This is a genomic window from Roseburia hominis A2-183, assembly GCF_000225345.1.
In the GTDB taxonomy this organism is placed as follows: Bacteria; Bacillota; Clostridia; order Lachnospirales; family Lachnospiraceae; genus Roseburia; species Roseburia hominis.
The window spans coordinates 3,385,601-3,592,125 of sequence record NC_015977.1; the positions used below are offsets into that span (position 1 = coordinate 3,385,601).

At 44.5% G+C, this 206,525-nt stretch carries 199 protein-coding genes, 3 tRNA genes, 5 pseudogenes and 1 riboswitch (1 of these 208 cut by a window edge); of the genes and pseudogenes, 22 read left to right on the forward strand and 185 right to left on the reverse strand.

Annotation, left to right across the window (positions count from 1 at the left end; translation table 11 throughout):
• The 4 genes from RHOM_RS15430 to RHOM_RS15445 all read right to left on the reverse strand — a co-directional run.
• A protein-coding gene (locus RHOM_RS15430; protein WP_014081205.1) for a hydratase crosses the window boundary here: on the reverse strand, positions 1-1,615 show its 5' portion. The gene continues 689 nt to the left of window position 1, outside the view; only the first 1,615 of its 2,304 coding nucleotides appear in the window; the start codon lies at positions 1,613-1,615; the stop codon falls past the left edge of the window.
• Between the two features lie 80 nt (positions 1,616-1,695).
• Positions 1,696-2,355, reverse strand: coding sequence for an HAD family hydrolase (locus RHOM_RS15435; RefSeq protein WP_014081206.1), 660 nt, complete (start codon positions 2,353-2,355; stop codon positions 1,696-1,698).
• A 1-nt stretch (position 2,356) separates the two neighbouring features.
• Entirely contained in the window at positions 2,357-4,381 is a 2,025-nt protein-coding gene (locus RHOM_RS15440) for a sensor histidine kinase (RefSeq protein WP_014081207.1), read from the reverse strand.
• Between the two features lie 12 nt (positions 4,382-4,393).
• Positions 4,394-5,086, reverse strand: coding sequence for a response regulator transcription factor (locus tag RHOM_RS15445; protein ID WP_014081208.1), 693 nt, complete (start codon positions 5,084-5,086; stop codon positions 4,394-4,396).
• Between the two features lie 227 nt (positions 5,087-5,313).
• Here RHOM_RS15445 and RHOM_RS15450 point away from each other — a divergent pair, with 227 nt between their 5' ends.
• Together RHOM_RS15450 and RHOM_RS15455 are read left to right on the forward strand one after the other, a co-directional pair.
• Entirely contained in the window at positions 5,314-6,366 is a 1,053-nt protein-coding gene (locus RHOM_RS15450; RefSeq protein ID WP_044025101.1) for an LCP family protein, read from the forward strand.
• Between the two features lie 213 nt (positions 6,367-6,579).
• Positions 6,580-6,894, forward strand: coding sequence for a helix-turn-helix transcriptional regulator (locus RHOM_RS15455; RefSeq protein ID WP_014081210.1), 315 nt, complete (start codon positions 6,580-6,582; stop codon positions 6,892-6,894).
• Here the strand turns inward: RHOM_RS15455 and RHOM_RS15460 are convergent.
• The gene (locus tag RHOM_RS15460) at positions 6,881-7,351 is read right to left on the reverse strand and encodes a hypothetical protein (RefSeq protein WP_014081211.1); all 471 of its coding nucleotides are present in this window, start codon (positions 7,349-7,351) and stop codon (positions 6,881-6,883) included. The two genes, RHOM_RS15455 and RHOM_RS15460, sit on opposite strands and share 14 nt — an antisense overlap.
• A 92-nt stretch (positions 7,352-7,443) precedes the next feature.
• Positions 7,444-8,847: an MATE family efflux transporter gene (locus tag RHOM_RS15465; protein ID WP_242823144.1), complete on the reverse strand. Its 1,404-nt coding sequence runs from the start codon at positions 8,845-8,847 to the stop codon at positions 7,444-7,446.
• Between the two features lie 194 nt (positions 8,848-9,041).
• Here RHOM_RS15465 and RHOM_RS15470 point away from each other — a divergent pair, with 194 nt between their 5' ends.
• On the forward strand, positions 9,042-9,878 hold the full coding sequence (locus RHOM_RS15470; RefSeq protein ID WP_014081213.1) for a helix-turn-helix transcriptional regulator: 837 nt from the start codon (positions 9,042-9,044) through the stop codon (positions 9,876-9,878).
• Between the two features lie 53 nt (positions 9,879-9,931).
• Here RHOM_RS15470 and RHOM_RS15475 read toward each other — a convergent pair whose 3' ends face one another.
• From RHOM_RS15475 to RHOM_RS15630, 32 genes are all read right to left on the reverse strand, one after another.
• The gene (locus tag RHOM_RS15475) at positions 9,932-10,705 is read right to left on the reverse strand and encodes a hypothetical protein (RefSeq protein WP_014081214.1); all 774 of its coding nucleotides are present in this window, start codon (positions 10,703-10,705) and stop codon (positions 9,932-9,934) included.
• 16 nt (positions 10,706-10,721) lie between these two features.
• Positions 10,722-12,704, reverse strand: coding sequence for a bifunctional metallophosphatase/5'-nucleotidase (locus tag RHOM_RS15480; RefSeq protein WP_014081215.1), 1,983 nt, complete (start codon positions 12,702-12,704; stop codon positions 10,722-10,724).
• A 276-nt stretch (positions 12,705-12,980) separates the two neighbouring features.
• Positions 12,981-13,880 carry an RpnC/YadD family protein gene (locus RHOM_RS15485; RefSeq protein ID WP_014081216.1) on the reverse strand — a complete coding sequence of 300 codons (900 nt, stop codon included), beginning with the start codon at positions 13,878-13,880 and terminating at the stop codon, positions 12,981-12,983.
• Positions 13,881-14,751: 871 nt separating this feature from the next.
• Positions 14,752-16,239 carry a bifunctional metallophosphatase/5'-nucleotidase gene (locus RHOM_RS15490; RefSeq protein ID WP_014081217.1) on the reverse strand — a complete coding sequence of 496 codons (1,488 nt, stop codon included), beginning with the start codon at positions 16,237-16,239 and terminating at the stop codon, positions 14,752-14,754.
• 23 nt (positions 16,240-16,262) lie between these two features.
• A complete protein-coding gene (phnE, locus tag RHOM_RS15495) occupies positions 16,263-17,072 on the reverse strand; it encodes a phosphonate ABC transporter, permease protein PhnE (protein ID WP_014081218.1) in 810 nt (269 codons plus the stop codon).
• A gap of 16 nt (positions 17,073-17,088) precedes the next feature.
• Positions 17,089-17,910: a phosphonate ABC transporter, permease protein PhnE gene (phnE, locus tag RHOM_RS15500; protein ID WP_014081219.1), complete on the reverse strand. Its 822-nt coding sequence runs from the start codon at positions 17,908-17,910 to the stop codon at positions 17,089-17,091.
• Complete coding sequence (gene phnC, locus RHOM_RS15505; RefSeq protein WP_014081220.1) at positions 17,910-18,671, reverse strand: phosphonate ABC transporter ATP-binding protein; 762 nt, start codon at positions 18,669-18,671, stop codon at positions 17,910-17,912. The genes phnE (RHOM_RS15500) and phnC overlap by 1 nt, the downstream gene beginning before the upstream one ends.
• A 105-nt stretch (positions 18,672-18,776) precedes the next feature.
• Positions 18,777-19,889 (reverse strand): phosphate/phosphite/phosphonate ABC transporter substrate-binding protein, encoded by a 1,113-nt coding sequence (locus tag RHOM_RS15510; protein WP_014081221.1) that lies wholly within the window; start codon positions 19,887-19,889, stop codon positions 18,777-18,779.
• 37 nt (positions 19,890-19,926) lie between these two features.
• On the reverse strand, positions 19,927-20,901 hold the full coding sequence (locus RHOM_RS15515; protein ID WP_014081222.1) for a LacI family DNA-binding transcriptional regulator: 975 nt from the start codon (positions 20,899-20,901) through the stop codon (positions 19,927-19,929).
• 185 nt (positions 20,902-21,086) lie between these two features.
• Positions 21,087-22,256: an alanine racemase gene (alr, locus tag RHOM_RS15520; protein ID WP_014081223.1), complete on the reverse strand. Its 1,170-nt coding sequence runs from the start codon at positions 22,254-22,256 to the stop codon at positions 21,087-21,089.
• Positions 22,257-22,891: 635 nt separating this feature from the next.
• Positions 22,892-23,461 (reverse strand): hypothetical protein, encoded by a 570-nt coding sequence (locus tag RHOM_RS15525; protein ID WP_143761755.1) that lies wholly within the window; start codon positions 23,459-23,461, stop codon positions 22,892-22,894.
• A 127-nt stretch (positions 23,462-23,588) separates the two neighbouring features.
• Positions 23,589-24,809 (reverse strand): amidohydrolase, encoded by a 1,221-nt coding sequence (locus tag RHOM_RS15530; protein ID WP_014081225.1) that lies wholly within the window; start codon positions 24,807-24,809, stop codon positions 23,589-23,591.
• Between the two features lie 108 nt (positions 24,810-24,917).
• Positions 24,918-25,631 (reverse strand): helix-turn-helix domain-containing protein, encoded by a 714-nt coding sequence (locus RHOM_RS15535; RefSeq protein ID WP_014081226.1) that lies wholly within the window; start codon positions 25,629-25,631, stop codon positions 24,918-24,920.
• 178 nt (positions 25,632-25,809) lie between these two features.
• Complete coding sequence (locus tag RHOM_RS15540; protein ID WP_014081227.1) at positions 25,810-27,720, reverse strand: PTS fructose transporter subunit IIABC; 1,911 nt, start codon at positions 27,718-27,720, stop codon at positions 25,810-25,812.
• Between the two features lie 76 nt (positions 27,721-27,796).
• Positions 27,797-28,711: a 1-phosphofructokinase gene (pfkB, locus tag RHOM_RS15545; RefSeq protein WP_014081228.1), complete on the reverse strand. Its 915-nt coding sequence runs from the start codon at positions 28,709-28,711 to the stop codon at positions 27,797-27,799.
• Between the two features lie 16 nt (positions 28,712-28,727).
• A complete protein-coding gene (locus RHOM_RS15550) occupies positions 28,728-29,474 on the reverse strand; it encodes a DeoR/GlpR family DNA-binding transcription regulator (RefSeq protein WP_014081229.1) in 747 nt (248 codons plus the stop codon).
• A gap of 199 nt (positions 29,475-29,673) precedes the next feature.
• On the reverse strand, positions 29,674-30,282 hold the full coding sequence (locus RHOM_RS15555) for a histidine phosphatase family protein (RefSeq protein WP_014081230.1): 609 nt from the start codon (positions 30,280-30,282) through the stop codon (positions 29,674-29,676).
• Between the two features lie 133 nt (positions 30,283-30,415).
• Positions 30,416-30,826, reverse strand: a complete 411-nt coding sequence (gene atpC, locus RHOM_RS15560; protein WP_014081231.1) for an ATP synthase F1 subunit epsilon — start codon at positions 30,824-30,826, stop codon at positions 30,416-30,418.
• An 18-nt stretch (positions 30,827-30,844) separates the two neighbouring features.
• Positions 30,845-32,260, reverse strand: a complete 1,416-nt coding sequence (atpD, locus tag RHOM_RS15565; protein ID WP_014081232.1) for a F0F1 ATP synthase subunit beta — start codon at positions 32,258-32,260, stop codon at positions 30,845-30,847.
• Positions 32,261-32,361: 101 nt separating this feature from the next.
• Positions 32,362-33,225 (reverse strand): ATP synthase F1 subunit gamma, encoded by an 864-nt coding sequence (gene atpG / locus RHOM_RS15570; protein ID WP_014081233.1) that lies wholly within the window; start codon positions 33,223-33,225, stop codon positions 32,362-32,364.
• A 25-nt stretch (positions 33,226-33,250) separates the two neighbouring features.
• Positions 33,251-34,759, reverse strand: coding sequence for a F0F1 ATP synthase subunit alpha (gene atpA / locus RHOM_RS15575; protein WP_014081234.1), 1,509 nt, complete (start codon positions 34,757-34,759; stop codon positions 33,251-33,253).
• Positions 34,756-35,322 carry an ATP synthase F1 subunit delta gene (gene atpH / locus RHOM_RS15580; protein ID WP_014081235.1) on the reverse strand — a complete coding sequence of 189 codons (567 nt, stop codon included), beginning with the start codon at positions 35,320-35,322 and terminating at the stop codon, positions 34,756-34,758. Before atpH ends, atpA begins: the two co-directional genes overlap by 4 nt.
• The gene (atpF, locus tag RHOM_RS15585) at positions 35,310-35,825 is read right to left on the reverse strand and encodes a F0F1 ATP synthase subunit B (RefSeq protein WP_044025102.1); all 516 of its coding nucleotides are present in this window, start codon (positions 35,823-35,825) and stop codon (positions 35,310-35,312) included. The genes atpH and atpF overlap by 13 nt, the downstream gene beginning before the upstream one ends.
• A 52-nt stretch (positions 35,826-35,877) precedes the next feature.
• Entirely contained in the window at positions 35,878-36,132 is a 255-nt protein-coding gene (gene atpE, locus RHOM_RS15590; RefSeq protein WP_014081237.1) for an ATP synthase F0 subunit C, read from the reverse strand.
• Positions 36,133-36,171: 39 nt separating this feature from the next.
• Positions 36,172-36,891, reverse strand: a complete 720-nt coding sequence (atpB, locus tag RHOM_RS15595; protein WP_044024716.1) for a F0F1 ATP synthase subunit A — start codon at positions 36,889-36,891, stop codon at positions 36,172-36,174.
• Positions 36,892-36,921: 30 nt separating this feature from the next.
• A complete protein-coding gene (locus RHOM_RS15600) occupies positions 36,922-37,356 on the reverse strand; it encodes a hypothetical protein (RefSeq protein WP_014081239.1) in 435 nt (144 codons plus the stop codon).
• Positions 37,337-37,588 (reverse strand): AtpZ/AtpI family protein, encoded by a 252-nt coding sequence (locus RHOM_RS15605; protein WP_014081240.1) that lies wholly within the window; start codon positions 37,586-37,588, stop codon positions 37,337-37,339. The genes RHOM_RS15600 and RHOM_RS15605 overlap by 20 nt, the downstream gene beginning before the upstream one ends.
• 314 nt (positions 37,589-37,902) lie before the next feature.
• Positions 37,903-38,358, reverse strand: a complete 456-nt coding sequence (gene tnpA, locus RHOM_RS15610) for an IS200/IS605 family transposase (RefSeq protein ID WP_014079995.1) — start codon at positions 38,356-38,358, stop codon at positions 37,903-37,905.
• 219 nt (positions 38,359-38,577) lie between these two features.
• Positions 38,578-39,063: a deoxycytidylate deaminase gene (locus tag RHOM_RS15615; RefSeq protein ID WP_014081241.1), complete on the reverse strand. Its 486-nt coding sequence runs from the start codon at positions 39,061-39,063 to the stop codon at positions 38,578-38,580.
• Positions 39,064-39,105: 42 nt separating this feature from the next.
• Complete coding sequence (gene upp, locus RHOM_RS15620) at positions 39,106-39,735, reverse strand: uracil phosphoribosyltransferase (RefSeq protein ID WP_014081242.1); 630 nt, start codon at positions 39,733-39,735, stop codon at positions 39,106-39,108.
• A gap of 29 nt (positions 39,736-39,764) precedes the next feature.
• On the reverse strand, positions 39,765-40,181 hold the full coding sequence (locus RHOM_RS15625) for an arsenate reductase/protein-tyrosine-phosphatase family protein (protein WP_014081243.1): 417 nt from the start codon (positions 40,179-40,181) through the stop codon (positions 39,765-39,767).
• A gap of 85 nt (positions 40,182-40,266) precedes the next feature.
• The gene (locus RHOM_RS15630) at positions 40,267-41,319 is read right to left on the reverse strand and encodes an L-threonylcarbamoyladenylate synthase (protein ID WP_014081244.1); all 1,053 of its coding nucleotides are present in this window, start codon (positions 41,317-41,319) and stop codon (positions 40,267-40,269) included.
• A gap of 252 nt (positions 41,320-41,571) precedes the next feature.
• On the opposite strand from RHOM_RS15630, the gene RHOM_RS15635 reads away from it, so the two are divergent.
• Together RHOM_RS15635 and RHOM_RS17185 are read left to right on the forward strand one after the other, a co-directional pair.
• Entirely contained in the window at positions 41,572-42,609 is a 1,038-nt protein-coding gene (locus RHOM_RS15635; RefSeq protein WP_014081245.1) for an aldose epimerase family protein, read from the forward strand.
• Between the two features lie 161 nt (positions 42,610-42,770).
• Positions 42,771-42,941, forward strand: coding sequence for a DUF362 domain-containing protein (locus tag RHOM_RS17185; RefSeq protein ID WP_014081246.1), 171 nt, complete (start codon positions 42,771-42,773; stop codon positions 42,939-42,941).
• Positions 42,942-42,965: 24 nt separating this feature from the next.
• Here the strand turns inward: RHOM_RS17185 and RHOM_RS15640 are convergent, their stop codons facing one another.
• The 12 genes and pseudogenes from RHOM_RS15640 to RHOM_RS15690 form a co-directional block, all read right to left on the reverse strand.
• Positions 42,966-43,676, reverse strand: coding sequence for a MerR family transcriptional regulator (locus tag RHOM_RS15640; protein ID WP_014081247.1), 711 nt, complete (start codon positions 43,674-43,676; stop codon positions 42,966-42,968).
• Between the two features lie 119 nt (positions 43,677-43,795).
• Positions 43,796-44,029: pseudogene (locus RHOM_RS15645) on the reverse strand (flavodoxin); the annotation flags it as partial.
• A gap of 177 nt (positions 44,030-44,206) precedes the next feature.
• Positions 44,207-45,787, reverse strand: coding sequence for a recombinase family protein (locus RHOM_RS15650; RefSeq protein WP_007889532.1), 1,581 nt, complete (start codon positions 45,785-45,787; stop codon positions 44,207-44,209).
• On the reverse strand, positions 45,787-47,430 hold the full coding sequence (locus RHOM_RS15655; protein WP_007889530.1) for a recombinase family protein: 1,644 nt from the start codon (positions 47,428-47,430) through the stop codon (positions 45,787-45,789). Before RHOM_RS15655 ends, RHOM_RS15650 begins: the two co-directional genes overlap by 1 nt.
• Complete coding sequence (locus RHOM_RS15660) at positions 47,431-49,092, reverse strand: recombinase family protein (protein WP_007889527.1); 1,662 nt, start codon at positions 49,090-49,092, stop codon at positions 47,431-47,433.
• Between the two features lie 159 nt (positions 49,093-49,251).
• On the reverse strand, positions 49,252-49,500 hold the full coding sequence (locus tag RHOM_RS15665) for a DUF6870 family protein (protein WP_005602804.1): 249 nt from the start codon (positions 49,498-49,500) through the stop codon (positions 49,252-49,254).
• 77 nt (positions 49,501-49,577) lie between these two features.
• Positions 49,578-49,964 carry a type II toxin-antitoxin system PemK/MazF family toxin gene (locus RHOM_RS15670; RefSeq protein ID WP_005602806.1) on the reverse strand — a complete coding sequence of 129 codons (387 nt, stop codon included), beginning with the start codon at positions 49,962-49,964 and terminating at the stop codon, positions 49,578-49,580.
• Positions 49,957-50,124, reverse strand: a complete 168-nt coding sequence (locus RHOM_RS17770; protein WP_005602807.1) for a hypothetical protein — start codon at positions 50,122-50,124, stop codon at positions 49,957-49,959. Before RHOM_RS17770 ends, RHOM_RS15670 begins: the two co-directional genes overlap by 8 nt.
• A complete protein-coding gene (locus RHOM_RS15675) occupies positions 50,114-50,434 on the reverse strand; it encodes a hypothetical protein (protein WP_007889524.1) in 321 nt (106 codons plus the stop codon). The genes RHOM_RS17770 and RHOM_RS15675 overlap by 11 nt, the downstream gene beginning before the upstream one ends.
• Before the next feature lie 8 nt (positions 50,435-50,442).
• Entirely contained in the window at positions 50,443-50,865 is a 423-nt protein-coding gene (locus RHOM_RS15680) for a hypothetical protein (RefSeq protein ID WP_014081249.1), read from the reverse strand.
• 652 nt (positions 50,866-51,517) lie between these two features.
• Entirely contained in the window at positions 51,518-51,841 is a 324-nt protein-coding gene (locus RHOM_RS15685; RefSeq protein WP_007889517.1) for a helix-turn-helix domain-containing protein, read from the reverse strand.
• Between the two features lie 192 nt (positions 51,842-52,033).
• Positions 52,034-52,246, reverse strand: coding sequence for a helix-turn-helix domain-containing protein (locus RHOM_RS15690; protein ID WP_014081251.1), 213 nt, complete (start codon positions 52,244-52,246; stop codon positions 52,034-52,036).
• A 248-nt stretch (positions 52,247-52,494) separates the two neighbouring features.
• On the opposite strand from RHOM_RS15690, the gene RHOM_RS15695 reads away from it, so the two are divergent.
• Positions 52,495-52,728 (forward strand): hypothetical protein, encoded by a 234-nt coding sequence (locus tag RHOM_RS15695; RefSeq protein ID WP_007882340.1) that lies wholly within the window; start codon positions 52,495-52,497, stop codon positions 52,726-52,728.
• Between the two features lie 24 nt (positions 52,729-52,752).
• Here the strand turns inward: RHOM_RS15695 and RHOM_RS15700 are convergent, their stop codons facing one another.
• The 20 genes and pseudogenes from RHOM_RS15700 to RHOM_RS15785 all read right to left on the reverse strand — a co-directional run bounded on the left by RHOM_RS15700 (position 52,753) and on the right by RHOM_RS15785 (position 73,412).
• Entirely contained in the window at positions 52,753-53,097 is a 345-nt protein-coding gene (locus RHOM_RS15700; protein WP_007882339.1) for a helix-turn-helix domain-containing protein, read from the reverse strand.
• Positions 53,098-53,229: 132 nt separating this feature from the next.
• Complete coding sequence (locus RHOM_RS18065) at positions 53,230-53,832, reverse strand: ATP-binding cassette domain-containing protein (RefSeq protein ID WP_242823145.1); 603 nt, start codon at positions 53,830-53,832, stop codon at positions 53,230-53,232.
• Positions 53,826-54,926, reverse strand: a complete 1,101-nt coding sequence (locus RHOM_RS18070) for an ABC transporter transmembrane domain-containing protein (RefSeq protein WP_227970598.1) — start codon at positions 54,924-54,926, stop codon at positions 53,826-53,828. Before RHOM_RS18070 ends, RHOM_RS18065 begins: the two co-directional genes overlap by 7 nt.
• Complete coding sequence (locus RHOM_RS15710; protein ID WP_007882335.1) at positions 54,916-55,971, reverse strand: S8/S53 family peptidase; 1,056 nt, start codon at positions 55,969-55,971, stop codon at positions 54,916-54,918. The genes RHOM_RS18070 and RHOM_RS15710 overlap by 11 nt, the downstream gene beginning before the upstream one ends.
• A gap of 205 nt (positions 55,972-56,176) precedes the next feature.
• Positions 56,177-56,560 (reverse strand): S8 family serine peptidase, encoded by a 384-nt coding sequence (locus RHOM_RS15715; RefSeq protein ID WP_014081252.1) that lies wholly within the window; start codon positions 56,558-56,560, stop codon positions 56,177-56,179.
• A 363-nt stretch (positions 56,561-56,923) separates the two neighbouring features.
• The gene (locus RHOM_RS15720) at positions 56,924-58,144 is read right to left on the reverse strand and encodes a radical SAM/SPASM domain-containing protein (RefSeq protein ID WP_014081253.1); all 1,221 of its coding nucleotides are present in this window, start codon (positions 58,142-58,144) and stop codon (positions 56,924-56,926) included.
• A gap of 22 nt (positions 58,145-58,166) precedes the next feature.
• Positions 58,167-59,048, reverse strand: coding sequence for a S8 family serine peptidase (locus tag RHOM_RS15725; RefSeq protein WP_014081254.1), 882 nt, complete (start codon positions 59,046-59,048; stop codon positions 58,167-58,169).
• Between the two features lie 176 nt (positions 59,049-59,224).
• The gene (locus RHOM_RS17630) at positions 59,225-59,362 is read right to left on the reverse strand and encodes a hypothetical protein (RefSeq protein WP_014081255.1); all 138 of its coding nucleotides are present in this window, start codon (positions 59,360-59,362) and stop codon (positions 59,225-59,227) included.
• Positions 59,363-59,403: 41 nt separating this feature from the next.
• A complete protein-coding gene (locus RHOM_RS15730; RefSeq protein WP_014081256.1) occupies positions 59,404-60,597 on the reverse strand; it encodes a radical SAM protein in 1,194 nt (397 codons plus the stop codon).
• Positions 60,594-61,604: a radical SAM/SPASM domain-containing protein gene (locus tag RHOM_RS15735; RefSeq protein ID WP_014081257.1), complete on the reverse strand. Its 1,011-nt coding sequence runs from the start codon at positions 61,602-61,604 to the stop codon at positions 60,594-60,596. The genes RHOM_RS15730 and RHOM_RS15735 overlap by 4 nt, the downstream gene beginning before the upstream one ends.
• Positions 61,601-63,265 (reverse strand): ABC transporter ATP-binding protein, encoded by a 1,665-nt coding sequence (locus tag RHOM_RS15740; RefSeq protein ID WP_014081258.1) that lies wholly within the window; start codon positions 63,263-63,265, stop codon positions 61,601-61,603. Before RHOM_RS15740 ends, RHOM_RS15735 begins: the two co-directional genes overlap by 4 nt.
• Before the next feature lie 251 nt (positions 63,266-63,516).
• A complete protein-coding gene (locus RHOM_RS15745) occupies positions 63,517-66,018 on the reverse strand; it encodes an ABC transporter permease (RefSeq protein WP_014081259.1) in 2,502 nt (833 codons plus the stop codon).
• Positions 66,015-66,680 (reverse strand): ABC transporter ATP-binding protein, encoded by a 666-nt coding sequence (locus RHOM_RS15750; protein WP_014081260.1) that lies wholly within the window; start codon positions 66,678-66,680, stop codon positions 66,015-66,017. Before RHOM_RS15750 ends, RHOM_RS15745 begins: the two co-directional genes overlap by 4 nt.
• A gap of 155 nt (positions 66,681-66,835) precedes the next feature.
• Positions 66,836-67,699: pseudogene (tnpC, locus tag RHOM_RS15755) on the reverse strand (IS66 family transposase); the annotation flags it as partial.
• A gap of 965 nt (positions 67,700-68,664) precedes the next feature.
• Positions 68,665-69,438, reverse strand: a complete 774-nt coding sequence (locus RHOM_RS15760) for a hypothetical protein (protein WP_014081262.1) — start codon at positions 69,436-69,438, stop codon at positions 68,665-68,667.
• A 52-nt stretch (positions 69,439-69,490) separates the two neighbouring features.
• Positions 69,491-70,030 carry a hypothetical protein gene (locus RHOM_RS15765; RefSeq protein ID WP_014081263.1) on the reverse strand — a complete coding sequence of 180 codons (540 nt, stop codon included), beginning with the start codon at positions 70,028-70,030 and terminating at the stop codon, positions 69,491-69,493.
• A 157-nt stretch (positions 70,031-70,187) separates the two neighbouring features.
• Positions 70,188-70,733 (reverse strand): hypothetical protein, encoded by a 546-nt coding sequence (locus tag RHOM_RS15770; RefSeq protein WP_014081264.1) that lies wholly within the window; start codon positions 70,731-70,733, stop codon positions 70,188-70,190.
• Positions 70,734-70,790: 57 nt separating this feature from the next.
• Positions 70,791-71,285: a hypothetical protein gene (locus tag RHOM_RS15775; protein WP_014081265.1), complete on the reverse strand. Its 495-nt coding sequence runs from the start codon at positions 71,283-71,285 to the stop codon at positions 70,791-70,793.
• Between the two features lie 47 nt (positions 71,286-71,332).
• Entirely contained in the window at positions 71,333-72,274 is a 942-nt protein-coding gene (locus RHOM_RS15780; protein ID WP_242823147.1) for a hypothetical protein, read from the reverse strand.
• Positions 72,275-72,395: 121 nt separating this feature from the next.
• On the reverse strand, positions 72,396-73,412 hold the full coding sequence (locus tag RHOM_RS15785) for a hypothetical protein (RefSeq protein ID WP_118143242.1): 1,017 nt from the start codon (positions 73,410-73,412) through the stop codon (positions 72,396-72,398).
• A gap of 191 nt (positions 73,413-73,603) precedes the next feature.
• Here RHOM_RS15785 and tnpA (RHOM_RS15790) point away from each other — a divergent pair, with 191 nt between their 5' ends.
• From tnpA (RHOM_RS15790) to tnpC (RHOM_RS15800), 3 genes are all read left to right on the forward strand, one after another.
• Positions 73,604-73,990, forward strand: a complete 387-nt coding sequence (tnpA, locus tag RHOM_RS15790) for an IS66 family insertion sequence element accessory protein TnpA (RefSeq protein ID WP_007888257.1) — start codon at positions 73,604-73,606, stop codon at positions 73,988-73,990.
• A complete protein-coding gene (tnpB, locus tag RHOM_RS15795) occupies positions 73,987-74,340 on the forward strand; it encodes an IS66 family insertion sequence element accessory protein TnpB (RefSeq protein ID WP_007888256.1) in 354 nt (117 codons plus the stop codon). The genes tnpA (RHOM_RS15790) and tnpB overlap by 4 nt, the downstream gene beginning before the upstream one ends.
• A gap of 287 nt (positions 74,341-74,627) precedes the next feature.
• Positions 74,628-76,322, forward strand: coding sequence for an IS66 family transposase (gene tnpC / locus RHOM_RS15800; RefSeq protein WP_014078582.1), 1,695 nt, complete (start codon positions 74,628-74,630; stop codon positions 76,320-76,322).
• Positions 76,323-76,883: 561 nt separating this feature from the next.
• Here the strand turns inward: tnpC (RHOM_RS15800) and RHOM_RS15805 are convergent.
• The 20 genes from RHOM_RS15805 to RHOM_RS15890 form a co-directional block, all read right to left on the reverse strand.
• Positions 76,884-77,462, reverse strand: coding sequence for an accessory gene regulator ArgB-like protein (locus RHOM_RS15805; protein WP_007887183.1), 579 nt, complete (start codon positions 77,460-77,462; stop codon positions 76,884-76,886).
• 9 nt (positions 77,463-77,471) lie between these two features.
• Positions 77,472-77,618: a cyclic lactone autoinducer peptide gene (locus RHOM_RS15810; RefSeq protein WP_006859576.1), complete on the reverse strand. Its 147-nt coding sequence runs from the start codon at positions 77,616-77,618 to the stop codon at positions 77,472-77,474.
• Between the two features lie 425 nt (positions 77,619-78,043).
• Positions 78,044-79,102 carry a hypothetical protein gene (locus tag RHOM_RS15815; protein ID WP_007887187.1) on the reverse strand — a complete coding sequence of 353 codons (1,059 nt, stop codon included), beginning with the start codon at positions 79,100-79,102 and terminating at the stop codon, positions 78,044-78,046.
• A 161-nt stretch (positions 79,103-79,263) separates the two neighbouring features.
• Positions 79,264-81,165, reverse strand: coding sequence for an AAA family ATPase (locus tag RHOM_RS15820; RefSeq protein WP_007887189.1), 1,902 nt, complete (start codon positions 81,163-81,165; stop codon positions 79,264-79,266).
• 16 nt (positions 81,166-81,181) lie between these two features.
• Positions 81,182-82,696, reverse strand: a complete 1,515-nt coding sequence (mobQ, locus tag RHOM_RS15825) for a MobQ family relaxase (RefSeq protein ID WP_044024718.1) — start codon at positions 82,694-82,696, stop codon at positions 81,182-81,184.
• A gap of 233 nt (positions 82,697-82,929) precedes the next feature.
• Positions 82,930-83,223, reverse strand: coding sequence for a DUF3847 domain-containing protein (locus RHOM_RS15830; protein ID WP_008982219.1), 294 nt, complete (start codon positions 83,221-83,223; stop codon positions 82,930-82,932).
• A gap of 152 nt (positions 83,224-83,375) precedes the next feature.
• Positions 83,376-84,224 carry a hypothetical protein gene (locus RHOM_RS15835; RefSeq protein ID WP_007887193.1) on the reverse strand — a complete coding sequence of 283 codons (849 nt, stop codon included), beginning with the start codon at positions 84,222-84,224 and terminating at the stop codon, positions 83,376-83,378.
• Entirely contained in the window at positions 84,221-84,781 is a 561-nt protein-coding gene (locus RHOM_RS15840; protein ID WP_005922902.1) for an RNA polymerase sigma factor, read from the reverse strand. The genes RHOM_RS15835 and RHOM_RS15840 overlap by 4 nt, the downstream gene beginning before the upstream one ends.
• A gap of 84 nt (positions 84,782-84,865) precedes the next feature.
• Positions 84,866-85,180, reverse strand: coding sequence for a hypothetical protein (locus tag RHOM_RS15845; protein ID WP_007887200.1), 315 nt, complete (start codon positions 85,178-85,180; stop codon positions 84,866-84,868).
• A gap of 87 nt (positions 85,181-85,267) precedes the next feature.
• On the reverse strand, positions 85,268-85,504 hold the full coding sequence (locus tag RHOM_RS15850) for a transposon-encoded TnpW family protein (RefSeq protein ID WP_007887201.1): 237 nt from the start codon (positions 85,502-85,504) through the stop codon (positions 85,268-85,270).
• A 79-nt stretch (positions 85,505-85,583) separates the two neighbouring features.
• Positions 85,584-87,431 (reverse strand): recombinase family protein, encoded by a 1,848-nt coding sequence (locus RHOM_RS15855; protein ID WP_014081270.1) that lies wholly within the window; start codon positions 87,429-87,431, stop codon positions 85,584-85,586.
• Positions 87,432-87,681: 250 nt separating this feature from the next.
• The gene (locus RHOM_RS17515; RefSeq protein ID WP_044927809.1) at positions 87,682-88,149 is read right to left on the reverse strand and encodes a hypothetical protein; all 468 of its coding nucleotides are present in this window, start codon (positions 88,147-88,149) and stop codon (positions 87,682-87,684) included.
• A 48-nt stretch (positions 88,150-88,197) separates the two neighbouring features.
• Positions 88,198-88,854, reverse strand: coding sequence for a DUF3879 family protein (locus RHOM_RS15860; RefSeq protein WP_014081271.1), 657 nt, complete (start codon positions 88,852-88,854; stop codon positions 88,198-88,200).
• Positions 88,855-89,010: 156 nt separating this feature from the next.
• Positions 89,011-90,303: an ATP-binding protein gene (locus tag RHOM_RS15865; protein WP_014081272.1), complete on the reverse strand. Its 1,293-nt coding sequence runs from the start codon at positions 90,301-90,303 to the stop codon at positions 89,011-89,013.
• Positions 90,304-90,311: 8 nt separating this feature from the next.
• Positions 90,312-91,046 (reverse strand): LytR/AlgR family response regulator transcription factor, encoded by a 735-nt coding sequence (locus RHOM_RS15870; RefSeq protein ID WP_014081273.1) that lies wholly within the window; start codon positions 91,044-91,046, stop codon positions 90,312-90,314.
• A gap of 374 nt (positions 91,047-91,420) precedes the next feature.
• Positions 91,421-92,005 carry an accessory gene regulator B family protein gene (locus RHOM_RS15875; protein WP_014081274.1) on the reverse strand — a complete coding sequence of 195 codons (585 nt, stop codon included), beginning with the start codon at positions 92,003-92,005 and terminating at the stop codon, positions 91,421-91,423.
• Positions 92,006-92,019: 14 nt separating this feature from the next.
• The gene (locus tag RHOM_RS17200) at positions 92,020-92,184 is read right to left on the reverse strand and encodes a cyclic lactone autoinducer peptide (RefSeq protein ID WP_006859755.1); all 165 of its coding nucleotides are present in this window, start codon (positions 92,182-92,184) and stop codon (positions 92,020-92,022) included.
• A 103-nt stretch (positions 92,185-92,287) separates the two neighbouring features.
• Positions 92,288-93,523, reverse strand: a complete 1,236-nt coding sequence (locus RHOM_RS15880) for a sensor histidine kinase (protein ID WP_242823148.1) — start codon at positions 93,521-93,523, stop codon at positions 92,288-92,290.
• Positions 93,524-93,576: 53 nt separating this feature from the next.
• Positions 93,577-94,284: a LytR/AlgR family response regulator transcription factor gene (locus RHOM_RS15885; RefSeq protein ID WP_009860887.1), complete on the reverse strand. Its 708-nt coding sequence runs from the start codon at positions 94,282-94,284 to the stop codon at positions 93,577-93,579.
• A gap of 44 nt (positions 94,285-94,328) precedes the next feature.
• Positions 94,329-94,661, reverse strand: coding sequence for a helix-turn-helix domain-containing protein (locus RHOM_RS15890; RefSeq protein WP_014081275.1), 333 nt, complete (start codon positions 94,659-94,661; stop codon positions 94,329-94,331).
• Between the two features lie 742 nt (positions 94,662-95,403).
• Between RHOM_RS15890 and RHOM_RS15900 the strand changes: the two genes are divergently transcribed.
• Together RHOM_RS15900 and RHOM_RS15905 are read left to right on the forward strand one after the other, a co-directional pair.
• Entirely contained in the window at positions 95,404-95,997 is a 594-nt protein-coding gene (locus RHOM_RS15900) for a hypothetical protein (protein WP_009860890.1), read from the forward strand.
• 172 nt (positions 95,998-96,169) lie between these two features.
• Complete coding sequence (locus RHOM_RS15905; protein ID WP_014081277.1) at positions 96,170-96,982, forward strand: DUF3658 domain-containing protein; 813 nt, start codon at positions 96,170-96,172, stop codon at positions 96,980-96,982.
• A 53-nt stretch (positions 96,983-97,035) separates the two neighbouring features.
• Here RHOM_RS15905 and RHOM_RS17210 read toward each other — a convergent pair.
• From RHOM_RS17210 to RHOM_RS15980, 16 genes and pseudogenes are all read right to left on the reverse strand, one after another.
• Positions 97,036-97,200, reverse strand: a pseudogene (locus tag RHOM_RS17210) (plasmid mobilization protein); the annotation flags it as partial.
• A 45-nt stretch (positions 97,201-97,245) separates the two neighbouring features.
• Positions 97,246-98,349: a C39 family peptidase gene (locus RHOM_RS15910; protein WP_014081278.1), complete on the reverse strand. Its 1,104-nt coding sequence runs from the start codon at positions 98,347-98,349 to the stop codon at positions 97,246-97,248.
• A gap of 459 nt (positions 98,350-98,808) precedes the next feature.
• Positions 98,809-99,603, reverse strand: a complete 795-nt coding sequence (locus RHOM_RS15915) for a hypothetical protein (protein ID WP_009860895.1) — start codon at positions 99,601-99,603, stop codon at positions 98,809-98,811.
• A gap of 422 nt (positions 99,604-100,025) precedes the next feature.
• Positions 100,026-100,178, reverse strand: coding sequence for a hypothetical protein (locus RHOM_RS18075; RefSeq protein WP_009860896.1), 153 nt, complete (start codon positions 100,176-100,178; stop codon positions 100,026-100,028).
• A gap of 29 nt (positions 100,179-100,207) precedes the next feature.
• Positions 100,208-101,779, reverse strand: a pseudogene (locus tag RHOM_RS15925) (methyl-accepting chemotaxis protein).
• Positions 101,780-102,227: 448 nt separating this feature from the next.
• Positions 102,228-103,124 carry a DUF6674 family protein gene (locus RHOM_RS15935; protein ID WP_009860900.1) on the reverse strand — a complete coding sequence of 299 codons (897 nt, stop codon included), beginning with the start codon at positions 103,122-103,124 and terminating at the stop codon, positions 102,228-102,230.
• Positions 103,125-103,175: 51 nt separating this feature from the next.
• Entirely contained in the window at positions 103,176-103,859 is a 684-nt protein-coding gene (locus RHOM_RS15940; protein WP_009860901.1) for a SpoVG family protein, read from the reverse strand.
• Between the two features lie 3 nt (positions 103,860-103,862).
• Complete coding sequence (locus tag RHOM_RS15945) at positions 103,863-104,261, reverse strand: hypothetical protein (protein WP_009860902.1); 399 nt, start codon at positions 104,259-104,261, stop codon at positions 103,863-103,865.
• Between the two features lie 11 nt (positions 104,262-104,272).
• Positions 104,273-104,614: a hypothetical protein gene (locus RHOM_RS15950; protein ID WP_006859551.1), complete on the reverse strand. Its 342-nt coding sequence runs from the start codon at positions 104,612-104,614 to the stop codon at positions 104,273-104,275.
• 12 nt (positions 104,615-104,626) lie between these two features.
• Positions 104,627-110,773 (reverse strand): helicase-related protein, encoded by a 6,147-nt coding sequence (locus RHOM_RS15955; protein ID WP_334290591.1) that lies wholly within the window; start codon positions 110,771-110,773, stop codon positions 104,627-104,629.
• Between the two features lie 155 nt (positions 110,774-110,928).
• A complete protein-coding gene (locus tag RHOM_RS18080; protein WP_014081282.1) occupies positions 110,929-111,288 on the reverse strand; it encodes a TnpV protein in 360 nt (119 codons plus the stop codon).
• A 798-nt stretch (positions 111,289-112,086) separates the two neighbouring features.
• Positions 112,087-112,455 carry a hypothetical protein gene (locus RHOM_RS15960; RefSeq protein ID WP_009860904.1) on the reverse strand — a complete coding sequence of 123 codons (369 nt, stop codon included), beginning with the start codon at positions 112,453-112,455 and terminating at the stop codon, positions 112,087-112,089.
• Positions 112,452-112,670, reverse strand: coding sequence for a DpnD/PcfM family protein (locus tag RHOM_RS15965; protein WP_005602909.1), 219 nt, complete (start codon positions 112,668-112,670; stop codon positions 112,452-112,454). Before RHOM_RS15965 ends, RHOM_RS15960 begins: the two co-directional genes overlap by 4 nt.
• A 29-nt stretch (positions 112,671-112,699) precedes the next feature.
• Complete coding sequence (locus RHOM_RS15970) at positions 112,700-113,590, reverse strand: hypothetical protein (RefSeq protein ID WP_005602910.1); 891 nt, start codon at positions 113,588-113,590, stop codon at positions 112,700-112,702.
• A gap of 47 nt (positions 113,591-113,637) precedes the next feature.
• The gene (locus tag RHOM_RS15975) at positions 113,638-115,545 is read right to left on the reverse strand and encodes a C40 family peptidase (protein ID WP_044025108.1); all 1,908 of its coding nucleotides are present in this window, start codon (positions 115,543-115,545) and stop codon (positions 113,638-113,640) included.
• Between the two features lie 115 nt (positions 115,546-115,660).
• Positions 115,661-118,039 carry a VirB4-like conjugal transfer ATPase, CD1110 family gene (locus RHOM_RS15980; RefSeq protein WP_014081284.1) on the reverse strand — a complete coding sequence of 793 codons (2,379 nt, stop codon included), beginning with the start codon at positions 118,037-118,039 and terminating at the stop codon, positions 115,661-115,663.
• Positions 118,040-118,224: 185 nt separating this feature from the next.
• Here RHOM_RS15980 and RHOM_RS15985 point away from each other — a divergent pair, with 185 nt between their 5' ends.
• Together RHOM_RS15985 and RHOM_RS15990 are read left to right on the forward strand one after the other, a co-directional pair.
• Positions 118,225-118,488 carry a type II toxin-antitoxin system prevent-host-death family antitoxin gene (locus RHOM_RS15985; protein WP_014081285.1) on the forward strand — a complete coding sequence of 88 codons (264 nt, stop codon included), beginning with the start codon at positions 118,225-118,227 and terminating at the stop codon, positions 118,486-118,488.
• Entirely contained in the window at positions 118,485-118,817 is a 333-nt protein-coding gene (locus tag RHOM_RS15990) for a type II toxin-antitoxin system RelE/ParE family toxin (RefSeq protein WP_009860908.1), read from the forward strand. The genes RHOM_RS15985 and RHOM_RS15990 overlap by 4 nt, the downstream gene beginning before the upstream one ends.
• Before the next feature lie 27 nt (positions 118,818-118,844).
• Here the strand turns inward: RHOM_RS15990 and RHOM_RS15995 are convergent, their stop codons facing one another.
• From RHOM_RS15995 to RHOM_RS16170, 37 genes are all read right to left on the reverse strand, one after another.
• Positions 118,845-119,357, reverse strand: coding sequence for a PrgI family protein (locus RHOM_RS15995; RefSeq protein ID WP_005602918.1), 513 nt, complete (start codon positions 119,355-119,357; stop codon positions 118,845-118,847).
• Between the two features lie 13 nt (positions 119,358-119,370).
• Positions 119,371-119,781, reverse strand: coding sequence for a DUF4313 domain-containing protein (locus RHOM_RS16000; RefSeq protein WP_005602919.1), 411 nt, complete (start codon positions 119,779-119,781; stop codon positions 119,371-119,373).
• Between the two features lie 12 nt (positions 119,782-119,793).
• The gene (locus tag RHOM_RS16005) at positions 119,794-120,636 is read right to left on the reverse strand and encodes a hypothetical protein (protein ID WP_005602921.1); all 843 of its coding nucleotides are present in this window, start codon (positions 120,634-120,636) and stop codon (positions 119,794-119,796) included.
• A 54-nt stretch (positions 120,637-120,690) separates the two neighbouring features.
• Positions 120,691-121,068 (reverse strand): hypothetical protein, encoded by a 378-nt coding sequence (locus RHOM_RS16010; protein WP_009860910.1) that lies wholly within the window; start codon positions 121,066-121,068, stop codon positions 120,691-120,693.
• Positions 121,069-121,308: 240 nt separating this feature from the next.
• A complete protein-coding gene (locus RHOM_RS16015; protein WP_008116407.1) occupies positions 121,309-121,830 on the reverse strand; it encodes a hypothetical protein in 522 nt (173 codons plus the stop codon).
• 90 nt (positions 121,831-121,920) lie between these two features.
• A complete protein-coding gene (locus tag RHOM_RS16020; RefSeq protein ID WP_009860911.1) occupies positions 121,921-124,098 on the reverse strand; it encodes a VirD4-like conjugal transfer protein, CD1115 family in 2,178 nt (725 codons plus the stop codon).
• Between the two features lie 6 nt (positions 124,099-124,104).
• Positions 124,105-125,223 (reverse strand): PcfB family protein, encoded by a 1,119-nt coding sequence (locus RHOM_RS16025; protein WP_005603509.1) that lies wholly within the window; start codon positions 125,221-125,223, stop codon positions 124,105-124,107.
• Positions 125,223-125,627, reverse strand: a complete 405-nt coding sequence (locus tag RHOM_RS16030; protein ID WP_005603511.1) for a hypothetical protein — start codon at positions 125,625-125,627, stop codon at positions 125,223-125,225. The genes RHOM_RS16025 and RHOM_RS16030 overlap by 1 nt, the downstream gene beginning before the upstream one ends.
• Before the next feature lie 9 nt (positions 125,628-125,636).
• Positions 125,637-126,830, reverse strand: coding sequence for a hypothetical protein (locus tag RHOM_RS16035; RefSeq protein ID WP_005603513.1), 1,194 nt, complete (start codon positions 126,828-126,830; stop codon positions 125,637-125,639).
• A gap of 30 nt (positions 126,831-126,860) precedes the next feature.
• The gene (locus tag RHOM_RS16040) at positions 126,861-128,285 is read right to left on the reverse strand and encodes a relaxase/mobilization nuclease domain-containing protein (protein ID WP_005603515.1); all 1,425 of its coding nucleotides are present in this window, start codon (positions 128,283-128,285) and stop codon (positions 126,861-126,863) included.
• Positions 128,286-128,295: 10 nt separating this feature from the next.
• Positions 128,296-128,628 (reverse strand): plasmid mobilization protein, encoded by a 333-nt coding sequence (locus RHOM_RS16045; protein ID WP_005603517.1) that lies wholly within the window; start codon positions 128,626-128,628, stop codon positions 128,296-128,298.
• Between the two features lie 4 nt (positions 128,629-128,632).
• The gene (locus RHOM_RS16050; RefSeq protein ID WP_005603519.1) at positions 128,633-129,163 is read right to left on the reverse strand and encodes a multidrug transporter; all 531 of its coding nucleotides are present in this window, start codon (positions 129,161-129,163) and stop codon (positions 128,633-128,635) included.
• A gap of 370 nt (positions 129,164-129,533) precedes the next feature.
• On the reverse strand, positions 129,534-130,517 hold the full coding sequence (locus RHOM_RS16055; protein ID WP_005603523.1) for a DUF3991 and TOPRIM domain-containing protein: 984 nt from the start codon (positions 130,515-130,517) through the stop codon (positions 129,534-129,536).
• 4 nt (positions 130,518-130,521) lie between these two features.
• The gene (locus RHOM_RS16060) at positions 130,522-131,061 is read right to left on the reverse strand and encodes a JAB domain-containing protein (protein ID WP_005603525.1); all 540 of its coding nucleotides are present in this window, start codon (positions 131,059-131,061) and stop codon (positions 130,522-130,524) included.
• Entirely contained in the window at positions 131,033-131,161 is a 129-nt protein-coding gene (locus RHOM_RS18145) for a hypothetical protein (RefSeq protein ID WP_005603527.1), read from the reverse strand. The genes RHOM_RS16060 and RHOM_RS18145 overlap by 29 nt, the downstream gene beginning before the upstream one ends.
• Before the next feature lie 9 nt (positions 131,162-131,170).
• Positions 131,171-132,169 (reverse strand): DUF5688 family protein, encoded by a 999-nt coding sequence (locus RHOM_RS16065; RefSeq protein ID WP_009860914.1) that lies wholly within the window; start codon positions 132,167-132,169, stop codon positions 131,171-131,173.
• A 247-nt stretch (positions 132,170-132,416) separates the two neighbouring features.
• Entirely contained in the window at positions 132,417-132,590 is a 174-nt protein-coding gene (locus RHOM_RS16070) for a hypothetical protein (protein WP_014081287.1), read from the reverse strand.
• A 5-nt stretch (positions 132,591-132,595) separates the two neighbouring features.
• Entirely contained in the window at positions 132,596-133,036 is a 441-nt protein-coding gene (locus RHOM_RS16075) for a hypothetical protein (protein ID WP_005603533.1), read from the reverse strand.
• An 11-nt stretch (positions 133,037-133,047) separates the two neighbouring features.
• A complete protein-coding gene (locus RHOM_RS16080) occupies positions 133,048-133,968 on the reverse strand; it encodes a ParM/StbA family protein (protein WP_014081288.1) in 921 nt (306 codons plus the stop codon).
• Between the two features lie 509 nt (positions 133,969-134,477).
• Complete coding sequence (locus RHOM_RS16085; protein WP_330364829.1) at positions 134,478-134,735, reverse strand: flavodoxin; 258 nt, start codon at positions 134,733-134,735, stop codon at positions 134,478-134,480.
• Between the two features lie 56 nt (positions 134,736-134,791).
• The gene (locus RHOM_RS16090) at positions 134,792-135,964 is read right to left on the reverse strand and encodes an iron-containing alcohol dehydrogenase (protein WP_014081290.1); all 1,173 of its coding nucleotides are present in this window, start codon (positions 135,962-135,964) and stop codon (positions 134,792-134,794) included.
• On the reverse strand, positions 135,910-136,347 hold the full coding sequence (locus RHOM_RS16095) for a MerR family transcriptional regulator (protein WP_014081291.1): 438 nt from the start codon (positions 136,345-136,347) through the stop codon (positions 135,910-135,912). The genes RHOM_RS16090 and RHOM_RS16095 overlap by 55 nt, the downstream gene beginning before the upstream one ends.
• 110 nt (positions 136,348-136,457) lie before the next feature.
• A complete protein-coding gene (locus tag RHOM_RS16100; protein ID WP_014081292.1) occupies positions 136,458-139,670 on the reverse strand; it encodes a 3'-5' exonuclease in 3,213 nt (1,070 codons plus the stop codon).
• Between the two features lie 120 nt (positions 139,671-139,790).
• Positions 139,791-142,136: a cation-translocating P-type ATPase gene (locus tag RHOM_RS16105; protein WP_014081293.1), complete on the reverse strand. Its 2,346-nt coding sequence runs from the start codon at positions 142,134-142,136 to the stop codon at positions 139,791-139,793.
• 757 nt (positions 142,137-142,893) lie between these two features.
• On the reverse strand, positions 142,894-144,228 hold the full coding sequence (gene dnaB, locus RHOM_RS16110) for a replicative DNA helicase (RefSeq protein ID WP_014081294.1): 1,335 nt from the start codon (positions 144,226-144,228) through the stop codon (positions 142,894-142,896).
• Between the two features lie 15 nt (positions 144,229-144,243).
• A complete protein-coding gene (gene rplI / locus RHOM_RS16115) occupies positions 144,244-144,690 on the reverse strand; it encodes a 50S ribosomal protein L9 (protein ID WP_044025110.1) in 447 nt (148 codons plus the stop codon).
• 55 nt (positions 144,691-144,745) lie between these two features.
• On the reverse strand, positions 144,746-146,803 hold the full coding sequence (locus RHOM_RS16120) for a DHH family phosphoesterase (protein WP_014081296.1): 2,058 nt from the start codon (positions 146,801-146,803) through the stop codon (positions 144,746-144,748).
• A 160-nt stretch (positions 146,804-146,963) separates the two neighbouring features.
• A complete protein-coding gene (locus tag RHOM_RS16125) occupies positions 146,964-147,695 on the reverse strand; it encodes a hypothetical protein (RefSeq protein ID WP_143761759.1) in 732 nt (243 codons plus the stop codon).
• A 199-nt stretch (positions 147,696-147,894) separates the two neighbouring features.
• Entirely contained in the window at positions 147,895-148,158 is a 264-nt protein-coding gene (gene rpsR, locus RHOM_RS16130; protein ID WP_014081298.1) for a 30S ribosomal protein S18, read from the reverse strand.
• Between the two features lie 28 nt (positions 148,159-148,186).
• Positions 148,187-148,633, reverse strand: a complete 447-nt coding sequence (locus tag RHOM_RS16135; protein ID WP_014081299.1) for a single-stranded DNA-binding protein — start codon at positions 148,631-148,633, stop codon at positions 148,187-148,189.
• A gap of 50 nt (positions 148,634-148,683) precedes the next feature.
• The gene (rpsF, locus tag RHOM_RS16140; protein ID WP_014081300.1) at positions 148,684-148,974 is read right to left on the reverse strand and encodes a 30S ribosomal protein S6; all 291 of its coding nucleotides are present in this window, start codon (positions 148,972-148,974) and stop codon (positions 148,684-148,686) included.
• Positions 148,975-149,120: 146 nt separating this feature from the next.
• Complete coding sequence (locus tag RHOM_RS16145) at positions 149,121-149,321, reverse strand: DUF951 domain-containing protein (protein ID WP_014081301.1); 201 nt, start codon at positions 149,319-149,321, stop codon at positions 149,121-149,123.
• 87 nt (positions 149,322-149,408) lie between these two features.
• A complete protein-coding gene (locus tag RHOM_RS16150; RefSeq protein WP_014081302.1) occupies positions 149,409-150,134 on the reverse strand; it encodes an NAD-dependent protein deacylase in 726 nt (241 codons plus the stop codon).
• A 184-nt stretch (positions 150,135-150,318) separates the two neighbouring features.
• A tRNA-Met gene (locus tag RHOM_RS16155) sits at positions 150,319-150,392 on the reverse strand.
• 237 nt (positions 150,393-150,629) lie between these two features.
• Positions 150,630-151,154: a spore maturation protein gene (locus RHOM_RS16160; protein ID WP_014081303.1), complete on the reverse strand. Its 525-nt coding sequence runs from the start codon at positions 151,152-151,154 to the stop codon at positions 150,630-150,632.
• Positions 151,155-151,214: 60 nt separating this feature from the next.
• A complete protein-coding gene (locus RHOM_RS16165) occupies positions 151,215-152,909 on the reverse strand; it encodes a two-component system response regulator (protein WP_014081304.1) in 1,695 nt (564 codons plus the stop codon).
• A gap of 69 nt (positions 152,910-152,978) precedes the next feature.
• Positions 152,979-153,584: a nucleoside recognition protein gene (locus RHOM_RS16170; protein ID WP_014081305.1), complete on the reverse strand. Its 606-nt coding sequence runs from the start codon at positions 153,582-153,584 to the stop codon at positions 152,979-152,981.
• A gap of 279 nt (positions 153,585-153,863) precedes the next feature.
• On the opposite strand from RHOM_RS16170, the gene RHOM_RS16175 reads away from it, so the two are divergent.
• Positions 153,864-155,552, forward strand: coding sequence for a DUF885 domain-containing protein (locus RHOM_RS16175; protein WP_014081307.1), 1,689 nt, complete (start codon positions 153,864-153,866; stop codon positions 155,550-155,552).
• Between the two features lie 159 nt (positions 155,553-155,711).
• Here the strand turns inward: RHOM_RS16175 and rsmI are convergent, their stop codons facing one another.
• The 8 genes from rsmI to RHOM_RS16215 form a co-directional block, all read right to left on the reverse strand.
• Entirely contained in the window at positions 155,712-156,551 is an 840-nt protein-coding gene (gene rsmI / locus RHOM_RS16180) for a 16S rRNA (cytidine(1402)-2'-O)-methyltransferase (RefSeq protein ID WP_044025111.1), read from the reverse strand.
• A 66-nt stretch (positions 156,552-156,617) separates the two neighbouring features.
• Positions 156,618-157,397 (reverse strand): prolipoprotein diacylglyceryl transferase, encoded by a 780-nt coding sequence (locus tag RHOM_RS16185; protein WP_014081309.1) that lies wholly within the window; start codon positions 157,395-157,397, stop codon positions 156,618-156,620.
• A gap of 65 nt (positions 157,398-157,462) precedes the next feature.
• Positions 157,463-158,206, reverse strand: coding sequence for a tRNA1(Val) (adenine(37)-N6)-methyltransferase (locus RHOM_RS16190; protein WP_014081310.1), 744 nt, complete (start codon positions 158,204-158,206; stop codon positions 157,463-157,465).
• Positions 158,193-159,104, reverse strand: coding sequence for a PSP1 domain-containing protein (locus RHOM_RS16195; protein ID WP_014081311.1), 912 nt, complete (start codon positions 159,102-159,104; stop codon positions 158,193-158,195). The genes RHOM_RS16190 and RHOM_RS16195 overlap by 14 nt, the downstream gene beginning before the upstream one ends.
• Before the next feature lie 4 nt (positions 159,105-159,108).
• Entirely contained in the window at positions 159,109-160,131 is a 1,023-nt protein-coding gene (locus tag RHOM_RS16200; protein WP_014081312.1) for a DNA polymerase III subunit, read from the reverse strand.
• Between the two features lie 18 nt (positions 160,132-160,149).
• Positions 160,150-160,590 carry a YaaR family protein gene (locus tag RHOM_RS16205; RefSeq protein ID WP_014081313.1) on the reverse strand — a complete coding sequence of 147 codons (441 nt, stop codon included), beginning with the start codon at positions 160,588-160,590 and terminating at the stop codon, positions 160,150-160,152.
• A gap of 25 nt (positions 160,591-160,615) precedes the next feature.
• Positions 160,616-161,206, reverse strand: coding sequence for a nucleoside/nucleotide kinase family protein (locus RHOM_RS16210; RefSeq protein WP_014081314.1), 591 nt, complete (start codon positions 161,204-161,206; stop codon positions 160,616-160,618).
• A gap of 29 nt (positions 161,207-161,235) precedes the next feature.
• Positions 161,236-162,690 carry an aminotransferase class I/II-fold pyridoxal phosphate-dependent enzyme gene (locus RHOM_RS16215; protein WP_242823150.1) on the reverse strand — a complete coding sequence of 485 codons (1,455 nt, stop codon included), beginning with the start codon at positions 162,688-162,690 and terminating at the stop codon, positions 161,236-161,238.
• A gap of 155 nt (positions 162,691-162,845) precedes the next feature.
• On the opposite strand from RHOM_RS16215, the gene mobA reads away from it, so the two are divergent.
• Positions 162,846-163,451: a molybdenum cofactor guanylyltransferase gene (mobA, locus tag RHOM_RS16220; RefSeq protein WP_044025112.1), complete on the forward strand. Its 606-nt coding sequence runs from the start codon at positions 162,846-162,848 to the stop codon at positions 163,449-163,451.
• Here the strand turns inward: mobA and RHOM_RS16225 are convergent, their stop codons facing one another.
• A complete protein-coding gene (locus RHOM_RS16225; RefSeq protein ID WP_014081317.1) occupies positions 163,452-164,363 on the reverse strand; it encodes a hypothetical protein in 912 nt (303 codons plus the stop codon). It lies immediately after the preceding gene.
• Positions 164,364-164,993 carry a type IV toxin-antitoxin system AbiEi family antitoxin domain-containing protein gene (locus tag RHOM_RS16230; RefSeq protein WP_014081318.1) on the reverse strand — a complete coding sequence of 210 codons (630 nt, stop codon included), beginning with the start codon at positions 164,991-164,993 and terminating at the stop codon, positions 164,364-164,366.
• 244 nt (positions 164,994-165,237) lie between these two features.
• Here RHOM_RS16230 and RHOM_RS16235 point away from each other — a divergent pair, with 244 nt between their 5' ends.
• A complete protein-coding gene (locus RHOM_RS16235) occupies positions 165,238-165,750 on the forward strand; it encodes a hypothetical protein (protein WP_014081319.1) in 513 nt (170 codons plus the stop codon).
• Between the two features lie 82 nt (positions 165,751-165,832).
• Here the strand turns inward: RHOM_RS16235 and RHOM_RS16240 are convergent, their stop codons facing one another.
• Complete coding sequence (locus tag RHOM_RS16240; protein ID WP_014081320.1) at positions 165,833-167,227, reverse strand: D-alanyl-D-alanine carboxypeptidase family protein; 1,395 nt, start codon at positions 167,225-167,227, stop codon at positions 165,833-165,835.
• A 220-nt stretch (positions 167,228-167,447) separates the two neighbouring features.
• On the opposite strand from RHOM_RS16240, the gene trmB reads away from it, so the two are divergent.
• Entirely contained in the window at positions 167,448-168,086 is a 639-nt protein-coding gene (gene trmB / locus RHOM_RS16245) for a tRNA (guanosine(46)-N7)-methyltransferase TrmB (RefSeq protein WP_014081321.1), read from the forward strand.
• A 64-nt stretch (positions 168,087-168,150) separates the two neighbouring features.
• Here trmB and RHOM_RS16650 read toward each other — a convergent pair whose 3' ends face one another.
• Both RHOM_RS16650 and RHOM_RS16255 read right to left on the reverse strand, forming a co-directional pair.
• Positions 168,151-169,887, reverse strand: coding sequence for a methyl-accepting chemotaxis protein (locus RHOM_RS16650; protein WP_014081322.1), 1,737 nt, complete (start codon positions 169,885-169,887; stop codon positions 168,151-168,153).
• A 163-nt stretch (positions 169,888-170,050) separates the two neighbouring features.
• Positions 170,051-170,123: transfer RNA gene (locus RHOM_RS16255), tRNA-Lys, on the reverse strand.
• 153 nt (positions 170,124-170,276) lie between these two features.
• On the opposite strand from RHOM_RS16255, the gene pepT reads away from it, so the two are divergent.
• Positions 170,277-171,518: a peptidase T gene (gene pepT, locus RHOM_RS16260; protein WP_014081323.1), complete on the forward strand. Its 1,242-nt coding sequence runs from the start codon at positions 170,277-170,279 to the stop codon at positions 171,516-171,518.
• Between the two features lie 187 nt (positions 171,519-171,705).
• Here pepT and RHOM_RS16655 read toward each other — a convergent pair whose 3' ends face one another.
• Positions 171,706-173,379 (reverse strand): calcium-binding protein, encoded by a 1,674-nt coding sequence (locus tag RHOM_RS16655; protein WP_014081324.1) that lies wholly within the window; start codon positions 173,377-173,379, stop codon positions 171,706-171,708.
• A 182-nt stretch (positions 173,380-173,561) separates the two neighbouring features.
• Between RHOM_RS16655 and RHOM_RS16270 the strand changes: the two genes are divergently transcribed.
• Positions 173,562-174,911, forward strand: coding sequence for an MATE family efflux transporter (locus RHOM_RS16270; RefSeq protein ID WP_014081325.1), 1,350 nt, complete (start codon positions 173,562-173,564; stop codon positions 174,909-174,911).
• On the opposite strand, the gene RHOM_RS16660 is transcribed toward RHOM_RS16270, so the two are convergent.
• Entirely contained in the window at positions 174,826-175,806 is a 981-nt protein-coding gene (locus RHOM_RS16660) for a helix-turn-helix transcriptional regulator (protein ID WP_143761761.1), read from the reverse strand. The genes RHOM_RS16270 and RHOM_RS16660 overlap by 86 nt on opposite strands.
• A gap of 184 nt (positions 175,807-175,990) precedes the next feature.
• Between RHOM_RS16660 and RHOM_RS16280 the strand changes: the two genes are divergently transcribed.
• Positions 175,991-178,408, forward strand: coding sequence for a glycoside hydrolase family 3 protein (locus RHOM_RS16280; RefSeq protein WP_014081327.1), 2,418 nt, complete (start codon positions 175,991-175,993; stop codon positions 178,406-178,408).
• Between the two features lie 182 nt (positions 178,409-178,590).
• Here RHOM_RS16280 and RHOM_RS16285 read toward each other — a convergent pair whose 3' ends face one another.
• The 4 genes from RHOM_RS16285 to RHOM_RS16300 all read right to left on the reverse strand — a co-directional run bounded on the left by RHOM_RS16285 (position 178,591) and on the right by RHOM_RS16300 (position 184,991).
• On the reverse strand, positions 178,591-179,967 hold the full coding sequence (locus RHOM_RS16285; protein WP_014081328.1) for an MATE family efflux transporter: 1,377 nt from the start codon (positions 179,965-179,967) through the stop codon (positions 178,591-178,593).
• A 113-nt stretch (positions 179,968-180,080) separates the two neighbouring features.
• On the reverse strand, positions 180,081-181,682 hold the full coding sequence (locus tag RHOM_RS16290; protein ID WP_014081329.1) for a GGDEF domain-containing protein: 1,602 nt from the start codon (positions 181,680-181,682) through the stop codon (positions 180,081-180,083).
• A gap of 234 nt (positions 181,683-181,916) precedes the next feature.
• Positions 181,917-183,113: an ATP-binding protein gene (locus RHOM_RS16295; RefSeq protein WP_014081330.1), complete on the reverse strand. Its 1,197-nt coding sequence runs from the start codon at positions 183,111-183,113 to the stop codon at positions 181,917-181,919.
• Positions 183,114-183,929: 816 nt separating this feature from the next.
• A complete protein-coding gene (locus RHOM_RS16300) occupies positions 183,930-184,991 on the reverse strand; it encodes a Fic family protein (protein WP_014081333.1) in 1,062 nt (353 codons plus the stop codon).
• Between the two features lie 420 nt (positions 184,992-185,411).
• Here RHOM_RS16300 and RHOM_RS18350 point away from each other — a divergent pair.
• Positions 185,412-185,594, forward strand: a pseudogene (locus tag RHOM_RS18350) (hypothetical protein); the annotation flags it as partial.
• 117 nt (positions 185,595-185,711) lie between these two features.
• Here RHOM_RS18350 and RHOM_RS16310 read toward each other — a convergent pair.
• From RHOM_RS16310 to RHOM_RS16365, 14 genes are all read right to left on the reverse strand, one after another.
• Complete coding sequence (locus tag RHOM_RS16310) at positions 185,712-186,362, reverse strand: HAD family hydrolase (protein ID WP_044024721.1); 651 nt, start codon at positions 186,360-186,362, stop codon at positions 185,712-185,714.
• Between the two features lie 15 nt (positions 186,363-186,377).
• Positions 186,378-186,851: a 6,7-dimethyl-8-ribityllumazine synthase gene (ribH, locus tag RHOM_RS16315; protein ID WP_004844980.1), complete on the reverse strand. Its 474-nt coding sequence runs from the start codon at positions 186,849-186,851 to the stop codon at positions 186,378-186,380.
• A gap of 29 nt (positions 186,852-186,880) precedes the next feature.
• The gene (locus RHOM_RS16320; protein WP_014081336.1) at positions 186,881-188,098 is read right to left on the reverse strand and encodes a bifunctional 3,4-dihydroxy-2-butanone-4-phosphate synthase/GTP cyclohydrolase II; all 1,218 of its coding nucleotides are present in this window, start codon (positions 188,096-188,098) and stop codon (positions 186,881-186,883) included.
• Between the two features lie 18 nt (positions 188,099-188,116).
• The gene (gene ribE, locus RHOM_RS16325; protein ID WP_014081337.1) at positions 188,117-188,770 is read right to left on the reverse strand and encodes a riboflavin synthase; all 654 of its coding nucleotides are present in this window, start codon (positions 188,768-188,770) and stop codon (positions 188,117-188,119) included.
• Complete coding sequence (gene ribD / locus RHOM_RS16330; protein ID WP_014081338.1) at positions 188,752-189,879, reverse strand: bifunctional diaminohydroxyphosphoribosylaminopyrimidine deaminase/5-amino-6-(5-phosphoribosylamino)uracil reductase RibD; 1,128 nt, start codon at positions 189,877-189,879, stop codon at positions 188,752-188,754. Before ribD ends, ribE begins: the two co-directional genes overlap by 19 nt.
• A 276-nt stretch (positions 189,880-190,155) precedes the next feature.
• A riboswitch (FMN riboswitch) is annotated at positions 190,156-190,270 on the reverse strand.
• Between the two features lie 55 nt (positions 190,271-190,325).
• Positions 190,326-190,469 (reverse strand): hypothetical protein, encoded by a 144-nt coding sequence (locus tag RHOM_RS17640; protein ID WP_014081339.1) that lies wholly within the window; start codon positions 190,467-190,469, stop codon positions 190,326-190,328.
• 321 nt (positions 190,470-190,790) lie between these two features.
• Positions 190,791-190,862, reverse strand: a tRNA-Arg gene (locus RHOM_RS17520).
• A 292-nt stretch (positions 190,863-191,154) separates the two neighbouring features.
• Positions 191,155-192,033 carry a DUF3881 family protein gene (locus RHOM_RS16335; protein ID WP_014081340.1) on the reverse strand — a complete coding sequence of 293 codons (879 nt, stop codon included), beginning with the start codon at positions 192,031-192,033 and terminating at the stop codon, positions 191,155-191,157.
• 25 nt (positions 192,034-192,058) lie between these two features.
• Positions 192,059-193,096: an HD-GYP domain-containing protein gene (locus RHOM_RS16340; protein ID WP_014081341.1), complete on the reverse strand. Its 1,038-nt coding sequence runs from the start codon at positions 193,094-193,096 to the stop codon at positions 192,059-192,061.
• A 9-nt stretch (positions 193,097-193,105) separates the two neighbouring features.
• Positions 193,106-193,612: a DUF4446 family protein gene (locus RHOM_RS16345; protein ID WP_014081342.1), complete on the reverse strand. Its 507-nt coding sequence runs from the start codon at positions 193,610-193,612 to the stop codon at positions 193,106-193,108.
• A gap of 52 nt (positions 193,613-193,664) precedes the next feature.
• The gene (locus tag RHOM_RS16350) at positions 193,665-194,582 is read right to left on the reverse strand and encodes a ParB/RepB/Spo0J family partition protein (RefSeq protein ID WP_014081343.1); all 918 of its coding nucleotides are present in this window, start codon (positions 194,580-194,582) and stop codon (positions 193,665-193,667) included.
• A gap of 11 nt (positions 194,583-194,593) precedes the next feature.
• Positions 194,594-195,352, reverse strand: coding sequence for a ParA family protein (locus RHOM_RS16355; RefSeq protein ID WP_014081344.1), 759 nt, complete (start codon positions 195,350-195,352; stop codon positions 194,594-194,596).
• Between the two features lie 434 nt (positions 195,353-195,786).
• Entirely contained in the window at positions 195,787-196,431 is a 645-nt protein-coding gene (locus RHOM_RS16360) for a response regulator (protein WP_014081345.1), read from the reverse strand.
• A complete protein-coding gene (locus tag RHOM_RS16365; RefSeq protein WP_014081346.1) occupies positions 196,432-197,454 on the reverse strand; it encodes a sensor histidine kinase in 1,023 nt (340 codons plus the stop codon). It abuts the gene before it with no gap.
• A gap of 178 nt (positions 197,455-197,632) precedes the next feature.
• On the opposite strand from RHOM_RS16365, the gene RHOM_RS16370 reads away from it, so the two are divergent.
• Positions 197,633-198,601 carry an alpha/beta fold hydrolase gene (locus RHOM_RS16370; RefSeq protein WP_143761763.1) on the forward strand — a complete coding sequence of 323 codons (969 nt, stop codon included), beginning with the start codon at positions 197,633-197,635 and terminating at the stop codon, positions 198,599-198,601.
• A gap of 96 nt (positions 198,602-198,697) precedes the next feature.
• Here the strand turns inward: RHOM_RS16370 and rsmG are convergent, their stop codons facing one another.
• From rsmG to rpmH, 9 genes are all read right to left on the reverse strand, one after another.
• Entirely contained in the window at positions 198,698-199,432 is a 735-nt protein-coding gene (rsmG, locus tag RHOM_RS16375; protein WP_014081348.1) for a 16S rRNA (guanine(527)-N(7))-methyltransferase RsmG, read from the reverse strand.
• 102 nt (positions 199,433-199,534) lie between these two features.
• On the reverse strand, positions 199,535-201,448 hold the full coding sequence (gene mnmG, locus RHOM_RS16380) for a tRNA uridine-5-carboxymethylaminomethyl(34) synthesis enzyme MnmG (protein ID WP_014081349.1): 1,914 nt from the start codon (positions 201,446-201,448) through the stop codon (positions 199,535-199,537).
• Positions 201,438-201,728, reverse strand: a complete 291-nt coding sequence (locus tag RHOM_RS16385; RefSeq protein ID WP_014081350.1) for a Dabb family protein — start codon at positions 201,726-201,728, stop codon at positions 201,438-201,440. Before RHOM_RS16385 ends, mnmG begins: the two co-directional genes overlap by 11 nt.
• 76 nt (positions 201,729-201,804) lie before the next feature.
• A complete protein-coding gene (gene mnmE / locus RHOM_RS16390; RefSeq protein WP_014081351.1) occupies positions 201,805-203,184 on the reverse strand; it encodes a tRNA uridine-5-carboxymethylaminomethyl(34) synthesis GTPase MnmE in 1,380 nt (459 codons plus the stop codon).
• A gap of 54 nt (positions 203,185-203,238) precedes the next feature.
• Positions 203,239-203,862, reverse strand: coding sequence for an RNA-binding cell elongation regulator Jag/EloR (jag, locus tag RHOM_RS16395; protein WP_044025117.1), 624 nt, complete (start codon positions 203,860-203,862; stop codon positions 203,239-203,241).
• 41 nt (positions 203,863-203,903) lie between these two features.
• Positions 203,904-205,205, reverse strand: coding sequence for a YidC/Oxa1 family membrane protein insertase (locus tag RHOM_RS16400; RefSeq protein ID WP_014081353.1), 1,302 nt, complete (start codon positions 205,203-205,205; stop codon positions 203,904-203,906).
• Between the two features lie 23 nt (positions 205,206-205,228).
• Positions 205,229-205,438 carry a membrane protein insertion efficiency factor YidD gene (gene yidD, locus RHOM_RS17240; RefSeq protein ID WP_081468024.1) on the reverse strand — a complete coding sequence of 70 codons (210 nt, stop codon included), beginning with the start codon at positions 205,436-205,438 and terminating at the stop codon, positions 205,229-205,231.
• Complete coding sequence (gene rnpA / locus RHOM_RS16405; RefSeq protein ID WP_014081355.1) at positions 205,435-205,794, reverse strand: ribonuclease P protein component; 360 nt, start codon at positions 205,792-205,794, stop codon at positions 205,435-205,437. Before rnpA ends, yidD begins: the two co-directional genes overlap by 4 nt.
• Positions 205,795-205,841: 47 nt before the next feature.
• On the reverse strand, positions 205,842-205,976 hold the full coding sequence (gene rpmH, locus RHOM_RS17245; protein WP_007888604.1) for a 50S ribosomal protein L34: 135 nt from the start codon (positions 205,974-205,976) through the stop codon (positions 205,842-205,844).
• Between the last annotated feature and the right edge of the window lie 549 nt (positions 205,977-206,525).

The window sequence follows — 206,525 nt, forward strand, 5'->3', positions numbered from 1 at the left end:
TCATCGCCGGCCAGTCCTTGATGTTCGGTCCGAACTGGATCTCCACGGACGGATCTGCCACGCCCTTGCTGTCGAAGACACGGTTTGCATAGATCGCACTGTCAAAATGATACTTCGGCTTGGAAAAATCTACATCCACGTCCGTAGCTGCCGTCAAATATCCCTTGTTTGCCGCCGTCGCAGCGATGGAACGCGCGTCCATAAGCGCCACGGAAGCAACCTGTCCCTTCTGCACCTTGGAACCCTCGCGGTTCGGGAAGTTTCTCGTGGAGTGGCGGATGGAAAATGCATTGTTCGCCGGCGTGTCTCCTGCGCCAAAGCACGGTCCGCAGAATGCCGTCTTCACAATCGCACCCGTCTCCATCAACGTGGCAACGGCTCCATTTTTCACCAGTTCCATATAAATCGGCGTACTTGCCGGATAAACGCTGAGCGTAAACTCATCCGGTCCGATCGACGCACCCTTTAAGATGTCCGCCGCATCACAGATATTCTCAAAACCGCCGCCCGCGCAGCCTGCGATAATACCCTGATCCACATACAGTCTGCCGTTTCTGACCTTGCTCTTTAAGTCGAGCTTGACCGCACCGTCAAAGCTTACCTCTGCCCGCTTCTCGCAGTCATCCAGAATATCCATCAGGTTTGCGTTCAGCTCCTCGATCGTGTAGGTGTTGCTCGGGTGGAACGGCATCGCAATCATCGGTTTGATCTCATCCAGATTGATTTCGATCATTCCGTCATAGTAAGCGACTGCTGCCGGATTCAGTTCCTTGTAATCTCCTGCTCTGCCGTGAATCTCATAGAACTCCTTCACCGCATCGTCCGTTCTCCAGATAGAGGAAAGGCAGGTCGTCTCGGTTGTCATGACGTCCACACCGATACGATAGTCCACACTCATGTTGGAAACACCCGGTCCGACGAACTCCATGACCTTATTTTTCACATAACCGCGGTCAAATACTTCGCCGATGATCGCCAGTGCAATATCCTGCGGTCCGACGCCCTTGCGCGGTGTACCCGTCAGATAAACGCCGACTACGCCCGGCATATCAATATCGTATGTCTTGGAGAGAAGCTGCTTTACCAGCTCCGGACCGCCCTCGCCGACTGCCATGGTACCGAGCGCTCCGTATCTCGTGTGGGAATCCGATCCGAGGATCATCTTGCCGCCTGCCGCCAGCATCTCTCTGGCAAACTGGTGAATGACTGCCTGATGAGGCGGCACATAGATTCCGCCATAGCGCTTTGCACAGGTCAGCCCAAACATGTGGTCATCCTCGTTGATGGTGCCGCCCACTGCGCAGAGACTGTTGTGGCAGTTCGTCAGTACATACGGAATCGGGAACTTCTCCAGTCCCGATGCACGTGCTGTCTGTATGATTCCTACGAACGTAATGTCGTGGGAAGTCAGCTTATCAAACTTGACCTGCAGCTTGTCCATATTGCCGGATACATTGTGATCCTTTAAAATGCCGTATGCGATCGTTCCCTGCGCCGCCTCGGCTTTTGCCACCTCTCTGCCCGTCCTGCTCTTTATTGCGGCAGCTGCCTGCGCGTCATCCGCAACCAGTTCCGTTCCGTTTACCAGATATACTCCGCTGTCATATAACTTCATGATTTCCTCCTTGCCCTTATCATAGCCTTTCAAAAATTATATCGGTCTTGCAGGTAAAAATCAAGCACTTTCGCGCTTTATCATGACAAATCGCCGTCTTCAAACATCAGTATGATATCAAAGAGTGTACCCGCTTTTGCCGCGATGCGTTTTGCCGTGTCCGCATCCGGTTCCGCCAGATCCGGCACCATGACCGTCCGGATTCCCGCATCCGTTGCGGAGCGCACGCCGTTGGGGGAATCTTCGACCGCAATACAGTCCGCAGGCGCTTCCCCGATCTGCTCACAGGCATAGAGATAAATATCCGGCTTGGGCTTGCCGTTCTCCACCATCGTTGCGCACACTATACGGTCAAACTTGTCGTAGATGCCGATTCTGGTGAGATAATCCTTTGTGCGCGCCGGATCTGTGGCAGTTGCCACCGCCGTCTTAATCCGATGCGCCCGCAGATAGTCCAGAAGTTCATCCACACCCGGCTTTTTATCGATCCCGTTCGCCGCGATGTGCGCCTTCATCAGTTCCTTGCGCCGCTCGCGGATCGTCCAGTACGGGAAATCCGCTCCAAACCGCTCCTGCAGAAACGGCGCCGCATACTTTGCCGCGAGACTCCGGATCGCAAGACCATCCTCCACCGTCATATCATACCCCGCCTCCGCTGCCGCCTGGCGCCAGTATTTGTTCAGCCATTTTTCCGTGTCAATGAGTACCCCGTCCATATCAAAGATCACTGCTTTTACCATATCACTGCCCCCTTTCTTCCTGTCCCTCCACATAGAGCGGAAGAGCGATGGTCGCCTTAAACAGGTCTCCATCCACAGAAATATCAAACATTCCTCCCATAAGAAGCGTGAGATTCTTCGCGATGGAAAGTCCCAGACCGCTTCCCTCCGTCGTTCTGGAGGAATCCCCCCGGATAAACCGTTCCGTCAGATCTTCCACTTCGCTGTTCTCTCTTGCCAGTGACCGCGCCGAAACATTCTTAATAGAAAAGACGGCACGTTCTTCGTCCGCCTGCACTTCCACATAGACACGCGTCTTTTGAAGTGCATACTTGGCGACATTATTATAGAGATTCTCGATCACGCGGTAGAGGTGCCGTCCGTCTGACCAGATGTAGACCGCCTGGCGCGGAAGCTTTGTCACTATCGTAAGTTCTTTGTCCTCGAACTTTTCATTGAATTCGCCGCCAGTCTGGCACACCAGTTCCACAATGTCGATCTTGTGCATCTCAAGCTTCACATTCCCGGAACTGACCTTGGATGCCTCCACCAGATCTTCTGTGAGCTGCTTTAAGCGCTGGGACTTTTCGTCCAGGATCTTCACGTAGTTTTTCACGCGCTCGTTGTCCACATCCTCGCGCTGTATAAGGTTGACATAATTGATAATCGATGTCAGCGGTGTCTTGATGTCATGGGAGACGTTGGTAATCAGATCCGCTTTCATGCGCTCGTTTTTCGTGCTGTCGTCCACGGCATGCAACAGTCCGGCGCCGATATTGTTGATCGTCTCCGCCAGCTTCCGGTCCTCACCGTGAAGTTCTTCAACGTCAATCTTGGCAGAGAGATCACCGTCCGCAATCTCCTCAACTCCCTGCAGGATCTGATAGTGCTCCACCGCTTTCCGGAGCAGAATGTATGCCTCCATGGCGCTGAATAAGAGCAGGGCAATGAGTGCCGGCACATTTCTGTAGTAAAACGCTCCCGCCGCCAGGAAAAAGCAGACGATCATATGAATCGCAAAGATCATCAAAATCTTAACTGTGACAGACCTTTCCCGGAACGTCTTCTCAATCCCGCGTCCAAGCCAGCACACAAGGCTGTTCTCCCACATCACTTCCGCTTTCAGGCGACGCACCATACTCAGATAGAAGATAAGAAACAGCGTATCAATGAGAAAACTGATGGTCCCTGATGCGACAAGGAGACCTGCAACCTCCCATTCCCGGCTGCTTGCTCTCGCAAGCAGCATAACCAGCTCCGCCGATAAAAACACAAAGCCAGCAATCATAAGTTCGGTCTTGATGCGGTCAATGGAGCTTAAGGCGATGCCTTCCTCCCCCTCCTTGTGTCCCGCTGCCAGTGTCAGGTACACAAGCGTCAGAATCCAGCCCAGCAGACTGATAATTGCCCCTGCAATGCTCACTTTGATCCACGGATGAAGCCTTTCATATTCTATCTTGGCATCCCGCAGATCATCCCCTGCCGAAAGCTGTGTGTCCACGCCGATGACAAGCACCACGTCTTCCAGGGGCCAGTAGATCTGATTGCCGTTATTGCTGAAAAAATAATTCTCCAGTCCCCGGATATCCGTGCCAAATTCCTTGTCTTCCATATCGTAAAGCAGATAATCTCCCATGGTCTTTGCCTCCATGAGAACCGTCTGCGTATCGAACTGCTGCCCCTCTCTGGTATCTGGCTGATTAGTATACCACACGCCATTGATCTTATACCAGTAGCAGAAATTTGTACTCTCCTGCTTAAATTCATTGGTATACTGCAGATAGCGTTTCTCATCCTCCGCTGTCCGAAGCGCGCCTTTCTGTGTTAGGAGCAGATAATCGTTCAGATCATTGCACTTCTGCTCCATGCATTTCAGATAATACCCGGAACTAAGGAAATCATCGGTTCCAATATCGGTAAGCTCCAGAATATTCTTGCTGACAAGCGATGCCAGAAGGAACACGGACACTGTAAGAACGATTGTAAAAAAGGAATGAAGGAGCACTCCCGTTATTTTCATTCCGTAACTGTAGGATCTTTTCTCCATAAAGACGCTCCTCTAGTTCTTGTCAATCTTATAGCCCACGCCCCAGACTACCTTGAGGTAGCGCGGCTCTTTCGGGTTGATCTCGATCTTCTCGCGGATATGGCGGATATGAACCGCCACCGTATTGTCCGCACCGATCGCATCCTCGTTCCAGATGCTCTCATAGATCTGGTTGATAGAAAATACCTTCCCCTGATTCTTCACAAGGAGAAGCAGAATGTTGTATTCAATCGGCGTCAGCTTAACCGTCTCCCCGTCCACCGTGACCTCTTTTAAATCATCGTTGATCGACAGACCGCCGACGGTATATACGGACGCGTCGTTCTCTGCCGCATTGCCAAGCTGCGTATAACGGCGAAGCTGCGACTTTACACGTGCCACCAGTTCCAGAGGATTGAACGGCTTTTCCACATAATCGTCCGCGCCGATATTAAGTCCTAAAATCTTGTCCGCATCTTCCGTTTTCGCAGATAGAATAATGATCGGGATACTGCTCTCCTCCCGGATCTTTAACGTTGCCCGGATGCCGTCCAGCCGCGGCATCATGACGTCGATGATCAGAAGATGGACTTCTTTTTCTTTTAAGATCTCAAGCGCTTCCTCTCCATCGTACGCCTTTAATACCTGATAGCCTTCCTGCTGTAAGTATATGTCGATCGCTTCCACGATCTCTTTGTCATCATCACATACCAGAATTGTCTGCATTCTCTTCTCTCCATTCTAACGTGGCAGATATCGCACTGCATATCAGCCTTTCTATTGCCTGTTTTCTTCATTTTAACAGACACGCGCAAATTGTTATAGAGGAGATTTCTTAATTATTTTTAAAAATCTGCGCGCAAAATTAAGAGAATCTTTATTGCGGGCGGCATATTCCCGCTTTAAGATAAGCAGGTAACCCAACCATGCTTTTATTCTGGAGGATCTTTGATATGAAAAAGAAAAAAACGAAGAAACGCCGCAGAGTCATTTTGCTGATTGCAGAAATTATTCTGATTCTTCTGCTGACTCTTTTGTTGTTTGCAGTTGTAAAACTTTCAAAAATACAGAAAACAAAGCTTGACATGGATCAAGTCGCCATCAATGAAGATCTGTCCTCCGAAACAATGGATGCCATGTCAGACTATCGCACAGTTGCTCTCTTCGGTCTGGACAACCGTACAAACAATTCCCTGTCCAAAGGGCGGAGCGATGTCATTATGCTCGCCAATATCAACAACAAAACGCACGAGGTCCAACTGGTCTCCATCTACCGGGATACCTATCTGGACACCGGCAGCGGAGTCTTTGAAAAATGCAACGCCGCCTACGCAAAAGGAGGACCCGAGCAGGCGCTCTCAATGCTCAATACCAATCTCGATCTTGCAATCACAGATTATGTGACGGTGGATTTCAGTGCAATTGTCGAATGTGTGGATCTGCTGGGCGGCGTGGAAATGACGATCACCGATGACGAAGCCAGCCTGATGCTCGGCTATATTCAGGAATTAAACCGCCTTACCGGAAATACCGCTTCCTGCCCGTCTTCCGGCGGAACTTACACCTTAAACGGCGTGCAGGCAACGGCATTTGCACGAATCCGTTACGGCGGCGGTGATGATTACAAGCGCACGGAACGTCAGCGTGCGGTACTTTCAGCTATGATTGCCAAAGCACAAAAATCCGATCTGAAGACGCTCAACGCACTAATCAACACTCTCTTCAGCGATATTCAGACCAGCTTCTCCAATGCGGATCTGCTTGCACTCGCCACCAATATTTTTAATTACAAGCTCAGCGAGACCAACGGGTTCCCATATGAAAAAACCGCCCACCGCTATAACAAAGTGGGAGATGTCGTGATTCCCTGCGACCTATCGTCCAATGTCACGGCACTTCATCAGTTCCTCTATACAGATATGGCTTACACGCCTTCCGATACAGTGAAAAACAACAGTGAAATGATCACCAGCAAAACCGGTTACCGCGAGGGCGACGGCTTCTGATCCCGCTTCAAATGGGCTTTCTGCCATATCAGTGACAACTGCGCCTTTAATGATAAAAATACACCTGCTATGATATTCTTTATCTTCAGCGGGTGTATTTTTTCATGTCCTGCATATTCTAAGTAGTATCGTTTTCAACTTACAGTTGATCTCTTCATAACCGCAAGTATGGGAAACATGCACTAGACTAAGCAGGAAAGCGAGGCGTTGATTATGGACAAGAATATGGCAGACCGTTTAATTGAATTACGTGAAAAGAATCATCTGTCCCAGAGTGCAGTCGCAAATCGTCTCGGTGTAACGCCTGCCTTAATCAGCGCTTATGAGAAAACGGAGCGTAACCCCAGTCTGGAGCGCCTGATCGCACTGGCTGATATCTATCACACATCCACGGACTATATTCTCGGACGAACCACGACCGATTCCTACGCTACGATCATCGAGGTAAAAGACCTCACCGATGCGCAGATCCGTATTCTGCGTGAACTTGTCGAAGTCATGAAGCACACGGACGCTACCCGGTCGTAGTGTCACTCTTTCTTTTGTCTCTTTTGTCTGTCCCTCCTCTTCTCCTGTGTCTTTTATTCTTATCCCTTTTATCTGTGTGATCTGTATTCTGTTCCCTCTTCATCTGGTCTTTTTCACTTAGTTCCCGCGCCATCTGCAAAAGAACCTCTGTGCGGTCACCGAGCCGGGCATACGCCTGATCCTCCCGGATTCTTCGGATTGCAAAATGCCTCTTGGAAAAGATGACGATCATGTCAATGATCAGATAAGACAGCGCAATATTGGGCGTAATCCCTGTAAAATAGTAAAATAAGATGCAAAAAATTGCCGGTCCGATCAATACCAGCGAATACAGGTTGTTGCGCTGTATGTTCGTCATAAGATAAAACCAGCTCTCTTCGGGATCCGCATCCACCCAGTGTGCGCGTTCGTATGCAAATCTTTCCCGCCTTTTCAGAATTCTATCTTTAATACTCATGTCCTGTCCTTTATTCTATCGAATTGATACTGTTTTAGACATTTTAACATAGAGTTGAAATATTTGCAATCTATAGGTGTAGTTTTTATTTCTTAATTTTTCCGTTCTCCGCCAAAATACCGCACATCGTATGTGTTACAGATTCTGCGTATCTCGATGACGCCCACCACCGCTGCAAGCACGCCGCTCGCCACATTGCTCACCGCCATGACAATGCCGGCGCTGACGTTTCCGAGATCCGTGAACTGCTGCAACGCCCAAAGTACCGGCACTCGGAACAGAAAGACACGGCAGAAGTTCATGACCAGCGTCACACGCGTCTTTCCAAATCCATAGAGCAGCGCCATTACCGCCGCGTTGACGCCGAGCGGGATTGCTCCGACCGCCTCAAACCGGTAAATCTGTTTGATCATCTCGGCAAACTCTGCATTGTCCCCGGCAAAGAGACCTGCCAGCTGGTTTAAGCATAACAGCGACGCCGTCATGATGACCAGTCCGATGAGCATGTCAATGTAAAGCACCCAGCGGAACGCCAAAAGCGCGCGCTTCGGTCTGCCAGCCCCCAGATTCTGACTGATAATGGAGGAGCCTCCCTCCTGAAATCCGTTCTGCGGGTTTGTCGTGATTCCGCCGATATTGTTGGAGATTCCAAGCGCTCCCACCGTCCAGGAACCGTAGACGGTACTCATCGAATTGACAATCACCTTTCCAACCGCAAACGCAATCCGCTCCACGATGACCGGAAACGACAGCGTGAGCATCGGGCAGATGACCTCCTTTTTTATGGAGATGGCACGCAATGAGAAGCCAAACGCATTTCCCTTCTGGTTCATATTGATGCACGCAGCGAGAAGAAGAAAGCTCTGTGAGATGATCGTCGCACAGGAGATCATATTGATGCCTCCGTCCAGCCCGTAGACAAACCATGCCGTCAGCCCCAGTTTCACTACGATGACCGCCGTATTGAGAATCAGAATCCGTTTGGAATTTCCTCTGGCACGCTCAATGGCGATGTAGACGTTATTGAAAAACGTGATGACCATTCCGAACAACTCCAGCCTGAAATACGTGCTCCCGTCCGCAATAAATTCTTCCGGTGTATTCATCAGGCGCAGGAACTCCGGCGTGAACGGCACCAGGACAAGCAGTATTGCGATACCGAGCGCCCCGCACATGGCAAACATTGTGCTGACACGCTTTTTTACCAGCATGAAATCGCCGGCCCCATATGCCTGGCTCACCTTGATGCTGGCGCCCACCGCAAGCCCGGTTCCCACCGCCGAGATCATCATGTTGATCTGGGACAAATACGCGACCGCGGACACCGCGGATGCGCCGATATGTGACGCCATCATGGTATCGAGTATCTTAAAAAGCTGGTTCAGGCTCTCATAGAGCGCCAGTGGAAATCCCACATACAATACCACCCGCCACATGGGTCCGTTCAGGGAAAACTCGCGAAATTGTTCGTCCTTTTTTGAAAGATCTGCCTGCATGTTCTTCTCCATTCTTTTTGTATCTGCGTTTCTTTACTTTTCTGTTCTCCCATGGTATAACAAAAATATATTTATTTATACGAATTTTTTCCGTTATTTTGCTTTATACTACTGATTTTTTGTCATTGCAGGCAAAAATCCAGAATCACCATTCCGCAGAAACCTTCACGGAACCAGGAACAGGAGTTATACCCATGAACGATTTCGCTTCCTCCAGCTGTCACGACCGCATTGCCGATTTTAAAATTACGCAGGTACAGCGCGATTCGCATTTTGATATGGGAGAATCCCATTATCACCCGTACTACGAATTTTATTACCTGCTGTCCGGTCAGTGCCGCTGTTTTATCAGCCACAGCATTTACCGGCTCTTTCCAGGGGATCTGATTATGATTCCTCCCTCTGTGCTGCACCGCGTTCTCTATGAAACCAAGCGTCCTGCCGAGCGCATCAACATCTTTTTTTCGGAAGATTACTTACACCGGGTGTCTGCCGCCAGCGGCCCGGATCTTTGCGTCGGGCTTTTTTCCCGCAGCAGACTCACCATTCCGTCTTCCAGCCGTCCGCAGTTAGAACGCCTGATGACGCGCCTGCGCCTTGAATCCGAAAGCAGCGATCCTTATGCACCGCTCATGACCAAAAGTCTTTTTTCAGAGCTTCTGGTTGAGATCGCGCGCTGCCAGGATGTCCACCAGACTCCGCAATTTCTGGACGAGACCAGCACCGCCATCCAGGAAAGCGCGCGCTACATCTACGAACATTACGAGGAACCGGTCTCACTGGCAGCCGCCGCGGCGGTCGCACATATGAATCCCACTTATTTTTCCAAAAAATTCCGGGAGACAACCGGATTCGGATTTAAGGAATACTTAACGCACATCCGCCTTCAGAACGCCGCGCACCTTCTGTGCACGACGGACACTTCGATCACTGAAATTGCCTGGATCTGCGGTTTTTCTGACGGCAATTATTTCGGGGATGCGTTCCGGAAGCACTATGGCATGTCGCCGCGCGCCTACCGGTTAGAGTAAAAAAAGAGAGCGGATCTTCCACCAATTGGATATCCACTCTCTCTTCAATTCTATTACTTCGACCGCTTGCCAAAGAAAGAATGGCGCTCCGGTTTCTTCTCCTCTTTGCCGCCGTCAGCGTCTTCTTTCCATTTGAAGTATTCCGCATCGAGATTTACTTTTATCTCCGCCCCGGTCTCACCGGTGTTCTTCTCCGGCTCTTCCTCCGGTTCCTCTGTCTCTAACGGAATTCCATTCTTCTCAAAATACTCTTCGTTTATCTTGATCTCCGGCTTTACGGATGCATAGACGGAAGTCGCCTCTTCTTTCTCCTGCCCGCGCTTCGCGCGTTCCTTTGCAATCTCCTTGTTGCGCTGCTCGATCAGATTCATGTATTTGTTCGTATCCCTTAAATCCTCAAGGTGGCTCTTTAACTCCGACTGATCCCTGCGCACATTTGACTTTTCCTGCGCGAGCGCATCATTCATCTTATCGCAGATCTCCCGGACAGAGTCCATCGCATCCTGCATAATATCCTGTACGCGGCGAAGTGCCTCATCCGTATACATGACCGATCCGGCATACACATCCTCCGCCATGCGGTTCGCATCCTCGACAATACCGTCCGTTTTCCTGCGGAACTGCCGTTCTGCTGCATCGCGGCTCTGCTGGGTAAGCTCATGTTCCTCCATGAGTTCGTAGATGCAGACATTCAGACGCTGCAGGAGATTTAACGCCTTCTTTTTGTCTATGATAACCCGGTTTGTCGCTTTATCATACATCTCGCTGTTGGCATACATGATATGCATTTCCCGCAACACCTGCTCTGTCTTATCCTGCGCACTCATAATGGTCTCCTGTATTTCAATTATCTTTTATGTATTGTATCCGCGCTTTCCGTCTCCGTATGCGTTTTATCAATTTTACCACTAACACAATCAGTAATACAACCAGAATTATCACAATCAGAATCACGGCGACAATCATAGCCGCATATTTATTCGGGCTCTTTACAAGATCGCCGAGCGAGCGGCTCTCATCCACCACCTTGCGGTCGTGCATCTGGCTGTAGTAAGACGGCACATTGGCAATACCGTCGCCGTCCGTATCCTCAAAGGACTGCATATATCTGGCAATCGAATCCCACGCTTTTAACTCGCGGTTCCCCTCCATCACGATGACGTCCTCAAAATCCTCGATCGGCGTTCCGTCCGCATACTTTGGCACAAGCGACAACAGTCCGTGCGACATATCCGTCACCGCGCTTAACATCTGTCCGCTGTAGAGATCTGCCACAACGCGGTACAGCTTATCGTCCTCAAGCCCCACGCGGCTTCCGTTCTCATCGGTCAGATAAATATCCGTCACCCTGTTTAAAATCATGCGGTTCGGATTGTATGTAAAATGAAGTCCGCTCATATAAAGTCTGGCTGTCGTCATGTAATCGGAGACGGACGCGTCAATCTCCGCGGCTGTGCGAAGTTCCTTCCCTGTCAGATAGACACTGATCAGCGGGTATCCCGGCACGCCGTCCGGACCGATGCCAAGGGAAAAAGAATTAAACACCTGCTCCACCGTAATGTCCCCGGCCGTGTAGGTATCGCGCACCGTACCGCTCGGAACCACGGCAACATCCACCGGCACACCGTCAAAATCATCGGAGTTCTCCACGGCATACACATAGGCGTCCGACATCAAATCTCCCAGATTGTGTTCCGTGTGCTCATACTCAAGATCATGCAACGTGGAAAACTGCACATTATTGGTTGCAAGCACCTCATCCTTGGTGTACCCGAAATCTGCAAGATAACCAGTATCCACCGCTTCCATGAAGCCATCAATCTTCTCCTGGGTCGCTCCGTCTGCAGTGATGGTCGAAAGAATCGGAACCAGTTTATAATCCGCTATCTCCCATCTGCCATCGCTCTTCTGGGTCATGGAAAGTTCTCCGATCTTCTTGCCGTACTCTCCCGTGGATACAATATACGTGTCGCCGTGCACGATCGGCTCCGCGAGCTCTGTGTGGGTATGACCGCTGATAATCAGGTCAAGATCCGGCACACTCCTGGCAAGAATCTCATCCTCGGATTTGCTCTCATCCTCCCACGTACCGCTGTGTGATACGCAGACGATCATGTCCACATCCTCATTTGCCTTGATCTCTGCCACCGTCTCCTTGACTGCTTCCACCGGATCGCGGAATAACAGTTCACAGGTCGGCGCGCAGGCAAGTGCGTCCACACCGAACACACCTGTCACAGCAACATTGACATCTCCCTTTTGCAGCACGACATAATCCTTCACGCCGTACTCCTCAAATCCGCTTAAAATCTGCTGCTGTCCGTCGTTTAACCCCGCAGCCTCCATCGCATCCCAGTCTACATTACACACCACAAGCTCCGGCAGTGCGTCGCCGCTTTCGGCTGCACTCTTCAGCATCTGTGCCAGTCCGCTGGAACGGTAATCAAACTCATGGTTACCAAACGTCGTCACTTCACAGCCGATTGCGCCCAGCATCCGAAGCTCTGCCGCCTCATCCTCATAGACGGTCTGCACCAGCGTACCCATGGAAAAATCACCGCCATCGACAACGAGCGTGTCCGGATTCTCCGCTTTCTGCTCATCAATCACTGTCTTGATCCTTGCAAATCCGCCCACCTCTGTGGATTCTCCGTCAATCACCGTGGAAAAACTGTTCAGATGGGAGTGGGTGTCGTGCGTGAACACCACATCCAGTGTCTTCCCGGCCGCCTCCGCAGCCGCAGTTATCTGTGCGCCGCCGGCAAACAGCGGCACGGTCAGAACTGCCGCAAGCAGCCCCGCCAGAATTCTTCTTTTGTTTTTCATGCAAAAACCCTCCTTAATTGTGAAATATACTCCCCATTTATACTCATCGGGCCCCTTAGATCCCGATCAGCTCTTAAGATAGGTTTATTCTACCACGAAATGAGGTCTGACGCAATGTAACGCGGTAACGCAAAAAGAAGCCCGGCATGCTGTGATGTGTCTGTCAGCATGCCGGGCTCAGATGTCTGTAGCGGTCTGTCTCCGTCCGTCTATACAGCATCATACCTGTGTACTTGTGCACCTATCTGTCAGCACCCTGTCTCTGGCAGCCTCGGACTAAGAGATCTTCTTGCCGGAGTACCTTGCAAAATACTCCTGTGCCGTCTGGCAGGATATGTTCAGCCTCTCCTGCAGCCGCTCAAGAATCTCCTTCTTCGATACGCCGTAGGCACATCCGGTCTCCACAATCCCCTGTGCCAGACCCCGGTTCAGACCTTCCTGCTCCCCCGCTTCGTACTCCGCTTTGCGAAGCTTCTTCTCTTCATATTCCTTATCGTATTCCAGAATACTCACCATTTCCACCTCCGCACGATTCTTCCGAAGGAAATCCGCTAAGATCCCTTCCGCAATACACTCCTTAATCGCCCGCCGCACCGCCTCTTCCAGCTTCATAGAAGCGGTGTACCCGCGGACTCTTGCCACATACTGTGCATATTCCTTCAGCATCCTGCACTGCTCCATAAGCTCTGCATTATGTCCGGCATTGATGTTAAGCACCCTAACCTTCAATTCCAGATTCGGCTCTCCCTCAAAGTGTTCATATGCCTGTGACAGTCGAAGCTCCGTGCGCTCCTCCATGTCCTCCGCGCCATTGTAAAACACGATAAACACGGGAGCAGGAATCTTCAGCAATGCGGACGAATACAGCGACTTGTCACTCACATACTTCTGATATTCCAAAGAAATATAGAACAGATCCCGCAGTGGCATGTTCGGGTTCTTCGTCGACTGATGCTCGTACAGAGAGATGTGCAGATCCAGTAAAAATGCCAGATCGTTCTTCATCCCCATGTAGACTGCATTGTCCAACGTGACAATCTCAAGCTCCTTGGCATCCTCATATGACCTTCCGGTCACGGCATTGTAAAGCGACAGCAGATTCTTCTCGTCTGAAAAGAGCATGCGGAATACCGTATCCTTGTACTCCCGCCTCGCCTTCGGCCTCTTCTCTTCCATATGCAGTTCCCCCTTTTTGCAGGAACCGCCACCCCAGCGTCCCTGCTTTTCTCGTTCGTTGATTGGATAAAAAGCATAGACCTCTGAAATGTGATAAGAAAATAGACGGTGCGAACACCCTGAACTCGTAAGAAATATGCTTTTGTTGAACATATTTTAACACAGAATGCGGTTATTCTACAAGAGTCTTTTTATTAAAAACGATTAAAGGATGGAACTGCCGCAATGAGCATATCGTGCTTTGGAGTGATAAGTAATATTATTAGAAGACCAGAGAACAAAAAAGTTCCAGAATAAACAGACGGCGGCAAATTCTTTGAAGCAAAATTCGAGTATTTCTTCCATGCCGTGGCTGGCATCCCATTCCGTGTCTTGGCCACGTTTGGACACTCACGGAGTGTGTCCGACAAGCCGCAGACAATGAGCGGACTTTCTGGTGTCCCTAATGGCATCTCTTCACAGACAATATAAAACCGCGCGAACCGAACTCGCCGGCATCTGCTATTGAAAATAGGGCAGATGCCGACTCAGACAGCGGCTTCGCGCGGTTATGTTTTGTTCAGAGGTGCCATAAGGGACACACACAAAAGTCCTAAAATTGTCTGCTGGCTTGCGGACACAGTCCGTAGAGTGTTTCAAACTTGGAAAGACACGGATCATCACGGATGCCGGCTGCGGCATGGTTAGAAATACCGGATTTTGCGGTCAGAATTTGCCGCCGCATGTTTATCTGGAACTTTTAAGTATCTATTTCTCATAGTATTACTTATCACCCAAAAGAGGGCTATGCTTATTGCAACAATTCCATCCTTTTCGACACTTTCGGCACTTGTGTTCAATTTATCTTTTTATTTTTGTGCAATACCTACAATTACACTTCCACATAAGGATTCTCTTTGAAATATTCCAGAATGAGTTCCACCATCTCCGTATTGATTTCACGGACAAGTTCACATTCCGTATATACTTCATATCCGCCCGCTCCGCTGTAACGGTAATTGTTAAGGCACAGCGTAAAAGAATCTGTCTCCGTTACCGTCTTTCCCTGGTAAGTCAGATTTTTAATCCTGTTTCCGACCGGTGCAGCCGGGTCAATCTCATATGCTGCCCCCATATAGTAGTCATAGTTATAGTGCTCCACCTTCGGCACAAGGAAGCTTTCCGCAACCTGCACCGTTCCATCCGTGGCGACGGCAAAATACTCCGCGCTCCGCTCCATCACCTGCTTTAACTGTTTTCCACTGATCCTGCATACGATGAGCGTATTCGGATACGGATAGGTTGCTATAATGTCGCGGACACTCACCTCGCTGCGAAATCCGGCGATCTCATTGGCAAGACCGACCGCTGACAGCTGTGCGCCGGAAAAATGTAACTGTATCCGGTTTAAAAAATCGGCAATCGGCGAACCGTGCAGCGCCATTTCCGCTTTTTCTCCGGGAAGAAGCGCCCGGCTTAAATGCCCGATCGGCTGATCCAGCCAGCTCTGTACCCGCTCTTCCTCTGCGGCATACTTTTCGCATAATGCACCGACAGCATTTGCTCCGTCGGCGACACGCTTCTCGGAGCGGACAACAAGTCCGTCTTTTGTCCGCTCCGCTTCCAGATAGTGATACTCTTTGGCATTCTCAAGCGGCTGTACCACATAAGTTCCGTGCACATACTGCCCGTCGACGGACATATGCTGGTGCCCGGTCAGCAGAATGTCAAAATCCAGTTCCTTACAGATGCGGTATCCGACATTCTCCGTCGTCTTCTGCAGGCGCTCTCCGGTCTTTAAATCACACTCAAATCCGCCGTGGTAGATGCAAAGCGTAATGTCCACCTCTTTTTTCAGATGCAAAAGCGCCTCTTTTGCCGCCTCAAATGGGTCTGTAATGCAAATTCCCGCGAGATTTTCCTTCCGCTCCCACACATTCACATAGTCTGTCACAATACCGACAATCCCGACCCGGAGTCCGTTTCCAAGCGTGTGGATCACATACGGATGGCATGCTCTTCCCGCCTCATCTACAACATTCTGGCAGACACACGCGCCGTGATGAGCCTCTATGTAAGCGTTCTGATAGTCCATCCCATAATTAAAATCATGGTTGCCGAGCGTATAATAATCGTAGCCGCAGTCGTTCATGATATCCACAATGGCCTGCGGCGATCCTGACTTCTGCCTGCAATAGTAGGCAAAGGCGGAGCCCTGCAATATATCTCCGCCATCAATTACCAGTGTATTCTCATCTTTTTTGAAATCCCGGGCAAACGAGAACAGCCCCAGATCTTTTCGTTTCAAATCCCCGTAAGTCGTTGGGTAAAAATACCCGTGAACATCCGAGGTAAAATATATCTTTAACGTTTGTTCCATCTTATCCCTCAGTCGTATTATAGTTATCCCCGCGTCAGCTTCACACGGATCTTTGTGGAGATTACTTCCACAATCAGAATCAGCACGATCAGTCCTGCAAGGATTGCACCCACCTGATTCCATTTGTACGCGCTCATTGCAAAAATAAGCGGCGCACCAATACCGCCGGCACCTACCAGACCAAGCACAGTCGCATCACGAAGATTCATGTCAAAACGATAGATTAACGTTGACATAAAGTCCGGGAATAACTGTGACAGAATGCCATAACGGATCTTCTGGAACATCGTGCATCCCGCTGCATCAAGCGATTCCAGTATCTTGGTGTCAAGGTCTTCGATACTCTCAATAAACATCTTGCTGATCATACCGATCGAGCACAGGGACATCGTCAGAAGTCCCGCAAATGGTCCCGGTCCCGTCACACGGATGAACATCAGTCCATATACAAATGCCGGTATTGTGCGGATCGCCATAATAAACACACGGAAAATCAGTGCAATCGGCTTCGGAACAAGGTTGGCTGCAGCCAGAAAAGACAGCGGGATCGAGAGCACTGCTCCCACAATCGTACCCAGAAATGCGATACACATTGTCTCCAACAGCAGATACGCCACGCCGGAGGTTGTAAAATTAAATAAGAGCGCTGTGTCCGGATGAAAAATGCCGCTGATAATCTTTCCCGCTACCGTAAGCCCATCGCCGCCTGTTGTTCCGCTTTGCACCGTGGACATCGACCATGCCAGAAGTGCTGCAACGATGAGTGCCACAAGAATCTTCGCATACCACGTCTTCGGCTTCTGCTCATACATTTTATCTATTTCTTTTTTCATTCTGCCTTGTCCCCTCCTAGGTAAGCTTCTTACGAATATAATGGCTGAGTGCCTCGATCACGAGCACCGTTCCGAATAATACCACGAGGATCATGCCCACGCTGTCGTACTCTCTCCAACCGATCTTCTCGTTTAAGATCAGACCGAGTCCTCCGGCACCTACATATCCCAGGATTGCCGCATAGCGGACATTTCCCTCAAAACAGAACAGGCAGACGGAAAGATATGCCGGAAGCACCTGCGGCTGGATCGCTGCCAGAAATGCCTGTGCCCTGCCAGCTCCCATCGCTTCCATCGCTTCGTAAGCTCCCATGTCAACCGTCTCAATCAGCTCGTAAAGCTGCTTGCCGACATAAGCAAATGTAAAGACGGCAATTGCCACAGTTCCTGCCATTGTTCCAAGTCCCCAGATATAAGTCGCAATCAGTGCTGCCACCAGGGTCGGAATCGTACGCACGATACTTAAGAAGATACGCACCACGCCCAGAACGACCTTATTTTTGACCAGATTGCTGGATGCCAGGATGGCAAATGGAATTGCCAGAACCCCACCGATGAAGGAGCCGAGCAGCGACATCTTGATCGTATCTAAAAGCGGTCCCCAGATACTGCTTAAATATCCCGTCTTTGGCGGAAACATCTGTCCTAATATGACAAAAAACTGATTTCCGCGTGTGAGAATCGTATTGAGCGAAAAACCGGTAATCCGGACGGAAATGACGGTCGCAATCAGAAGCAGAAGAAGTACAAGCGGTGTGCGCGTGCGTTTTTCCTCCACTACTTTTCCGTCGGATAACACCAGTTTCTTCGGCTTGAAAATTTTATCATATATTCCCATCAGGCTTCCTCCACCTCATCCGGTATCTTTCCGGCATAGATCATGTTTAACACATCCTCTGTCACATCCGCGGAAGGTCCGTCATAGACGATCTTTCCGGCGCGGATACCGATGATCCGGTCCGCATAGGCAAGCGCCAGTTCTACGTGGTGGATATTGATCAAAATGGTAATGTTCATTTCCTGATTGATCTTCTTAAAATCGCTCATTACCTGCTTTGCTGTTACCGGATCGAGCGCCGCTACCGGCTCATCCGCGAGGATGATTTTCGGATTCTGTGCAAGTGTGCGGGCGAGCGCCACGCGCTGCTGCTGTCCGCCTGAAAGCTGGTCCGCACGGATATATGCCTTATCTAAAATGCCCACTTTGTCGAGTGCCTCCAAAGCGTTCAACTTGTCTTCTTTTTTAAATATACCGAGTAATACACGCCAGAACGGCATCTCAGGCACTTTTGCCATCAATACGTTGCGGATGACCGTGGTGCGTGTCACAAGATTAAAGGATTGAAAAATCATTCCGATATTGCGGCGGAATTTCCGCAGTTGTTTTCCTTTGAGGTTCTTAACCTCCTGTCCGTCCACTGTAAGCGTACCGGAAGTAATGTCATGCATACGGTTGATCGTGCGAAGCAGTGTCGATTTTCCTGCTCCCGAAAGACCGATGATTCCCACAAACTCGCCCTGCTCAATCGTAAGATTGACATCGTCGAGTCCAACCACGCCGTTGGGATATACCTTGGATACGTTTGAAAACTCTATCATAAATGCTCCTTCCACATTGCCTTAAAAAATGTGCAGCACAGCGGAGTGATGTCTCTTTCCAAGATCACTCCGCTGACACTGCACCCTTTGTCTGCCCGTTTCTGATTAGTTGGCTGCGTTCAGTTCCTGAATCAGCTTCTGTGCTTCTCTTTCCTTATCATAGTCAGAAGACTGTGCCGGCTCATATCCGTTGTGGCTGTAGATTGCGATAACCGCCTTGCCCTCTTCGGTATTGCCGATGTTGATCAGTGCTGTCTGAATGGCTGTCTTTAAGTTCTCATCCATGTACGGAGAGGTCTTGCTCACACAGACGGTATCGTTGTAGATCGGATCTGTCACACCGATGACGTTCGTCTCCTCCCAGATGGAAGCAGAGCGTCCATACTCGCTGGTCCAGTTTTCCTCGTAGTCACGTCTTGCGTCTGCGTAGGTTACCAATACATCTACCTGTCCGGATGCAAGTCTTGCGAATGCACTTGCATAGGAATCAGACTGTACTGCATTGGAAAGATCTGTGATGCCCTTGCCGTAACGATCCTGCATCCATAATGCCGGGTAAATGTAGCCTGCCGGTGAAGAAGAAGACATCACGCTCCAGTTTGCGCTATCCAGATCATCCCAGGTAAGCTCCTCTCCGGAATTTACCTTGTCTGCAAGCTCCTGTCCTTTCTCAGAAGGACCTGCGATGAACAGAGCACGGTAAGATACTGCCTGCTTGTCAGATGCCTCTGTCGGCTGTCCGTCATTCCAGTCCGCCGGATTGTCGGAGTCCTTGTTCAGACCATCTCTGGTTGCGGTCAGGATCACATCACATCCGTCATCATAGAGCACGTAAGTACCGCCCGGAATAAATCCAACATCCGCTGTTCCGGCGGAAAGTGCCTCGCCTACTGCCTCGTATGTCGTACCTACGGAAATGTTTACACTGTCTACATCATAGCCCAGTCCCGCAAGCTCGTTCTTTAACAGATCACTCAACGGCTCTGTTGCAGTTACGATCTCTTCCGGATCTCTGGACGGTACAAAATATACGTTTAACGCATCCAGATGCACATTCTCAGCGGAAGCTGTCTGGCTCTCCGTAGTAGCAGCTGCTGTCTCGCCTGCTGCTGCACCTGCATTGCTGTTATCTGTTGTCTCTTCTGTGTTACTTCCACAGCCTGCAAATGTACCCATGCACATTGCTGCTGCCAGTAAAGTAGCTGTCAATCTCTTCATAATTGCAAATTTCTCCTCTCTGCAGTGAAACAATTATTCATGCACTGTCGCCCAGTTCCAATTTTGTCGGCAGGTAAACCTTCATACTGTCCACGCGCTTGTCGATGATTCGTTCCAGCAAAAGCTTGATTGCTGTTGACCATACAATATCCGGCAGCATCCGAAGACTGGTATATGTCGGATATTTCGTCTGCAGCGTCTCAATATCACGGTAAATGACAACCGCAACATCCTTCGGAATCCGGTATTTTAATTCTTTTACCGCTTCCAGGGCGCCTTCTGCCACCTCATCATTTCCAAGCACCAGAACTTCCGGTACATCATCTGTCTCCAGAAGTTCTCTGGTCAGACGGTAGCCGCTCTCTCTGCTGATTTCACCCACACAGAAATAGTGCTCCTTATAGCACCCTCTCTGCGCAAGGATCTCCGTCAGTCCCATTAAGCGGTGGGTACCGATCCGTACACCATCCTTCTCATAGATACCGCCGATATAACCGATACTCCGGTATTCCTTGACATCCAGAAGATAGTGTACCATATCCTTTAAGCCCTGCTCATAGTCCATGATAATCTGGTCAAACTCATAATCTTTCTGATCCGAATTGACAAACAGGATCGCATCACTCTGTTTTCGCAGAAAATTTATCTCTTCCTCCGAAAAAGATCCAAATGCGAGAATCCCGTCGACATCTGCATCTTCCCTGCAGGTGATCCGCAAAAAGCTGACGTCCACCTTCTGCGGCATCGTCGCTGCGATATGGTCCAGCGATGCCAGTCGTATGTCGTGCCTGTCCCCTCTTACCAGATGCCAGTCTGCCACACCGATCGTAACATGGGTCTTATTCTGCGCATGACGCATCTTAGGCGGAATATAGTTTAATTCGTGGGCAATCTTTAAAATCTGGCTCCTGACTTCTGCTGTGACGTTCAATGTCTCATCCTGATTCAGTACCCTCGATACAGTCGCCGGTGATACCTTTGCTAACTCTGCAATTTCTTTGATTGTTGCCATATAATCACGCCTTTCTTCTGCATTATATTTCACGTTTTTTTTAATTTCAATAGCGTTAGTAAACTTTTACTAAATTTTTACTAGATTTTACATAACCTATACATAAGGCTTATAAATCGGCATCTTTTCGCTTATAAAAAAACCGGAAATGCCATTTTCTGACATCTCCGGTCCGTCCGCCTCCTCTATCCTCTTAACAGAAGTTCCTTTTCCACAACTTTGCCATTTCTGATATAGATACGCGGCACACGTTTGCTCACCGCGCAGGTAAGCTCGTAAGGAATCGTCCCGGCAAGTGCCGCAAGATCATTGATGGAGTTCTGTTTTCCGAACACCTCGACCTCGCTTCCAACATCCACACCCATTTTTCCTGTCAGATCGATCATACACATGTCCATGCAGATCTTCCCGCGCTGCGGAGCCGGTCCCTCTTTTGTCATCAGCGCGCAGCGGTTGGAAAGACAGCGGAAAAAGCCATCGGCATAGCCGTAGGGAACCACGCCGATCCGCGTGGTATGCTCTGTCTTAAAAATGCCGCCGTAGCTGATCGCCGTCCCTGCCGGATAGATCTTGATGGTGCTGACCGTCGTCTTTAATGTCATGACCGGCAAAAGCCCCAGCTCGTCCGCAAACTCCCCGTAGCCGTACAGAAGCAGTCCCGGGCGCACCATATCAAGAAAGGTCTCCGGATATCTTGCAACCGCGCCGGTGTTCGCGCAGTGACGGAGCGCGAACTTTCTTCCCAGGCGCTTTTCGACTTCCTCAATCACGCGCATAAACAGGTCGAACTGATGCTCCGTGTATTTTTTGCAGTCCTCGCCAGGCTCGTCCGATACCGCGAAATGCGTAAAGATACCCTCCGCATCCAGTCCTGGCAGCGAGCAGCCGTGACAGATTCCCGCCACGCCCGTCTCAAAATGATCTCCGTCGCACAGATATCCCAGACGCGACATTCCGGTATCCACCTTGATGTGGATCTTTAAGATGCCGCCGCACTTGACCGCCTCTTCGCTGTACTCAAGCGCTTTCGCCTCACAGCTGACCGCCTGTGTAATGTGATATTTGATCAGTCTTGATACCTGCTCCTTCGGTGTGTGTCCGAGAATTAAAATCGGCATCGTAACGTCATTTAAACGCAACTCGACCGCCTCATCAATACTGCTGACCGCCAGATAATCCGCACCAAGCTCCTGCAGCAGATGCGATACCTGTACAGAACCGTGTCCGTAGGCATCCGCCTTCACAACCCCCAGAAACTTTACATCTGCACCGATTCTCTCTCTTAATTTATGATAATTGTGTGCCAGGGCATCCAGATCAATCTCCGCCCAGGTACGTCTCAATGTCGACTCCATGCCGCACTGCCTCCCGCTTCATTTCTTCTATATTTATACGAATACTATAATCCACGCGCCACATTTATGCAAACAAAAAGTTCCCTTCCATGCTTTGCCTTGATAAGTAATATTATAAGAAACACACTTGGGGATTTCATGTGGAAATACAGATGGAATATTCGGTTCAAAAAATATGGCATTTCTAACCAACCGAATGGTTGCATCTTCGATGATCCGTGTCTTTCCAAGTTTGGAGCACTCCACGGGTCATGTCCGCACTCCGGAAGACAATTTGTAGGACTTTTGTGTGTGTCCCTTATGGCACCTCTGAACAAAACATAACCGCGCGAAGCCGCTATCTGAGTCGGCATCTGCCCTATTTTCAATAGCAGATGCCGGCGAGTTCGGTTCGCGCGGTTTTATATTGTCTGTGAAGAGGTGCCATTAGGGACACCAGAAAGTCCGCCCATTGTCTCCGGTGTGTCGGACATGCACCCGTCGGATTGTCCAAACGTGGAAAAGACACGGAATCTGATGCAACCATTCGATCGGAAGAAATGCTCACATTTTTCTCCAACGAATATTCCATCTGCATTTCCATCTGAAATCCACACGGTGTGTTTCTTATAATATTACTTATCCCCAAAAGAGATCTATGCTTCCTCCACTTCAAAGTAGCTGCTCCAGTTCGCGGACAACTTCTCATGCAGGGTGCTTACCACAGAATCCAGATCTTCAATGGTTGGCAAGCCCATATTTGCCGCTCCTTCGTTCATTGCGGTGGCAAGTAATGCAAGATTATCCTCGTCACCCAGATCCTCCAGCGATAATCCCAATTCATCCAGCTTCATCAGGATGCTGTCCGGATTTGCGCGGAATGTCTCTGACAACTCCTCAAGCAATGCCTCTGTTCCTGTCGCTGCGGTTCCCTGCGTCTCTGTCGTTCCCGTGACCTGTGTGCTCTCCGTCGTCTCGTCTGTCTCCTCCGTCTCCTGCGGCGGCATCGGCGGCATTGGCGGGCGTTCTCCGCTCATCATCCCCTGTGCATTGTAAGTGCTGCTCGGCATCGGAATGTCCATGTCCATCTGGCTGATGCCCGGCACATAACTGTCCGTAGCGCTGTTCTCTTCCTTCTGCTGTGCGGCCTGGCTCTCCTGCATCTTCTGCTTCCACTCTTCCAGTGCTTCCAGATATGCCTCGTAACTTGAACTCTCGACCTTCATAACCAATTCCTTTCTGAGGTGGTTCCTTCCCGAAATTGTGCCATCCTTTGCATTTTCCTCAAAATAGCTATCGGTTCTGCCGCAGAAAAAATAACAGACTTCACATAACATTCAGATAACCGTCACATTACTCCCCGGACTGATAGACAATCTCTCCGTTTATGATGGTATATAATATCCGCGCGTCAACCGAAAACGGGGTGCCTTTTAGCAAAACAAAATCTGCATCCTTCCCTTCTTCAATGCTTCCGACACGATCTTCGGCGCCGATATGCCTTGCCGCCTGAATGGTAATTGCCCGCAGCGCATCAAACTCACGCATGCCGTTGTAGATTGCCCGCCCTGCGCAGAGCGGCAGATAGCGCTCCTCGATGACCGGCGAATCGGTGATGATCGACACCTCGCAGCCGGCATCCGCCAGAATTGCAGGCGTCTCAAATCCCTTGTTCTTCAACTCGTACTTCGTCGCATGACCGAAGGACGGACCGACCGCCACCGGAAAATGCTCCGCACCCAATTCCTTTGCGATCAGCGCGCCGTCCGTCACGTGATCGAGCCTTAACCCCAGATGGAACTCCTTTGCAATGCGGATTGCCGTGCAGATATCGTCCGCCCGGTGTGCATGCGCTTTCAGCGGTATCTCCCCGCGGATGACCGGCAGCATTGCTTCCAGTTTTGCATCGTAGGCTGGCATTTTGCTGATGTCCACCTGCCCCTCCCCGCTGCCGCGGTTGATCTCATTCCAGCTTGTCTCACAGCCTGCCTCCCGCAGCTTTTTATCGTAGATGATCGTCTTCTGCAGCACTTCCCGCAGTTTTGCCGCCACAGACATGCGCGAATAGACGCCTTTTTCCTTATAACAGTTCTTCGGATTCTCTCCGAATGCAATTTTCATGGCTGATTTTTCCCGGACAATCATGTCGTCCACGCGGTTTCCATACGTTTTGATGATGCAGAAGGTTCCTCCGATCACATTGGAGCTTCCCGGTCCTGTCGACACGCAGGTAACGCCTCCCTCCCTTGCCATGCGGAAAGTCTCATCCTGCGGGTTGATCGCATCTATCGCCGAGAGCTGCGGTGTCATCGGATCGCCAAGCTCATTGAAGTCCTGCCCCGCAAAACCGACCGCATAACCGTCGAGCCCCAGATGGCAGTGTGCATCCACAAACCCGGGATAGACATCGATCCCCATCGCATCAATGACAGCCGCTTCATTGATGACTTTGCCCTCCAGCACAGGCGCAATCTTTTTTATTTTTCCGTCCTCAATCAAAATATCCGCCACAAATGCCTCCTCGTCGACGGCATTATGGATCGTTCCCTGTTTTAACAATAAATACTGACTCATCGCAATCCTCCTGTGTTATTCTTTCCCTGCTCTGTCCTTAATTTTTTCTTGCATTTTATAGTTATCCTGTTATAATACAACTAAGAAATGAGTTTTTCGACCGTACAGCTATTGCTCAAGCGGCTCGCTCGTTTCTTTTTTTATTCTCAGAATATCGTATAAATACATTTTTCCATCTTCATCATGGCGTATTAAAATCCTTGCGCCAAAGATATTATATCTGCACAAATTTCCCTCATCGTTGTATACAGGTATTGCAAAACGTGTATCATAACGATACCATCCATATTTTGCATCTGCCACATGTTTTTCCTCGTAATTAGGCGCAAATGTTTTACCGGCGGCAATTTTTATCATTGGTTCTACAATCTGAGATGCATTTGCATGCCGATTTGCACCTTTTAGGCTTTTCGTATCTTTGGAATGCGTATATTCATCCGGAAAATCTTTCCCGATATAAATCTCATCGGATGTTTCTAAAATCTGCACGCAGCTTCCAACATATTCCTTTAAACACTGTTCCACTGTATTCCAGTCAATATTCCTTCTGCTTTTAAATCGTAAATCATTGATAATGACAACTTTATTTCCTTCCGCATCTTCCACAATGTCATAGTGATTTCTTATCTCATTCCTCGCATTGTCTGTATCTATACTTCTCGTATAGTATGCCAGCATCCTTGGAATATATTCTGGCGGGATCCTTCTACCTGTCTCCCACTCCTCCATCGTCCTGAGCGGAATACCAAATTTTTGACAAAACTCTTTTCTGTTTAACCCTGTCCGGCTGCGTATTTCTTTTACTGTCTCACTTGTTTCCATACCAGCATCCCCTTCTGCCAAGTCCTCATTGCGTGGTTTTCTTTTAATTTAGCACAACCGCTCTTTCCTGTCTATATTTATATATACAAAAACCACCGGGGCGGCACGCTATTGCATGCCGCCCCGGGGATTTTTGTATATGGGTATATCATCAAATAATATTAAGAAGAAACCTTATTTATGCCACGTTCTTCTTCAGAACGCCTAACAGTACCGCAGATACCACAGATCCGATCGCCAGTGCCACCAGATACATGAATGGATTACCGACGGTCGGGAATACGAAGATTCCGCCGTGCGGTGCCATCAGAGTACAGTTAAATGCCATGGAAAGTGCTCCTGCGACTGCCGATCCTACCACACAGGATGGAAGTACATGTAACGGGTCAGAAGCTGCAAACGGGATAGCACCCTCTGTGATAAAGGAAAGTCCCATTATAAAGTTTGTCGGTCCTGCCTTTCTCTCCTCTGCGGTGAACTTGTTCTTGAATACTAATGTTGCAATAGCGATTGCGATTGGCGGAACCATACCGCCGACCATAACTGCTGCCATGATGTTATAGTTTCCGGCTGCGATGGATGCTGTACCGAATACATAAGCTGCCTTGTTGACTGGACCGCCCATATCCACAGACATCATACCGCCGAGCAGTGCACCCAGCAGAATTGCACTTGCGCCGTTTAATCCATTGAGTCCGTTGTTGATCAGAGTGTTTAATGCTCCGATTGGCGGCTCAACCACGTAAGTCATAATCACACCTGTAATAAAAATACCAAGCACCGGATAGATCAGCATCGGCTTCATGCCTTCCAGGCTTTCCGGCATCTTTGAGCAGATCTTCTTGAGCAGAAGCACTACATAGCCTGCCAGGAAACCGGCTACCAGAGCTCCGAGGAAACCGGAAGTTCCGTTTGCCGCGATCGCTCCGCCGACAAAACCAACAGCAAGACCAGGTCGGTCTGCAATACTCATTGCGATAAACCCGGCAAGAATCGGAAGCATAAATCCGAATGCCGCGCCACCTATTGACTTAAACATTGCTGCCACTGGTGTAATCGTACCGAAGTTACTTCTCTGATCCATCGGAAGAGAATTCAGATCTACGGAAAATCCATCGATCAGGAATGCCAGTGCGATCAGGATACCACCGCCGACAACGAATGGGAGCATATGGGATACACCGTTCATCAGATGCTTATAAATCTGATGTCCGACGCTGTCCTTCTCATTATCGTTTCTATTTGCCGCTTCTTTATTGGATGCGTGGTATGTAGCCGCATCTCCATTGATTGCTCTCTTAATCAGTTCCTCAGCCTTGCTGATACCGTCTGCAACCTTGCACTCAATGACAGGTTTGCCATCAAAACGCTCCATCGGAACCTGTGTATCGGCAGCCACGATAATGCAATCCGCCTCGGCAATCTCCGCTCTGGTCAGCACATTCTTGGCGCCGCCGGAACCTCTGGTCTCAACCTTGATGCGGTATCCTAACTCTGCTGCTTTCTTCTCAAGGCTCTCTGCTGCCATATACGTATGCGCGATACCGGTCGGGCATCCTGTTACTGCAAGGATCAGCCTGCCGCCCTTTGTCTCTGTCTTTGCCGGTGCCTCTTTGGCTTCTTCCACATCCTTTGCACTCTCAGCCACATCAATGACATGTAAAAACTCTTCCACGCTCTTTGCATTCCGAAGATCATTTGTGAACTTCTCATCCATCAGCAGTACAGAAAGTTTGCTTAATACGTCCAGATGCACATTGTCTTTGGTGTTCGGCGCAGCGATCAAAAAGATCAGGTCTGCCTTCTCACCGTCCAGCGACTGGAAATCCACACCGCCTGCAACACGCATTGCCGCAAGTCCCGGTGCCTTTACAACATCTGATTTGCAGTGAGGAATCGCAATCCCTTCACCAATACCGGTTGTGCCCTCTTCCTCTCTTGCGTATACCCCTTTTCGATAAGTCTCGACGTCGCCAATCTTACCACTTCTCGCCATCAGATCCACTGCGTGATCGAGGGCTTCTTTTTTGCTTGCAGCTTTTGCATTCAGGTCAATGCTCTCTACTGCTAACAATTCCCTGATTCTCATGATTCTTCCTCCTCCATAATGTTAAATGGTTTCTATTTAATCTGCGCACATTTTATAATTCTCATTTGCCGCAAAATTAAAACAAGTTTTGGTTCTTCTCCAGCAGATCAAGTACCTCTGCCTTTGTTGCAAGCTCTTCAGAAAAAGCGGATGCACTTCCTGTACATACCCCCATCTGAAATGCCTTGTCATAGGTTCCATGCTCCAAATATCCTGCAAGAAAGCCTGCCACCATGGAATCGCCGGCTCCGACAGAATTGATCAGCTTTCCCTCCGGTGCCTCTGCCTGATACACCGATCCGTCCTCGGCAACAAGTACCGCTCCGTCTCCTGCCATCGAAATAAGCACGTTTCTGGCCCCCCTCTCCTGCAGTTTCTTCGCGTAAGTCACAACATCCTCTTTCTCGCAGATCTCCACGCCAAAAATCTCTCCCAGTTCGTGATTGTTCGGTTTAATTAAAAACGGGTGGAACGGAAGTACATTTACCAGAAGATCTCTCGTGGCATCCACCACAATTTTTAAATTCCTGCCCTGCAGATGCTTCATGATATCCATGTACATCGTCTGCGGCATCACATCCGGAATACTTCCCGCCATGACAAGTATGTCGCCATCCTTCAGTGCATCCAGCTTTTCATATAATTTATCAATATCAGAAGCAGCGATCGCCGGCCCCTGTCCGTTAATCTCGCTCTCCTGCTCTGACCGGAGCTTGACATTGATCCGCGTCATTCCCTTATCTACCGGGATAAATTCAGCATGAATTCCCTTATCAGCCACCAGCCGCTTCAGCTCCATGCCGGTAAATCCCGCATAAAAGCCAAGTGCTGTATTCTCAAAGCCAAGGTTCTTCAACACCATGGATACGTTGATTCCTTTTCCACCGGGGAAAATAATCTCTTCCGTGGTGCGGTTAACCACCCCGCAGGTAAACTTCGGAACAGTCACAATGTAATCTAAAGATGGATTAAATGTTAACGTATAAATCATTACCCAAGATCTCCTCTCACTCGACTTTAATGATATTGGAACAATCCTTGTATATTTCCTGTTTTAACTCTGTCGTAATCACAGTCGCTTTCTCAAACGGTGCGAACGTCACGCTCGATATCTGGGAAAACTTGCTCTCATCCGCCAGAATGTAACAGTCTCTGCAATTCTCCATGGATTTCCGTTTTACCATCGCCTCTTTTAACTCCGGTGTGGAAAATCCCCTCTGCAGGCTGACACCATTGGCTCCCCAGAAGCCTTTCGTAAAATTGTATTTATCCAGTGTAAAAACGGCTTCCTCACCGACGATAGCCTCTGTCACCGCCTTGAACTCACCGCCCAGGATATAGACCTTGCATCCATGCTCCGCCAGCTTTTTCGCATGGCCGATGGCGTTCGTCACAAACACCGCCTGACGGTTTGCAATGTAATCAATCATCCGTTCCGTTGTCGTACCTGCATCGATATAAACAAAATCTTCGGCAGTAATCAGTCCCGCCGCATAGCGTGCGATCTTATCCTTTGCCTCCCGGTTCTGCTCCTTGCGGTGAACCACTTCATCATCGATGGTACTGTAGACCGTATTCTTTAAAATCGCTCCGCCGTGTACCTTGACAAGCTGGCCGTTTGCATCCAGCGTATTCAGGTCTCTTCGCACAGTGGATTCAGAAGCGTCAAGTTCCGTCATCAGCTGCTGAACCGTCACACTCCCCATACGTTCCAGTATGGACAAAATCTTTGCAAATCTTTCCTCTGTCAGCATAATTTATTCTCCGTTTTCCGTCATATTCGTTCAAAATCGTTCATCTCTATAGTTGCATTATATTTCCGTTTCCAGTCACAGTCAATCATTTTCCGTCAAAATCGTTCACAAAAATCGTCATCGAAATTTGTATAAAACACACAAATAAAAAGAAGGCTGACTTCTTCACGAAATCATCCTTCCTCACAAAATTAGTATCTCATATTGCTCTCTCATAGCGGCGGATCGCCTCCCGGATCTCCTCCTCCGTCACCCGCACAAGTTCCGTGTTGCGCGTCCGGTATTCGCGCATCACATCAAACGGACGGTTCGCCAGATAACACCGCAGCGCCATCAGCACCGCACTGTGCGTCACGACAAGCACGTCGTCCTTCTCGTGCGCCAGAGTCTGTTCCAGCGCAGCCAGCGTACGCCGCAACACCTCGTTATAGCACTCTCCTCCCGGCGTATGGCAGAACCTCCTGTGGGTATCCCAGATGTGATGCCGCTCTGCTTCCGTCTCCCTTATCTCATCCCAGTTCCTGCCTTCCCAGTCTCCCAGATCCATCTCTCGCAGATCCCAGAGCCGGATGCAGTCGATGCCCAGCGCCTCCGCGGAAAAACGGGCTGTCTCTGCCGCCCGAAGCTGCGGCGACGTGTAGACTCTGTCCAGATGAAGCTCCCCGTTTCGCTGCTTCTCTAAGAGTGTCTCTGCGAGCCGCTTCGCCTGCTGTATTCCCTTCTCATCCAGCGGAATGTCCGTCGTTCCCTGTATCTTCTTTTTTACATTCCATTCCGTCTCGCCATGGCGTGTAAAGTAAAAATTCATATGCCTCTCCATTCATGGTGCCTGCATGGTTTTTACCGTTTCCACCCTAAGTATATACCAGGACCGATATCTTTTCCAAGAGCAAATACACACAAAAAACGGAAAGTCCGGTTTCCCTGACTTTCCGTTTTTATTATCTGGCAATATCGATACGCACCAGCGCCTTGCGCAGCGCAAACTCGGCACGCTTGACATCAATCGCCTCTGTCCGATTGGCAAGACGCTCCTCAGCGCGTGCTTTTGCCGCCTCCGCTCTCGCCTTGTCGATCTCGTTCGGCCACTCAGCAATCTCTGCAAGAAGTGTTACCTTTTCCGGCAGGATCTCTGCAAACCCGGAATGAACCGCAGCAATGATATCCTCCTCGCCCTGCTTGTGGATCGTTACAACCCCCGGCGCAAGAACCGTTGTGAGAGGAATATGCCGCGCATACACTCCAAGCTCTCCGGCAGCCGTATTAAATTCGATCATCGTCGCCGTTCCCGTGAAAAAGACACGATCCGGCGTAATGATCTCCACGTCAAATACTTTGTTCTCGTCTGCCATAGCTTATCCTCATTTCCGCTACTGTGCGTTGTTATACTTTTCGCGCACTTCATCAATGGTTCCTGCATTTAAGAAGTAACTCTCCGGAATGTCATCATGCTTTCCTTCCAGAATCTCCTTGAATCCGCGAACCGTCTCCGTGATCGGAACGTATTTTCCTTCCAGACCGGTGAACTGTGTTGCAACAGAGAACGGCTGGGATAAAAATCTCTGAATCTTTCTGGCACGGTTTACGACAAGCTTATCGTCCTCAGACAACTCATCCATACCCAAGATTGCGATAATGTCCTGCAATTCCTTGTACTTCTGTAAAATCTCCTGCACACCGCGCGCCACCTCAAAATGCTCCTGACCCACGATACGCGGATCCAGAATACGCGACGTAGATCCAAGCGGATCCACTGCAGGGTAAATACCAAGCTCTACGATCGAACGATCCAGAACCGTCGTTGCATCCAGATGTGCGAATGTCGTCGCCGGTGCCGGATCCGTAAGATCATCCGCCGGTACATAGACTGCCTGTACGGATGTGATGGAACCGTTCTTCGTGGATGTAATACGCTCCTGGAGCGCACCCATCTCCGTCTGTAACGTCGGCTGATAGCCAACGGCAGAAGGCATACGTCCTAAGAGTGCGGACACCTCGGAACCTGCCTGTGTAAAACGGAAAATGTTGTCGATGAAAAGGAGGACATCCTTTCCACCTTTGTCACGGAAATACTCTGCCATGGTAAGTCCCGTAAGCGCCACCCGCATACGCGCTCCCGGCGGCTCGTTCATCTGTCCGAACACCATGGTCGTCTTATCGATAACGCCGGATTCCTTCATCTCGTAGTAGAGATCGTTACCCTCACGGGTACGCTCACCTACACCGGTGAATACGGAATATCCGCCATGCTCTGTCGCTATGTTGTGGATCAGCTCCTGGATCAATACCGTCTTGCCTACTCCTGCACCGCCGAAAAGTCCGATCTTACCACCCTTCTGATACGGGCAGAGAAGATCTACGACCTTGATACCGGTCTCAAGCATTTCCTGCGACGTTGCCTGATCCTCGAATGCCGGTGCCGGTCTGTGGATCGGCCAGTGCTCGACATCCTTCGGCGCGTCGATCTCATCGATCGGATTACCCAGAACGTTGAACATGCGTCCGAGCGTATTCTCTCCGACCGGCACGCTGATCGGTCCGCCCGTGGCGATTGCCTCCATACCGCGCACAAGTCCGTCCGTCGGTCCCATGGCGATACATCTGACCGTATCATCACCCAGATGCTGGGAAGCCTCAACGACAAGCTCACCACCGTTCTTTAACGGAACGCGGATTGCATCGTTGATCTCCGGCAGCGCGCCTTCCGGAAACTTGATATCCAGAACGGCACCAATAATCTGGGTAATCTTACCCGGGCAATCCTGACTGCCTCTATTATTTGCCATCGCTATTTCTCCTTGTCTGTTATTTTCTATCACCAAATCCTGCTATGCAGCTTCGCGCTTCCACCGCCATCCGGCGCCGGAACTTTTTGCACTGCTGCCTCCTAGGATATCGCAGAAGCTCCCGCAATAATCTCCGTGAGTTCCTGCGTAATAGAGCCCTGACGTGCTCTATTGAATTTGAGTGTCAGATCACTGATCATATCTTCCGCATTGCTGGTCGCAGAATCCATCGCCTGCATTCTGGCTCCGTTCTCACTCGCAACCGCCTCCACCAGCGCCCCGTAAAACAGGCTGGTGACATACTTCGGAATGATCATATCCAGCGCTTCTTCCTCGTTCGGCTCGTAATTCATGAGCACCTTCTCATCCGCCGCTCCCCGCATCTCGTCCTCGTCGAACTCCACCGGAAGAAGCTTGATGAGCTTCGGCTCATGGCTCACCGTATTCTTAAAATGCGTATACGCAAGATAGATCTCTCCGATCTCTCCGTCCGTATAGGCTTTTAAAATCTGTTTACAGAGCTCCGCCGCATCCTCATAGGACGGGGACTCCATAATCGAAGATCCATCTGCTGCAATCTCATAGCCCTTTCGCTCCAGAGCTTCTCTTCCCTTATTACCGATGGCGTAGACTTTCGCATTCTCTGTCGTGATGTCCTCGCTTCCGGTCACCAGCTTTACAATGTTGGAGTTGTAACCTCCGGCAAGTCCACGGTTGGAAGTAATGACCACAACCGCTTTTTTGTCACTCTCACCCTTCTTGAGATACGGGTGATTGATCGTGCCGGACTTCGCCAGCATGGAAGTCACTGTCCGGTACATATACTGGAAATACGGGTTCGTCTGCTCTGCACGGTTCTTGGCTTTCTGCAGCTTCACGGTAGACACCAGCTTCATGGCTTTTGTGATCTGCTGTGTACTCTGTATACTGCTCTTACGTCTCTTTATGTCTCTCATCGAGGCCATAATACGCACACCGCCTTTCTGCCGTCTACTTTGTGAACTCTGCCTTGCACTCTGTGATTGCCTTTATGAGCTTCGCTTCTGTCTCTTCGCTGATTACCTTCTCAGTGCGGATTGCTTCCGGAACCTCCGGATATTTCGTATCCACATACTCGAACAGTGCCTTCTCAAACGGAAGGATGTCCGCAACCGGAATATCCATCAGATATTTGTTGGTTGCCGCGTAGATAATCATAACCTGCTTCTCAACCGGCATCGGCTGATACTGCGGCTGCTTTAAGATCTCCTTGATGCGCTCGCCCTGCGTCAGCTTCTCCGTCGTATCCGCATCCAGCTCGGAACCGAACTGTGCGAAAGCTGCAAGCTCTCTGTACTGTGCCAGCTCGGTACGGATCGGCGCCGCGATCTTCTTCATTGCCTTGATCTGCGCAGAACCGCCTACTCGTGAAACGGAAAGACCTGCGTTGATAGCCGGCCGGAAACCTGCGTTAAACATCTCTGTCTCAAGATAGATCTGACCGTCCGTGATGGAGATCACGTTGGTCGGGATATAGGCAGATACATCGCCCGCCTGCGTCTCGATAATCGGAAGCGCGGTCAGGGAACCGCCGCCCAGCTTATCGGAAAGTCTTGCTGCACGCTCAAGAAGTCTTGAGTGTAAGTAGAAGACATCTCCCGGATATGCCTCACGTCCTGGTGGTCTCTTGAGGAGCAAGGAGAGTGTACGGTATGCCGCTGCGTGCTTACTTAAATCATCGTACACAACGAGAACATCCTGTCCGTTCTCCATCCATTCCTCACCGATCGCACATCCGGCGTACGGTGCAATATACTGTAACGGTGCAAGCTCACTCGCCGTCGATGCAACGATGGTCGTGTAAGACATAGCGCCGAATTCTTCGAGGGTCTTAACGATCGATGCAACTGTTGATGCCTTCTGTCCAATGGCAACATAGATACACTTTACGTTCTGTCCCTTCTGATTGATGATGGTATCGAGCGCGATTGCTGTCTTTCCGGTCTGACGGTCTCCGATGATCAGCTCTCGCTGTCCTCTTCCGATCGGAACCATGGAATCGATTGCCTTGATACCGGTCTGTAACGGTGTGTCTACGGATTTTCTGGAGATAACTCCCGATGCCACACGTTCGATCTGACGATATTTCGATGTCTGAATCGGTCCTTTGCCGTCAATCGGCTGTCCCAATGCATTTACGACACGGCCTAACATGGCATCGCCAACCGGGACCTCAACCACACGCCCCGTTGTCTTTACCGTATCTCCCTCGTTGATGTTCTTCTGGGAACCGAGAAGTACGGCACCCACATTGTCCTCCTCGAGGTTCAATACCATTCCGTATACTTCGCCCGGGAACTCCAAAAGTTCTCCCTGCATTGCATTGTCAAGACCGTGAATACGTGCGATTCCATCAGCCACCTGAATTACGGTGCCAACGTCAGCTACTTCCAACTGCGCTGCATACCGTTTGATCTGTTCTTTGATGACGGAACTTATTTCTTCTGGTTTTAAATTCATGGAGCGCATTCACCTGCTTTCAACTGTATTTTGGATAATTCGCGCGTCAGATCGTACAACTTTGTCCTGACCGTTGAGTCAACGACACGATCGCCAATGCGAATCATCATTCCGCCTATGATCGCGGAATCCACTTCATAATGCATTTCAAATGTTACATACTTTGTGGTCTCTAATAAGCGTTTCACCACTGCTGCCTTCTGCGCATCCGATAATTCCATTGCAGTCGTCACATATGCAGTCCCGATACTCTTATATTCTTTGACCTGATCATCAAAATACGCCAAAACCTTCCCGATCTGTGCAAAATGATCCTTTTCCACAATCATGCGCAAAAGTCCCACCAGTTCTGCACACACCTCGTCGGTAAAAATCGATTCGATGATCTTTACTTTTTCTTCTTTTACGATCTTCGGGTGACGCATCAGCGCGAAAAGCTCCGGATTTTCCTCCAGCGCGGTCTGCATGGCTCTGGTCTGCTCCCAGATCTCATCCAGCCTGCCGCTCTCCACTGCGACCTCGAACAGTGCATCACCGTATACCTTTGATACTAGCTTTGCCATGTCGAATCACCCATTTCCTTTAATGTCTCTTCCACAAGCGCATCCTGTACCGACGCATCGATATTTGCCGCAACCACTTTTGCAGCCATCATGGATGCAACCGTGATCATCTCCTGTTTGACATCATCCATCGCACGCTTCTTGGAAAGCTCTGCTTCCTCGTTCGCTCTCTGGATAATGCGGGCAGCCTCTTCCTTCGCTTCGGACTCGATACGCGCTGCATTCTTCTGCGCCTTCTGTCTGGCCTCACTTAAAATCTGTTCAGCTTCTTTGTCGATGTTCTTCAATCTGGCTTCATAATCCGCCTTCAACGCCGCTGCGTCTTTTTTGTCATTCGCGGCATCCGACAACTCTCCGGCAATCTTTTCCCGTCTGTCGGCAAGCATCTTTCTGACAGGATTAAACAGCAGCTTCGACATCATCATGAACAGGAAAAATACCGCAATCGCCATGAGCACGACATCGTGGAGCAGCTGGAAATCCAGATTAAAGAGTCTGGTCATCTCTTCCAAGGTCCGGCCTCCTTTCCGTTATATTCGTTCTCTCCGTCTCTTCCTATACCAACGGTTTTACGAAAAGCAGGAGCATTGCGATCAAAAGACCATAGAGACCTGTCGTCTCTGCAACCGCCTGGCCAAGTAACATGGTAGACATGATGTCACCCTTTGCACCCGGGTTTCTTCCTACTGCTGCAGCTGCATGTCCTGCTGCGATACCCTGTCCAATACCAGGTCCGATACCGGCGATAACCGCCAGACCTGCACCGATTGCTGAGCATGCTAAAATTAAATCTTCTCCTGTGATATTCATACTGATACCCTCCTAAAATAATCTTTTTGGTTTCGACGTCTATTCCGTCTCATAGTTCTGACTGATGTAAGTCATCGTCAACATACAGAATACGTATGTCTGAATTGCTCCCGAGAACAAATCAAAGTATACATGAAGCGCCGCCGGCCAGATAATCGCTATCTTGCCAAGCAGTCCGTATACAAGCGCCATCATGACCGTTCCTGACAGTACGTTCGCAAACATACGTAAGGAAAGAGAGATCGGTACTGCGATCTCGCTGATCAGGTTGATTGGGAACCAGATCGGCAGCCACGGCGGCAGTGGAGAACACATATCTTTCCAGATCTGCTTAGGCGGCAGATTCTTGAACTGCGTGATATGGATGAGAGCAAATGTGATGAGACCTAACGCCAGCGTTGTGCCGTAGTCGGCAGTCGGCGGTCTCAACCCGAACAAACCGGAAATATTGCTCATAAGTATAAACACAAAAATCGTGCTGATGTAGTTCACGAATTTCGGCGCCGCAACTTTTCCCATTGTTCCATATACCATCGCATCCAGTTTCTCTACCATGATCTCCAGAACATTTTGAAAGCCCTCCGGAATTTCCTTTGCATGTTTCATCGTCCGATTTGCCGCGATCGCCAGCCCCAACATCAGCAGCAGCACAATCAGGATGCAGACATGCGATGTTGTAATCCAGACCGTATGACCAAAGATCTCATAGGAAAAAATCCCATGTATCATGAAGTCAATATTATCGGCACCAGAAGACATCAAAATTGCGTTATTCACAATTTCACCTCCTTATAGAGCTTCATTTTCTCTGCTGTCCGAAGGCACATCACCTCTTCCTCCAAGCTTTGAAATGAATCTATGTGCAAGGGGCTGCAGATACGCTGATATCTTCAATCCCAAAACACCAATAAATGCTGCCGGCAGACTGCCAAGCTCCCACTTCATCATCACGAAAAACACAATGACGACCACCAGATACCTGGTAATGGACCGGGCGATAATCTTCGACCGGGCTTTCGCCTCCCCGTAGATCTCAACCGCATCCCGCAGAACCACCGCCATATTGACCGCCATCCCGCAGGCAAGGGCAATGCCTATGGCAAGTCCGGTAGTAAATCGCAGCTTGTCCGGCACGAACCAGATTCCCGCCAGAAAAACCGCCGCCCCATATACAATAATTCCCAGAACAAGACCGGGCAATGCATCATTTAGTCTTCTCAACATGATCCCGCTTCCCCTCATCTCCCTGTCCGTAGATCTTCTTAGCCATCTTAAATATATTATTAAATCCGGCAAGTGCGCCCATGATAAACAACGGCACTGTTATGATGGGCATTCCGTATTTTTTCCCCAGCCACGCACCGAGCAGCGTGCACATCACGATCGGCACGATCATGTTCAGTCCAAACTGCAGAATCAGTGTCAAAGACTGGAAAACCTTTCGCTGATTTTTCATATAAATCCTCACCGTACCGCAGTCTCTGCTGCAACCATTGCCTATTATTTTTCCCATAACAAATTCTTTTATAAGTATAAAAGATTTGTAAAGAAAAATCAACCGACGCAAAGAAACTGTTTTAAAAATAAATGGATATTCTGGAATTTACTGACAGTCGCCGCCACCCTTAAAAAGGGTGGCTCGGGACGCTGGGTGTAACCCCTTGGTACCCGACAGCGTCTCAAGGCGCCCTAGACTTTCTCTTCGTTCAAGTCACTATTGCACTTGACGCGTTGCTTATGCCCATGAATGGGCGTTTGTACTACTTCGACTTAACCCTTAAAAGGGTCTTCGTACTCCTTCACACTTAATTTATCTTGCATAATATCGTACTTTTCTTGATCTTGAATATACTTTTTTATTGTCGTTTCATTTAATCCTACGGTGCTGACATAATATCCCTCTGACCAGAAATGTCTGTTTCCAAATTTATATTTGAGATTTGCATGTCTGTCAAAAATCATAAGCGCTGACTTTCCCTTTAAATATCCCATAAAACTCGACACGCTCATCTTTGGCGGAATACTTACTAGCATATGAATATGGTCAGGCATGAGATGCCCTTCAATAATCTCCACGCCCTTATATGCACATAACTGTTTCAGAATATCACGTATATCCTCTTTTAATTGATTATAAATAATTTTTCGTCTATACTTAGGAGTAAATACAATATGGTATTTACACATCCATTTTGTATGGGCGAGATCATTAGACTTATTCGCCATAAAACACCTTTCCTTTCTTGCAATAGTGACTGAACAACTCTATTGTAACGGAAAGGTGTTTTTCTGTATAACGATTTGACTCCACCCGCATAGCAGGTGGGTTTTTGCTTCATGCGTACTTCGTTTCTCTGTTGAGAAACTCGTAAACACGCATTCAGCAGGCTAAAGCCTAATGACAAAAAGGAGCCGCCATCTCTGGCGGCTCCAAAAGTCCTTTTTCTACAGCTGAATCGTGACGGTTCTGCCGGTATGTTCGTATTTCTGTATATCCACCCCTGCGGCAGAGAGCATCTTCCGCGACGCGATGGTTGACGGCGTCCCGTTATACTTGTCGCTGTCGTAAACCAGCCGCTTGATGCCTGCCTGGATGATTGCCTTGGCACATTCGTTGCACGGAAACAGCGTGACATACATGGTCGCGCCCTCAAGGCTTCCCCCGCGGTAATTTAAAATCGCATTCAGTTCGCTGTGCGTCGTATAGAAATACTTGTTCTCAAGCGGTTCGCCCTCGCGCGCCCACGGGAAGTCGTCATCCGAACAGCCCGTCGGAAAGCCATTGTATCCCATGGAAAGAATCTTGTGCTCCTCACTGACAATGCAGGCTCCCACCTGTGTATTCGGATCTTTGGAGCGCATCCCCGACAAGGTCGCAACGCCCATAAAGTATTCATCCCAGCTGATATAATCTGTACGTTTTCCGCTCATGTTCCTATCACTCCCACCTGCGTCCGCCGCATCAAACAGATTCTATTTCGTGCCGAAAATACGATCTCCCGCATCTCCGAGTCCCGGTACAATGTAGCCGTGCTCGTTCAGATGATCGTCGAGCGCGCCGATGTAGATATCCACATCCGGATGTGCCTCCTGCATCTTTTTCACACCTTCCGGTGCTGCGATAATGCACATCAGGCGGATATTTTTTACGCCTTTATCCTTTAACATCTGAATCGCCGCAACCGAAGATCCTCCTGTCGCAAGCATCGGGTCTACCACAAACACCTCTCTGTTTGCGCAGTCTGCCGGAAGCTTGCAGTAATATTCTACCGGCTCTAATGTCTCAGGATCACGGTATAATCCAATATGTCCGACCTTGGCTGCCGGAATCATGTTGAGCATACCGTCCACCATGCCGAGTCCGGCGCGTAAGATCGGGACAACGGCAAGCTTTTTGCCCTTTAATTCTTTGACCGTGGTCTTGCAGATCGGCGTGTTAATCTCCACATCTGTAAGCTTTAAGTCTCTGGTTGCCTCGTAGCACATCAGCATTGCAATCTCGCTGACCAGTGTACGGAAATCCTTAGAACCGGTCTCCTCCCTGCGGATAATTCCAATCTTGTGCTGAATCAGCGGGTGATCCATAACTACTACTTTTGACATTTTTTGTACCTTCCCTTCTTACACAGAGCCTAGTCTGTGCCGTTATCTTCACTTTCATTCAATAGGTTCACAAGCTTTAAGATCGTCTTGCGCATCGTCTCATAGCAGAGTCCGTACGCCTGAAGCGTCCCCCCGTAGGGATCGATGATCTCAAGTTCGTCTCCTACCAGTTCCGTAAGAACATAGACATTCTCCGGATCGGCGTGCCCGTACTTTTCCAGAATCTTCTCTCTCTGGCTGTGTTCCATGACTAAAACGAGCGCATCCTCCGAAAAATCCTCCTCCGTCAACTGGGTGGACATGAATCCATCCATATTGATACCATTGCTTATCATAACAGTTTCCGCCTTCTGATTCAATGGTTCCGGAAATAAAACCACCAGTCCCCTGGCAAGTATTTCCACCGGATGTTTTAAATTGCATTCCTGCAGAATTCCTGCAGCCATAGGTGCTCTGCAGGTGCCGCTTTCTGCAACAAATATGATTCGATTATATTGTCTCATAGAAATGTCTGCCCTCTCCCTGATGTAGCTATACCGGAATCACCTGATGCCCCGCCGCCTTCAGCAGACGGTTCATAATTGCCTGACCGATGCGCGGTGTGGCAAAACTCTCCGAGTAGATCGCATCCACATTCCAGTCGTCGAACTCGCGCAGGATCTTATACAGGTGTCTGGCAATGGCATCCTCATCTTCCCTGGCGCCGATGCTGACAACGTGATCCGCCTCGTAGCGTAAAAACGTCTCATCCGTAGCGATCACTCCGACTTTCTGTCCGAGCTGCTGCTTTTCTCTGACCAGCTCATTGATTCTGGCAACGACCTTGTCCGTCTCGCCCTCCACCAGCACAAGATCCGCCTTGGGCGCATAATGCTTGTACTTCATGCCGGGCGCTTTCGGCTTTCTGGTGGAATCCGACGCAATAATTCCCGGATCCATGCAGACTTTCTCGCCGAGAACCTCCTGCAGCATCTCCTGTGTGATATATCCCGGGCGCAGGATCATCGGCGTCGACTCGCTCAGATCAACGATCGTCGACTCGATCCCGATGCCGACCGGCCCTCCGTCCAGAATCATCGGTATTCTGCCGTCCATATCAAGCGCCACGTGGGACGCCTCGGTAGGGCTCGGCTTGCCGGATGTGTTAGCGCTTGGCGCTGCAATCAGGCATCCGCTCCCCTCGATCAGCCGGAGCGCTACCGGATGCTTCGGCATACGGATTGCCACGGTATCCATCCCGCCCGTGGTCTCATAAGGGACTCTGTCATTTTTCCATACGATCATGGTAAGCGGTCCCGGCCAGAACGCGTCCGCAAGCTTCTTCGCCTGCGGCGGTACCTCCCTCGCGATCGATACCAGATCTTCAAACTTTGAAATATGTACAATCAGCGGATTATCCGAAGGTCTTCCCTTCGCCGCATAAATCTTTTTCGATGCCTCCGGGTGCAGCGCATCCGCCCCCAGTCCGTATACCGTCTCCGTCGGAAATGCCACCAGCTCTCCCGCGCGGATCAGATCACACGCCTCTTTCATGGCTGCATCGTCTATATTCGCAGAATCTATCTTAACAACCTTTGTCTGCATATTATTCGCCTCTCAACTGTTGTGCCTTTGCGGCCGTCATATGCACTGTCTCCTGACCTGCTTTACAGTGCGTGCATGACCGCTTCGCTTTCGTGAACATTATTGCATAATTTCACGATTTAGGCAAGTTTGACATTTCGCCCGCTATGGGCATTCTTCCGAAAATAGGGCAATTCACTTGCCATGTTTTTGCAAATGTGGCATAATTATCTGCGTTAGGTTTGTCCTGATATAAATGGAAAGGAGTTTCCTATGAAGATTACAAAGTCAGATTTTGGCACATTAAACACAGGAGAAAATATTTATATATACCATATGGAGAACGCAAACGGCGCTTATGTGGAAGTCATCAATTTCGGCTGCCGTCTCGTAAAGATCGTGGTTCCGGACCGCGACGGAAAAATGACGGACGTCTGCCTCGGTTTCGATTCCATGGAAGATTACGCGCGCGACAACGCCAGCCTCGGCGCAGTTGTCGGCCGTGTTGCCAATCGTATCAAGGACGGTCATTTCTGTCTGGATGGCAAGGAATACCAGCTTGCCATCAACAACGGCTCCAACCATCTGCACGGCGGACTGATCGGCTACGCTTCCAAGCCCTGGGACGCAAAGATCAAGGATGACAAACTCATTTTAACCATGAATTCCTACGACGGCGAGGAAGGTTATCCGGGCAATCTCACACTTTCCGTAACCTACGGCTGGTCGGAGGACAATGAGCTGTCCCTTCTCTACGAAGCTTCCACGGATGCGGATACGCTGTTAAACGTTACCAGCCACGGCTATTTCAATCTGAACGGTGAAGGCTCCAGTGAGGTTTTATCCCACGAGCTTTTCATTGACGCCGATCAGATCACAGAGCTCGATGACTCACAGGCACCGACCGGCAGATTCCTTCCGGTAGAGGGAACGCCGTTTGATTTCCGCTCCATGCACACCATCGGAAAACTGATGGATTCCGACTACGAGCAGTATCACAAGTTCGGCACCTACGATCACAATTTCGTCATCAATGGCACCGGATTCCGTGAGGCAGCGGTTCTCCAGTCAAAGGAGAGCGGTATCCGCATGACATGCTTTACCGATCAGCCGGGTATGCAGCTGTATGTGGCAAACCAGCCGATCGAGGTCACCGGCAAGAACGGTACGCAATATGCCTGCCATACGAGCGTGTGTCTCGAGACACAGCATTTTCCGGACGCGATCAACCATGACAATTTCCCGAGCATCGTGCTGACACCGGATGAGCCGTTCCGTTCCAAGACACTGTATCATTTTTCAACATTCTAGCAGAAGCTCCAGCATGGAATATATTTCGTAACAGCATTATGTGCTAATTTAAGTACACGGCTTTTTTGACTTGAAAGCCGTGTATTTTTGTATTAGAATGTCTTAAAGGTTATCTATAAGGGTAGCCGGGTTTTGATTACAAATTAAGGAGGGAATTTAAAATGGCATACGTTATTTCTGATTCTTGTGTAAGCTGTGGAACATGCGAGCCGGAATGTCCAGTAGGAGCTATTTCTCAGGGAGACAGCCAGTTCGTAATCGATGCAGGTTCCTGCGTTAGCTGCGGAACATGTGCAGGAGTTTGTCCTACAGGAGCTATCAGCGAGGGTTAATCTTTCGTACATAGCAAAAAGCCGTCACGCTTGTGACGGCTTTTTCTTTTTCCAGAGTTTCTTTTCTTTCTGTTCGTCCTTTTTGCGGATATTTCCACGGATCGCAGCATCCAGCCTGCGGAAGCGGTCCTCCTCTGCCTCTTCCCGCTCCCGCATGAGGTAATTCATCTCCTTGATCACCTGTTTTCCTACCTCCTCGCTGATGCTTTGCCCCAGTTCTTCATTGTTGGCGGCAAGCGCTTTTCCCACTATCTCGGTCATCAGTTCTGTGAACTGTGCCATCTTATCCGTATTGTTTAGAATACTCTGCGGGCTCTCGGCGGTCGTTTTTACCGGAAGCTGCTGGGGTGCAGCGGACTGCACCGGCTGCACGGATTGCTGCACCGGCTGTACCACTGCTGCCGGCTGTGCCGCGACCGGTTGTACCGGCTGCGGGATTGCAGCGGCCGCTCCCGCAGAAAGCGGTGCCTGTCCCACGGGAATCGGTGCTTCTGCCGTCAGCCCCTCGATCGGTCCGTTATGTACAATCATGCGTATCGCCTTCAACTGATAGCCCTGTTCCTTTAGTTCCTTGATTCTCTGAAATTCCGCAATGTTTTCCTTCGTATAATACCGGTGTCCCATCTCATTGCGCGGAATATTCAGTTCCAGTTCATCTTCCCAGTAACGTAACACATGTGATTCGACGTGGACGATATTTGCCGCATCGGAAATCATATAACGTACCTTTTCCATACACCCTCCTATATTGTAATTCCTTAACTTATATTATAGGTGTATCGATTCTTCCGTACAACAAAAACCGCTCGTCTTATTGCGACACAAATCGCCGGTCTTTCTTATTTTTCACAGAACTAGGCGAGTGTTCTGACCCACGCCTCCATCTGCGCTCTGTCATATCCGTTCAACATCTTACCGCTCTTCCAGTTCACGCTGTCCGGGCAGAGTGCATGCAGCACTGCTTCTGTTTTTCCCATACCGCTTCCGCCAGATGTTGCAAACGGGATCACCGTCTTTCCGGAAAAATCATAGCTCTCCAGGAACGTGTTGATGATCGTCGGCGCAACGTACCACCAGATCGGGAATCCTGCATCTGTCAAGACTGGGACAAAAAAAATTTTATTTTTTTCTGTACATATTCTATCAAACCCTTACTGATTTTTAAAGTACAGAATAGTTTATTACTATTAACCTTTTCGTTATTACCCATAGAAGAAGCCAGCAGCTTTTTCACTACTGGCTTTCTATATTACTCATTTTGTTTACTACACTGCATTTCGGATAAAGTTCTCACCCTTAAACACAACTTCTATATCTTTGTCGTTGTAAATGAGCACCTTATCAATTATGTTTGAAAGTACATCTCCGTCATACTGCTCCAGCATACTATACTGGGTTAGCTGTTCTATCTTCTCCTCTGCGTCAGGCTCCTGATTTGCAACTTTCTCCTGCAAATCTGATATCTGATTCTCCAGATCAGCTAACAGCTCTTGGTTTGTTTTTCTTAACTGCACATATTCTTCTTTTGTGTACTTTCCCTCTCTGTATGACTGATAACAAGAAACTGTGCTGTTTGATATTCTGTCATACTCCGCTTTAAGCTCACTAATCAAATACTCATCGCTTGTCACCTTCCTTTTATCCTTTGATGCCTTTTTAAGTTCTTCTTCCTGTATAAGTGTTCTACAGATTTCCTTTGTGATTTCCAGCACCTTGTCCTGTGCTTCTGACTTCAGCATAAAAATCTGCTGACATTCGCCAGTCCTTACCATCCTGCGTTTTGGACAGAGGAGCTTCGGTGTACATACTGCACTGGAATTCATCAGCTTTCTCCCACAATAGGGGCAGATAAAAAGATTTTTCTTACGTTTCTTTGTACTCTTTTCAATCCCTCTGGCTTCAACCCGTAGCATTTTATTGACTTCATCAAACATTTCATCGCTTACTATTCTTGGTATTGCACCTTCTACAACAGACCAGTCCTCTTTATTTCGTTTGCGAACCTTCTTATTATCTCCAAAACCAACAGTTTCACATTTATTCTGGATCATTATTCCTTTGTACTGCTCATTCTGGACAATCGCTATAACTTCTGAATTATCCCACATATAATCCCCTTTATTATGAACCGGAACATAATTGATTCCATTCTTCCACTGGTTTTGAACTCTTGTCGGGATTTTTCTCTCATTTAATATGCGGGCAACCTCACTTGCATTATATCCTGCAATGATCAGTGAAAATATCTCCACAACAACCTTTGCAGCTTCTTCATCTATTATCAGCTTATGCTTATCGTCTGGATCTTTCTTGTATCCATAGCAGACAAATGATGCCGTGTATTCGCCGCTCAGATTTCTTGTCCTTCTGGCACTCTTTACCTTTCTTGATAAATCCATACTGTAAAGCTGGTAAATCAGATTCTTATAAGCTACATCCATTCCTCCGGTAACACCAAAGTTTCTGTCACTGTCATAATTATCGTTGACAGAAATAAACCTCATTCCCATTGCAGGGAATACAAACTCCAGATAGTTGCCTACTTCAAGGTAATCCCTTCCAAATCGTGAAAAGTCTTTTACTATGATACATTCAAATCTTCCAAGCTCTGCGTCCTGTATGAGCCTTTGGAATTCTGCCCTGTTATTGAACATTGTTCCCGAATATCCGTCATCAAAGTATTCCAGTACCTCAAAACCTGCAAATTCCTCTGTTTTCTTGATATACGCATACAAGAGTTTTCTCTGTCCTGTAATACTGTTACTTTCGTCTTTTGTTCCTTCTTTTACCTCCTCATCCGCATCCGAGAGACGGATATAAAAGGCTAATTTTCTTTTCTCAGCCATTATCCTGCCTCTCTTTCCATATTCAGTTCTGCGAATTTTTTCAGTTCATCTTCATAGTTCAAAACGATCTCAAGATTCTTGTTTTCGTATATGCGTACCTGTGCAACAAACAAATCGACCATTTCCTGCGTCAACTTGCGTTTTCCTTTAAAACGGAGCATTTCAGCTTTTAACTGGGCAACGGTCTTTTCAGCACTTTCATACTGACTTGCCGCCTGCCTGTATTCATCAGCCTGTATCTTCAATTTCTCAATACGCTGTGAATACTCCCTGTTCAGTTGCAGATATTCCTTTTCATCAAGCAAATCTTCCGTGTAATCAGCATACAGACCGCTCTTTAATTCCATAAGTCTGTCCATTTCCTTGACACACTTATTCACAGCTTCCGTATATACCTGTTCCTGTCTGATTACACTGCTGTCATTGTGATGTTCCTTTAATATTTTTTCCCTGTCAATAAAGACCTGTATCTGCTCCTTTATAACAGCAAGCACCGCTGCATATATATCGTCTACCTTTACAGGCAGGCAGTTGCAACTGTCCTTTCCATATCTTTTTCTATGCGTACACATATAAACCTTTCCATATTTCTCAGGGTGGATATGGATACTGCTTCCACAACAGCCGCAGGTGATTTTGCCTTTCAGCATATTCACGGTCTGCTTTTTTGCTGGCTTTATTACCTTTCTTTTGTTCTTCTGCACCGCATAGAACTGTTCCTTTGTGATAAGTGCAATATGATGATTTTCAAAAACATACCACTCATCTTTATTGGTAGTATGCCTCTTTTCGTGTCTGTACAAGCATACCCTGTCTTTACCTGTCACATATCTTCCAATATAGACTTCATTCTTTAAAATCTGTGACAATGTATCAACAGTCCACTTAACTCCACGCAGCTTTTCAAGTTTCTCTATATTATGCCTTACTTTGTACTGGGCAGGTGTAAGGATATGCTTCGCATTCAGTTCTGCCGCTATCACAGAATGCAGTGTACCTTTTTCTGCCTCATTAAAAATCCACCTTACAACATCTGCGGCTTCCTTATCCTCAACCATTACCCTGACTTTGTTTTCATCAAGAACCACCTTATACCCATAAGTCACTCTGCCAACTGGAATACCTTTTTCCATCGCTTCCTGCTTACTGGAAGATATTTTCTTTGAAATATCCTTAGCATACAGATCATTGGCTATATTCGTGACCGCAACCATAAGGTCTGCGTCTTTCTTTGAGGAATCATAATTATCCGTAATCGCTACAAAGCGGATATTCATCATCGGGAATACACGCTCTACCAGATTGCCCGTTTCAATGTAATCTCTACCCAAGCGGGACAAATCCTTTACGACAATGCAGTTGATCCTTCCTGCCCTCATATCTGACATCATACGCTCAAATTCCGGTCTGTCGAATGTTGTACCGGAAATTTCATCATCCATATAGATGTCATGGATTTCCATATCCATCTGCTGATCCACAAAGTTCTTAATGAGATTTCTCTGATTGATCAGGGTTTTTCTGTCTCTCGTTTCATCTTTTTCCGCAGACAATCTCACATATATGGCAGTTTTATACACTTTGGATAATACATTCAGTGTATCCGGTGATTGTTTCGGCTGTGTTCTTGACTTCCTTGCCATTTAGACCACCAGCCTTTCCGTATCCTGCTGTTTTTCCAGCTCCCCGGCTCTTGCAACGATTTTCCTGTATTCATCGTCACAATCCAGTACGATTTCTATATCACCGCCCTCATATACCTTTACGGACTGTATAAGGCTCACTACCACATTACGGGTAAGAGAAGGCATTGTTTTCCATTTCCTGTGTTCTTCCAGCCACTCGGTATCTCTTTCAATTCCGGCAGCAATGTTTTCTGCTTCTTTCTGTAACCTGTCGATTGCCTTTTCCGCTTCAGACCTTTTTACTTCAAAGCTCTCCTTGATAATCGCAAAGTCTGATTTATCAACGATTCCATCTTTGTAGTCCTCATAAAGTGAAACAAGCATCTGATTATATTTGGTTATCTCTTTCTCTTTTGCACTGATCCTCTCTTTTGTCTTTTTCTGGTCTATTCTGAAATTGGCATTGTTGCCAGCTTCCTTTATCACTTCATCAGCGTCCAGAAGTGTTGCTGTCATTTCCCTCAAGGTATCAAATACACGGCTTTCCAAGTCTGCCTCTTTTATCCTGTGGGAGCTGCACTTCTTATTCTTCTTGTTATTGGAACACATATAGTAAACATACTTTTTCCCATTTACCGTAGACACCTTTCGTGTCATAAGTGCTCCACAATCGGCACATACTGCTATTCCGGATAAAAGATAGATAGAGTCTTTCCCCGGTGCCATTCTCATATCCACTGACAACAGACGCTGTACAATCTGGAATGTTCTTAAAGATACCAGTGCCTCGTGATTGTTGTGGCATACTGCCCATTTCTCCTGTGGCTTTAATATCCTTGTTTTAACCTTATGGTTAGGTGTTGTGATTTTGCCCTGTACAAGCGTTCCTGTATAAATAATATTCGTTGCAATACGCCTTACAGCAACAGGAGTCCACAACAGCTCGTCTTTCTTCTGAAATGCTGTCTTATAATTCTCTCCCTTGCTGAGCTTATATGCCATAGGTGAGAGAATACCAAGAGCATTCAGCTTGTCACTTATGGCATCAAGGCTCATTCCGTTCTTTATCCAGTGGAAAATATCCTGAACCACCGGACCAGCATATTCGTCAGGAACAATCACATTATGGTCAATCTCAGATTTCTTGTAGCCATAGACACAGTAATTTCCTACAAATTCTCCGTTCTGTCTCTTTGTTTCAAGGTGGCTTCGGATTTTTATGGAAATATCCCTGCAATAAGCGTCATTGATAAGATTCTTAAACGGAATGATTATCTCGTTTCCCTGTGCCTGTGTATCTGCACTGTCATAGGCATCATTGATCGCTATAAATCGTATCCCCATTGCAGGAAACATCCGCTCAATGTATCTCCCTGCGTCGATATACTCTCTTGCAAACCTCGAAAGATCTTTTACAACGATACAGTCTATAATACCGTCTTTCACATCCTGCATCATAAGTTTAAATGCCGGACGGTCAAAAGTTGCCCCTGAATAGCCGTCATCCTCACGGATTGATACTATTTCAATATCTTCTTTGTCTTTTAAATAATTAAGTATCAGGGATTTCTGATTTGAGATACTGTTACTTTCAGCTTTTCTCACATCATCAAGATCGCCATCTTCCTTAGATAATCTAACATAGATGGCTGCTCTGTAAATTCTTTTAGAATTGTTCATGTCCACCACTCCTTCGATTTTCTAAGTTAGAAGTCCCAAATCAAGAGGAATGGAAACATAAATATGAAATTGATACCCTTTCGGGTTAGATGTCCTTATTTGTCTGTAATGATATCACAAATCCATCTGAATTTCCACCCCTAATTTTGGCTGACTGCTCTATACATTGGCAAGCATAGCAATATAATTGTCTTTCAGGCTTTCCCCGTTATCAGAAAATGAAATCTTAATTTTGCTCTTTCCTGATCTGCGGAAATACGGATTACCTGTCTTTGCAATCATTCCCGCAACCTTCTTTTCCACAGGCATTCCGTCAGCGTACTTTATGCTGTTTACTTCCACCAATGTATCAATATCCACATCTTCTAATCTCTGTGCCGATATTTTGTCCAACTGTTCAACTGTCATCCTATCCCTCCAATCAAATTAAGCCACCAGATATGCTGACGGCTATGTAACACCGGAGCTTTCGCCCCGGCTGGAATTTATGCGATTGGATTATTATGTTTTGTACTCATACCCAACTGGATCTGCATACCTTTTGTTATCTGTCTTAACTGGTTTTTGCTTACTTTCCCGATTTTTTCTATCAGGTCCGTATCTTTCACATCACATAACTGCTCACACTGAGCGATACTGTTCGTTCTTAATCCAACAGCCTTAAACGAACTGATAAAAATATGTGTTGGCAGATATGTCTTTTTATGAATCTTACTTGTAAGCGGTACTGCATGGAATACCGTGCTATGTCTGTTTGCACTGTCATTGCTCACAATCACTACTGGTCTGATACCGTGCAGCTTGTGGTCATTCTCATCTTCCGGTACTCCAAAATCAACCATCCAGATATCGCCCCGTCTTATTTCACTCATAATATTCACTTCCTTGTCTGTCAACTGGTATTTCCTGCCCACGGATATATTCGACAGCTTCCTGTTCCGTAGGGCAGGCAACAACTCTGTCTCCTTTCCCATCAAACACCACGGTTTCTGATGAAAATGTCACTATGCTTAATTCCTTTTTATCCGGCATTATCCTCCTCAAACGAGATGAGAGCAGGTTCATAGCCCCTGCTCTCGTCATTAATACTGATACCGTGCTCCGCTGCAAGCTCCATAATACCCTTTACCACATCTTTGTCCGATGAAATATCATAGATACTGCTTACCAGAATACTGATAATGGAATCTCTTTCGATATAAAATTTAAGTCTTTCCACAGACTTCGTATCTTTAAAGATTGTTTCTACAATCTCAAAATCCGCTTTCTTAGCATATGCTTCTATCCTGTCTGCGGCTCTGTCGGCATTCCTGCCTACACAGATAACACAACACTTACTCATAAAACCTCCTATCTGTTGGCTCTGAGACGTCTGAAAAATACTGCCATAAAATCAGCAAGTGAAACAATGCCGTTATCTTCCTTTTGCCCTGCCTGCTCCATCTTCTGATAATATCCAGCCATATCATCGTTTGCTGTCTCAACCGTAATGCCATGCTCTCCAAGCATAATGATGTTATCCATAATTGTTTCTTCACAATCGCCCACCATATCACTCATAAAAGTAACAACCACATCAACATCTTCTACTTCTGCCATACCGACAAAGGCAAACTTCATAGGAAATGTCATTCCCTCCGGTCTTGCGTTCTCTGAAATAACTGCAACCACCTCATATCCATTCACAGCGCAATACTCCTCAAGAACCTGCATTACCATCTGATCCGCTGCCTCATTTCCTGTTGCTCCAAAATATATAACTGCTTTATTCATTTTAAAATCTCCATTCCTGTTTTTATTTTGATTTGATATCCTGTGCACACTTTATCTCCTCACATAAACTGACCTGCCAATGCTCTCTGCACTTATAAGCCCCGTTGTTGTCTGCTGGTTACTGCAAATCAGTTTGTGTGGGAAGATAAAATACTATCTTCCCGGTTTCTCAACCTTCCCCGTATCGGGTAACATATCCTTTGCCAGCCACAAACACTTCGTAGTTTCCTGCCCATCTGGACTTACGAAAGTAGCCACTCTCTGAAAATGCATTTCGCTGAAATTCAGGTGCACTTATTATCTCATTACCTCCGGCTGCTAACCCGGTAGGCACAACCCTCTGCTCTTATCCTTAAAGGCTCCTGCTGTTACGTTTCTCATAATCGGCTACAGCTCTGAGGATAGTCATCGCACGAAATGGGATTCTGCCACCCTGTCATAGACAAGGCGATATAAGCTCGTGGAATATGCGTGTCCTATTCTGTTTTCAATATTCAACGGTTCTTTTCTCAGAACCTGAACAGAGTATAACTGACACCACGCATCTTCTACAGTAACCGACACTCTTTTGAACTAAGAGTAACACTCCCACCTGTTCCAAATCCTTATAAAAAAAGCCGGACTGCATCATCAAAAATGCAATCCGACTTTTTTATTCTGTCAGAAGTTTCATATTGTCAACGGCATTTAATACCATATTCCGGATAAACTGTACTTCCTTCTCCTTCAGACCAACCAGCAGATCATCGACTTCTACCTTTCTTTCACACCCACACACAAGATAATCCAACGTTATATGAAACAATTCAGCAATACTAATCAGCGTATCTATTTTTGCTCCATTTACACCAGCTTCAATTTTCCGCAGAGCGTCCACTGACAATCCAATCTGCTCGGCAAGCTGCTGTCTTGTCATTCTTCTTGCCGCACGCAACTCTTTTATTCTTTCTCCACTATTAACAATATCGTAGTACACCTTCCACTCTTTTCCGGCACCTTATATATTTGCTTAAGCTATATTTATTGTACCGTAAGCGAATCTTTTGTAAGAGTGACTAAACCAGCTATTTCAGGTGGAATATTGTACACCTTAATACCAAGAATATAAATATTTGCGGATTAAAAAAGAGATATTTCCAAACTCTCATTACATTTTGGAAATATCTCTTTACTTAATATCCTCATCCGGCACAAACTCCATGATGTCCTCTATCTTACAATCAAGTATGGAACATAATCTGTTAAGGATTACCGTTTTTACGACCATATTCTTTCGCAATCGCTGTAACTGTGCTTTATCTATTCCATAATCTTTAATTAGTGCATACTGGCTAATATTTTTCTTCTTGAGTGTGATCCATAACCTGTCATATACTATCATTACAAAGACCTCCTCCTTGTATTCTACGCAAGAGTGTCCTATAATGATATGGTGCGTGTATGCACCGTACTGTATGTATATGATAGAATAGAAAATAGCCATAAGCTGCATAGAAAACAGCTCTCAAGGTTATTATGTAATATAGAACGGATTATCTGTTTTACTTTTATGGTATTCAACCGGGACAATTCAAGCACCTGACAATTTGCCCGTAGATACCCTTCTCAGAAAGGATTCACAACAACACTATGAATGATAAAAGCACATACTCTGTTGATAAATATTTAGAAATCATTGCCGAAAAAGAAGGAATCACAAAAGAAGAAGTCCAACAGGAAATTGGGCGGGCAGTTTCCATTGCTTTAAAAAGCCCTGATCCACAAATGCAACGCTTCTGGACAGACTTTCCATGTGAAAATGATACTCCCACCATTGAAGAAATCATATACCATCTCGCTGAAAAATTTGCAAAAGAGTCATAGACAAAGGACAGGATAACTACCCGTCTATTCACTCAGATAATCTTCCTGTCCTCTTAATATTTGTTCAATCATATGTAATGCAAATTCTATTTCTCTTTCGTCGCACCGATTCATCATAAATGCAAAACGCTCAATGTGCTTCTTAGGGTGCTGCTGGCTCATCAGAACCATAGGCGATGACTCCAATGCATGAACAATATTCAAATATGTATCAAGACTCATTGCCCTTCTGCCATTTTCAACACTTTTGATAGTATCCAATGATACATCCGCCCGTTCTGCAAGCTCTGCCTGCGTAATTCCAAGCCTTCTTCGTTCTTTTCTGATATTCTCTGCAATAATTTTGTATATGTGCTCTCGTTTCCCCATAGCCCCATCATCCTTTCTGACTTATCGCATTATATCAGAAATTATTATGGTGTCTGGCAATCTGTAACCATTTGCCATTTTCGTGTAATACTTTGCAGATTTTACTATCTCCTGTCAATTCATGGCAATGTATTATTCAATATTTTTAAATTCCAGATTATCTTTTGACAAATCATCATAGACTCCACTTCCAACAACAGCACCATCTTTCAGCATGATAATCTGATCTGCTTCTTTTAATATCTCCTGTTTGTGGGTAATGATTATGACCGTCTTTTCTTTCAGTTTCGTATGGAGCAGTCCGTTAATCTGATGTTCAGAATACACATCTGTATTAGATGTGGCTTCATCAAATATAATAACCGGACTGTTATGCACCAATGCCCTTGCCAGTGCAATTTTCTGTTTCTGTCCTCCGGAAAGCATTGCCCCATTCTGTCCTACCACATAATCCAATGACACCTCAGAAATAAAATCAGCAAGTCCACTATCTTTACAGGCTTCCATAATTGTCTTATCATCTATATTTTTATACATACAGATATTATCCCTGATAGATGAATTGAACAGATAGATCTCCTGGCTTACTACAGATACCATATTTCTGTATTCTCTCAAAACAAACTCCGAAATATCTATACCATTTAATGTTATTTTTCCGCCTGTAGGTTGGTATAATTGCAGCAACAGACTTATCAGTGTACTTTTTCCCGAACCATTCCGACCAATCAGCACCGTTTTACTTCCCTTTGGAAAAGCAATATTAATATCGGACAGTACCGCTTTATCCTTTTCATATGAAAAAGAAAGATTCTGTAATTCCAGATCACCGAAGAAGGCTCGGTCATGCCCTCCTCATTTTCCTTTTCTTCTTCAAGTGCCATAAACTCATAATACCGCTTTGTTGAAGGAATAATTCCTGACAAAAGATACCCGATATTGAGTATTGCTGAAATAGGTCCTGTCACATACGCACTATATGTAATAAACGCAAACACACTGCCTACTGAAAGCTGCATATCAAAAACAAGATTTGCGCCAATAATATATATCAAGCTGGTCAGCAGATGTACGATAATGTTATCCGTTATGCCGTTCCACTGGGCAAGCATATTCATCTTTTTCTGTTTATTGATTACAGAAAGCTGTCTGTCAGCAAATTCGGCTCTCTTATTTTCCTGTATTCCAAAAAGCTTTACTTCCCTTACACCGCCAACAGTATCTCCAAACCATCCGGCATATTTTTCGCTTTCTGTAATAAACTCGTCCATGATTCTTTTTCGCTTCTTTGCAAAATGTTTCATAATAACCGCTTTTACCGGAATAAAAAGAAGTACCATGAGTGTCATTCTGTAATCTAAGATAAAAAGTCCGATAATTCCACCTACCATACTGAATGCCTGAGTGACAACAAAAAACACACCCTCATCTGCAACAGAAGTCATATTTCCTATATCTATATTTATGTTATTTAGGATTTCCGCATAATTTTTACTGCTGAAATAGTTTGCTTTTATCCTCATCAGACGTTGAAATGACTGTTCCGATAAAGAATATTGTATATTCGCAGATATATCTACCCGCTTCTTTTCTTTTATAATATCAATAACTGCTATCATCATATAGATAAGCAGTGAACCTATTACCTGTTTTATAAGCAGTTCTTTATCTCCGCCTATGAAACCATAATCCATAATCCCCCTGCTTAGTAACGGGATACACATATTCAATCCTGTTGAAATGAGCAGACATGCAATAATCAGAGCAATTATTTTTCTATACCCCTTTAACATTCCCAGCAGTTTCTTTACTGCTTCTTTATTCCCCATCTTCATCCTCCGTCAGGATTGTAAGCAGACAATCATATACTTCCTTTATCTGCTGCTCTCCGAGGGTTCCAAAACACATCTGCGCCTTTTTTATTTTGTCGCAATAAATTTGTATTCCTGTCTGCTTCTTCCCATTTTCTATTCTTACAAATATATCGGCTTCCACACCGATACTTTCTTTTTCCTGTATTCCACAAATAATCAAATCAGACTGGTTGTAATAAGTCTGCCAATACAGGAAATCACCAATCTTATTACTTATATTTTCATCAACAGCAAAAGGGATATATTCTAAATCATACAATACGCTCTCCTGTTCAGTGGAAATAGCATATGCATTATAGCCCTCCGCTTCAAAACTCTTTCTTAATTCCGTAAGCCACCATATCTGATCCTGTTCTTTACCACTTTTTAAAAGTATGACAGGTATATTAATATTCTCCTTCTTTATCCTTGAACATAAGATCTGTTCTTTTCTGTTTCTTCTGCTCCAGAAAAAGCACTGTGTATCCGGCTGCTCTGCTATTTCATTGCCAAGATACACAATGTGCTTCTCCCTGTATTCATTAAACTCATTTTTATCATACAAAATTACAGTGTCTGCTTCTTCCTTTGCAGCTACCTCAAAATAAACCTCTTCCTTACTCTTTAATACCTTTCCGGCAATCCATCCTTTTTCTATCCAATCCGGAATATATTGTACACATTTTCCCCTGAATTTCTGGTATAAATGCTTCTTAATCTGCCATACATTATTGATCCATGACTGTTCCATCATTAACCTTCCAGCCATTGCTGTTACATAAGGTGCCGCATAGCTGTTACTTTTCTGAAGCGTTATATCGTTTCCTCCAAACCAGATTTTGTGTTCCGATGGAGCTGCAAAATCCACACCTTTATCCCGCAAACCTTCCGCATCAATGTTAAATGTATCTTTTGCTTTTACTCCGATAACATTTGAAAAGGATGCCGGAAAAGCCGTATACCCACTATTAGCAGTTGCCGCAATTATGATAAGTCCCTTATTGGCATATTGATTTACCAACTGCCGAATTATTCCTTTGTCCTTAAAATGTGTTGAATATTCTTGTGCGATGAAATCGCACTTCCGGAAATTTGGAAATCAGAGTTCCGGTACTCGGAAATCGCCTATTTTGTGCTTGATGACTTATCCATTTCTGTTGGGATATTTGTCAAGACCTTGCCGCATCTGCGGTGCGTAGCAGTCTTTACAAATGTCTCAGCAGAAATTATGATTCGGTATGCACAAAAGCGGATCTAAAAAGTGATTTCCATATCACCGGACGGCTGATGTAAAACCATCTGGAATATTCATGTGTAGTTCCAAAACTCAGATTGACAAGTCTTATATTGTTCATCAGACACCAGTCAAACGCTGATTTCAGATCATCCACATTTCCTTTTCCTGTATTATCAAGCAGTTTATAACTGTATAATTCTGCGTCGGCACAATTAAGCCCTATGATCATGGCACAATTTGTCCCATGCAGAAACAAATCCTCCTCATCACTGATATTTCCTTTGTTCTGCTGAATTATATCGGGTAATCCACATGATGCAAGCAATTTTTCGTCTACACCATTATCTAATACTGCAATCTTTAATTTATTCATCCACCGCATTTACTCTGCTACCACAAATGTGGTAGTTATTAGACTTCGTTGCTTTATGCCAACTTATCTCTCGTAGCCTAGCCTTGTATGCGGTTTCTGTCCGTCGGACCAGAGATTTGCCAACGACTTCCTTCAGATTTTACCTCACGGTGAACACCCTTGCTGTTCAGCTATACATTTCCCACTACCTGGGCATATTCGGGACCTTTCACCCATTAGAGCGCGCCCATGGCGCGCATACATAAAAAATAGCCTTTCTGCAAAGGCTATTTCTAACGTAATTCTTTAATACTATTTAAGATTTTTATCATTGCATTCTTTTCCTTGCCTGACAGCTGCTAAACTTAGTACTCACAATATATTTCAAATCCCCCATACATGTTTTTCCAAGAGATTTTTATATTGCTCACACCGTTTTTCTTTCAACTGATTATTATTGTAAATATTTGTGTTTACTGCATGACACATAGAAGAACAAAAATATCTAACATCGCATTCATTACATGGTGTAACCGTATCTACAACACAAATCGTATTAATTCGTTTAACATCATGAAAAATTATATCCAGTTCATCAATATCTCCCAAAATAACATTTGACTCTTCCATAGCTGAACACAAAGTCACTTTACCACTTGCATTAATAGAAAGTATTTGACTTCCAGCATTACACATGGCTAACATGTTAATTCTCTTAGATATATTATCTTCTTTTCCTTTTTCGTTATCATTAATTAAGTCATCATAAAACTTTAAAGCTCTTCCCTTTACAGAGAGTGTTCTTAGAATAGGCTTTACTTCAAATTTATTACAAAGTTCTTTGAAGTCAGTTACATGATTTTTATTATTACTTGTTAGAACCATAGAAAGTGAAATGTTATCAATTTTATTATTTTTTAGCAAAATTATAGTCTCAATAACTTTATCAAACACCCCTTGTCCTCGTATGAAATCTACGCTATTCTTGTCATATCCATCTAAACTAATACTAATTTCATCCACACATGACTTTAATATACTAATATGTTCAGGATAAATTAAAGTAGCATTTGAAATAATATCAATACGCCCCATAAAATTCTTTCTTGCATATTCTAAATATTTTGAAATATTAGACAAACAAAAAATTTCACCACCACTTAATGTTACTGAGGATATATTATTTTCTGCGGCCCAATGTATGATTCTATGAAACATCTCTTGTGGCATTGAAGATTTATCTTGCTCACCATACTCGCCAGAACAATGCTTACATCTCAAATTACATTTTGTAGTTAATTCAATGTCTAATCGTTCTATAGTTTTCTTGTTTTCACTCCAGTCTTTACGTTTTATCACTTTTATTTTTGCTAAAGCCTTAATAATCTCAATATAATATTGCTTCCGTGCATTATCCGTATTCCGCATTAACAGCTCAAAACCATTTTCTAGTCCTATGTATGTTTTTATTTTTTCAAAGTCTTTAGTTAGAATTTTTATCCATAAACCACACTCTCTCACATTACCAATAACTATTTCATTATAGTGATTTAAAATTCTTGTATTATCCGAAAAGCATATATTATCCAGTTTAATTTCGTTCATATTTACACCTTTCATTGTATTATTAGTGAAGTATAGATCCTATTTTGTTAACAAAATTTTCTAAATAAGCTAAATCTGGCATCCAAAAGGAATCATAAATATATGATTGTTGAGTTTTTTCTTCAATTATCCTAACAAGTGCTGTTATATTCCGTGGAGTAGCCTGGGCGATTTTAAATGCTTTATTTTCATCATATAAATTCCAAATAGAAATTTCTTCCTCAATACTTTTCATTAATTTAGCATTAATTATTGATTGTCTCTGAATTTTTTTATTACTATTAAATATAAAACTTTGCTGCATTAAACATTTTTTTAAATTTTGTATACTTACATGATTCTGCAATAATTCATATATTTTTTTTATAATAAATGGAGTCAAAAAACTATTTGCTCCACTTAAAACATAAGACGATCCCAACCATGGTATAATTCTTGGAGAATTATTAATATAAATAACATTGTTACTGGTAACAAGATTATTTTGTTTACCTTGGACACTAATTATTCTATTATTACAAGAAAGATAATTTATTTTTCCATTATTTGATTCTGATGTAACTATTATTATTCCTTGAGACAGACATTTATCTAAAAGAATTTCTAACTCCGAATCTTTAATAAATGCTTCAATTCCTAAACTTAAATTAATAATATTAACGTCACTGTTTAACGCTTCAAGTAGTGCCACTTTTAAAGACGACAGCTTCCCTTTTCCAGTTCTATCCAATATTTTTATACTATACAATTCCAAACCAGAACTAATTGAATCAATTAATTTTATAATACATGTACCATGACCGTTTTCATCTTTGTTAGTTTCATCTGTGAAATTTATATTAGTAATTTTATTCTGTAATGGTTGACTAAAATCAAACCCACTATCTAACACAGCAATTTTCATTGAAGTTATTTACACCTACTCACTAATTAAAAAGAATGCCCTAAAAGTCTCTCGCACCACATACTACAACCCCAAAATACACCTTATCAAATGTTCTAGGGCTTGTATAATATTGGTTTTACAAAGACTTCTAGGGCACCCATTTCTTACTCATTTACATGTTTACCTGATACTTTCTACCACAGTGGCCAAGTATTATCAGTTTCTTTCCAGCCACAATCTTTTGATGCCGTTTTCTCAAAATACTGTTCGCAATCATCGTCACATCCATAACCTTTGATTTCAACTTCAAGTTCTTTTTCTTTGTTTCCCATGATAACTCCTCCCTTCTTTAAAATTTTATTTGTAAATTAAATTACAAATCATTATCAGTGTGCCACACAATTTTTTCCAATTTATTCTTTTTAATATGACACCTCTCAACACGTTTTTTATTGTTTGAGTATATCACATTATTTCTTGAAATACAAGTATCCGCACAAAAATACCGTACATTACAATTTTGACATGGAGCGATTTTGTCAACTATAGGTTTTGCAAACAAACCGTCTATATGTATCTTGTGTTCCGAAACTATAAAACTTCCAATTCCTAATTCTTCCTCTCTTAATGCAGCACATGAAAACACTATTCCATAAGTATTAATAAAAATAGAACGATATTGATGGTTACATAAACATTTAAATGTAAGTCCTTTTTCAGTCAGATTATGCATAATACGCAATTCCATAGGATCCTCCGCAAAATTTTCTTCTGCCCGTCCTTTTATATTAAGCTGTCTAATAACCGGCTTAATATGTAATCGTTCAGATAACTCTTTGAACTTTATTATTTCAGAATTATCATCGCCAACACTTACACATGATAAAGTAATTCTTTCATACCCACACATCTTCAGTTTATTAATTAATGCAATAACTTTATTATATACACCCTTTCCCCGTATCATGCTCACACTGTTTTCATCATATCCATCTAAACTAATATGTAAAGCATGAATATACCTCATTATAAGCTCGATGTACTCATCAGTTACCAAAGTTCCGTTTGTAATTATTTCTAATGACCCAGTAAAATTCTGCTTAATCACTTTACATACATCGACTATATCTTTCCGGCAAAATGGCTCACCGCCTGTTAATAATATTCTTTTCACTTTATTGTCTTCCGACCATTTTGAAATAGCTTTTATCATATCAATTGGCATTTCTCTATATTTTTTCCCACCAAAGGAATACGAGCAATGTTTACATGCCAAATTACACTGAGTTGTTATCTCAATGGTTATATCCGAAGGATATAATTGTAACTCATCCTTTTCTGCATTATCAATGCAAATACCTACTTCCCGAAATGCATTTATATATTTTTTTTCTTTTTCAGATAGTAAAGATATATTATTTTGAGACTTTTGCACCAAATCTTTATAAAGAGAATGCGACATTTTGATCCATCTTCCATCAAAAGCAATATTGCCAACAATACATTCATTACCATTTATTAATACTCTCGTATACTTCGAAAAAAATATACTATTGATATTTTTCATAACTTTTCCTCATTTATTCGATACAATATCTTTCTATATCCACAAAAGAAAGAATTAGTTTTATTCAAGTACCCTGTCATTTTATAATTTCCATATAAACAGCTAGCACTTTTGCAACATTTAAAATATCTGCATCCAACACAATCTTCCCTATTCAAAGACGTTCCATCTGTATATCGCGGTTCAATTTCTGAAACGTTTTCTATATTTCCTAAAAGAAATTGTTTATCATCCATAACATATGTACAAGGATAAACATTCCCCCCCAAATCAATACTAAACATGCTATAACCTCCCGCGCAGCCCCGTCTACCGATAAACAATTCATCATCATCTAGGTTTATATATGCATTCTTTCTTATATTTCTTATCTTATCTATTTCTCTTAATTGTCCTTCGAGAATCTCCAATGACTTGTCACTCCATTCAGAATCGAAATAATCTGGTACAACTTTCAACACTGTAAAGCCACGATTTATCAAATATTCACAACTACTACTAAGTTTTGAAACAGTTTTTGAATTATAGGTCACTCTCGCAGACAATTTTAAACTTGCATCAAACAATCGCGGAATGAGATCATCGACATCGCGCCACGCTGATGATCGGTTTTTATATCGTCTATTTATGCTATATATCTCTTCATCACCGTCTATACTTAATGCACATTCCACATTATTTTTTTTTAACCAAATAAGCATATCATCCGTCATTAATGTTCCATTAGTTGTTATAGAATAAAAAGGAGTGATTTTGTCATCAATTTTTTCATTTGCAATCTCAACAAATTTTTTAATAAAAGGAAACTTAATTAAGGGTTCTCCACCAAAAAATTTAATGAATATTTTTTTAGAGGCGGTCTTATAACACATTGTATTAATAAACTCTATTGTTTTTTCGATATAATCAATTTCGCAAACACCAGTATCCTCTCTTATAAGTCCTTCTTCATAGCAATAACTACAGGCCATATTACATGTCTTAGTTACCCAAATACTTAATTTCATACTGTCATCTTACCCCCTTCATGCAATTCCAATTTTATTATCCGATTACAAATTTTTAAAATTTGTGGTTTATGAGTTATAATAATTACAGTTTTTTCTTTAAAATGATTTTTAATAAACTCTATCATCTTCTCTTCACTATTAGAATCCAAGGCAGCAGTCGGCTCGTCTAGAACACAAATCGGCTTATTATCCAAATAAAGCTTATAAAGAGCTAATTTTTGAGCCTCCCCTCCTGATATATTTAAATTATTTTCTTTTACTTCAAAATTACCTTTTAATATACTGTTTCCTGATTCGTAAAAGTTCATTTCTTCCAAAAATTTTTTCATTTTATTTAATTCTTTTTCACTCTTTAGAATATTATTAAACTCTTCAGCCAGCAAATAGCTATTTTGAGTCATAACGCCTATTTGCGTCTGCAAATATTCCATATCAAATGTGTTAATATCAATTCCATCAATCTCAATTTTGCCACGTTCGACAGTACACAATTTAGTCAGCAATCTGACTAATGTAGTTTTTCCGCTTCCATTGTTCCCTACAATACCAATGATTTCTCCTCTATTAAACGTTTCGGTAAATCCTTTCAATATAAATCTTTCATTGTTATAACCAAACCATACATTATCAAAAGAAATATTTCCCATAAGCTCGCTGCTGTGTTTATAATCTCCCTTGATTATATTTTTTTCATTAAACATTACATTATAAATGTTATCTAATAAAGGAAAGAAATTTTTTATTTTAACAAACATATTTCCTATTGATACTATAGGACTATATAATCTTTGCACATAAATAGTCATACTAAACAACAAACCAACAGAAATCAAATTATTAGAAACATCAACAGCACCTAAAATTAATACAATAACAATTGCAAGAACATTAAAAGACATTCCTGTCATTCCAACAGTACACATGGTTTTCGTAAAATCTAATCCTTCTTTAGCCAGTTCATCACATTTATCTGCATACATTTTTTTTATATATTGAGTTTTTCCCGTCATTTGTAATGAAGGCATATTATTAATGGTTTCAGTGGAAAATGAGTTAAAATCTCCCATAGTCACTCTCAACTTTTTCATACGTTCTTTACTCTTATTTGCCACTTTTCGCTGAATAAATGCAAATATAATTGACATTACAACAACCAAAATGCCAATTTTAGGATTTAATATAATTATATATGAACTAATCCCTATACACAAACAAATATTTACTACCAATTCGCTGATATCAGATGTTAGTAGTTCTTGCAATTTTTCTATGTCATTATCTAAAATTGTGAGTACATCCCCTACTTTGTACTGGTTCCAAAATTGAATATCAACTGTATTAAGCTTTTTATATAATTTTTGTTTTGTCCTTAATACTATATCATTACCGAATTTAAAAAAAAATACTTTTTGCAAATAATAGAAAATTACCATTAATATCCCGCAAATCAACATCTCAGTAGTATACAACACTATATTTGAAACATCTCCCATAACAACTCCCAGATCAACAATTTTGCTTAAAAAACTAGGAAATATTACAGAAGCAATTGTATAGATCATTAAGAAAGAAAAACATTTTATCTGATTAACGATATACTTTTTTTTCTCTATATCTACTATTTTTAGTAAACGTTTCAAAAAAGTTTTTAATTCCATCTGCAACCCCCTCAAAGATTATATAATAACCATTTTTTACTCATACCAATATGATTAATTTTAACATTTTAAAAAACAATATACAATATACAGCGAGTTTGTCCTTACTAAATAGCCACGTTTACCAATAAGCAAAAGCCCTAATCATGGTTATGGATTCTCTTGAATCGCAAACTCCTGATTGGACTTTTATTTTTAAAAAGTAATAAATCTTCTATCTAATCTACACTCAAATTCTATCTGCGAAGAAATTATTGCTTATTAATTCGCTCAATCAGCCTATCTTTTAAAATGCTTTGATATGCAAAAAACGGCGTTACTAAACATACCATAAAAATAATTATTAAAACAATTAACAAAGAAGCATACGGCATTTTAAAAGAAGCATACGAAACAATTTGCTTAAACCAAAAATACAAGGGAATATATATTCCATTTCCTACTATGAGCAATAATATAAATGAAATTATCCAATAATAAAATCCCTCAATCAATAAAATCTTTAATTGCTGTCTATGCGTCATACCAATACTTTCCAAAATTGCAAATTCTTGTTTTCGGTTATTTACACTCGTAATCATTGTTGTAACAAAATTAAGTATTCCTACTAGCAAAAATATAAAAGACAATCCTATCGTTAAAACTTTAGTTGTCAAAATGTAACCTTCCATCTCTTTAGCTTTTTCAATCCTAGATATTATTTGAATATCCGAATTCAAAGAAGCAATCGTTTGAAGTTGCATTAAAACTTCATCATCATGTTTTCCATCAGTGTCAAATGCAATTCGAAAAATTTTAATTTGAGAAGTTAAACCTTCAAGCGCCGTTTTGCTTATATATAAATCCGGGGCTGTTCCTTTTTCATTTCCCCTCCCTCCTTGAAAATCAGCGCTAAAAAAACCATCAGCAACTTCAAACTCCGTCTCGGCCCCTTTAGTTTTTATAGTAATAATCTGATTAGGTTGAATTAAATTTTCCCCATCCTCATTTGTAATTGTCTGAAGCACAACAATCTTACCATCTTGAAACGCCTCTAGATCAATAGGATGTTCAAGTGTTTTATTTAATTCTTCTATATAACTATTATCAATTCCATAAACACCACTATAAAAATTCTCCGTATATGATTCGCGTTTTTCAGAAGAAGAAAAGTCTATACCTGCTTTTCCTTCTAATGAATCCACATATGCGCCAAATACCTCCTCATCATACTGCACATCAAAAGTAACACGTTCTTTGGCAACATAGGTAACTCTTAAGTTTTGAATTCCAGAGATATTTTTAATATCTTCTAGCATATCTGCCGTGATTGGACTTCCATCATCATGAATACTATAAGTAATTGCAAAGTCGCTTTCACCCCATTGCTGTATAAAGTTTTCCGGACTAATACTCGACAATAAAGACGTTGCTATCCAATATAACGCCAGCCCTAAAAACAAAGAAGAAATAACCAATATTGCGCTTTTTTTAGAGCGAAAAATATTTTGAAACGCCATTCTTGTTAATCTAAATACCTTATTCCTACGCTTATACAATTTTTTCGAATCCACATCATTATATGACATTGCCGCAATAGGAGAAACCTGGGCGGCTATTTTCGCAGGTTTAACACACCCTATTCTTGCAGTGACAAAAGAAAATATTGTGGCTCCTATAAAAACGAACGGAGAGAACGAAATTTGCAATCCTAAATCTTCATTCCCCGAATATAGCACATTTAAACTATATGGCACGATACCAAAAGATACTGCAGCTCCCAATATCAAGCCTATCGGAATTCCAATAACAGTAATATACAAAACTTGCTGATAAACAATTTTTCGTACTTCTTTTTTGGTAAATCCTATTAATCGAAGTTGACCAAAAAAGCGGATATCTCTAACTATACTAATATATAAAACATTATGTATTAACAAATAGCCGCTAATAAATATGAATAATAGTATAAAGACAATGCCTATAATTAATACTTGGCTGTTCACTTGTGTTACAGGAACAATTTCAAAACTCTGTGTTGAAGAAAATTTCACCTTGTCCTTTAACCTATCACACTCTTTTTGAATATCTCCTGTATCTTCAAAAGACACCATAACTACTTTACCAGTAGAGATAGCAGCCTTATTTTTAAATTCTTCTGAAACGTAAATGCTTCCTTTGTCATTAGTCCTAACTTGAGAGTAGTCTGTATAGTATCCCGCCAAAATAAACTCTTGCGTCTTAATAGAATCATCGTCATCCAAATGATACGACAAAGAAATAGACATACCTTCTTGTGGATTTGTTATTCCCAAACGCTCTAAAATCCATGTAGGTATCATTACTTCATTTTCTGTAACAGGGTAGTTTCCAACAACATCTGAAATAGTGGGCACCCTATGAAGGTTCCATTCATTTTCATCTATCCAATTTAGCCCTAGCAACAAATCTTCATCTTCCAAACCGTCAATTTGTCCTAAATGTTGAGAAATCCCAATATCTTTAATCGAATCTGATTTCTTTATCTCAGATACTTGCAAATCACTAGGGTTATTAATAGCCACATGAGCCGTTGTCCCCATCGCACGAATTTGTTGTAATTGTGCCGTCTCTATATAACTAAATCCAACACTAAACACAGATGTCAACATAAAAGTGGACAAAACTACCGCAATAATTACCACAACATTTCGATATAGATTTGACAAAAAAATTTTCTTAGACAATCCCCATATACGCCTTAAATTCATTTTATAATAAAAATTTTTTTTCATATATCTACCTTTCCATCTATAATATTTATTATGCGATCCGACAACTGAGCTATTTCCAAATTATGTGTAATCATAATCAGCGTTTGTTCGAAACGCTGGTTGACTGTTCTTAAAAGCTTTATCACATCTCCACTCGTTTTACTATCCAAATTTCCAGTTGGTTCATCTGCTAATATAACAGCCGGTTTCGATATAATAGCACGAGCAATAGCCACTCTCTGTTGTTGTCCTCCAGAGAGCGTATTCGGAAGATTAAAGATTTTCTCCTTTAATGAAAGTATATCTAAAACATCATCTAAAAAATCTTTATCTATTTTTCTCCCGTCAAGTTCTACTGGCAAAACTATATTTTCATAGACACTTAAAACAGGAATCAAATTATAATTTTGAAAAATAAATCCTATATTTTTTCTACGAAATAGTGTCAATTCTTCCTCAGACATAGAAGTAATATCTTTCCCCAAAATATATACATTCCCTGAAGTTGGAGTGTCTAATCCGCCAATCATATTAAGTAACGTAGATTTTCCACTGCCAGAACTACCAATTATGGAAACAAATTCTCCTTTCTGTACAGAAAAACTTATATCATTTACCGCTTTTGTTTGATTTGGCACTTTACCATAATATTTTTTCAAATGTTCTACACTAATAATTTCCATAATTCCCTCCATAATTGTATTAGAAAAAGTTTAAGTTTATATTATTATATATTTTATAACTATAAATGGTAAGCGCATAGTTTTAGGGCGTACCCTATAAATTAAATCTGACACCCCGCGCTAGAATGCCAGACATACGAGTATTTCACTACATTTTATTTACAAGTTCCCTGAGCCAATTTACTCCACGGGGCAAATTGTTCCAATTCCTCGTCTGACATTTCAGCACCAGGACGATGCTCTAGAAGGAAGCTCAGATATTTAAGTGGATCAAGTTCATTGGGTATTGCCCGCAGCCAATAGCGTCGTATGTGAGCCCAGCAACAACAACGCTGTGCCTCCGGCACTTTGTTGTATCCTTTATAACCATCAACCATTAGATAGTATCCGGGATCTGCACCTGCAAGAAAAGCAGCGGCATGACTGCCGGCTCTGGTCGGAGTGTAATTATAAAGGATGATAGGAATCCCACCATTGTCACCAGTTCGTACCAGCCAGACATAAGATTTACTCTGTGGTCTGCGGCCTTCTTCCTTTAATACCTGGATCGGAGTCTCATCTGCCATCAGATATCTGCGTTTCAACAGTTTCCGGTGCAGATATTCATACATTGGCAAAAAGTAATTCTCTGCGCAGTAGATGATCCAACCGGCCATGGTCGTACGGCTGATCTTTATCCCAAGGTGTTCAAAGTCCTTCTCCTGACGGTATAAGGGCATAGACATGACATATTTATAATACATCACATGTGCTGCAAGACCGGACGATGCATAACTCCCCGGGATCAGTGCAGGAGTTCCTTCGTCCTTGATGAACCGGGGATCTTCCGTTTCCTTGCATTGTGGACACTCATAGGTAGTCGCATAATAATCAATACGCTCCAGCTTTGGCTCTGTATAACGCAGTTCTGTCCGGATGGGTTCGTGTCCGATAGGAATCATCATTGTTCCACAAACATCACACGTTTTCTGTTCTTCCGTAAGAGTATCTACATAAACATTCTCTGTCGGAAGATCAGCAAAGACCTCATCATAAGCAGCTTTCGATTTACGGGCCTTCTTGTGTGCTTTTACTTAAGTAGATATGGGGATTGCTCCCCATATCCCTCATTCAAACCGCACGTGCCCTATTAAGGCATACGGCTTAACCCTATACTTCAACTTCGAGCATTGCACTAATTGGCTCTCTTGTCCACGCAATAGTTCTTTACATCCATATAAGGTGTGCCCCTTCCCTCCACTGTGATTAGCAGTTTCTTCGGTACTATGAGCACTCGGACTTCCTATTATCCGTTTGACTTCCTCTCTTATTCCTTTGATTGTACATCATACCTCATTTGAGGAGATAATAGGATCTCAGCTGTTCCGATAACATACTTATCATCAACCTCGCCAAGTTCTCTGACTGGGGGATGCCATCATAACCTCGCCCTAACGGTTACAACGATATTGTCTGCTGTGAATAAGAACACATCGACCATTTCCAACCTCATAATAATTTCCCAGCTCAATCACTTCACTTTCGTTTCGGCTCTGTTGCTCCCTGTCCTACGCTTAAACCTAACGTTACCGCTTCGGCTCCAAGGACTCGGTACAGGCGGTTGGTTAGACCTTACCTGATAGGATTTTTCCTACTGTATTATTATCAGCTTACCAAAGCTTGCAGAATTACTTCCGCTTGCTAGGGGAAATCAGCTATGCTGATTTCTCAGCTCGCACCTCTTTTAATATTATACTACAATCAAACCAATCTTCCAATTATTTTCTAACTTTTCAGATTCTTCTTTCGATATATTCATTTTCTTTTCATTTCTAGTCCAAAAACGGTATTAGAAGAATTTTGGTAAAAATTTAGCAGGCAATAATTTGAATATTATTGCCTACCAAATTAATGATGAAATCATATGATTCTTCTGTCAATCAGAACCAATCTGCTTTCTCCTATCGGAGTCCAAGCATACACACTCTTGCAATATAACGTATCATCAGCTCCGAGCCTGTGCTTTCTGTATATTATCTGACCAATACTTATTGCTGAAAAAATTCCCATTTCTAGGCAAATTTCTGAACATATCCATAACAATATCATATGACAAGCCAGATGTGTCCACAAACATCTCTTTCCCATCTTTAGATTTAACTGCAATTCCGTTATCACCCACATACGCTACTGTATTGTCATCTAATTTCTGTATTAATCCCGTCATTTCCCCAAATTTCTTTAGAGGGAACTCCCCGGATTCTTCACAAAGTTTTCGGAACTTTTCTGCATCCTCACCTACCATATACGGATATTTTCCGTCTCTAATATACCATGAAATTCCCGTTTCTGAATCCGTGTATTTAGGATCCGTTAATGCCCATTCTTTCAAAGGAACACCCTGATACCATGCTGTCATTTTTTCACTGGAATCATTGCTTATTTCTGGTTCTTCATTTTGAATTTCTTTCTCAGCAATTTCATCCTGCTCCTGTTTATCTACTCTATATGACGCGTTATATTTTAATGCCTCATAGATTTCTTGAACATTTGCATATTTGTTAACTGCTGCACCATCCGGTACCTCTAATACTTCCTTTTGTTGAAAAGTATGTGACTGGTTATATTTTGACCCAGGTTTTCTTCCTGCATAAATATTGTTATTTACAGCGGTATTTACCATATTTACCATATTTATAATCCCTCCAGCAGCAATATAATCTAATTTTTTTATTATAGTATGTTGCACTTTATGCCAGATTTCTATAAAATGCAACATACAATGAAAATATTCTGTTGTGCTTGCTTAATATTCCATATTCGAGCATCTATTATTGTGCATAAGCAGCAGAAGCAATATAGCCTACCTGCGAAGAGCCAACAGAATACAACTCATAATGGAAATGGTATCTAACACCTACCTTAACACCTGTAAATGTCAGTGTCCATGAATCTCCCGAATAATTAGCAATTTGTACCGGTGCACTTGTTCCGTCACTTCCTACAAGAGTAATTGTTCCCTGAAGATAATCTGTTCCACTTTTATTAGGCATATAAACATCTAAGCACAACTTTGTAACGCTTGAGTTATTAATGGTGTAATAATAATTTCCGTTGAATACACCGCTTCTGGAATTGCTTCTTGTAATGGTTCTATTTGCATCATACCGAATCGTATCTGCAAGAGCAACGGCGTCATCATAAGCAGGTACTACGTCCAAATTGCCACAATCGCTTACTTCTACTGCCTTATTTGCATTAGGCGCAGCCTGTCCCTGAGTGGATACTTCACCTGCAAACGCAGTTGTTCCCATTGCCAAACATAACATCAAACTCAACACCAACGCCTTTAAACTTTTTACCTTCTTCATTTTAAAATCTCCTTTCAAATTAACATATAATAACTCCAATATTATTACCCGCTAAATAATCATAGAAATCATATGATTCTTCTCTCAGTCATAACCAAGCTACTCTCTCCTATGAAGTCCAAGTTTTCTTTTTCTCATATGTTCAAATGACTAAGCACTATTTATACTTACTATTTGCACTTGTCAAATCAAGATAAGCATCCATACTTTTCGTCCAAAGCAACGATAAATCAAACCTTCCCAATTTGTTTAAATCTTCTATGCATTCTTTAAACATTGAAATAAAATCTCTTCTGTCATTAAGCCCCATATTACCAGCTTCAAGCGGCAAAGACGTAAAACCTCCCTGCTTCTCCACTTTGTAATGTGCCTCCAATGCACGCATTTCGACTACTGTGGCGTTTGATGGATCAACGTCATTGATATAAATTCTTTGTTCAAACTCTTTTCCGTTTTCATCCACACCTTTCGCTAACACCACTGGATTTTCATCCGTCGAATCATCCGCATATTTAAGGCAATAAGAAAGACCTGTACCATTACCTCCTGTCCACAACATATTATCTGTTGTGAATATCTGGTATACCTTTGGTGTTTCAGCCGTATAAAATGTCTTTTCCGCAGATACAGGGGCTTTCATATTATTGCCTTTTTGTTGGCGGTACATTGAAGATACCGTATTTAGACCAGAACCAATGTTCATACTTCTGTTCCTCCAATCAGCTTAAAAATCTCTCTATATTCTAGCCCACTTCCTGCCTTAACTTTTTTTGAATACACATGAAAAGGATTTCTCACCATATGGGAAATTGGTAGATCTAAATTTTGTAGTAAATGTATAATTACCAGGTGCTGTTATTTTTCCGCAATCATACCAGTAATAAAAGCCATCCGCACCATTACCTGAAATTATAAACGGCTGCTGTTTAAACCACGAAATACTTCTTCCGTTAAAAGTTGTAGTATCACTTCCATATCCATAAACCTTGATGATGACACAATAGTTTCCATTATCTAACAAACCATGATTATAAAGTTCAATTTTAGTTACTTGTGGAGCCGGACCATTACCAGACCACCACAAAGGACTGATGCCATTGTCATTATCCTCATCAATAGCCACCGTCATTCCGTCAACTTTTGTCAACTCTGGAACTTCACTTTCTCTCTCTGCCGCAAATGCGACTGTACTCATTCCCATTAGCATAGTTAAAGCTAATGCAAAAGCCACTACTTTTTTAATTTTCTTAAACATACTACCATTCCTCCTATTTCAATATCATTTTTGCATCATGTATAAAATTATTCTCCTATTTTAGATGCCAACACTGTATAAAATTCTTTTTCCTGTTGCAGATATGCTGCCCTTTCCTCTGTAACTGCCGCCAACGGGTTTTCTATTCTCTCCAATATTTTATCAATAGCTGCCAGACAACTTTCTTTCGTTTCTCCAAAAATATTGTCATCACCACCTGTCAGAAAATCCTGCTCTACAGATAACTGCGTTAAGGTACTGACTGCATCCGTCTGAAATGGATTAAAACTGGTTTCTTCCAATGTTTCCTGCCATGCCGCCTTTACACTCTCCGGCACCGTCTGAAGGTAATAATCTCTAATATATGCAATCTGCTTTTTGGTCTTTTCGTCTGCAAACTGATAGGTTCTGTTATTCGCTTTTAACTGTTCATATGCCGCCTGTGCATCACTGTTCGCTTCTGACTCATACCAGCCATCTTTATTTTTGCTATATCGCATACCATTGACCGTAAAATCTTTGGAAGTGTCGATACCCAGATAAGACATCACATCCGTAATTCCTTCTATATACCGGGCATATTCCTCCTTGGAATGTGCTACAGTAGTCATTGTCCCACCTGCATTTCGTAGCATTGATGCCAATGCATCTGCCATTCTTTGTGCTTTTACATAAGATTCTGTATCATACGGATTATCTCCACCAGAAACCTCTACTCCATGCGTCGTAACCGTAAGCACATGACCTCCATTAACACGAATACTTTGTCCTTCTGCAATATTAACAGAATTATTCTGTCTGCTAAGTGAAGCACTTTTCGCCAATTTTATTGGTGTTTTTAACGCTTGTACCAGATCCTCTACCGGATTTAGTAAGTGCTGCGACATCACCCCGTTATATGCTTCCTTATCTTTAATAGCTGTATTTTTATAATTAGATGTAAGCCCTCTTGTATTAGGATTAATATAACTTGATATTGATTGCATCATCTCAACCTCCTACATACTTCTACGCCTCTTAGTCTGCACAGGCTAAGAAGCGTAAAAATATTCTCGCAAGTAAAATTGCATGTAATTATCGTTTATGTTTCCATAAATCACTCTTTGTAAATCAAGCAAAAAATCTCATATTTGAAATTGTTGCTGCATACTTATATGCAATTAAAATCTGTGGTTCCCACACAAAGTTTGTACTTGCCATAATTTTGCCACCGATTAACCATTTCTGTTTAGCCAAAAGCTGATTATCCCCAGAATACATTACTTCAATTTGACCAATTTTTGATTCTAATTGAATTCCCTGACCAGCCGCTGCCATCATTTTATAGAAGCCAAGCCAATATGCACCATTTCCATTACCAGTCAAATATATTTTTGTTACAATAGCATCATTTGGAATACTTGCCTCATTACTCAAATCATAAGTATACCATCCCCTATATACAGGAGTTGTATTTCCCACTGGTATATTTCCAAAGCTAATATCCAAACCTGTATCTACATAACCATACTGACCTACTCTGTAATAATCGCCCATATAGAGTGTATAATTAGATGAGCTAAAATTGTTCTCTATAGATGAGGATGTGCTGGCTTGTACAACTACATAATATGTACCGACTTCATCCACAGTTCCATACAATTCTTCTGCCGTAGTTCCACTCTGAAGATTATAATACATTTTAGTAATTCCAAGTGTAGAATCATACTTCAATAAATACATATCATAATCACAGCCGCTTGGTATATTCGTCAAAAAGACACTAATCGGTTTGGAAGTGTCCAATACTTCAATTGTATACCAATCTACATCATTTGCATCATGAAGTGAAGCATATGTGATCTTGTTATATCTTCCCTTTGTAGCAACAGCCGGACCATTGTTCGCCTCATAAGAATCACCAGTAGCAGTTAATGCTATGCCACTATCGTCCATCTTAATCTTATCAATTGAATCTCCCTTGAACTGTTCCAAAGAGCCAACCTCCGCTACTTCTTCAAAACTGCTACTCTCCTTCAATGTTGAAAATTCATTTTCCATTTCTGCTGCATTAACAGTTGCTACACTTCCTAAAGATACCATCATGGAAAATGCTAACAACATCGCTGCTTTGTTTCTTAATTTCATTATCTTTCGTAAGCGATGAATAACATACCGTTCCAAATTTAATTGAAGATTTGGGATAATACAGTCAATAAACAGTAAACGACTACTTTATCTATTTTCAGATCTGGATGCGGACGTATCACTCTTCTTTTCTTAAGCAAAGGTAGCCGTTTACGGTGTTTAACTACTTTAGCTAACAGGAGGAGCAGCTTATGCGTAATAAGAGAAGAACAGACGAAGAATGGCTGTCATTAATTCAGCAATGTCGCAGCAGTGGATTTTCTGACCGTGTCTGGTGTGAGCAGAATGATATCTCTATCAATACGTTTTATAATACTGTCACAAGGCTGAGAAAGAAATCATGTATGATTCCGGAGACAGACAGGCTAATCGTGGATGCCACACATGAAATCGTACCACTTTCCATTACAGAAGAATCGCATATACCGATATCGAATCCAGTCAGACTGCTGTCAACAGATGCAACATCAGAGGGCGAAGCACTGACAGTTATCATAAACGGCTGTAAAGTTGCAATCAATAATCATGCAGGCAGGGATGTGATCTATCATACGATATCTGCCCTGCGGAAACTTTGATCGGTGATCTGTCCAGAGTACAGAAAATCTATCTGGTTACAGGAAGGACTGATATGAGAAAATCCTTTGACGGACTCATGGCAGTCATCCGTGACAATTTCCAGATGGATCCGTTCTCCAATGCGGTCTTTCTGTTCTGTGGACGCAAAAAGAATACGATGAAAGCCCTCTATTTTGACCGGGATGGATTTGTACTCCTGCAGAAGCGCCTGGACAATGGAAAATTCCAATGGCCACGCAATGCTTCAGAAGTCAGACCTCTGACAAGGCAGGAATTCCGCTGGCTGATGGAAGGACTTTCCATTGACCAGCCGAAAGCGATACAGCCTGCGAAAGACAGGGATTACTGATTTGTGCAATATGTAGATTTTGAAAAATTTTTCTACAGCCGGAGCAGGCTGTTGACGGAAGATATCCACAGATGTGAAATCATGGGGTGCGTTGTCCGGGGATAGTTGAGCATGACATCATCATGATGTGCATAACTTTACGGAAAATCCCGGAAACTGGCTGATTTTGAGAAAAAAAGGAGCTATCTGGCTTTCGGCATAATGCCAGTCTGATTTTGGACGGCATTTGCAACCATGCCTTCCTTTTCGTACAATAAAGGTAACGAAAAAAGAGGGAGGGATTCACCGTGGATTCAAAGGGACAGGACATACTTTTTAACAGTGAGATGAATCAGAAGGACCTTATGATCCAGATGCTTTCTGAACGGTTAGATGAAAAAGACGAAACCATCACAGAACTGAAGGAAACCATCAATGACCTGAAAGATACAATTGCCGGTCTCAGGGAAACACTGGATGAATTCCAGCGGAAACTCTTTGGTACAGGCAGTGAGAAGACAAAACAGGATAAGAAAACGGAAGAAACTGTGACAACAATCGTCAAAAGCCACAAACGGACAACACGCAAAGCGAAAGCGACACGTGAAGACCAATATGGAAATCTTCCGATCCATAAGGAAGTCATCCCCCTGCTGGAAGAAGATAAGTATTGTCCTTATTGTAATTCCAAGATGGAGTATGTGACGGAAATGTTTGTCCGTGAAGAACTACGGATCACCCCGGCAAAGGTGGAACGAATCCACTATTATCAGGAGAAATGGCAGTGCCCGGAATGCAGAAAAGATGGTGACGGGACATTTGCTGAATCCAAGATACCTACAGCATTGATTCCACACAGCCCGGCTTCCCCATCCATGGTCGCATATGTTGCAATGGAAAAGATCGGCATGGCAATGCCTTACTATCGTCAGGAATTTCTGATGAACCAGCTGGGATTTACCCTGCCACGGGAAACCATGGCGAACTGGATCATTTATACGGCAGAAAACTATTTCTATCTGATCTATGATCGGCTGCATGAAGAACTTTTAAAGCGGGACCTGGTACATGCAGATGAGACAACATGTCAGGTGCTGCGGGAAAAGGGACGTACGGCGGAACAGACCTCTTATATGTGGTTATATACAACCGGAAATGATGGTCTTACACCAATTGTCCTTTATGATTACCAGCCAAGCCGGAAAGGATCCTGTGTGCAGGAATTTCTGGAAGGATTCCATGGAATGGTACAGTGTGACGGATATCAGGGTTACAACAGGCTTGAAGATGTCATACTGGTCTGCTGCCTTGCACATGCAAGACGTAAGTTCTTTGAAGCAGTCCCGGCAGCCAGACGTAAAAAGTTGAAACTTCTGGATGTTAACTCTGATGAAGCGATCGAGGATACCGGTATTCCGGATGAAGAGAAGCTGGAACAGCTGCTCCCGGCAGAAATTGGACTGCTGTATTGCAATAAGCTCTTCTACCTGGAGCGCACATTAAAAGAACTGGAGGCAGAAGAACGAAAACAACAAAGAACCATTCTGGAACAGCCTGTATGGGAACAGTTCTGGAACTGGCTTGGCACACTGCATCCAACTGGCGGAAGCAAGCTTGGGAAAGCGGTGAACTATGCCCAAAATCATCATGATACCTTGATGAACTATATGATAGATGGCCGGTGTGAAATTTCAAACAACCGTGCGGAACGGAAAGCCAAAAGTTATGCCGTTGGGCGGAAAGCCTTCCTGTTCCATACATCAGAAGCTGGAGCTGGGGCAAGTGCGGTAATGTACAGCATTGTGGAAACAGCAAAAGCAAACAATCTGAATATTTTCCAATATCTCTATATGGTACTGCTGTATATGCCGGATTATATGAACTCGTCCGCAGGTATAGAACAGCTGATGCCATGGAGTGAATTTATCAAAGAGCAGTGTTCGGGGATCATTGATGTGGAATCCAATGTCCCGGAAAACAGAATTCCCCTGCCATGTAGATAGCAGGGAAAACCTAAAGTAAATGGTAGTCGTTTACTGTTTTGGGTAGGCGGTGTGTTATTCATCGCTTACTATCTTTCCTCCTTTTTGTACTTGTCATCTTAGAATAAATAATTAAATTCCTATAGCATCTATGGCTACAGATATAATAGTAAAAAACGCCAGCTAACTATCTTTCACTTTTTTTCTGGCTAATCGGGCGTTTCGGCTGATGAAGTATTTCCATACATGGTGTGGAAAATCCATTTATCCCATATACAGCTTCATTTCTCATGACACGCTCTACAACTTTCAGCACATTCTTATTAATCTGCTTTATTCTTTCTCACCTCCTATTTAAAATTTTTGCTATACTAAGCAAAGCTGCATATAATATAACAGCTATTGCCATGTAACTAATGTAAACCCTATCTGTCTCTAACATAACACAACCAAGTATTATGCCCCTCCTGTAAAGCGATTTCAAAACTTCTCGTCTATACAAGTATGTTTGTTCCAACACAACGATAATTTTTTATTGGAAACAATTTTTTGTTACCTTTTTCCACTCTTTAGCAATAGTTCCTACCATATTTTTTCTAATTTGCATTTTGTCTGAATTTTTCCACACAAATTCAGTAGTGCAGCAACTATCATACCGTTTAATAACCACTGGCATACTTCAATATGAATTTTGTGTGATATAATAATTGCCATATCTGCCAATACTAAAATTATTAACGCCTGTTTTCTAAATTTTTTCTGTTCCTCTTGATCTAATGTTCGATTTTCATTTTCTATTGGAGCAAATGCAAATATAATTGCATTTGCCCCAAATGTAGTTGCAGTACATAACCATAGTGGAAAAATGATTTTATCCAATAAACATACCGCAACAACTATGGAACATGAAAATAAATAGCATCCACTCCTTGTTCTCGCATGAAAGCCACCCGATTTTCTACGCAATGGTATTAACACCATTGCAGTTACAATCATGGGTATTATCATTCGCATAGCAAAACCAATTACTATGTATGACAAGTAATGTACCACCTCTAACAATAAGCATTCTAAGCCAAAGCGATATACATCTTCCTCATTTTTATCCAGAAGTCCTTTTGTCCTCATGCAAGATAGAACATTTTTCAGCAATTTGTCCATAGGAAAATACTATTTTCTTTCTTTCAGTTCTTTTACTTTCTGTGGCATTTTAGGCTGATAGCCAATAAACAGGCACGCTGAATTTGCCTCTTTCTCTGCGTTTGCATATGCTGCTTTTGCAAGTAATTTCAATGCTACATCATTAAGTTTTTTCATGCTTGAAAACCTCCTTATTTTTTCTTTTTCTATCGACAAGCATCTTATAAAATTTTACCTTTTTTGCACCAAGTACGATTTTTTTGCACGAAGTAAGACTTTTCACTTATTAAAAAGCAAAAAAAAGCAAAAATGCTGATGAATATAATATCATCTGTTCTGTTGCTTCATATATTTTTATTGATAAACATATTGATATTACGAGCGATCGCATTCATATTGTCAAAAAAATAGCACCTAAACCGCAAATGGATTAGATGCATATAATTTTTTCTATTATTTTATTTACTTATCTACAATTTTAATTTTCTGTTACTGCTTTAAATCCGAAAATTGCTTACCTACCTAAATAAGTCTATCATTACCTCTTACATGATTTTCCTCAATATCTTTTAGACTTTTCTGCATACTTTCAAAGTATTATCCTATCGGGGCACCATTTTAAGATTTCTGATTGTCAACAGACCTTTTTCTCCATCAATATATGTACTATTGAAAAATACAACAAAACAAACCTGCGATATTTTTTTCCACGCAGTTGAATCTCTTGTTGTAGAAGGAATCCATATTCGGAAATGTTCTTCCTCGCAGCTAACCTGTAATGTTCTATCAATTACCTTATTTCGTATATCATCTTTTATTTCCAATTGAAAAGCTCTTATATCTCCACTACTTGCCGCATCAAATTCAAAAAAATATCCTGCTTCAAAAAAAGCTGACCAGTTATCACATGGAGCATATTCAAATAATGCCATTGCAAATTCCTGATTTTCTATTTTATTTACATTGATTATGTCAATATCCATTTCAAAACTGTCTTTATGTGTTCTTATTTTCATAATATTTGAATCAGTATAAGAACTAACCTGTTTTATATCATAAAACTTAGTATAATCGTAAATTAAATCAACTTCTTTTCTCTGTGATATAGAATCGTCAAATCTTGTATGCTCATTCACACGATTTACTTCATTTGCAAGTTCCGTTGTAAGATAGCGTGTAAGGTGCATACTGACATAATCATTAAATTCCTCATCAGAAGCATAAACAACATATATTCCTCTGTCCTTGTATTTCTCCTTAAATGCCTGTATCTTTGTCTCCGCTTCCATATCAATTTCACTTTTTCGTACTGGCTTATCAGAAAAATATACAAATACCTGTTTTCCCTTCTGTATCATCAATTCAATTTCTTCTATTGTTCCTGATTCATAATGTTGTGTAGGACTTCCTATTCTATTACCAAATATAGCAATAATTGCATCCGATTTATCTAAAATCTGTTTATTGATAATGCTTTGTGGATAATTTCCCGCTTCTGGCATAACATTCTTTGACCAATACAGCGTTTTTACAAAAATATCCATAGAAATACCTATAGAATCATTTATATTATCCACAACTCTATTTATAATCTCTACCTCTGTTTTTACATCAGAAGGACACGAAATCATCAGTCTGCATACCGGCATCTTCTTAAACATAACTTTCCCCCTTTGCTTTTTATTTAGTATAACAAACCAATGTAATTATTTCCATAATTATCTATCATGAAGCGTTTTGTCAAGTGCTTTTTTGAGTTATTGACGCAAATTATCGTGAAAGTGCGAAAGCGCAAAGTGCAAAGGGTCTGCGTTTTGCACTTTCAGCTTGCGGGTTCGGGTGGCTGCTTCTTCTTGATGAAGTTGTACCATTGACCGCCGACACGCCTTGCGCCTAAAATGCCGCCCATGTTGCGCTTGGCGTTCTGTACCGTCCTTTCGGATATTCCGGCTTCGGCTGCGGCTTTTACAACGTCCTCGCTGGCAAGCTCTTTCCCGTCTGCAAGCAGGTCAAGTATCAGCCTTTCAGCCTGTTCGGTTTTGGTGGCGTTGTTGCCGCCCGCGCCGGACAGCAGCTCGTCGGCGGTGATGTCGTATTCGCCTATCCATGAAAAGCCCGTTTCCGGGTCAAGGCAAAAGGCAACGGGCTTGCCCTCCGGTGCAAGGGAAGATTTGTCATGGACGATAACGCGCACATTCGGTTCTCGCTTCACGCGCCCGATCAGCAGGACGCTCCTTGCTGCGGCGCGGAAGTCGATAGAACCTAAGCCCCGGTATGCGCTCTGCCCTCCGGCAGCTTTGTTGAGATGTCCGATAAGGATAACGGCGCACCCGGTACGCTCGGCAACATCGGCAAGGCGGCGGAACATGGGGCGCACTTCGTTTGCCCGGTTCATGTCGGTTTTTTCACCCATGTACGCCTGTATGGGGTCAAGGATAATCAGCCGCGCCCCGTTCTGCGTGATTGCCTTTTCTATGCGCTCATCGGACAGGGTAAGCTCCCGTTTGGCTTCATCAATCACAAGCACCCGGTCAAGGTCTGCGGCGGCTTCTATCAAGCGTGGCTTGACGGTATCGCCCAGCCCGTCCTCGGCGGTCTGGTAAATTACTTGGAATGGCGGCAAGGGCTTCATTCCCGGCAGCGTTCCCCCGGTGGTGCAGGCGGCGGCAAGGCGTAGGGCAAAAGTGGTCTTGCCCTCGCCGGGATTGCCCTGCACAATGGTTACTTTCCCAAAGGGGATATACGGCTCCCATAGCCATTTAACGGTCTGTGTATCAACCTCGCTCATGCGGATAATCTCAACGGTTTCTTCCTGCGGTGGCTCTTTCAAGCCGTAAATCGCTTCCCGGATATACTTACCGTCCGCGATTTCTGCCCGGTGCTGCAATACCTCGTTCCAGTCCTTGTAAAGCGGCACAAGGCGGTGGACGGTCAAGCCCTCCGGCACAAGCTCCGCAAGGCGGCTGCAAGCATCGTTTCCGGCGTTGTCGTTGTCAAGGCAGAGGTAAACGGTCTTGATGTTCAGACGGTCAGAGAGAAAGCGCAACAGGGCTTTTTCTCCCACGCCGCCCAACGCCAGATAGCTTTGCTTCTGCCAGTCCTTTTTGAACAGGCAGAGGAAAGATAAGAGGTCTATCGGGGCTTCAAAGACAAACAACCTTTCGCCCTCGCCACGGTAGCAGAAGTTAAAGGCTTTGTCGCTGCCTTTCACATCAAGCCGAAAACTCCCGGCTGTGCCGCGCTGATGGGCGTATCGCGGTATGCCGCTTTCATCTCTGCCGACGAATACGGCGTTATGGTGGGCGGCTTCCTCGTAAATATCCCCGGTGGAAAAGAAAAAGCCCGTCACATCTTCATCAATGCGGCGGGCTGCTGTGAGGTAGTTCCTCGCTATGCGGTTGTCGGTGCTGCGGGGTGGCAGTCGGAAGTCGGATAGGGGCGCGGGGCTTGGTCTGTCCGGCGGCGGGGCGGCTCCTTTTTCGCCTGTCAGCAGTTCAACGGCTTCGGTGACGCTCTTGCCGAAAAACTCCATGACAAAATCAACGGGTGCGCCGCCTTTGCTCTGGCTGTGCCTATACCATTTGTTTCCCCGGACGGTCAAGCTGTCGTGCCGCTTCCAGCGGTATTCATTTCCGGCGCGGGTAAGCTGCTCGCCCCGTCCTTGCAGGAAAGAAACAAGGTCGGCTTGGTTGGCGCGGTCTATCTGTTCTTGGGTGTAATACATAAAAGTTCAACTCCTTTCAGCGGTCTATATCATGCCGTTTGGTGCGGCTCTGCGTCTGCTCCGGCTGGTCGGCGCGGAGTGCAATATCCACGCATTTGCGGATTTTTTGAAGCTTTGAAACATTGGTGCGGGTATCTTTCAGTTTGGTATAATCGCTGTCCCTCTGTGTTTTGAGGTCAGCATATTCCTGTTCCCATTCCGCAATAGGCAAGGTCTTTGTTCCTTTCGGCAGATTTGCATGGAGATAGCGGTTTGCCGCGTCCCATAGGGTCAGCTCGGCGCGGTGGGCTTCCTCGTACTTGTCGCGCTTGTTTGTCCAGCCGTTTTGCAGCTTTTTCAGTTCATCGTGAATGGGCTTGTACTCTGTGTAATTCTTCCCGTATTCAATTAGCTTTTGTAGCTTCTTCATGCGTTCCTCGGCGGTTTTCATTCCTGCCCGGATTGAATAGGCTCTATCACTGACAGAGGAAAGAGAAACGTCCAGCTCGTCAAGATTAGAGATGCCATGCTCGGAGAGATAGTTGACCGCTGCCGCTATGGTTTTCAGTTCATCGGCTGCGTGCTGTTGTTGCCAACGCTGCGAATACTTCCGGCTCTTTTCTCTCTGAACGCTCAAATATTTCATCAGCAGATTTGCAAGGTTGGGAGATTGCGCCGGCTGCTTCGGGGCGGTTTCCCACACTTTGAACAGGTCGGCAATCCATTCTTTGAGCTTGCTAACCTGCGCCCGGATTTCCCGGATAAGGCGGTTTGCTTTTTGGATATTTCGGTTCAGTTCGCCTTTCTCGGTGGCTACACCTTTCTTCTCCATTTGACAGGCGGCTACGCCCATATGGATGGTCGGTATTTCGTCAATGCCGCGCTCGGCGTTACTGCGGTGGTCGATACGCTCCGGGCTTCCGGCACGCTCAAGATAGTCGTTTGAAATATCAGCCCATGCCTTGCGCCAAACAAGCGCATTCTCTTGGCTGTTCCAGCCCGTGAGGTCAACCTTGTGCGTCTTATATCTGCCGCTTGGCAAGCGGATACGCTCACCGTTTTCATCAAGGTCATATTCCTTTTTGGACTTTGCTGCCCACGCGCCGCGCTCGTCAAGGGGGCGCATGGTAAGCATAATATGACAATGGGGGTTGCCGCTGTTGGTGTCGTGGATAACAAAATCCACACACATTCCTCTGGAAACAAATTGAGAGGAACAGTATTCCCGGACAAGCCGGATCTGTTCCTCTCTGGATAATTCTATGGGGAGTGCTGCGTCAATCCCACGCGCAAGCTGGGCGTTCCCGGCTTTCTCGTAAAGCTCCACGCTGTTCCACAAGGTTGAACGGTCAGCGAATGAGGGCGGTGCGTGGGGCGGCAATATGATTTCTGTATGGACAACGCCGCCTTTGCGAGTGTAGTCATGGGTCATTCCGTCCCATTCGTTTGTCAGCTTTTCGCCGCTTCGGTAGGCGGCTGCGGCAACGGCTGATTTGCCTTTTCCTCGGCTCACAATGCCGATGTTCCAATGGTAAATGGCTATGGGTATCACCTCCCGGATAGGATAATAAAACCCTCAAAAATGGTACAGACGCCAAAGGCGGGTGTACTGTTTTTGTGGGTGTGCAGGGATAGCCGCGAAGCGGCGCAAGGGGTGCAGCCCCTTGTTGCGGCAAAGCCGCCATATCGGAGCGCGGGGAAATCTCCCTGTGCGGAGATAAGCCCTCGGCAGAGCGCACACGCCCGTAAGGGTGTATAAGTGCGCCCTTAGTTCCTAAGGGATTTTCAGCTTGTCGCTCCCTCTGCTCGTTTTTTCAGATATTCCCGCGCTGGTTCACTCGTCAAGGCAAGCCTAAGAAGTGCTGCGGCTTCCTCGTCGGTCATGTTCTTTGCTTCCGGCACAATGCTTTCAAAGACTGCGCCCCGGACGATAAGGCGGTGGCTGCGCGTTCTGCGTTCCTCTTTGGATAGCTTCTGACGCAACATCTTTTCCCGGTTCTCAAATTGCCGGATTTTCTTCTTTCCGTCCTCAATCTCGGCTTGCAACTCCTCGCGGGTTTTCTCTCTTGGCTTTGTCATGGTTGGGCGCTCCTTTCTGCTCATAAGCATAGAAAAAGGACAGTCGATTTTCTCGGCTGCCCTTGTAAAATAGAAAACTTATTTACTTTGCAAGAAGGTTTTGTTCGGATACTTTTTCATCAGAAGTATGGCTTGTTTGGGCGTGGGGCATATCAGTCTGAGTTTCCGTCAAAGTCTGTGTTATGATAGTGTTCATATAACCAGTATTTTCCCTCAAACTCAACGACAATGTTATCGCCGTACTGATAAACCGCAGCCCCTACAATATCATCATTTGCTTGGAAATTTTCTTTTGGTTCTTCCGAAGAACTAACTGTGTTTTCGATTTTTCCCAACAAATTGAAAGAACTTTTTTCATCTGCGAAGTTGGGTTGAGAGTCAACGATTTGATAAAGCGTATCATTTACATAGACCATAGGAGCAATATCTCCAGAAATGGGAACCAATGCCTTTAGCAAATCTTCTCCTGTTACACCTAATTGTGCTTCATCGCTTGCAAAAGGAATACGCAACAGGTATTGTTGGTCTACTTCGTAAAGATATATATAAATGCCTGAGCCAACATCTTGTGTGTCACCTAAAAGAGAAAGAACATCTTCTCTTGTCATGGTCGGTGTTAGTTCTTTAATTTGCTCAGATGTTACCTGCGTCGGTGTATCGAGCGGTTCTTTGTTTTCTGGTATTAGACTAAGGATTTCTTCAGTCAACGGGTTACTTTCTCCTGCGTCAATCGTTTTTGCAGCTTCTTTTATTTCTTTATGAGAATAGTCGCTCAAATCTTCAACAGCAATGCCGAGAGAATTGAGATAATCAACCGCTGCATTATATTGAATTATATCAACGGCAAATGCGGTCAATGGTATCATCAAGCACAAGCAAGCTGCAATAGCCCCCCACTTTACCCAAATGGGCTTTTTGGCTTTCTTCTTGTAGTTGAGAGCTTCATCGACATATTTTGTGTCAAGCTCGCTCATAGCGTCGGAAAACTTCTTTGCATTCATACGAATACCTCTCTTTCAATCAAATATTGCTTCATCTTCTCGCGGATACGGGTCAGCCGGACAGAAATGTTTTTTTCTGAAAGCCCCATAAACTCGGCTATGTCCTTATAGCTGTCGGAAAACCAATAGCGGCGCATGAAAATAACGCGGTTTTCGGTAGTCAGCGTGTCTAAAAATGCTTCAATGATACGGGCTAACTCTTTGGCTTCGATTTCTGCTTCTACTGTATTCGGGGCTGCTATACAGGCTTCAATTTCTTCCAAAGCAATCGTGTAATGGCTGCTCCGTTTGGCTGCTTCCTTTCTCCAATAGATTTTGAGTGAAATGTTCCGAACGATTTTAACAAGATAAGATAGCAGCGGGTTAGGTCGTGCCGGGGGAATGGCGTTCCATGCGCCTAAATAAGCGTCGTTTACACATTCCTCCGCGTCTTGTCTGCTGCCTACGATATGGTAGGAAAGATTGTGGCAGACCTTTCCGTATTTTATATCCAGCTCTCGTATGCCTTGTTCTGAACGTCCAAAAAACATTTCTATGATTTTTTCGTCGTCTATCATCTCACCGCCTCCTTTCGGGCTTCACCTATGTACTACGGTTTCAGCGGCAAATACTACATCTAATCCGAAACTTTTTCAAAAAAATTATAGCACATCTTTTTGAATAGGGTGTGTCAAGTTGCCGGAATGTTTCTTTGCCGCTTTGCTGGCGGCGTTCCTCCGTTCCTCACTGTATGGGGCGGTCAGACGGAAAGAGAAACGCCCCTTTGCAATCTCAAACTCCATGCAGCCCGTTTCGGGGTCTGCGTCGGTCTGGCGGCACTGGTCGGGGTGCTGTCCGGAGTAGGCGGCAAGCCGCTTCTTTAAGTCGGTGTTGTGTGTGCGGATATGGATAAGGGGGTCTTTCTCGTCAAACCATATATCGGTGGTCTTTTCCTGTTTGGTAAGCCCTGTTCTCATGTAAGCTCCTTTCCATGCCCCTGTTACGCAATAGGGGCATTTTTCGGGTGTTTTTCCCGGCTCTTGACTTGTGGAAAATGAGGATTTTCAAATAGAAAACGCCCGGACAGGGAATGGTTCGTCGGGGCGGCTGTTATCGCAAGATTTCTGTTTTTCCGGCTCTTGACCGTCAGACGCGGATAAACGCGAGCTGTCGGCAAGTGCCAGTTTGAGCAGCTTGTCGCGGAATGTTTCTGTGCTGCTGTGATTGAAAAATAACTCCACAACAATGGTCTGCCCGTTCCTCTGGGTCGTAATGATACTGTCGGGGGTCTGTTCTGCCATAGGCGGCTCCTTTCTTTGAGCGCAAAAGAGGGATTTCCCGTAGTTCGGAAAATCCCTCTTGGTTGACGGTTATTCTGTTTTACTGTGCGGGCTGTGCGGCTGCCTGTGCCTTTCGCCTTGCCCGGTATTCCCGCGCTTTCATGCGGTCATACTCCCGCTGCTTTTCAAGATTTCTCGCCCGGTATTCCCTTGAATAGTTGCGGTGGTAGGCGCGGCTCTTTTCCTTTTTGGCTTCTTCGATTTCCTCCCGCATTTGCCGGATTTCCTGCTCGGTCGGCTCTGCAAGCTGTGTCACTTCGTTCTCAAACTTGCCGATATAATTGAAATATATGCTGATGTGCTGGATTGCGTATCTCGCCCTTTTCTGGTCGCGCTCATGCACTTCAATCCGGCTGATAAACTCGTTGAGAATGGCGGGGGTAAGCTCGGTAAAGGCAGCATGGCGTTCCGTCAGCTTCAAAAACTTCTGCGCCCGTCCTCCCGCGTTCTCATAAGCGGATAGCTGCTCTTGGAGCGTGGCAAGCTCCGCTTTCAGCGCGTAGTATTCTTCCGAATACTTCTGCGACATCTGCTCATAGCGGTCTTGCGGGATCGCGCCGAGGGCGTTGTCCTCATAGAGCTTGTTCAGCACCTTGTCAATCTGTTCAAGGCGCGTCGTGATTTGCGGGATACGCTTCTGCTGCTTCTTGGTCTGGTCGGTCTGCTGCATGGCAAGGTTCTTTTTCACTAAGGCTTCAAACTCCGCCCGGTTGCTGATAGAACAGTCCTCGATTTTCTTCAGCACTTCCGCGATGGTCTGCATGAGCAAATCCGCGTCCATGATGTGAGGGGAATGGCATTTGGGGTTCTTGGCTTTCCCCTTGTGGTACTCGCTGCAAAAAGCAACGTGCCGCTTGCCGCCGTTCCGGTAATCTATACGAATGTGCATTTTTGCGCCGCAGTCTTTACAGAAAAGCAAGCCGGACAGAGGGTGGATTTCCCCGTCCCCGTTGGGGCGTCTGATGGGTGCGTTTTCCAAAATCCGCTGTACGGTTTCAAAATCGCTGCGGCTGATAATCGGCTCATGCACATTTTCTGTGATGTGCCACTGGCTCCGGTCTACATAGTGGTTATGTTTATCCCGGAAATGCTTTGTAGTCTTGAAGTTGACTACATCGCCGCAATACTCCTGCCGTGTGAGGATATTGGTCAAGGTGGCTTTGTTCCACTTGCAGCGGTTATCCTCGTTGAGTGTCTTATTTTTACAGGTTCCCCGCCCTCGGTCTTTCATGTAGAAAGTGGGGGTTGGGATTTGCTCCTGTGTCAGATATACGGCGATTTGGTTGCGGTTCTTCCCGCCGATAAACAGACGGAAAATCAAACGGACAACCTCGGCGGCTTCCTCGTCGATTATCCAAAAATCCTTGTTGTCCGGGTCTTTGACATAACCGTAAAGGGCTTCGGTGACAATCGGCTTTCCGCTCATGCCTTTGGTCTTAATGCCCGTTTTCACTTTCTTGCTGATGTCCTTTGCGTACCACTCCGACATGATGTTGATAAAGGGCGCAAACTCCAATGTGTCGGGTTTCTCGCTGTCAATGCCGTTGTTGACTGCGATAAAGCGCACATTGTTCCGTCTGAATATCTCCATCGCGTTGCCGACTTGGAGATAGTCGCGCCCCCAGCGGGTAAGGTCTTTCATAATGCAGACACCGATTTTCCCGTTTTCCACATCGTCCATCATGCGGGAGTAGGCGGAACGGTCAAAAAACCTGCCGCTTTCGTCATCGTCGATGTAGTGCCGGATATTGGTTAGGTGCTGCCCTCTGGCATAGTTCTCCAAAAATATTTTTTGGTTCTGTATGCTGTTGCTCTCGCCGCCGTCCCTGTCCTCGTCGCCCACGGAAAGGCGGGAGTAAAGGGCTGTAATTTTGCTATAATCAGTCATGTGCATAACCTCCTGTGCGTCCATGTATGTGTCATTTACACTTAAAATTATGCACTCCAAGTGACATTTTTCTTAATAATAAACACTTGTCATTGAAATGAATCCTATTTGCCGCTTTTTTGAATCCATACAATATAATACTTTATAAAAACATACAAAAAAGTCCTCTTGTACCGAACTTACTGTTCCTTTCAAGAGGACTTTATTTATGGCATATACTTCATTTCTTATTTAACAGCACCATTGATTCTTAATTATAATACACAGTCAGTCCTACTGTAACCGTTGATACAGGATATATGTTTCCATGAGTTGTTGTTCCTGAATTCACAATATATATCTGCCATGTACCTGACGGATTTTCTCCATTAAAATCGTCTAAATACCATATTTTACTAGATGTCGGACCTGTATAAGAATGCCAACTTCCATTTGGACTCTTTATCCAAAGGGTATATGGATCAGTTCCACTCGAAACATTGATTGCCAATTTAACCTGTGTGATTGAAGCATCTGATCCAATTATACTACCAGATGACAAACTGCTGGTTGTTGATTTTCCTCCATTAATAGCATTCAGCTTAGTAGTTGTCTTACTATAAAAACTTGAAGCTGCAAATACTGGTGTTACAAAAAGCAAACAAACCATCATACTTACAACAACTGCCATAAACGTTTTTCTTGAAACCGTCTTTTTAGCTTTTTCTGATATTCTCATATTAGCAACCTCCTTCAAAAATGAAATATATTCCACATAAAAAACATACTATATTTTTATATCTACTGATTTCTTGCCACTCTCAACAGACTCTCTGGTAATACCATCCAATGCACCAGCCGGTATTGATTTCCCAGCTTTCCATGTAGGATCAGCGGCTTTTGCTGCTTCTGCAAATGCCTGTCTGTATTGATGTTCATATTGTTCCATTGTCCAGCCTGCTGATAAGCGGTCATCCTTATCCATTTTTCTGTATAAATTGTTATATACGCTCTCCCTTTTGGTAGTATCACCATTTAAAGTACCGTTTTCATTTAAGAATTCTTTCTTTGCCAGTTCAAACATTTCTTCCCGGCTGCTCTCTGGAATAGAAATGATATGTTTATAACTGTTTCTGTTCTCATCCGTTACAGCAAGTCCTGTTAATCCGGTATTCGGATCAATCCAGTCTCCGTTTTTGTCATACTGGCTCATCAGGTTCTTAATTGCCTGAACATTTGTAAACATTGCACCGTTTCCATTCTTCATCATCTCACTCAGTGCTGCTTTATACTTTTTACTGTTTGTGTCAATCCCTGCTGCTTTTAATTGTTTTTGTACAGAACTGCTGTTCATTTTGGACAACTGAATATTGTTGACCAAATTTGTTTTTGATGTTCCAAATGTTGTTTGAAATAAAAAACCGTAGTCCGTAATTCTTGACATAAGCGAAACCTCCCATCATTAAATTTTTTATATGTATCATCCACTTTATTTTTTTCTATCGACACACCCCTTCTGATATTTTACCTTTTCTGCACCAAGTACGATTTTTTTGCACGAAGTAAGACTTTTTACAAAAAAATAGCCAAAAATGCTCTTTTATGAATTAAGGAATAACTCAGCAATAAATTTATTTCCATCATTCTTCAATGTTAAATCTCCATCATATTTTTTTATACTGCTCTGAACATTCAGCAGTCCTATTCCACCATTTTTTCCTTTATTTGATACTGGAAAACCATTTCTCCACTTTACTTCATTACAATTATTTTCAATGCTGACAACTATCATCTTATGATATGAACCAATCTTAATGCAAATATATTTCTCGCCTTTCAGCTTTTCTGTTGCTTCAATCGCATTATCTAATAAATTTCCAAAAATAGTTGTAATGTCGATTGGTTCAATGAAATTCAAATTCACATTATCTACCTTTATTGTTACTGAAATCCCCTTTTCTCTCATAACAGCTTCTTTATCAGTAAGAAGTATATTCAAGATCGGATTTTCTGTGTATTGAACCGGAATGAGCGGCTTCAACAACTCTCTGATCTTTGTTGCATATTCTCCTGCCGTTTTTTCCTGCTCTGCACCATATAACCCTTCGATTGCTTTAATATGCTTATTTACATCATGTAATATCTGAATGGTTTGATCATACTTTTTTGTCTGGGTCAAATAGTATTCGTATTGTACCTTTGCCTGCTGCTCTAATGCGATCAACTGCTTTTCGTAATAGTTCTTTTCATCTGCCATTTTTACAAAATATAAAAGGTATAAATCTGCCAGAACAATACATCCCATGTTGACTGCACACAAATAATTTTCTTCTCCATTTTTAAAATTCTCTACAATTACACTCATGTTAATCAGACTGTATAGAAGTATAATTCCATACATGATGTACCGTGTCTTTGAATAAGGGACATCACTTTTTTTCACAAACCTGTTTATAAATGTGTAATACAAAAAAATAAGTATCACCTTTGAAAATGTTACCTCAAGGCAATAAAGCATAGTTTCATTCACATTTTTTATATCTGCGGCTTGCAAAATGCATTGTAAAAGAATCACTCCCAATGATTCACAAACAGACATACAAAATACTAATGCTTCACATTCAATAATACGTCTTAAGGGTTTATCTATATCCTCATAATACAGAACATATGCTATAATCCCTGTCAAAACGCCCCAGACTATTAGATTTAATATGGAATGATTGAGCATATTTATACAGAATGTAAATATTACTGTGGTAGTCTCAATCACAATATATACATATCTATTTCGACTACTCTTTTTATACTTTCCATTCATAAACTGAAATAATATCGTACTTATTATAAAACATGAAAGTGCATTACATAATACCAGTAAAATCGTATTCATTTTTCCTCCTATGAATTTCTCTGCAAAAATTTATTTACTTCTTCTCTAAAATCGTTGCTTCTCCTTTGTGCAATCTGAAGTTCTTTTCCATTATCCATATAAATAATAAAGCCCTTTATTTTTTCAATATGCCTTAAATTAACCAGATTTCCTCTACAATTCACAACAAAATCATATGGTTGCAGTTCTTCAACCAGTTTTTCAAAGATACAATCATACTCATATGTAATATCAGACAATGCTATCAGTACTTTTCTGGATCTTTTTATGTATTCAAAATATAAAATATCCCTCAGTTTCAGTTTGATCGACAGATACTCTTTTCCATTGCTGTCAGTCACTTTATAAAAATTCTTTTCTACTATGGCATCCGGCAGTTGATTCAGAAGTTCCAATATCTGCAATTCCAATTTATCATATTCCAGTGGTTTACATAGAAATGAAAATGCATGAACTTCGTTAATGACCTGCATACAATATTCTTCATAACTCGTAATATACACTAATTTCACATCTGGAAATTTTTCTTTCAATTTTCTCCCCAGTTTAATACCATTCAGTTCTTCCATCGAAATATCTAAAATTCCGATATCAATACGACTGATATTTTCAAGCATTTGATTTGCAGACATAAATTTCTCTATATGATAAGCAATCTTTTGACCTGTAAAAATCTTATGCAGCATATTCACTGCACACTCAAGATCTGCTATATCGTCATCACAAACAGCAATTTCCAGCATATTACTCACCTTCTTCCTATCTTCCTACTATATCGGTAATTTTTATTTTTCCATTAAATAAATATAAAGCACTCCGCATATTATCTAAATAAATATCATATATATAGAAAATGTGCCATCATCTTGACGGCACATTTTTCATTGTTGCTTTTGCTGTCAAAAAAATCAATTATACAAACTATTACAAATACTATTGATAACTTTTTTACTACTTCACCATAACCATATCATTTTTCCTACTTTTTTCAATATATCTTACACGAAGTACGATTTTTTCAACACAAAATACGACAAAACGTAAATTTCTACCCATCTTAGCCCAATCTTATGTAAAAGCAGTCACAAATTTAATATATCATTTTAAGAAGATTTTTCTATTGCACATATCGTTTCACTGCAATCTTTCCCATAACCATAAATACTGCTACCAGGACTATACTTACATACCCAGCATAAAAATAATCTTGCAGATCCAGACAAAACAAAATGATAAGAACACATACCTGCAATGCCGTTATGCAATGTGTTACCCTTGCATAATACCTTCTTTCTTCCTCATCAAGCGGTTTATTGATACTTTCCACTGGGGCAAGGACAATAATAATTACCACGGCAAGAACTCCGATCAATAAAATCAAGGCATTAGGAACATTTTTCATTACAGGCTCATATGTATAAACCGGAATAAATAAAATTGCCATTGATATCAAAAAACAGCCGATTCTACTCTTACAGTGGCTGCCCCCACTATAGCTTCTCAACGAGGCATAAAATAACAGGAAGACCAGAACAAGTCCCGGTCTCCCCGTCACAATGCCAAATATTCCAGAAGCCAAAAGGTTTCCTGCAACAACAATACCATTTTCTATCCCATATTGGTACAGTTCTGCATCCTCTTTTTGCACAATCCCCTTTTGTATCAATATTTCATTTATCTTCTTTGCAAATTTAGCAATCATACCCTGTTACCACCTTAAAATTTTCTAAGTTTTTTCGCATTATCCGGTAACTTGTCCTGTCCGAAAATAAACCAGCAGCAACGGTTCATATTTGTTGCAGTTACCGTAAGGGCAAGTGCTGCCACGCTGCTTAATGCTCCATGACTGAGTCGGTTCATCAATCTTCTTAATTTTGACATATATGTATGTCCTCCTTTTCATTTGATGAATGCACTATATCATACTTTACAGGAAAATCCGTCAAAGTGTAACAGATTGACATTTAAGTGTAACGCTTTGCATTTATTCCTTCACTTCAATTCCATAGAGCATTGCAGAAACCTCAAATATATCCCCTTTATCTGTAAAACTGACCGTTCCATTGTATTTTTCTACCACTTTGCGAACGCTCTGAACACCATGCCCATGTCTGATATTATCTTTCTTGGTTGTTTTCAGGCTTTTATTTTTCTTTCCTGTTTTGCTGTTTGTTATTATAAGAAGCAAAATCCCGGACTGGTACTTATTTTCAATCTTTACAAAACGCTGTCCCTCCGGCACCTTGCTACAGGCTTCTACCGCATTATCCACAAGATTTCCATACAATACACCTATATCCCCGTGATCAAGCTGCATCTGCTTTGGAATACGAATAGATGTTTCTACTTTTATTCCCCTTGCCTTTGCCCTGCCAAATTTAATGCGGAGCACAGAATCTACGATTGGATTATCAGAATACTGCTTTTCATCTATCTGCTCAAATTCCATGCACATCGCACCGATTTTCTCTGAAAGTTCCTGCCCATCACTATTTTCCACCAGATGATACAGTTCATGCAATTTATGTTTCATATCGTGCTTTAACTTCTGCACTTCCTTATTCTGTTTTTCTGCTTCTTCATAATAGATGTCTTTATAGTGCATTTCTTCCCTGTACATTGCATCCTCATACTGTTTTTGCACAAGATAATTAAAACGTTCCATCATATACAGCATAAAATAATCTGTCAGGACAATGGAAATTACAATACTGGCACACATAAGCAGGCTTTTTTCACCGCCAGCTTCCAATGACAAAAGAATAACAAAGCAACAATTCAACACCGTAAAGGTAAATACCATAACCAGCACACCCAAAATTTCTCTTGGAAAGTCGGCAATCTGCATCCCTTTCTTTGAAATCAATTTTGACAGAATATACATCACATTTCCACGAACAAAGCTGCATATTACCATTACAAAATAATATTTATAACTTTCGCCCACATGAAAATTCATCGCATGGAGTAACAGCAAGGCTACAGGTTCAAACAGCATTCCAATACCCATGAATGTCACAATATTTATAATTCTCGTCCACATTCCTGATTCATAATAAAATGATAACAGTATAAGCACAATCAAAAGAGTCGCAAGATTCAGATACGGATTTTTTATGTTGCTGACAAATGTCCATATAATTGCAGCAATGGTAAATCCAGCCCATATCCATACCTTTGATACTGGTTTCATTTTCTTATTGGAATGAAAATAATACATAAACACTGCCAGATCAAACAGGCTGATGGCAAAGCGTATCACATATTCCATCCTTAAACCATCCTCCTTACAAACTCCATATGTTTTTCTTTTAAATTCTGCTTATGGGAACGAGCAATCAGAAGTCTTTCTTCATTGTCCATCACTACTTCATCTCCCTCAATCGCCCTGATATGCCCAAGATTGATGATATATGATACATGAATATGGGCAAAGACCTTATCATCAAGCTGTTTCCATATTTCTTCAGTTGTCATATTTGCCTTGAAATTTTCTGAGATCGTATGTATCACTGCCTGACGACCTTTCTTCTCAAAATACACAATATCATCGCAGCTAATACGAAACTGATTTTTTCGGAACTGAAAGACAAAGTCACGCTTTATCATATGAAGATACTGCATGGCTTTTAAAAGGACGGACTCCAGCTTTTCCACTGTAATCGGTTTAGAAATATAGTCAAAGGTAATAACCTCAAAAACATCCATAACATACTGCGTATATCCAGTCAGGAATACAAACAATGCTTTGGCATCTATTTTCCGGATTTCTTTTGCAAGCTGCAAACCATTCATCTCCGGCATTTCAATGTCAAATATATACAGATGATACATTTCCCCATCATCTATAACATGCTTCAGCAACTCCTTCGCTGTAAAATACACTTCATAAGAAAACTGGTACTGCACTAACTTATCAAAAGCACTTTCCAGCATTTCTACATCTGTTCTGCTGTCATCACAGACCGCAATATTAAGCATAACACTTCCTCCTTTTCGGGCTTGGAAGTAGGAAGCACTTCAATTTATCTAATCAACTTAGATAAATAAGCCAGCACACGGTCAAAAAAATCATTTCTCTGCTCCTTTGTGCTGTTCGCAACATAGTAATCCAGATTAAAATCTTTCATACTGCTCTCACCTGTTATCAGATATGTAGGATCAATTCCATATTTATGATAGAGTGTCAACACTTTATCTACAGATATTCCCGTTATACCCGCCTCAAGCTTTCGATAATGTTCTACTGTAACATCCAATACATCCGCAATTTCTGACTTTTCGAGGTTCATATTCAGTCTTGCCTCTCTTAGTCTCTTTCCTATCTGTATATTGGCATCTTTTCTTCCTGTGTCCAAGATTTTGCACCTCTTTTCCATGTTAATCATATCAATGGGACTTTGATTCTCATAGTCCAGAAAACAACCCAACGCACATCATTTTATGCTCGTAAGTAGGTTAATTTGTGCTTTTATTAAAAAAACGAATGGCACATCTGATACCATTCGTCTTTATCTGCTCTATATTCTGTTGTAAATTCTATTAGCGGACAGTTTTTGGCTATTTATCATATCCATCACTGCATTTCTTTTACTCTGACATCCACTGTATTTTTAAAATTTTCAATCTGATGTGAATACTGTTCATTCATAAGCGTGGAATGAATCATAAAATCCGCTGTTGCAATATTATTTGCAATCGGTATATTTTGGATATTTGTAAAATGGCAAAAGCCACATAAATTTTACTTTTTTGCAAGTAATTTCATAGCTATATCATTAAGCTTTTTCATATAAAAACCTTTTTATTTTTCTTTTATATCGACAAGCATCTTATAATATTTCACCTTTTCTGCACGAAGTAAGATTTTTTTGCACGAAAAGCATAAAGATGCATTAAAGACATTAAAGCATAACGTTTTTCTTAATATAAAAAATCTTAGTTTCCTGCTCGATAAAATCAAAAGAATTATACTTCGTGCAATAAATGCGTATTTCGTGCATAGAGAGTGTAAATTTATATTTCTGTATGCTATTATTTTCCAAATAATGTGCATATATATTGAAATTTGTTCATTAGTGGAAGGAGAATTACAATTATATGAAGAAAATTAAGAAAATAATAGCTATTTTATCATTAGCCATGATGCTTGGAATAACTACCATTCCTAATTACGCTTATGCAATGCCATCTGAAGAAAATGCGGCTATAGATACAGTGGCAGCATATGTTAAGGAAAATGCAGAAGAATTTAGTGATGAAAGAACCCCTATTGAAACCATTTATTTTGCAATAGATAAGAATGGAGAGATGACCATAATATCTGGTGAGACAGAAACATATAAGCTGGTTGAGGATGTTATTGTAGGAGGCTATATGTTTTTTGATGATGGGTTAAAAGGAGTTAATCATTACTATGAGGTACAGATGACCGCAACTGTAATAGATAAAAGCGACTATTTTACATATCATAGTTTATCTGTAAAGCCTAAAAATAATTCATCATATTTATCTGCTGTTTCAGCATCTCATGCAAGCTATTTGAGAAAAACTACTGTAAGTGATGCTAAACAGTATTATTATGCTGGAAGTACACCGAATAATCCATATGTATATGTTAAATCCAGTTTTTCGGTAAATGGAGACACAAGCTACTCAATTCCAGAAAAGAAACTTACTAATCCTATAAAGTAAAAACTTAATTTTGTTATCCAATTGGATTGTTGCATTCTGTGATTGCGAATTAACAAGTCAGATTATAGAAAACTCATGAACTTAATAACAGTATAGTTTGCACATTATTTTGCCCACCTATATAATTAATATAGGTGGGATTTTATAGACATTATTTTGATTGGAGATTAAAATGATTGAGATTGTTTTTGATGAAGGAATTGCAGCTAATTTACGAGTCATTATGCGACAATGTAAAAGAGAACCAGAAAAAATAATTACATATATGAACGAAAAAGGACAGGCAAGTGATGTAGCATTGAATGATATATTGTGTTTGCAATTATATCTTGATAAAGGACCCATAAATTGTTGTTTGGATAGCAATTGTAGGAAGAAATTCATTGAAGAAATATATTATGAACATTATTCATATATTGATAATCTAAATAGATTTAAAAAAATAAAAAGGCTTGCGAACGAAAAAAATGCATTCAGAATATGGGTGGATAACTTACCTTCTTCCTTATTGGGATTATATTGTGTTTGTAATGAACTTAAAAATTGTAATGTTAATATTTATGTGATGGATATAAATGTATGTGTTGGAGGCTATGGCAATATTTTTTCTTGGACACAAGTGGAGGCAGAAATTATGCTTGGTTTATTGAAGGAAGCGAAAAAATTAACACGATATGAACTAAACGAATGCATAAATAGTTGGAATAAAAATATTAATTCTAACTGGAATTTGAGAAGCTATATCAATGGAAGCATTGTAAGAATACATGATAACTTTTTTGATGATATTATATTAGGCGTATTTTGTGAAAATAAGATTACGACAATCAATAAAATAATTCAGAATCTTTCAGAACATTATTTGGCATGTATAGATGATTATTATATTATTTATAGAATTAGATACTTAGTTAAAAAAAATAAGCTGTCCATAATAAAAAATAACAGTAACGCATATTTGACATTAGTACAAAAGAATTTTTAATAAAAATTTTATTTCACTTTAAATTTGTCCGTTTAAGAATAATCAATGATTTTTGGTGCGCCGTACTCGTTCAGATACCGGGCTATCTGATTAAGATTGCCGCTGATCCGCCCGTACTCGGCTGCTAACCAGCCGACAGCGGCAAGCAATTCATCATTAATAGCGGACACATGGATAACGTGGCGGATAGTCGCCCGCTAGATAGCCTGCCGCAAAAACAGATATTAGGGGAAGTGATTTTTTCTCACTTCCCCAGCAACATCTTATTTCCAGTTATAAATGCTGGTATACCATTTATATGTTCTTGTTCCTGTTACATAGGTGACATCACTACCGCTATCTTTTTTGGTAAGGGTTATGCTACTACTTTGCCACGGATTTAATACAGTATATTTTGAAGAACTATATCCAATTAGAGTTAAAGCGTGGTATTTTTTTCCTTCATCAGATTTCCGCTGCATTTGCATATATATTGGGCGATAACCATTGATTTCTGTCTTAACTGATGAATAGCTTAGAGGGTTTCCAGACTTGGGAGATAACCCATGATTTTTTGCAACAGAAATAACTTCTGAATTAGTTAGTCCTTCATTTTTAGCAGAGCCTAACGCTTCTTTTGTAACACCTTTTGCTGTTAAAGAAGTTCCCTTTTTGTAGTTAATAATCGCAGCAGTAACCGCAGCACCGCACCATTCTTTCTGTGTACCATTAAAAGTCCCGTCATCTGTTTGAGGAACGCATACAACGCCTAACGGACTAGGATTGCTTGATTCCATAAGGGAAATACTATTTCCATCTGTTTCTGAAAGTACATTTGTAATATTAACAATATTACCAGTAATACTTTCATTCATCAAAGAAACGGTATTTTCAATTTCACTATCCGGTGTAAGTGGCTCTACAAAATCATTTACTACTGCAAAAAATCCAGCATTATTGGAAACTAGACTAATAGGAGAACTTTGAGAGCTTACATTCTGTAATTCATTTAACTTTTCAGCCATTAAATTTTCGTCAAGCTGTGTGTAATATTCACCATTTTCGTCATAGATGGTGAGCATTGCAAAAATTTCACCATTTTCCATAACAGGAAAATCGTAAATTCGGTTAGTACCATCAGATTCTTGAATATTAATAGGATAGCCCAAAGTATATTGTGCTTCTCCCGCATTAATTCCGTTAGAACTTAAATGATGGGAGAGAAATTCGGGGAACTCCTCTTTTGCATATTCAAGAATTTCTTCAGGAGTTTCTTCAGTGACAACATAGCACCCACTGGTATTTTCTGCTGCAAAAGCAGATATACTACAAACTCCTAATATAAGTGTTAAAGATAATATACCAGAAATAATTTTTTTAAATTTCATAATTGTACCTCATTTCTAATTTAGTTTTTTTAACAAGCAAATCCTATAAATACATTGGAATCGCCCTTTTCAAAACAACGTACATATCAAATTAAAAATGATGGTTTTAGAATACCCTCTTTAGCCCTAAAACCATCATTGAAAATCATTTCTTTAAATCGATCCGATTTCCATTCCTATCTACTATGTAAATATATGTAGGGGGAGTATCTAAAGCTGATCCGCTTAAATACAAATAAAAGCCGTTCGGTAACTCGTATTGATAAATATAATTCCCACTTCCTATATCTTGATAGGTATATTTTTCAAAATCTTCCCATGTGACGTTGTTAATACCTTTTGATTTAATTATAGAATTGACAATATCCATTGATAAATGGGAAGTAGATGATTGATGTACGAAAAACACTCCTATCACCAAAACAATCAATACTATAAATATACTAACATATCTTTTCATCATCTATTAGTATATTTTACTAAATAATATCCGCAAAATGTGGAATAATTTAGTCCTGAGCCATAATTTCGGTCACAAGATTGAGGGTCTGTAATTTTCTTTCCACTTGCATCAACATTAGAAACTTTTAAATAACCTTGTTTATGCGACCAATAGCCATCTCTATTTTGTACATACCAGTGATAATCAGAATTAGGAGCGATAACTAAGGCAACTTTGTATTGATTCTTTCCCGGAGTTGCATTTTTACTTGAATTTGTAATTTCACGTCCGCTACCTAAATATGGACCATCAGCTTTAACAGCTTTTTCAATCGCACTTTTTGTTAAAGACGTATAACGCTTACCTGATGGATCGCCTGGCTGTAATTTGCCTTCTGTTGTTTTTAATACGTCCATAGCGTAAGCATAGCAATTTGCCCGTCTAATGTTTTCATCTTTATTCCAATAATCAGGATTATAGACAGGCTCATATCCACTTGTTGGAAGAAGCGAAGTTTCAAGTGGCATAGGAATGTCAATATCTAAAGCTGTGGCATCAACGGTTGTTGTGGTTGTGCATGGAGTAGGTGATGCCAATTCCAATGGCTCATGACTTACCATTTCCTTTAAATCATCAGATAAGCCATTATACCATTCTAACCAGTCAAGAGTTTCTTGTGATAACTCGGTTGCTTTGAAGGACCGCCCATTGTAAACAACTGAATCATCAGTGTCATTTGCTGCAAAAGCGACTGTTGACATCATAAGGGTTAACGTCAACATCGTAGCAATTACTGATAAAAACTTTTTCATAAAGTTTTCCTCCTTTCAAAAATCCAGACTAACCGCACTATCAAACAGCTTTTATTTATAATTATAATACCACACAAATCGACATTTGTAAATACAGGATACTGAATATAATTTCCAATAACTTGAAATATCTTTATTTTTATGCACAATATCCAAAATTAACTGTAAATTTTGAGTTTATTTTTTTTCCACAAAAGATTTAGGAATAGTGGGCTGCTACCTATGAAATTCTTGTGTATTACTTTACCGCACATGAGCATTAAATGCTGGAATGTCAGTCAAGGTAAGGATTCCAGCCTTAACTGACAATTCTTGCATTTGATATAATCAGAGAACAATTCACCGAAACACCTACACAGTTTTTTTCCACTCATAATGTCAAAATAACTTCCACATCTCTTCTAAATTCCAGTCGGCTATTCTTATTGTCTTAATTTAAATACCGAAACCATACCACTAAGTGTAGTAGCCTGAGCTGTAAGTTCTTCACTTGTCGCTGATGTTTCCTGTGCCGCAGCCGAATTATTCTGAACAACTTCAGCAATTCTTTCTGCGGTTACCTCTACCTGTTCCATACTGTCTGCCTGTTCAATGGAAATTTCTTTTATTTTTTCGCACTGTCTGCAATCGCCTGTATGCCATCCACAACTTCTCTCAATGAAGTTGAGGCTTTCTCTGCATACATATTTCCATCTCCAACCTCATGAATAGCCGCTTCAATAAGTGCTTTTGAATCCACCGCTGATTTTGCACTCTGTTCTGCAAGGTTTCTGATCTGATCCGCAACAACAGCAAAACCTTTTCCGGCTTCTCCGGCTCTTGCTGTCTCAATCTAAGCATTTAATGAAAGAAGATTTGTCTGGCTTGCAATATCTTCAATCTGTGTGATAATTGCTCCTATCTTCTCAGAGGTTTCATTTATGCGTGACATAGCCTGCACTAATACTTCCATATCTCCACGACTGCCTTCTGCAATCTCCGCATACTTATAGGCTTCATCGTAAGCTGTTCCCAATTCTTCTGCTGTTGTTTTTATTCCGCTTGTAAGTTCATTGATAGTTGCCTGCATTTCCTCAACCGATGCCGCCTGATCCGTTGCGCCTTCTGCTAAAGACTGTGCCGCTTCTGCAAGATTTGTGGAACCTGTAAGAACCTGCCCCGATGCATCATCTACCCCTCTTACAGTTGTATCAATCTCCTCATTCATTTTTCTTATGCCTGTCAGCAAACCGGTAAATGCTCCTGTATATACTTCCTCACACTCTGTATCAATCGCAAAATTACCATCTGACATTTCATTTAACATTCTGCCAGAATCTTTAATGATAACTCTGATTCTGTCTGACATTGCAGATACACCAGACACAAGTTCCTTAATTTCATCCTCAGACTCAACCGTTGGAAGTGGAGAATCTATGTCACCCTCTGCAAATGTAATAAATCTGTCCTTTAATTCATTTAATGGTTTTTCAATGCTCTTTGATATTGCAACAGAAAGACTGTTTGAATAAATCGTTGATACTGCAATTACAATTATTATAATTGTCAATGCAGCTATCATAATCGTTCTCAACTGTGCACGTTCAGCATTTCCCAATGAAATATTCAAAGCCATAAGTTTCTGTAAAGCATCATTCAACGCCTGATACTTTGGTGCTGCTTCATCGGTCATCATCTGCTGAGCCTGTAATGATTTCGCAGTATCAGTCGTTGCACCGACCTCAATTACTTTTGCATCCACTTCCTTATACTCTGCCCATGCTTTATCAATAGCGTCCATGCAGGCAGTTCCCTCTTTTGTTATCATTGTTGGGCGTATTTTTTCCAAATATTCCTCAAACGATTTAACAGCCTGTTCATGCTGTTCTTTCATACTTTCAATGAGACTATCTGAATCATAACCTACAATACCTCTTGAGGCAGCCCTTACTTCCGCTGATTCATTCATTGCCATAGCAATGTCTCCCTGTGGATACGCATAATTATCCAGTATCGTTCCATAGTTGTTTATCGTATAAAGCATAATCACTACAACCAGTGCTGATAATATTCCAAAAATGAGAATAATCTGTCTGAAAGATTTTTTCAGTCGTGCACCAATCTTCATTTTGTTAAGTTTCTTAAACATTTGTCTTGTCTCCTTCCTAATGGATAAAATGGTTCTTTGTTGTCCCATCAATATGTATATATACAAGTCAATATATGACCGTACATCAAGGTGGTTTCAATATAAAAGGCACATTTCAATTATGCACTAACGCATAACCAAAATGTGCCATATACAATCAGATCATGCCAAAAGAAAACAGACTTATTCTGTCTGTCTGTCTGTCTGTCTGTCTGTCTGTCTGTCTGTCTGTCTGTCTGTCTGTCTGTCTGTCTGTCTGTCGAGATTATATGTATCAGCCTGCATATATGCAACCCATTTCTGTGTTTTTTTCGTATAAAATTTATTACTTGCAAAATTTTATACATAACCACAGTCCATCTATCTTACTCAAAGGATAACTTATTCCTCGATAAATTACTCGCCATTTCTTGCATTTTTTTATATTTTCGCCATTTTTTGCCTGCTATTAAAACAAATAAAAAGGACGCAGGATTTTACTCCCACGCCCCTAAACTTATCTGGCTTTATCTTCTCTGACTTTTGGCAGCTCCTTCCCCGCCGTTTCCTGCTTTGCCTCCGATGTCTTTCTTGCCTCAAAAGCATCTGCATTATACTTGTACTCCTGTGGTTCAGCTACCATCGGTGAATAGATGATCTCTCTTTCTGTATCCGGTGCTTTCTGTTCCTTATCCTTTGTCTGCTCCATACGCTTTTCCTTATCAAGCTGCACATTCATAGCCAGATTATCCAGCTTATCAATCGAAGCATCCAGATGCAGCTCCATTGATACAAGCAATTTTCTCACTGCTTTCATAGGGGCAAGTGCCGCCTTTGTGAGAGGGTGTTTCTGTTCCTTCTGTGAATAATCCATCTCCGGTTTATCTGCAAAGGTACGGAACGCATTGTTTACGGTCTGACCAGCTTCACGGAATCCCTTTGCAAGAAGTGCTGTCCTTGCAATATCCCTGTCTGTAGATACAATCGTATCTTTTACCACTGTTCTGACATTGAGAAGTCTTTTCTTAATTCCTACAAATTCTGTCACCCTGTAAAGTGCCGCCCTGCCCTTTGCCTTTGTTTCATCAACAATATTCTTGGCAGTAGATTTTACCTGTACCTTTATCTCAGATACCTGTGACTTTATCTGCTCACATCTGGCATTGAGTCGCTCCTGTGCTTCTGTTAATGCTTTTTTTGCATTATTGATAAGGGTATCTTCCTGCATTTTCTTGATTTGGTCCTGCATACTGGTAAGTTCTTCTGTCATAGACGCAATCTTTTTCTCCAGACCATCCACATAGGTGCATATCTCAAATACATCATTTGCCGGCTCTTTCATAGCATTCTTTTTTAATAGGTCAAGAAGTTCCCTTATGATCTCCTCATTGGTAAGTGTCTTTTCTGCTTCCATCTGCTTTTCCTCCTTATAAACGGGGCAGCTCCTGCCGCCCCTTAACCTTAATTATCGAAAGGGAGTATCCTTTTTCTCCCTGTCGGGATTTCCGTGGTTCTGTTCGGCATTCTCCCTTGCTTTTTCGTTGCTCTTATCCTTTGCTTTCTCATATTCCGAGATAATCTCATTATAGAGTTTTTCCCTGAAATCCTTTGTGACCGGATAGCAGACATCCTGGTAGATTGGTTTTCCCTGCTCATCCACCTGCTTTGTCTTATAAGATGGCATTGATACAAAGATTTTCTCTTTGCCCTGCACGATATTGATGTTATTTACAATGAAACTGTTTTCAAAGTAAATACGGGCAAGTCCCTTGATGTTACTGCCTTCCCTCTCATAAGGTGTCACAGTTACGGAAAACTCAGGCATTTCCTGTGTTCTGTCCTGCTTCTGTGTCTCCTCTTTCTCCGGTTCCTTGATTCTTGCATAAGCATCAAGGATATTGGTATAGAGTTCCTCACGAAACTCTGCTGTGATAGGATTGCACACATCCTTATAGATCACACCATTGCTTTCATCACGCTCATTGGAGCGGTATCTAGGCATTGATACGAAAAGTTCTCCCTTGTCCTTATTCTCAAGGATTGCAATATTGGTAATCTTAAATGAATCACCGAATACCACTGTTGCAAATCCTTTGATATTGCTGCCCTCTTTTGCTCTTACTTCGTTTACCTTAATTGAATACTTCATATACTATTCCTCGCTTTCTTTTTGTTCTTTGTTTTGCTCCGGTATGATAAGCTCACACCAAAGCTGTTCTATCTGTTCACAAGACAATCTGCCATTTAACCAGTTGCCAAGTGTAACGACCATTCCGTCCTGCTCGTAGTAGAGCCACTCCTGTGTTTCAATGTTCCCCTCATACACGATAGTCACATCAAAATCAGGCATAAATAATCCTTCCTCTGCATCCCATACACAGGCTATTCCCTGTCTGAGTGTCAGATTCAGGCTTTCGACATACACAGACCAGCCGCTTACGACTATCTGAAAGTCATCATCAATCTCTGCAATATCGTCCTGAGTGTCGATCAGCTCCTCCATTTCCGATACAGCTTCTTCTATCTCCCCCAGTCGGTATCTCTTATTCATCTGCCGCCTCCTTATATCTGCACCTGACAACAAAACGCATTGTTCCCTGTCCCGGCATTCAGCATTTCACTTCCGGTTTCTTCCATTACTGGGTATCTGATATCTATTCCCGGTATCTCAATAATGCCGATGATACTGCCTTCTTTAAGAATGGCTTTCTCCTCTTTACTAACGGTGGTTTGCTCTTTCTCAACCTCTGTCCTTTCATCCTGCTTCTCCTCCAATGTCTGCTCAAATTCATTTATGAGCTGGTTCGTGTTTCTCTCTCCGGTTGTACACCAGAAAAAAGGGACTGCCATAATGGCAATCCCTGCTGTAATCAGTAGTCCTGCGACCACTTTCCTTATACTCATAGAGTTTCACTCCTATCTTTTCCTGTTTCTGTCTGGCATATAGATTCCCTTATCCTCTGCAACAATACCCGCATTTTCTATTCTGTCCTCAGACTTTTCTTCGTCCAGTCCGCCAAGATCTGCGTCCATAGCTTTTGCATTCTCAAGGTCAAGCTGGGCATTTAATTCATACTGCCTTGCAAGTTTTTCTTCCAGTTCTGCACTATATGCAAACGGCTTGTCATACTCCGCCTTTGAAGCCTCAAGATCATTTTGGTACTGTTCAATCTTCTTTTCCAGAAAATCAACATTTTCGTGAAGTCCGTTGAACAGGTTCTCCAGCTTTACCATACTTCCCACCGGACTTGTGGAAAGTTCTGCCTTGTATTCCGTCTTTCCACGAAGCACCATATAGTTGATACTGAGGAAATTCTTTTCCACCAGAAGCTCAAAGCCGTGAAACTTACCGACTGGAGTGGTTTCGCCTGTCTTACATTTGCTGATTGCTTCAAGCATTACGGTTCCACCATCCACTCGCTCTGTATAAGTTGCATTGCCTATGGTAATGGCAAAATCCGGGTTATCAATCAATTCCTTATCCCTTGCCTTTATATCCTCCCTGACATTGGCAAGTTTCTCTGTCGCAGTTTTGATGAGTTTTGGATACTTGATCATAAAATTATCCTGCAATCCGTATCTCTGATTATCATAAGACGCCTTTAAGAGCTTTAATCTCTGGACATCATTGTCAACCTCCATCTTTTCCCTGATTAAAGGGTTGCCTGTAGCAACCGCCTTAATCTCCGCATAAGAAAGTGTTGCCTCATCAATGTCCTCACAGCTTCGGCTCACTGCCTTGCTTGTCATAACCTGACTGATGAAACGCTGCTTGTTTTCCACAAGTGACCAGTTGTATGCATCAAAGGTTTGTTTTGTAACATATCGGTAGATTGCCACCTCATCGTTTTTATTTCCCTGTCGGATACCTCTGCCTTCCCTCTGTTCAATAGAAGAAGGCTTCCACGGGCAATCGACATGGTGCATTGCAACAAGGTGTGTCTGTACATTAACTCCGGTTCCGCACTTATCTGTCGAACCGATAAGGACTTTTTTCTTACCTGTCCTCATTTCCTTAAAGAGTGCATCCCTCTGTGCGTCTGTTTTTGCATCGTGAATAAATGCTATCTCCTCCGCAGGGATACCATACTTGATAAGTGACTCCTTCAGATAATCATAAATCGTAAAGTCCTTGTCCGGTCCCGGTGTTCCAATATCTGAAAAAATAAGCTGACAGCCTATATGACCATCAGCATTTCCTTTTACATATTCTTTCCAGACATTTTCCGCTACCTTATTGAGCTTTCCGTCCGGGTTGTTCGGTGCGTCCTTATCAATCAGTCTTGCGTCTGTTCCAAGAAGTCTTGCTTCGTGCGTAATCTTTAAGAAGTTGTCAACACTTGGATCAACACCCCCGCCCCTTATCCTTTCTGCTCTTACAACAAATTCTTCCATTACCTGCTTCACATACCAGTCCGGCTCCGACTCCACGATGATAGGCTTGCCGCCACGCAGAGCTGGCACATCAAGGTCAAGCATATCCGCTGTCTGCACATCGGCAACCTCACGGAAGATGTTCATAAGCTCCGGCAGATTGGTAAACTTATTGAACCTGCTCTTGAAACGGAAACCACTGCCCTCAACCGTAAGCTCCAGTGCCGTTGTTACTTCTCCAAAGTTAGCCGCCCACGAGTCGAAATGATGAATTCCCATCTCCTCAAGTGCCGATTTCTGCAAATAAAGCTGCATAACATACATCTCACACATCGTGTTGCTTATCGGTGTTCCGGTAGCAAATACAATGCCCCTGCCATCATTTATCTCTGATAAATACTGGCATTTAAGCTGCATATCCGTTGACTTCTTAGCCCCACTACTGCTGATTCCCGACACATTATTCATCTTTGAAAAAATGGCAAGGTTCTTAAAATTGTGTGCTTCGTCTACCATAATAGAGTCAACACCCAGCTCCTCAAAGGTAATGAGGTCATCTTTCCTGCTCTCATCGGTCAGGGATTTAAGCTGTTCCTCCAGCTTTTTCTTCTGGCTTTCCATCTGCTTTACGGTCCAGCGTTCCCCGTTCCGCTCCTTCATATCATCAATCGCATAGGTGATCTCATTTATCTGTTCATTAAGCATTCGCTCCTTTCTCTCTGCCGAAATTGGAATTTTCTCAAATTGCGAGTGCGACATAATGATGCAGTCATAATCGCCTGTCGCAATCCTTGATACAAACTGCTTTCTTCGGCTCTTTTCAAAATCACGCTCCGTTGCAACCAAGATGTTTGCTGACGGGTAAAGCCTTAAAAATTCACTTGCTGTCTGCCCGATAAGCGGCTTTGGCACTACCATAATTGTCTTATTGGAAAGTCCGAGCCTTTTCTGTTCCATACACGCAGCCATCATTTCAAACGACTTTCCGGCTCCGACGCAGTGGGCAAGCAGAGTATTTCCTCCCATAAGGATTCGTGCCACCGCATTTTTCTGGTGCGGTTTTAATTCAATCTCAGGGTTCATTCCCGGAAATTGCAAATGGCTTCCGTCATACTCACGCAGGCGGATATTATTGAAGGTTTCATTATAATATTCCACATACTTCTGTCGGCGTTCCGGTTCTGCAAATAACCATTCCTTGAACTTCTCCTTGATCATATTTTGCTTTTCCCTTGCAAGCATTGTCTCATTTTTGTTGACTTCATAATGGTACTTGCCCTCACCATCATCAATCCTGTCCCTGACAGTGACCGTTTTTAAGTTCAGGGTATCCTCAAAAATAGAATAAGCGTCCATTCTGCTTGTACCATAAGTTTTCGTTGCCGCCACGGAATGTTTATCCATACTTTTGTTCTCAATGAACCATTCCATACTCATTTTATTCAAGTGTACCTGAATACCGGAATTATAATACTCCGTTCTGATTGCCCTTGCCCTTTTTGGTGTATTAAGCAGCTCATAGATAAACTGTTCATAATCAAGCGGTTCAATCCAAGTTGTACCAATCTTTACATCTATATCCGAGGCTTCAATCCATTCCGGCTGAACTTTCTCTAAGGCTGCGGCATTGGCGGCAAATCTTTCTGCCTGCGGATTATCGGTATCCGCCGCCATTGCCTTTGCAACACGCAGCTTATCCCTTACATTGCCTGACAGATATTCATCTGCTGTCTCCCAGCCTGCGTCCGGGTTATTTTCATTGTAACGGTCAGGATTAAGAAAAATAATTCCATCGAGTTCCTTTATGAGAGTATCCCTGTCTGTTTCATAAATGGAGAGCATATAAGGAATATTTACATATCCAAACTCATTGACCGATACATTAAGAGCCTCAACTGCAGTTTCTACCCTGTCCACCACGGACTTTGCTTTAATCGTCTGCTTATAAAACATATCAGCCTTCTTCACCTCCCCGTCCTCATTTACTTCTTCAAGACTGCAAAGAAGCGGATAATCGCTGTCATCCCTGAACGCTGTACGGTTTGCTTTGGAAGTGATTGCTCCATACTTTCCAACGAATTTATCATATTTTACATTCAAAAGCTGCTGTTTGTCTGCAAGCTCCTCATCACTACAGCCCTCCATCTGGATATCAATCAGCTCTCTTGTTATCTGTCTGATTTCATCAAGGCTCTTAATACGCCCCTCCGCTGTCGGTGATACTTTCTGCCTTACCATCTCTGAATTTTCCCTGTAGTAAAGTTTTCCTTCAAAGAATGTGTAAGTATAATTTCTGACATCCGGATCAGCGGGAATGACTTCCTCTGTCTGTTCCTCATTCTCTGCCAGTCTCTCAAAATCTGTCATCTGTGCTTTGATGTTACTGATTGCCATATTGAGTGCTTCATACAGATTGAAGTTCTCATCATTATTCACACAGACGGTATATTTGCTGTCCTGTCCGAACATCCTTGTATCATACTGCATTGTACCAAGCATCATCTCCGGGTGCTCTGCAAAATAGGAATTGACTGCTATGCCATCACCTGTGACACCAAGATGTACCCAGTCAGGCTCTATATCAATTTTTCGCTCTCTTTTCTGTAAAAAAAGAATGTCCGCAGTCACCTCAGTTCCTGCATTATCCTTAAATGCAGTATTCGGAAGTCGGATTGCTCCCACAAGTTCTGCCCTCTCAGCCAGATACTTTCGTATAGTCGGATTGCTCTTATCCAGTGTTCCCTTTGTGGTAATCACTGCAACCATACCTCCCGGTCTTGCCTGATCGAGTGCTTTTGCCAGAAAATAATCGTGAATACGGAAGTTATACTTGTTGTACTTTGGATCGAATATCTTATAATCTCCAAATGGCACATTTCCCATAACAACATCAAAGAAGTTATCCGGATATGTGGTGTTTTCAAATCCTGTAATACTGATATTGGCATTCTGGTAAAGCTGTTTTGCTATTCTTCCCGATATGCTGTCCAGCTCCACTCCGTACAGCCTGCTTTGCTGCATTGGTGCTGGCATACTTCCGAAGAAATTACCGATACCCATAGACGGCTCCAAGACATTTCCGCCTTTAAACCCAAACTGCACAAGGGCTGAATTGATACACGTTGCAATCTCCGGCGAAGTGTAAAAGGCATTATTTACAGTTGCTCTTGCCGCACTGTATTCCTCATCGGAAAGAAGCTCTTTCAGTTCTGCATACTCTTTGCTCCACGCAGCATTATTCTCATCAAATGCCTGTGACAAGCCACCCCAGCCGACAAACTTTGATAAAACTGTCTGCTCCTTTGGTCTGGCAAGTCTGTTTTCTGCTTCAATCTGCTTTAGTGTACGGATTGCGTCAATGTTCCACTGGTATCTGGTCTTTGCACCGCCCTTTTCTGTTTCCCACAGGTTATAGTGGAAATTGAGTTTTGTCTGGTCTTGTGTTTTTTCTTTTCCACGCAGACCTTCCACTGGCGGTAATACTTCCTGTGCAGGTGTTTCAGGGGCAGCCTCCTGTGGTTCGGTATCCTTCTGTGGAATATCTGCCGATACATTCTTATCCTCATCAGAAATTATACGACCATCCGTGTCAATCTTGGTATTCAAGCCATATGCAATCGCCCGTTCTCTGGTTTTAAGACGGCTTTCTCTCACACTGTCCTCAATATCAAAGAACTTGCGATAAACAGGATTCATCTTTTCCCTGTCAATCTTATTTTTTATGGTCTGATAGATTGCCTTCTGGTCCTCTCCACAGTACAATGGCTGTTTTACCATATAGGATAAGATTTCATATACCTCACGCCATGATACGGTATCCCCTGCCCTCTCTCCATTTCTGTTTTTGTAGCTTACTTTCACATCTGCACTGCTTAAAGTGTATTCTGTGAGTCCATACTGATTATTGCAATATGCCTTTCTCTCACCCTGAACATTTCCCATCGCTATCTCACAGATCAGTTCCAGCTTATTCGGCATAAATGCAAAATCCGATTGCACCACATCCATAAGGAAAGCACGGAATGGTGTGTAACAGCTACATTCTGACACAAGTATCTCAATGGCATCTCTTAAATCTTTATCCATTGCAGCTACACGGTCAGCATAATCAATCGGCTTGATATACCGTAACTCAGCCGCCTTTCTGTTTACAGCATAACTGTCAGGCTCATCAGGAATAGCATAATCATCAATTTCTGATTTCTCCTCCTGCGTATCAACTTCACGGTACTCTGCGTCAATGACTTCATCATCTTCACGAAGTCCGTCCATTGCAAGCTCATCAATACGAGGTGTCTCCGACTGGTATTCTCCGGTAAGGATAAGTACACCGATTTCCTTTTCGACATTCTTCCACGAAACGTATCCTTCTACTTCTCCATCTTCATCTTTCCATTGGATACGAAGTCCCGAACCGTGAAATGTGTCATACCCGTGCAAGCCTAGACCGTCAAGCGGCCAGCTTGCACCCCCCTGACCATATTCTGCCTTGATACGCTTTGCTCTGGTTCCTGCGTCTATCTCTGTCTGATAGATTTCACACACCCTGCCTTTTCCACCGACAAAGCCAGTTCCTTTCATAAGTATCTCTTTTACATACTCACTTGGTACACTCTCTGCTTTCTTTGGATTAAGGTAATTATATTTTCTGGCAAGGGCAGCCTTTTTATCCTCCTCGAACTGACGCATAAATTCATTGTGTCTGGTTTTCTCCGGCTGCTTCACACCAAAACTTGCCTGCCCGTTTTGGTCGAAAAAAAAGGAAGCCTGTGTATATTCGGCTTCCTTACTGACACCCAATGAGTTAATCTCATCAAGCTCTCTATTTAATTCTTCCTGTGTTTCTAATGAAACTTCATCACGATCTGGTGGAGCACTACTTCCTCTGCCTGCATCTTCGCCTGCTCTCTTATCTTCCACATCTCCATTGTCGATGACGGATTCTGTGGCTTGTGCTTCATTAGATACTGTTCCTCCAACTGATCGTAAAGCTGGTTTGCTTCCTCCTCTACTGCCGACATCTTCTCGTACATCTTCCCGAATCTCATCAGTGTCTTGTACCTTGCCGGTTCGTTCTCCAGAAGATACTTCATTGCCATTCTCCCGTATCTGCCCAGCTTCGTTAAATCCTCTGTCTCGTCCGGCATTGTCAGCTCCGGATACAGCAGTCCGTCCACTTCCTTGTAAGTCATTGCTTCTAACATATGATATTCTCCTTTCGCTCTCAATCGTTTGTAAATTCCTACTAAATTCTCTAAGAACACTACAGGAGACATCGCATACAAGGGAACCAAGACGGTAAACTATCTCCTCATCTTTGATATTTACAATCTGACTGAAATCCTGTTCTTGCACAGATAAGTCAAATCCACATCTCGTCCCTACAGCATACATAACACTGGAATATACTAACTGCTCCATATCGCTATCCTGCTGTAAGCCCTTGCGTTTTTCGTTGAATTCCTTTATCACACTACCTGATAGCTGCATTAGTTCGGACATTCTATCCCCGAACTCCTCTTTTATTATATTCCAAACATTTGTTCCTGTAAACTGTTTTAGCGTATTTTTTAGTGATTCCCTGTCATCGCTTTTATACCGCTCCATCTGTCCTTCCGATACCAGAAAGTCTGCATAACTTTTCAGGTTTTCCCCCTCCAGATCCCAAGTCAGCTTCACATTCTTTCCGCCTGTATCACTGATATCGAAAATATATCTCATACGGGGATTAAGTGCCCTTGAGGGGAAGATAGCACAGCCCTTTGCTCCACGCTTTACATATCTTCCCACTTTCTTCCAAGTGTCATAATCTGCCATAAGGGTACTTTTCTCCGGTGATCTCTGAGCTGTTACCATAACGATATTATCAAATTCATAGCGATATAACTGACCAGCAACTTTTAATACATCTTTCCAGTTCTTTTCAGAACGGGTGATGTTGCTGATTTCTGAATCATATATCGCTTTGACCTTCATATCAACACTCATGTGTCACCCTCCTTTTACTTCAGTAATTCTGCAAACATTTCCTTAAAGAGCTTTGACTCCTCCCCGTCAAGCTCAATCACAAATTCTGCATCAACCGCCTGTCCATCACATTTGCCCTTTCCTTTTACAATCTTTCGCATAATCCTGAGAAGCACATAACACTGCTTTGACTTGGCTATGCTCTGCTTAAAGGCAAGTCCGTCGCTGTCAGCCGACTGCTGTGTCTCATAGACAATCACATTCAGCTTTCTGCTGATTTCCTCAACTTTCTCATATGGAATACTGACAGACGATTTTACCTCTCCCGGTCTTTCCCATTCCTTATGAAGTTCGTTTAATAAAAATTCCATATCCTTAATAACTGCTGTCTGCTCATTTTTCATCGTGTCTTTCCTCCATTTTCCTTTAATGAAGAAGGGAGCTGTTCTTCGCTGTATGGCGAAAAATCAACTCCCTTCATATCCTCCGCATCAAGGACTATCTGTTCTGAATAATACATATCCATTGCCTTGTTTATGGCATCGTCAAGTGACTCTGCCTTTACTGTCTCTACCCTTGAGAGAACTTCTTTTATCTCAATATCAAATTCTTTTTCCATTCGATATCAGCCTCCAATTCCATTTTTCCTCATCGGCTCTTTTTTTCTTTTACCTGTCTTTCCTTAAAACCTTCATCATACTTTCCATCTTCAAGCCTGTCATAAAAATATTCCTCCTCTATCGTTCCAAATTCCTTATACATCTGGTGCAGGAAATCATTCTGCATATTTTTTGGAATATCATCATCCTTTGACAAATCCTGATAAAAATAAAACTTCTGCTTGAGTTTCGCCCTGTAATCATAAACATCTTTTATCTTTTCAGGTGTCCCGTATTCTCTTTTATATGCCTTAAAGTTGGTCTGCGAAAGTGTGGAACCAAGATAAATCCCGTGCTCCCACGATACCCCAATCGCTGTGTTATCCTTAGTTGGCTCCTCGTCTTTCGGATATCGCTTATACTCTGTTGCTCCAAGAGCAATCGTGAGAGAGCCGCTTTTCATATCCATTACCACAAGATTGCGTGGAGATAATGCTTCAAGTACCATATAATCGTGGTCATTAAAATTATGAAATGTCTGCCCTCTTTCAAATGTCCTGTCGCATTTTTCATAATGCAGGATAAAGTCATCTATCCAGCCTCTATCCGTCATTCCAATCTCATCCATCTTTGTAATACACTCTGGGGAACTTGTTGCCTTATCAAAGTAAAATTTCTTTGAATCATTATAATATCCTTGCAAAAAGCGTCCCAGTTCCACATCATCTCTACAGAATTTTGCAAAAACTGTAACATTTGCTGCCCTGTAATACTCTGTAAAACCTTCCGCAAGCGTTCTTCCAAGAAGCAGCATCTGATCTGCAAGCTCTGACATATCATCAATGGCAACGAACTTCTTATAATCTTCCAAAGTCATAAGCATATTTCTTTCTGTTCCCTTATAATTCTCCATTACAAGAATCATATCCTTTAAATCCATTCTTACCTCCTGTCCCAGAGAGGACTTTCGCCCTCTCTGCCAATTTTCTATGGTCTGCCAATTACTACAATCTTTCCAACACTTGCCACATCACGGTAAACTACGCCAACTCTTTCATTCAGGGCTTCTACCACCTTGCCATTGCCGACATATACTGCCACATGGCTGATATTCTTATATCTTCCGTTGTTTGTGAAACTGTAAAAGATAAGATCACCAGGCTGCATTTCATCATAAGATACGGTCTTTCCTGCTTCATCAAGTCCCTGTGCTTCTGCCGCTGCTGTAGTTGCTCCTCCATAACTGATATTCACATCTGCATCCTTCCATGAATAATACGCAAGTGAACTGCAATCATAATAATTGCCACTATCTCTTAATTCCTGACTGTAAGGATAACCCACTCTGTGAAGGGCATAAGAGCAGACTGCTTTCTGCCTGCTATCTGTAATACCACTGAGGATTGCATTTATTTCATCCTCTGTCATGGAACTTACTCCGGGGCTTCCACCGCCTCCACCGCTTCCACTTCCGGCATATCCAAGCTGTCCCATAAACTCCGGACTCATGATCTGCTCAAGCATTTCTACCTGATCAGAATTAAATCCATAAACAGAAATCATATCTCTGTATGATTTGAGCGTAACATTTACATACAGTACCGACTTCGTAACAGTTGTTACATTGCCATCTGCGTCTGTTTCCTCCACATCTTTTGTTCCACTACTTGTAGTATAAGAACACATATCATTTACTACAGTCTGCAACCACCCCTTTGATATATCATTCATAATTGTTGCAGTATCGCCTACACCATACTTGACCATGTAGACCGCCATAATGTCGTAGTAGTTACTTGGATTTTCATCCATTCCCTCATAATCTACATACACCAGTTCGCCAAAGTCATATCCGGTATGTTCATTCACTTTGGTATTCACATCACGGTTAAATTCAGACACATAAGCACTTGTAACTGTCTGCACTGTATCTCCTGACTCCAGCGGCGGTAAAAATAAGGCAAATGGTGAATTATAAAGAATCGCTATCACAGCAATAACCGGAACTGCAACGATTACCACTAAAAGAACCAACAGCAAAAGTACAAGTCCGATAATCGGAGCTGCCGCCTTTATCCAGAGAACTGCCTTTTTTACAATCAGATCTTTTACCAGTTTTACAACACTGTCCGTCTGATTTTCCTGTTCTTTCATCTTATCCAGAAAAAATTTAATCTTTCTGCTACGGTTCGCTGCTTTCACATCCTTCGCCTCAATAGATACACCTGTGGCATAGCCTGCCGCCATGCCGACTGCTGTACCTGCTCCCGGTGCAACCGCTGTACCTGCCGCTGTGGTTGCCGCTTTTGCCGTAGTTTTGGCAGTTTCTTTTGCAGTGTTCTTAGCAGTTTCTTTCGCTGCTGTCTTTGTCGTGTCACCGGCAACCTTTTTTGCCGTATCACTGGCAGCTTTCTTTCCCATCTTTTTTGCCAGTTTCTTTCCTGTTTCTACCTTCTTGATACGCCTCTTTGCTTCGGCTGCCGCTTTCTTTCTGAAAAGTGACGCTCCCCTTGAAGCAGTTCCCGTAACCGGACGGCTTACTTCATATGCAAGATAAGCTGCCTGTGACACTTCCTGCCCGCCTTCCACCTGCTCTGTAACTGCTCCAGCCGCAAGTGCTCCCGTTCTTCCTGCTATATGAAGATTGGTATTCTTCGTCTTGATAGAAGTATTGGACTCCCGTATATTTCTCTTAAATTTTGAAGGTTCCTTTTCTTTCTTCTCTGCCTGATGAATGGTACTCTTACGATAAGACTTCTTTTTACCTGTATCATTTATCTTTGCACTGGCAATTTTCGGACCACGCTGTACGGTGTAAATGTTACTGCCCTTAATTTTAGCCTTCTTCGGTTCATGCATATGAATCTTAGCTTTTTTCTTAGTGTGAATGACCATAGGCTTGTCATCCACTTTTTTTATCTTCAATGTTCCCACCTTCTTTCTGTATCCTTAAAAAAGGTAAAAAAGTAGCCATCCGGAACTTAGTCCAAATGGCTGATACATTGCAATTCTAATCAGCAAATTTTGCCTCCCTTTTCTTCTGCTCCGCAATCTTTTCGTGGATATTGGTGTTATACAGTCTGTAAAGGTCAGTGTCCTTGCTGATCTGGTTATCAAACGGAATTACCACGGAACCACACTTGATAAGTCCCATTCCCGATGCAGTATTGGTTACGAAACGAAGCTGTGCCTCTGATACACCGATAACCTCTGCCATCTTGGAACTGTCTGTATTCGCCTGCTTTAAGAGTGCAACAAACTCAGAGTTTGCAAGCATTGTAGTGGCGGTGTAGTTCTGTAAAAGGTCCACGACGTTCTGGGTGATACCCGTGCACAGTCCACCTTGTTTCCTCACCTTCTTCCAGAGCTGCTGTAAATATTTTGCAGAATACTCCGAATTAAGCAGGACATGGAACTCATCAATATAGAGCCAGGTTGCCTTGCCCTTCTGCCCGTTTTCTACAATTCTGTTTTGAATAGACTCCATCATAACAAGCATTGTGATAGGACTAAGCTCCGTGCCTAAGTCCCTGATACCATATACCGTGAATCGGTTATCTACATCAACATTTGTCTGGTGGTTAAAGATATTGAGGGAACCATTTACAAAAAGTTCCAAAGACAATGCGATATCCTTTGCTTCGTCCTCCGGCTGTTCCATAAGGATATCGTAGAAGTCACTCATTACCGGAATATACTTTTCCCTGCCCCTTGCAATGTCGATATACATCTTTCTCACGCAGCGGTCAATGATTGATTTCTGTCTGGAATTTAAGCTGTCCCCGATACACTGCTCACAAAGACCAAGCATAAATTCCCCTTTTTCCCTTATCATTCCCTTTGAATCATTCGGATCAAGACTCCACACATCCATCTCAAGCGGATTTACATAATTGTCCGTGTATATGGACATATTTACCACGGTTCCACCATAAGTCTGTGCAATATCAAAATATTCGTTCATCGGATCAATGACGATAATCTCATCATCTCCCGACAAGAATACGCTGCCCATTTCCATCTTACAGAAGAATGATTTGCCGGAACCCGGCACTCCGAATACAAAGCCATTTCCGTTGATGAGCTTCTTTCTGTTACCGATATTTACATTCTTACTGATCTGGTTGATACCGTAATAATTACCTGTGCTGTCATTCAGTTCCTGCACATTAAACGGCATAAGCACCGCAAGCGACTGGGTAAGAAGGGTACGCATTGTTTCCACCTGTCTTACACCAATCGGAAGTGCCGTGTTGAGTGCTTCCCTCTGCTTTAAGTAGTGTGTATCAATCGTACAACTGTTACGCTTTCCGATTGTTTCTACTGTTTCGCAGACACTCTCAAGCTCCTTCTTACTTTCTGCCATAAGGATAATGGTAACTCCTACAAAGAAAAGACACTGGTCATTCTCACGGACATCATCCATAATTGCCTCAATCTCTTTTTTCTCCGTTCTCTTTGCATAAGAGATTTCTGTGGAGAAGTCATTGTTCTTATTACGGACTCTCTGCTGCTTGATAATATCCGACTCAATACCAAGATATTTCTTCTGAAGCACCTTTGTGGTCAAATCCTTTGGCACAGGCACTACATCAATACTGGTAATGGAGTGGACAGGAAGGGAAGTAATCTCATTGATAAATCTGTCAGATAAACTGCTGGGATACTTCTTAATGAAAAGTGCCTTGCAGTATTTACTCTCGTCCTCAAAATGGTCTGGGAAATATTTCACCATACCATTACATAAATCATTCTTAAAATCTGCTCCGACCTTCTTTGCCTTTTTGATATCAAAATCAAAACTGCCCTCATCGCCAAGATGGTAATAGTCATAGAGCACTTTCAGCCTTTCATTGCCGTTAAGCGGCACAATCTCCGCCCCCAGTTCAATGAAAGCCTTGTGTATTGTTGCCTCAAGTGTGGCAAACTGTGCCTTTGCCTCCTCAAAGTTCTTTCTCTCAATCGTGATCGTCAGGTATCTTTCCTGTTCAATCCCCTGTCTGCCCTCAATAATCTTCTCCTCAATAATGTCATTGTAAATTCTTCGGTAATTATTGAAGCCATCGTTTTTTTCTGTAATAAGAACCTTATCACGGAGATCCTCCATATTTTTGTTCTTATTGTTAATCGTAATCTTATAATTACAGTCCAGCGAATTTAAGAATTTGCAGTATCTTTCAAAAATGCCGATCTGCTCATCCTCCGTTGCCGTTGTGTAATTGATGTCCTGAAAGCGGTAACACTTGGAATACTTATTCCTGCTTACTTCAAAAATACCGTTTTCAGCCACCGCCATAATCTCTATGGTTTCCTGAATGGATTTCGGTGTCTTATACAAAGGCTCACTTGCCTTTTTCAAGAGCTTAAATCCGTCCGTAAATAAACCCATTGTCTCTAACCTCGCTTTCTTATCTGTGAAAGCCCGCCGGGAACATCACCCAACGGGCTTGTTCCCGACCTCACGGTCAGATACATATGAATAGTTGTGTTTATCCTGCTAACACTAATGGTATATCCATTGACTTCATAACAAAATTTGTGTATAATTTCGTTATCAAACAAGGAGGTGTTTTTATGCCAGCAATCAAATCAAGTGCTGATTTAAGGAATAATTACAATGAAATTTCTACATTTTGTCATAATTATCCTGAACCAGTTTTCATCACGAAGAATGGAAAAGGCGACCTTGCCGTTATGAGCATTGAAGCCTACGAAGAACTGACCAGCCGCTTTGAACTTTACAGCCAGATCAAGGAAGGAATGGACGATATTGCCACAGGCAACACCAGACCATTTTCCGAAGCTATGGCTGATATCAGGAGCCGACGCAGCCGATGAGCCATCAGGTTCATATCACTTCCACCGCAGAACACGATATTATGCGTGCTGCGGATTACATCGAATTTACCCTCAAAAATCCTGATGCCGCAGATAATCTGTTAGATGCTGCGACTGAGCAGATAGGCTCATTAGCCGACCTGCCACAGAAGTTCCGTCTGGTAGATGATCCGGTACTGGCAAGCTGGGGCATTCGTTTTGTGATAATCAATAATTACCTTGCCTTTTATACGATTGATGAAGAAAAGCAGACTGTAATTATAGTCCGATTTCTCTATCAGAAAAGTAACTGGACTTCCATTCTTCGACAGGGATTTTCCCTCATTTAAGGAATCTGTTTTTATGCAGGTTCCTTTTTAGTGCATTGCTTTATAAGCAGCCACACCCGCTACCGCCAGCACAAACACGGCTGCCAGTCCAAACATCATGTTTCTTGTCTTTTTCTTCATTTCTTCAAATTCCTCCTGTTTCTTTACTGCTGACTCAGATGTTGTAATCTCTGATTGAGTTTTTTTACCTTTCTTCTTTACCTGTCCGTTCTGCTCCATTTCAAAAGCCTTGATAATCGGCTCTCCCTCAGTAGATACATAGGTAAGAGCCTTATTTCCAAACATAAAATGCAGTTTCTTTCCCATATACTCGTAGAAATTCATTCCATTAAAAGAATAAAATCCTCCAAGTGCTATCGGAGCTACACACGGAATCGCCACATAAGCAGAACCCGTAAGACCAATATATCTATAAAGAAGTAATACGATACCGCCACCGACTATCACACTGGCAATAGAAAATACAAGCTGTTTTGCTGTAAGTCCCATTGCCACCGATTCCTGATAACGGTCAATATCTTTGTTTATTTCAATAACCATTGTCCTCTGCCCCCTATCTTGCTAACTCCTTTGTCTCCGGCTTTCTTGCCATACCGATATTTGCCTCATACATATCCATTCCATCCGGACACAGTTCTCTCAGCTTATCGACATTGAACAGATAAAGAGGATATTCACAATAACCACTCCTCTGTGTAAATCCTGTAAACTCCCCAAGCTCATTTTCTGTGATGAATTTCTCAATATCCGGCATATCATTCACATTCAGATATCCGCAGTAATTCGGTGCAGCAACAGACAAATTTACGGTCACATCACCAAACGGCTCATCGTATCCATCTTCATTACACATAAGCCCGATATACATTGCCTTGTTATTCATATACTGCTGAATATCGAGTGTTACCTGTGTCTCCCCGGAAAAACTGGAATTATAAGTCACCTGTTTCTTTTCATTATCCATAAATGCCTCCTTCTATAATCCGAATGCCTTACTTGTAAGTGTCTGTGCTCCCTTCACACTTCCAACCGTCATTGCTATGGTAAATGTCATTTCACACAGATAAATAAGTGTCTGTGCCCAGTCTGCATAACTTCCCGTAAAGGAAGGCAGCCCTGCATTGATAAATGCATTGCATACCACAATCGCAAGTGCCATTGTTACCGCCTCAAACACACAGGATAAGAAATACTTACAGTAAGTTGACATCGTATGACTTACCATTCTGTTTCCTGCCATTGTAGAGCAGGCGATTGCTCCAAGCGGCACAATGATCAATATTTTTAAGAATCTGAAATACACGGTGTAAATGATAAAGAAACCACAGATAATAATGATGATTGCAAGCAGTGCCGTAAGGATCAGCATTACCAGACTTTCACCAAATCCAAGTCCCTTAATAACATCTGCCTGTGCACTGTCAATGGCAAGCTGTGTTGTTGTTCCTGCCGAAATAAGCCCTACCAGATTTCCGATGGAAGTAAAAAATGCTTTCATAATCGTGACATTATTGGCAACAAACCATTCTGCAAGTCCTAATCGGATAAGCATACGCAGGATTGATTCAAACCTCATTTCATCTTTCACATCTATACTTTCCGAACAGAAACCGATAACAAAGAACAGTACCACAAGGGAAGAACCAACCGCTACAAAGATTGGCTCTATTCCCTCGATGACTGCCCACGGACCACCGCCCTTAAAACTGACGGGCGATTGTCCAAGCATTGCAAAAACCAAAGATATCTGATTGTTCCAAAATCCAAACATAGCTTCAAGGAGAGCAAGTATTTTGTCTCCCAGCTTAAAAATATCCATACCTGTTATTCACCTCTTTTCTTCTATTGCAACAGGGATTATTTTTTCCCTATCTTAGAAGCCTAAGAAAGTGAGTACAGTAGAAATACCTGCCATGATAATACCTGCCACAACCCCCTTTAAAGCTGAGTTCATAGTAGATGAATCCTGCTGCTGGTATGCCTGTGCAAATTCCATTACATTCTTTGCAAGGATAATTACTCCAACTGCACCGATAACTGCGATCACAAGCGTTTTTAAGTTCTCAAGCGGCTGTGTTACTGCCGAAGTACCTCCTGCCGCAAAGCAGGTAGTGCTCATAAGCATTACTCCCATAACGGCTCCGGATAATGCCGGAACAAATTTTTTCTTAAACTGAATAAATCTCTGCTTCATACCTTTTTCCTCCATCTGATTGTTGTTGGTTGTCGTAATAATCTGTTCTTTTCTCATATTGGTTGTCTCCTTTTCGATAAAAAAATAGCCAGCAGGGTTTATCCCTAACTGGCTGTTAAAAGTTACTTTATATGATCAGGCATAGCCTGTTGTAATGATAAAATCGGGCTTTCCCCGATATGTTTTGCTGTGACCACCTCCTTTCAAGGTACAAAAAAAGCACCTTAACCATAATTGGCTAAAGTGCTGTGTGAATTAAATATTAAGTCATTTACAAGAATGACAAAGCTATAATTATCATATATTGCTTTTTCTTAATAATGATTCAAGTTGACTATTAATGGCATTTTTTAATAATTTCGAGAACTCTTGTCCACTTGCAAAATATTTTTCTCTTATGATTGGAAAATCCTTTGTATGTGTACCATCTGGTGCCTCAGCTTCAACTAAATTATTTAGTAAATTTTCACATTCTATTTTTTTGTTTTCCAATTCTTCAGTATAGCCCGCATCGAGTAACGGTTTTGCAATTTCATAACGCCCCAAATCGTCCATAAATTGATTAAGCAATCTATAAAATGCTATTTCACTGTCTGTTTCTCCTTTGATTTCAGAATCATATTTATGCCAATTTATTAGTATTTCATGCAACCTGCTATATCGATATTTATCAATTTCATTTAACTTTTTTTGTTCTTCAATATGTTTTAATCTATAACTATTTATCAAAGAAATTATTATATTCGCTATCGATGTTATAAGAGCTGCAAATACTGTTGTTGTTAGAATCACTGTATACAAAAAATCTTTCTTTTCCATTAAAGTACCACCATACAATTCCCAATTTACGAAACTCTTTCATTCCGCATAGGCACATTATACCACAGTTCCTGTGCCTATGCGACGCCTTTACTGATTCTTCCGATATGAACTCATCTTCTCCACCGTCACTTCCGGATAGAAATAAGTAAGAATCGTTGCTTTCGGAACACCTGCCGCAAGTGCTTTCTTCACTTCCTCTTTCTGCTCTGCGGTGTATGACCAGTGCATCATTCGGTTTGTGATCGTATCCTCCCACTTCGGCTTCTCCCTCTCAGGATTTCTTACCGGCTGTTCTCCTCCACTGTTGTCTGAGTCCTCCTCTTTCTGCGATTCATCGGCATATTCAAGCTCATTTGCCTGCTCCCTGTCAATTTTTGCTTTTTGCTCTGCCTCATCCTGCATTGAAAATCTTCTGTTCAGTTCCGCATCTCCAAGCATCATAAACTGCTCATAGGTCAGTGTATCAATATACACATTCTCTCCCTTATCCTTCATTTTTTCATAATGCTTAACGGCTTTTTCCGATAAAATCTCAAATGGTGGTCCGATGATACGGTCTGCTCCCTGTGTATTATGAACATACGCTTTTCCTTTTCCGTCCGCTGTCTGATTAAACATCGGGTGTCGGAATGGAATATACTTATTGTCCATTATGGGATCAAAACCACGGATAAAAATAATACATTTCTTATTATCCAGCTTTCTGACCTCATCGGGTGTAAACAGTTCCCTGCCTAAAACATCATAATTTCTTGATGAGCTTCCCTGTCTGCCCTTTGTCTCACCGCTTGATTTTTTATCAATTGTCCCCTTGCCCAAAAGCTCCGAGACATACTTGTGTGTACTCTGCTCATTGCCTCCAAGATAGATGAAAGTATCGCAGTTGCCGGGGATTGTTTCCCAAGTATCTTTGAAAAGTGCCTTTAGCTGGGCGAAATTCTGAATGATGATAATACTTGAAATCTCCCTGCTTCGCATTGTCGATAACAACGAACAGAAGTCATCTGGCAATGCGACATTCGCAAATTCGTCTAACATAAAGGTTACATGGATCGGCAGTCTGCCACCACAGTTAAAGTCTGCCTGATAGTACAATTCCTGAAATATCTGTGTGTATAACATACCGATAATGAAGTTATAGGATTTATCACTATCCGGGATTACACAAAACAGTGCTGTCTTTGTCTCCCCATCTCCATTTACTCCAATACCGATATCAGACAAATTTAACTCATCTTTGGAGAGCAGTCGTAAAACCTGCTTATTTTCAAGAAATGCAAGTCTTGAGTTTGCACTGATAATAATAGAACGAACTGTATCGCCCGCACCTCTCATACATTTGTTGTACTGTTTGACCGCAGGGTGATTTGCTCCAAGCGGCGAACTCTCCTCCAGAAACTTCATACGGACATCCAGCTTTGAAGCCTTTCCCGGTTCCTTAACCTCTGCTTCTCCAAGCAGCTTCAAAACTGTCTCAAAGTTTCGCTTTGCAGGCTGCACCTCCAGCCACACATAATAGAAAATTGCCTGTAAAAACAAGCCTTCTGCTTTCTCCCAGAACGGATCACTCGGCGTTGAGCCTTTTGGTGTGGTATTACTGATAAGATTGGTAATCAGCTTCACCACATCAGTTTCCTCTCTGATATAGGAAAATGGATTGTAACAGTCTGATTTATCCATCTCCAAAAGATTGATGACTTTTACATTGTACCCGTTATCCTTTAACATCTGCCCGCAGCTTCTTAATATCTCTCCTTTCGGATCAGTACAGATAAACGAACAGCTATGTGGCATCTGCATAAGATTCGGTTTTACTTCATAAAATGTCTTTCCTGCTCCGGAACCGCCGCAGATAAGTATATTTCCGTTGAGCTTCAGCCTTCGGAAATCCAGCGACATCTTCACATTCTGACTGAGTATCCGGTTGAAATTCTCATCTTTATCCGCCAGTATCTTATTGACCTGCTTCGGATTTTCAAATCTTGCTGTACCATATTCTTTGCCGGGCATATAGTTTCTCTGGCTGGTGTAATACATAATAATAGCCATTGCATAGATACATAATGCAATGGCTACTGCGTTTACTGTATTTGAATTGTAATAATTGGCAAAAGGAACTGCACACACTTCATTGAACCTGTTCATAAAGTCATTAAAGGCAATCCCTTCTGTCCATGCACCATTTATCAGATAACCAAGATACCCGGATAACACTGCACCCACTAAAATAAATATCAGTGACGGTTTTTTCTTCGTTGTCTGCATAGGCTCCTACCTCTCTTTTCTGGTAGTAACCGTTTTCTTCTTTGTGGTCTTTTTCTGTTCTTTCTGAACCTTTTCATATCGCTCCCTGACAGATGATTCTACCTTATCATAATGCGTATAAAGTTCGTCTCCCTTTTTCGTAGTTACCACACGGTTCTGCTCATCATAGAGTTTGTAATCCTTGCTGGTATCAAGGAATGTGAGCATTGTCTTTCCATTATGGATATCCATAACGTTCTCCTTATGCAGCCACACATATCTGACATCTTTTCCCCATGTTCCCGGAACTCTGGTCTTTACTGCATGGTCGTTTTCTTCTGCAATAAGTTTCTTACTGATCGTAACATCTGACAGGTTCGTATTTTTTGAGGCAGATATTGCCCTCATTCTGTCCGCAAGGCTCTGATACCCTCTGATCCGGTTAGTGAAAGCCTCCTTATCCATCATTACCTTGTGTGTACCATCCTCACTCCTGCCGCCAAGCACCCCGATTGTCTCAAGCTGTTTTATTACATTTTCTGCCTGCTCCCCATTGATGCTGAAATTCTCCTTGACCTGCTCCACACTGATAGCCTGTTTTTCCATAGCAAACATTCCCACTTTTTCAATGAGTCCGTCTATGGCAGAATTTACCTTATCCCCTTCTACCGTGTGGCTTTTCTCGTTTCCCTGCTGTTTTCTCAAAAAATCCATCAGCTTGCCGAGGGACTTTTCATCTCCATTCTTCAGATAGTCATCAAAGGTGGCAATCCTGCCAAATTTCAGCTTCTGTATCATCATATTCACACGGGGAACTGCCTCTGTATGAAAGATGACCTCACTCATACCGTCTGTCTTGTTACAGTCTGGAAGAACCGAATACAGGATTCCGTATTTCTTTGCCATTCTCTCAACCTTTCTCATATCTTCCGTTTTAAACTGCAATACCTGCAAATCCCCGCCCTTTAAGAGCAGCTTTCTCATAGATGTTTTTCCCAACGACTTTTCATAATCAAGCATCCCCTTTAAAAAGTCGATTGCCTTCTGCATGGCGGCAATACCGCCACTGCCTACTTTCATAGCAATCTCTATCCCGTCATATGCGACACGGATAATCTGTACCGCTTCCTGAATTTCCTCTGCCATTATCGCACCTCCGCTTTCTCTCTTATTGTTGTCCTTATTTCTTCCGCCTTTGTACTGCGGATTTCCTCTGCTGAAACATCAATACCATATGCTGTTAAAATATCAGACAGATGACTGATTGCTTTTTCCTCCTCTATCCGGTACATCTCAAGTGCCACAAGCAGGTTTTCGACCTGTTCCACCCACGCAGGCTTTATATCGTACTTTGACCTGTATGTGACCATAATCTCCTCGGACTGTACCTTATCCGTGGAATGTGCCAGAGCTTCGATCAGGGAAATCGTATCTTCCTTACTGCCGCTTCGGAAAGCAAACTGCACCACAAAGTTTTTTTCTTCTTCCGTGAACTCGTGTTCTACACCGTTCATCCCTGTTACCGCCTCATTGACTACTGCTAAATTCATAAGTACCTCCTAACCTGCCATACTGTTTTCAAGCACGGCAATCTCAATAATCTCTTTCATCTTTTCTGCTGAGACATTATTATTGATAAGTTCCACAAGCTGCCCTTCTGTCAGTCCCTTTTCTATGGCACTTTTTATCTGGACAAGCTGTGCAGGCACAAGATCACCGCTTGCAACCAGCTTTACAATGTCGGCTCTTGACTTCTTTTTAAATGAAAGTCTGGCAAAAAGTGCCGCAATACCACCATTTGATTTTCTTTCTGTACGCTCAACTGGAAGATGCTGGATTACACGCCCGGCAGAGTCCGTAACAGGTATCTGATAATACACGGGTATTCCATTGTACATAGGTGGCACTGCCTGTGAATCTGCAAGTGTTTTCACTGTTTCCTTATTATCAGTAGCTGCCAAAACCTCTGACGGTCCAGCCTTTTCCTCTTTTTCCGCAACCTTCTGATCATCAGATGCCGCACTCATAATCTTATCCTCAAGAGATTCTATCCTGTCTCTCATACGCTCCATCTCCTTGTCCTTATGCTCAATGCTATCTCTTAATCTTGCAATCGTGCTGCTTGCCTTATTAAGTTCATCCTGCTGATGGCTGATAATTCCATCCTTGTCCTCATTTTCCTTTACAAGCCTTTCCGTGACTTCCTTATCTTCCTTTAATACTTCAACATCGGATAATTTTTTATTAAGGGCATCGTATCTTTCCTCCTGATAGTTGATTTTCTCCACTACCATTTCCATCTGTGCAATCAGTTCTTTCACATACTCTGAGTCCTGCGTATACTGCTCCGCAGCCTTTGAAAGCTGTGCCAGAACTTCTTCATATAATCTTCTCATCACAACGGGCTTCTCTCCCCTTGCCACAGCTTCCTGTATGGTTTCAACCGGAACTCCCTTTTCATAAAATTCCAGTGATACCTTCATCTGATTGCCGGAGAGCTTATTATTGTGAAGGATATTAAAAAGTTCCTCCGGAATCCCCTTATGCAGACCTTCCGATAACACTCTCATCTGTCCGATGTTAAAATTCTTATCCAAATACTTTTCCGTCTGCTCCTGCGTAAGTCCATCCTCAAGATCACTTTTTACAAGCCCGTACACCTCATCATCGAAATTCATTTCTTTTCTCAATGACTCAATATATCTGGCAATCTGCATATTGCTTAACGGCTTGTCATTCAGATTTTGTTCCATATGCTCCTCCTAACTGCGTAAAAAAACAGCCTATCTTACTGGCTGCTCTTTTCTGTCTCTTATAATCTCTCTGTTGTATTCGGTCTTTCTTCCATCTGAAATACTGTCCGGGATCATGCTGTTTAATATTGCCTTACCCGTATTCAGTTCCCTGCATACAACCTTTTCTCTCGCACACACTTCTGAATACTCCTCTTTGTAATGTCTTCTTAAAGCCTGCACTTCCTCAAGCGAATATCCCTGTGCCTGTAATTCCTGCTCCAGTGCCACCCACTTCCTATGCTCATCTTCAAAGAAGATATCTCCAAGCCTGTATGACTGCTCTGCTGGCTTTAAGTTTTCCATCTCATCAGCCGCAGTAAAAAGTTCCATGCTCCTTTCCCTTGCTTTATAAATCCGGCTCTTTTCTGCCGAAGTCTCTTTTTTCTTATCCGTAAGAGAAGCTATCGTCCCCACAAGTTCTTCTGCTGAATGGATATTATGCCTTGCAAGGAACAAATACTGTTCCTGCAGCTTGTGCATTTTACGGATATCCTCCCTGTACTTCCATACCTGACTGTATGGTCTTTTTTTGAGTTTTCCCACCCGGTACAGCTTCGCATAATGCTTTTTCTGAAGTCCTGACAAGCCTGCCCTGCGGTATCTTTTAACTCTGCACTTTACAATGGAAACTTTCGGTATATCCTGTTTACTCTTATAAAACGCAATATCCTCTTTTACAATCCTGTCCCGGATTGCTTCCTCACAATACATATCCCCAAGAGATTTGCACCTTCTGAACCTTGTCATACCCTGTGGCTTGATTGCCAGATGTTTTCCCTGCTTTATCTGATATCCCTTTTCAGACAGCAGTTCGAGAAATTCCTCATAGTCCTTCGCCTGCAAAATACAGGCATCCAAGTCTCTTTTTATCATATCGGACCATACAAAATTACCCTCCCTGTACTCACTCCATTCCTTATAGCTTTCGTGCTGCCTCTCCTTTTTCTCATCATCCACATCAATAATGGAGAGTCCATATTCCTGACACAGCCTGTTCGTGATAGGCTGGATATACTTTGCCCAGTCCCCTTTTTCGTAACGGTACTTTTTACCGTCCACAAAACTCACGCTGTTAAATACGATATGGGAATGAACATGGGCTGTATTATCGTGTACCACAAACACCGCTTCGTATGACTTACCAAGATATTCCTCCACAAATTTCTGTGTAATTTCAAATGCCGTATCCGGATTTACCTCATTTTCCTTAAAGGAAAGTATGATATGATACCCCTGACGCTTATCAATTTTTCCAAAATTACGCTTGGTTTCCTTCATCTGCTCAAATGCGGTATCGACCTGACAGTTTATTGCACCCACCAGTCTGCCATCCTGTGTTTTGTCCGGGTTCATCACATAATCAAGTGCCCGCTTTAAATGTTTTCCGTGAAAATGCCCGCCACAATCTTTCATATTAAGGATTTTACTGATTGCCAATCTGCACCACCGCCTCATTTACTTTCTTGTTCAGTTTACGCATATAGGCAACAAGCTGTGTTTTATCCTCTTTGGAATAAAGTCCTGCATTGTTATTGAATACGATCTGATTGATATTGATTCCAATACGGTTCACTTCATTGATAAGCTCTTTTAAGAGTTCCCTGACTTCCGGGTAATCATTCGGTTTCTGGCTGATGAGCAGTCTTAAATAATCTGCTTCACACATTCCGCTCTCCCCTGCCTTTTTTGCAAGCATTTCTGCCTCCTGCGGCATAAGACGGAGCGTTTTCCTGATACAGTGGATTTTATCTGCCATACGCTCACCTTCCCCTCTTATCTGTACTGTAATCCTTTATTCCTTGTGCTATCGTGGCTGCCGCCTTTTCCAAATCACCCTTGCCCTCCAGATTACTGATAAACGCTTCCACCAGTGCCGTTGCAACAGCATCAATCTCCTTTGCATGACTGGTTTTATCAAATAATCGGTCTAACACCCTCTCATCTGCCTTTAAACTGTCATACTTTTTCTGAAATTCGCAATATTCCTGAAAATCTTTCGGATCATCTTTCTTTGCCTCTGCGTGAAGTATCAGATCATAATTCCACTCACACACCTTATCAATCACATCATCTATCGGAAATGGCTCTATCTCACCGTTTTCCTCTGCCATATCCTGTCTGTACATCTTCCCCTCTGCATCCATTCCGATTGCATAATCATGTCCTTCCATATAATTAAGAAGAAGTGCAGCATCTTCTATCGAAGGGTTGATTTGCTTATCATATACTTCTGCCCAGGCAATCAGTTCCTCTGGTTCTGAAAAAAGTGTTATTTCCCTGTTCTCTGCCACCTTGCACCTCCTTATCCGTGTTTCGTAGATATTCACTATGGCTCCAGTCACCGGTAAGTCCCCGGCGACTGCTAGATACGCATTAGAGACATCTCTGTCCTAATGCCATCTAGTTAGGGGAACATTCCCCTAATACCCCTGCCAAATATAGAGTGGTGGCACTTTGTTCCACCACTTTTGAATAAAACCACCGCTTTGTTCCACCATTTCCGGTAAAAACCACCGCTTTATGCCACCACTTTTTATAATTTATATTCATAGGAAAAAACAGCATCGGAAAGTGGTGGTACTTTGTTCTATCACTTTTTGAAAAAACCACCGCTTTGTTCCACCATCTTCCGTAAAAACCACTGCTTTTTACCACCACTTTTTAATGGCACTGTCCGGCTATGGTCATCTGCTCCTTTTTCTGATCTGCAAGATTAAGTTTTGTTGCAACAAGCCATTCATTGTAATCCTTATAGCCTGCTGGTGGCGGACAGTCCTCAACCTCATAGCCCAGTCCATAGTATTTTCCCATAAGTTCTGCGGCTGCTTTCCTGCCCGGTGAATCCCCATCAAGGCAGAAACGGATAAAAGAAATCTGTGGGTGTTCCCTGAGAAAAGTTGCAAGCGGGGCATCTGCAAGCATTCCAAGAGCCAGCTTATTTGATTCATGGTCGGCAAATATATCCACATAGCTCATAAGGTCGATTGCTGCCTCGAATACAACAAGCTCTGTACTGTTTACATTCACCACATTAAATCCATAGTTCTTATCATTCCCCTCCACATCACACTTGAATGGTTTTCCCTGTTTATCAAATACACCACGCATACTTGCAAATCTGGTTACTCCATTCTTGTCATTTCCTTTAAAGACAATATTGTGATAATGCCTGCTCTCATATATGAGATTTTCCTTTAAAAACAGTTCTATCACTGCCTTACTGATTCCACGCTCATTGTTAAGATAGGATATCAGGTAGGAATTATCCCCTGCTGGCTGCGGAAGCACAAAAGGCTTTCTTTCCTGTGGCTGTTTCTTTGTGACCTGATGAACAAGCGGCTGCTTTCCCGTGCTTTCAATTCTCCGGTATCCGGCAAAATCCAAGAGCCAGAATACAGCCTCTTTTACACTCATTCCGCCAAATACACGGAGGAAATCTATCTGTGAGCCGCCATTATTTCCCTTATCAAACTGCCTTGACCATCTGTACCAATGACTGCGGTCATAGATACGGATTGAGTCCATTTCCTTTAAGGTGTGATATTTTCCAATCCTCTTTACGGTATAACCGAGACTTTCTGCAACGGCACAAAGATCTACGCTCTTTGCTATGGCAAGTTCCTCCTCTGTAAATCTTCCTTCCATACTCTCACCTTGCCTTTCCCTGCTCTGCCACAAGCGGTGACTTAATATCAAGGTTCCTGTAATCCGTACTGAGTGTAATTCTTGGATTATCAATCATTCCCTTTTCCTTGAAACTGAAGAAGGCACGGTTATCCCCTCCCACGATGATATGATCCAAAAGAGGGATTCCAATAAGCTCACACAGCTTATTCATACGGTCCGTCATCATCGTGTCTGCCTTGCTGGGAAATATATTTCCCGACGGGTGGCAGTGGATCAACATCATACTGGCAGCATTACTTAAAATACTTGACTTAAATAATTCTCTTGGGTGTGCCATTGCTTCATTCAACGAACCCACACTTGCAAAATGCACATTAATAGGCTTTAGGTCGGAGCTGAGATTTACAACACACACCACTTCCCTGTCGAACTGGCACATACATTCTCCCATTACGGCAGCTACTTCTTCCGGCTTGTTAAAGGACTGCTCCGAATAAATCGGAGCCTCCTTTACAAGCCTTATGGATACAACATCAAGTTTGAAGTCGTTCTTCTCTGTCACAGGAATCCGCCTCCTCTCCAAACTCAATACGGATAATAAAGTCACCTTTCTGGCTGTTTACAAGAGCAATCAGTTCTTCTACGGTAAGTTCCTGCTCCATAACTGCCTCCTATCTCGCCTTTTCCTTTGCGTCATATACAAGCTGCGGCTCTGCCACGATACCGTCCAGTCTCTTGTTCGGTGTATCCGTTGCAAGTGTGAGTTTCCTTAAATCTTTATCATAGTGATACACCTGATTGGAAAGTCGTTCTTCCAATGCCACCTCCTGCATATTCACCTCTGCCACCATCTGTGCAAGCTCCTCCGGTTCGGTCAGCTCAGTAGACACCGCAAGAACTTCGTGCACACTTGAAGGCAGGATATACAGATCACTTTCAAGGTTTTCTGCCAGTTCGTGAAGCTCATTCTCATAAAGCATTGATACTGCACCGTCAATTCCCCTGTTATTGGAGATTATCCACAGAGTCTGCTCCGGTGGAACTTCCCTGATCATCATCTCTGCTATCTCCTCCGGCATCCCGTCACTTAAAAACATCTCTTTCATAACATCATTCATATTTCTTATTCTTGGCGGTAAGATTCTTCTTGTGTTTTCAGCCGCATATTTAAAAAGCTGCTCCTCATTCATTCCAAATCTTTCCGCAAGGCTGTTCGTAACCTTTATACTCTGAATACTTTCAGCATCCGCATTTATCACAAGTTTATAGATAATGGAAAGATCCTGAAATTCTCTGTGTGGCACCTGCTCCAGAAATGACCTGTTCTGTTCCGTATTGATAAGCTGGAATACTACCTTTTCATTGGCATCTTTGTATAAGCTGTCAACATCAACAACTTGTGGTGTCTTTGCAAACTCCATTGCCATAAGGTCACATGCCGCCATCAGTGTTTCCTCCAGATCACCACAGTTCTGATATTTCTCATACATATCGTTGATATAAATAGTAGGAGAAATATTAGTATCTTTGCCTCTGATACTGATACCGTCATAGGTCATATTTACCTTTTCCACAGGCATAACTACAAGCTCCATACCTTTGAAGTTATCCGGCATATAGTCCATAAACTTCTCTTTTACTACTTCCTTAAAAATCTCATAATTCATCATATCTGCTTATCCTCCAAACAAAAAAAGCGGGGGAACATAAGTCATTGGCTTACATTCCCCCGCAAGGTTGATTGTTTTTATTTTCTCTTTGATATACCCGTCAGCTCATTCCGGACAATCCCGTATTCTGTGCATTTTAACCTCCTTGATTATAACAATTTCTTAAATTTAAAGAAATACTTCACAAGTCTTCTGTTTTTCCTGTAAGCAGGAAAGAAGCCTTTTACCTCCATAGTCTCACCTCCCCTCAAAATGTTCCCATTCTTACGAATGAAAGAAATGCTCTTGCTACCAGACAGAATAGAAGAAGAACTAACCTGACAAGTCCCAAGAACAGCTTGAATGCTCCAAGAACAATTTTCAGCATCCACTTGAGTACCTGTAAAACAGCGGTTCCTACGGCTCCTGCAATTCTTCTCATAATAATCAATCTCCTTTCAACATCCATCCCATTGCCAATCCTGCAACATCTGAATCATTCATAACATCTTCTTCCGGCTGTTCTTCCATATCTTCCTGTGGGTTTGCAATCACTACCGGCTGGCTGTTCTTCACTCCCGCCAAAGCTCCCCCAAGTAAAGAAATGACCTCTTTTCTTGCCTCACTCATTGCAGAATACTCAATTTCCTTTTTTATCTTTTCTATCTCGTCCCTCGTTACAAACTGTTCATATCTCTTTTCCTCTTTGGAGGGAATATCATCCTCTCCATAGTGGTCAATATAAAACTCACAGGCTTCAATCAGGAACTGATTCTTTGACTTATATATCTTTGGATTAAGCCCCTTTATGACCTCATTGATTTTAGCGTGTTGAGGATTGAGCAGATTCAGTCGGAATGTGCTCTCCATAATATGCCTTCGTGCCATATGACTACCCCCTATGCAAGTCTCTTAGCAGTTTTCAATCCCATAATGGCAAGCTGTTCATATCCTCTGGCATTTGCCTTTACATCAAGGATATAAGAGATATTCTTTGCTTCGTGATTGCTGAAATTCTTCATTACCACTGCCCCGCCACCTACAAATACAATCGGTGTAGTTTTAAGGTTATAACCAAACTCACGGATTGAGTTATATACCTTTTCAACAAAGTCCTCTATCTCAGCCTTGATAATCGCAAGGTATTCATCATCTATATCAGACCTGCCATATCGCATAATATTCTGGATTTCTGTTTCATCAACTTCCCCATTGAGCTGTCTTACACACTGCTCATTGATAGAACGCATACAGGTAATAAGTCCTCTTGGCACGGTAACACACTTTGATTCGTCCGGTGACTTGTTAATCACGGGCATAATATCTATTGTCCAGCTACCGATATCAACAACCAGCGTTTTCTTTGCCATAGTCGGTATCTTGTCAACCACAGCCGCATAGCACTGTGGGAATACCGCCACATCGTCAATCTCAATATGGTATGCTTCATTTTCATATCTGAAATCAACACGCTTATTCTTGGTCAGGTATTTAATAAAGTTATTTCTCTCTGCTCCAAATCGGGTAAGTGGAAGTCCTACTGCAAGAAATACCTTTGCATCTGACAATCCTCTTTTCTTCAATTCCTTTGCGACTGCTGCCAGTGTCAAAAGATAAAAGCTGTCATCTTCAACCTTTGTATCTTTCACTTCCTGCCTTACTGTTCCAATCTTGTAATACTTACCGTCGTACTCAAGAACATCTCCAAAAAGTGCCGGAGTAGTTGTAATCTCCTTTACCCCTGTGACAAATACCTGAGTTACGGTTTTCATCATTGACCAGCCGTGATCAATTCCTATTACTTCTAACTTGTTATTCATTTTTCTGTTCCTCCAAATCTTACTAATTTTGTTCATACAGCTACCCGTACCTTTCGGTTTGTGTTTCTATCCTATTTTCCTTGTCTCTGAAATATCTGCCAGCGATTTATATTCGATCACACTCTGCTCTTGCTTTCATAAGACAATACTTCCATATACAGCCACCTCTCTTTTTGCGAGATGACTTACATTCAGACCAAATCAGCTTCTTTTCTGCCATCTCCTGCTCATTTCCAATAAAAAAGGCAGGACAAACAGCCGGATACACTTTTCAGTGCAAAGCTAATTTAGTCCTACCTAAAATTATTACTATTCAATTTTCACCTCTCTTGGGTACACAAAGCACACTCAGCCCATGAATCTGAACTGCTCTATGTAATGGTCATATTTCGGATTGATATGTCAGCGCTGCCCTATCCTGTACCGATTTAAAGGTATAAAAATAAGGACTAAATTAGTTCCAACCCCTTGATTTTACTGGGTTTCTTCTAACTTGTCCCAATTATAACTCAAGCACCCACATAGACGGTGTCGTACTGCTCCATATGCTCTACCTTGTCCGCAATCGCCGGACGGGAGGACGGATCGTTCATCTCCACCGTGCTGCGGCTCTTTTTGTCCATCCAGTCCAGGTCCGCCTTGGTATAAGGCACCTCGGGACGAATCTCAAACAGATCCGCTCCTGCCATATCCGAAAGCTGCTCTGCCGTCTTCTTTGTGACGCCGCTGCATGAAAAATAAGCTACAAGACTCTTCTGACTCATCATAATCCTCCATTCTTAACTCTTTTTTCTATAAGTTAAAATGTTTAAAACAACCTTCTCTAGCGGTAAGACTTCTCATAAATCGCCGCGCACTCTTCGTCTGTCATCGGCACCGGATCACAGGCAAACAGTCCACCCATCGTCGCCTTTGCATTCCTGGCGAGAACCATGCTCTCCTCTTTTTCGATGCCGTAATCGGACATCTTTAAGTCTGATACGCCGCAGTCCTCCTGCAGTTTCTTTAACGCTGTGATAAAATCCTCCGGCGCCTTGGCATCTTTCATGCCGAGTGCCTGCGCCATGCGGACAAACCGCTCATCACAGCAGTGTTTTTCGATAAAGTGTCTGTAATACTCCACCGAAATCATAATCAGTCCCGCACCGTGCGGCAGCGCCGGATGAAATGCGCTCATCGCATGTTCCATCGAATGTTCGCTTGTGCAGGAACCGACCACCATCGAATAGCCGGACATCGTATTGGCAAATGCCACATGCTCCCTGGCCTCCAGATCGCTGCCATCCTTTACCGCGCGCGGCAGGTAGGTTCCGATATTCTCGATCGCCGCAAGCTGGACCATCTCAGACATCAGGCTGTTCACAACCGAGAGGTATCCTTCCACGCTGTGGAACAGCGCATCAAACCCCTGGTATGCCGTGAATTTTGACGGTACGGTCAGCATCAGCTCCGGATCTACCACCGCAATCACCGGAAACAGCTCATCCATGCCGCCGCAGCCGATCTTCTCATTTGTTGCCGGATTGGTCACAACGCCCCACTGATCCACCTCGGATCCGGTTCCTGCCGTTGTCGTGATCGCGATGACCGGAAGTACCGGATTCACTAACGGCTGCTGCTTTCCGGTTGCTCCTGCCACATAATCCCAGAGATCTCCCGGCTGCTGCGCATACATTGCCATGACTTTCGCCGCGTCCATAACGGAGCCGCCTCCCAGTGCGACAATGAAATCGCAGCCTTCCTTCTTGGCAAAATGTCCTCCTTCCTCGACGATCTCCTTGACCGGATTCGCTCCGACCTTATCAAACAGCACAACCTCCACACCTGCGAGGGAAAGCTCTTTCATCGTACGGTCAAGTGCGCCGCTCGCTCTGGTCGATTTCCCGTTTGAGATGACAACCATTGCCTTTTTTCCAGGCATCTTCTGCTCGTGTAAGTGATTTAACTGTCCTGCTCCGAACAGGACTCTTGTTGGGTTATAAAATTCGTATGACATCCTTCGTTCTCCTCCCATGTCAGTTTTCCTGTTTTCATTGCCTCTTCGTAGCGTGAGATCTTGTAATTCAGACGTTTCCTGGTCTCCTCGATCTGCCGCTGCTGTTCCTCCAGAAGTTCCCGCTGCTCCACCAGAAGCTGCAATCTCGCAGGGATCGTCTTATCGCCCTGCTGAAAAAGCTTTACATATTCAATCATTGCCTCCACCGGCAGACCTGCCCTGCGCATGCAGATGGCAAGCGAAACCCAGCTCTCATCCTTCGGACCGTAATCCCGTATTCCCGATGCCGTCCGTGTGACCGGCGGAATCATTCCCACTCGCTCGTAGTAGCGGAGCGTATCCGCGGTAATATGATATTTCTCACTGATTTCTTTAATTGTCATGTCCTCTGCTCCTTTCCGGTGCCCTGGAACTCTCTGTTCGTTAGGCATTGTAAGCCCTGGAGTTCACTCCAAGTCAAGAGGTTTTTGTAAAATGTAAACGTAAATTCTTCCTATAACCCTTTATAACGTGTGATGACATTCTCCGGCTTCTCCCCGCAGATAAAATAGTAGTCGAGCTGTCTCTCGCCTTCCGCGTAGAGATATTGCCCGTACGTCTTAATATCGCAGAGCAGCACCGTATTTTTTGCCGCCGCAGCGATGCCATAGCCGCGGTTCGACAGCACAAGCGGCATTCTATGCTTTTTCCCTCCGAAGGATATATAACGCGCATTTAATGTCACATCCAGAAAATCCGTATCGAGCATGCCCTTTGCCTTGATGCGCTCTTTCTTGTCCCAGTCGAAAAATACCCAGCTTCCCTCCTCGCCGATCACTCTCGGCTCCGCGGCATTTTCCGCAAGCAGAAGCTGATTCTCCCTGTTCCAGAAAGAGACCGCTCCGCTCCGTTTATCTACCCGCACCGTAATCTCACCCGCAGCAATCTCAACAACGCTTTTGGATTCCCTGGCGCTCCATGAAAACGCTTCCTCCGCTTTGGCCATCCAGCCCGTAGCTGCAATTTTTTCCGTCACTCCTTTTACAAAGCTGACCCGGATGATGTCCGGAGCGACCGGCGTAATCCGCATCAGCCCGTACATGCTCGCCATCTCTACATAGGATCTGCTCTTTTTTACCCACCGGACCGCATGATTTCCCTTTGCGTGCCCCCGGACGCGCAGACTGGTATTCTCCGGGATCGTCCCGAATGCATACGGGGACGGATTGGTTCCCTCCGGTCCCGGACGCTTCCCTGCCGGCGCCGGAGACGTCGCCATATCCTGCTGCCCGCGCACTGTCTCTGCCTGTGGACGGTGCATTGCCCCGGTCTGCGGACGGTGCACTGTCTTTGCCTGCTGCCCGCGCACTGTCTCTGTCTGCGGACGGACCGCCGGTGATGCCGCCGGTCTTATGACCGGTTTCTCCTCCGCCGCAGGCGCTTTTGCCGCAATGCGTCTGGGGCCGAAATATTCCCGCTCCGCCATATCCATGGCGCCTTCCACCCTGCGCTGCTGCATCTGTTCCTTTTTTGTCCGGACAGGCTTCTCATACTCCCTGGCTTTTGTGAGCGGTTCCGCCGCAAATTCCTTTATATGCTTATCCTGCGGCGCCCTGCCCGCAAGAATTCCGGACAACTCCCCCCGATGGAGAATCGTCAGCTCATGCAGCGCGCGCGTTGCCGCAACATACAACAGCTTTACATGACCGTTGTCCGACGGATATTTTTTCTCCGACGGGTCAAACAGAAGTACCGTGTCAAACTCCAGCCCTTTCGTGTAGGATACCGGAAGCACCATGACGCCGTCCCCGAACTCCTCCGTCTCTCCTTTTGCGCCGTTCTTTACCGGAACGTCCTCTGCCAGCCGAGCCGCAACCCGCTCTGCCTCCTCTTCATCCCGACAGATCACCGCGATGGTCTCGTATCCTTTTCTCTGCCAGCCCTGTATCGTCTCCGCCGCCCGGTTAAGCAGCGCCCGCTCTCCCTGCACCGGTTCCACACAGACCCCGGCGCCATGGCGGATGATCGGTTCCACCGGATAGATGGAAAAATCCCCGTGGCGCAGAATCTCGTTCGCATATGTAGAGATCTCCACCGTGTTGCGGTAGCTTTTCCGCAGAAGCCCAAAAGCGTCATAATCGCCGGTCAGGATGAGTCTGCGCAGTTCATCCCAGTCATTCAGGCCGTACTGAAAATGGATATTCTGCGAGGTATCGCCCATGATCGTGTAGGTGCAGTCCGACAGGCACGCATCCATACACCGGTATGCCATCATCCCGAAGTCCTGCGCTTCATCGATCACCACATGACTCGCCTCCCTAACCGGGTCTGTCTCCTTGATCCGCTTGTAGATATAGGCCAGCGCCGCCAGATCATAGACGTCAAAGGAATTCCCCGGCGGGGTTACTTCCCTGCCACGGGCTGCCTGCGCCGCCAGGAAATCCTGATAGAAGGCATAGACCGATCCCTCCCATTTTCCCTTTCCAAAGTACATCGTGTATTTCCGGTCGAGCCGCTTTTTCTCTTCTGCCGGAAACGTGATGTCTCTTCCCAGGATCTCATTCTCATATCTGGAATGAACAATCTCCCCCAGCATCAGCATTTTGCTCTCCATGGAGTCCGCCGGATGCTCCTTTAGATAGCGGCGGATCTCATCCGCACCGATCAGAAGCTTTCCTGTCTTTTCCAGATAAACGTCCTCCGCCGGCACGCTCTCTTTTTCATATTCTTCGCAGTATGTTTTTAAATCGAGGAACCACTCCGTATCGCACTTGACACTGTTTTTCGGATCGTCTCTCTCCATACTGTGGTACGAGTAGCGTGCATCGTCCCAGTCTTCATATAGAAGCCGGACAAACAGCTGCTCCATCGTCAGCTGACGGATTCCATACACATCCAGTTCCGGGAGAACGCTCGTGATATAGTTCAGAAGGATCCGGTTGCTTCCCACAATGTAAAAATCCTCCGGCCGGAAATCATCCTTATAGTTATACAAAATGTAGGATATGCGGTGCATTGCCACGGTCGTTTTTCCGGAACCCGCCACGCCCTGAATGATGACGTTCGTCCGCGGCGAGCGGCGGATGATGACATTCTGCTCCTTCTGGATTGTCGCAATGATCTCTCCCAATACCGCTTTCTTGTTTTTTGCAAGGTATTTTGTCAGAAGTTCATCATTGGCAACGACATCCGAGTCGAAGAAATCCTTCAGCACATCCTGTTCGATCTCGTACGTCCGCTTGTGCACCAGATCCATCTCATAGGTTCCCTCGGAGCTTACCGTATAAGTGCAGGGTCCCATGCTGCTCTCGTAATATACCGATGCAATGGGCGCTCTCCAGTCCAGCACCACCGGCTCTGAGCCGTTTTTCGCAATTCCGGCTCTTCCGATATAACAGGTCTCCTCCTCCTGGGAGATGCCGTCCTTAAAATCAATTCTCCCGAAGTAGGGCTTTTTTCTCGCCTTCTCATAGCGGATCAGATCGTATTCATTTTCCTTTAATCTTGCCGTCGCATTATTCCAGAGTGCAAGGCCTTCTTTGTCTTTCACGTCGTATGTCTCGAGAAGATCCGCCAGATCTTCGTTAACCTTGCGTATGTCCGCCCCGGCGCGTTCCAGATTCTGCTGTGCAACCGAGATCACGTCCGCCAAATGCCGCTCCTCGTCTGCCCTGGTCAGCCCCAGGTATCCGCTTTTCTGTTCTTCCGATGTGCTGCGTTTATCCATCCTCCGCTTCACCCCCTGTCTTTTTACTATACCAAAAAAGCAGAGATACCGCATTACCAAATGCATCAAAGGTATCTCTGCTTTTCTTTTTCTATTAAAATATAACGGAAAACCGGTTCTCTACCGCACCGCCTCTGCCTCTGACAATCTCTTTCTGCCGAGAACTCCGCGTGTTCCAAGCAAAAGCAGCAGACAGACGACAGATAAGCTTCCCCCCGCAAGAAGGTATTTTCCCATCCCGGCGGTAATCGCGCTGATCTCAAACAGCGACGGCAGGATGGCGAGACCGCCAAAGGTTCCTATCACCATCGTGATGCAGATGAAGGTGCGCAGGCCGTTAAACGGAATACAGCTCTTCACCACGGCTGCCATGGAAATAAAGATCAGCAGAAAATACATGACTGTCTGCCGCTGCTCCACCGTAAACGGTGCAATGATACTGGTGACTGCGACCATCGCCGTGACTGTGAGGGCAAACGGCAGCGCATTGGATAACGCCGTCTTTAAGAATCTGCCGCGTATCTTGCGCGTGTCGGATTCCCAGATGGTAAAGAACGACGGATACCCCTCGATTGCCGCATCCAGCACAGTAATCTGAATCGGGATAAACGGGAACGGAATGTTTGCCAGCAGGCAGATCACCGAAACCAGCACCGAGTAGATGGTCTTGATAAAGAAGACGCTCGCCGTTCTTGTGACATTGTTCACGACTTTCCGCCCTTCCATCACGACCTGCGGAAGATTGGTAAAATCGGAATCCAGCAGTACCACCTGCGCGATCTGGCGGCTGGCATCGCTTCCGTCCGCCACGGCGATGGAGCAGTCCGCCTCCCGCAGCGCCAGAAGATCATTGACTCCGTCTCCCGTCATGGCTACCTGGTGTCCCTGTCGTTTCAGCGCACACACCAGTTCCTTTTTCTGTCCCGGCGTCACTCTCGCAAACACCGCGTACTGCTGGCAGATCTGCTCATAATCAATGTCCTCTCCGAGCGTCGATAAATCCACGGCATCCTTCCACCGGTGCAGTCCTGCCCGCTTTGCAATCATGGAGACCGTCTTGACATGATCTCCGGAAATTACCTTGACGTCCACGCCTTCCCGGTGGAAAAATTCAAGCGTCTCCCTGGTGTTCTCACGGATGGTATCCTCCAGGACAACCCCGTAGAGCGGCTGTATCTCTTCCGGCAGCGCCGCTTCGTCTTCCCACTGCATCGGGACATAGCCCACAATGATAACCCGGCAGCCCTCTTCCAGCCTCTGTTCCAGTTCCCCCGGCAGCTTTCGCATCAGCTTTTCCGGGGCGCCGACAAAAACACTGCCCGATCCCGCAAAACTGATACATCCCCATTTGCGCTTTGATGAAAATGGAATCTTATGTGCCGGTGTATAAAATGCCTGACCGCCAAACGCCTCTTTCAGCACCTGGAATGTCGCATTGTTGTCGTCGGAGGCCGCCAGATACGACTGCACGAGTTTTTCCGGTTCGCCCTGCGGCAACGCCTTTCCAGAGAGCCCCGCGCTGATCTCCATGACGGCGTCCACCGTAAGCTTTCCGTTTGTGATCGTTCCTGTCTTATCCAGACACAGCGTATCCACATGCGCCAGTGTCTCCAGGGAGTAAATATTCTGAACGAGGATCTTCATTTTTGCCAGCCGGATGACTCCGGTCGCCAGTGAAATCGAGATTAAAAGTACCAGTCCCTTCGGCAGCATACCAAGAAGCGCCGCGGCGGACGACACCACCGCTTCCCGCATGGGCGCCTGCCGCAGCAGGAAGGCCTCGAAAAACAGAATCACACCCAACGGAACAATCAGCATACTGGTAAACCGCGTTACCTTATTCATAGAGCCCAGCAGTTCCGATGCCACGCGTTTTTCCTTTTTTACTTCGTTGGCAAGCTTTGTAGCATAATTTTCATTTCCGACATGCGTAACCTTCGCATATGCCTTACCGGAAATGACAGAGCTTCCGGAATATAACTCACTTCCAGCCTCCTTGACCACTGCATCACTCTCTCCTGTGAGCAGCGATTCATTCACTTCCAGCATGCCTTCCACGACCACCGCATCGTTGCAGATCTGATTGCCGCTCTGCAACACCATCAAATCACCCTTTACAACCTCATCCAGCTCGATTTGAATGTCCTTTGCCCCGCGGCGCACACATACGCCCGGACGGTTTAGAATCGAGAGTTCATCCACCAGCTTTTTCGCCTTTAGCTCCTGTGCAATTCCGACCGCAATATTTAAAAAAATTACCGCCAGAAACAGCATATTTGTGTAAGCACCCACGGCAAATAAAAGCCCTGCAATGATAAAGTTCAGCAAATTAAATAATGTAAATACATTTTCACGGACAATCTGCGCCCTGCTTTTTGTAATACGCTCTGCGGCAGCGCCGCCTTCCCCGCGCTCGCGGCGTTCTGTCACTTCCCGCGCCGACAGTCCTGTTATATTCGCATCCATGATCTGTTCCTCCTGTTTTGCTTCGGATCGTAATGTGAGACATTTTCCAATGGTAACATGCCAAACCGCCGCTTTCAACGATTGTCAACGTTTCCATACGCCGCAGCCCGTTTTTGTACTCTTTCTTGATACCTGTGTAAGGTACTCCCCATAAGAATGGAACTGCCGCAATAAGCATATCGCGCTTTGGGGTGATAAGTAATATTACAGGAAAACCAGAGACAAAAAAGTTCCAGAATAAACAGACGGCGGCAAAATCTTTGAAGCAAAATTCGTGTATTTCTTCCATACCGCGGCTGGCATCCCATTCCGTGTCTTTGCCACGTTTGGACACTCTAGGAGTGTGTCCGACAAGCCGCAGACAATGAGCGGACTTTCTGGTGTCCCTAATGGCACCTCTTCACAGACAATATAAAACCGCGCGAACCGAAACTCGTCGGCATCTGCTATTGAAAATAAGGCAGATGCCGACTCAGACATCGGCTTCGCGCGGTTATGTTTTGTTCAGAGGTGGCCATAAGGGACACACACAAAAGTCCTAAAATTGTCTGCCGGCTTGCGGACACAATCCGTAGAGTGCTCCAAACTTGGAAAGACATGGATCATCACGGATGCCAGCTGCGGCATGGTTAGAAATACCAGATTTTGCGGTCAGATTTGCCGCCGCATGTTTATCTGGAACTTTTAAGTATCTATTTCTAATAATATTACTTATCACCCAAAAGATGTCTATGCTTATTGCTGCAGTTCCATCCTATTATTTTTCCATATTCGCAAACTTTGTGTACTGCGGCAGCCATACCAGATTGACGGTTCCGATCGGACCATTTCTCTGCTTGGCTATGATGATCTCTGAGATTCCCTTCATATCGGAATCATGGTTGTAATAATCATCGCGGTAAATGAACATTACCACATCGGCATCCTGCTCGATGGCTCCGGACTCACGCAGATCGGAGAGCATCGGGCGGTGATCCGGCCGCTGCTCCACGGCTCGCGAGAGCTGGGAGAGTGCAATCACCGGCACGGAAAGCTCTCTTGCGAGCGCCTTGAGGGATCGGGAAATATCCGAAATCTCCTGCTGACGGGAGTCTGTTGACTTCCCGGAACCGGACATGAGCTGCAGGTAGTCGATGATGACCAGCTTCAGATCATGCTCTAATTTATATTTTCTGCACTTGCTTCGCATCTCGGAGATCGAGATACCCGGCGTATCATCGATGATCAGCTCGGAATTACCGATGGTTCCGGCTCCCTCGATCAGCTTCTCCCAGTCTGCATCCGAGAGATTACCAGTACGGAGCGCCTGCGCATCCACTCTGGACTCCAGAGAAAACAGACGGTTGACAAGCTGCTCCTTGGACATCTCGAGCGAAAAGATGGCGGTACACATATTTTCGTGAAATGCCACATACTGTGCAATGTTTAGTACAAACGCCGTCTTACCCATAGACGGACGCGCTGCAATCAGGATCAGATCGGACGGCTGCAGACCAGCGGTGCGATAATCCAGATCAATAAATCCGGTCGGTATTCCGGTAACCGTTCCTGAAGTCTTTGCCGCGTTCTCGATCTTCTCGAGGGCATTCATAACGACCTGCCGGATCGGCACGTAGTCGCCGCCTCCGCCGCGGGTGGAGAGAAGGTCGAATACCTTCTTCTCGGTGATATCCATGACTGTCTCGACGCTTTCCTTGCCGACATAACACTCATTCTCGATCTCTTCATTCAGCTTGATGAGCTTTCTGCGCATCGAGTTGTCCTTGACGATCTGTGCATAATACTTCACATTCGCCGAAGTCGGTACTGCCGTCACCAGATCCCGCACAAACTCCAGACTCGCAATCTCCGGCGGAACATCTTTTTCCTTAAGCTTGTTCTGCAGTGTCACCAGATCCACAGGGAGACCCTTGTTGTACAGTTCAATCATCGTATCAAACAAAATCCCGTACTGCGTGTGGTAGAAGTCCTCGCTGATGAGCATCTCCATCGCTGTCACGATGGCATCCTTATCCATAATCATGGAACCGATCACGGACTGCTCTGCCTCAAGACTGTTGGGCATAATCCGCTTTACCAGTGCCTCTTCCATGAAATAAACCTCCTGCTACTCTTCTACAACATGAACGGTAAATGTTCCCGTTACCTTCGGATGAAGCCTGATGGCAACCTCTGTCATGCCGAAGCTTCTGATCGGCTCCGGAAGCTGCATCTTCTTCTTGTCGAGCTCCATGCCGAGCTGCTCCTTTGCCGCTGCCGCGATCTCCTTCGTGGAAACAGATCCGAAGGTACGTCCACCCTCGCCGGCTTTCATCTTGACCGTAATTTTCTTATCCTTTAATTCCTCCGCAAGCGCAAGCGCCGCCTCGTAATTCTCCTGTGCAACCTTGTCTGCGTGCTGGTTCTGCAATTTCAGATCATTGAGGTTCTTCGGTGTCGCCTCAAGTCCCAGCTTTTTCGGGAAAATCGCATTTCTCGCATACCCGTCACTGACGTTCACCACGTCGCCTTTTTTTCCTAATGCCTTTACATCCTGCAATAAAATTACTTTCATATGATCCTCATTTCCGCGCATTCTGCTGCGCTTATCTTGTATTTCCCAAATCGTATTATTCCTCGATGTCGCCTTCTTTTAACATCTCGTCGATCGTATCCTGAATGATGTGCTTTGCCTGCAGCACCGAGCAGTCTGTCAACTGCGCGCCCGCCACATTCAGATGACCGCCGCCGCCGAGCCGCTCCATGATGAGCTGCACATTGATCTCGTCAATCGACCGTGAGCTGACATAAATCTTGCCCTGATATTCGGTCAGCACAAACGATGCCTTGATACCGACGATATTTAACAGCTCGTTTGCCGCCTGTGCGCCCACAATCGTCGGGCTCTCCACATTATCCGCCGGGCACACGGAGATCGCAAATGCACCGCGGTAAACCTCCGCGTGGCGTACCGCCTCCGCTCTTGCCTTGTAGGCCGCCATGTCGTTGCGCAGCATCTTGCGCACGCGCGTCACTTCGGCTCCGGCTCTTCTCAGATATGCCGCCGCCTCGAAGGTGCGCACACCTGTCTTGGTCATAAAGTTGTTCGTGTCGATCAGAATACCAGCGTAGATACAGTCTGCCTCATGCGGCTCCAGCTTGATATTCTCGGAAAAATACTGCAGCACCTCCGCGATCATCTCGCAGGCGCTCGACGCATACGGCTCTACATAGGAAAGCACCGGATTCTCGATGACCTCGCTGCTCTGTCTGTGATGGTCAAACACGCACACCGTATCCGTGCGTTTTAACAGCTCCGGACACTCTGTATAACTCGGCCGGTTCACATCCACAACCATCACGAGCGTATCGCGGTTCGTCAGAAGAATTGCTTCCTCGCTCTTGATAAAGAGATCCGCCGGATAGCCTTTTTCCTCGGAAAATCCTTCCACAAGCGGACGCAGGGAAGATGTCACCTCATTTAAAACAATCTGCGCCTTTTTGCCGAGCACTCTGGCTGCGCAGTACACGCCGATCGCAGCACCGAGGGAATCCACATCGCTGATGCTGTGTCCCATGATAATCACATGCTCGCGGCTCTCAATCACCTCCCGCAGCGCATGTGCCTTGACTCTCGCCTTCACGCGGTTGTTGCGCTCCACCTGCTTGTTGGTCTTGCCGCCGTAATAAGTCACATCCTCGTTGTCGCGGACAACCACCTGGTCGCCGCCGCGTCCGAGTGCAAGATCAATCGCCATTCTGGCGTACTCGTAATTCTTGGTGTAGGAATCGCCGCCGACGCCGATACCGATGCTGAGCGTCACTGCCATCTCATTGCCGACTTTTACCGTCTTGACGTCCTCAATGATGCTGAAACGATCCTCCCGGAGCTTTCCGAGATATTGATTCTTAAAGACAACAAAATACTTGTCATTCTCGATCTTTCTGACGAGTGCATCAATCTCTGTAAAGTATTTGTTCACCTTCCGGTCAATTAACGCTACGAGCAGTGACCGCTTGACGTCCTCGATACTGTCGAGCGCCTCGTCATAATTGTCGATGTATACAAGCCCCGCCACCAGACGCTGTTCCTCGTTCTCGCGGATGTAGCGGTTCAACTCTGTCTCATCAAACAGGTACATCGCCGTCAGATATTCATTGCTCTCATCGAGCGATACGATCGTGCTGTCGTGTGTCATGGTGTCAAAATAAATGCGCTTTAACGCCACACGGTAATACCGGTCATTGTATGTCAGATTGATCGACTCCACCGGCTCGCTCCGCTGCAGCAGCTCCTTGGTCAGCGTCGGGAATACCGTCATGACCGACTTATGATACTTCTTGTCTTTTCCTGTGACCTCCGTAAACTGCTCATTCACCCACAGAAACTTTGCATTATAATCAACCAGTGCATACGGGATTTCAAACTCATTTAAGAGCTGTTTCTGCACGAGACCGTACTGCGTCGCAAAATTGATCAGCTCATCGATCAGAAGCGGCTTATTGCGCAGATAAGCGATCAGCATGATCACAAAATAGAGCAGTACAAACCCAGAAAAAAGCACTCCCGAAGAAGTGTCTTCCATATACACAAACACATTGATGATAATCAGAAGCATTGTAAGCAGCAGCGGCAGATACAAATATGTACGAAGCTTTCCTTTAATCTTTACGTTACTTTTTCTCACAAGCAAGCCTCCATCATTCTATACAAAAACACTATCATACCGTGCATTATACCATTTTGACCGCCCAATATAAAGCCTTTTTTGCCCGAAAAAAGACTGCCCACAACAAGTTGGACAGTCCAAAATTTCAGCCGCTATATCTAGTTGGTTTGCGCTTTATCTAGTTGCCTTGCGCTTCGCTTCCGCCATCTTCCGCCGGCGCGAGCGTCATATAATTCCCCTTATCCATATCGTCGATAAAGTTGTTGGAGATGATCTGGGTGCCGTCCTGCGGCTCCACCTCATCCACAACCTCACTCAGATCTGTCTGGTATCCTCCATTCGGATTATAATGGCAGATACGGTATCCATCTTCCGCTCCACGACCGTATTCCTGGTAAATAATATCATGCCAGCCGTTCGTCATGCGCTCACTAACCGTCACCGGCGTGTGGATTCCCTCAAACGACTCGATCACCTGGAACGTTCCGTCTGCCTGTTCCGATAAGATCAGCGCCGGATCACCGAACGATACCTTTGTATACTCACCGACCACGACAACGAAAATTTCATCTGTTCCATCCTCATTCAGATCAATATGATTATAGTAATACCGGGTCTTGCTCTGCTCTTCGTCCGGAACCTGATAATAAGAGATCAGAAACTCCGCTAGCGCCGGATCCGGCGTCTCCTCCGCGTACTGCGAGACCACTGTCGCCACATCCTCCGCATCCTCCGCCGCAAGGAAATGCTCTTCCAGCACCTGCTCAAGCGTCTGCTCCGTCTGTTCCACCTGCTCGGTCTGCACCGTCTGCTCTGCCTCTGCGCCATCTCCGCCGCATCCTGCCAGCATCAGAACCATTGTCAGCATGACTGTCGTTTTGTACCAGTGTCCTCTCATCCGCGTTCCCACTCCTCTGCACCTCTTGCTCTTACACATACCCATAATATTATATGATTCTTGTCTCATTTCCAAGCCCATTTTTCTATTCTTAAGGAAAGTTTTAGAATCAGCGACATTACGAAAATGCAATCACCTAAAAAAAGACCAGCAATCGGAAGGATTGTTGGTCTTTTTACTTATCAGCTTATTCGCTGTGATTAAACGAAGTTTATTCACATACGTACGGCATCAATGCCACGTGACGTGCTCTCTTGATCGCTACAGTGAGCGCTCTCTGATGCTTTGCACAGTTGCCTGTGATACGGCGAGGAAGGATCTTTCCTCTCTCAGAGATGTATCTCTTTAACTTGTTGGTATCCTTGTAATCGATCACATTGTCCTTACCACAGAATACACAAACTTTTTTTCTTCTATGCATCGGGCGTCTCTTCATTGGAGCGCCTTCTTTGTCTGCTGCCTTATTGAAAGCCATGATAATTACCTCCTGTTATTATCGTCCATTAGTTAAATGGTAACTCTTCATCAATTCCGTCCGGAATATTCATGAAGCCATCACCCGCTGCACTGCTCGGTGACGGTCTGTCGGAAGGGGTAAAACCGGAATTATCTCCGCCGCCGGAAGCATTCTTGCTCTCTGCGAACTCTACATTCTCAGCAACAACGTCCGTCGTGTATACACGCTGTCCGTCCTTGTTGGTGTAGCTTCCGGTCTGAATACGTCCCTCCAGAACGAATTTAGTTCCCTTACGTCCGAATCTCTCCAGAAACTCTGCAGTTCTGCCAAATGCAACGCAGTTGATAAAATCTGCTGTCTGCTCGTCCCCGTCACGACGGAAACGGCGGTCTACCGCAAGCGAAAATCTTGCGATGGCGGTGGAGTTCTCACCCTGTGAGTAACGCACCTCTGCATCTCTGGTCAGTCTTCCCATAAGAATCACTTTGTTCATATACGATTCCTCTCTTCCCTCAAACAAACGTTATCAGATCAAAGAATCTCTTATTTCTCGTCTTTTCTCACAACTAAGAAACGAAGTACGTTGTCCATGATACGAACATCCTGCTCAACTTCTGCTGGAACAGTCGGCTCTGCATCGAACTGAATGAAGTAGTAATAAGCTTCGCTCATCTTCTGAACTTCGTAAGCTAACTTCTTCTTACCCCAGTCCTCTACTTCTGTTACAGTACCGCCGGCACGAGTGATGTACTCTTTTGCCTTCTCTACTGTAGCTGTTCTCGCATCGTCTTCGATCTTTGCACTGACAACGAGTGCTAACTCATACTTATTCATGCGAATTTCCTCCTTTTGGTCTCTGGCCCACGTTTTCATTACATGAGCAAGGAATAATTATTATATCACGAGTATCTACTATAACACGTTTTCCCTGTAATTACAAGTGCTTTCTTGAAAAAAGCGCAAAAAACTGCGCAGCGAGCCTATTCCGTCTCCCCCGCCTTGCGCAGCCCTTTGGTATTTTTCTCCACAAGCTTTCTCGCAATCATGATCTGATGCCCGCAACCCGTACATTTCAGGCGGAAATCCGCGCCGACGCGCAGAATCTCCCACTCACTGCTGCCACACGGATGCTGCTTTTTCAGCTTTACGATGTCTCCCACTTCATAATGGTACTGGTTCATGGTCTTCCTCACTTTCCTAATGTAGTGATAGTGTAGCATGTTTCGCTCCGCTGCGGTAGAAAAAAATTTCATTCGCCTGGCGCCCGTCTACACCTCAATCTGCCCGAACACATCGCCGAGTCCCGCCTGAATCAGCAGATCTGCCCTCGCGTCCATCGGCGTCGTCGATTTGTTGATTAACACCAGTTTATTTCCCCGGTAATAATCGATCAGACCGGCTGCCGGATATACCGCAAGCGATGTTCCACCGATAATCAGCATATCCGCATGGCTGATATAAAATACCGCATCCTCCAGCGTCTGCTGGTCCAGTCCTTCCTCATAGAGTACCACATCCGGCTTGATCGTACCGCCGCAGGCATCGCACAGAGGTACTTTTCCCGGATAATCCCTCACATACTCCGCATCAAATCCCTTGCCGCACTTCCTGCAGTAATTACGGTGCACGCTGCCGTGCAGTTCCAGCACGCGCTTACTTCCCGCCAGCTGATGCAGACCGTCAATATTCTGCGTCACGACGGCTTTTACTTTTCCGGCCGCCTCAAGCTCCGCCAGCTTTTTATGCGTGATGTTCGGTTCCGCGTCAAGGCAGAGCATTTTGTCCCGGTAAAAACGGTAAAACTCCTCCGGGTATTTTATATAAAAGGAATGGCTTAAAATCGTCTCCGGCGGATAGTCATATTTCTGGTTGTAAAGACCATCCACACTGCGGAAATCAGGAATTCCGCTCTCCGTAGATACACCGGCTCCCCCGAAGAATACAATATTGTCCGACTCCTTCACCATCTGCAAAAATTGTTCGATATTCGTCATTGACTGGCGCCTCCCATCCCACTGCGATTTTCTCTATCATACACCAACCGCACGCCAAAATCTATTGGTATTCCGTCCGCAGATCCGGAAAACGTTCTCTAAAACGCAAACATCAGCTACAGCAGAACCCAGGTCTTTTAGATAAAGCAAAAAAACAGCAGTCATGCGACTGCTGCCTAAAAAGTTGCGGGAATAGGATTTGAACCTATGACCTTCGGGTTATGAGCCCGACGAGCTTCCAGACTGCTCCATCCCGCGCTATATGCAACCACCATTGCTTCCTGTATCACAATGTCCGTTGCTTGTTAACATAATGTATTATAACTCTTTCGTACCCACTTGTCAAATCCGCTTCCGCACCCTGCTTTTTCCTGCCTTACTCTATCATTATATGCAGAGCTGACATCCTATAGAACCGATTTTTTCATTTTTCTGTTTTCACAGACATTTTTGCAGAAAAAATCCTTCCCGGGCGCAGCCACAGCCGCCGGCTGCTCACATATATCCCGCCAGAATAATGCTTGCGACGGTTCCCGCAGTGGTTGCGATCAGCGCGCCCACCAGCGTGTAACGGCTTTTTTTGATCCCCGCCGCCATAAAATAGACCGACATCGTATAAAAGATCGTCTCCGTGCTGCTCATCATGATGGATGCCATCTTTCCCAACATCGAATCCGCGCCGTACTCCTTATATATATCCAAAAGAAGACCGGTCGCCGCAGAGGACGAGAACATTTTAACCACCGTGACCGGTATCAGCTCCGGCGGAAAACCAAGCCAGCCGATCCCCCGTCCCAGCAGCCCGGAAAAGCACTCCAGAAAACCGGAAGCCCGCAGGATCCCGACCGCCACCATAAGCCCGATCAGTGTGGGCATGATTCCGATGACCGTCTGAAAGCCGTCCTTTGCCCCGTCTATGAACTCCTCATAGATATTCTGTCTGTTCAGAATTCCATAACCGACAATACCGAAAATGAGAAGCGGTATCATTATGTCCGATAGAAAAATCATTACGCCCATGATACATCCAGAATCTTCCGTTATTCTACTATATGGAATCCGAACGGTAAATATTCATATTCACGAACTTTCGGGCTGCGGCATGTCATGCTGCTCTTCCTCATCGTGATTCGTCAGCTTCTCATACTGATCCTGCGACATGGGGCGGCCAAAATAATAACCCTGAATATAGTCGCATCCGAGGTCATTTAAAAAATCCACCTGATGCTTTTCCTCCACACCTTCCGCAATCACCATCATGTCCAGAGATTCCGCCATCCGGATGACCGCCTCGATGATCTTTGCACCCTTTTCCGCGGTATTCCCCTTAGAGAAGAACTTCATGTCGATCTTTAACACATCAAGATCCACGTCCTTTAAAATGTTTAAGGAGGAGTAACCGCTCCCAAAGTCATCCATCAGAATCGTAAATCCGGCGTCATGCAGATAATTCACCGCTCTCTGGATCAATTCCGCATCCTCGGAAAAGACGCTCTCCGTCAGTTCCAGGTTCAGATAATGCGGAGGAATATGATAGCGGTGGATGAGGTCAATCAGAGAATCCATAAAATCCGGGTTATAGAGGTTGACTCTGGATACGTTGACCGAAATTGGCGCCGGATTCCTTCCCTGGGAAAGCTCACTGTCTATGAACTGGCAGACTTTCTCCCACACGTAATAGTCCAACTTCGTGATAAAGCCGTTGCGCTCAAAGATCGGTATAAATTCGTTCGGAAGCACGATCTCACCGCTCGGCTTCTTCCAGCGCACCAGTGCCTCCGCTCCGTACGGAGCCATCTTTTTCAGCTGGTACTTCGGCTGGAAATAGACGATAAACTGCTGCTCTGCCAGCGCGGCATCCATCTCGTCAATGATATGCTGTTCGCGGAGCACTTTCTGTCCGATCTCCTCCGTATATAAAACATCGTGAACCATGTACTGACCCTTGCACTGTGCCGCCGCAATCTCAGCGTTGTCGTGCATCGCCGCCACTTCCATATCCGGATCGTCCACCAGATAAATGCCCGCGCAGGTCTCCAGATAATAATGTACGGAATGTTTCCGGATCTCTGCCCGGATTCCTTCCAGTATGTGATAGATCACCGCACCATCTTCGTAGGGGACACACATTCCGAACACATCGCCGCCAAGGCGTCCGTATGTGCCTCTGCCGTAGGCTGTCATGACCTTGCGGATGGCTCCCGCCACAAAATGGATCAGCCGGTCTCCCTCTTTGGAGCCGTAGAGGGTATTGATAATCCGGAAACGGTCAATGTCAAAATGGATAAAAGCAAAATTCGCTCCCGCGCGCTGGTCTAAAAGTTCGCGGGTCGCCTGGTAGAACTTCTGCTGTCCGTAAATACCGGTAAGAAAATCATATTCCAGAAACCGCACCTTGCTTTTCTCGATGGCGTTTCCTGCGCGCAGTCTCATGATCCCGGGGCTGGAATTCTTCAGAACAAAATCCCATGCACCGAGCTCCAGGCTCTTCTGCTCTCTCTCAGGGTCGTCTTCTGTCGTACACACCACAACCGGAAGATAGCTGTACTCCTTCCGCTTCCGATACATCTCCAAAAATTCATAACCGTCCATCACAGGCATCATCAGATCCAGCATAATCAGCGAAATCTGCGCTCTTTTTCTGGAAAGAATCTCCAACGCCTGCTTTCCGTTACATGCTTCTAGGATGTCGTAATCCGATCTCAAAACATCCGCCACTGCCATCCGGTCCTGCTGACAGTCATCTACGATCAGTACATATTTTCTTCTACCCATACAAGCCCCCGTACCTTGAAACACGATCTGCGTTTCTCCTATGTACTATTATAGTTTTTTCGTTTCCTTTCAGCAACGTTTTTTTAACTTACAAAAGATAATTGCCGCCGCGGTACTACATATAGTCGCAATAAGTCCCGGACCCACTACTGCTGCGGGATTGACGCTCCCGTACTGGCTCCGGTACGCGATGATATTGACCGGAATCAGCTGCAGGGACGAGATGTTGACGATCAGAAACGTGCACATCTCATCCGTGGCAATATCCGGTCCGCGTTTCCGCGAGGTTCCTTTTTGTCCGCAGAGTTCCAGGTTACGCTCCTGCAATGCCTCCATCGCTTTTAATCCCGCCGGCGTTGCCGCCCAGCCAAGTCCAAAGACATTTGCAATCATATTCGTCGCAATGTATTCGTTGGCGGGGTGCTCCTGCGGGAGATCCGGAAACAGGAAATGCAGCACCGGGCGCATTCTCCGTGAAAGTCCCTCAATGATCCCCGCCTTTTCCGCAATCCGCATCAGTCCCACCCAGAAAGACATCACTCCCATCATGGTAATACAAAGCGTAACCGCCTCTTTTGCCGAATCGAGCGCCGCCGTCGTAATCTGCGGCAGGGTTCCGTGGAACGCCCCGTAGATGATGCCCGTCAGAATCATAAATGCCCAAAGATAATTCATATCCCCTCACCCGTTTTTATCGTTTCTCCATATATATGCATCCCGGAATAAATCTTGACAGCACCCCCTTGATGCGCAAAAGCATCGCAGAACTTTTGAATAATTGCACATTTTCCCACATAGAATATGTTAATTTTCCGGCACAGGAGTTTTCTCCACTGCCGCGTTTCCCGAGGTGTTTGTTTGCATTCTTCGTTTATCCACACATTTTCCCGGCAATTCGTCCTTTTTCCACTGATGACGTCCGTTTTTCTGCTCAACGGATGCTCCCGCTTCTCCATGCAGACGGATTTCGTCGCCGGTTCCACGTCCTCCTTCGATGCGTTTCTTGATGATTTTTTCCGGGCGGAGGTCTCCTCCAACACGATCAATCTTCATTTTTCACTGTCCCATCCGGAAAACTACGGCATTACAGAGACTCCGATCACGCTCGGCAGTCTCTCGGAAGAAGCACTTGCCGCATCCCATGCATCTCTGGAGAACACGCTCGCGGCTCTGGCAAAATACGACCGCGATGCCCTTCCGCCCTCCGGTCAGCTCACCTATGACGTCTTGCAGGATTATCTTAAGACGGAGCTCTCCGCATCCGATCTGACTCTCTACGACGAGCCGCTGCGCCCTACGACCGGCATTCAGTCGCAGCTTCCCGTACTATATGAGGAATACCGTTTCCGGCAGCCAGCCGACGTGGAGGACTATCTCGCGCTCCTCGCCCTGACCGGCGATTATTTCGACCAGATCATCCGCTTCGAGCAGCAGAAAGCACAGGCCGGGCTTTTTATGTCCGACTATGCCTGCAACACACTGATTTCACAGTGTAACGCCTTCACAGCTGACCCGGATCAACACTATCTCATCCAGACCTTCGATCACAAAATCGATGCCATGTCAGAATTGACGGAAAACCAAAAGACACTCTACAAGGAAAAAAATGCCGCTCTGGTGCGGGAACATGTGCTTCCCGCCTACACCCATCTTGCCGCGGCGCTCACAGAGCTTCTCGGCAGCGGCAAAAACGATATGGGGCTCTGTTACTTTGCAGACGGAAAAGATTACTACCGCTACCTGGTCTGCCACAACACCGGGAGCGCTTCCGATCTTCCGGCGCTGCAGGACCGGATCTTAGAAAAACGGCAAAGCGACCTGCAGCAGGCGGCAGCACTCCTCTCCGAAAACCCGCAGTTAAAAGCATCCCAGACGACCGTCCGGCTTCCTGCCGCCGATCCCATTGCAACGCTAAACGGGCTGCAGGAGGCGATGCGCGCAAATTTTCCTGCACCACCCGAGACCACATTTACTGTAAGTTCTATTGACGAGTGCATGGAAGACTATATGGCGCCTGCGTTTTACATCACCTCGCCCATTGACGATTATGCGCAGAACTCCATATTTATCAATGCCTCCACCGACACCTCCTCCCTGCGGTATTTCACAACGCTGGCGCACGAGGGCTTCCCCGGCCACCTTTATCAGACGGTGATGTCCTATGAAGCCGGACTGCATCCCGTGCGGTTTCTGCTGAATTATCCGGGCTATGTCGAGGGCTGGGCGACCTATGTGGAGATGATCTCGTACCATTATGCCGGGCTGGACGATGACCTCGCCTCGCTGCTCTCCCTGAATCAGTCCGCCCTCCTGAGTCTCTATGCGTCGACGGATCTGGGAATCCACTACGACGGCTGGAGCTTTTCCGACACAACCGCTTTCTGGAAAGACTTCGGCATCACGGATCAGACCGCACTGCGCGAAATCTATGAGCTGATCGTGGAAGAACCCGCCCATTATCTGAAATATTATGTGGGATATATGGAATTTGTGGATTTAAAAGAAAAGGCACAGGAAACCTACGGAAGCGCCTACAGCGATATCGCTTTTCATAAGGCTCTGCTCTCCATCGGTCCTGCACCTTTTTCGATCATTGAAACGTATCTGGATAATTATTATCTGCCGGATGCGGCTCCCCAATAGCCCCGGCGCAGCTTATGCGTCACATGTATCGTTTCCAACATAAACCAAAATGTTTTTGCGAATTGTAATATGATATTGGTAAAAAACGCTGCAACACGGTCATCCCCGTTTGCAGCGTTTTCTAATATAACACAGTATTTTCATTTATGTAAGTATTTTTTAAGACAACAGCGCCTGGTAGACATCGCGCTTGCTGATGCCGCGGTCCTTTGCCACCAGCTTCATCGCTTCCTTCCGGCTGATCCCCTGCTTCTCATAAACTTCCATATGCTCCTCGAGCGACAGGTTCTCCCAGTTCCTCTGCTCTTCCTGCTTCAATTCCTCAAATGTCTTTCCGGCGATTACCAGGACATACTCTCCGCGGGGTTCATTGTCTTTATAATATTCAAGAATCTCTGAAAATGTCGTTAATGTCTTTTCTTCGTACCGCTTTGTCAGTTCCCTGCACACGGTTAATTTCCGTTCCCCGAGCGTCCCATACAGTTCTTCCAGTGTGCGGATCAGATGGTGCGGCGCCTCGTAGATAATGATTGTACGCGTCTCATTGACCAGCTGTGAGAGCACTGCTGCCCGCTCTTTTTTCTCCCTCGGCAGAAACGCCTCAAACGCAAACCGTCTGGTCGGCTGCCCCGACATCGTGAGTGCGGTGATACATGCCGCCGGTCCCGGCAGAGACGTCACCTCAATGCCTTCCTCATAGCAGATGCGCACGAGATCCTCCCCCGGGTCCGAGATACCCGGCGTCCCCGCATCCGTAATCAGTGCGATGTCAAGTCCCTCGCGCATCTTATCCACCAGCTGATACGCTTTCTCGATCTTATTGTACTCGTGATAGCTCGTCATCGGCGTCCGGATCTCAAAATGATTCAGCAGCCTGATGGAATTTCTGGTATCCTCCGCCGCAATCAGATCGACTTCCTTTAAGGTTCTCACCACCCGGTAGGTGATGTCCTCCAGATTTCCGATCGGAGTGGCACACAAATATAACTTTCCCGCCATAACTTTTCCTTTCGTCGTGCATAAAGCGCGCACATCCTGTATACTTCCCGCGTGCATTCCTGCCTGCTATCCGACAGACTTCTCCTCGGCCACATTCCCCACTCCTGCAAGCTTCGGTGCAGCGAAATACAGTACGATTCCTCCGATCACCGCGCCGATGGAGATCAACTGCGACGTGGACAGCACACCCACACTGCCTCTGTAATCGTTGCGCAAAAACTCCACGGCAAATCTTCCGATTCCGTACAGCACAAGATAAGCCGCCGCAACGCGTCCGGTCTTCGGTCTCTTCGATGCAAACCATAACAGCAGCGCGCAGATGATAAAATCTCCCGCCGCTGAGATCAGCTGCGTCGGTATCAGCTTCACACCGTTCGGTGCGAACGAGGAGTTATGAAACGTGATTCCGTACCACGCATCCGTCTCCCTGCCGTAGCAACAGCCCGCAAAAAAGCAGCCAAAGCGGCCGAAGCCTTGTGCAAACGAAACCGCCGGCATCACCAGATCAAAATACGGCATAAACGCCTGCTTTTTCGTGCGGCAGTAGATATAACTTGCCAGAATTCCACCGATGATTCCTCCGTAGACCACATAGCCGTTCTTGAAATCCCAGAGGATGGACGGATCTTTCAGGATCTCCGGAATCTCTACAATATAATATAAAATCCTGGTTCCGAGCATTCCGCCGATGATGGCGCAGAAGAAAATGCCCCAGATGATATCCTCATCATAGCCTCTTTTTTTGCCCCGGCGCAGCGTCATCAGCAATGCCGCCAGAAAACCTGCTGCAATCATCACTCCATACATATGAATGGTAATCGGTCCTATCACAATATCATTAAACATATTTTTTTCCTTTCTGCCACAGCGTCCTGTCCGCTGCTTTCTGTGCCGCCATACCCGTTCATTTGTTAATATCCGTAGATATCATAGATTTCATCCGTGTATACACCCTGTTCCTTATAAACGATCAGCGGCTTTTCCACCGTCAGTCTCGATCTGCCGCCGCGGCTTCCCTCCAGCAGAACCATGTTCGGCTCCTTGTCCACGTACGGATAGACCAGCTGCATCCGCTTGGGTTCAATGCCGCAGGCAACCATCTTGCTCATAATCTCCGCAAGCCGGAACGGACGGTGTACCATGTAAAATCTCCCGCCCGGCACAAGCAGCTTCGCCGACTCCCGCAGAATATCGTCCAGGGTACACAGAACCTCATGGCGTGCAATCGCTTTTGCCTCCGAGCCGGAACTGATTCCGTGCTGTCCGATCATATACGGCGGATTGGTGGTGACAATATCAAAAGAAGATGCCCCGAATATTCCCGAGGCATCTTTGATATCGCCTGTCACAACCCGGATCTTTTCTTCCAGGTGATTATATAATACGCTTCTTCTCGCCATATCCGCGCTCTCTTCCTGAATCTCCAGCGCGGTAAAATCTTCTGCCTCCGTCTTTGCCTCCATTAAGATCGGGATAATCCCGGTGCCCGTCCCCAGATCAAGCACACGCTCTCCCCGTCTGGCACGCGCGAATCCCGACAACAGCACGGCATCCATACCGAAACAGAATCTCGCCGGATCCTGAATGATATAGTAGCCGTTCCGGTGCAGTTCATCCAGACGCTCGTTTTCATGGACAAGATTATTTGGTGTCATCAATCTTGGATTTTCCTCCCTTATCCTCAAGCGCAGACAATTCCTTCAGCTCCTTTGCAGAAAGCTTTATATTTTCCTTTCTGCGGCGCGGACGGAACTTCAGCTCGTCCACCGGATAGTCCCGGAGTTCTTTTTCATCGTCCACCTCTACCAGTACCTTCACCATCTGGCGGAGCACATTGACCGAAGACACTTCTCCTTTCAGTCCGTCCACCGTCGTCACGCGGTCGCCGATACCCGGAAGTCTGCTGTTGAGATACTCGTAGGTCTCTTCCTCATTCTTCAGGCAGCACATCAGTCTTCCGCACACACCCGAGATCTTGGTCGGATTCAAAGAAAGATTCTGCTCTTTTGCCATCTTGATGGAAACCGGCGCAAATTCCGAGAGATAGGTGTTGCAGCACAGCGCACGTCCGCAGATACCGATTCCGCCCATGATCTTTGTCTCATCGCGCACACCGATCTGGCGAAGCTCGATTCTGGTGCGGAATACCGCTGCGAGGTCTTTTACCAGCTCACGGAAATCGATTCTTCCGTCCGCCGTGAAGTAAAACAACAGCTTATTATTGTCAAACGTGTATTCCGCCTCGACAAGCTTCATATCGAGCTTGTGCTTGGCAATCTTCTCAAGACAGATGCGGAAAGCATCCTTCTCTTTTTCCCGGTTCTTCGCAACCGTCTTCTCGTCCGCCTCCGTCGCAATGCGGATGACCGGTTTTAACGGCTGGATGACATCCTCCTCCGAAACCCCTTTCGGCTCCGTCATGACCGTTCCCATCTCGACACCGCGGGCGGTCTCCACGATTACGTGCATTCCCGCATGGATGTCCAGCTTGCCCGGTTCAAAATAATATATCTTGCCCGCATTCCGAAAGCGGACTCCTACTACTTTTACCATATTTCTAGTTCTCCTTTATTGTCAGCAACAGCAGTTCCATTGTGAGGTCAAAGTTGACGTTGGCATTGAGCCGGATCTGTGCTTTGCGCAGCGCCTCTAAGATCGTCTCGATGCCGCTGTAGGAACTCTTCTCTGCCTGCCGCTTGATGTCGTACACTTCATCCTTGAAGATCAGGCCGTTCACGTCGCCGGTTGCTTTAAACAGCAGCACGTCCCGATACCATACCATCATCAGATCAAAGTAATCATTGATCGAAAGCTTGTATGTAGCGATCTGCTTTACCGCCTCTGTCATCTCATACAGATCGATGTCCCGAAGCCTCTTGATCAGCTGGAGCACCGCGTCCTTTAACTCGTTGAACTCCTCCGAGGACGCAAGCTGAATGGCTTTTCCGACGTTACCCTGCGCGAATGCCACACATACGTCCGCCTGGTAGTCCGGAATCTGATACTTGCGCATCAGATAGCCGCGGATCTTCTCATCCGGCACTGCCTTGATGTTCAATGTGACACAGCGGGATAAGATCGTCGGCAGAAAAGCGGCAGCGTTTGTGGTAAGAAGAATCAGAATCGCGTAGGCAGGCGGCTCCTCAATCGTCTTAAGCAGCGCATTCTGTGCCTGCTCGTTCATCTTCTCGGCTTCATCGATCATATAGATCTTATATCTGCTGCTGTAAGGTTTGATTACTATATCGTTGTTGACCTGGGTACGGATATCATCGACCGAGATCGTATTCGGCTTCTCATGCCGCACATAGATGATGTCCGGCTGGTTCTTCGTCATCGCCTGCTTACAGGAATGACATTCCATACACGGCTCCACGTCGGACGGCTGCGCGGCATTTTTCACCACGTCCTCCAGCTTCTCACACTCGAGTGTCTGGGCAAACGCCTCCGCGAGCATCATTTTGCCGGACTTATCCGGTCCGTTTATGATGTATGCATGTGATACCTTATCCATTGTGACTGCATTCTGCAGATGCTCTATGATCTGCTCATGCCCTAAAATAGCTTTAAATCCTGCCATAGCTTCCCTCGTTTTATGTTAAGTCAGAATATCCAACAGAAGTCCCTGGATCTCCCCGATCTTGCTCAAGATCGTGATGTGATCCTTCTCATCCTTGACCAGTTCCTGTGCAAGTTCGTCCAGGTTGGCATCAATCAGCCGGATCAGTCCGTAGACTCTGTGGCGTCCCTTGCGGTCCAGGAAATTCTCTCTTGAAAACTTATGAGAGCGGTAGACCACTTCATTCATAAAATCACGGATCAGTCCGCGGTACTTTTTCATATCGCGGATGTCCATATGTTCCGCGATCCGGTTCCCCTGAAACGTAATGTCCGATAACAGACTGTCCACCTTCGCCTGAAGCTCTGCATCCGTGATCGCGCTCGCCAGCGTGAACTTGAACGTTCCGTCGCCGGTCTCCGTCGTCACCGTGTCCGGCACCTGCGTCACCATCTGTGCCTGATTCACCTTAATATCCAATCTGCCACCCTCTTTCCCTGATCCGTCAATCATTCTGAGACAATATATAATCGCGGATATTTTCTTCCGTTTGCTTTAAATCATCATTCACAAACCGCATCGTAATCTGTGCGTCCAAAAGCTTTTCTTCTGAAAAATCTGCCGCGTCCGCCAGAAATCTCCGGCACATCTCTTCATAGTGCGGTTCCCGCTGCTGCCGCTCTCTTCCGATCGCGCGCTCCAGCCGGATTCCATCCTCCACTTCAATATATATCGGAACAACACGTTCCTTTCCGAAGTAGTCCCGGAGCTTCCCGTATGCTTCCAGCGTACCGATCAGCAGATAATTCTGCCGCAGATCCTGTATCTGATGGTCATCCACCGTAAAATACTTCCATACTCCCTGCACCGTATCGTATGCCCGGAGTTCAATGACTTTTCCCTGTTCCAGAAGACCGGACAGCTCCTTCTCTCCGCAGAAATAATATTCCACGCCGTCCGTCTCTCCCCGGCGCATCGGCCGCGTCGTGTAGGGAATGATCTTCTTCAGCGAAAGCGCCCCGTCTTCCAGAAGCATCTTATATAATGTATCTTTTCCTGTTGAACTCTTGCCCATCATGCAATAGATTTTTCCCATTCGCTGCACCTTCTAGTATAATATAGTCTTTAAAAATATACAATCTTTATCCGACCGGGGGCAAGATTTCCCTGCCCTTCCACGTTCAGCTTTCTCTCCCGGCACTCTCTGATGTGCCGGATAAACTCTTCCGTGATAACTTCTCCCGGCACGATGAGCGGGATTCCGGGCGGATACAGGTAAACGTAATCCGCCGCCATTTTCCCGACTGCCTCATCAAGCGGCACCTCCCGGTACGGCAGATCCAGCGCCTGATAAATCTGCATCCGGCGCGGATTCTTCCGGTACATGCGCGCCGTAAATCCGGCTTCCGGCACTTCTCCGTCTAATTCCGTCTTCCGGTTCTCTTCAGCGGTCTCGTGGGGCTCCGCCATACGCCGGTTCTTTTCATCAATCTCATGGAGCGCCGTCACAAGCCGCCGCATGCCCTCGTCCGTATCCATAAGGCTTGTCATGCCGAGCACATAGTCCGCCGACACCATCTCCATCTGAAGATGATAATGTCCGAGCAGTTCCTGATGCAGCGCCTCGCCGCCCATGGTGCCCGCATAGATAATCAGCTTGGAATCGTCCCAGTCATACGCTTCTTCCTTGCAGAGGTCTTCCCGCCGCATGACATGCAGCTGCGTAAGGTCCGCCGTATCACGGTAAAATGCATCCAGACGTCTCCGGTATTCCGCAAAAAGTTCTGCCCCCTGCTCACGGATCAGGTCGATGCATGCATCCATTCCCGCCATAAACAGATACGACGGCGAACTCGTCTCATAGACGCCCAGATACCGTGCCACGCGCCCGGGATCAATCCGCGTGCCGTTACAATGCAAAAGCGCCGTCTGTGTAAACGACGGCAGCGTCTTGTGCAGACTCATAATCACGGCGTCCGCCCCAAGGCGCACCGCATTTTCCGGGAATCCGGCTCCGAATCCGAAGTGGGCCCCATGCGCTTCATCGACAATCAGCGCCGCCCCGTGTGCATGACAGCATGCCGCAATCGCCGCGACGTCCGACACGATCCCCTCGTAGGTCGGGGATGTCAGGATCACAACCGCAATATCCGGATGCTTTGTCAGCGCCTCCTCCACCTGCGCCGCGGTAATCTGTCCCTGCAGATCTCCCCGCGTGATTGCCGGATAGAGGAACTCCGCCGCGAGTCCCTGCATGGAAATCGCGTGATAGACCGCTTTGTGGCAGTTCCTTGCCGCCAGTACCTTATCTCCCCGCCGTGCGGCAGCGCAGATGGCGGCAAGCAGTCCGCAGGTGCTCCCGTTTACCAGGTAATACGACCGGTCCGCACCGTAGAGCTTCGCCGCGCGCTCCTCGGCCTCCCTGATAAGCCCTTCGGCATGATGCAGGTTGTCAAATCCGTCAATCTCCGTAATATCGATGGTATACGGATTTGGAAACGAAAGTGCCCGGCGCTTGTGCCCCGGCATATGAAAAGGGTAGACATCCGATTCCCCGTATGAAATTAGCTGTTGATACAAATGCTCTCTCTCCATTATTCCTGTCACTTTCCCCTGTCAATCCATCTTGTTTTGTCCCGTCGATCCGCGCAGCAGAATTTTTGTCACTTGAACATTCCACCGTTTTCCATTATGATATGGGATATATTTATTTAATAGAAATGGCGGAAATTTTTATGAACCACGCACTCATTATCCTGTGCGGCGGCGGAAGCACGCGCATGGGAACCGATAAAGCCCTGCTGCCTTTTGGCGAAGTAAGTCTGCTGGAATACCTTGTGAACAAGTACAAACCGCATTTTTCGCATATTTACTTATCCGTGAAAAAGCCGGGCGAATATACACACCTGTCACTCCCCGTCACAGAAATTGCCGATCTGTACATGAACGCCGGCCCGATGTCCGGCGTATTTTCCGGTCTCTCCATGATGGATGAAGACCAGGCGTTTATTCTGCCGATCGACACCCCTTTTCTGGAACCAGAAGTCGGACTGCAGCTGCTGGAGCATCTGGACGGTTTTGACATCGCCGCGGTATCCGGCACCGAAACGGATCAAAAAGTACCGGCGTCCGCCTACTCCAAAAGCTGCCTGCCATCCATCGGAAAGTGTCTGCTTTTGCACCAGTTCACTTTCGATACGCTGCGCGAGAAATGCAGCGTGTCCTATCTGAAGCGCGAAGAAGCAACCAAAGACTCCGATATTCCGGCAGATCTTCAATTTTCCCATCTGGATACCAGGGACGACTACTATCTGGCGCTCCGACACCTTCACTGCATTTAACTAATCTAAGAACCGCTGCAGATCCGGCATCCAGTCTCCGAAAAAAATTTCGTCCCGGCACAGGGTGCTCCACATCTGCGGAAGGAATTGTTCCAGAACCTGCATGACCTCTGTCCATGCGGGTTCTTTTCTTTTCCGGTGTCTTAAATATTTCTCCCAACGCTTTCTCATGTAGCTGTAATCGCGGTAGGAAAGAATCTCTTTCATCCGCGACTCCTCGGGAAGTAACTGCTGCTTTTTGCAATGTTCGCCGAGCAGTTCCTGAATATGCCTGCCGTCCACTGGCTCCGTCTTTAATATCCCGTAAACCTTATCGTAGACGCTCATATCCGGAAGCAGTTCCATATCCCGGATCAGATAAAAAAGATTCTCCGCGAGAATACTCTCCACCGGATATTCCAGATACGGAATCTGCTTTCCGCCTTCCATAAACGGCATAAAAGTCCGCTTGACCGGAACCAGGCCTTCCTCGGTCAGTTCCGTGACGCGGATATGGATCGGGACCGTCATCTCCTCGAACTCCCCCGCAATCTCCAGATCCACACGGTGATCTCCCGCGCTCGCTCTTCCTTTCCAGGAAATGTCCGGCACCTTTTCCACTTTTAGGATGTACGCGAGCATGACATATCCCATCTTAAGAGACAGTTCCTGCCCCGGAACGATCCCCTCCCGCTTCATAGCGCGTGGATCTGTCACATAGGCAAAATCCAGCGTCAACAGATTTTTCTTCTGGTACTGTTCCACCCCGAGCGCACCGCTGTTTTTCAGCCACAGAAACAGGGAAAACGGCGAATCCTCGATCAGATACATCAGCTCTTCCAGTACATAGCCTGCCAGCAGATTGGAAAACGGAATACCGGTCTCTTCACTTTTTGCTTTCAGTGCAGCTTTTTCTATGATCGTATGTTTCATCTACAGCCATACTCCTATCATCGTCTGTACTTTCTTTACCACTCTGCGTTCCCTTGCGTATTTCATCAACTTTGCAACATCCTTCTTCGGATCACGGATGTACGCTAAAAGCCCTTCTTTGAAAAGCTCGCGCTCCATCTTATCTTCATATTTCAGACACTCGCACATCAGGCGCTCCCGGTCAAAAATTTTCATCTTCGCGCCGCCATAGTCAATCTCCGTCACACCGAGTGTCAGGGTCTCCGGCTCCGCATACAGCGGCACCACCGGCGGAAAATCCAGCTTAAACCGCGACTTGGATGTGTTCTTGTCCACCGACAATTTGTATCCGTAAGGCTTGCGGTCCAGATAGCCGTACGCGTACAATGCGGTCTCCAGATTTAAGACGCAATCAGGAAACAGCCGCGCAATCAGCTCCTCCTCCGAGAAATCACTCAGCCGCACCGCATAGTACCCGTTCTTGATCCGGATCAGATCTCCCTTTTCCACAAAATCCAGAATCCGCCGGTAATCGATCCCCAGTTCATTCAGCTGGCTCTTTTTCACCACACCGCCATTCTGATAGATGAACTCTTTGACACGATCCAGAATGAGTTCCCTCTTTTCGTTAATCACATAAGATTCTGACATATCGTTCCCCGTACCTTTCCTTTTGAGCCTTCCCCTCCTGCTACGCATTTTAGGGAAAGTTCTGTATAACTTCTCCGCTCAATGTATATGTTTGTGGTATTTATTGCTTATTTTTACTATAAAGGATACTCTGCTGTTTGTCAATTTATCGTTTCTGTCGTTTTTCCGGCTGTTCACAGCTCTTGATTTGTCTTATAATGTCATAAAAGACAATTTTTTTGTCGTTTGCAGAAAGGAGTTCTCTATGGAAGCAAAATCACCCTCCCTGCGCAAGAATCCGTCCCGGGAAACCTGCGAGGGAATCATCCGCCGGATCCTGATGACCGAGGTCTTAGAAAAGGGAAAAAACGAGCATTTCCGCACGGCTGCCGATTTCATGAAATATTTTGAGTCTCTATACCCGGCGTCCGACGCTCTGACCAAACAGGTGCAGCGCGCCATCCGCTCTCTGAATATGCCGAAGGATGAACTCGGCTATTTCATTCCGAACAAGACTGCCGAACAGTTAGCGCAGGAGCAGGAGCTTACCTATATTTTCAAAAAAGCAAATGCCGACGTCTGCCGGATGGATGATTACCAGCCTCTGTTTTTAAAAGCGGACGATGCTGTCTCCTCCTACATGCTTTCCCGCATCACGGACTCCCCTCTGTTTCAGGGAAAATATCTGACCGCGCACACTGTGTCAGGCGGCATTCTTTTTTACACAAAGAACCCGAATCAACTTGAAATCCTGCTGAAAAGCTTAATTGTCAGATAATTTATTATCATTTTTTTCGTGTCCATAACGCAAAAAACGACAATATTCAACATGGAATATTGTCGTTTTTTGTTTCTCTATACTATCTTCTATGTCTTCTACGGCGTCTTGACTTGCTTTTTATCTGTCGAAACTGCTCTTTGCGGTTCCTGCGCACTTCCCGGTTGTGCCGGATAATATAATAGTTATCGTAGAACTTCTTTCCGGCAAAGATCAACCCTACTGCAAGCAGGATTCCGGCTACGATAAGCAAAATTGTGCGCGGTCTGATCCGCACCGTAGAGACCGTCTCCTCCTCGGTGTCTGTCTCCTGCTCTACCTCGCTCTGGTTGTCAAAAATATATCCGTCCACAACCGCACCGGTTGTCACTATGTCTGCTTTTCCGACCTGACGTCCCGCATAGGTGTAGGCAAGCGTTCCCACCACGTTCTCGCTGACGTCGTCATACGTGATCTCCGATGCCGCATCGTTAAAGTCGGTCGTCTTCGGAAGAACGATATTGGCATTCGCGTCGATGTCCACAAACGCCTTGTTGTTATTTAAGGCTCCAACTTCCACCGCCTCGGAATCCATGTATCTGGTCTCATTGTCCGCAATATTGAACAACTGGAAATTATCAAATGCATAGTCGAAAAGGTTCCGGCTGTCGGTCCACTGATTCGGCGATTCCGTATGCATCACGACGCATACCAGACTCATGCCGTCCTTCTCGGCGTAAGTGACCAGCGTGCTACGCGCGATATCCGTATATCCCGTCTTTCCTCCGGTACAATACTCATACCGGTACTTGAGCGTCTTGAACGGGTAGAGCATCTCATTGTGATTCTGCAGATCCGTCGGCTCATCATGCTTGTTCGTCGGCGGAATGGTGTAGCGTGCCGTCCCCGTAATAATCCGGAAGGTCTCGTTCTGGTATGCCGCTTTGGCAATCAGCGCCATATCGTGCGCCGTCGTGTAATGGTTCTCGTCAAACAGACCGTGCGGATTGGCAAAATGCGTGTTGGTACATCCCAGCTCCGCCGCTTTTTCGTTCATCATGTCCACAAAATGCTCCACCGTACCGCCGACATGCTCCGCCACTGCGTAGGCACATTCATTTGCCGAATTCAGCATAACCGCGTACAGGCATTGCTCCATCGTCATCTGCTCCCCGTAATCGCGGTAGATTCCGGACCCCTCAGTATTGTTGATCGCATCATCAGAAAATGTGACGACCTCATTCAGATCGGAATTCTCCAGCGCGAGAAGCGTCGTCATGATTTTCGTGATACTTGCCGGATAATTCCGCTCATCGCTGTTTTTTTCGTACAGAACCGTCCCCGTCGACATCTCCATCAGTATCACGGACGGTGACTGTACTTCCGGTCCTTCCGGCCAGTAATCTGCCGCCTGCACCACCTGCGGCTTTATCTGTAAAAAGTATAGTAAACTTAAGGCGACACATGCCGCCTTTTTCCACACATTCGCTCTTCGCATTGCTTATAACTCCATTCTATCCAGAAATCCTGTCCATTTCTTCCATATATATCCGGAACATAACTAGTATCAGTATAATCGCAGAAAAAAATACATGCAACAATTTTTCTGGCAAAAGCTCTTTTTTTATCCACAGATTTATTGTAGAATATCTTGTATGTCCACAATTATAGGACTTCCCGACATTTATTAAGATTTTCTTATGAGAGGCAGGAACAATATGAGACTTAGAAATATACCAGGTGCAGACGCCGCCATCACAGAGAGCGTCTACTGCATCAAAAGCCCCGAGACGCACAAAGGCCATTGGCAGGAGATTTTTCCGTCACAGCAGCCGCTTCACATTGAGATCGGTATGGGAAAGGGCCGCTTCATGATGGATCTTGCCGCAGCGCATCCCGACATCAATTATCTGGGAATCGAGCGCTACTCCAGCGTCCTGCTGCGCGCCCTGCAGAAAATGGAAGAGAATCCGCTCCCGAACCTGTTTTTCATCTGCATGGACGCCGCCGATGTCGCTGAGGTATTCGATCACGGAGAGGTAGACCGGATCTACTTAAACTTTTCCGATCCGTGGCCGAAGGACAGACACGCCAAGCGCCGTCTCACCTCCCGTCAGTTCTTCGCGCGCTACGATGAGGTTCTCGCGCCGGAGGGACATCTGGAGTTCAAGACCGACAATCAGGATCTTTTTACCTTTTCCCTGGAGGAGATCCCGGAAGCCGGCTGGCATCTGGACGCCTCCACCAGAGATCTGCATCACGATCCGGTGCTCAATGAAGGCAATATCATGACGGAGTACGAGGAGAAGTTCTCCTCCCTCGGCAATCCGATCTGCAAGCTGATCGCTTCCAGATAAAAAACACCCGCAGTCTGGATTTTTCTCGATCCGCCTGCGGGTGTTTTTTGTGTTCTATTTTCTTTTATTCTTTGATCCGGAACTGGTTGACATTGTCGCTTAAATTTTCTGCAATATCCACGAGGTTTTTCGTCTGCGCATTGCAGTCCGTGACGATGCCGCTTAACTCCGTCATGGAAGCCGACGTCTCCTCGGTACTTGCCGCATTCTCCTGTGCAATCGCTGCCAGGCTCTCCATGCTGCTCATAACATCATTCTTCGCCGTGTTGACTGTCTCGATCTCACGCCGGATATTGTCAATCGCAACTACCACATTGCCGACCTCCGTATTCAGTCCGTCGAATGCCTCTCTGGTGGTCGAAAGCTTCTCGTTCTGCTCATTGATCTCATCCAGCACACCGTTCATCGTCTCGACGCTCTTGTTAGAGTTCTTAATCAGTTCTTCCACAATATCACCGATCTTCTTCGCGGAGTCACTGGACTGATCCGCAAGCTGACGGATCTCATCCGCCACCACAGCAAATCCTTTTCCATGCTCTCCCGCACGCGCAGCCTCGATGCTCGCATTCAGGGACAACAGATTGGTCTGGCTTGCAATATCTGTGATCATCTGGATCGCGCTGCCGATCTCCATGACAGACTGGTTCGTCCTGTCTGTCTGACGGTTGACCTCATCCACCGATTCTCTGGTGCGGTCGCTGATCTCCACCAGATCTTTGATCGTGCCGTCGAGCTTATGATTCTGCTCTTTCATCTCCTCCGTGCTGCCCGTGAGATTTTCCACGTTCTTTGTCGTCTCGGCAATGGCTTCGTTCATGTCGCTGATCTGCTCATTGACCTTCTGCATCTCGCCCGCCTGATTCGTCGCTCCGTTCGCAATGTCCTCCATCGCTGTATTCACATTATGAATGGACTCATTGATCGTCGTAAAGCTGTTCTGGAACCTGGCGCTGAAATCATCCAGCGACTTTGCGGATGTCCGGATGTTTTTTACAATCATGGCCAGTCCGCCAATAAGTGAATACAGCGCACGCGCAATATTTCCGATCTCGTCCGAGCGGCTCGTCATGCGGTCGCTGATCCTGCTGTCCAGATTTCCCTCCGCAACATCGTCCAGATGATCGATCATCGACATCATTGCCTTCACAATCTTCATCATCACAATTGCCAGAAAGATACATGCAAAGATTGCAAGCACTACCATAAATATTATATTTTTTTTCAATCGGTCATTGTAGATTTCGTGAACGGAAGTAGACGCCATACCGGTAAACACCAGACCCGCCATGGAACCGTCACTGTTGTACAATCCCTCATAATATCCGTAATATTTCTGACCATCAATCACATTATCGGACACAAAATAACTACCCTTTTCTTTCACAGTCTGATACACATCTGCTGCTATCTCCGTCCCGGTCTCACGGCTGCCGTCCTGTCTCACAAGGCTAGTCGCCATCCGGGTCGTATTCCAGCTGAGCGTAACATCGAGTCCGGTATTCTCCTTAAAAGCATCCAGCACATCCTGATGTTCCGAGATATTGTAATCTCCCTTGTACAGCTGGTCTCCGTCCACATTCCAGTCGCCGCTGCTTATAACGGACAAGGTCTGATTGACTGCATAAATCGATGTCTTCAATTCATGCTGCATCAGTTTATCAGACACAGAAACGCCAACCGCCCGGATTGCCAGCCCTGCAAAAGTCACAAGAATCAGTAGCGGTATGATTGCCGTGATCAGAATCTTCATCATCAGATTCAGACCTTTTTTCCTTTGCACCTCAATATTCTTTTGTTCCATCTGCCTCTCTCCCCTTCATATAGTATCTGTTTTTTATATCGTCAGGCTTTTCCTTCTGTTAAATAGGATACACTCTTTTTTTAAAAAATTTTAATGATATGTATTATAAATACAAAAAAAGCACCAACCCCACAGTCAATGCTGTAAAATCGGTACCTTTCAATGCGCCACCAGGGGTTCGAACCCTGGACACCCTGATTAAGAGTCAGGTGCTCTGCCAGCTGAGCTAGTGGCGCTTATTTTGTATCTCGTGTTCTGTATCACCCGAGCACGAAAATTATTATATAACAGAAATTTTAGAAATGCAACATTTTTTTTAAAAAACTTCAATTTTTTTTTTCAATTGTGTTATTTTATAGATAGAATGGCATAGATCAAGGAGGTTTCTTATGCAAGTTGAACAGCGATTATTGAAATATGTGTCCTATTGGACGACATCGGATGAGAATAACATGACAGACGGCAAGGTACAAATTCCGTCTACCGGGCGTCAGTTTGATCTCGGAAAGGTACTAGAGCAGGAATTACGGGATCTCGGCCTTAAAAATGTGGTTCTGACCGACCACTGCTATGTGTACGGTCTGCTTCCGGCGACTGCAGGCTGTGAGGGACGCAAGGCCGTCGGTTTTATCTCACATATGGATACCGCACCGGACTACTCCGGCAAGGACGTCAAACCACAGATCATTCCGGATTATGACGGCGGTGACATCCGTTTAAACGGTACTGGGGCAATGTTAAAGGTTTCTGATTTTCCAACGCTGAAGGATTTGAAGGGAAGAACCCTGATTACCACCGACGGCACGACACTGCTCGGCGCGGATGACAAGGCCGGTGTGGCAGAAATCATCACAGCGCTCGAAGAGATCATTTCTTCCGGAATGCCTCACGGAGATATCTGGGTGGGATTTACCCCGGACGAAGAAATCGGCTGCGGTGCAGATTTATTTGACCTAGATTATTTTAAGGCTGCTTTTGCCTACACGGTAGACGGCGATTACGAGGGCGAAGTCGCCTATGAGAATTTCAACGCCGCGAGCGCAAAATTTTCCATTAAAGGCGTCAATGTGCATCCGGGCGAGGCAAAGGATATTATGGTAAATGCCGCTCTTGTGGCGTGCGATATCCAGTCGCAGCTTCCGCCGGAGGAGACACCAGCGCACACCGAGGGCAGACAGGGCTTCTATCATCTGACCGACATGAAGGGTGATGTCGCTTTTGCAGAACTTTCCTATATCGTGCGTGACCACGACAGGGCTTCTTTTGAATCACGCCTGAACAGACTCCGCACACTGGAAGTGGAGATCAACCAGAAATACGGCACCGGAACCGTCTCTCTTACCATCACGGATTCCTACTCCAATATGCTTGAGATCATCGAACAGCATCCTTATGTTGTGGATATCGCAAAAAAGGCAATCTCGATGACCGGTCTCACACCGCTCTCCCGCCCGGTCCGCGGCGGTACAGACGGCGCCAGATTAAGCTTTATGGGGCTTCCATGCCCGAATCTTGGCACCGGCGGCTACGGCTTCCACGGTCCGTATGAGCATATCAGCGTGGAGGGCATGCAGACAGCAGTCTCCGTCATCAAGAATATCGTGACGATCGTCGCGGAGTCTGATCTGTAAGATTACGGAAAGAATTGCCGCATAGATTCCCGTAATAGGAAGTTCCGGGATATATAAATAAGTATTATCGTTTCAGATACAAAAATAGCGTGGAAGAAATTCCCACATTTTACTTCAGAGAATCTTCCACGCTCATTTTTTATTCTGAAACTGCTAATAACTTCATTGCTTATCCCGGAACCTGCTCTTACATTTTTGCAATCAATGCGGCAATTTCTTCCGGAGTCATAAGCTTGTGTGGATCGGAAAAATCCATCGGTGCAGCTTCCTCTGCCTTTGTCTCAGGCTCTTTCTGCGGCTTGGCCACCTTCGGCTCGTCCGGTATTTCGTTCTCCGGCGCGGCTACTGGCTCTGGCTCGTCCGATGCTTCATTCTCCGGTGCGGCTTCCTCTTTCAGATCTGCTCCAAGATCGAGACTTTCTCCTCCGAGATCGGAGCCATCTGCTCCTAAATCTAAGCTATCCACTCCGAGATCAAGGTTCTCCGTTCCAAGGTCAAGGTTCTCTGCTCCAAGATCGAGACTATCTGCTCCTAAATCTAAGCTATCCACTCCGAGATCAAGGTTCTCTGTTCCAAGGTCAAGGTTCTCTGCTCCAAGATCGAGACTATCTGCTCCTAAATCAAGGCTGTCTCCTCCGAGGTCTAAGCTGTCTGCCCCAAGATCAAGTCCGCCTGCTCCGGCATCTAAGTTATCTGCTCCTAGGTCAAGGTTCTCTGTCCCGAGATCAAGACCGTCCACTCCAAGGTCTAAGCTGTCTCCTCCGAAATCGAGATCATCTGCTCCAAAATCGAAACTGTCTATCGCCGCACTCTCTGCCTCAGCCTCATTCTGATCGTCTGTGGCAGCTGCCGCATCTTCCTCTTCCACAATCGCGTCGGAATCTACGATCGGTTCCTCATACTCTTCCATCACCGGGGTGTCATCCGTCACCGTCTCTGCATCTACAACCGGCAGTTCCTCCTCCGGTGTATCCGGCATGCTAAAATCCGCTTCCGGCTCCATGACCGCTTCCGGCTGCGGCTCCATGACCTCTTCCGGCTGTGGTTCCATGACCAGCTCCGGCTCCGCTTTCATAACCGGCTCTGATTCTGTCAGCTCCGGCTCCATGTCTGGCTCCGGCTTCTGCGCTGCTGCAGCTGCCGTGCTTTCTGCAATTTTACTCTCCAGCGCCGCATTCTGGCTTACCAGTTCGTCCATCCGGCTCTCAATAGCGGCAAGCGTCTGCGCCTTTTCCTCTGCAACCGTCTCCTTCACTGCCTGAAGTCCCTCGGTAATCTCCTTAAGCCCTGCGGTAACCTCCTTTAATTCCTCGGCAAATTCCTGCTGCTTTAAGACGAGTTCCTTAACGGAATCATCCATCATGTTCTGCTGCTTTCCGGCAAACTGCTCGAATCCAGCATCCATGCTCTCCTTTAACTGTAAGAGATTGTCCACTACGCGGTCGTTGGAATTCATAAGTGCATCTGCATTTTCCTTGCTTCTGGTAATGGTCACCTTGGCGATCGCCTTCTGCGCTGTGATAATCTCCTCGCCCGGCTCCCTGGTATTGCGGTCAACCGCCTCCAGCTGCTCCGAGATTTTCTTCAGCATCAGATACGACGCCTTTTCTCCGCGAAGCATCCTCTCATATTCGTCTTTTGCCTGCTCTCCGCTCTTATGTATCTCCTTTAATAAGGCAGCAATAAATACATAAGTACAGGCGAGAATTGCTGCTCCCAGAATAATCTGCACCAGATATACCCGGGGCAGGTTGACGATAAAATACATTTCAATCAACAGCAGCACCGTTGCTCCCAGCAAAAAGACCGGTGCAAGCGGCATACCCTTTTTCTCGCGTGGCTGATTCTCTTTCTTATCCATAGTGTGTCCTCCGTGGCTTTCCTGTCCATCCCTGGCAACAGGCATTGTATAGTGTTATATTATCACAGAACGCAAAAAACATAAACGGAATTTCTTGTTATTTTATGCTACAGATTTTATAATATATTTCGGACTTATTTTCACATTTTTTATACCTTTACGACAGATATGGAGATTATAGCATGAACGAAACCTCTTCCAAGAACGAAATCACATCCGGTATCATCTGGAAACAGCTTCTTTTATTTTTCTTTCCTATTTTACTGGGTTCTTTTTTTCAACAGCTTTACAACACGATCGACGCCGTCATTGTGGGACGCTTTGTCGGGAAAAATGCACTTGCCGCGGTCGCCGGTTCCTCCGGAATGGTCATCAACCTGCTGGTCAACTTTTTTACCGGGCTGACTGCCGGTGCTTCCGTCATCGTCTCCCAGTTCTTCGGATCCGGGGACCGCAAAAAGGTGGACGACAGTATTCATACGATCTATGCCTTCTCCATCATCGGCAGCGTCATCATGACACTGATCGGCATCACTGCTGCCCCGGCGCTTCTTCGACTGATGAATACGCCGGAAGAACTGATGAGTGACTCCATCCTCTACCTGCGCATCTATTTTGCCGGCATTTTCTTCGTGTTTATTTACAATACCGGAGCCGGACTGCTGCGCGCGCTGGGAGATTCCAGACGTCCGCTGTACTGTCTGATGATCTGCTGCGTCATCAATATTGTTCTCGACCTGCTCCTGATCGTCGGGCTGGGACTCGGTGTTGCCGGTGCGGCGATCGCCACGCTTCTCTCGCAGGGGATCAGCGCCGTAATCGTTACCGTTTTTCTGATGCGCCAGAAAGATCTCTGCGATTTTTCCTTAAAAGACATCCGTATCCACCCGAGACTTCTCAAATCAGAGCTGCTTTTGGGACTGCCGGGTGGATTTCAGTATGCCATGTACAGCATTTCCAACATGATTATCCAGTCCGCGCTCAACAAATTCGGAACCGACACGGTTGCCGCATGGGCGGCTTACGGAAAACTGGACGCGATCGTCTGGATGGTCAGCGGTGCTTTCGGTATTGCCATCACAACTTTCGTCGGTCAGAACTACGGCGCCGGGAAGTATGACCGCGTCAGAAAAAGTATCCGCGTGTGCATCGGCATGGACTTTGCTGCCGCCATCCTTCTGATGCTGGTGCTCGTATGCTTCCGCATTCCGCTCTTCCACATTTTTGTGACCGATGAAAATGTCGTGGAGATCGGACTGAAAATGATGGCGACCATGGCTCCGTTTTACTGGCTGTTCGTCTTTACCGAGGTCTTCTCCGGTGCGCTGCGCGGCATGGGCGACGTCGTCGTTCCGATGCTCATCACAACCGGCGGTATCTGCCTGTTCCGTGTGGTATGGATTTTCGGAGTGGTCGCCCTCTTCCCGACGCTCACCGTAACGCTCCTCAATTATCCGGTGTCCTGGGTTTTGACGTCCGTTCTGTTTCTGTTTTACTATCATTTCCGGATGAAGAAGCTGACCGCGCACTGATTGCTCCGGCATCTCTTACTTCTCTCTGCTTTTTGCGAAGCTGACCGGGCGGCATGCCGTAGGCTTCCTTAAAGCTGCGCAGAAACACCTTATAGTTGGTAATTCCATTTTTATTCATTAAATAAGTAATACTCTCGTCCGTCTGCAGCAGATCACTGTGAAAATACTGCAGGCGGATTTGATTTACATAAGTCAAAAATGTCTGGCCGGTGTACTTTTTAAACAGACGGCAAAAATATTCCGGCGTAAGTGACAGTTCATCTGCCGTCTCTTTTAAAGTAATCGGGTTCGTGTAATTTCTTTTCACATACTGCATGCTCTGCTCGATCCGCTCAAAATCTCTCCTGGAGCGGTGGCGCAGCACATGATCGACCGTGGCCGCATCCTTTGTATACAGCAGATACAGCAGCTTATAAACCGCTGCAAGAAATAGCAGATGCGTACCGTCCGCCGCCTGCTCCTGCAGGCACTTCATTTCTTCCAGCTTCTGTGACATCCGGCAATTCACGGATGCGGTCTCCTCCGAATACGGAACATATTCCCCGAAATGCAGTCCCCGCCAGTCCTCACTGACGCGCTTTAAATGCTCCGGCGGAATCTGCAGCAGATAGTAATGCCCGTCCCCGTGGACATGCGTGTAGTGAATGTCTCTCGGATTGACAACGAGAATATCTCCCTGCTGCAGTTCATACGACGTCTCATTGATGTACGCTGTCATTGCCCCGTGCTGCATACAGATCATTTCCAGATGCTCATGCCAGTGTGCCGGCAGCAATTCATTGGACGCGTCGACCTGTGTAAAATAAAGCTGCATCAGCCCGTCATCGGATATAATCTCATGTTCCCCCTGCTGCACTCCCGCTCCCTCTCTTTCCTGCTCTCTCCGTGTTTTCACATGCACGGGCTTCTCTTTCTCCCATCATACCTTCAGAAGGAAAAAATATCAATATCGACCTATATTTCTGCCAAAATTCGATCTATAACAAACGGAATTATCTGCTTATAATACGAGCATAGACAATGTTCCATACTGAAAAATATCAAAATAATATCAGGCGTATGCCGGAAAAGAGGTCAAAATGAAGAAATGGACCAGAGTGATGTATCAGCCAAACCGTCCATTAAAAGAGGGCTGTTACGTGACTGCTTCCAAAGAACACATCGCACTTTCCAGGGAAGCTGCAGCAGAGGGTATGGTTCTCTTAAAGAACGAGCACAATCTGCTGCCGTTAAAAGCAGGCAGCCGGATTGCACTCTTTGGAAAAGGCAGTTTTGATTATGTCAAGGGAGGCGGCGGCAGCGGCGATGTGACCGTATCGTATGTGCACAATCTCTACGATGGCTTTCAGATGCTCCACGATGCCGTCTCCCTCTACGAGCCGCTGTGCGATTTCTACCGCGCCAATGTGAACGAACAGTACGATCAGGGTTCCGTTCCCGGCATGACGACAGAGCCGGCGCTCTCCGCCGAGCTTCTCGCCGGCGCCAGCGCCTATACCGACACGGCTGTGATCGTATTGAGCCGTTTTTCCGGAGAAGGCTGGGACCGCTCCAGCATCGAATACAACGGGGAATACAATCCGTGGGAGACAGAGACCAGCATGCCGAAAATCTCCGGAGAGATCTTCCCGGACGGCGACTTCTATCTCACAAAGGAAGAATCCGCCATGATCGCGCAGGTAAAGCAGCATTTTTCCAGAATTGCAGTCGTCCTGAATATCGGCGGCATCATCGATACCTCCTGGATCAAAAATGACGATCAGATCTCCTCCGCGCTCATCGCATGGCAGGGCGGCATGGAGGGCGGACTTGCCATGGCGGAACTGCTGTGTGGAAAGGTATCCCCGTCCGGCAAGCTTCCGGACACCTTCGCCGCTTCCGTGAACGACTATCCTTCCACCGCGAATTTCCACGAATCGGTTGACTACGTGGACTATACCGAGGATATCTATGTGGGTTACCGCTATTTTGAGACTTTTGGGGATGCGGCAAAACGCGTATGCTACCCGTTCGGATTCGGACTTTCCTACACACAGTTCTCCCTTGTGGTGCAGAGTGTGACCGAAACCGAGCAGGCCATTCGCGCTTTTGTCCTTGTCACAAATACCGGAGATTACAGCGGAAAAGAAGTCGTGCAGATGTATTACAGTGCGCCGCAGGGACTTTTGCAGAAACCGGCGCGCGAACTCTCCGCTTTTTGCAAGACAAGAACGCTCCTCCCGGGCGAAAGCCAGCTTCTGACGCTCGAGACAGCAAAGGATTCCATGGCTTCCTACGATGATCTGGGAAAAATTTTCAAATCCTCCTACATACTGGAAAAGGGAGACTATCATTTTTACATCGGAACTTCCGTCCGGGATGTCATTGCGCTGGATTATGTCATGACGCTTAACGCCAACCTGCTGGTAGAACAGCTTTCCTCCAAAGCCGCACCTACAAGCTTGAAGAAGCGTCTGCTCGCAGACGGAAGCTACGAAGAGCTTCCGCAGGGAACTGCCAACGATCCGAATGCCTGTGTTTTTGAAAAAATGGTACCGGGCACCGAGGAGGCTCTCGCCCCGGCAACACGCGGACGCGGCTCCTACCTTCTGCTGAATTTCTATAAGGAAAACGCGCATCCGCTGATCGACGTTTACGAGGGAAAGATTTCCCTGGATGAATTTACCGCCCAGCTCGATAATGATGACCTAATTCATCTGCTCGGCGGTCAGCCGAATACCTCTGTCGCGAATACCTACGGCTACGGCAATCTTCCGGAATACGGCGTTCCAAACATCATGACCGCCGACGGTCCTGCCGGTCTGCGCATCACCCCGCAGTGTGAGGTCTGCACAACGGCATGGCCATGCGCCACACTGCTCGCCTCCACCTGGAATCCTGCCCTGGTTGAGCAGGTCGGAACCGCAGGCGCAGAGGAAGTAAAAGAGAACAACATCGCCGTATGGCTGACACCGGCGGTCAACATTCACCGCAATCCTCTCTGCGGAAGAAATTTTGAATACTATTCGGAAGATCCGCTGCTCACCGGCAAAATGGGCGCAGCCATGGTGCGCGGCATTCAGTCGCAGCACATCGGCGCAGCCGTGAAGCATTTTGCATGCAACAACAAGGAGACCAACCGCAAGCACAGCGACTCCCGCGTCTCCGAGCGCGCACTCCGCGAGATCTACTTAAAGGCATTTGAAATCATCGTGAAGGAAGCCGATCCGTGGGTCATCATGTCCGCTTACAATATGATCAACGGCCACCGCGCTTCGGAAAATCACGATCTGCTCGAAGGCATCCTGCGTGACGAGTGGCATTTTCACGGAATGGTAACCTCCGACTGGTGGACGAGAGGAGAACATTACAAAGAGATCAAAGCCGGAAATGATGTGAAAATGGCGTGCGGTTTCCCGGAACGCGTGAAAAAGGCGATGGAACTCGGTGCTCTCGATCGAAGCGATCTGGAGCGCTGTGCCAAGCGCGTACTTGATCTGATTTTAAAGATCGATTAGAAAACTCATTCTTCTTGCTGTAGATAAAAAGGTGGAAGCCTCCCACAGAGACTTCCGCCTTTTTGCTTTTCGACTATAGATATTTTCCGATATGGATTCAACCGCAGCAGCTCCTGCTTCCTCCTCGCCTCTCTGGAAGTTTTTGTTGCAGTCAATCCGTGCAGTTCCATTGGCAGCTGCAGCTACTTCTTCGTTTCTGCAGAATCCATACAACCGTTGCAGGATGCAGCGATTCTATCATCCGGCCACGATTTTCTAAGCGCCGCATAGGAAATCAGGAAGTTTGCCAACCAGCCCGCCGGTACGGCAAGCCAGACAAATGCAATACCAAAGCGCGGTGCAAAAATCAAAGCAACCGACAGACGGATCGCAAGGTTTACCATATTAGCTATAAGAAATGGACGCATGATTCCAAGTCCACGCAAAACTCCATCCGTTGCCATTTTAATACCCATGAAAATAAAGAAATAGCCAAGCCATCTCATGTAATCCCCGGATACCTGATATGCGAAAGCAGTTCCGTCTTTTCCCAGAAATAAGGAAGAAATCTGGGTGTGCAGTGTTTCAATAATTATAAAAGCCAGAACTGCAAAGCACAGATCTAACACCAGTGCAGCGTGATAACCTTTTTTAATACGCCCGATTTTCTGAGCACCAAGATTCTGGGACACATACGGCGAAACTGCATTGCCAATGGACACAAATATCAGTGAGAAAACATTCTCTACTCTCATTGTTGCCGAATAACCTGCGAGTGCCTGTGTACCAAATGGGTTTACAACTGCCTGCACGATCATCATGCCTATTGATACTGTGGACTGCTGGAGAACTGACGGTATGGCAATCCGGAGCATATAATGTAACTCCTGTCCGTCAAACCAGTGAAATGGACTCTTATATTGGCGCATCCGGTAAAAAAAGATCACGAATGAAAATACCGCAGAAATGCCCTGTGCGATCAAAGTTGCAAGGGCTGCACCAAATACACCCAATCCAAGTCCTGCCACCATCCAAAGATCCATAATAATATTCAAAACAGAAGAAAATATCAGCAGACCCAACGGAATCTTTGATTCCCCGATTGAGGTGAACATCGTCGAAAGGATATTGTACATAAATAAAAACGGAAATCCCACAAAATATACCCGCAGATACAGTACAGCTTCCTCCAGTATGTCAGTGGGCGTTTGTAAAAGGCTCATCATCGGATGGGAAAAACGAAAGCCGAATACACCAAGAAGTATGCTTAGGATCAGAAAGCTGATCAAAGATGTCGACACAATCGTTTTCATTTTGCCGTAATCTCTGGCACCAAAATAGCGGCTCACCAGTACGCCTGCACCGACACCGGCACCAAGTGCCACACAAATAAACACATTCGTAAGTGCCGCGCATGCACCGACAGCCGCAAGTGCAGACGAACCAACATACTGGCCGACAATAATGGAATCCGCCATATTATAAACCTGTTGGAAAAAGCTGCCCAGAATCATAGGCATTGCAAAAACAGTCAACGCTTTGAGCGGGGCATCTGTGATCAGGTATTCATCTTTTGACATTATCTTATTTCTCCTAAATTCCTGCTTTTATCTGGGATTTCTGCCACGATTTATTCCAGCGTCAATACATCGGCCGGCATCAGGTATTCTAAAATGGCATGGAATATCGATGCTTACTGTTCCGCCAGCTCCTCATAAAACCGGTAATTGTTCTTGCCGTTCTGTTTGACATAATACAATGCCTTGTCCGCTCTTATATAGTATTCTTCAAAGCTTTCTCCCTGTCTGCACATGCACAGACCGCAGGATAAGAATGCCGGTGAAGTCTCCGTCGTGGCATTTTTTGCCGCTTCAAAGCTGTCAAACAGCTTTCTCATCTGCGTGTTCATCTCAACTTCTGATACCTCAGACAGATAGAAGAGAAACTCATCTCCTCCCAGCCGGCAGACCACCGCATTCTCCATGCACGCTGTGAGCATTGCTCCTACCAGCCTGAGAGCATGATCCCCTGCCTTATGTCCATAGACATCATTGATCTTCTTGAGATTATCCATATCCACAAATCCCAGACAGCCATCATGCTCCTGCATTTTTTCAATAATCAGTGTCTCACCTTTATGACGCATGGGAAGTCCTGTCAGGTAATCCAGGCTTTCCCGGGCCTCTTTCTGTCGTGCCAGCTCCAGCTCGCGGATGCGGTCCATTGTCTGGATCAGGGTAACGACCAGCAGGACCACCAGTCCGATTGCGATAAAGATTCCGGACATAGACACAACACGATACACCTCTGTCACCTCCAGCATGACTGCGATCATGGCAGCTACCAGTCCAATCAGCGGAAGCTTGTAATGTTTCGCTGTTCCCTTGATAAGATCTCGGCAGATGGTGATAAATATCGTCAGGAACGTTCCTGCGATCACTATGTGGGACAAGAACATTGTCGAAATAAAATCTGCGATATTCAGTACCTGTAAGACCGTGCATATCACAAAATTCACACAAATGATACATTCTGCCACATGATAGACCTTCCGGTATCTTCCCTGCTGCACACTATCAATATAGAACATGATTGGGACCGGGCAGATCATCACAACAAAGAAGCACATATTCGACAGAATAGAAGCATTGGGAACAAACAGCTGACGCAGCTTCGATTCTCCCAGCATCCACACTGCTCCCAGGATCATGCACCATCCCAGATATTCCAGATCAAATCTTGTCTTGTATACAATATCGAGCACCAGACTGATGATCAGCACGACCAGTCCGGAAAACAGCATAGTGCAGGCGATCAGAGTTACCATAAAATAGCAGTGAAATATATAGCCCCAGATATCTAATTTATCCCCGCAATATACCGTGTTGACGACACCGGAATACTTTTCAGTAAAAGACTGCAGTTCAATCCGCACTTCCTGCCCCGCATCCTCACCGGACGTCTCGCAGAACACATACCCGCTGGCAGAATTTTTCCCGAAGGGTCTGGTATTCTTCGTATCATACACCGTCCTCAGTTCCCCTCCGATATAAACGCGCACATTCTCCAGAGAGGATCTGATGGCGATCGTATTTTCATTATAGTCCTGTGGGAGCACTGACCGGATGACTAAAAGCTCACCGGCAGGCACATCATACCGGTCCGGAACCCGGATCTCCTCTTCTGTTCCGTCTGGCAGCTCCCGGTAAAAGGTTCCGGTATAAGTAATGCTTTCCTCCGTGACCGTTTCCCTCTCACTGGGGTAAATGCTTTGCCCTAAAAAAAAATGCTGCAAACAGCACAAGTATCACCACATAAAATAAAATTCTTTTATACTTATGGATCGTATATTTCTCTTCTGTCATTTTTATTACCTATTATTAAATAATTCCGGGGCATTTCCCCTGCTTTTATGACGATATTGGGGGTGCAGTCCAAAATCTTTCTCCCGCTCATGAACAAGTTTATCACAGGCTGCAGAAAAAGTAACTATCTATTTTACTCTGTAGACGGAGATATTTCGCCCTGCTTATTCTTGTAGCAGCCAATCGGCTATATCGTGAATTTCGACTCCTTCATAGCTATATTGGGGATGTCTGGTTCTGGCAATAATCATTTTCGGATAAGCATCCCGAATCTGAAGCAGAGGAGAGCATTCTCTCTCAAATGTTTCCTGCCCGGAAATGTTGTCGCTGACCTGAATATAAATCTTCTCGCTGCCTCTCTGAGCAACAAAGTCGATCTCCTTTTGATAGAGCTTGCCGACATAGACATCGTATCCACGGCGAAGAAGTTCGATGCAAACGATGTTTTCATATACTCTGCCATAATCCATATTTCTGCTTCCCAGTATTGCATATCGAATACCGCTGTCACACAAATAGAACTTTTCAGAGCTTTCAAGATATTTCTTACCTCGGATGTCGTATCTCTTAATATCATAAAATACAAAAGCATTGCACAAATGCTTAATGTACTTACCAACGGTTACATGATTGGTTGGGGTCTCATTTGCTGTCAGCAGCTGACTGACCTTATTCGGAGAAGTCAGGTTGCTGATATTATCCATAAGGAACTCGCTCAGACGTTGTAAAACCAAAGTGTCCGGGAGCGCATATTTCTGCACCAAATCCCTTGTAACAATCGTTTCGTAGACCTCTTTGATATAGTTTGTTCTGTCTTTTTCGATTCTGTAAGCGTAAGAACCTGCTAAACCGCCCTTGATAGCGTAATCATCAAAGAGCTTATCTTTATCATTAACATCATTATAATATTGGCAATATTCCTGGAAGCTGAAAGGAAACACATGAATTTCAATATAGCGTCCGGTAAACAGGGTTGCCAGATCTGCACTCAACAGGAAAGCATTGGAGCCTGTTACATAGATGTCATATTTTTCCTTAGAGTACAGGCTATTGATTGCCAACTCAAACTTGGGACACATCTGAACCTCGTCTACAAACAGGTAGTTCGTTTTACCTTCCTGATAATGTTCTTCCACATAGGCGTGTAAGGCATGGTATTCCTTGATTTCTTCATACGCCAAATCCATGAAGTCAATGAAGATGATATTGATATTTTCAAAATGGCTTTTCAGATACTCAATATACGCCTGCATCAGCTTGGACTTACCAGATCGACGAATGCCCGTGATGATCTTGATGTCAGGAGTACCATTCAGTTCAATGATTCTATCGAGATATTTTGCTCTTGTAATTGTTTTCATATCGTCACCCGCTTTCAAAAGTCAAAAATTTTTCATTTCTTGAAACTGCTTCGATGTACTTATTATACTGTCTGCTAATAGTATATGCAAGAGATCGCTTTCAAAAACACAAAATATTTTATTTTTTGAAAGTGGAGACTATGTAAAGGCAACCTGAAGGTTGCCCCAGACATTAAGCCTATCCTGTTTACACAGGTTCATTATCATCTTCATCGACGGAGCTATCTGCATCATAGTCCTCAACCTCTGGATCGTACCCATAGTCCTCGTCATCGTCCACATAATCAGCATCCATCCCTGCTGACAAAATCAGTATTTTCAACCCTGTTTCACTGACAAACCTGTCACTGAAATTGCAATTCTGCACGAAAAAAGCGGCAATGAAACTATCTTCATTACCGCTTAAAATAGAGCGTTCCCTATAGGAATCGAACCTACAATAGAGTCTTAGGAGGACCCCAACCTATTGTCACTCTCTGTCAATCTGAGGTAAGGTAAACCCAAGTGGGACACTATATAAAACTGTTTCCGATTCAATTTGAGTTATTCTGAATACCCCCTCTGTCAAGCTCTGTAAAGCTCTGAAAGTTAGCTGATTGTTTGCTCCAGCTAATAATCGGGGAATGCCTTGATATTACCATCGACATCTGTTATATGACCACCATGCTTCGTACGTTCGATCATGGTAAACAGTATTCAATTAAACTTTCCTATCGTAAGTACAAGATATTTTCTTGTCTATAAATAATATAACGCATACGAGACGGTTTGTCCATGCGTTTTTGACTAGCAAATTTATAAGCTGCTTTCATATTTTTAAACACGGACATAACCAGTAGATGGACCTGCACCAACTTTTGCGATATACCCACTCTTAACCAGATTCGTCAAAGTCCTTTCCACGGTAATTTTGCTTATATCAGGACAAAGCTCCATGATTTCTTTCTTTGTAATTTTGCCAACCTTGTTATCAATAACCGCTTTAATTCTATCAGGCTTAGAAAGACTCCGATGCTTCAAATGCTCTACACGGCTTTCGAATTCATTGTATGCTTTCAACATGATACCCAGATAATATTTAACAAAAGGCTCATAGCTGTTTTCTCCCTCATGCCAGCCAGTAGAACTTGCTTGAAGGGCTTCATAATATGTTTCTTTTGTCTTTTCAATCAGCATTTCCATACTGACATATTTCCCAACGATGTATCCCGCCTTATAAAAAAGCAGTAAAGTGAGCAAACGGCTCATCCTACCATTTCCGTCATTGAAAGGATGGATGCACAGAAAGTCCAGAATGAACATGGGAATCAAAACCAGTTTATCAATGCGGTCAGCTTCCCATGCTTCAAGGAAGCGGGCGCAAAGTTCTTCCATCGCTTCAGCAGTCTGAAATGCGGGAACTGGAATAAAACGTGCCTTCTGATGACCCTCGGCATCTGTTTCTGCAATTACATTATCGGAATTCTTATAACTTCCACCAGCACCCCCCTGTGAATAGGAGTACAGATCTCGATGTAACTGCAAAATAATGTTCGGTCTTGGGTTGATATATTCATAGCCTTCGTGAATTGTGGAAAGTACTTCACGATAACCAGCAATTTCCTGCTCAGATCGGTTGCGGGGTTCTGCTTTTTGACTTACCAATTCTTCCAAACGCTTATCGCTTGTAAATATACCTTCGATTCGGTTGGATGCTCCCGTACTCTGAATCAATGCAACTTCTAAAAGTGTTTTCAATTCATCTACATTGGCTTCGAGAAATAATTCCTGTTTGCCTTTATGTTCATGGATGCTGCTAACCATCTGAACAATTTCAGGTGTTAACAACTTCGCAGGACTTACAATAAAATCAAAGTCTCTCATATGAATCTCCTTCATTTCAGATTTATCTCCATCATTCTATCATCAAATGATGGAGATCTCAATAGATTTGATGGAGATAGAATATCCATATACACAATAAATATCCTCATTTCATCCATATATTATATCGTTTTATGGATTGTTTTTTCATTAAAATTACACTATTTTTTCACTATTTTTCATTACTTCATCGTTTTCGCCAACGAATTGAGCAACGCCCGCCTCTCTGGATTCAGATTCTTTTTCTCATAAAATGCTTCTTTAAAAAGCTCTGCATTTTTCCTTTGGTCATCATCCGAAATATGAGAGTACGCATCCGTAACCATATTGACCTGTGCATGGCCGGAATCACCCTGTACTGCTTTGATATCAGATAATGGTACACACAAGCACGGAAAACACTTTATGCAAAATCTTCCACAATAAAATCTATAAATGATCCGCAAAGGCAAAGGAAACCGACAGTTTACCATGTTTGGAATTATGGCAGTTCTTTTAGGAAGTGGAGATGCATTCCATCTGGTTCCCCGTGCAGTAGCGCTTTGTACAACTGGACTTGAGAACTTTACTGTACAGATGGGGTTAGGAAAGTGGATTACCTCTATCACTATGACTATCCTAAAATCATCCCCTCCTCAGAATTTGCAACAAGTTGTTGCAAATTTTCTATATCCTTTTATTTTACAGAAGTACTTATTTTTAACTTTTTTCCTTCAGATTTTTATATTGCAAAAATCATATCACCATCTGCAGTATATCCTCTATATGTTCTGCATAATAATCAGCCCCATTCAGTTCCCCTTTCTCACCATATCCATACAGGCATCCTATAAAAGGGCTTTTGCAGGACCTGGCACATTCCAGATCCTGTCTCCTGTCTCCGACTACCAGATAAGGGCCACTATATTCCCGGATGATTTCCTGCACAATTTCTGTCTTTGGACGGAATCTGTATGATTCACAGTCATAAAAACGGTCAAACCATCGTTCCATCCCAAATTCCTTCCAGTGTGCCTCACGATATGAAGCTTTACAGTTACTTAAGATCACAAGGTGATATCCCCGGTTCTTCAAAGCTGTTAGCATCTCCTCTGCTCCCGGATACCACACTGCCTTATGTTTCCTGATCTGTCTTATCATCAGATCTCCTACCATCGTGCTTGCCTGCTCTTTATAGCTCTGATCCAGTTCCGGCAAAAATGTATTCCACATCTCCTTACTGTTAAGTCCCAGCCAGCCGGCAATTTCCACCGAGCCTATCTCCCGTTCTTCGGTAACCTTCTGTTCTGTCAGCCACTGATAGGTTTCACGAAATGCCGGTTCATAGATTCCAAGGGTATGATGGATCGTTCCATCATAATCGAATATGATTGTTTTTGTCATCATTTATTTTCCTGTCTTTTAGAGCTGCTTCATCAGATTGACCATCTCAATCGCAGATAATGCACAATCATAGCCTTTATTTCCCGCTTTGCTTCCTGCACGCGCAATAGCCTGCTCGATATTTTCAGTCGTGATCACTCCGAATAAAACCGGGATTCCTGTTGCAAGTTCAACCTGTGCGATTCCCTTGGCAGATTCATTACACACCAGATCATAATGTGAAGTATCTCCACGGATGACAGCTCCAACGCAGATAATTGCATCATATTTTCCTGACTGTGCCATCTTCTGTGCTGTAATCGGAATCTCAAATGCTCCCGGTACCCATGCTGCAGTAATGTTCTCTTCTTCTACTCCATGTCTTACCAGTCCGTCGACTGCCCCTCCCAATAATTTATTCACAATAATTTCATTGAATCTCGCTGCCACGATACCAACCTTCATTCCCTCCGGTGCTACTACTTTTCCTTCTACTAAATTGATCTGTCTCATTTTTTCTTCCTCCTGATATTTGCTGTTTTTTATAAATTTATTTCTTTAAAAATATGACCCATCTTTTCCTGCTTCGTCTTCATATACTTCCGGTCATACTTTTGTGCCGGAATCTCCAGAGGTACTCTCTCATTGATCTTCAGTCCGAATTCGCCAAGTCCATAGACTTTATCCGGATTATTTGTCAGTAATCTTAATGATTTCACACCAAGGTCTGACAGTATCTGTGCCCCGACCCAGTACTCTCTGAGATCCGGTGCAAACCCTAACTTCACATTAGCCTCCACAGTATCGTATCCCTGCTCCTGAAGCGCATATGCTTTGATCTTATTGATCAGTCCGATTCCTCGGCCTTCTTGTCTCATATACAGAATGATTCCTCGGCCTTCTGCTTCTACCTGGCGCATCGCTGTCTGCAGCTGCAGGCCACAGTCACATCTGAGCGATCCGAATGCATCCCCTGTCAGACACTCCGAATGTACCCGGCAAAGCACATCCTCACCATCTCCCAGATCACCTTTTACCAGTGCCAGATGATGCTCTCCTGTAATATCATTGATATAACCATACATTTTAAAATCACCGTACTGCGTTGGGAGGTTTGCAACGGCTTCCTCCTTTACATGCTTTTCATGTATTCTTAAATAATCCTGCAGATCACGGATCGTAATAAATGTAAGGTTATGCTCTTTTGCCATTTCCCATAGCTGTGATGTACGCATCATAGTTCCATCTTCTTTCATAACTTCACAGCACACGCCGCATTCTTTCAGTCCAGCAAGTCTCATAAGATCTGTTGTTGCCTCTGTATGGCCATTTCGTACCAAAACCCCGCCTTTTCTGGAAATAAGCGGAAACACATGTCCCGGTCTTCTGAAATCCTCCGGTTTTGACTGATCATCCACACACTTCATGATAGTATAGGAGCGCTCTTCCGCAGAGATACCTGTGGTTGTATCTGCGTGATCTACTGCCACGGTAAATGCTGTACTGTGATTGTCCGTGTTCTCCGCAACCATCGGCGGAAAGTTCAATCTCGCCGCAATTTCTGCACTCATCGGTGTACAGATAAGACCCTTTGCATAGGTCGCCATGAAATTAATATTTTCCCTGGTCGCAAACTCTGCCGCACATATCAGATCTCCCTCATTTTCTCTGTCCGGATCATCTGTGACCAGAACTATTTTTCCTTCCTTAAGATCCCTAAGTGCTTCTTCAATTGTGTTGTACTGATAATTTTGTGACATAGTGTATATCCTCCTGTTCTAAAACCCGAATTCTTCAAGAAACTCCATCGTAATTCCGGATTCTTTTTTCTCTTCTTCGTTTTTTCTGATGCCAAGCAGTTTTTCTACGTATTTTCCGATCACATCATTTTCCAGATTAACCAGATCCCCCGGCACCTTTTCCAAAAGAGTGGTTTCTTCTCCTGTATGTGGAATGACCGACACCTGAAAACCAGCTTCATCAACCCTTGCAACTGTCAGGCTGATCCCATCAATACAGACGGATCCTTTTTCCACGATCAGATGCAAAATCTGTGGCGATGTCTCAATTGATACCCAGATGGCATTTTCTTCCTGGAGCATGGAACGTATCACGCCAGTCCCATCAATATGGCCGCTTACTATGTGTCCCCCGAACCTGCCGTCTGCAGCCATTGCACGTTCCAGGTTTACCTGGCTTCCGGCCTTGCAGCTGCCAAGACTGCTTCTTCTGATCGTCTCTGCCATCACATCGGCAGTAAATCCGTCCGGCTGAATCGACGTAACTGTCAGACACACACCATTCACAGCGATACTGTCACCGATCCTTGTCCCTTCCAGGACTTTCCGGGCTTTCACTGCCAGGATCCCTGATTCCCCTGTCAGCTGTATATAACGGACTTTTCCTTTCTCTTCTACGATTCCTGTAAACATGATTCCTCCTGTTTTTTATCACACACCTGACATTTTATCCGGATATCCTCACCGATCTGGCAGATATCTGTATATTTCAGTTCCACTGCTTCAGACGGCAGTTCAACTCCAATACCCTCTACCGGTGTCTTCCCAGCCACACCGCCAAACAGCTTTGGTGCCACAAAAGCCTGTACTTCCTTTACAATTCCAGCTCGCAGTGCACTGTCATTTAACGTACCTCCTCCCTCCAGGAGGATGCTGTCAATGCCTCTGTTTCCAAGATCTGCCATCAGCTTCTTAAGGTCTATCTGATTCTTTTCGTCGGGACAGTAAATGGTTTCAACTCCCATGGTATGTAATATTTTTATTTTCTCTTCTGCATTTTTCTGTTCTGCATAAGCCACGATCGTCCGGTACTTTTCCGCACTTTTTACAATCTGACTGCCCGGCGGGATCCTGAGCTTACTGTCACACACAATCCTGACAGGACTTTTCCAGCCTTCTACCCGGACGTTTAACATCGGATCATCTGCAAGCACAGTTCCAATACCAGCCATGATTCCCATGTACTGATGTCGCATATGCTGTACTTCTTTTCGTGCAGATTCTCCGGTGATCCATTTTGATGCTCCTGTTTTCGTTGCGATCTTCCCATCCAGTGTCATGGCATACTTCATTACCACATAAGGAGTCTTCGTAGTAATATAATGGAAAAACACCGGGTTCAGCTGATCACATTCTTCTCTCATAAAATCTTCAACTACTGTTACACCGGCTTCCCTTAACATCTGTACACCTTTTCCTGCCACTTTCGGATTCGGATCTCTGGAACCGATCACCACTTTTCTGATCTTCTGTTCAATGATCGCTTCCGTACATGGAGGTGTTTTACCATGATGACAGCAAGGCTCCAACGTGACATAAATCACCGCACCTTCTGCTGATTCTGTAAGAGAAGCAATTGCATTACGTTCCGCGTGAAGTTCTCCATACTTTTTATGATAGCCTTCCCCGATGATCTTTCCGTCTTTTACGATCACTGCCCCTACCATAGGATTGGGATTCGTCCAGCCTTCTCCTTTTTTGGCCAGTTGAATAGCCCGAAGCATATATTCCTGATCCGTCATTTCTATTCCTTCTTTCTTATTCCTGTTCTTTGCCTGGGCTACGCCGAGGCTTTTAAACATGTGCAATCGGATTCACAGACAAGTGAATGGTATAGTTATTTCGAAAACGATGTACCAGATACAAAAAAAGCCTGCAGAAATATCTGCAGGGTGGAATTGATCTGTTACATATGATTGATAAATGAATGTCTGATTTTCCTATATAAAAAGCTCTGAAATGGATCACCATCTCAGAGCTCTGATACTACATTCATTCATACAAAAAATCAACTGTACTATCATCTTCTTCCATCCAGACTGTACTGTCGGCCCCGGAATCTCACCGGATCATGCCTCTCGGCTCGCGGGCTTTACCGCCGGTAGGGAATCTCACCCTGCCCTGAAGATATCTTTTTGTTTATTTTAATACTTTATCTGTTATTTGTAAAGCAGAATTTTTATTTTACTTAGTTTACTGGTTTGGAAATGAAAGTTCCCGGATGAGCAATTTTCATATAATTTCTCAGTTTCAATGCCAATACTCTTAACCGTTCAATCGCTATCTCAACGATTTTTTCATCTGGATCCATCTGATCCACTTTTTCTGCCATAGGCATCCTCCTTCTTCCTGAAATAAAAAAATCCGCCCAGATTAGAACCTAATCTAATCTGAACGGAATACTCATTCAGGCTTGATATTTTCCAAGCAGAAATAGTTTTAATCATTACCCTTTTGTTAGCTACAAGAATTTACAACCTTTTACACCAGTTGCATTATAGCTTTTCATTCCTGTTAGCAAATCTACAATAATTTTACTGTTAGCAATTTGCATTTTCTGTTAGCAAAAATGCTCATTTTTTGATTTGCTGTTAGCAGAAAAACAACAAAAAAAACGGCAATGATTTTTCTCTCATTACCGCTTAAAATAGAGCGTTCCCTATAGGAATCGAACCTACAATAGAGTCTTAGGAGGACCCCGTTATATCCATTTAACTAAGGGAACAAATGCCGTATTTTCGGGCTTTTCAGCCTTTTTGGCTCCGGCTGCCATGTTTATGAATCCAATCACTTTCGTGATGAATTGTCCCTGCTATTATATATTGATTTTAGCCTTTTTGCAAACTCTAAAATCCCGTTGTGTCTCACTAAATGGTCTGCACTTAGTTGCCCCTTAGGAGGGGGCTGTTATATCCATTTAACTAAGGAAACATATATTTGCTGTATACAGGCTTCTCTGTATACAGCTTATTCATTTTATCATATTATCCGTCAAAAGACCATAGGAAAATCACAAACTAATCCCGGTATTTTACGCTGCCCTGCATCCAGATATTTCCCTTAAAACGTCTGCCCACTTCCGGTTCGCCGAGCAGATCTTTTTGATTGATACAGACGCTGAAAAGAATATCATTGCACATGATTTCCATGGAATATACATTTTCCTCCGTGAAACGGTTCTGGAGCAGTGTCACATCCATGATCTCGCCGAGCACCGAATACTGATCACTCTCAATACCGTACGGCATAAAGTAGGTATCCACAATGCTAAGCACATCTTCATGTGTGATCCTTTTTGACAACAGTGAGTAGGTATCAATGTCCTCCAGCGTCAGATTCTCGATCGCATCCTCATCCCCGTCTCTTGCCGCGGCAATCAGATGATTCCGGTCTGTTCCCTCCTTTGGCGCATGAGGCACTTTTTTCTCCGCCTTATTGATCGGGAATAAAATCTTTCCCTCCGTAGACAGCGCAGCTAAAATGACGCCGTCTGCCAGATTCATATATCCTTTGCTCTTGCTGACCGCAAGATAATCCACCACATTCTGAAGATAAAAAATGAGTGTCACTCCAATGCGGACTTCATCACATATCCCCGCATAGGATTCTTTTTCCGCATGTTTTTCCACTTCTGCGGGTTCTATTGTGGATATGTTCTTTCCACACAAATACGGATAGTAATATTCCATCTCAAAGGTATCATCTTCGTTATACACGCCCCGGACAGAGATTCCGAAAAAATCTCCGTACTCCTTTGACAGTTCTGCAAATTCATTGCCCTCCGAATCAAGTGCTGCCTTCTGAACCGTCGGTGCGCTTATAATATCTGCAAAAATATGCTGCAGCTGTTCTTTTGTAATATGACTGAACCCGATGGCTCTTAGAAATTTGTGCATTTTCTATCTTCACCTCTTTCTGTTTCTAGTTTTCGACCTGAAGAATAGATACATTCTTGTTCTTATTCAACTGGTATATCTTTTCCGTCAACCGGTCCTCTTCATCCAAAATTCTAATTACAGGCCGGATGGAATTTTCTGTCTGTTTTAAAACGATGCCGGACTCTCCGGTATTGAGCCGGACTCTCGTCCCGACCGGATAGCGTGCGACGAGCCGCTCGATCACACGCACGATTCTCCTGTCATAAAAAATATCCGTACCTTCCACCAGATACTCGAGTGCCTGCTGGATGCTCATACGTCTGCATTCCATCCCGCTGATAAAACAGTCAAATGCATCACATGCCTGTAATATTCCACATTCCGTATCCCGCGTTTTCTGCTTCAGAGGAAATCCGGAGCCGTCTCTTCTCTCATGATGTACAAGTACCATTTTTTTTACAAAAGGATCCATCCATTTTTCTTCCTCCAGAACAGAGTACGCAAGGATCGGATGCTTCCGGTATTCAAAAGCCTCTGCTTCTGACAATTCGTTGATGTCGCAGTTGATATACGGCACCGTAATGTAGCGGAGTCCCAGATCATGCAGCAATGCTCCCAGTGCAAGTCTGTAAATCTGCTCCGCAGTGAGCTTCATTTTTTTTGCGACTATAATACATAATTTTGTTACTACAAGTGTATGTTCGTACAAATTACTTTCGCGTTCCAAAAGATCAATTACCATATTTTCATCCGCCTGCATGACATCCTGAATAATGTCCTCTGCGACGTATTCAATTTCCCGAAGAGAACTGCCCCTGTGATAAATATGCTTTTCCAGAATAGATTTTATTTTTTCAATATATTCTTCCCGTTTTTCGTTACTGATAATATCATGTGGTGTTTCATCTTCCTCATAGGGATCTTCGATACACACGGTCTCGATTCCCAGAAAGGAGATCAGATCCAGATATTCCGTTTTCAGCGTTGTTCCCTCAGAAATGAGAATTTCATTTTCCTTCGTTATGACCGGCCCTGCAAGTTTCTCCCCCCCTTGCAGTGTTCTTACCAGTTGTATTCTCATACATTATCCTCATTCGTTGTTTTCTGTTTTTCCCATAGCTCTGTCGAGAGCTTTCTGCTCCTCATCCGATAACACGATAATGGAATTACCATCTACGATCTCTTTGATATATGTATAGCAGCCTTCGCGTGTGTGCATGGCATTGATGATAAATCCGTTATTCCTTACATCCAGCATGGCAAGAGAAAAACTGAGTTTTCCTCCCATCTCGTTGAACGCATCATACTTTATCAGTCCCATCTTCTGATAGGTCAGCTGCATGGCCTCAAACAATGATTTGATTGTTTTTTCATTCTCATTGTTTGCCTCAAGAAGTGTATCTACCTGATCCAGACGCTTGATCAGGGTATCTTCCAGATTCTTACCGTTTTTTCCGCTCATAAATACTTTGTATGCTTTTTTCAGCTTCCGCATCTGCGCTATATTTACAATGATAAGAATCAATAGAATCAGAACCACTGCGCTAAGTCCGATAATAATATAATCGGAATCAAAACCTAAATACTGTGAAATCATATGCTTCCTCTCTCTTTATTCTGATATGACTTTTATCAGAATCTTACTCTGTCTATTTTCGGATGGATCCAAACAGATCCATGATACGGTCAAGTTCATCCATAGAATAATATTCAATTTCGATCCTGCCCTTCTGGTTATCCTTCTGATTGATGGCAACCTTTGTTCCAAGAATGACTTTCATCTTCTCTTCCAGATCACGGCAGATTGCTTCCATCTTCGGATCGATCTTTACCTCTTCCTTTGCTTCCGGCTGATCTTTTTCCTGCTGGATCTTCTTTACCAGTTTTTCCGTCTCACGCACACTCAGTTTTTCGTCGAAAATCTTCTGTGCTGTCGTATACTGTTTTTCCTGATCGTCAATACCGAGAAGTGCTCTCGCATGTCCGGTCGAGATCATGTCATCAATTACCATCTGCTGTACTCTCTCGTCGAGTTTTAACAGTCGCATGGAATTGGTGACAGCGGTTCTGCTCTTCGATACACGCTCGGCAACTTCATCCTGTTTCAGATTGAACTCTGTCAGTAACCGCTTGTATGCAATTGCTTCCTCAATCGGATTTAAGTTTTCTCTCTGGATATTTTCAATCAGGGAGATTTCTACGACTTCCTGGTTGGAAAGATTCTTGATAATTACTGGAACCTCTTTTAATCCGGCAAGCTTTGCTGCACGCCATCTGCGCTCGCCGGCAATAATTTCATAATATCCTTTTCTGTCCTGTACAAGCAGAGGCTGTAACACACCAAACTGTTTGATTGACTCGGACAATTCCAACAGGGCATCCTCATCAAAATTCTTTCTTGGCTGTTCCCGATTCGGTTCTACCTTATTGATATTTACCAGAACACCCTCGATGACTTTATCGTTTTTCACATTTTCATTCTTTGCTTCCGTTTTTGTGGCACTTACTTTGTTTGGAATTAAAGAATCAATTCCCTTTCCCAGTCCACCTTTTTTTGCAGCAGCCATAGTTTTCCTCCTTATCTCTCCATCACTTCTTTTGCCAACATACGATAACTTTCTGTTCCCGCTGATTTTGAATCATACATATTGATCGGAAGTCCGTGAGATGGAGCCTCTGCTAATCGGATATTTCTCGGAATCAGTGTCTCATAGATCTTGGTATCAAGATTTTCTTTTACATTCTCTACTACCTGATTGGACAGATTGGTTCGCACATCATACATCGTGAAGACAACTCCGTCGATGACGAGATCTGGATTCAGTCTCTGCTGTACCAGATCAATCGTGTGGATCAGCTGGCTCAATCCCTCAAGTGCGTAATACTCACACTGAATCGGAACCAGCACAGAATCCGCTGTTGTCATCGCATTGATCGTCAGCATATTTAAGGATGGCGGACAGTCAATGATGATAAAATCATAATCATCCCTGATATAATCTACGGCATTTTTTAAAATATATTCCTTTTCATTGATACCAAGTAACTCGATCTCTGCTCCGGCAAGATTCACATTGGACGGGATAATCTTCATTCCTTCTACTACGGTATCTGCCATACTCTCTTTGATGGAACACTCATCCAGCATCAATTCATATACAGTATTTTCCAGTTCGTTTTTATCAACGCCTAATCCGCTTGTCATATTTCCCTGCGGGTCAAGATCAATGGTCAACACTTTCTTTCCTGCTTCTGCAAGACAGGATGATAAATTGATAGCTGTGGTTGTCTTACCAACACCACCTTTTTGGTTTGCGATTGCAATTATTCTGCTCATATATTACCTCTTTTAAATTTTTATTACCCTGTTCATTTGGTGCGTTTTGTTTGCCAGAGTTCATTATCTCTTCTGTTTGCGCTTCTTTTGCGCATCCGAAGTTTCATTGAAACTTCTAATATGAACTCGACAGAGTTCATTATAACACTTTTACATATTCTTTTCTATAGGAAAGTTCGTATGAAATGTTTCACGTGAAACATTTTCACAGTGATTTCAAACTGTTGTATTTCTGTTTTTTTATAAATACAAAATCTTGTAGAAAACATGTGTGAAACATTTCATTTATATAATGTTTCACGTGAAACATTGTGATGATTTGTCCAATAATACGCGTTTTAAAATATTTTTATGTAGTAATAAACATTATTTTCTATAAAATAATTGAGTGTACCGGATGATTCCGAAACACTCAATCTTTATACTCTCTAATACTAATGAATAGAAATCAAATTATTCCGAATAGCAAATACCGCTGCCTGCGTACGATCAGAAACATCAATCTTTTTAAAAATACTTGATACATGATTCTTCACAGTACGTTCACTGATGTGCAATTCATCAGCTACTCCCTTATTGTACATTCCAACCGCAAGAAGTTTCAACACTTCGAGTTCTCTCTTCGTCAGTTTTTCAATCTTCTCACTGTCCATATCCCGGTCAATCATTTTTGCATTCAATACAGGAATCAGACTCGGCTGTATGTAATCTTCTCCATCAACAACAGATAAGATTGCTTTTTTCAATTCAGAAGACTCGGAGTCTTTCAACAGATAACCATTGATTCCGATGTCCACTGCTTTCAATAAATACTCTACTTCATTATGTACGGTAAGAACAAGAATCTTGACATCTATTTTTTCATCTTTAATCTTCTGCAAAACTTCAAGTCCATTCATGCGCGGCATATTGATATCCAGCAACAAAACATCCGGTATCTGATCTTTTAATTTTTCCATGCACTCAATACCATCACACGCCTCTGCAATTACCTGAAAGTCTCCTTCCAGTTCCAACAGCTGCTTTAATCCTTCACGAATCAATGAATGATCATCTGTAATCATTACTTTTACTGCCATTTAAAACTCCTCCTTGTTACTAATAGGTACTTTCACTATAATTTTTGTTCCAACACCGATCTTAGAGTCAATCTGTATCGAACCGGATAATAAATATACTCGTTCTTTCATCATAGACATTCCAAACCCAGAATTATCATCCCTTGGACGATCATCCAGAATATGAACATCAAATCCTGTTCCATCATCCTCGACTATTACCGTGATAGCCCCTTGCTCATATCTTAACAGAACATGTATCAGAGTCGGGTTTGCATGACAGATCGCATTGCTGCATGCCTCCTGAATAATTCTAAGTAACGTTATCCCGATAATCGGTTTTAATTGATAAGGAGTTCCTTCCACTACAAAATGAATCTTCTTCGTGCCGGTTGCTTCCAGCTTGTCCAAAGTTCTCTCGATTGTAATATCCAGACCAATATCATCAAAAGACATAGGGCGCAGGTTATAAATCATCTTTCTGGTATCATCGATGATCTCCCTGAGATTCTTGATCATCTTACTGAGTTCCAGCTTACACCGGATCGGATCCATATCCACCAGTTTACTGCACAGTTCTGCCATGTGAACCATTGCCGTAAGATTCTGAACGGTACTGTCATGAAGTTCGCGTGAAATACGCTGTCTCTCATTCTCCTGCGTTTCAAGGAGAGACGTATGATACCTTTCTTCCTCAAGTGTATTTCTGTCACACCTGTATGCAACATCTGCTTCCGCCTGCCGCAATACCTTCGCCGCTTCTTCCACTCTTTCCATCTGCTGCGTATGGTAGTCTGTCTCCTGCTGAATTGCTTCCTCGAGTTCTTTCATCTCTGCATGCAATTCATCGATTTTCTGCTTATTCCTGGAATTTACTTTTCTTGGAGTAAACGACTCATAATTAGGATCATTCGTCTCCTCAAGCAAATGGATCATTGCCTGCGTCTCTTTCAAATGAATCTGTAAATCAGAAATCCGCTTCGCACTGTTCTGCTCCTCTTTTAAAAGTTCCTCATAAATTTTCTGAATATATTCTTCTACCATTTTGCCACCGAACATATGTTTGATATTAAAAACCAAATTACCAGTATTATTTTATACCAAACGTAATTCAATGAAAAGCAAAAATTTATATTTTCAGAATTTTTAATTTGTATAAGTTATGGAAAGCGGCTATAATATAAGTAATAGGAAACGTTTTGCAAAGATTACGGGAGGTTCTATGAACAATAGCATGAAAAAGAATATCAGACATTTCTTTCTGCTGACTGCTCTTGCTGCAGGCACGATTCATCTTGTGAACCGCTTCATCGATATGACAGCAGAGATGAAAAATATTTTAAAGACGGAAAGCGGCAGCTACTATCACTGGAAGAACGGCAGTATTTTTTATACCAAGCGCGGTTCCGGTTCTCCGCTCCTTCTCATTCACGAATTAAATCCGATCTCTTCTTCTTATGAGTGGTGCAGACTTGTGAAAAAGCTTGAGAAGCACTATACAGTATATACCATAGATCTGTTGGGATGCGGCCGCTCGGACAAGCCTTATCTGACTTATACCAATTACCTGTATGTACAGCTTCTCACAGATTTTATTCATGATGTGATCGGGGAACGCCCGGATGTCGTGACAACAGGCAATTCTATTTCGTTTGCGGTACTTGCCCAGAATATGAATCCGAATCTTCTCGCAAGCATCACTGCGATCAATCCGCCTGCGATGAGCAGCTTTGACCGCACACCGGACAAGTATTCCTCTGTCAAAAAGACACTGCTGGAGCTGCCGATCATAGGAACATTCCTCTACAATGTCCGGACACACGAATCCAATATCCGACGGACACTGCAGAAAACATACTTCAGCAGACCGCAGCTCGTATCCAGTAAAATGCTCGATGCCTACTATGAGGCATCGCACATGGGAAAGAGCCACGGAAAATATCTGATGGCAAGCATCGAGGGACATTACACCGACAATGCAATCGGACATGCCGTGAAAAAGCTTACCGTTCCACTGTATATTATTGAAAGCCGTTCCATGACAGATGCAGTTGCCATTGCAGATTCTTATGCACACAAAAACGCGGCTGTCGAAACCGCCTATATTTCAAATGCAGGTCTAACCCCGCAGCTTGAAGTACCGGATAAGCTTCTGAACATCATGCGGATGTTTTTACATGAAGATCACTAATGTAACGTCATACCTTATACAATCAAATACTTCATAAAATCAAAAGAGAGATGACACGACCGGATCAAGGATCCATCGCATTATCTCTCTTTTTTGTTACTGCAGCGGTTCTTTTGTCGGTGTGCCGGCTTTTCTTGGATAAGCTTTCGGCGTCTTCCGCTCTTTCTCAATCACAACAAACGAACGCTTCTGATCAAACAGATCAAATTTGTAAATATCCTTCACTTCACCGCCCAAAAGATAAATGGCTCTCTTTGCCTGTGCGGCTTCCTCATCCACCTCTCCTGATTTATAGGAAATAAATGCTCCTCCCATCTTCACAAACGGAAGACAATACTCGCTGAGAGAGGATAAATTTGCCACGGCACGGGACACGCATAGGTCAAACTGTTCCCGATATAATGTATTTCTGCCCATCTCCTCTGCTCTTCCATGAACAGCAGTCACATCTTCCAATCCGAGTGTATCAATGACCTCCTGTAAGAAACGGATTCTCTTATTCAGTGAATCTGCCAATACAATCTGAAGTTTCGGAAAAGCAATCTTTAAAGGAATTCCCGGAAAACCTGCCCCCGTCCCAAGATCCAGAATCCGATATGTCTCCGGCCGATCTTCGATACTTCTTAAATCCTTCACACGACACAACGAAAGGCTGTCAAGAAAATGCTTCTCAATTACTTCGTCAAACTCTGTGATAGCGGTCAGGTTCATAACTTTATTCGTTTCTACCAGAAGTTCATAATAGGTTAGAAATTGTCCCATCTGTTTTTCGTCCAGATGGATCTGCAAATCATCCAGGCCTTTTTTGAACTTTTCAAGATTATACGCCATAAACCACCTCTCCATTCCTGCACTGTTTTTAAGCGCATATCAAGTTTGTGCAAAACACAAATCTCCATTTCTGCGCTGTTTTTCTTTTTATGAATGATACTCCTATGAATGATGTTCCCCATGATGATTCATCTGTTCCATGTACACCAGCAATACAGAAACATCCGCCGGCGATACACCGGAGATACGCGACGCCTGACCGATTGACGTCGGACTGTACAGCTTTAACTTCTGCCGCGCCTCAATGCGCAGACTCGGAACCTCATCATAATCGAATCCTTCCGGTATCTTTTTCTTCTCCAGCTTCTTAAAGCTTTCCACCTGCTTGATCTGCCTGGAAATATACCCGTCATACTTAATCAGAATATTGACCTGTTCTCTCACTTCTTCCGGAAGCACCGGTCTCTCGTGATCAATCGGCGCCAGCTTATTATAATCAAGCTCCGGTCTGCGGATCAGTTCTGTTAACGTCACACCGGTATTTAACGGTATGCTCCCGTAACTCTCCAGAAGAGCCTGCACTTCTTTGTTCGCACCTACATGAACCTTCGCAACACGGTCAATCTCCTCTTTGATCATCTGTTCTTTTTTACAGACCCAGTCGTACCGCTCTTTTGAGATCAGACCAATCTCATATCCTTTTTTCGTGAGACGCAGATCCGCATTATCCTGTCGAAGCAACAGACGGTATTCCGCACGCGAAGTCATCATACGATATGGTTCATGATTCTCCTTCGTCACGAGATCATCAATCAGAACTCCGATATAAGCCTCCGACCGGTCCAGCACCAGCGGCTCTCTTCCGAGAATCTCCATCGCCGCATTGATACCGGCAATGAGTCCCTGACAGGCTGCCTCCTCATAACCGCTGCTGCCGTTGAACTGTCCTCCGGAAAAAAGTCCCCGGATCTTCTTAAATTCAAGGGATGCATACAGCTGGTTCGGATTAATACAATCATATTCGATCGCATAGGCATTCCGGACAATTTTCACATGCTCCAGTCCCGGCAGGGTGCGGTACATCTCATGCTGCACATCCTCCGGAAGTGATGAGGACATTCCTCCGACATACATCTCATTCGTGTGAAGTCCTTCCGGCTCAATGAAAATCTGATGCCTGTCCTTATCCGCAAACTTTACCACCTTATCCTCAATGGACGGACAGTAACGCGGTCCGGTTCCCTCTATGATTCCCGCATAGATCGGAGACCGGTCCAGATTATTGCGGATAATCTCATGCGTTTTCTCATTTGTGTAAGTCAGCCAGCAGGACACCTGGTCGATCTGCACATCCTCGGGATTCGTCACGAAAGAAAACGGAACGACTTTTTCGTCTCCCTTCTGCTCTTCCATCTTGGAAAAATCAATCGAACGTTTGTCAATTCTTGCCGGAGTACCGGTCTTAAAGCGGAATATTTCTACTCCATGTGCCAGTAACGAGTCGGTCAGATGATTTGCAGCCATCAAACCGTTTGGTCCGGTATAGGTAATCATCTCGCCGGTCAGACAACGTGCGCGAAGATAGGTTCCCGTACACAGTACAACCGCCTTACAGTGATACGTTGCACCCGAAACTGTCTTCACACCGGTAATCTGCTCACGATCGCCCTCTTTTGTGAGAATCTCGGCAACCTCCGCCTGGCGGATCGTCAGATGCTCCGTATTCTGTAATGTATTCCGCATCTCCATGCTGTAATTTGCCTTATCCGCCTGTGCCCGCAATGAATGAACCGCAGGTCCCTTGGATTTGTTCAGCATTTTCGACTGAATAAACGTCTTATCAATATTGATACCCATCTGGCCGCCAAGCGCATCGATCTCACGAACCAGATGCCCCTTGGAACTTCCACCAATATTCGGATTACACGGCATCAAGGCGATACTGTCTACACTCACAGTAAAAATAATTGTCTCAAGTCCCAGTCTCGCACAGGCAAGCGCCGCCTCGCATCCCGCATGTCCCGCTCCCACAACTGCCACATCATACGTTTCTTCCAAAAGATTCTTAGAATTCATAATCAATACAAGCCCTGCTCTCTCTGATTGCTGTAATAAACTTACCAAACTCCACATGCATCGGATGCTTCTGATATGCATTCAGATCATCCATATTCTTAAAATCAAAAATAAGTGAAAGATCATAATTGCTGTCCGGAGCAGCAGCCGCATTCGTCACAACCTCAAACGTTGCAATCAGAGGAATCTCTCTCATCTCCTCCAAACGGCGCAGTGCCTCCTTCAAATTTGCTTCCTTATCCTCATCCTTCAGCTTAAACATACAGATATGTCGAATCATCGCTGCTTCCTCCTTATCCTATGGTTGCATACTTCCAATAATAGCTGTCCAATGGTTTCTTAAATATTTAGGCCAACTATTTTCCCAGACAAAACTTACTGAATATCTCATTGACCAGATCATCTTCCACCGCTTCCCCGATGATAGTTCCCAGCACCTCATACGCGTTCATCAGATCAATCGAGTAAAAGTCCTCCGGCATTCCATCCGCGATACTCTGCTCTACTAAATGTAAACTAGAAAGTGCCTCCTGTAAAGCGGTTTTATGACGAATATTCGTAATATAGACTTCATCATTAAAGGTAACTTCTCCCCGGAAAAACATTTCCCGGATCTGCTCGGTAAAGACATCGATTCCCTTCTGCTCTCTCGCCGAAATAGAAATAACCGGACAGTCTTTATCCACATGTGCACGAATATCCTCCGCTGTTGTCAACGGCGTTAAGTCCGATTTGTTCAAAAGTATGATCGTGCGTCTTCCGTGAAGCAGCTCCATGATCTCCCCGTCGTTCTCATCCAGATTCGTGGAGGCATCTACTACATACAGAATCAGATCTGCATCCTTCACATACTTCCGCGCCTTGTCGACTCCGATTTTTTCCACAATGTCATCCGTATCACGAATCCCTGCAGTGTCTATGATATTGAGCACAATTCCATTCAGGTTAATCTGCTCTTCAAGCACATCCCTTGTAGTACCGGCAATTTCTGTAACGATTGCCCGCTCCTCGCCCAATAGAGTGTTAAGAAGTGACGATTTTCCGGCATTTGGTTTTCCCACAATGACGGTAGAAATTCCCTCTTTTAAGATGCGGCCGTTATCACTGGAAGCCAACAGCTTCTCAATTCTGTCCACTGCACCCTCTATGGTAAGCTCCAGTCTCTCCCCGTAACCATCCAGGCTGATATGCTCCGGATCATCAAGCGCCGATTCAATAAATGCTATCTCGTGGAGAATCTCTCCCCGAATCTCTTTGACTGCATCTGAGACAGCGCCGGATAACTGTTTCATGGAACTCTTTAAGGCAAATTCATTCTTCGCCGAAATCACATCCATCACAGATTCCGCCTGGGACAAATCAATACGTCCGTTCAAAAATGCACGCTTCGTGAATTCTCCCGGCTCTGCAGGACGCGCCCCATATTTGATGACTGTCTCCAAAATGCGCTTCATCACATAAACACCGCCGTGGCAGTCAATCTCAACCGTATCTTCCCTGGTGTAACTCCGCGGTCCGCGCATCAGTAAAACCATCACCTCATCAATGACTTCCTCTCCATCCCGGATATGTCCGTAATGAATCGTGTGTGTCTCCATATCCGAAAGCTTCTTACCGCCCGGCATATGAAAAATCTGATCTGTAATGGAAACCGCTTCTTCCCCGCTGATTCTGACAATTCCGATTCCCGATCCTGCCATGGCAGTCGCAATCGCAGCAATAGTATCTGTTTTCATAAATCTCCTTTAATGAAAGAATGGGGATGTCGGACGACACCCCCATTTTGTACTCTATTTCTTCAGGGTAACAACCACATGTCTGTAAGGCTCTTCACCCTCACTGTGCGTTGTCACAAACTTATCATTCTGTAAAGTCGAATGAATGACTCTTCTCTCAAACGGATTCATCGGCTCTAAAGAAACCGGGCGCTTCGTTCTCTTCACCTTGTAAGCAATGTTCTTAGCAAGATTCTCAAGCGTCTCTCTTCTTCTCTTCCGGTAATCCTCCGTATCGATCTTGACCTTCACATACTCCTCGGAATTCTTGTTCACTGCAAGGTTGGTCAGGTACTGAAGAGCATCCAGCGTCTGTCCTCTCTTACCTATCAGAACACCCATATCGTCTCCCTTTAAGTCAACGTTCACGACATTGCTGTCCTCTTCCTTCTCGATCTGGATCGTGACGGTAAGTCCCATTGCCTTAAATACGCTCTCAAGGAAATCACGGATATTATCATTCGTATCATTCTTCCTGCGGGCGCGGATCACAGCGTCCTTTCTGTTGATTCCAAGGAAACCTGCGCTTCCCTTTTCGATTACTTCATATTCGATCTTGTCATGGGTTGTCCCCAGCTTGATGATGGCTTCTGTGATTGCGTCATCAACTGTCTTTGCTGAAATCTCAATATAATCCATTTTCATCACCATACCCTTTCTAACTTACTCCACCCCGAAACTTACTTTCTGTTGTTGCGCTCGTTAAACTCACGTACCATATTTGCTTTCGCGCTCATGCTTCCGGCTTTTGCCTTCGACTTCGCTGCGTTCGCCTTCTCGATCTCAAGCTCTTTCTCCGCACTGCTCAACTGCTTCTTATTCGCATCTACCATCTGTCTGGTATTCATTTTTGCAGCATTGGAAATCTGGTTCTCGGCGATTCCCATCTTCTCGCGCTTTTTCTTCGCCTTTTCCTGATTCTTCTTGATAATATCTTCAAGATTCATCTTCTCGAAATGCTTGTTCAGGAAATACTGCTGTACAACACGGACAACAGCACCGGCAATCCAGTAGATACCAAGACCGACCGGAACGGTAAAACACATAACCAGTGAGAATAACGGCATCATACGGTTCATCATCTTCATCTGCTGTGCCATCGCATCGCTCTGGTCATTGCCACTTGCAGTCGCCTGCGGCATTAACTTGATGTTCAATACCTGCGTCAGATAAGAAATAATCGGAACCAGCAAGGCTGCAATTACCATAAGGTAAGCACCTGCGGAAAAACTTGATGTAATCACATGAAGCGGTGTATCTGAAATATTCATTCCAAAGAAATTATTTACATGGGACACCGTCTCATAGGTGGATGAAATCTCACTGGAGAGAGCCGGGAATGCATCCTTTAACGCATCCCATCCGCTGGAGTTCATCTTATAAGTAACATCCACGATCGAGTTGGCAATCGCGGTCGGATCCGAAACAGTAAAATTAGCTACCGGCTGTGTCGTGATCTTAAGTGTAGACACCAGATTGGTCATGGTATCCTGATATCCCTCTGTCGCCATGATGCCGTCTACCAGGGATGTTGCATTGCCGCCAAGCGGCTGTGTGAACAAATTCTTAATACCGCTTACATAGGCAGGAACGTTCATGAATACACGATACAAAGCAAACAGAAGCGGCATCTGAATCAGCATCTGTACGCAGCTTCCCATCATGGAAACACCGTACTTCTCATAGACAGCCTGTGTCTCCTGCTGCATTGCCATCATGGATGCCTGATCCTTTTTTCCCTGATACTTTTTATTAATCGCATTCAGCTCCGGCTGCATCTTCTGTGACAGCTTTGAGAACTTCTGCTGCTTATAAGTAAGCGGGAACAGAAGAAGATAAATAATAATCGTAAATATAATGATGGAAAGACCTACATTACCAATTCCAATCTGATCCATCAGATAGTAGACTCCATTCATTACCCATCCAAGTAATTTTGCGATTGGTCCGAGAATCGCACCGTCATACGCTGTTAATAACATTTCTGACACTTAAAATACCTCCACTATGGAACCGGATCATATCCACCTTTTGAAAAAGGATTGCATCTTATAATTCTCCATAAAGCCAGCGTGCCGCCCTTGATGGCTCCGTATTTTTCGACAGCTTCCAGCCCGTACAACGAACAGGTTGGACAATACGGACACTTGGTCGTTTTCATCGGAGAAAGATATTTTCTATAAAATTTTATCAAAGCGATCAAAATTTTTTTCAAAATGATTCCATCTTCTTTTCTTTACTAATGATCTTGTGAAGACCCCCAAGATGCAGCAGCGCACTCTCCACTTCATGATACGAGATGTCCTTCGCTGTGCTTCTTGCGACGACTACAATGTCCAAACCACTATTGAACATGTCTTCATGCAGTCTGTAGCTTTCCCGGATCAGCCGGGTCAGATGATGTCTGATAACACTGTTTCCAACTTTTTTACTCACGGAAATCCCTAAACGATTTCCTTCTGTCTGATTTGAAAGAACGTACATCACAAGGTACCGGTTCGCATATGACTTTCCCCTGCGGTATACGTTCTGGAAATCTTTGGTTTTCTTCAATGACTCGGAATATTTCATTCTGTATGCATGTCCTTTATAGAAGAAAAGACCACATAAGATGTGGCCTAAGCTGACAATTTCTTTCTACCTTTTAATCTTCTTGCAGCCAATACTTTTCTTCCGCCTGCTGTGCTCATTCTGCTTCTGAAACCGTGAACTTTCGCTCTCTGTCTCTTTTTTGGTTGGAATGTCATCTTCATATCGCATTCACCTCCTCTACGTTACAAAACATCATTCTCAATTATATCAGAAAAAGTCTCCAAGTCAAGCATAAAATAATAATCCCGGCCGGCAGAATTCATCTACATTTCCACAATCTGCTCTTTGTGGAAAAAAATAACCACTATATATATAAGGAAGAAACTCATGCCAACTATATCTTGTAAAATTGCTTTCCACAACCATTCCACAAAAAAAAAGTAAAATTAAGGATCCCGGAAATCCCTTAAATACGCCGTTGACATAAGTTATCCCCGAAATGTGGATAACTTGTGGATAAAACATGGATAATACACGGACAAGTTGTGAATAAGCATCACAAACGCTGATTTTTGGCGGTCTATAACATGACATCACTTTTTTTCCCTCATAGACACCGTATTTTGCCCAAATAGCGTTTTTTTTCTTTTAAAGTGTTCCCCTACGCCATAGCACTCCAAAGCAAATTAAACATTGATTAAAGCACTAAAATGGTGTAGGATAGAGGGTGTAGGATTTTTTTTAGTATGATAAGAAATTGGAGCGTTTAC

Excerpts from the sequence above, each read along its gene's own strand:
- RHOM_RS16230 (WP_014081318.1), bottom strand. The coding sequence starts at position 164,993 with ATGTCAGAATCTTATGTGATTAACGAAAAGAGGGAACTCATTCTGGAT.
- RHOM_RS15490 (WP_014081217.1), bottom strand. The coding sequence starts at position 16,239 with ATGGAACAAACGTTAAAGATATATTTTACCTCGGATGTTCACGGGTAT.
- trmB (WP_014081321.1), top strand. The coding sequence starts at position 167,448 with ATGAGACTTAGAAATATACCAGGTGCAGACGCCGCCATCACAGAGAGC.
- RHOM_RS15875 (WP_014081274.1), bottom strand. The coding sequence starts at position 92,005 with ATGATTGCTAAATTTGCAAAGAAGATAAATGAAATATTGATACAAAAG.
- rpsR (WP_014081298.1), bottom strand. The coding sequence starts at position 148,158 with ATGGCTTTCAATAAGGCAGCAGACAAAGAAGGCGCTCCAATGAAGAGA.
- RHOM_RS15630 (WP_014081244.1), bottom strand. The coding sequence starts at position 41,319 with ATGCAGACAAAGGTTGTTAAGATAGATTCTGCGAATATAGACGATGCA.
- RHOM_RS15440 (WP_014081207.1), bottom strand. The coding sequence starts at position 4,381 with ATGGAGAAAAGATCCTACAGTTACGGAATGAAAATAACGGGAGTGCTC.
- RHOM_RS15770 (WP_014081264.1), bottom strand. The coding sequence starts at position 70,733 with ATGAACATTGGTTCTGGTCTAAATACGGTATCTTCAATGTACCGCCAA.
- RHOM_RS17185 (WP_014081246.1), top strand. The coding sequence starts at position 42,771 with ATGGCATACGTTATTTCTGATTCTTGTGTAAGCTGTGGAACATGCGAG.
- RHOM_RS15550 (WP_014081229.1), bottom strand. The coding sequence starts at position 29,474 with ATGCTGACAGAGGAAAGATTTGCAAAGATTTTGTCCATACTGGAACGT.
- atpC (WP_014081231.1), bottom strand. The coding sequence starts at position 30,826 with ATGGCAGACGAGAACAAAGTATTTGACGTGGAGATCATTACGCCGGAT.
- RHOM_RS15660 (WP_007889527.1), bottom strand. The coding sequence starts at position 49,092 with ATGAACAATTCTAAAAGAATTTACAGAGCAGCCATCTATGTTAGATTA.
- RHOM_RS15745 (WP_014081259.1), bottom strand. The coding sequence starts at position 66,018 with ATGAAAAAAAATTTTTATTATAAAATGAATTTAAGGCGTATATGGGGA.
- RHOM_RS18075 (WP_009860896.1), bottom strand. The coding sequence starts at position 100,178 with ATGGAACAGGTAGAGGTAACCGCAGAAAGAATTGCTGAAGTTGTTCAG.
- RHOM_RS15655 (WP_007889530.1), bottom strand. The coding sequence starts at position 47,430 with ATGGCAAGGAAGTCAAGAACACAGCCGAAACAATCACCGGATACACTG.
- RHOM_RS16055 (WP_005603523.1), bottom strand. The coding sequence starts at position 130,517 with ATGGAAGGAAGATTTACAGAGGAGGAACTTGCCATAGCAAAGAGCGTA.
- RHOM_RS17630 (WP_014081255.1), bottom strand. The coding sequence starts at position 59,362 with ATGGGAAACAAAGAAAAAGAACTTGAAGTTGAAATCAAAGGTTATGGA.
- RHOM_RS16135 (WP_014081299.1), bottom strand. The coding sequence starts at position 148,633 with ATGAACAAAGTGATTCTTATGGGAAGACTGACCAGAGATGCAGAGGTG.
- RHOM_RS16010 (WP_009860910.1), bottom strand. The coding sequence starts at position 121,068 with ATGAGAAAAGAACAGATTATTACGACAACCAACAACAATCAGATGGAG.
- RHOM_RS15850 (WP_007887201.1), bottom strand. The coding sequence starts at position 85,504 with ATGGCAGAACAGACCCCCGACAGTATCATTACGACCCAGAGGAACGGG.
- RHOM_RS16240 (WP_014081320.1), bottom strand. The coding sequence starts at position 167,227 with ATGCGAAGAGCGAATGTGTGGAAAAAGGCGGCATGTGTCGCCTTAAGT.
- RHOM_RS16015 (WP_008116407.1), bottom strand. The coding sequence starts at position 121,830 with ATGGAAAAGAAAGATTTTTTGTATACAGTGATTCTAACAACAACAGTA.
- RHOM_RS16200 (WP_014081312.1), bottom strand. The coding sequence starts at position 160,131 with ATGGCAGGATTTAAAGCTATTTTAGGGCATGAGCAGATCATAGAGCAT.
- RHOM_RS15735 (WP_014081257.1), bottom strand. The coding sequence starts at position 61,604 with ATGAAATTAAGTATTTGGGTAACTAAGACATGTAATATGGCCTGTAGT.
- RHOM_RS16100 (WP_014081292.1), bottom strand. The coding sequence starts at position 139,670 with ATGGATAAACGCAGCACATCGGAAGAACAGAAAAGCGGATACCTGGGG.
- RHOM_RS15640 (WP_014081247.1), bottom strand. The coding sequence starts at position 43,676 with ATGGAAAAGGTACGTTATATGATTTCCGATGCGGCAAATATCGTCCAC.
- RHOM_RS16020 (WP_009860911.1), bottom strand. The coding sequence starts at position 124,098 with ATGCAGACAACGAAGAAAAAACCGTCACTGATATTTATTTTAGTGGGT.
- tnpA (WP_014079995.1), bottom strand. The coding sequence starts at position 38,358 with ATGGCGAATAAGTCTAATGATCTCGCCCATACAAAATGGATGTGTAAA.
- RHOM_RS16085 (WP_330364829.1), bottom strand. The coding sequence starts at position 134,735 with ATGATGAGTCAGAAGAGTCTTGTAGCTTATTTTTCATGCAGCGGCGTC.
- RHOM_RS15455 (WP_014081210.1), top strand. The coding sequence starts at position 6,580 with ATGGACAAGAATATGGCAGACCGTTTAATTGAATTACGTGAAAAGAAT.
- RHOM_RS15675 (WP_007889524.1), bottom strand. The coding sequence starts at position 50,434 with ATGAGTAAGTGTTGTGTTATCTGTGTAGGCAGGAATGCCGACAGAGCC.
- RHOM_RS16190 (WP_014081310.1), bottom strand. The coding sequence starts at position 158,206 with ATGACACCAAATAATCTTGTCCATGAAAACGAGCGTCTGGATGAACTG.
- RHOM_RS16295 (WP_014081330.1), bottom strand. The coding sequence starts at position 183,113 with ATGAAAACAATTACAAGAGCAAAATATCTCGATAGAATCATTGAACTG.
- RHOM_RS15765 (WP_014081263.1), bottom strand. The coding sequence starts at position 70,030 with ATGAAGAAGGTAAAAAGTTTAAAGGCGTTGGTGTTGAGTTTGATGTTA.
- RHOM_RS16310 (WP_044024721.1), bottom strand. The coding sequence starts at position 186,362 with ATGATGACAAAAACAATCATATTCGATTATGATGGAACGATCCATCAT.
- RHOM_RS15935 (WP_009860900.1), bottom strand. The coding sequence starts at position 103,124 with ATGGAAGCAGAAAAGACACTTACCAATGAGGAGATCATAAGGGAACTT.
- RHOM_RS16105 (WP_014081293.1), bottom strand. The coding sequence starts at position 142,136 with ATGGATGCGAATATAACAGGACTGTCGGCGCGGGAAGTGACAGAACGC.
- RHOM_RS15840 (WP_005922902.1), bottom strand. The coding sequence starts at position 84,781 with ATGATAGACGACGAAAAAATCATAGAAATGTTTTTTGGACGTTCAGAA.
- RHOM_RS15485 (WP_014081216.1), bottom strand. The coding sequence starts at position 13,880 with ATGGAAGAGAAGAGGCCGAAGGCGAGGCGGGAGTACAAGGATACGGTA.
- RHOM_RS15915 (WP_009860895.1), bottom strand. The coding sequence starts at position 99,603 with ATGAAAAAGTTTTTATCAGTAATTGCTACGATGTTGACGTTAACCCTT.
- RHOM_RS15670 (WP_005602806.1), bottom strand. The coding sequence starts at position 49,964 with ATGAGTGAAATAAGACGGGGCGATATCTGGATGGTTGATTTTGGAGTA.
- RHOM_RS15905 (WP_014081277.1), top strand. The coding sequence starts at position 96,170 with ATGATTGAGATTGTTTTTGATGAAGGAATTGCAGCTAATTTACGAGTC.
- phnC (WP_014081220.1), bottom strand. The coding sequence starts at position 18,671 with ATGATAGAGTTTTCAAACGTATCCAAGGTATATCCCAACGGCGTGGTT.
- RHOM_RS15985 (WP_014081285.1), top strand. The coding sequence starts at position 118,225 with ATGCCAGCAATCAAATCAAGTGCTGATTTAAGGAATAATTACAATGAA.
- RHOM_RS15695 (WP_007882340.1), top strand. The coding sequence starts at position 52,495 with ATGAATGATAAAAGCACATACTCTGTTGATAAATATTTAGAAATCATT.
- RHOM_RS16075 (WP_005603533.1), bottom strand. The coding sequence starts at position 133,036 with ATGGCACGAAGGCATATTATGGAGAGCACATTCCGACTGAATCTGCTC.
- RHOM_RS15540 (WP_014081227.1), bottom strand. The coding sequence starts at position 27,720 with ATGAGAATCAGGGAATTGTTAGCAGTAGAGAGCATTGACCTGAATGCA.
- pepT (WP_014081323.1), top strand. The coding sequence starts at position 170,277 with ATGCAAGTTGAACAGCGATTATTGAAATATGTGTCCTATTGGACGACA.
- RHOM_RS15435 (WP_014081206.1), bottom strand. The coding sequence starts at position 2,355 with ATGGTAAAAGCAGTGATCTTTGATATGGACGGGGTACTCATTGACACG.
- RHOM_RS15810 (WP_006859576.1), bottom strand. The coding sequence starts at position 77,618 with ATGAAAAAACTTAATGATGTAGCATTGAAATTACTTGCAAAAGCAGCA.
- mobA (WP_044025112.1), top strand. The coding sequence starts at position 162,846 with ATGAACCACGCACTCATTATCCTGTGCGGCGGCGGAAGCACGCGCATG.
- RHOM_RS15830 (WP_008982219.1), bottom strand. The coding sequence starts at position 83,223 with ATGACAAAGCCAAGAGAGAAAACCCGCGAGGAGTTGCAAGCCGAGATT.
- RHOM_RS16365 (WP_014081346.1), bottom strand. The coding sequence starts at position 197,454 with ATGGTAGAAGAATATATTCAGAAAATTTATGAGGAACTTTTAAAAGAG.
- RHOM_RS15950 (WP_006859551.1), bottom strand. The coding sequence starts at position 104,614 with ATGAGTATAAGGAAAGTGGTCGCAGGACTACTGATTACAGCAGGGATT.
- RHOM_RS15625 (WP_014081243.1), bottom strand. The coding sequence starts at position 40,181 with ATGGCTGCAGGAATTCTGCAGGAATGCAATTTAAAACATCCGGTGGAA.
- RHOM_RS15475 (WP_014081214.1), bottom strand. The coding sequence starts at position 10,705 with ATGAGTGCGCAGGATAAGACAGAGCAGGTGTTGCGGGAAATGCATATC.
- RHOM_RS18145 (WP_005603527.1), bottom strand. The coding sequence starts at position 131,161 with ATGGAGCAGGAACTTACCGTAGAAGAACTGATTGCTCTTGTAAACAGC.
- RHOM_RS16095 (WP_014081291.1), bottom strand. The coding sequence starts at position 136,347 with ATGACAATTAAAGAAATCAGTGAGAAATATCATATTACCGCGGATACG.
- RHOM_RS15900 (WP_009860890.1), top strand. The coding sequence starts at position 95,404 with ATGAAGAAAATTAAGAAAATAATAGCTATTTTATCATTAGCCATGATG.
- rpmH (WP_007888604.1), bottom strand. The coding sequence starts at position 205,976 with ATGAAGATGACATTCCAACCAAAAAAGAGACAGAGAGCGAAAGTTCAC.
- RHOM_RS15865 (WP_014081272.1), bottom strand. The coding sequence starts at position 90,303 with ATGAATACGATTTTACTGGTATTATGTAATGCACTTTCATGTTTTATA.
- RHOM_RS15445 (WP_014081208.1), bottom strand. The coding sequence starts at position 5,086 with ATGCAGACAATTCTGGTATGTGATGATGACAAAGAGATCGTGGAAGCG.
- RHOM_RS16035 (WP_005603513.1), bottom strand. The coding sequence starts at position 126,830 with ATGGAACAAAATCTGAATGACAAGCCGTTAAGCAATATGCAGATTGCC.
- rsmI (WP_044025111.1), bottom strand. The coding sequence starts at position 156,551 with ATGGCGGGAAAGTTATATTTGTGTGCCACTCCGATCGGAAATCTGGAG.
- RHOM_RS15525 (WP_143761755.1), bottom strand. The coding sequence starts at position 23,461 with ATGAAGGTCGAGAGTTCAAGTTACGAGGCATATCTGGAAGCACTGGAA.
- RHOM_RS16000 (WP_005602919.1), bottom strand. The coding sequence starts at position 119,781 with ATGGATAATGAAAAGAAACAGGTGACTTATAATTCCAGTTTTTCCGGG.
- RHOM_RS15980 (WP_014081284.1), bottom strand. The coding sequence starts at position 118,039 with ATGGGTTTATTTACGGACGGATTTAAGCTCTTGAAAAAGGCAAGTGAG.
- RHOM_RS16065 (WP_009860914.1), bottom strand. The coding sequence starts at position 132,169 with ATGATGAATTATGAGATTTTTAAGGAAGTAGTAAAAGAGAAGTTTATG.
- RHOM_RS16335 (WP_014081340.1), bottom strand. The coding sequence starts at position 192,033 with ATGCACAAATTTCTAAGAGCCATCGGGTTCAGTCATATTACAAAAGAA.
- RHOM_RS15510 (WP_014081221.1), bottom strand. The coding sequence starts at position 19,889 with ATGAAGAGATTGACAGCTACTTTACTGGCAGCAGCAATGTGCATGGGT.
- RHOM_RS15835 (WP_007887193.1), bottom strand. The coding sequence starts at position 84,224 with ATGAATGCAAAGAAGTTTTCCGACGCTATGAGCGAGCTTGACACAAAA.
- RHOM_RS18070 (WP_227970598.1), bottom strand. The coding sequence starts at position 54,926 with ATGGGGAATAAAGAAGCAGTAAAGAAACTGCTGGGAATGTTAAAGGGG.
- RHOM_RS16150 (WP_014081302.1), bottom strand. The coding sequence starts at position 150,134 with ATGACGAATATCGAACAATTTTTGCAGATGGTGAAGGAGTCGGACAAT.
- RHOM_RS15605 (WP_014081240.1), bottom strand. The coding sequence starts at position 37,588 with ATGAAAAATCAGCGAAAGGTTTTCCAGTCTTTGACACTGATTCTGCAG.
- alr (WP_014081223.1), bottom strand. The coding sequence starts at position 22,256 with ATGGAGTCGACATTGAGACGTACCTGGGCGGAGATTGATCTGGATGCC.
- RHOM_RS15995 (WP_005602918.1), bottom strand. The coding sequence starts at position 119,357 with ATGGTTATTGAAATAAACAAAGATATTGACCGTTATCAGGAATCGGTG.
- RHOM_RS15965 (WP_005602909.1), bottom strand. The coding sequence starts at position 112,670 with ATGGAAAAAGAATTTGATATTGAGATAAAAGAAGTTCTCTCAAGGGTA.
- rpsF (WP_014081300.1), bottom strand. The coding sequence starts at position 148,974 with ATGAATAAGTATGAGTTAGCACTCGTTGTCAGTGCAAAGATCGAAGAC.
- atpB (WP_044024716.1), bottom strand. The coding sequence starts at position 36,891 with ATGTCTTCTGGTGCCGATAATATTGACTTCATGATACATGGGATTTTT.
- atpA (WP_014081234.1), bottom strand. The coding sequence starts at position 34,759 with ATGAATTTAAAACCAGAAGAAATAAGTTCCGTCATCAAAGAACAGATC.
- ribE (WP_014081337.1), bottom strand. The coding sequence starts at position 188,770 with ATGTTTACAGGAATCGTAGAAGAGAAAGGAAAAGTCCGTTATATACAG.
- RHOM_RS15690 (WP_014081251.1), bottom strand. The coding sequence starts at position 52,246 with ATGATAGTATATGACAGGTTATGGATCACACTCAAGAAGAAAAATATT.
- RHOM_RS15775 (WP_014081265.1), bottom strand. The coding sequence starts at position 71,285 with ATGTTTAAGAAAATTAAAAAAGTAGTGGCTTTTGCATTAGCTTTAACT.
- atpD (WP_014081232.1), bottom strand. The coding sequence starts at position 32,260 with ATGGCAAATAATAGAGGCAGTCAGGATTGCCCGGGTAAGATTACCCAG.
- RHOM_RS16270 (WP_014081325.1), top strand. The coding sequence starts at position 173,562 with ATGAACGAAACCTCTTCCAAGAACGAAATCACATCCGGTATCATCTGG.
- pfkB (WP_014081228.1), bottom strand. The coding sequence starts at position 28,711 with ATGATTTATACGTTAACATTTAATCCATCTTTAGATTACATTGTGACT.
- RHOM_RS16025 (WP_005603509.1), bottom strand. The coding sequence starts at position 125,223 with ATGGCAGAGGAAATTCAGGAAGCGGTACAGATTATCCGTGTCGCATAT.
- RHOM_RS16285 (WP_014081328.1), bottom strand. The coding sequence starts at position 179,967 with ATGTCAAAAGATGAATACCTGATCACAGATGCCCCGCTCAAAGCGTTG.
- rnpA (WP_014081355.1), bottom strand. The coding sequence starts at position 205,794 with ATGAAATATTCCGAGTCATTGAAGAAAACCAAAGATTTCCAGAACGTA.
- RHOM_RS16350 (WP_014081343.1), bottom strand. The coding sequence starts at position 194,582 with ATGGCTGCTGCAAAAAAAGGTGGACTGGGAAAGGGAATTGATTCTTTA.
- RHOM_RS17200 (WP_006859755.1), bottom strand. The coding sequence starts at position 92,184 with ATGTCAAAATTAAGAAGATTGATGAACCGACTCAGTCATGGAGCATTA.
- RHOM_RS16320 (WP_014081336.1), bottom strand. The coding sequence starts at position 188,098 with ATGTCACAAAATTATCAGTACAACACAATTGAAGAAGCACTTAGGGAT.
- RHOM_RS16170 (WP_014081305.1), bottom strand. The coding sequence starts at position 153,584 with ATGAATTATCTTTGGGCATTTATGATTCTGACGGGCATCATCTACGGG.
- atpH (WP_014081235.1), bottom strand. The coding sequence starts at position 35,322 with ATGGCAAAGCTAGTATCAAAGGTATACGGTGATGCACTGTTCGAGGTC.
- atpE (WP_014081237.1), bottom strand. The coding sequence starts at position 36,132 with ATGAATATCACAGGAGAAGATTTAATTTTAGCATGCTCAGCAATCGGT.
- RHOM_RS15450 (WP_044025101.1), top strand. The coding sequence starts at position 5,314 with ATGAAAAAGAAAAAAACGAAGAAACGCCGCAGAGTCATTTTGCTGATT.
- RHOM_RS16210 (WP_014081314.1), bottom strand. The coding sequence starts at position 161,206 with ATGGGAAAAATCTATTGCATGATGGGCAAGAGTTCAACAGGAAAAGAT.
- RHOM_RS15880 (WP_242823148.1), bottom strand. The coding sequence starts at position 93,523 with ATGTATTATTTTCATTCCAATAAGAAAATGAAACCAGTATCAAAGGTA.
- RHOM_RS15635 (WP_014081245.1), top strand. The coding sequence starts at position 41,572 with ATGAAGATTACAAAGTCAGATTTTGGCACATTAAACACAGGAGAAAAT.
- RHOM_RS16235 (WP_014081319.1), top strand. The coding sequence starts at position 165,238 with ATGGAAGCAAAATCACCCTCCCTGCGCAAGAATCCGTCCCGGGAAACC.
- ribH (WP_004844980.1), bottom strand. The coding sequence starts at position 186,851 with ATGAGACAGATCAATTTAGTAGAAGGAAAAGTAGTAGCACCGGAGGGA.
- RHOM_RS15720 (WP_014081253.1), bottom strand. The coding sequence starts at position 58,144 with ATGAACGAAATTAAACTGGATAATATATGCTTTTCGGATAATACAAGA.
- RHOM_RS15990 (WP_009860908.1), top strand. The coding sequence starts at position 118,485 with ATGAGCCATCAGGTTCATATCACTTCCACCGCAGAACACGATATTATG.
- RHOM_RS16145 (WP_014081301.1), bottom strand. The coding sequence starts at position 149,321 with ATGAACCAGTACCATTATGAAGTGGGAGACATCGTAAAGCTGAAAAAG.
- RHOM_RS15460 (WP_014081211.1), bottom strand. The coding sequence starts at position 7,351 with ATGAGTATTAAAGATAGAATTCTGAAAAGGCGGGAAAGATTTGCATAC.
- RHOM_RS16030 (WP_005603511.1), bottom strand. The coding sequence starts at position 125,627 with ATGAATTTAGCAGTAGTCAATGAGGCGGTAACAGGGATGAACGGTGTA.
- RHOM_RS16160 (WP_014081303.1), bottom strand. The coding sequence starts at position 151,154 with ATGGGCGTAATGATTTTTCTATCGGACATAATGATACCGCTTCTCATT.
- ribD (WP_014081338.1), bottom strand. The coding sequence starts at position 189,879 with ATGACGGATCAGGAATATATGCTTCGGGCTATTCAACTGGCCAAAAAA.
- RHOM_RS15845 (WP_007887200.1), bottom strand. The coding sequence starts at position 85,180 with ATGAGAACAGGGCTTACCAAACAGGAAAAGACCACCGATATATGGTTT.
- RHOM_RS16345 (WP_014081342.1), bottom strand. The coding sequence starts at position 193,612 with ATGATTTCACAGTATTTAGGTTTTGATTCCGATTATATTATTATCGGA.
- RHOM_RS15530 (WP_014081225.1), bottom strand. The coding sequence starts at position 24,809 with ATGAGTCAGTATTTATTGTTAAAACAGGGAACGATCCATAATGCCGTC.
- RHOM_RS16165 (WP_014081304.1), bottom strand. The coding sequence starts at position 152,909 with ATGGGTAGAAGAAAATATGTACTGATCGTAGATGACTGTCAGCAGGAC.
- RHOM_RS16090 (WP_014081290.1), bottom strand. The coding sequence starts at position 135,964 with ATGTCATACGAATTTTATAACCCAACAAGAGTCCTGTTCGGAGCAGGA.
- jag (WP_044025117.1), bottom strand. The coding sequence starts at position 203,862 with ATGGATTATATTGAGATTTCAGCAAAGACAGTTGATGACGCAATCACA.
- mnmE (WP_014081351.1), bottom strand. The coding sequence starts at position 203,184 with ATGAAAACAGATACTATTGCTGCGATTGCGACTGCCATGGCAGGATCG.
- mnmG (WP_014081349.1), bottom strand. The coding sequence starts at position 201,448 with ATGAATTCTAAGAATCTTTTGGAAGAAACGTATGATGTGGCAGTTGTG.
- atpG (WP_014081233.1), bottom strand. The coding sequence starts at position 33,225 with ATGGCCTCGATGAGAGACATAAAGAGACGTAAGAGCAGTATACAGAGT.
- RHOM_RS15470 (WP_014081213.1), top strand. The coding sequence starts at position 9,042 with ATGAACGATTTCGCTTCCTCCAGCTGTCACGACCGCATTGCCGATTTT.
- RHOM_RS15615 (WP_014081241.1), bottom strand. The coding sequence starts at position 39,063 with ATGAGCGGAAAACGTACAGATTATATCAGCTGGGATGAATACTTTATG.
- RHOM_RS15805 (WP_007887183.1), bottom strand. The coding sequence starts at position 77,462 with ATGGACAAATTGCTGAAAAATGTTCTATCTTGCATGAGGACAAAAGGA.
- RHOM_RS15960 (WP_009860904.1), bottom strand. The coding sequence starts at position 112,455 with ATGAAAAATGAGCAGACAGCAGTTATTAAGGATATGGAATTTTTATTA.
- RHOM_RS15820 (WP_007887189.1), bottom strand. The coding sequence starts at position 81,165 with ATGTATTACACCCAAGAACAGATAGACCGCGCCAACCAAGCCGACCTT.
- RHOM_RS15515 (WP_014081222.1), bottom strand. The coding sequence starts at position 20,901 with ATGGCAACAATCAAAGAAATTGCAGAGTTAGCAAAGGTATCACCGGCG.
- RHOM_RS15480 (WP_014081215.1), bottom strand. The coding sequence starts at position 12,704 with ATGAAAAACAAAAGAAGAATTCTGGCGGGGCTGCTTGCGGCAGTTCTG.
- RHOM_RS16370 (WP_143761763.1), top strand. The coding sequence starts at position 197,633 with ATGAACAATAGCATGAAAAAGAATATCAGACATTTCTTTCTGCTGACT.
- RHOM_RS15665 (WP_005602804.1), bottom strand. The coding sequence starts at position 49,500 with ATGACAGTTGAACAGTTGGACAAAATATCGGCACAGAGATTAGAAGAT.
- RHOM_RS15555 (WP_014081230.1), bottom strand. The coding sequence starts at position 30,282 with ATGAATTTTTACTTTACACGCCATGGCGAGACGGAATGGAATGTAAAA.
- rplI (WP_044025110.1), bottom strand. The coding sequence starts at position 144,690 with ATGAAAGTAATTTTATTGCAGGATGTAAAGGCATTAGGAAAAAAAGGC.
- RHOM_RS15760 (WP_014081262.1), bottom strand. The coding sequence starts at position 69,438 with ATGTTGCATTTTATAGAAATCTGGCATAAAGTGCAACATACTATAATA.
- RHOM_RS18080 (WP_014081282.1), bottom strand. The coding sequence starts at position 111,288 with ATGTTAGAAGCAATGACTTACAAGGAAGTGGACGGACTGCTGTATCCG.
- RHOM_RS16385 (WP_014081350.1), bottom strand. The coding sequence starts at position 201,728 with ATGATTCGACATATCTGTATGTTTAAGCTGAAGGATGAGGATAAGGAA.
- RHOM_RS17770 (WP_005602807.1), bottom strand. The coding sequence starts at position 50,124 with ATGCCGGATAAAAAGGAATTAAGCATAGTGACATTTTCATCAGAAACC.
- RHOM_RS16360 (WP_014081345.1), bottom strand. The coding sequence starts at position 196,431 with ATGGCAGTAAAAGTAATGATTACAGATGATCATTCATTGATTCGTGAA.
- RHOM_RS15750 (WP_014081260.1), bottom strand. The coding sequence starts at position 66,680 with ATGGAAATTATTAGTGTAGAACATTTGAAAAAATATTATGGTAAAGTG.
- RHOM_RS15860 (WP_014081271.1), bottom strand. The coding sequence starts at position 88,854 with ATGTCAAGAATTACGGACTACGGTTTTTTATTTCAAACAACATTTGGA.
- RHOM_RS15970 (WP_005602910.1), bottom strand. The coding sequence starts at position 113,590 with ATGGATTTAAAGGATATGATTCTTGTAATGGAGAATTATAAGGGAACA.
- RHOM_RS15780 (WP_242823147.1), bottom strand. The coding sequence starts at position 72,274 with ATGATGCAATCAATATCAAGTTATATTAATCCTAATACAAGAGGGCTT.
- RHOM_RS15955 (WP_334290591.1), bottom strand. The coding sequence starts at position 110,773 with ATGCGTCAGTTCGAGGAGGATAAAAAGGCTGCCCTTGCCAGAAAATAT.
- RHOM_RS16650 (WP_014081322.1), bottom strand. The coding sequence starts at position 169,887 with ATGGAACAAAAGAATATTGAGGTGCAAAGGAAAAAAGGTCTGAATCTG.
- RHOM_RS15975 (WP_044025108.1), bottom strand. The coding sequence starts at position 115,545 with ATGGTCATTCACACTAAGAAAAAAGCTAAGATTCATATGCATGAACCG.
- RHOM_RS15535 (WP_014081226.1), bottom strand. The coding sequence starts at position 25,631 with ATGGAAACAAGTGAGACAGTAAAAGAAATACGCAGCCGGACAGGGTTA.
- RHOM_RS15815 (WP_007887187.1), bottom strand. The coding sequence starts at position 79,102 with ATGTTTAAGAAGATGCCGGTATGCAGACTGATGATTTCGTGTCCTTCT.
- phnE (WP_014081218.1), bottom strand. The coding sequence starts at position 17,072 with ATGAAAAAAGAAATAGATAAAATGTATGAGCAGAAGCCGAAGACGTGG.
- dnaB (WP_014081294.1), bottom strand. The coding sequence starts at position 144,228 with ATGGAAGAGGCACTGGTAAAGCGGATTATGCCCAACAGTCTTGAGGCA.
- RHOM_RS15650 (WP_007889532.1), bottom strand. The coding sequence starts at position 45,787 with ATGGCTGAGAAAAGAAAATTAGCCTTTTATATCCGTCTCTCGGATGCG.
- RHOM_RS15945 (WP_009860902.1), bottom strand. The coding sequence starts at position 104,261 with ATGAATAAGAGATACCGACTGGGGGAGATAGAAGAAGCTGTATCGGAA.
- RHOM_RS17515 (WP_044927809.1), bottom strand. The coding sequence starts at position 88,149 with ATGAGAATATCAGAAAAAGCTAAAAAGACGGTTTCAAGAAAAACGTTT.
- RHOM_RS15785 (WP_118143242.1), bottom strand. The coding sequence starts at position 73,412 with ATGAAATTAAGAAACAAAGCAGCGATGTTGTTAGCATTTTCCATGATG.
- RHOM_RS16400 (WP_014081353.1), bottom strand. The coding sequence starts at position 205,205 with ATGTTATTAACAGCGTATGACGGTGCGATTCTCGGACCAATCGCAAAA.
- RHOM_RS15855 (WP_014081270.1), bottom strand. The coding sequence starts at position 87,431 with ATGACTGATTATAGCAAAATTACAGCCCTTTACTCCCGCCTTTCCGTG.
- RHOM_RS16300 (WP_014081333.1), bottom strand. The coding sequence starts at position 184,991 with ATGAAGGAGATTCATATGAGAGACTTTGATTTTATTGTAAGTCCTGCG.
- RHOM_RS16045 (WP_005603517.1), bottom strand. The coding sequence starts at position 128,628 with ATGGCAGATAAAATCCACTGTATCAGGAAAACGCTCCGTCTTATGCCG.
- RHOM_RS16080 (WP_014081288.1), bottom strand. The coding sequence starts at position 133,968 with ATGAATAACAAGTTAGAAGTAATAGGAATTGATCACGGCTGGTCAATG.
- RHOM_RS15730 (WP_014081256.1), bottom strand. The coding sequence starts at position 60,597 with ATGAAAAATATCAATAGTATATTTTTTTCGAAGTATACGAGAGTATTA.
- RHOM_RS16225 (WP_014081317.1), bottom strand. The coding sequence starts at position 164,363 with ATGAAACATACGATCATAGAAAAAGCTGCACTGAAAGCAAAAAGTGAA.
- RHOM_RS16070 (WP_014081287.1), bottom strand. The coding sequence starts at position 132,590 with ATGAGAAGAATTGCAGGAGCCGTAGGAACCGCTGTTTTACAGGTACTC.
- tnpA (WP_007888257.1), top strand. The coding sequence starts at position 73,604 with ATGCGTAATAAGAGAAGAACAGACGAAGAATGGCTGTCATTAATTCAG.
- RHOM_RS16040 (WP_005603515.1), bottom strand. The coding sequence starts at position 128,285 with ATGAAAGATTGTGGCGGGCATTTTCACGGAAAACATTTAAAGCGGGCA.
- RHOM_RS15680 (WP_014081249.1), bottom strand. The coding sequence starts at position 50,865 with ATGAATAAAGCAGTTATATATTTTGGAGCAACAGGAAATGAGGCAGCG.
- RHOM_RS15940 (WP_009860901.1), bottom strand. The coding sequence starts at position 103,859 with ATGAAGTATTCAATTAAGGTAAACGAAGTAAGAGCAAAAGAGGGCAGC.
- RHOM_RS17640 (WP_014081339.1), bottom strand. The coding sequence starts at position 190,469 with ATGGCAGAAAAAGTGGATCAGATGGATCCAGATGAAAAAATCGTTGAG.
- RHOM_RS15910 (WP_014081278.1), bottom strand. The coding sequence starts at position 98,349 with ATGAAATTTAAAAAAATTATTTCTGGTATATTATCTTTAACACTTATA.
- RHOM_RS15465 (WP_242823144.1), bottom strand. The coding sequence starts at position 8,847 with ATGCAGGCAGATCTTTCAAAAAAGGACGAACAATTTCGCGAGTTTTCC.
- RHOM_RS16175 (WP_014081307.1), top strand. The coding sequence starts at position 153,864 with ATGCAGACGGATTTCGTCGCCGGTTCCACGTCCTCCTTCGATGCGTTT.
- RHOM_RS16280 (WP_014081327.1), top strand. The coding sequence starts at position 175,991 with ATGAAGAAATGGACCAGAGTGATGTATCAGCCAAACCGTCCATTAAAA.
- atpF (WP_044025102.1), bottom strand. The coding sequence starts at position 35,825 with ATGACCAGACTCTTTAATCTGGATTTCCAGCTGCTCCACGATGTCGTG.
- rsmG (WP_014081348.1), bottom strand. The coding sequence starts at position 199,432 with ATGGCGTATAATCTTGAAAAGTTCAAAAAAGGCCTGGATGATTTGCAG.
- RHOM_RS15740 (WP_014081258.1), bottom strand. The coding sequence starts at position 63,265 with ATGGAATTAAAAACTTTTTTGAAACGTTTACTAAAAATAGTAGATATA.
- phnE (WP_014081219.1), bottom strand. The coding sequence starts at position 17,910 with ATGGGAATATATGATAAAATTTTCAAGCCGAAGAAACTGGTGTTATCC.
- RHOM_RS16195 (WP_014081311.1), bottom strand. The coding sequence starts at position 159,104 with ATGGTAAAAGTAGTAGGAGTCCGCTTTCGGAATGCGGGCAAGATATAT.
- RHOM_RS16005 (WP_005602921.1), bottom strand. The coding sequence starts at position 120,636 with ATGGATATTTTTAAGCTGGGAGACAAAATACTTGCTCTCCTTGAAGCT.
- RHOM_RS16655 (WP_014081324.1), bottom strand. The coding sequence starts at position 173,379 with ATGGATAAGAAAGAGAATCAGCCACGCGAGAAAAAGGGTATGCCGCTT.
- RHOM_RS15725 (WP_014081254.1), bottom strand. The coding sequence starts at position 59,048 with ATGAAAATTGCTGTGTTAGATAGTGGGTTTGATTTTAGTCAACCATTA.
- RHOM_RS16340 (WP_014081341.1), bottom strand. The coding sequence starts at position 193,096 with ATGAGAATACAACTGGTAAGAACACTGCAAGGGGGGGAGAAACTTGCA.
- RHOM_RS15600 (WP_014081239.1), bottom strand. The coding sequence starts at position 37,356 with ATGTTGAGAAGACTAAATGATGCATTGCCCGGTCTTGTTCTGGGAATT.
- RHOM_RS15715 (WP_014081252.1), bottom strand. The coding sequence starts at position 56,560 with ATGAATAAATTAAAGATTGCAGTATTAGATAATGGTGTAGACGAAAAA.
- RHOM_RS15885 (WP_009860887.1), bottom strand. The coding sequence starts at position 94,284 with ATGCTTAATATTGCGGTCTGTGATGACAGCAGAACAGATGTAGAAATG.
- RHOM_RS15870 (WP_014081273.1), bottom strand. The coding sequence starts at position 91,046 with ATGCTGGAAATTGCTGTTTGTGATGACGATATAGCAGATCTTGAGTGT.
- RHOM_RS16185 (WP_014081309.1), bottom strand. The coding sequence starts at position 157,397 with ATGTTTAATGATATTGTGATAGGACCGATTACCATTCATATGTATGGA.
- RHOM_RS16355 (WP_014081344.1), bottom strand. The coding sequence starts at position 195,352 with ATGAGCAGAATAATTGCAATCGCAAACCAAAAAGGTGGTGTTGGTAAG.
- RHOM_RS15700 (WP_007882339.1), bottom strand. The coding sequence starts at position 53,097 with ATGGGGAAACGAGAGCACATATACAAAATTATTGCAGAGAATATCAGA.
- upp (WP_014081242.1), bottom strand. The coding sequence starts at position 39,735 with ATGTCAAAAGTAGTAGTTATGGATCACCCGCTGATTCAGCACAAGATT.